We start from the raw sequence: 214379 nt of genomic DNA, 5'->3' as shown, positions 1-214379 counted from the left end.
ACGCCGGGTTCTTGCCCCAATAATAATACAGTGCGGTGTTGCCCATCTCGACGGTGCCGTTGGCGACGGCGTCGAGCACCTGCAGGCCAGGCACGAGCTCGCCTGCAGCAAAGGGCTGGATCTGGAAACGATTGTCCGTGATCTCGGCCACGCGCTTGCAGAAATATTCGCAGCCGCCATAGAGCGTATCGAGTGATTTCGGCCAGCTCGCGGCGAGCCGCCATTTCACCTCGGGCATCGATTGTGCGATAGCTGGCGATGCGACTGCGCTTGCGGCAAGGCCCAGTCCGCCCGCCGTCAGGAATTTACGACGTTCCATGCGTTTCCCTCCTGTGATGCCGAGTCCTCGACGAGGGATCGCGGTCTTGACGCCGCTTTCGTCTTCGTCGCTGGCCGACGTTTCCTTATGTATGTCCGAAGTTCAGTATTCCCGGATCGCGGTCAGCATGACCAAAGGGGAACCTCAAATCAAGCGCGCTTTGGTTGTGCCCTGGCAAGCCGGTCAATGCTGCGCTGCGAATGCGGTTTCCATAACCTTGCGCGTCTTCACCGTTTCGTTGCCCGCATCGAATTCGACATCGCTCCAGCGCACCACCGCGCCATGGGCGACGTCATGTTTCAGCTTCACGCGATGGGCGAGTCCGATCGGCAAGGCGCCGGCCCGCAGGCTCGCGGCGGCCGGTACCAGCTTGCCCCACACCGTATAGCCCCCCTCGCCGTCGAGCATCTCGCCCGCGCGCAAATTCCGCTTGGCGACTGCCGCCACGTCGCCGCGGAAGCCGCTGGCCTGGCCGGTCGGCTCACCCCGCAGCGCGGCCGACAGCACCGAGATGTTCAACTCGAGCCCGATCAGATGATAGGGCTTGTACATCGCAGCAAAGCGTCCGCTGGCGTCGGTCTTCAGGCCGTATTGCCGGAAGCAGTCGGCGGCATAATCGCTCGGAGCCTCCAGCACGACATAGACACCCCAGCGCAGGTCGCGGAACACCGGCCGGCCGTCGCGCTCGAGCGAGGAGACGACCTCGACCACGCCAGGTCGCTCCAGCACGCCGCCGCGCGAGCGCGGCCGCATGATGTGCGGCAGATCGTCGACGCCGCAGGGCGGAAACAGCAGGCCGTCCGCGGGCACGTCGAGCGCGCAGGCATTGGCGATCGCGGCCATCTCGATCGCCGATTTGGTGCCGTCGAGAAACGAGTTGAACATCTGCGGGTTCATGCCGGCCGACTGCGCCTCGCCTGCGGTCAGGCCGTAATGCTGCCAGACGCCGTCAGGCGTCACGTCGTGATAGGCCGGCAGATATTTCGTGCCTTTGCCGGCGGCGACGACGTGGAAGCCCGTGGCGCGGGCCCAGTCGACCATCTCGGCGGTGAGCGCCGGCTGGTCACCGTAAGCGAGCGAATAGACCACACCCGCCTTGCGCGCTTCCTCGGCGAGCAGGGGGCCCGCCAGCACGTCGGCCTCGACATTCACCATCACGATATGCTTGCCCGCGGCGATCGCGGCGCGCGCATGCTTGATGCCGGCCGCGGGATTGCCGGTCGCCTCCACCACTACGTCCATCGCACCGCCGGCAATGGCGCGCGCGCCGTCATCGGTGAACATTGTCGCGGCGATCCGCTCCGCGTCCCAGCCGACAGTGCGGCAGGCCTCGCGCGCGCGCTCGCGGTCGATGTCGACGATGATGGGCACCTCCAGCCCGGGCGTGTGCGGCACCTGCGCCAGAAACATCGAGCCGAATTTGCCCGCGCCGATCAATGCGACCCGGACGGGCTTGCCGGCGGAGGCGCGGGCCTGGAGGAGGCGGAAGAGGTTCATGGGAATGTCCTGCTAAACTATCGTGTCCCGGACGCGATGCAGCGTAAACGCTGCTCCGCAGAGCCGGGACCCAGGGAAACTAACCCGTGTGGCATGGGCCCCGGCTCTGCAGCGCATCGTCGAAGAGACGCTGCGCTGCATCCGGGGCACGAGACCTCAGACTACTCCGCCGCCTGCCGCGGTGCACGGGCGAGCCGCAGCAGCGCATCGTCGTCCACCGTCTTGATCGGGGTAAAGTCGCGATGGGCGATGTAGTCCGGCCGCGTCGGGGTCCGGATGTAGTTGGAGACCGCGTTCAGCGTCAGATACACGATCTTGCGCGGATAGGGAGTGATGTTGCCGGCGGAGCCGTGCACGAGATTGCCGTGGAACATCAGCATGCCGCCGGGCTTGCCGGTCGGCGCGACGATGCCGCCCTGCTCGACGAGGCGCGTCACCGTCGCCTCGTCCAGCGTCCAAAGCGGATAGGAGGTGGTGGCGAGGTCGTGCGAGGCCTCGAGATCGCCGGCGTTCTGGCTGCGCGGCACCAGCATCAGGGGGCCGTTGATCGGCATCACCTCGTCGAGGAAGATCGCGATGTTCATCGCCCGCGGCTCCGGCATCCCGTCGTCGCGCTTCCAGGTGCCGTAATCCTGGTGCCACTGCCAGACGTCGCCGGTGAAGGCTGATTTCGCGTTGATCTTGAACTGGTGCATGTAGACGGGCTCGCCGAACAATTGCTCGACCGGCTCGATCATGCGCGGGTGCGCGCCGAGAATGCCGAAGGCCTCGTTGTAGAGATGCGCGGCAAAGGCCGTGCGCGGCGCGCCGCTCTTCTCGCGCCAGACCTCCGGCCGGTTGGCGTCGTAGATGCCGACCGCCTCGCGCGCCAGCAGATCGACCTCCTCTTGGGCAAACAGCTCGGGCAGGAACAGCCAGCCCTCGCGGTGGAAGAACTCCAATTGCTCCTGAGACAGTCTCATGGGTCGTCCTCCTTGGTTTGTTATTTGTTGTCTCTCTCTCGTCGTGGCCGGGCTTGACCCGGCCATCCACGTCTTGGCGTCACGTTCAAAAGAACGTGGATGCCCGGCACAAGGCCGGGCATGACGGAGCGCGGTGTCCTACGCCGCCGCCTCGTCGCTCGCCCTCAACCTCTCCTCGGTCATCCGCCCCGCCGTTTGCGCATGCGCCAGCGCGGCGCGTTCGGCCGCGCTCGCATCGCCTGCGAGAATATGCCCGGCGATGCCGGCGTGCTCGGCCCAGGCGCTGCCGCGATAGTCGAGCTCCGACAGCACCGTCGCCATCGAGCGGCGCATATGCGGCCATTGCGGCGCGATCGTCGCCTCGATCACGGGATTGCCGGCGAGCTGATAGATCGCGCGGTGAAAATCGACATCGAGCACGATGAGTTCGGCCAGGGGCGTCGCGCTGTCGATGCGGCCTCCGGCGGCCAGCGACGCTTCCAGCCGCGCGCGGCCGGCCGCGTCGGATCCCGCGCGTCGTGCCGCGAGCCGGGCCGCCAGCGCATCGATCGCGCCGCGCACCTCGTAGAGCTGGCGGATGCGTGCAGGGTCGAGCTGGGTGACCTCGAAGCCGCGCTTGCCGCTCTCGGCCACGAGACCCTGGCGGTGCAGCAGATGCAGCGCGTGCGACACCGGCTGGCGCGACACGCCGAGCTTGTCGGCAAGCTCGTTCTGGCGGATGCGCCGGCCGGGCTCGAGCGTGCGGTCGGAGATCGCCTCCAGGATGCGTGCATAGACCTGGTCGATCAGGTTCGGGAGCGGGTCGAGAGGGATCACGCCGGCAGCTCCGAAAGGCAAGAGGGAATACGGAATTCCGTATTCGAAGCTACGCTCGGACAGGTGGGCCCGTCAAGCGGTATCGGAGGGTGACGCAACGCCCCGTCGGGGCACCGGCTAAGCCTTTGATATCGCTAGGCCCATCTACTGTGCATGGGGTTGTTTTCGCGATATTGCGCCTCGGGCTCAGCCCTCCAGCACCTCGACCTCCAGCGTAGCGAGCCGCTCCGCATCAGCCAGGGCCTCGATCCCGGCAATGCGGTCGTTCTTGAACGTCACGCGCACCGCGATGCGCAGCTGCCCGCCGAGGATGACGGCCACCCCGATCTCGCCGTCGACCAGCGCGGTCCGCGCCGCCCGGGCACGGCCCTTGTAGAGCTGCGCGACCGCATCCGCGCCGCGGATCTCAGCCAGCGTGCCGAGCCGCATCGCGGCCTCGTCGGCGCGGAAGACGACGTCGGGATCGAGCACGGCCAGCAGCCCTTCGAAATTGCCCTCACGCGATGCCTTGAGGAAGGCATCGACGATTGTGCGCTGGCGTGACAGGTCGGTCTCGGGCACCGGCGCTCCCTGCACGCGCCGCCGCGCGCGGCTGGCGAGCTGCCGCGACGCCTCGACCGAACGGCCCACGATCGGCGCGATCTCCTCGAACGGCACCGCGAACATGTCGTGCAGCACGAAGGCGAGCCGCTCCGCAGGCTGCAGCGTTTCCAGCACCACGAGCAGCGCCGCGCCGACGGAGTCGGCCATCTCGGCCTCGCGCAGCGGCGTCTCGTCGGCCGGCTCCGGCACATGCGGGCCCATCGGCTCTTCCTTGCGCGACTTCCGTGCGCGCAGCATGTCGAGGCAGATGCGCGCGACCACGGTGGTCAGCCAGCCGCGCAGATTCGCGATATCGGACATGTCGTAGCGGCTGACCCGCAGCCAGGCCTCCTGCACGGCATCATCGACCTCGGCGCGGGAACCCAGCATCCGGTAGGCGACCGCGCGCAAATGGTCCCTGCTGGCCTCGAACTGTTCAGTGAGAAGATTTTGCTCGGTCATCGGTCACATTCCCTCGTCGCGATCCGTCATGCCCATGACGAAGCCAATCCGGCCGATGTGACCGGAACCTTCGAAATTCGAGCGATGGAGACGAACATGATGCACGCCCGCATGAATCACCCCGTCATGGTCCTGCCCGAGGCCATGAACCTCCTGCAGTCCCTCGGCAATCTGACCAAGCAGGGCCTGCCGGAAAAGCTTCTGGAACTGGTGCACCTGCGCGCTAGCCAGATCAACGGATGCAGCGTCTGTGTCGACATGCATCCCAAGATCGCCCGCAAGCTGGGTGAGACCGACGAGCGCCTGTTCGCCGTGTCTGCCTGGCGCGAGGCGCCCTATTTCACCGACGCCGAGCGCGCCGCGCTGGCGCTGACCGAGGCCGTCACCCGTCTCGCCGATCGCGAGGATCCGGTGCCGGATGCGGTCTGGAGCGAGGCCGACAAGCATTACGACGAACGCGAGCTCGCCACGCTGATCCTGTCGATCGCGACCATCAACGTCTGGAACCGGCTGAACGCAACGGTCAAGATGCCGGTCGGTGGGTGGAAAGTGTGAGGTCTTCTTCGCCTCTCCCCGCTTGCGGGGAGAGGCCGGAATTTGCATCGCAAATTCCGGGTGAGGGGGCTCTCCGCGAGTCTCATGCTCACCGTCTGCGCGGAGACTCCCCTCACCCCAACCCTCTCCCCGCAAGCGGGGCGAGGGAGATCAACGACGGTGCGCTCCTTACAACGCCTATTCCGCCAAGAACCGGTTCACCACGTCGCCGAGCTCCAGCGGCGCCTGCTCGAACATCCAATGGCCGGCGTTCGGAATCACCGCCGTCTCAGCTCCCACGATGTGCGCAGCCAGCACGCGCCACATCACTGACAGGCTTCCTGTCGTGGCGCCGCCGCCGATCAGCAGCGTCGGCGTCCGGATCGCCTGCGCGTCCTTGAGCGTGTAGGGCCGGCGCTGCTCGTTGATCTGGCCGATGAAGGTCAGCGCGTTGTCGCGCAGCTGCTGCTTCGCCGCCGCCGGCACGCGCCGCCAGGCGCCGTCGCCTTCGATGCCCTCGTAGAAATTCTGCAGCGCGCCCTCGATGTCGCCGGCGCGGATCATCTCGACCGAGCGCGCCGTGCGTGCCGCCAGCGGCGGATGCGCAGGCGTGCCTTCGGGGAGCGGCAGGCTGGCGTCGAGATCGCCGCCGGGCTCGGCCAGCACCAGTTTTCGCAGCAGATCCGGCCGCGCTTGCGCCACGCGGAACGCGATATGGCCGCCCCGCGAATGGCCCAACAAATCGACCGGCCCAGGCTTCACCTGCTCGATGAAGGCGATGGTGTCCGAAACATGCTGCGCCATCTTGTAGTCGTCGCCGACGGCGTCCCAATGCTCGGGGAAGAAATGTCGCAGGCTGACCGCGATCACGCGATGGGTCTTCGACAGCGGGCCGAGCACCGCATACCAGGTGCGGAAATCCCCGAGCGTGCCGTGCACGCAGACCAGCGGCGGGCCGCTCCCGACTTCGAGATAGGCCATGTCGTAATCGTTGACGCGGAATGTCTGCATGATCAGCTCGCCAGAAAATCCAGCACCACTTCGGAATATCTCTGCGGCGCCTGCTCGAACATCGGATGCGTCGCATTCGGGATGATCGCCGTCTTGGAATAGGGCACATGCGCGGCCAGCGCATGCAGCACTTTCGGCAGCAGGCCCTTGGTCCGCGCGCCCAGGATGAACAGTGTCGGCATCCGGATCGATTCCGCATCCGTCTTCGAGAACGGCGGACGATTGTCGCGGACCTGCCCGATCAATGTATAGGCGTTGTCGCGAAGGTTCTGCTTCACCATCGCCGGCAGCCGCGGCCAGGTGCCGGCGCCTTCCAGCGTGTCGACGAAGACGGCGAGCCCGCCGTCGACATCACCCGCTGCGATCTTCTCGGCCGAGGCCGTGAAGCGCGCCAGCAGCGGCGAGGGGCCGCCGACGTAATCGGGATCGAGGCTGACATCGAGCTCGCCGCCGGGCTCCGCCAGGACGAGCCGTCGCAGCAGATCGGGGCGTTGCTGCGCGACACGAAAGCAGATGTGCCCGCCGCGGGAATGGCCCATCAGGTCGACGGGACCAAGGTCGAGCTTCTCGATGAAGGCGATGACGTCCTGGACATGCTGGGCGATCGAATAGGTGTCGCCGATGCCGTCCCAGCGGTCGGGAAAGAAATGCCGCAGGCTGACAACGATTGCCCGGCGCTGCTGCGTCAGCGGTCCGAGCACGCAGCCCCAGACCCGGAAGTCGTTGAGTGAGCCGTGCACGCAGACCAGCGGCGGCCGGCCCCTGTCATCCCCCACGTCGAGATAAGGCATGTCGTAACCGTTGACGTGGAGGCTTTGCATGCGGGACTCGCGAGGTGGGCGGAACTCTTGTGCAAGATTCCCGGAAACCGGGTGGATCGCAACTATTTCCAAGCCTAGATTTGGGCCGAGATCACGATGGGGGCATGCGACGAGGACGCAAGCTCAGGAACCAAGCCATGACCGACCAGCATTTCGCCCTGTTCGACACCCGGATCGGCCTTTGCGCCATCGCCTGGGGCCCGCGCGGCATCAACGGCACGCAATTGCCGATGGGTGGCGAAGAGAAGATCCGCACCCGCATCAGCCAGCGCCACGCCGAGGCCACTGAGACCGAGCCGACCGCGGAGGTGCAGCAGGCGATCGACCGCATCACAAGACTGCTCGCGGGCGAGCCGGATGACCTCACCGACATTGCCCTCGATCTCGACGGAGTGCCCGAGTTCAACCGCGGCGTCTATGAGATCGCCCGCGCGATTCCGCCGGGCAAGACCATCACCTATGGCGACATCGCCAAGCAGCTCGGCGGTGTTCAGCTGTCGCGCGACGTCGGCCAGGCGCTCGGCCGCAATCCGTGCCCGATCGTGGTGCCCTGCCATCGCGTGCTCGCCGCCGGCAACAAGCCCGGCGGCTTCTCGGCCAATGGCGGCGTGGTCACCAAGCTGAAGATGCTCGAGATCGAAGGCGCGCTGGTGAACCACACGCCGAGTCTGTTTGATTGAGACGGCTTGCACTGACTTCGTAGGGTGGGCAAAGCGGAGCGTGCCCACCGAACCTATTGTCACATGGACAGGTGGTGGGCACGGCGCTTCGCGCCTTTGCCCACCCTACGAGATCGCGGGCTAAATCTTCGCTGCCGCCTTCGGCCAATACCGATCGCGCAGATGCCGCTTCACCAGCTTGCCGGTCGGCGTGCGCGGCAGCTCGGGCTCGAAATCGATCGAGCGCGGGCACTTGATGGCGGAGAGGCGGCCCTTGCAATAGGCGATCAGATCCGCCTCCAGCGCCTTGCCGGCGCGGCTCATGTCGTGCGGCTGCACCACCGCCTTCACCTCTTCGCCCATCTCCTCGTTCGGAACGCCGAACACCGCGACGTCGGCGACCTCAGGATGGGTGATCAGCACGTCCTCGGTCTCCTGCGGGTAGATGTTCACGCCGCCCGAGATGATCATGTAAGACTTGCGGTCGGTGAGATAGAGGAAGCCGTCCTTGTCGAGGTAGCCGACATCGCCGAGCGTCGACCAGCCCTTGGCGTTGTAGGCTTTCTTCGTTTTCTCGGGATCATTGTGATAGGTGAATGCGGGCGCGTCGGCGAAATAGACCGTGCCGATCTCGCCCACCGGCTGCTCCTCGTCGTTCTCGTCGAGGATCTTGACCTTGCCGACCACGGCGCGGCCGACGCTGCCGCGATGCTCCAGCCATTGCTGCGAGCTGCAGACGGTGACGCCGTTGCCTTCCGAGCCCGCGTAATACTCGATCAGGATCGGCCCCCACCATTCGATCATCTTCGCCTTGACGTCGACCGGGCAGGGCGCGGCGGCGTGGATCGCCCCCTTCAATGTGGAAACGTCATACTTAGTGCGGACCTCGTCCGGAAGCTTCAGCATGCGCACGAACATGGTCGGCACAAGCTGCGATTGGGTGACCTTGTACTTCTCGACCAGCTTCAGGAACTCTTCGGCGTCGAAGTGCTCCATGATGATGGAGGTGCCGCCGAGCACGATCGCCATCATGTTGAAGCGCAAGGGGGCGGCGTGATAGAGCGGCGCAGGCGACAGATAGATGCTGTCGGTGTTCATGCCGCACATGTCGGCGCAGAGCACGCGCAGAAGCGGGTTCGGCTCGTCGATCGCTTTACCTTCGAAGGCCTTCTTGACGCCCTTGGGCCGGCCGGTGGTGCCGGACGAATACAGCATGTCGTAGCCGGCGATCTCGTCTGCGATCGGCGTGGTCGGTTGCGCGGCGGCTTCCTTGTCGTAGGAACGGAAGCCGGGCAGCGGCTCGTCCATCATGTAAAAGATCGGCTCGCCGGCGGTGCCCTTGATCAGGCCCTTGATCTGGTCGGCGCATTGCGGGGTGGTGATCACGACTTTGGCGCCGCAATCGGCGATGATGTAGTCGATCTCGTCCTGCTTCAGGTAGCGGCTGATCGCGGTGTAGTAGAGCCCGCTGCGCTGCGCGGCCCAGCACAGCTCCATGAAGGCGAGACGGTTCTCCATCAATAGCGCGATGTGGTCGCCGGCCTTCAGCCCGAGCGAGCGGAACAGCTGCGCGCCCTGGTTCGAGAGCTCGTCGAGCTCGCGATAGGTGATCGCCTTGCCGGCGCCGGCCATCTGGTAGGCGATCTTGTCGGGCGTGGTGCGGGCGTGGATGGAGGGGTGGGTCATGGCGTTTCCTTCAAAACGCGAATGGCGAGTAGCGAGTGGCGAATAGGGAAGAAGGGCAAACCGCTCTTCGCCTACTCACCATTCGCTACTCGCCACTCACTACTCGCTTTTGTTCTTCTTACAGCCGCTCCACGATCGTCACGTTGGCCATGCCGCCGCCTTCGCACATGGTCTGCAGGCCATAGCGCTTGCCGCGCTGATGCAGGGCGTGCACCAGCGTCGTCATCAGCTTGGTGCCGGAGCCGCCGAGGGGATGGCCGAGCGCGATGGCGCCGCCGTTGACGTTGAGACGCTCGGGATCGGCGCCGGTGGTCTTGAGCCAGGCGGTCGGCACCGAGGCGAAGGCCTCGTTGACTTCGAACAGGTCGATGTCGCCGATCTTCATGCCGGCCTTCTCCAGCGCGCGCTTGGTCGCGTGCAAAGGCGCGTCCAGCATGATGACGGGATCGCCGCCCATCATCGTCATGTGATGGACGCGCGCGATCGGCTTGACGCCGAGCTGCTTCAGGCCCTTCTCGTTCACCACCATGACGCCGGAGGCGCCATCGCAGATCTGGCTGGCGCTGGCGGCGCTGAGCTTACCATTCTCGGCGATCAGCTTAACGCCCTTGATGCCGTCGAGTGTGACGTCGAAGCGGATGCCTTCGTCGATATGGTGGGTGTCCTTGGAGCCGTCGGCGCGGGTGATCTCGAGCGGCACGATCTCTTTCTTGAAGTGGCCGGCCTGCGTTGCCGCGATCGCGCGCTGATGGCTGTCGTAGGAATATTGGTCGAGCTCGTCCTTGGAGAGGCCGTACTTCTCCGCCATCATCTCCGCGCCGGTGAACTGGCTGAACACGATGTTCGGATACTTCTTCTCGATGCCCGGGCTCTTGTAATTGCCGAAGCCGTTCTTGGCGGGAAGTTGCGAGGACAGGCCCATCGGCACGCGCGTCATCGATTCCACGCCGGCGGCGATCACGACGTCCATGGCGCCCGACATCACCGCCTGCGCGGCGAAGTGCAGCGCCTGCTGCGAGGAGCCGCACTGGCGGTCGATCGAGGTGCCCGGCACGCTCTCCGGCAGCTTCGAGGCCATCACCGCGTTGCGCGCGACGTTGTTGGACTGCTCGCCAACCTGCATGACGCAGCCCATGATCACGTCCTCGACCAAGGCAGGATCGACCTTGGTGCGATCGACCAGCTCGTCCAGCACCTTCGCGGCGAGATCGGCCGGATGCCAGCCGGCGAGGCGGCCCCCCTTGCGCCCGCCGGCGGTACGCGCAGCGGCGACGATGTAAGCCTCGGCCATGTCGGTTTCTCCCTGAATTCTTGATTGGAGTTGGGTGTCGAGGGCGGATTTAAGGGACGGGAGATCGTTTAGTCAATCGATCAATTAACTCTTGTGATGAGGCGCTGCTTGGGCTTATCTGCGCCCCGCTTCGAGCGGCGAACAGGGATCTTCTGTGGCTACCAGCGTACCGAACAGGCTCCCGAGCGGGAAGAATTCCACGGCGGAGAAATTGCTCGTGGCCGCGAGCGAGCTGATGATCGAACGCTCCTCGATCGAGATCTCGCTGTCCGACATCGCGCAGAAGTCGGGCGCGAATGCCGCGCTGGTCAAATATCATTTCGGCAACAAGGACGGCCTGCTGCTGGCGCTGCTGGCGCGGGATGCCGCAACCGAAATGTCAAACCTCGAATACCTTCTGGCGCAGCCGATCACGGCGACGGCGAAGCTGAAGCTGCACATCGCCGGCATCATCCGCGCCTATCACCGGTTTCCCTACATGAACCGGCTGATCCATTATCTTCTGCACGAAACCAGTGCGAGTTCCGCCGACGAAGTCTCGCAATTCTTCGTCGCGCCGCTGCTGGATTTCCACCGCCGACTGCTCGCGGAGGGCGTCAGCCGCGGCGAATTCCGCGCCACCGATCCGGTGCTGTTCTACACCAGCCTGATCGGCGCCTGCGATCACCTGTTCTTCGGCCGGCACGCGATGTCCCGCGCGACCGGCGTCGGTCCGGTCACCGACGACGTCTGCCGGCAATATATCAAGCACATGGAAACGCTGATCTGCGGCGGCATCCTCACGGAAGCCGTTGCAGCCGGATGATCCGGCTGAACCTCTCAAAGTCTAGAGAAGAAACGTCCAAGGAAAGGTACAAGCGATGCAGTTGAAAGACGTAGCCGTTCTCATCACCGGCGGCGGTTCGGGCCTGGGCGAAGCCACCGCCCGCGCCATGGCGGCCAAGGGCGCCAAGATCGGCGTGATCGACCAAAACAAGGACAACGCCGAGAAGGTCGCTGCAGAAGTGAAGGGCATTGCGCTGCATGCCGACGTCACCAGCGAAGAGCAGATCAAGGCGGCAATCGCGAAAGCCGAGGCCGCGCATGGCGTTGCGCGGGTGCTGATGAACTGCGCCGGCATCGGCGGCTCGCAGCGCATCGTCGGCCGCGACGGCGTCTATCCGCTGGAAAAGTTCGCGCGCATCATCAACGTCAATCTGATCGGCACCTTCAATTGCCTGCGTCTTTTCGCCGAGCGCCTCGTCACGATCGAGCCGGTCGGCGAAGAGCGCGGCGTCATCATCAACACGGCGTCGGTTGCCGCTTATGAAGGCCAGATCGGCCAGATCGCCTATTCGGCGTCGAAGGGCGGCGTCGTCGGCCTGACCCTGCCGGCCGCGCGCGACCTCGCCAGCCAGAAGATCCGCGTCAACACTATCGCGCCCGGCCTGTTCTTCACGCCCCTGCTGATGGGCCTGAACGAAGAGGCGCGCAAGAGCCTGGGTGCCCAGGTGCCGCATCCCTCACGACTCGGCGATGCCGCCGAATACGGCTCGCTCGCGGTGCACATCGTCGAGAACCCGATGCTGAACGGCGAGACCATCCGTCTCGACGGCGCCATCCGCATGGCGCCGCGGTAGGCGAGGTGCTTCTTCCTTCTCCCCTCTTGTCCGCCGAAGCCTTCAGGCGAAGGCGGATGTGGGAGAAGGTGGCGCGAAGCGCCGGATGAGGGTCTCTATCCGCGATCCCACCCGCGGAGACAAACCCCTCACCCAAGCGAGTTCGTCGCCAATTATGTGCATGCCCTCTCCCGCAAGGGGAGAGGGCGCAGCAACCAGCACTGCCACCAGCGGCATGCACGAGGCCCCTCATGTCCCAACCGCTGCTGATCGAGCATGACGACGGCGTCGACCGGGTGACGCTCAATCGTCCCGAACACCTCAACGCGCTCGATCCTGCGCTGATCGACGCGCAACGACTATTTCCAGGGCCTGCAACGCAACCGCGACACGCGTGTCGTGGTGCTCAAGGGCGCCGGCAAGAATTTCTGCGCGGGCCTCGATCTCAAGGCCGCGATGGCGCGCCGTGCCGGGCAGCAGGAGCCGCCTGGCGTCACGGAGTCGCTGGATTCGCAACGCCGCATCGCCGACATCGTGATGCTGATGCGGCGTTGCCCGCAGCCGATCCTGTCGCTGGTGCAGGGCGCGGCCGCGGGCGGCGGCTTTGCGCTGGCACTCGCCTCCGACATCCGCATAGCGACGAAATCGGCGCGGATGAATTGCGCCTTCATCAAGCTCGGCCTCGGCGGCTGCGACATCGGCACCAGCTATTTCCTGCCGCGCCTCGTCGGCGTCTCCGTCGCATCGGAACTGATCCTCACCGGGCGCTTCATCGGCGCCGAGCGGGCGCTTGCGGTCGGCCTGGTCTCGGAGGTCGTCGGCGAGGACAAGCTCGACGAAGCGGCCGAGCCCTATGTCGAGGCGATGATGACGGCTTCGCCGGTGGGCCTGCGCCTGTCCAAGGAATGCCTCAACATGAGCGTCGATGCCGGCTCGCTGGAGGCGGCGATCGCGATGGAGGATCGCAACCAGGTCCTGTGCAGCCGCTCTGAAGAGTTTTCGGAAGGCATCAGGGCCTTCCTTGAGAAGCGAAAGCCTGTCTATATCAAGCGCTGAACCACGAAGATCCGCAAAGGACAATAATTCCGGGAGACGCAAAATGAGTGGAAGCGCGGCGGCTGTGATGACGAAGCCCGCCTTTCGCAAGGTCGAATGGCTCAAGCGCGACATCGACGTCGAGCGCCGCGCCGACGGCACGGTGGTGCTGAAGTCGCGCATTCCGCTGCAAGCTTACGAGACGCACATTCCGGCGTCGCTGGCGAAATGGGCGAAGGAAGCGCCCGAGCGCATCTGGCTGGCGCAGCGCGGCGGCCCGAACCGCGAATGGCGCAAGGTGTCCTATGCTGAAGCCAAGCGCACCGTGGATGCGCTCACGCAAGGCTTGCTCAATCTCAAGCTCGACGAACGGCCAGTCGCGATCCTCTCCGGCAATTCGATCGAGCATGCGCTGATGACGCAGGCCGCGATGCAGGCTCGTTCGCCGGCGGCGCCGGTGTCGCCGGCCTATTCGCTGATGAGCCACGATCACGTCAAGCTGAAGTATCTGTTCGACCTGATCAAGCCGGCCGTGCTGATGGTGCAGGACGGTCCGACCTTCGAGAAGGCGCTGAAGGCGCTCGATCTCAGCGGCGTCACCGTGGTTCACGTCGCTCGGCCCTGCGACGGCATCAAGAGCGTCAGCTTTGCCGAGTTGGCGGCCACGCCGGTGACGACGGACGTCGCGGATTCGATCGCAAGAATCACGCCGCAGACCGTCGGCAAGCTGCTGTTCACGTCGGGCTCGACCGGCATGCCGAAGGCCGTCATCAACACGCAGGAGATGATGTGCGCCAATGCCGCGATGATGATGCAGGTGCGGCCGCGCTCGCCTGACGGACCGATCGCGACCATGCTGGACTGGATGCCGTGGAATCACACCATGGGCGGCAACGCGGCGTTCCATCCGATCCTGGTCGATGGCGGCACGCTCTATATCGACGACGGACGGCCGATGCCGGGCCAGTTCGAGGAGACGCTGCGCAACCTTCGGGAGATCTCGCCGACCTATTACGCCAACGTGCCCGCCGGCTATGCAGCGCTTGCAGCCGCCATGGAGAAGGACGATGCGCTCTGCCGCTCGTTCTTCAAGAACCTTTCGATCATGGCCTATGGCGGTGCGCGGCTGCCGGACGATCTCTACGAGCGCATGCAGGCGCTGGCGGTGAAGACCACCGGCGAACGCATCGTGTTCTACACCGGCTGGGGCTCGACCGAGACCGCGCCGACCTCGACTGGCACCTATTGGGACACCGAGCGCGTCGGCCTGATCGGCCTGCCGTTCCCGGGGGTCGAGTTGAAGATGGTGCCGTGCGGCTCGAAATACGAGCTGCGCCTGCGCGGCGTCAACGTCACGCCCGGCTATTTCGGCCAGCCGGAACTGACGAAGAAGATGTTCGACGAGGAAGGGTTTTACTGCATCGGCGATGCCGGAATTTTCGTCGACGATTCCGATCCGGTAAAGGGCATCATCTTCGCGGGGCGGGTGGTCGAAGACTTCAAGCTCACCACCGGCACATTCGTGCATGTCGGCTCGCTCCGCACCGATGCGATCGCAGCCGCAACGCCTGTGGTGCATGACGCGCTGGTCGCGGGGCAGGATCGCGCCTTCATCGGCCTCCTGGCCTGGCCGAACCTGCATGCCTGCCGCCAGCTCGTCGGCAATCCTGATCTCAGCTTTGCTGACGCGGTGAAGCATCCCGAGGTGGTTGCCTGCTTCCGCCGCGGCCTGGAAGCTCACAACAAAGAATGCGAGGGAGCCAGCAGCCGCATCATCGCGCGCGCGATGCTGATGGTCGAGCCGCCCTCGATCGACGGCAATGAGCTCACCGACAAGGGCTACATCAACCAGCGCGCCGGCCTCGAGCGCCGCGCCGCGCTGGTGGAGCGGCTCTATGCGGACAGGCCGGATGACGACGTGATCGTGCTGCGATGAGGCCCGTCTCTCTCCCTCCGTCATTCCGGGATGCGCCGCAAGGCGCAGGCCCGGAATCCATAACCCCGGCTGGTGGTTATGGATTCCGGGCTCGCGCCAAGGGGCGCGCCCCGGAATGACGGCTCCAATGAATGACGACGAATAAACAAGGATAGCCCGCCATGAACTTCGACTTCTCCGACGATCAGAAACAGCTCCGCGACCAGGCGCGCAAATTCCTCGCTGAGAAATGCTCGCCAAAGGCGGTGCGCGTGGTGCTTGACGGCAAGGCGCCTTACGACAGGGAGCTGTGGAAGGGCCTCGCCGAGATGGGCTTCCTCGGCGTCGCGATTCCAGAGGAGTTCGGCGGCGCCGGCGCCGGCCATCTCGAGCTCTGCGTGATCGCGGAGGAGATGGGCCGCGCCAACGCGCCGGTGCCGTTTTCCTCGACTGTCTATCTCGCGGCCGAAGCGCTGTTGATCGCCGGCAGCGACGCGCAGAAGAAGAAGTGGCTGCCTGCAATCGCATCGGGCGACGCCATCGGCACGCTGGCGCTGTTCGAAGGCAAGGGCAACCCGTCGCCGAAGAATGTCAAGCTCGCGGCTGTGAACGGCGTGCTCAACGGCGTCAAGAAGCCGGTCGCCGACGGCGCGATCGCCGACTTCGCGGTGGTCGCCGCGCGCACCGGATCGAGCGGTCGCGACAGCGACATCTCGCTGTTCCTGGTCGACCTCAAGAGCGGCGGCGTCGAGGTGAAAAGCCTCACCAATCTCGATCCGACCCGCGGGCAGGCCGAGATCACGTTTAGGGACGCCAAGGCCGAGCCGCTCGGCGCTGCTGGCGAAGGCTGGAGCATCCTCACAGAGGTGCTCGATCGCGCCGCGGTGCTGTGCGCGTTCGAGCAGGTCGGCGGAGCCGATCGCGCGCTGGAGATGGGCCGAGACTACGCGCTCGACCGCATCGCCTTCGGCCGCCAGATCGGCTCGTTCCAGGCCGTCAAGCACATGCTCGCCGACATGTACGTCTCGGCGACGCTGGCGCGCTCCAACAGCTATTACGGCGCCTGGGCGCTCTCGACCAATGCCGCCGAGCTGCCGGAAGCCGCGGCCGCCGCGCGCATCAGCGCGACGCAGGCGTTCCAGCACTGCGCCAAGAACAACATCCAGGTTCACGGCGGCATGGGCTTCACCTGGGAGTTCGACTGCCACATGTACTACCGCCGCGCCAACGCGATGGCGCTGGGGCTCGGCAGCCTGTCCTATTGGGAGGACCAGTTGATCGATCGCATGCGCAAGAAGAACGCGGCGTAACCGCTTGTGTCCCGGACGCGGCGCGGAGCGCTGCAGAGCCGGGACCCAGGGGCCGCAATGGACCCCGGCTCTGCAGCGCACCGCTTCGCGCTGCGCAGCGTCCGGGGAACGAACCGAGAGAAAAAGACCATGAACTTCGACGACACCCCGCAGGAAGCCGAATTTCGCGCCACCGCCCGCGCCTGGATCGCGGCGAACGCGCCCAAGCAGTACGAGGAAGAGCTGCGCAAATCCTCGCTCGGCCGCACCGTGCTCAAAAACGCCAATATCCTGGACGTCGCAAAAGCCTGGCAGAAGAAGAAGGCCGATGCCGGCTGGGCCTGCCTGCACTGGCCGAAGGAATATGGCGGCCGCGGATCCTCGCCGATCGAGCGTGTGATCTGGTCGCAGGAAGAGGGGCCGTTCGGCCAGCTCTCGCGCATGTTCATCATCGGTCACGGCATGTGCGGGCCGACCATGATGGCGTTCGCGCGCGAGGAGCATAGGCGCACCTATCTGCCGCCGCTCGCCTCCGGCGAGAAGGTCTGGTGCCAGCTGTTCTCCGAGCCCGCCGGCGGCTCCGACGTCGCAGGGCTCCGGACGCGCGCGGAGAAGGACGGTGACGACTGGATCGTCAACGGCCAGAAGATCTGGACCTCGGGCGCGCATTATTCCGACTACGGCATCTTGCTCACGCGCACCGATCCGACCGTGCCCAAGCATAAGGGCCTCACCATGTTCTTCCTGGACATGAAGAGCCCCGGCGTCGAGGTGCGGCCGATCAAGCAGGCGAGCGGTGCGTCCGATTTCAACGAGGTCTATTTCACCAATGTCCGTATCCCCGACCATCAGCGCCTCGGCGAGGTCGGCGACGGCTGGAACGTCTCGCTGACCACGCTGATGAACGAGCGCAGTGCGATCGGCGCGGCGGTCTCGACCGGATTCCCGGAGCTGTTCGAATATTGCTCCAGCCTGATGCTCGATGACGGGCCGGCGATCGAGGATCGCGCGGTGCGCTCGAAGCTCGCGAACTGGGCCGTGAAGGCGAGCGGGCTGAAATACACCAGCATGCGCGCGATCTCGGCGCTGTCGAAGGGCGAGCGGCCGGGGCCGGAGAATTCCATCGGCAAGCTGGTGGCGGGCTCGATGATCCAGGACGTCGCGACCTACGCATTGGATCTGCAGGGAGCGAGCGGCGTGATCAGCGGCGAGGATGCCGAGCTGGCCGGCCGTTTCCAGGCCATGCTGCTGCGTGCGCCCGGAACGCGCGTCGAGGGCGGCACCGACGAGATCATGCGCAACATCATCGCCGAGCGGGTGCTGGGCCTGCCCGGCGATATCCGTGTCGACAAGGACGTGCCATTCAACAAGATCCCGACCAAGGGAAGAGGCTGAATTCGTAGGGTGGGCAAAGGCGCGGTATGCGCCGTGCCCACGTATTCTATCGAGGGAAGTGGTGGGCACGCTTCGCTTTGCCCACCCTACGCACCGAGCAAGGATTGAGAGGTCCGCCATGAATTTCGACGACACCCCGCAGGAAGCCGCTTTCCGCGACACCGCGCGCAAATGGATCGACGCCAATGCGCCGAAGGAGCTGCATGCCGAGCTGTCGAAATCTTCGCTCGGCCGTATCCGCCTCGCCAATCGCGACATCGTCGAGGTCGGCAAGGCTTGGCAGAAGAAGAAGTTCGAGGGCAATTGGGCCTGCCTGCACTGGCCCAGGGAATATGGCGGCCGCGGCGCGACGCCGATCGAGAAGGTGATCTGGCAGCAGGAAGAAGGCGTCTACGGCAAGCTGACGCAGCCGTTCCAGATCGGCGAGGGCATGTGCGGCCCGACCGTGATGGCGTTCGGCAGCGAGGAGGCCAAGCGCCGCTATCTGCCCAAGCTCGCCTCGGGCGAGGAGATCTGGTGCCAGCTGTTCTCCGAGCCGTCCGCCGGCTCGGACGTTGCGGGGCTTCGCACCCGCGCGGAGAAGAAGGGCGACGACTGGATTGTCAACGGCCAGAAGATCTGGACCTCGGGCGCGCATTATTCCGACTACGGCCTCTTGATCGCGCGCACCGATCCGAATGTGCCCAAGCACAAGGGCCTCACCATGTTCTTCCTGGACATGAAGAGCGCCGGCGTCGAGGTGCGTCCGATCAAGCAGGCCAACGGCATGCAGGAGTTCAACGAGGTCTATTTCACCGACGTGGTGATCCCTGACAGCCAGCGGCTGGGTGCCGTCGGCGATGGCTGGAGCGTGTCGCTGACGACGCTGATGAACGAGCGCATGTCGATCGGCGCGCGGCTTGCGACCGGCGTGCCCGAAATGTTCGAGTTCTGCTCCAACCTCATGCTCGAGGATGGCCCGGCCATCGACGATCCCGCCGTACGTTCGAAGCTGGCGAGCTGGGCGGCGAAGTCGAACGGACTGAAATTCACGAGCTACCGCACCATCTCGGCGCTGTCGAAGGGCGAGCGGCCGGGTCCGGAGAACTCGATCGGCAAGCTGGTCTCGGGCATGATGTTGCAGGACATCGCGACCTACGCCATGGACCTGCAGGGCGCGGCCGGCGTGCTCACCGGCACCGACGAGGAGACGGTGCAAGGCCAGTTCCAGCAGATGCTGCTGTCCTCGCCCTCGATGCGCATCGCCGGCGGCACCGACGAGATCCTGCGCAACATCATCGCCGAGCGCGTGCTGGGCCTGCCCGGCGACATCCGCGTCGACAAGGACGTGCCGTACAACAAGATCCCGACCAAGGGACGGTGATCCGGTTCATGGCTGTGTCTCGTAGGGTGGGCAAAGCGAAGCGTGCCCACCATATGCAGATGCGCCGGGGAAAGTCTGTCGGTGGGCACGGCGCTACGCGCCTTTGCCCAGCCTACGAAGCAAGCATCGCGAGCTGACCATGGACGCAAAAGTGAGCCAGACCCAAAACCGCATCGACGTGCTCGAAGAGCTGCTCAACGAGCGTTACTCCGTCCGCGCGTTCCTGCCCAAGCAGGTCGACCGCGCCACCATCGAGCATGTGCTGACCACCGCGCAGCGCACCGCGTCCTGGTGCAACAGCCAGCCCTGGCAGGTCGTCATCGCCAGCGGCGCGGCCAAGGAGCGCTTTCGCGAGGCGATCTACAAGGAGGCCTCAGGCGGTCTCGGCGACGACTATGACTTCACCCCGCCGCGCGAATATGTCGGCGTCTATCTCGAACGCCGCCGCGAGAGCGGCTTTCAGCTCTACAACACGCTCGGTATCGCCCGCGGCGACAAGATGGCCTACGCCAGGCAGGCGCTGGAGAACTACAATTTCTTCGGCGCACCGCATGTCGCGATCATCCACACCAACGAGCCGCTCGGCATTTACGGTGCGATCGATTGCGGCGCCTATGTCTCGAACTTCATGCTGGCTGCGCAGGCGCTCGGGCTCGGCACCATTCCGCAGGCCGCGCTGGCGCGGCACTCCGGCCTGATCCGCCGCCACTTCAACCTGCCTGACGATCGCCGCATCGTCTGCGGCATCTCGTTCGGCTATGCCGACCATGCGCACAAGGTCAACAGCTATCGCACCTCGCGTGCAAGCGTGGCCGAGACCGTCACTTTCGTGGAGGAGTGATCGGCGCGGGCGGCGTCGTTCGCGCACGCATGCAAAGGCGGCCGCAGAAGCGGCCGCCTTGCTGTTGTCTCGAACTCAAGAACGCCGGCCGTCAGCCGCCGCTGCCGCCGATCACAGCCCGCACGGTCTCGTCCGGCCCGAAATCCTCGGCGCCGTCGACGTAGAGCAGCGCGGCGAGCTTCGAGCGGGCGCGGTTGACGCGGCTCTTGATCGTGCCGACGGCGCAGCCGCAGATCGAAGCCGCGTCCTCGTAGGAGAAGCCGGAGGCGCCGACCAGGATCAACGCTTCACGCTGGTCCTGGGGAAGCTTGTCCAGCGCCGTGCGGAATTCCTCGAACTCGAGATGCGCGTTCTGCGACGGCTGTGTCTTCAGCGTCTTGGCGTAATTGCCCTCGGCATCCTCGACCTCGCGCCGCCGCTTGCGATAGTCAGAGCGGAACAGGTTGCGCAGGATCGTGAACAGCCACGCCGGCAGGTTGGAGCCGGGCTGGAACGAGTCGATATTGGCGAGCGCGCGAAGCAGCGTCTCCTGCACCAGGTCGTCGGCGCGGTCGGCATTGCCGCTGAGCGAGATGGCAAAGGCGCGCAGACTGGGTACGGCCGCCAGGATGTCGTTACGCAGGGAGTCCGTGAGAGGCATTAATCCCTCCCATTGGTGTTGTCGTTAGATCCCCCGTCATTTTCCACTTGGGGTGTGGCTCCCTGGGCATCAAGCTTCTTGATCAGTTCTGCGAACCGATCCGGAACCCCCTGCCGTACCACGTCGTCGTACATGGCACGCAGCTGATGCCCGATCCGGGATTGAATCTCCGGAGTGAGCCCTCCCTTGCCGGGGGTCGTGCTTCTGGTTGCTTGAGACTTGAGATCTTTCATGACCTGTTCCACGTTTCCCCGAGTTAAGTTACTGTAAAATCGAGAAGTTTTCTCAACCGGGAGCCGTTCCCTGGATAGGCACAATTCCAGGTTCGAGAAAAAGTTCCGCCTCTAGCGGAACTTTTCTTGGGCTAAGGCGTAAACAGCCTGCAGGGGAACCCGGGCCCCCCGCGTTGCAGGTTTGGCCCGAAGATGAATGGAGTGGGGATGTCCCGTTCACAGCTCGTTGCCGAACACTTGCCGTTGTTGCGCCGGTACGCGCGCGCCCTGACGGGCAGCCAGGCATCCGGCGACGCCTATGTCGCAGCCATGTTGGAAGCCATGCTCGGAGATCCCAGCGTGCTCGACGAGAGCCATGGCCCCCGCGTCGGGCTGTTCCGGCTATTCACCCAGATCTGGAATTCGGTCTCCGTCAACGACGATTCGGAGGTGGCGACCCTGCCGATGCCGCCGGAGCGACGGCTGTCGAACATCACGCCGCTGCCGCGGCAGGCCTTCCTGCTGCTCTCCCTGGAGGGATTCTCGGAGGAGGAGGTCGCCTTCATCCTCGGCACCGACGTCGCCGAGACGCGGCGGCTGGCGGACACCGCCGGACGCGAGATGGCGGCCGAGATCGCGACCGACGTGCTCATCATCGAGGACGAGACCTTCATCGCCATGGACCTCGAGAGCCTGGTGAAGAATCTCGGCCACAACGTCGTCGGCGTCGCGCGCACCCATGCCGATGCGGTGGCGCTGGCCAAGAACAAGCGGCCCGGCCTCATCCTCGCCGACATCCAGCTTGCCGACGGCTCCTCGGGGCTCGATGCCGTCAACGAATTGCTGCGCACCTTCGAGGTGCCGGTGGTGTTCATTACCGCCTATCCGGAGCGCTTCCTCACCGGCGAGCGTCCCGAGCCGGCCTTCCTGATCTCGAAACCGTTCCAGCCCGCGATGGTGTCGGCGGTGGCGAGCCAGGCCCTTTTCTTCCAGCGCAACTCGCGCAACCGAGCGCCGAAGGCGCCGGCGGCGTAAGGCAGGCGACCTTCGCGAACGATCTGAACCGGCGTGCCGCAAGGCACGCCGGTTTTTCGTGCCGGTCGCCCGCCCTTGACGCGCATCGGCTACGCCGCTCATAGCTCATGCATGATCCTCGTCGGAGATATGCCCATGGACCAGCAATTGCTCGATCGTCTCGCCATTCGCGACCTCGTCGAGAACTGGGCGGTGTGGCGCGATGCCGGCGATTGGGAGCGCTTTGCCACGGTCTGGCACGACGAGGGCTGGATGTCCGCCACCTGGTTTCAGGGACCGGCGCGGGAGTTCATGCGCGTCAGCCAGGAGGGATTTGCCAGAGGCGTTCGCATCCTGCATTTCCTCGGCGGCACCAGCATCGATCTTTCCGGCGCGCGGGCGATCGCCCAGACCAAGATGACGATCTCGCAGCGCGCCCTGGTGCACGACGTGCTCTGCGACGTCGTCTGCACCGGGCGCTTCTACGATTTCCTCGAGAAGCGGCAGGGAAGATGGGGCATCGTCCGGCGCCAGCCGATCTACGAGAAGGACCGCATTGACCCGGTCGATCCTGCCGCGACGCTCCGCCTCGACCAGGAAGCGCTCGCCGCGCTGCCCGAAGGCTATCGCCATCTCGCCTACGTGCAGGAGCTGATCGGCTACAGGGTCAAGCGCGACATGCCGGGCCTGACCGGGCCCGAGGTCGAGCAGCTCTACGACGAGGGGCGGGATTGGCTGGCAGGCAAGGCCGCGCAACTCCAGCCAAAATGAGCCCCAGACAAAAGTAAGGCGCGACTGGCATCACCACAGTCGCGCCCTACGTCGCCGGCTTATGGGGCAGGGGGGAATAGCCGGCTGCTGAGACGACTCCTGTCCAGGCGAGACGTTCCAAGCCTTGCGAAATATTTTCCGCACGCTGCTGCATTTGTCGGACACGGTTAAGTGATCATGACGGTCAAGAACCCCCGGTCCTCCGCTTGCGTTGTTCCCGCGATCGCCATGGGGCGAGGGACCGACAGCCATGTCACAGATTCATAAGGTATTTTTAGGCGCAATCGCGATGGCCGCGACGCTCGGCGCGGTGCAATTGGCCTCCGGCCACGATCTGGCCGACCGCTGGCAGGCGGTCGCCGATCTGCCCAGCCACAGCCTGAGCCACGCCCCAGGTCACAACGTCAATCGCGCCGGCAAGGCCGATCGTATTGCCGAGCTCAAGCCGGCCGCGGTTCCCACCCGCACCGTCTCGATGCGGCTGAACGACCTCGCCGCCACGTCGGTGCTGCTGCGGGTGCCTGCCGCGATCGAGACCGGCAACGCCAAGCCGCCGGCACTGCTCCAGAACCAGAAGAAGGTGCGCACCAAGCCGACGATCGCCTGCGAGCCGATGGTCAGCTCGCTGACCGAGGTCGCAAAGCTGCTCCAGCCCGGTCGTTGCGTGACCTGATCCGCTGCGCGACCAGACAGATCGTCCTCCCGCCGGGAGGGCGATTTTTCACGTCCACTTGATCCCCTCTCGCCTCGCGTTATATCCCGGGTTTCTTCCTTTTCGTTTTGACCGGGTAAACGCATGACGACGTCAGACACGGCTGTGCATACGCAGCCCTTCCAGGCCGAGGTTTCCGAGCTGCTGCACCTCATGGTGCACTCCGTCTATTCCGAGACCGACATCTTCCTGCGCGAGCTCGTCTCCAACGCCTCCGACGCCTGCGACAAGCTCCGCTACGAGGCGATAGCCAGCCCGGCGTTGCTGGGCGAGGGCGACGCGCTCAAGATCCGCATCGCCCCGAACAAGCAGGCCAATACGCTCGTGATCGCCGACAACGGCATCGGCATGGAGCGGCAGGAGCTGATCGATCATCTCGGCACCATCGCCCGCTCCGGCACCAAGGCGTTCGTGTCCAAGCTGAAGGAGGCCAAGGACGGTCTCGGCCTGATCGGCCAGTTCGGCGTCGGCTTCTATTCCGCCTTCATGGTCGCCGAGAAGATCGTCGTGATCAGCCGCCGCGCCGGCGAGAGCGATGTCTGGTCCTGGACCTCCTCCGGCGGCTCGGGCTTCGAGATCGCCCGCGCCAGCGACGAGGAGGCGGCGCGCCTGACGCGGGGCACCGAGATCGTCCTGCACCTGAAGGACGATGCCAGGAAATATCTCGAAGCCTTCGAGATCGAGCGCATCGTTCATGCCTATTCTGACAACATCCTGTTTCCGATCGAGCTCGTGCCGGAGGAAGGCGAGCCGCGCCAGATCAATTCGGCAAGCGCGCTGTGGCAGCGTTCGAAGTCCGAGCTGACGCCGGAGGACTACAAGAAGGCCTATCAGCAGATCGCATCCGCCTTCGACGATCCCGCGATGACGCTGCATTACCGTGCCGAGGGGCGCTATTCCTACGCCGTGCTGCTGTTTGCGCCCTCGGCCAAGCCGTTCGACCTGTTCGAGCCGAACCGCAAGGGCCGCGTGAAGCTTTACGTCCGCCGGGTCTTCATCACCGATGATGCCGATCTGTTGCCGGGCTATTTGCGTTTCATCCGCGGCGTCGTCGACAGCGAGGATCTCCCGCTCAACATTTCCCGCGAGATGCTGCAGAACAATCCGCAGCTGGCGCAGATCCGCAAGGCGGTGGCGACCCGGGTCGTGTCGGAGCTCGAAAGCCTCGCCGACAAGGATCCGGACAATTTTGCCAAGATCTGGGACGGGTTCGGTGCGGTGCTCAAGGAAGGCATCTACGAGGATTTCGAGCGGCGCGAAAAGCTGCTGGCCCTGTCGCGCTTCACCACGACGTCGGGTGAGAAGCGTTCGCTGAGGCAGGTCATCGCCGATTTCAAGCCGAACCAGACCGAGATCTACTATCTCGTCGGCGACAGCATCGAACGGCTGAAGTCCAATCCGCGGCTCGAGGCGGCAACCGCGCGCGGCATCGAGGTGCTGCTGCTGTCCGATCCCGTCGACGCGTTCTGGACCTCGATGCCGTCGGAGTTCGAGGGCAAGCCGCTGAAGTCGCTGAGCCAGGGCGATCTCAATCTCGACCTGATCCCGCGCGTCGATGAGGCGGACGAGGCGAAGAAGGAGGAGCCAGCCGCGGATGAGGCCGCCACCGTCGCCGTGATCAAGGCCGCGCTCGGCGAGCGCGTCAGCGACGTCAAGGCCTCGACGCGCCTCACCAGCTCGGCCTCCTGCCTCGTTGCCGACAGCCAGGGCCCGAGCCGCGAGCTCGAGCGCATCCTGTCGCAGCAGAACCGGGGCCTGCGCACCAAGCCGATCCTCGAGATCAATCTGCGTCATCCGCTGGTAACGGCGATCACCAAGGCGCAAGCCGGCTCGAAAACCGTCGACGATCTCAGCCTGCTCCTGCTCGAGCAGGCGCAGATCCTGGACGGCGAATTGCCGGAAGACCCGGCGGCGTTCGCGACAAGGCTGAACCGGCTGGTGTTGCAGGGGCTGGGCGGCTAGCGCTGCCTGGCAACATCGTTCCGGCTGGGCTTGACCGTCACTCCCTCTCCGCCGCGCATCGCTTTTGGCGTTGTGCGGTCCACTCACCTTGACGTCATCAGGCCCGCGGAACAGTCGCGGACGACGAGATGCTGTGTCATATGAAGCGACGCCACCAAATCGAGGGTAGCCCCATGCGCCTGCCATTCCTCATTCTCACCGCGATCTTCACGTTGCTGGGCGCAGCGGATGCCAGCGCGCAGAGATACGATCCGGCCTATCCCTTCTGCATGCATCGCTACGTCGGCGGCCCCGGTGGCGGAGGCGGTGACTATTTCGACTGCTCGTTTACCTCGATGGAGCAGTGCCGCGCGACGGCGTCGGGCCTTGCCGCGACCTGCGACCCCAATCCCTATTACGCCTACAACGAGCCGCCGCCGCCGCGCCGGCGCCACAAGAGGCCGCAATAGATCGTCGATGTGCCGTGCAGGAGGACCCTGTCGTGCGTCTCTGGTCGTACCCGATCATGGCCATCGCGGCGTTGCTCGTGGCCACCCCCTCGCAGGCGCAGACCTACGATCCGCGCTATCCTGTCTGCATGCACGTCTATGCCGGTCGCGGCGGCCTGAACTGGTATGATTGCTCTTTCACATCGATGCCGCAGTGCCGCGCTACGGCCTCGGGCCGCGCTGCGACCTGCGATCTCAATCCGTATTATCAGCCCAAAACACCTTCGCAGCGCTCGCGTCACAAGCGCAGCGGCTAGCGGCCCCTACGTCCGCCATCTTGCGCCAGCGATCGGCCTGCGCTGACGGCATGCCGCCGAAAGCGTCGGCCTGGTAAAGGATGGCTAGCGTTAATCGCCTCCTAACCGGGTTTACCTTGTCTTTTAACGCCTGGGTCAGGGCGCACGGGCTAGACTGCCGGAAACCGCAGACCGCCCGAAAGAGTGAACAATATGACCACCGGCGTCATCGAGCAGCCGAAAGTCGCGCGCGCACCGTCGGCTTCCAGGATCTGGCTGAAGGCGATCGAGCTCACCGCGCGGATCGAGACGCTGCCGGGACGCCTGTTCGCCGACGTCATCGACGATTGGGCACAGCGCCAGCCCGACCGCGTTGCGCTGCTGACGGACGATGCAAGTCTCGATTATGCCGGCCTGTCGAAACGCATCAATCGTTACGCGCGCTGGACGCGCTCGGTCGGCGTGGCCAAGGGCGATGTCGTCGCCTTGATCATGCCGAACGGCATCGACTATCTCGCAGCGTGGCTCGGCATCAGCCGGGTCGGTGGCGTGGTCGCGCTTCTCAACACCAAGCTGGTCGGCCCCTCGCTCGCGCATTGCATCGAGGTCGCCAGGCCCTCCCACATCATCGTGGCGCATGAGCTGACGGAGATGCTGGACGGAGCCGCGCCGCATCTGAAAAGTCGGGCCAAGGTGTGGACGCATGGCGATGCCCGCGGCGACCGCGCCATCGACGTCGCGCTTGCGGCGCTGGACGACGCGCCGCTGTCGCCGGAGGAGCACGGCGAGGTCACCATCGACGACCGCGCGCTGCTGATCTACACCTCGGGCACGACAGGCCTGCCGAAGGCCGCCAGTATCAGCCATCGCCGCATTCTCAATTGGGGTTTCTGGTTCGCCGGCCTCACCGGCGCGAGCCCGCAAGACCGGCTCTATGATTGCCTGCCGCTGTTCCACTCGGTCGGCGGCATCGTCGCGCCGTGCAGCATGCTCGCCGCCGGCGGCTCGGTGGTGATCGCCGAGAAATTCTCGGCGTCGCATTTCTGGTCGGACATCGTCCGGCACGACTGCACGCTGTTTCAATATATCGGCGAGCTCTGCCGTTACCTGCTCAAGGCTCCGCCCTCGGAATACGAGAACCGCCATCGTCTCCGCCTCGTTTGCGGCAACGGGCTGTGCGGCGACATCTGGGAGGATTTTCAGGCGCGTTTCGCCATTCCCCGCATCCTCGAATTCTATGCGGCGACGGAAGGAAATTTCTCGCTGTTCAATGTCGAGGGGCGGCCGGGCGCGATCGGCCGCATCCCGCCGCTGCTGGCGCATCGCTTCCCTGCCAATCTCGTCAGGCTCGATCCGGACAACGGCGCGCCGCTGCGCGATGAAAAGGGCTTCTGCATCGCCTGCGCCCGCGGCGAGGCCGGCGAAGCCATCGGCCGCATCGGCACCGCCGACGAGGGCGGGGGTCGCTTCGAGGGCTACACCGACGCCGGCGAAACCGAGAGGAAGATCCTGCGCGATGTGTTTGCCAGGGGCGATGCCTGGTTTCGCACCGGCGATCTGATGCGGATTGACGACAAGGGGTTCTTCCATTTCGTCGATCGGATCGGCGACACGTTCCGCTGGAAGGGTGAGAACGTCGCGACCTCTGAGGTGAACGAGGTGATGCGCGATTTCACCGGTGTGGTCGATGCCACCACCTACGGCGTCAGCATCCCCGGCGCCGATGGCCGCGCCGGCATGAGCGCGATCGTGGTCAACGAGGGCTTTGACATTGCAGCACTGCCCGCACATCTGTCGCGGCGCCTGCCGGCCTATGCCCGTCCGGTCTTCATCCGCATCTCCCGCGAGATCGATGCGACCGAGACGTTCAAGCAGAAGAAGGGCGATCTGTTGCGGGAAGGTTTCGATCCCGCCGCGATCCCCGACCCGCTGTTCATGGCGGACTCGAAATTCGGAGCCTATGTCCCGCTGGATGCCGAGGCTTATGCGGCAATCCTGGGCGGCTCGATCAGGCTGTGACTCCGCCAAAATCGGCAGATAGGTCCAATTTTATCTGAATTGTCCAAGAAGACATTTACTTCTCTCGGGTAAACAGGCGGCCATGGGGAGGCGGCCAGCACGAGCCGCCGCAACACCAACGATAACAAAGCGAGCCAGCCATGTCGGTAAGGTCAAAGGTCATCGAGGCGATCCGGCAGATCGCCAAGGAGCAGAACGTCACGCTTCCGGAGCTGTCGGACGATCTGTCGCTGCACGAGACGGGCTTCGACTCCCTCGCCTTCGCCATCCTGGTGGCGCGTCTCGAGGATGACACCGGCGTCGATCCCTTCACCATTTCCGAGGACGCAGCGTTCCCCGCCACCGTGGGCGATTTCGTGCGGGCCTACGAAAATGTCCCCGCGTGAGATCTTTGCACTCCGCGACCATCTTGGCGCGGAGTTGAAAGGCCGCACGCTGTCCGATCCGCGGACCAGCGTCTCGTTGACCGATATCCTCTCGCAGACGGTCCTGGGCGGCCGCCTGCGCGAATTGTCGGGCCGCTCCGTGCTGCTCAAGCTGCCCGACCAGCTCCGGTCGGGCCTTGCCATGATCGAGCTCGACGGCATCGCGAGCCGCATGCTGCTGTGCCCGCCCGATCTCAACCCGGCGCATCTCGATGCACTGATCGCGGATGCCGGGATCGATGCCGTCGTCACCGACGACGCCGGTCGTTGGGCCGATTCGGGCGTGTCGCTCGTCGTGATCGCGCAATTGCCGCTCGAGGCGGCCGCGCCGGCCAAGACCGAGCGCGCCACGGAATGGCTGATGCTGACCTCGGGCACCTCAGGCGTGCCGAAAATCGTCGGGCACACGCTGGAAGCGCTGACCGGCGCCATCGTAGCCGAGGGCCCCGCGCGCGGACCTGCGCCGGTGTGGGCGACGTTCTACGACATCCGCCGCTATGGCGGCCTGCAGATCTTCCTCCGCGCCGTCCTGTCCGGCGGCTCGATGGTGCTGTCGGACCCGCATGAAGCGCTCGGCGATCACGTCGCGCGGCTGAAGGCGCGTGGCGTCTCGCACATCTCCGGCACACCGTCGCACTGGCGCAAGCTCCTGATGAGCGGTTCGGCCACGCAATTCGCCCCGGCTTACGTCCGCCTCTCCGGCGAAATCGCCGACCAGGCGGTGCTCGACGGGTTGAAGGCGACATTCCCCAATTCCTCGGTCGGTCACGCCTATGCCTCGACCGAGGCCGGCGTCGGCTTCGCCGTGAATGACGGGCTGGAAGGCTTTCCGGCCGACTATCTCGGCAATCGCAACGGCGTCGAGATGAAGGTGGTCGACGGTTCGCTGCGGATCCGTTCGACGCGCACCGCGCACGCCTATGTCGGTCGCAGCGCCGCGGCGCTCACCGATGACGACGGCTTCGTCGACAGCGGCGACATCGTCGAACTGCGCGGCGATCGCTATTATTTCGTCGGCCGCCGTGGCGGCATCATCAATATCGGCGGGTTGAAGGTCCACCCCGAGGAGATCGAGGCGGTGATCAACCGTCATCCCGACGTGCGGATGTCGCGGGCGAAATCGCGCAAGAGCCCGATCACCGGCGGCATCGTCGTCGCCGACGTGGTCCTGGCCGACGGCGCCGATCAGGCGCGCGCGAAAGATATCCGCGACCAGATCCTGGCTCAGTGCCGTGCGCAACTCGCCTCGCACAAGGTGCCGGCGGTGATCCGCTTCGTCGAGGCGCTCGATGTTACCCCGGCCGGCAAATTGGCGCGCACCGATGCATAACGTTCTCGTCACCGGCGGCAGCCGCGGCATTGGTCTGGCGATCGGCAGACGCCTGGTTGGTGCCGGCTACAACGTGATCGCAGTGGCACGGCGCCAGAGCGAGGAGCTCGAGGGCGCAATCTCCGAGTCCGAGGGTCGCCTGCATTTCCGCGCCTGCGATCTTGCCGTGATCGACGCGATCCCGGCCTTCGCAAAGCTCGTGCGCGACGAGTTCGGCCCGGTCTACGGCCTCGTCAACAATGCCGGCCTCGGTACCGAAGGCCTGCTCGCCACCATGCACAATTCCGAGATCGAAGCGCTGGTGCAGCTCAACGTGCTGTCGCCGATCATCCTCACCAAGTATGTGGCGCGGCAGATGATGGCGGACGGCGCCGGCCGCATCATCAACATCTCCTCGATCATCGCGACGACCGGCTATAACGGCCTGTCCGTCTACGGTGCGACCAAGGCGGCTGCCACCGGCTTCACCCGCTCGCTGGCGCGCGAGGTCGGCAAGGTCGGCATCACCGTGAATGCGATCGCGCCGGGCTTCATCGATACCGAGCTCACCCACAATCTCTCCGACGAGGGGCGCAAGCGCATCGCCGGACGCAGCGCGCTGCGCCGGCTGCCGGAGACAGACGACGTCGCGCGCATGGTGGAATATCTGCTGGGGGACGGCGGCCGCAACGTCACCGGCACCGTATTCACCGTCGATGCGGGCAATACGGCATGAGCGGAACTCGGCCGGCATGATTGCGTTGATCGGGCGCAATGACATTCAGCCCGAATTGGTCGTAATATGCCCCGTAATCGGTTGGGTTACGTCAATCGATCTGCCCTAATCGACGAGGAGCAGTCCATGGCCATGCCAAACACGGCCGCTTCAATCCGGGGCCGGACGGAGCAAGCCCAGCCGGACGTTGTCCATTGCCCGCCGATGGCGCATCAGAATTCCGGCGATCACGGCTATGAGATGTACCCGCAGCAATTCGTTCGTCTGGTCGGCTGCCATGACGCGTCGCTCGACACCTCGCGCAGGCGTCAGGACGAGAAGCTGCACTAGAAAACCGCTGCTCTAGCCGTCACGTCCCGTGCTTCGGCGAGACCTTCGGCAGGTCAATTCGTTCGTGTGAGAATTCGGGCGGCCCTTCGGTGAGGCGGCGGATGCGGCGCTCGCGCTCGTCCTCCGGCAACGCGGGATCGAGCAGCGTTTCGATCTCGTGGACTGCGATCTCCTCGATCCTGATCGCCTCTGACGTGATCGGGTGCTCCGGTGGGATCACCGGCGGCGCGATCTTCAGGCCCAGCTCGATCAGCTTGCAGATGGCATCCGAGCGGGTCAGGCGGTGGGCTTCAGCCCAGGCATCGACGGCTTCCGTCAATCTCTCGGGCATCTTGACCGCGCTGATCGGGTCGACGCCCGTGCGCCGGCGGACCGGAGAGGTGGAGTCCCTATTGCCGAAGTCGGACACCGCGATCATCCCATGCAAGGCCGTGGAGCTGAATGAGGATAGCCGCACTCCCCGGCGGGTCGTTTGATGCCGATCAATGACCCCCCGCGGCATTGCCCAGCGGGCCGGCGTCTTGTTGTTCCGGCCCATTTCAGCCAAATGATCGAAAGGGCCGCCGGCCGGCGAACCCGGATCGATCCTGTCACGTATTTGTTGCGCATTCCAACCATCCGGCATCCCCGATGACCTCAGGCGAATCGTTCTACGGCGGCATTCCGGTCTTCCGCGGTTTCACCAGCCTGATGGACCCTGCGCTCTATGCGCCGCTTCCCGACGATTGGAGCATCGGCGTTGCCGATATCGTCGATTCCACCAAGGCGATCGCGGCGCAGCGCTACAAGGCGGTCAACATGGCCGGCGCGGCGGTGATCGCGGCCGTGACGAACGCCTTGGAGGGACGCGAATTCCCCTTCGTGTTCGGCGGCGACGGCGCGAGCTTTGCGGTCGCGCCCGGCGATCTCGATGCGGCGCGCGAGGCGCTCGCCGCGACCGCCACCTGGGTGCGGGAGGACCTCGACCTGAGGATGCGGGTCGCGCTGGTGCCGGTGAGCGCCATCCGCGCGCAGGGCCTCGACGTGCGTGTCGCGCGCTTCGGTCCGTCGGCGAACCTGTCCTATGCGATGTTCTCCGGCGGCGGCCTCGCCTTTGCCGACGCGGCGATGAAGCGTGGCGAGTTCGCGGTCGCCGAGGCGCCGCCGGGCACGCAGCCCGACCTGTCCGGACTGTCCTGCCGCTTCGAGATGATGCCGGCCTCGCGCGGGCTGATCCTGTCGGTGCTGGTGATGCCGGCGCGCGGCGCCGATCCGCATGCCTTCCGCAAGGTGATCGAGGACGTCATCCATCTCGTCGAGCGCAGCCCGGACGGCGCCCGTCCGGTGCCGCCGCAGGGACCGCCGCTGAAATGGCCGCCGCAGGGGCTGGACTACGAAGCCCGCACCAGGCGCGGCGGCCCGCTGCTGGCGCGCCGAGCCAGCGTGCTGGCCTATACGCTGTTCGCCTATCTGATTATGCGCTTCGACATCAAGGTCGGCGGCTTCGTGCCCGGCCTCTACAAGCGGCAGGTCGTCGAGAACTCGGACTTCAGGAAGTATGACGACGGCCTGCGCATGGTTCTCGACTGCACCCCGCAGCTCGAGCGCGCGCTGAGCGATCGTTTGGCGGCCGCAGCGCGCGAGGGCATCGTGCGCTACGGCCTGCATCAGCAGGACGCTGCGATGATGACGTGCTTCGCGCCCTCGGCGCTACGGAGCGATCACGTCCACTTCATCGACGGCGCCCGGGGCGGCTATGCCTCGGCAGCGACGGCGCTGAAGGCGATGACGGCGTAGCCGATTCCCGTGTCCCGGACCCGCTGCGGCCCGTAGTGACGCTGCGCCGAGCGGCTGCAATCACATTCCTGCGCTTTTGCTGCGCTCATTTGCCCCAGCGCACAAACGCGACCGAGGCCGCCGTCGACAGGCCGAACACCACCATGGCCCCGCCGACCAGCGCGAACAAGGTCCAGGCCGGCGCCTGCGCAATCATGAGGCCGATGCCGCCGATCGCGACGATCAGAAGTCGTGCGGTGGAAGCAAGCACCGGTCCGCCGACGCGGGCCGCGCCTTGTGACGAGAAGTAGAGCGACACGCCTATGCCGAAGAACACGAAGGCTGGACCCGCCCAGTGGAAATAGCTGTGCGCCGCGGCAGTGACGCCGGGGTCTTGCGTAAAGAGTGCGACCCAGAGCGCGGGATCGAGCGCGACGACGAGCCCGATCAGGCCGACCGTGAGTCCGGAGGCCGCCGCCGCGGTCCAAGCGACATGCCGCGCCCGCTTCAAATGTCCGGCGCCTATCGCCAGCCCGACCATCGGCACCGAGGCGATGCCGAAGGCGAAGGTGATCGGGATCAGCAGGAATTCCAACCGCGAGCCGATGCCGTAACCGGCCAGCACCTCGGTGCCGAAGGTCGCCAGGATCTTGGTGAAGATCAGGATCGTGAGCACGGTCTGGAGCGGCGACAGGCAGGCCACCGCGCCGACCTTGAGAATGTCCAGGAACATCGCGCGCTCGAAACGGAAGGCGCGGAAGTCGAGCTGCAGCCGGCTGCGCCCGGACCACAGATACCAGAGCAGGAAAACCGCCGCGCAACTGAACGCGATCAACTGGCCGCTGGCGACACCCGGCATGCCGAATTGCGTCACACCGAACAGGCCGAGACCCAGCGTGCCCCCGAGCACGACCTGGAGCACGCTCGCCCCAATCAGCGTCATCGAGGGCAGGCGCATGTCGCCGGTGCCGCGGATCACCGAGGCCAGCGTGTTGACGAGCCAGATCGCGACCGCGCCGGAGAACAGCACCTGCGAGTAGCCGCTGGCTTCCTCCAGGACGCGGTCGCGGCCGCCGAGCAGGGTGAAGAACCAGCGGCCGAAGCCGAGCATCATCACCGTGAAGAACAGCCCGCCGCAGAGGCCGATGATGGCCGCATGCAGCGCCAGCGTCGCGGCGCGGTCACGATCGCCGGCGCCGAGGGCGCGGCTGATCGCGGACGATACCCCGCCGCCCATCGCGCCCGCGCTCATCATCTGCGTCAGCATCGCGAACGGAAACACCAGCGCGATCGCGGCGAGCGGGATGGTGCCGAGCCGGCCGATATAGGAGGTCTCGGCGATCGCGACCAGCGTGCTGCCGACCATCGCGATCATGTTGGGGACCGCGAGGCGGAGCAGCGTCGGCAGGATCGGCGCCGTCAGCAGGCTCGTAATGGAGGAGGCGACCGGTCCCCGCGGCGGGACGGCGTCTACGGGGGCGTCGATCGTCATGTTCACCGGGCGGACATTTTAAATGATGATCGACATATTATAGGGCCGGGAGCAGGCGGCCCAGCCCTCGCTCACGCAGGGCTCACCAGGGCAGGCCGCATAGGTCGATGGTGCCCAGCGTCGGGGCGCGGACGATGTTGAAGACGTAGGGCGCCATGTGGGTGAAGCGGATCCGGCCCTCCGGCTGTTCGCAATAGACCTCACCCTTGAAGGGCAGCCAGCTCCGGGTCTCGTAGAACGAGACATTGTGGGGCTCGCAGAACAGCAGCGCGAAGCGAACGGCCTCGTTGGCGCGCATGGTGTGGACCGCCGCGTCGATCGCCACGGTCGCATAGCCGCGGCCGCGCCGGTCCTCGCGGGTGCAGACCCCGCCGATCCCGCCGATATGGACCTTCTGCCCATTCCAGGTGACGGTGCGGAAGTAGATGCCGACATGGCAGACCAGGCCGTCCTCGGGGGTCTCGATCAGGACGCGCAGATCGGCATTGGCCCATTTGACCTGAGCCCAGGGCTTGTCCGCGATCGAATGTGGTCCCCAGACCGCCTGATGCAATGGCTCCGCAATCGGCCATGAGGCGTCGCCGTTCAGAATGTCGATCTCAATGCTCATGGCTTGGTCCTTCGAAGCCCCGCTTCGTGGCGCATTCGTTCTGTCATAAGAGCTTCAAAGGCAATGATATTTTTGCATCGCCCCATCCCGCCTGTGATATCTGCGCTTGCGTCGATTTTATGCAATCCGGCCAAGCTGCGGCATCACGCGCTTTCGCAAATTGGCGGTATTTAACGGCCACGGAACCTTCTATAAGGGGTGACCGTTAGAACCCGTTCTCCACCCAGTTGCGGACAAGAAGCCATGACCTTTACGCTGCCCCCACTCCCTTACGCCTATGACGCCCTCGGCCAGTACATGTCGAAGGAGACGCTGGAATTCCACCACGACAAGCATCATCAGGCCTACGTCACCAACGGCAACAACGCGCTCAAGGGGACCGAATGGGAAGGCAAGTCCCTTGAGGAGATCGTCAAGGGCTCGTTCGGCAAGAACCCCGCGGTGTTCAACAATGCCGGCCAGCACTACAACCACATCCACTTCTGGAGCTGGATGAAGCCCAATGGCGGCGGCACCAAGCTGCCGGGCAAGCTCGAGAAGAAGATCAACGAGGACCTCGGCGGCTTCGAGAAGTTCAAGACCGACTTCCAGGCGGCCGGCGTCGGCCAGTTCGGCTCCGGCTGGTGCTGGCTCCAGGTCAAGAACGGCAAGCTCGAGATCTCCAAGACCCCGAACGGCGAGAATCCGCTGGTGCACGGTGCCATCCCGATCCTCGGCTGCGACGTCTGGGAGCATTCCTACTACATCGACTATCGCAACCGCCGCCCCGATTATCTCAAGGCGTTCGTCGAGAACCTCGTGAACTGGGAATACGTGGAGTCCCTGTTCGAGAAGGCGTGACGATGTCATCCGGGCTCGGCGCTGACGCGCCGCCCCGGAATGACGAGATCGAAGGCGGTCGCTTATGCGGCCGCCTTTTTGCTGTGCGGAATTGCCCTGCGCAGTGCGCGCATAGGTCTGTCATCGTACCGTTTGCATCGCCCGGGCACCGCCCTTAATCAGGACGGGCATCGCCCTCGAGCCAACAAGCCCGTTGTCAGAACCTTCCCCGAAAACCCCAGCGCCGGTCGAGGATGCGGAGTCCGAACCGCGGCCCGGGCGGGTGCGCAAGCCGATCGGCTGGTCGACCATCATCATCGCCGTTCTGGTCGCGGTCAGCGCAGCGCTGGTCTGGCGGCGTGACGGCACCGACGGCGTTCTCGACATCCTGACCCACGATCTCTCGCTGTTCTCAGGCATCCTGCCGCGCGTGCTCGCCGGCTGCCTGCTCGGGGCCTTCATCTCCGAGATCCTGCCGCACGAAAAAGTCTCGCGCTCGCTGGGGCCGAAATCCGGCCTGATGGGGCTTCTGATCGGCACCGCCTTCGGCGCGATCCTGCCGGGCGGGCCGTTCACCGCCTATCCCGTGGCGAGCGCGTTGCTCGCGGTCGGCGCCGATTTCGGCGCCACCATCGCCATGGTCGTGAGCTGGACCTTGATCGGCTACGGCCGGGCGGTGGCCTGGGAAATCCCGATCATGGGCACCGACTTCACATTGTGGCGGATCGTGATCTCGCTGCCGTTGCCGGTGCTCGCCGGCGCGCTCGGGCGCTTCGTCTATGTCCGGCTCTATCCGAAGCGCGCCAGCGACGAGGACGCGGCATGAGCGCCGCGCTCCTGATCGACATCCTGCTGTGGGGCTCGGTGCTCGGCGTCGGGCTGATCGCCTTTCGCCGCGGCCCCCCGGTGTTCAAAGCCTCGCTGCGCGAAGGCTCGATGGACTTCATCAACATCGTGCCGCGGATCGCGCTCGGGGTGATCGGCTCCGGCTACATCGCTGCGATCATCCCGCAGGAGGTGATCACCGGCTGGCTCGGGCCGGACAGCGGCTGGCTCGGCGTTGCGACCGCCGTGGTCGCCGGCGCGGCGACGCCGGGCGGCCCCGTGGTCGGCTTCTCCATCGGCACCGTGGCGCTGAAGTCGGGCGGCGGGATGCCGCAGGTGGTGGCTTATGTGGTGGCCTGGGCCCTGTTTGCCTTCCAGCGGGTGATCTTGTGGGAAATCCCGTTCATGCCGGCCCGCTTCGTCTGGTTCCGCTGTGCCGTCTCGATGCCATTCCCCTTCGTGGCCGCTGCCATCGCGATGGTGATCGGCAAGCCCTGAGCTAGTACCGTCATTCCGGGTTCGAGGCTTTGCATCGCCCGGCATGACGGCGGGGTCATGGACAGCCGTAATGTTATAATATAACATGCTTAGATGGTTCCCGCCGCGTCCCGCGCCCATCATCCCGACCATGCCCACGGGCACTCCCATGCGCACGGGCACGGGCATGGGCACGACCACACCCACACCCACGATGCCGCCTCGCCGCATCCTGCCCAGGCGGCGCCCTGGTCGATCCTGCGCATGACCATGGCCGCGCGCCTTGCGGCGGCGCTCGCCGTCTGCGCCGTGCTCTGGGGCGTGGTCCTGCTGGCGATGAGGTGACGATGGCCGCGCTGCACTTTCACAACGTCACGCTCGGCTATGACCGGCATCCCGCCGTCCACCATCTAAGCGGCGAGATCGCGCGGGGTGCGCTGGTCGCCGTGATCGGCCCGAATGGCGCGGGCAAATCGACCCTGCTGCGTGGCATCGTCGGCATCCTCAAGCCGCTCGACGGCAGCATCCATCTCGGTGGGCTCGACAGCAGGGACATCGCCTATCTGCCACAGAGCGCGGAGATCGACCGCAGCTTCCCGATCTCGGTGTTCGACTTCGTCGGCACCGGATTGTGGCGCGATGCCGGCCTGTTCGGCGGCATCGGCAAGGCCGCGCGCGGCAAGATTCTGCGCGCCATCGCGTCCGTGGGCCTCAACGGCTTCGAGAATCGCCCGATCGGCACGCTCTCCGGCGGCCAGATGCAGCGCGTGCTGTTCGCGCGCGTGCTGCTCCAGGACGCCAGCCTGATCGTGCTGGACGAGCCTTTCAACGCCATCGATGCCAAGACCACCGCCGACCTGCTCGCGCTGGTCAAGCAATGGCACCATGAGGGCCGCACCGTGCTCGCCGCGCTGCACGACATGGAGATGGTGCGCAACCATTTCAGCGAGACGCTGGTGCTGGCGCGTGGCCCGGTGGCGTGGGGACCGACGGCCGAGGTGCTGACGCCGGAAAACCTGCTGGTCGCAATGCGGATGTGCGAGGCCTTCGACGACAGTGCCGCGGCCTGCGCTGCCGATGATATCGGCTCGCGGGCGGCCTGATATCTGATGCTCTATGACGCGCTGATCGGCCCTTTCACCGAATTCGAGTTCATGCGGCGCGCGCTCGCTGCCGTGATCGCGCTGGCGCTGGCCGGCGCGCCGATAGGCGTGTTCCTGATGCTGCGGCGGATGAGCCTCGTCGGCGACGCCATGGCCCATGCGATCCTGCCAGGCGCCGCAATCGGCTTCCTGCTCTCCGGTCTCAATCTGTTCGCGATGACGGCCGGCGGCCTGATCGCAGGTTTTGCGGTCGCGATCCTCGCCGGCTTGGTCGCGCGCTCGACCGGGCTGAAGGAGGATGCCTCGCTCGCCACCTTCTATCTGGCCTCGCTGGCGCTCGGCGTCACCATCGTCTCGATCAAGGGCACCAATATCGATCTGCTGCACGTGCTGTTCGGCAACATCCTCGCGATGGACGACCAGACATTGCTGGTGGTGGCCTTCAATGCCACCGTGACGCTGCTGGTGCTCGCTGTGATCTATCGCCCGCTGGTGATCGAGAGCGTCGATCCCTTGTTCCTGCGCACGGTCAGTCGCGCCGGGGGACCTGCGCATCTCGCCTTCCTCGCCCTGGTCGTGATCAATCTCGTCAACGGTTTCCAGGCGCTCGGCACGCTGCTTGCGGTCGGCCTGATGATTCTGCCGGCCGGCATCGCGCGGTTCTGGTCGCGCGATCTCACCGCGATGATCTGCATCGCCGTCGTCGCTGCCGCGCTCTCCGGCTATGCCGGCCTCGTGCTGTCGTTCCAGACCCGGGTGCCCTCGGGCCCCGCGATCATTCTGGTGGCGACGGTGATCTATGTGATCTCGGTTCTGTTCGGCCGCGTCGGCGGCGTGGTCCGGCAACTGTTTCCCGGCCGGCATCTGGAAGCATGACGATGCGGTTCATCCTGTTCTGTGCACTGTTGTTGATCGCCTCGCCACTTCAGGCCGCGGAGCGGCTGAACGTCGTCGCGAGCTTCTCGATCCTCGCCGATTTCGTCCGCAATGTCGGCGGTGACAGGATCAATTTGACCACACTGGTCGGCGCCGACAGCGACGTCCACGTCTACACGCCGCCGCCCGCCGATGCGAAGCGCGTCGCGGAGGCGAAGCTCGTCATCGTCAACGGGCTTGGGCTGGAGGGCTGGCTGCCGCGTCTCGTGCAGTCGTCCGGCAGCAAGGCGCAGGTCGTCACCGCCAGCGCCGGGATCGCCCCGCTCAAGCTGGGCTCGGCGGCCGATCCACATGCCTGGCAGTCGGTCCCCAACGCCAAGGTCTACGTGGCTGATATCGCCAACGCGCTGGCCGCCGCCGACCCTGACGCAGCCGACTTCTTTCGCGCCCGGGCCAAGGCCTATCTGGAAAAGCTCGAAACGCTGGACCGCGAGGTTCGTGAGGCCGTGGCCAAAATCCCGACCGCGCGGCGCAAGGTGATCTCCACCCACGACGCCTTCGGCTATTTCGCCGCCGAGTACGGTATCCGGTTCGTCGCCCCCTTGGGCGTCTCTACCGAAACCGAGCCCAGCGCCCGGGACATCGCGACCATCATCGGTCAGATCAAGGCGCAGAAAATCCCGGCCGTTTTTCTGGAGAATATCAGCGATGACCGGCTGATCCGGCGGATCGCGGCAGAGACCGGGGCAAAGGTCGGCGGGACCCTGATTTCGGACGGTTTGACCGGCGAAAAGGGGCCTGCACCCACTTACATTGACATGGTCAGGCACAATATAAAGGCCCTGACCAGCGCGCTTGACCATTAGGGCAGGGGCCACCCCGCCTCGCGTCGCGCGAAAAAGCCCGAAGCCGGAGTTGTTATGTCTGAAGCGACCTCCCAAAAAATTCCCGTGACCGTCCTGACCGGCTATCTCGGTGCCGGCAAGACCACGCTGCTGAACCGCATCCTGTCGGAAAACCACGGCAAGAAATACGCCGTCATCGTCAACGAATTCGGCGAGATCGGCATCGACAACGACCTCATCATCGGTGCCGATGAGGAAGTGTTCGAGATGAACAACGGCTGCATCTGCTGCACGGTGCGCGGCGACCTCGTTCGCATCATGGACGGCCTGATGAAGCGCAAGGGCAAGTTCGACGCCATCATCGTCGAGACCACCGGCCTTGCCGATCCCGCGCCCGTCGCCCAGACCTTCTTCGTCGACGAGGACGTGCAGAAGAACGCGCGTCTCGATGCCGTGGTGACCGTCGCCGACGCCAAATGGCTGTCCGACCGGCTCAAGGACGCGCCCGAGGCCAAGAACCAGATCGCCTTTGCCGACGTCATCGTCCTGAACAAGACCGACCTCGTCAGCAAGGGCGAGCTCGCCGAGGTCGAGGCCCGCATCCGCGCCATCAACCCCTATGCGAAGCTGCATCGCACCGAGCGCTGCTCGGTGGCGCTGGCCGACGTGCTCGACCGCGGCGCGTTCGATCTCGACCGCATCCTCGACATCGAGCCTGATTTCCTGGAGGCCGACGATCATGACCACGACCATGATCATCACCACCATCATGGCCACGATCATCATCATGATCACAGCCAAGGTCATAGTCACGGCCTGAAGCACTACCACGACGAGGACATGCAGTCGCTGTCGCTCAAGACCGACAAGCCGCTCGATCCCAATATGTTCATGCCCTGGCTGCAGAACCTGGTGCAGGTCGAGGGCGGCAAGATCCTGCGCTCCAAGGGCATCCTCGCCTTCCACGACGACGACGACCGCTACGTCTTCCAGGGCGTCCACATGATGCTGGAGGGCAACCACCAGCGGAAGTGGAAGGAAGGCGAGCCGCGCGAGAGCCGCCTCGTCTTCATCGGCCGCGAATTGCCGGAAGAGGCCATTCGCAAGGGTTTCGAGAGCTGCATCGTCTCGTGATGAAAGAGTTCACGCCGCCTCCCGATTCCGCCTCGATCGTCTCCGTCACCGACCGCGTCAAGCCCGTTGCGCTCGGCATGGCCGTGACCTCGGCGCATTTCCTCGGGGATCGTGCCGCCTTCGTCGGCGGCGAGGAGAATGTCGCCTTGGTCGACGCCAAGGGTGAGATCGCCAAGGTCGCCGTGCACAGCGGCGGCATTCTCTCAACCGCCTTCGACGGCAAGCGCCTCGTCATGGGTGGCGACGACGGCAAGGTCGTCTCGCTCGACGCCAAGGGCGAGGTGACGCTGCTCGCCACCGACCCGAAGCGGCGCTGGATCGACGCGGTGGCGCTGCACGCCGACGGCGCCTTCGCCTGGTCGGCCGGCAAGACCGCGACCGTCAAGAGCGGCAAGGCCGAGGAGAAATCGCTCGACGTGCCCTCGACCGTCGGCGGGCTTGCCTTCGCGCCGAAAGGCCTGCGGCTCGCGATCGCGCATTACAACGGCGTGACGCTGTGGTTTCCCAACATGGAAGGATCGGCCGAATTCCTGCCCTGGGCAGGCTCGCATCACGCCGTCACCTTCAGCCCCGACAACAAGTTTCTGGTGACTGCGATGCACGAGCCGGCACTGCACGGCTGGCGGCTCGCCGACAACAGGCACATGCGCATGTCCGGTTATCCCGGCCGCGTCCGCTCGATGTCCTGGAGCGCGGGCGGCAAGGGGCTCGCAACCTCGGGCGCCGACACCGTCATCAGCTGGCCGTTCGGCAGCAAGGACGGTCCGATGGGCAAGGAGCCCGCGATGCTGGCACCGCTGCAGGCGCGCGTCTCGGTCGTCGCCTGTCATCCCAGGAACGACATCCTCGCCGCCGGCTATAGCGACGGCACCGTGCTGATGGTGCGCCTCGAGGACGGCGCCGAGATCCTGGTCCGCCGCAACGGCACGCCGCCGGTCGCCGCGATCGCCTGGAACGCCAAGGGCACACTGCTGGCGTTCGCCGACGAAAATGGGGATGGCGGCCTGCTCGAGCTTTAATCCGTCATCCTTCAGGTCGTAGGGTGGGGCAGAGGCGCGCCTGCGCCGTGCCCACGATCTCTCCCTCGATAGGGACGGTGGGCACGCTTCCACCTTCGCTCTTCGAGCTGCGGCGGATGCTTTGCCCACCCTACAGCAGCTCAGATCCATGCGTTTTCTCACCACCTTCCAGATTGCCGATTTTGCCGACACGCTGGTCAGCCTGATCACCGCCTTCGTGCTGAGCACGCTGATCGGCGCCGAGCGGCAATACCGCCAACGCACCGCGGGCCTGCGCACCAATGTGCTGGTCGCGGTGGGGGCTGCCGCCTTCGTCGATCTCGCCATGCAGCTCGACAATGCAGAGGGCGCGGTGCGGGTGATCGCCTATGTCGTCTCGGGCATCGGCTTCCTGGGCGCCGGCGTCATCATGAAGCAGGGCATGGACGTGCGCGGGCTCAACACCGCCGCGACGCTGTGGGCCTCGGCCGCGGTCGGGTCCTGCGCCGGTGCCGACATGATCGCGCAGGCGGCCGCGCTGACGGTCTTCGTCATCGCCGGCAACACCATGCTGCGTCCGCTGGTCAACGCCATCAACCGCATCCCGCTGAACGAGAAGGCGCTGGAGGCGAGCTATTATTTCAAGCTCGCGGTTGCGGCCGATGCCTTGCCTGATATGCGCGACCGCCTCGTCGAAAAGCTCGAGGGTGCGAAATATCCCGTGGCGGGTCTCGAGGTGGTCGAGATCGGCGAGGACATGCTGGAGATTGTCGCCAAGCTGGTCGCGAGCGCGATCGACCCGAACGAGCTGAACGCCGTGGCGACCGATCTGCAGCATCTGCCCGGCGTGCGCCATGCCACCTGGGAAGCCAGCACGACCGAGTAAGCGCGTCGTTTTGGCGCGCAGACGGGCCGTTCCGGTCTTACCGGGGGTGGAACCCTGGTCGGGCGATTTCGTTGATCCCGTGGATAAAGGCGGTGATCGATATGCCCGGCCAACATGACAAGCGCAGCCTGAAGCTGGACCTGACAATCGCGGCCTCGCTGTTCGCGGCGGGCCTCGTGGTGGCGGTGATGTCGCTCGCCCAAATCCACGCTGAGAACCGGATGCAGATGGCGCAGGCGACGCAGCCGCTTCAGGGAACTCCGTCCGACGAGCAGAGCAAGGTGCCAGCGGAAGCCAAGCCCGGCGGCGACCGGCCGACCACGCCGGCGCCCGAGCCCGCGCGGCCGGATTCCCAGACGCAAGGCGCGGCGGGCGCGGCCAAGCCGGCATTGCCGCCGGCACCGGCCGAGAAGATCGCGCCGCCGCTGGAGAGGAAGTAGGGGGCAACCGCAGCTCTTCGGCTGCGATCGCAACCCTGCGCCGGCGTGGTGGTCAGCCGTTGTTCTGCTTTACTCGCGCCGGTATGATCCGGAGCGGAAACTGACCTGCACTCCACAGGATCACTCCATGCCGACCGCAAGTCTGGCTCCCCTCGATGAGATGATTTCGATCGCGGAGCTCACGCGCGATCCTTATCCGATCTACCGGCGTCTGCGACGCGAAGCGCCTGTGCTGCGGGTGAAATCCGTAGGCCGCACCTTCCTCACCAAGGCTGCCGACACCAAATATGTGAAGGACAACGCGGCGCTGTTCAGCTCCGACGATCCGAACACGCCGATGAAGCGCGCCTTCCTGGCTCATACGCTGATGCGCAAGGATCACGACGAGCACCGCAGCGAGCGGATGGCGATGATGCCGGCTCTGATGCCGAAGACGATCGAGGCCGTCTGGGCACCCCTCTATGCGAAACTGGCCGCTGTGTATCTCGACCGGTTGCCCCGTGGCGAGGTCGTTGATCTCTTCCCCACGCTTGCTGGTCCCATCGCCGCGCGGATTTTAGCCCATGTCATGGGCGTTCCGGACGCGAGCGACGAGGATATGCAACGATGGTCCCAGACCCTGATCGACGGCGCCGGCAATTTTGGCTGGACGCCAGGACCCTTCGAAGCAACCGACCTAGCCAATGCGGAGATGGATCGATGTATCCGTGGCAATTTCGAACGCGTTCGCACCGAACAGGATTCCTCAGCGCTGTCCTTCATGGTGAACGCAGCAAACCCGATCGCCGAAAGTCAGATGATTGCCAACGTCAAGATCGCGATCGGGGGCGGCATCAACGAGCCGCGTGACGCTCTGCTGACGATCATCTACGGCTTGCTGACCAACCCGGACCAGCTTGAAGCCGTCCGGGAAGGCGGCAAATGGCGATCCGCTTTCGAGGAAGGCGTACGATGGGTGGCGCCGATCCAGGCCAGTTCGCGGCTCGTCATGGAAGACACCGAGATTCGCGGCTGCTTCATCCCGAAGGGCGACACGGTGATGACAATACAGGCCTCAGCCAACCGGGACGAGGAGGTCTTCGAGGATGGCGAGCGCTACGACGCGTTGCGCGAACCCAATCCTCATCAAGCCTTCGGCAACGGCCCGCATCACTGCGCGGGCGCGCACCTTTCTCGGCGGACGGTTGGCGCCATCCTTCTGCCGATGCTGTTCGACCGCTTCCCCCGTATGACCCTGCCTGATCCGGCGAGCGTCCGCTGGCAAGGCTTCGGTTTCCGCGGCCCGCTCAATCTGCCCGTTCTCCTCCAGTAGGCTGACGGACGCAGGCCTTCGACGTCGAGCCCGTCCGCGCTGTCGCTGACGGCAGCTCGGCATGATGCCAGCCTGCCACTTGTTTTTCCCGATGCGTTAAGCGGCTTTTGGGTAATCCGAAATAGCCGCCCGCTCAAAGGCTTGGCTACTGTGCATGGGGTTGTTTTCGCTATTTTTGCCAGCGAGGTCCTTTACCGCACCAGGATGTTCCTGAACTGCCACGGATCAGACGTGTCGATGTCCTCCGGGAACAGTCCCGGGCGGTCCGTCAGCGGCGTCCAGTCGGTGTAGAAACCCTTCACCGGGCCGAGATAGGGCAGCTGGATCTCCAGGAGACGGTCGAAATCCATCTCGTCGGCCTCGACGATGCCCTCGTTCGGATTCTCAAGCGCCCACACCATGCCGCCGAGCACGGCGGAGGTCACTTGCAGCGCGGTGGCGTTCTGGTAGGGCGCGAGCTCGCGGGTCTCCTCGATGGAAAGCTGCGAGCCGTACCAATAGGCATTCTTGTCGTGGCCGAACAGCAGCACGCCGAGCTCGTCGATGCCGTCGACGATCTCGTCCTCTTCGAGGATGTGGTGCTTCTCCTGCATCTTGCCGGCGCGGCCGAACAGCTCATGCAGCGACAGCACGGCGTCGTCGGCCGGATGATAGGCGTAGTGGCAGGTCGGCCGGTAGATCGCCGTGCCTGATGCGTCACGCACCGTGAAGTAATCGGCGATCGAGATCGACTCGTTGTGGGTGACGAGGAAGCCGTATTGCGCGCCACGGGTCGGGCACCAGGTGCGCACGCGCGTATTGGCGCCCGGTTGCATCAGGTAGATGGCGGCGCCGCAGCCGGCTTCGTGGCCATGCGCATTCTCGGGCATCCATTTCTCGTGGGTGCCCCAGCCGAGCTCCGACGGCTGCATGCCCTCCGAGAGAAAACCTTCCACCGACCAGGTGTTGACGAAGACGTCGGGCTCCTTCGGCTTCTTGGAGCGCTGGGTGTCGCGCTCGGCGATGTGGATACCCTTGATGCCGGCCTGCCGCATCAGATCCGCCCATTCGGCCTTGGTCTTCGGCTTGGGGGCATTGAGCTTCAGATCCGCGGCGACGTTGAGCAGCGCCTGCTTGACGAAGAAGGAAACCATGCCGGGATTGGCGCCGCAGCAGGAGACGGCCGTGGTCGAGCCTGCGGGGCGCGCCTTCTTGGCCGCCAGCGTCACTTCGCGAAGGGCGTAGTTGGAGCGCGCCTCCGGGCCCTTCGACGAATCGAAATAGAAGCCGAGCCAGGGTTCGTTGACGGTATCGATGTAGAGCGCGCCGAGCTCGTTGCAGAGCTCCATGATGTCGGTCGAGCCGGTGTCGACCGAGAGATTGACGCAAAAGCCCTGGCCGCCGCCTTCGGTGAGCAGCGGAGACAGCAATTCGCGATAATTCTCCTTGGTCACGGCCTTCTGGATGAAGCGGACATTGTGCTTCTCGCAATGCGCCTTGCGGCCCTCGTCCTTGGGATCGATCACGGTGACGCGCGACTTGTCGTAATCGAGATGCCGCTCGATCAGCGGCAGCGTGCCTTTGCCGATGGAGCCGAAGCCGACCATGACGATGGGACCGGTGATCTTCGCGTAGATCTGCGAGGGAGGGCTCATGGGACGGTTTCTCCGGAACGTGCTGGCAGGCAAGGGTGGGTGGATCAGGCGCTGCGGCGCTTGTTAGACGCTGCGGCGCTTGGCGGTGACTTCGATCTCGACCTTCATCTCGGGCTTGGCGAGGGCGCTGACGACCAGCAAGGTCGCAGCCGGCCTGATCTCGCCGAGAACCGCGCCGCAGACGGCGAAGTGGTCGTCGATGTAGCTGGGGTCGGTGACGTAGTAGGTCGCACGGACGATATCGGCCATCTCGAAGCCACCCTCCTTCAGGGCGGCTTCGATGGTCTTGAAGCAGTTGCGTGACTGGCTCGTGACGTCGGCCGGCATCGTCATCGTGCTGTAGTCATAGCCGGTGGTTCCCGCCACGAAGGCGAAATCGCCGTCGATCACGGCGCGGCTGTAGCCGACGGTCTTCTCGAGCGGAGAGCCGGTGGAGATCAGGCGACGGGGCATGGTTGGGGCCTCGACTGAAGGATGTTTCGCGGGGTTAAAGGGCGTTTCCGGCGCCTGCGCAACCCCAAAGGAACGGGCGTGGCGCGGGCGCGGCCCGGCGTTGCCGCTCAGCGCGGCTTGGGTCGTCGCGATGGAAGCGATCCCTCAGGCCGCGCGCGCCACAGGCGCGCGAACCGACCTCCGTTTGGGCAGGGCCGTGCCGGTCGGGACGATCATCCCGGTGGCGCCGTCCAGCGCACCCTCGGCGAACTCGATCGCCAGCAGGCGGTCGCGCTCGAACGGGCCGGGCAACGCAAGCTCAGCCGTCTTGTCCGCCGAGAAGCCGAAGCGGGCGTAATAGGCGGCATCGCCGAGCAGGATCACGGCTGCATGGCCGCGCGCCCGGGCGGCGGCCAGCGCTTGATGCATCAGCGCGGCGCCGATCCCGAGCTCGCGGCAGGCAGGATCGACCGCGAGCGGTCCGAGGACCAGCGCGGGCCTGCCTCCGGCGCTGACGTGCCACAGCCGCACGGTTCCCACGAGCTTGCCCTCGCGCATAGCCGACAGGGCGAGGCCTGCGGCAGGCGCGCGTCCGTCGCGCAGGCGCTGGCAGGTGCGGCCATGGCGGTCCTCGCCAAAGCAGGCATCCAGCAGCGCCTCACGGGCGGCGACGTCGACGGCACGCTCGCTGCGGATCGCAAACGGAGCGGCTTTCGAGGTGAGGGCGATCTGTGGCTTCCGAAAAGCAGTCATGGCGCGTCAGTCCCCGCTTGAACGGACGTGCGAGCAGCACGCCGGTCCAAGACGTCGTCAGATCGAGATGTCAGGGAGGGAGCCGGCAAGCCGGCTCCCGGGTTCGTCAGGCCTCTCGAACAGAGAGGCGGATCAGATGTGGTACGTCTTCAGCGGCGGGATGCCGTTGAAGGCCACCGACGAGTAGGTCGACGTATAGGCCCCGGTGCCCTCGATCAGAACCTTGTCGCCGATCTCGAGCGTGACCGGGAGCGGATAGGGGTTCTTCTCGTACAGCACGTCGGCGCTATCACAGGTCGGCCCCGCCAGCACGCACGGCGTCATGTCCGCGCCGTCGTGACGGGTGCGGATGGCGTAACGGATCGACTCGTCCATGGTCTCGGCGAGACCGCCGAACTTGCCGATGTCCAGGTACACCCAGCGCACCTCGTCCTCGTCGCTCTTCTTCGAGATGAGCACGACCTCGGACTCGATGATGCCGGCATTGCCCACCATGCCGCGGCCCGGCTCGATGATGGTCTCCGGGATCTGGTTGCCGAAGTGCTTGCGCAGCGCGCGGAAGATCGAGCGGCCGTAGGTGACGACCGGCGGCACGTCCTTCAGGTACTTGGTCGGGAACCCGCCGCCCATGTTGACCATGGTCAGGTTGATGCCGCGCTCGGCGCAGTCGCGGAACACCTGCGAGGCCATCGCCAGCGCACGGTCCCACGCCTTCACCTTGCGCTGCTGCGAGCCGACATGGAAGGAGATGCCGCACGGCTCCAGCCGAAGGCGCTTGGCGAGGTCGAGCACCTCGACCGCCATCTCCGGGTCGCAGCCGAACTTGCGCGACAGCGGCCATTCGGCGCCGGCGCAGTCATAGAGGATGCGGCAGAACACCTTCGCGCCGGGGGCGGCACGGGCGACCTTCTCGACCTCGGCAGCGCAATCGACCGCGAACAGCCGGATGCCGAGCGCGAAGGCGCGCGCGATGTCGCGCTCCTTCTTGATCGTGTTGCCGAAGGAGATGCGGTCGGGCGTCGCACCCGCAGCCAGCGCCATCTCGATCTCGGCGACCGTCGCGGTGTCGAAGCAGGAGCCCATCGAGGCGAGCAGGGCCAGCACTTCCGGCGCCGGGTTCGCCTTGACGGCATAGAACACGCGGCTGTCGGGCAGCGCCTTGGCGAAGCTCTGGTAATTGTCGCGCACGACCTCGAGGTCGACGACGAGGCACGGCTCGGTGTCGAGGCCATCCTTGCGGCGGTTGCGCAGGAATTCCTGGATACGTTCGGTCATGGCACTCTCCCAAACGGCCCAGCGACGGGCCCGTTCAAAACATGACGCCGGATAAGAGTGCTCTGGCCGGATCGCGCGATGGAGGCGCGACGAAGCCAAAAGACTCAAACCAGACTGTGCTGCCGTGGATTGGTTGGGAGTGTTCCCGCCCGCACACCTGGCAATGAAGGACAAGCCTTTTCAGTAGCCCGCGCCGGCGTTGGACTGCCGGTAGAGACCAAAAAAGCCCGATCCGTCGTTGCTTTAAGTCGCGTCCCCCGTTGAGAGCGGGGTGCGCCGGTTCGCCTCCGGCTGCCAGTCACGGTTGCAAAGAGCGAAGTCACCTTCGACATGGCATCCCTTTGAGAGAGATGCTGGGCACTCCGGGTTTGCTTTGTCGTCCGACCTGCGAGTCTTGCGACCTCGGCCTTCCGACTTCCACACTTCCGAAGAGCCCCTCGGCTTCTTCACCCCTTGGCGGCTGTCCGGCCTCTTGTCCGGATACCTACCGACTGACACACGACCACAGGCACGTGCGAAATTGGGCAAGTCCGCACATAAGTGTTTTGACTCGGCTTCGCAAGAATTTTTTTAGGCTGCGAACAGAATTGCCTAACATCTGCTTGCGCAGTGTTGCGCGAGCGACGCGGAAGGTGAACGCGCGTTAAGTTTTCCGCAGCGCGCGCGTCTCTCTCGCGCGAGACGCGTCAGCCGCGCTTCGTGAAGGGCTCGATGCGCTGAGCCGCGCGGATGAAGGCCGTCATCACGAGCACGCCGAGTGCGAACAGCACGGCCTGCAGGATGTGAGCGCCCTGGTCGCCGAGCCCGAACAGGATCGCGAGCGCCCAGCCGCCGGCGAACGCCGCGCCGAACACTTCGGCGCCGATCAGGATGGCGGCGCTGATTACGGTGATGACGCTGGGCCAGACGATCTGACGGGAAGACGAGGAAGGCGCGTTCATGAGCTTAAGGGGTCCGTGGTCCATCGAGGGGCGCAATCTCCTCGAAAAGGCGGCCGGGAGCAAGGCCAAATGGCCCAAAAAAGCCCCATCGCGTGCTATAGCTGGCCGCAACAATCGAGCCATGAAAACCGGGACTTGCGATGTCAGAACCCCGCCAAATTACGGACTCCGAGACCAATCCGCTGCTGAAGGCCTGGGTGACGCCGTTTGCGACCCCGCCCTTCGACGAGATCAGGACGGAGCACTTCCTGCCGGCGTTCGAGCAGGCCTTCGCCGACCATTCCGCCGAGATCGCGGCGATCACCAACGATCCGGCCGCGCCAGACTTCGCCAACACCATCACGGCGCTGGAGCGCTCAGGCAAGCTGCTGAGCAAGGTCGCGGCAGTGTTCTACGACCTCGTCTCGGCGCATTCCAATCCGGCCATCCTGGAGATCGACAAGGAGGTCTCCTTGCGGATGGCGCGGCACTGGAATCCGATCATGATGAATGCCGTGCTGTTTGGTCGCATCGCCCAGCTGCATGAGAACCGCGCCAATCTCGGTCTTTCGCCCGAGCAGCTTCGCCTGCTGGAGCGCACCTACACCCGCTTCCACCGCGCCGGCGCCGGCCTGTCCGAGGAGGCCAAGACCCGGATGGCCGAGATCAACGAGAGGCTCGCCCAGCTCGGCACCGGCTTCAGCCATCATCTGCTCGGCGACGAGCAGGACTGGGTCATGGAGCTTGGCGAGGCCGACCGCCAGGGCCTGCCGGAGAGCTTCGTCGCCGCCGCCAAGGCTGCGGCGGAAGAGCGCGGCATGGACGGCAAGGCCATCGTCACGCTGTCGCGTTCCTCGGTCGAACAGTTCCTGAAGAGCTCGGCCCGGCGCGACCTGCGCGAGAAGGTCTACAAGGCCTTCATCGCCCGCGGCGACAACGGCAACGCCAACGACAACAACGCAACCATCGTCGAGATCCTGAAGCTGCGCGAGGAGAGCGCGAACCTCCTGGGCTATCCGACCTACGCCGCCTACCGGCTCGAGGATTCCATGGCCAAGACGCCCGACGCGGTGCGGGGCCTGCTGGAGCGGGTCTGGAAGCCGGCGCGCGCCCGGGCGCTTGCCGATCGCGACGAGATGCAGGCGCTGATCACGGCGGAGGGCGGCAATTTCAAGCTCGCCCCCTGGGACTGGCGCTTCTATGCCGAGAAGCTGCGTCTTCAGCGCGCCAATTTCGACGATTCCGCGATCAAGCCGTACCTCGCGCTCGACCACATGATCGCCGCCGCCTTCGACTGCGCCACGCGCCTGTTCGGCGTCACCTTCGAGGAGCGCAAGGACGTTCCGGTCTGGCACCCCGACGTCCGGGTCTGGGAGATGAAGGACAGGGACGGCAAGCACAAGGCACTGTTCTACGGCGACTACTTCGCCCGGCCGTCGAAGCGCTCCGGCGCCTGGATGACCTCGCTGCGCGACCAGCAGAAGCTCGACGGCGAGGTCGCGCCGCTGGTTCTCAACATCTGCAATTTCGCCAAGGGCGCCGATGGCGAGCCCTCGCTGCTGTCGCCCGACGATGCCCGCACCCTGTTCCACGAGTTCGGCCACGGCCTGCACGGCATGCTCTCCAACGTGACCTATCCGTCGCTGTCGGGCACCTCCGTGTTCACCGATTTCGTCGAGCTGCCGTCGCAGCTCTACGAGCACTGGCAGGAGCGGCCCGAGGTGCTGCAGAAATTCGCCCGCCACTACCAGACCGGCGAGCCGCTGCCGGACGACCTGCTCCAGCGCTTCCTTGCCGCGCGCAAGTTCAACCAGGGCTTTGCCACGGTCGAGTTCGTGTCCTCGGCGCTGATCGACCTCGAATTCCACACCCAGCCGGCCGCGGCCGCGCAGGATGTCCGCGCCTTCGAGCGCCGCGAGCTGGAGAAGATCGGCATGCCCGAGGAGATCGCGCTGCGTCACCGCCCGACGCAGTTCGGCCACATCTTCACCGGAGATCATTACGCCGCCGGCTATTACAGCTACATGTGGTCCGAGGTGATGGACGCCGACGCCTTCGGCGCATTCGAGGAGGCCGGGGACATCTTCGATCCCGCCGTGGCAAAACGCCTGCACGACGACATCTACGCCTCGGGCGGATCGCTCGATCCGGAAGCCGCCTATGAGGCCTTCCGCGGCCGCCCGCCGGAACCCGACGCGCTGCTGCGCCGGCGCGGCCTGCTCGACAACGCCAAGGCTGCCTGATGGGAACGACGATGCGCCGTCTGTCTGGACTGCTGCTGGCCGCTGGCCTCTCCCTCGCCGCCGGCGCGGCGAGCGCGCATCCGCATGTCTGGATCACCGCCACCAGCGAGCTGCTTTATGCTGCGGACGGCACCATCACCGGCGTCCGCCACGCCTGGACCTTCGACGACATGTTCTCGACCTATGCGGTGCAGGGGCTCGAGAGCAAGACCAAGGGCGCCTATACGCGCGAGGAGCTGGAGCCGTTGGCGCAGACCAATGTGGAGTCGCTGAAGGAATATGCCTACTTCACCTTCGCGCGAGCGGACGGCAAGAAGGAGCGATTCCAGGAGCCGGTCGACTATTTCCTCGACTACAAGGATACGGTCCTGACCCTGCACTTCACGCTGCCGCTGAAGAACCCGGTCAAGCCCAAGCAGCTGGTGCTCGAAGTGTACGACCGTTCCTTCTTCATCGACTTCAAGATGGCCAAGGACCACCCGGTCAAGCTGGTCGGCGCGCCCGCCGGCTGCCAGATGAAGCTTGACCGGCCGGGCGACGGCACCGCGACCGCCCAGAAGCTCAACGAGCAGACCTTCATGAACGGCGAGAACACCAATTTCGGCGCGATGTTCGCCAACAAGATCACGGTGGATTGCCCTTGAAGCCGCCACTCCCTCCGCTTGCCCGCTGGCTGCTCGCCGGCGCCTCCGTCCTGCTGGCGATCAGCGTGGCCGATGCCGCGCTCCATCACGTCCTCGCGCAGAATCCGTTCGGCGCGCCGCGCCCGGCGCAGGCGGCCCAGCCCGAAGCCAGCGGCATCATCGGCTGGCTGCTGGCCAAGCAGTCGGAATTCTATCGGCAGATGTCGTCCACGATCCGCGCCGCGAAGTCCGACGGCTCGGCGGTGTGGACGCTGCTCTTCATCTCGTTCGCCTACGGCATCTTCCACGCCGCCGGCCCCGGCCACGGCAAGGCGGTGATCGCGTCATATCTCGTCGCCAACCGCGAGACCGCGCGGCGCGGCATCGCGCTGTCGTTCGCCTCGGCGCTGATGCAGTCGCTGGTGGCGATCCTCATCGTCGGCATCTCGGCCTGGGTCCTGAATGCGACCGCCAAGACCATGTGCAAGGCGGAAGGGGTGATCGAGATCGCGAGCTACGCCCTGATCGCGCTGTTCGGGCTGCGCCTGGTCTGGGTCAAGGGTCGCACCTTCATCCGGGCGCTGCAGGCGGCCCAGCCGGTGCCGGCGATCGCCGGCGTGCCGCACCATCATGATCATCACCATCATCACGATGCCCACGATCATCACGGCCACGGTCACGATCATCACCACGATCACGGCCATGCGCACGCCCATGCCCATCACGGTCATGACCATGTCCATGACGAGCATTGCGGCCATTCCCACGGCCCCCCGCCGAGCGAGCTCTCCGGTCCCGGCGGCTGGCGGCGTGGTTTTGCCGCAATCCTCACCGTCGGCATCCGTCCCTGCTCCGGCGCCATCCTGGTGCTGGTGTTCGCGCTCGCCCAGGGCCTGTTCTGGGCCGGTATCGCCGCGACCTTCCTGATGGGGCTCGGCACCGCGATTACGGTCGCGGCGATCGCGGTCGTCGCCGTCTCCGCCAAGGACATCGCCGCGCGCCTCAGCGCCGGGCGCGACGGCGGTGGCGCACTGTTCATGCGCGGCATCGAATTCGCGGCCGCCGGCGTCGTGCTGCTGTTCGGCGCGGGCCTGTTGTTCGGCTACATCGCCGCCGAGCGGACGACGTGTTTTTGAGGCACTCTTTCTTACCCTCCCCTGGAGGGGGAGGGTAAAGGCGCAGGCGCAGCGTCGTAGCTCCGCCTTTGCCAAGTCCCTCCGGTCCGCTATTCAGTCGGTCAAACCAACAAGAATGTCCTGGGGGGGTTCGATGTCGCGCGATACTTTCTGGTTCTTTCATCCGTTCCGGGTGCGCTATTCCGAGATTGATGGCCAAGGCGTCGTCTTCAACGCGCATTACCTGACCTATTTCGACACCGCCATCACCGAATATTTCCGCGCGCTCGGCTTCGACCAATATGCCGACGCTCAGGCGAGCGGCATCGATTTCCACGTCGTCAAGTCCGTCATCGAATACAAGGCGCCGGTCCGCTTCGACTGGGAGCTGGACGTCGGCGTGCGCGTGGCGCGGATCGGCAATTCCAGTCTCGTCTTCGAGCTCGCCATCTTCCTGAAGGGCGGCACGGAGGCGCTGGTGACCGGCGAGATCGTCTGGGTCTACACCAACCAGGAGACCCACCGTCCCGTCACGATCCCGGCATCCATGCGGGCGCTGATTGCGACGCGGGAGCGGCATCTGGCGGCGAGAGACCTCACACCGGCAGGAACCGCTTCAGGGCCGGCATGAAGAAGATCCCGAGATTGATCGCAAAGCCGACGGTCCAGAGGATCGAGCGCAGCGTCGGTCGGTTGCCGAGATAGGTCAGCACATAGGCGAGGCGGACGATGAGGAAGAGGGCCGCGAGTTCGTCGATGAGGCGTTGCGGCGACTCTCGGTATTCGGCGAGCAGCACCGCGAAGGCGAAGAACGGGAAGGTCTCGATGCCGTTCTGGTGCGCGCCGAGCGCGCGCTGCGAGAGAGGGTCCTCGTAGAAGGCGGGGTCGCGCGGCCGGGAATTGTCGAAGCGGCGAAACCTGATCCATTTGACCGCGGCGATCGTAGACAGATAGAGCAGCAGCGCTCCAAAGACGCACCATTCCGCGAGTGTCATCGTCGTTCCTCGGCCTGGGTGCGACCCTAACGAAATCGGCCTCATCTTGACAAGTTCGAACCAAAGCGCGACCCACACAGCCATGACCAGCGTCGTCCCCATCGAGACCGGAAGACCAGCCGCTCAATCCGCCTTGCCGCGCGTCGGCGTGCTCCTGGTCAATCTCGGCACGCCCGACACCGCCGATGCGCCGGGCGTGCGGGTTTACCTCAAGGAATTCCTCAGTGACGCCCGCGTCATCGAGGACCAGGGCCTGATCTGGAAGGCCGTGCTGAACGGCATCATCCTGCGCAGCCGTCCCCGCACCAAGGCGCTCGACTACCAGAAGATCTGGAACACCGAGAAGAACGAGTCGCCCCTGAAGACCATCACGCGGTCGCAAGCCGACAAGCTGGCGGCCTCGCTGTCCGACTACGCCCACGTCGTGGTGGACTGGGCGATGCGCTACGGCAATCCGTCCATCAAGTCAGGCATCGACGCGCTGATCGCGAAAGGCTGCGAGCGCATCCTGGCTGTTCCGCTCTATCCGCAATACTCCGCCTCGACCTCGGCGACCGTCTGCGACGAAGTGTTCCGCGTGCTCGCGCGCCTGCGCAACCAGCCGACGCTGCGGGTGACGCCGCCCTATTATGAGGACGCGGCCTATATCGAGGCGCTCGCGAGCTCGATCGAGACCCATCTGGCGAGCCTGCCGTTCAAGCCGGAGCTGATCGTGGCCTCCTTCCACGGCATGCCGAAATCCTATGTCGAGAAGGGCGACCCCTATCAGCAGCACTGCATCGCCACCACCGAGGCGCTGCGCCGCCGGCTCGGCATGGACGAGACGAAGCTGCTGCTGACCTTCCAGTCGCGCTTCGGCAATGCCGAGTGGCTGCAGCCCTATACCGACAAGACCATGGAGCGGCTCGCCAAGGAAGGCGTGCGCCGCATCGCGGTGGTGACGCCGGGCTTTTCCGCCGACTGCCTGGAGACGCTGGAGGAGATCGCGCAGGAGAACGCCGAGATCTTCAAGCACAATGGCGGCGAGCAGTTTTCCGCGATCCCCTGCCTCAACGACAGCCGGCCCGGCATGGACGTGATTCGCAGCCTGGTGCTGCGCGAGCTCCAGGGCTGGATATGACAGGCGCCCTGCGCCGCAATATTAACCCTTGCCGCTAGGTTTGCTTCCGCATCCTTTAGGAGCCTTCCTCCAAACTACATAATCGCCGCCATTCCCCTCCGTCCGTCTTGTGCAGATTTGCACTGATGCCAACGTTACGCGCGACCGCTGAACCGGTATGGTCGTGATCCCGACCAATGACAGCGCCGGAAAGGGCCTTTTCCCGACATCCTTTCCGGCTTGGAGGAAATATGAGCGGTTTCGATATTTTCGCGATTGTTCTCGTCTTGCTCGTCATCGTCACGCTGGTGGCCGGCGTGAAGACGGTGCCGCAGGGCTATGACTGGACCATCGAGCGGTTCGGCAAATACACGCAGACCCTGAGCCCCGGCCTCAATCTGATCGTGCCCTATTTCGATCGCGTCGGGCGCAAGATCAACATGATGGAGCAGGTGATCGACATTCCAGAGCAGGAAGTGATCACCAAGGACAACGCCACCGTGACGGTGGACGGCGTTGCTTTCTACCAGGTGTTCGACGCCGCGAAAGCCAGCTACGAGGTCTCCAACCTGACCCAGGCCATCACCGTGCTGACCATGACCAACATCCGCTCGGTGATGGGCGCGATGGATCTCGACCAGGTGCTGTCGCATCGCGACGAGATCAACGAGCGCCTGCTGCGCGTTGTCGATGCCGCGGTCTCGCCCTGGGGCCTCAAGGTCAACCGCATCGAGATCAAGGATATCGTGCCGCCCGCCGACCTTGTCGAGGCCATGGGCCGTCAGATGAAGGCCGAGCGCGTCAAGCGCGCCGACATCCTGGCGGCCGAAGGCCAGCGCCAGTCCGAGATCCTGCGCGCCGAGGGCGCCAAGCAGGGCCAGATCCTGCAGGCCGAAGGCCGCAAGGAAGCCGCGTTCCGCGACGCCGAGGCACGCGAACGTTCGGCGGAGGCGGAAGCGAAGGCCACGCAGATGGTGAGCGAAGCCATTGCCAAGGGCGACGTCGCCGCGTTGAACTATTTCATCGCCGACAAATATATCAAGGCGTTCGGCCAGTTTGCGGAGGCGCCGAACCAGAAGATCATCATGCTGCCGATCGAGGCCACGAGTATGCTCGGTTCGCTCGCCGGCATCGGCGAGATCGCCAAGGCGACGTTCGGCGAGAGCGCGGCCTCGGGGTCCGCTGCCGCTCGCCGCCCCGGCTCGGTGCCTCCGACCGGCGGCACGCCGCCGGCGGTGCCGCCGCGGCAGGGATAGTCACCGGCGCATGACCCTTCGCCAGGGCCTGCGCCAATGATGGAAGGTCGCGTCATGACCGACATGTTCGTATCGCTCGGCACCTGGAACTGGCTGATCTTCGGCTTCATCCTGATGGCGCTGGAGGTGCTGGCGCCGGGCATATTCCTGCTCTGGCTTGGGCTCGCCGCGCTGCTGGTGGGGTTGATCTCGTTCGCCGTGACCACGTCCTGGCAGCTGCAGCTGGTGATGTTCGCTGTGTTCGCCGCCGCTGCCGTGCCGGTGTGGCGCCGCCTGGCCCGGCCGAAGCCGGATGCGAGCGCCAGCCCCTTCCTCAACAAGCGCGCCGAGGCCTTGCTCGGGCGTGAGTTCACGCTGGAGAAGCCGATCATCGACGGCAGCGGCACCATGCGCATCGGCGACACGGTGTGGCGCGTGGCAGGCCCCGACACGCCCGCGGGAACGCGGGTGAAGGTGGTGCAGGTGGATGGTGCCAACCTGACGGTCGCCGCGGCGTAGCTTCGCTTACCCTCCAGGGGAGGGTAAGCGAGGCACTACCTCTTCCACCGCTCCGCAAAGCGGTGCAGCGGCATGACCATCTCGCAGAGGTCCCGTCCCAGCGCCGTCAGCCCATAACCTCCGCCTTCGCCAAGCTCGACGAATCCGGCCTCGCGCAGCTCCGTCAGCCGTGCCTGCAGCACCGTCGGCGAGGCCTCGTCGCAGGCGGTGCGCAATGCGCGGGAGGTGAGGGGCCCGCCGCGCAATTCCCACAATATCCGCAGGCTCCAGCGCCGGCCGAGCAGGTCGAGCAGCGCCATGATCGGCCGTCCGGTGCGCGATCCCCGGACCCGGGGCGTCCTCGTGTCTGCCTGCTTGGCCATCCTGCCCTCTTGCGGTTTGCTACAAATAATGTAGCGTCATGCTACGTTAATTGTAGCAACGAAGGACGGCTGATGTCCCCATCCATGCCGCGCATTGCGCCGCTCACCCCGCCTTATCCCCCGGATATCCAGGCGCAGTTCGACCGCATCATGCGCGGCGCGCCGCCGCTGCTGCTGTTCCGGGTGATGGCGGGCCACGGCCGCGCCTGGGACAAGTTTCGCGCCGGCGGCTTGCTCGATCCCGGCCCGCTCTCGCTGCGCCAGCGCGAGATCGTCATCGACCGCACCTGTGCGCTGAACAAGTGCGAATATGAATGGGGCGTGCATGTCGCCGTCTTCGCCGCGCCGGCGAAGCTCACCGAGGAGGAGGTGCGCGCGACCGTGCACGGCGATGCGATGTCGGCCTGCTGGTCACCGGCGGAGCAGGCCCTGATCGCAGCCGTCGACGCGCTACATCATCGAGCGACGCTGGGTGACGAGGAATTCGCGGCGCTGTCGACGCATTACGACGAGGCGCAGATCCTCGAGATCATGCTGCTGTGCGGCTTCTATCGCACGGTGTCGTATCTGGCGAACGGGCTGCATTTGCCGCTGGAGGAGAAGGCCGCGCGGTTTCCGCAATGAACCCTGCGCCGTCATTCCGGGGCACGCGAAGCGTGAGCCCGGAATCCATCGTGCAGCGCCTTCGGAGATGAATGGATTCCGGGCTCGCGCCCAAGCGGGCGCGCCCCGGAATGACGGCGCGGGAAGAGGCCGCGTGCCTTATGCCACGCCCGCCCGCAGCAGGTCGTGCAGATGCACGATGCCGACCACCTTGCCCGCCTCGGTGACGACGAGCGTCGTGATCTTGCGGGTGTTCAGCACCTCGATCATCTCGGTGGCGAGCATCGAGGGCGGCACCGTCTTCGGCTGCCTGGTCATGATGTCGTCGACCGCCATCGTCAGCAGGTCGGGCCGCATGTTGATGTGGCGGCGCAGATCGCCGTCGGTGATGATGCCCGCGATGCCGCCGGCCTCATTGACGATGCAGACGCACCCGAGGCCCTTGGCCGACATCTCGATCACCGCGTCCGACATCTTGGTGCCGAGCGGCTTGACCGGGATTTCGGCGCCGGTGCGCATGTAGTCGCGGACGAATTTCAGCATCGCGCCCAGCTTGCCGCCGGGGTGGAAATGCGCGAACTCCAGCGCGGTGAAGCCGCGGCCTTCGAGCAGCGCGATCGCGAGCGCGTCGCCGATCGCGGCCTGCATCAGCGTCGAGGTGGTCGGCGCCAGATTGTGCGGGCAGGCCTCGCGCGCCTTCGGCAACTCGATGACAATGTCGGCGGCCTGGCCCAGCGACGACGACGCGTTCGAGGTCACCGCGATCATCGGAATGGCGAAGCGCGCCGAATAGTTGACGAGGTTCTTCATCTCCGGCTGCTCGCCGGACCAGGACAGCGCCATGATGACGTCGTCGGTGGTGATCATGCCGAGATCGCCATGGCCGGCCTCGGCGGCGTGCACGAAGAAGGCGGGCGTCCCGGTCGAGGCCAGCGTCGCGGCGATCTTGCGCCCCATATGGCCTGATTTGCCGAGCCCGGTGACGATGACGCGGCCCTTGGCGTTGCGGATCAGTTCGACCGCCCTGGCAAAGGTCTCGCCCAGCGGGCCGCGCAGGGCGGCTGCGAGCGCGTTGATGCCGCCGCTCTCCGTCTCCAGGGTGCGGAGCGCGGATTCGACGCTGTCGGGGAGGGGGCCGGATGATGCGGTCATCAGCGGTTTCGAACTCGGCATGCTCTGGTCCAGGGAGGAGGGGGCGTTCGCCCGTCGGCGCCTCATTAGCACGCCGGGGCTCCGGAGGCGACGCGCCGGCTTCGGCCCTCAACCGGTCATTAACCATAATTGTTTTAACTCCATTAACGATGGTTCCCGCCAGCGGTGGGTGCGATCGTGAAAGTGTTTGATTTCGTTGGAGTTATTCCATCGTGGGGTCGTCTCCTGGCACCGGCCGGAGCAAACGCGCGCAATTCCTGCGCGCGGCTTTGCCGTGTCTTGTCCCCTGCCTTGCGCTGACGGCCCTCGAAACTACCCCCGCGGCCGCCCAGAGCCTCACGCCCGATCTGTTCAATCCCACCCGTGGCGGCTTCGCCTCGCCCGAGACGCTGCCGACCCGTCGCACGGCGGGCGTGCCGCAGGCGCCGTCGGACGCGTTGCCGGCGCTGCCCGATCCCAGTGCCGATCCGCGCAAGGCGCGCGAGAAGCCGGCGGCCTCCCGCATCGGCCAGGTCCCGACCTATGGCCTTCCCGCCGCCACCGGCGCGAGCGGCTCCGGCTACGACTCGCTCAACCGCAAGCGGCAGCAGCCCAAGCTCTATCCCGGCCAGCCGAAGCCGAAGCGCGCGGCCGGTCCCGGCTCGCCGGTGCCGACCACGGCGCCGCCGCCGCCCACACTCGGCCTGCCGAAGATTGCACCGCCGCCGTCTGCGTCCGCGAACAAGGCGCCGGTGCCGGCGGCGATGGCGGGCACCGTGCCGGGCCAGCCGCTGCGCCGCCGCCTCAAGGCCGATGACGATCCGTTCGGAGCCGTCGGCGACTATGCCGGCAGCTTCCTGATCAAGGGCGGGCTCGAGCTCTCCACCGGCTACGACACCAATCCGACGCGCCTCAACAGGCCGGTCGGATCGCCGGTCTACGTCGTTGCACCGGATCTCCTGGTGATGTCCGACTGGGAGCGCCACGCGCTGGTGGCCGACCTGCGCGGCTCGTTCTCCGGCTACACCAACAACATGCCGGCGACGATCAACGGTCTTGCCTCGCCTTCACCGGTCGAGGCCAACCGCCCGGATTTCACCGGCCATGTCGACGGCCGGCTCGACGTCGACCGCGACCTCAAGCTGACCTCGCAGCTGCGCCTGCGCCTCGCCACCGACAATCCCGGCAGCCCGAACGTGCAGGCCGGCCTGCAAAGATATCCGGTTTATGCCGCTTACGGCACCACGGTCGGCTTCGACCAGACCTTCAATCGCTTCCAGGTCGCCGCCGGCGCCACCGTCGATCGCACCGCCTATACGGATTCAAAGCTCACCGACGGCTCGACCTTCAGCAACGACGACCGTAACTTCAATCAGTATGGCGGCGTCGGGCGTTTCTCCTACGATCTGAAGCCGGGACTGAAGCCGTTCGTCGAGATTCAGGGCGACACCCGCGTCCACGACCAGGCCGCCGACCGCAACGGCTACTTCCGCGATTCAAACGGCGGCTACGCCAAGGTCGGTTCGTCCTTCGAATTCTCGCGCATCCTCACCGGCGAGATCTCGGTCGGCTATGCCGCGCGCAACTACACCGACCCGCGCCTCAGCCAGCTCGCAGGCTTTCTCACCACGGGCTCGCTGATCTGGAATGCGAGCGGGCTGACCACGGTGAAGTTCTTCACCGACACGCAGATCGCCGAGACCACGGTCGCCGGCTCCTCCGGCGTCCTGGTGCGCACTTACTCCGCCGAAGTCGACCACGACTTCCGCCGCTGGCTCACCGGCATCGGCAAGTTCACCTATGGCACGCTCGACTACCAGGGCCAGAACCGCAACGACAAGACCTACTCGTTCGAAAGCAACCTGATCTACAAGCTCAACCGCAACATCTGGGTCAAGGGCACGCTGCGCCACGACATCCTGGAGTCGAGCGTGGCGGGCTCGAGCTCGCAGGGGACGGTGGTGCTGGTCGGGGTGAGGCTGCAGAATTAGGGGCGCCTGCTTGCGCGTCCCGTCAGACGAAGCCGAAGGCCACCACTCTCTCCGATTGTCATTCCGGGGCGCGCCATTTGGCGCGAACCCGGAATCCATCGAGCGTCGGCGTAGGTGGTTAGATGGATTCCGGGCTCGCGCTTCGCTCGCCCCGGAATGACGGGGTCACCTACCGCGGCAGGTCCGTCTTCCCCATCAGGAACGTGTCGATCGACCGTGCGCACAGCCGGCCTTCGCGGATCGCCCACACCACCAGCGATTGGCCTCTCCGCATGTCGCCCGCGGAGAACACGTTGGGGCGCGAGGTCTGGTAGTCCAGCGTGTTGGCCTTGACATTGCCGCGCGGGTCGAGCTCGACCGAGAGCAGCTTCAAGAGGCCCTCGTGCACGGGATGGACGAAGCCCATCGCGAGCAAGACGAGATCGGCCTCGAGCTCGAACTCGGTGCCGGCAATCGGCTTGAACTTGTCGTCGACGTGCACGCAGTGCAGCTTCTTGACCTTGCCGTCCTCGCCGGAAAACTTCTGGGTCAGCACGGCGTATTCGCGCACCGCGCCTTCGGCCTGGCTGGAGGAGGTCCGCATCTTCAGCGGCCAGTTCGGCCAGGTCAGGCCCTTGTTCTCGCGCTCGGGCGGGGCGGGCATGATCTCGAGCTGGGTCACCGAGAGCGCACCCTGGCGCAGCGAGGTGCCGATGCAGTCAGATCCGGTGTCGCCGCCGCCGATGACGACGACGTGCTTGCCGCCGGCCAGGATCTCCTGGACGCCGCCGAGCGGCTCATTCGAGACGCGGCGGTTTTGCTGCGGCAGGAAGTCCATGGCGTAGTGGATGCCTGACAATTCGCGGCCGGGGATCGGCAGGTCGCGCGGGGCTTCCGCGCCGCCGGTCAGCGCCACCGCGTCGTACTCGTTGAGCATCTCGCGCGGATCGACATTACCGTCCGCGCCGACATGGCTGCCGTAATGGAAGGTGACGCCTTCGGCTTCCATCTGGGCGACGCGACGGTCGATGACGCCCTTCTCCATCTTGAAGTCGGGGATGCCGTAGCGCAGCAGGCCGCCGGCCTTGGCGTACTTCTCGTAGACGTGGACGTCGTGGCCGGCGCGTGCCAGCTGCTGGGCGCAGGCCATGCCGGCCGGCCCTGCTCCGATCACGGCGACCTTCTTGCCGGTCTTGTGCGCGGCGACCTCAGGCTTCAGCCAGCCATTGTCCCAGGCGCGGTCGACGATGGCGCATTCGATGGTCTTGATGGTGACCGGGTTGTCGTCGATGTTCAGCGTGCAGGACGCCTCGCACGGCGCCGGGCAGATGCGCCCCGTGAACTCCGGGAAATTGTTGGTCGAGTGCAGGTTGCGCGAGGCTTCTTCCCAATTGCCCTGATAGACGAGGTCGTTCCAGTCGGGGATCTGGTTGTTGACCGGACAGCCGGGCGTGCCGGGCGCGACCGAGCCGGTGCCGTGGCAATAGGGAATGCCGCAGTTCATGCAGCGCGCGGCCTGGTCGCGCACCTCTTTCTCGGAGAGGGGAACGACGAATTCCTTGTAATGCTTCACGCGCTCGGCGACCGGGGTGTACTTGCGGTCGCGCCGTTCGATTTCGAGAAAACCCGTGATCTTGCCCATTAAACCCGAAGTCCCTGCCGCTTAATTCGTTTGTTCTCTCACTCCTCATCCTGAGGAGCGGCGCGCCTGTCGCGCCGCGTCTCGAAGGATAGAGGCCCGGATGGTGACCTCATGGTTCAAGACGCGCTACGCGCTCCTCACCATGAGGGCTTTTTCTTACGCCCCGATCGCGATTTTCGGCTCGGCGTCCGCGTTGGCGGCCATTTCGCGCAGCGCGCGCCGGTACTCGACCGGCATCACCTTGCGGAATTTGGGCAGCCAGTCCTTCCAATTGGCGAGGATGTCGGCGGCGCGCTTGGAGCCGGTGGCCTTCGCGTGGCGCGAGATCAGGACGTGCAGCCGCTCGACGTCGGAGGCGAGCAGGTTCCTGAACACGTCGACCCGGCCGTGCGCCTCGAGGTCGCCGGCATGGTGATAGGTGCCGGCGTTGATCAGCTCCTCGGACAGCACCGGCTCGAGCTCGACCATGCTGAGATTGCACAGCTTGTCGAAGTCGCCGGTCTCGTCGAGCACGTAGGCGATGCCGCCGGACATGCCGGCCGCGAAGTTGCGCCCGGTCTTGCCGAGCACGACCACGATGCCGCCGGTCATGTATTCGCAGCAATGATCGCCCGCGCCCTCGACCACGGCGACCGCGCCCGAATTGCGCACGGCAAAGCGCTCGCCGGCGATGCCGCGGAAGTAGCACTCGCCCTCGATCGCACCGTACATCACGGTGTTGCCGACGATGATGCTCTCCTCCGGCACGATGCCGGAGTTCCTCGGCGGCTTGACGATGATCTTGCCGCCCGACAGGCCCTTGCCGACATAGTCGTTGCCTTCGCCTTCGAGCTCGAAGGTGACGCCGTGGGCGAGCCAGGCGCCGAAGGCCTGGCCGGCGGTGCCCTTGAGGCTGACATGGATGGTGTCGTGCGGCAGGCCGGCATGGCCGTAGATCTTGGCGACGGCACCGGACAGCATCGCGCCCGCGGAGCGGTTGGTGCTGTTGATGCTGGCCTCGATCTTCACCGGCGCGCCGCGGTCGAGCGCAGGCTGGGCCTGCTCGATCAGCGAGCGGTCGAGCACCGCCTCCAGATGATGGTTCTGGCGCTCGGAGTGATAGATCTTCTGGCCCTTCTCCTCCTTCTGCTTGACGAACAGCTTGGAGAAATCGAGACCCTTGGCCTTCCAATGCGCGACCAGCTTGGTCTGGTCGAGCAGCTGCACCTGGCCGACCATCTCGTTGAAGGTGCGGAAGCCGAGGCTCGCCATGATCTCCCGGACTTCCTCCGCGACGAAGAAGAAGTAGTTGATCACGTGCTCGGGCTGGCCGGTGAAGCGCTTGCGCAGGACGGGATCCTGGGTCGCGACGCCGACCGGGCAGGTGTTGAGATGGCACTTGCGCATCATGATGCAGCCGGCCGCGATCAGGGGCGCGGTGGCAAAGCCGAACTCGTCGGCCCCGAGCAGGGCGCCGATCACGACGTCACGGCCGGTGCGGAAGCCGCCGTCGACCTGGACCACGATGCGGCTGCGCAGCCGCTCGCGCACCAGGGTCTGGTGGGTTTCGGCGAGGCCGATCTCCCACGGCGAGCCGGCATGCTTGATCGAGGTCAGCGGCGAAGCGCCGGTGCCGCCCTCGAAGCCCGCGATGGTGACATGGTCGGCGCGTGCCTTGGCGACGCCCGCGGCCACCGTGCCGACACCGATCTCGGAGACCAGCTTGACCGAGACGTCGCCCGTCGGGTTGACGTTCTTGAGGTCGTAGATGAGCTGCGCCAGGTCCTCGATCGAGTAGATGTCGTGGTGCGGCGGCGGCGAGATCAGGCCGACGCCCGGCGTCGAGTGCCGGACCTTGGCGATGGTCGCGTCGACCTTGTGGCCGGGCAGCTGGCCGCCTTCGCCGGGCTTGGCACCCTGCGCCATCTTGATCTGCATCATGTCGGAGTTGACGAGATACTCCGTGGTGACGCCGAAGCGGCCCGAGGCCACCTGCTTGATCGCCGAGCGCATGGAATCGCCATTCGGCATCGGCTTGAAGCGATCGGCTTCCTCGCCGCCTTCACCGGTGTTCGACTTGCCGCCGATCCGGTTCATGGCGATCGCGAGCGTGGTGTGTGCCTCGCGCGAGATCGAGCCGAAGCTCATCGCACCCGTGGCGAAGCGCTTGACGATGTCCTTGGCCGGCTCGACCTGGTCGAGCGGGATCGGCTTGCGCTTCTCTTCCTCCGCGCTCTTGATCCGGAACAGGCCGCGCAGCGTCAGCAAGCGCTCCGACTGCTCGTTGAGGATCTTGGCGAAGGCGCGGTAGCGCTCCTGCGAATTGCCGCGCGCGGCGTGCTGCAGCAGCGACACCGACTCCGCGGTCCAGGCATGGTCCTCGCCGCGGCTGCGATAGGCATATTCGCCGCCAACATCGAGCGCGTTCTTGTAGACCAGTGCCTCGCCGAACGCGTCGGCATGACGCCGCACCGCTTCTTCGGCGATCTCGGCAAGGCCGACGCCCTCGACGCGGGTGTGCGTGCCGGCAAAGAACTTGGCGACGAAGTCGGCCTTGAGGCCGACGGCGTCGAAGATCTGAGCGCCGCAATAGGACTGGTAGGTCGAGATGCCCATCTTGGACATCACCTTGAGCAGGCCCTTGCCGATCGACTTGATGTAGCGCTTGACGATTTCATAGTCGTCGAGCGAACCGGGCAGGCGATCCTTCATCGCGATGATGGTCTCGAACGCGAGGTAGGGATTGATCGCCTCCGCGCCGTAGCCCGCGAGACAGGCGAAGTGATGCACTTCGCGCGGCTCGCCGGATTCGACGACGAGGCCGACCGAGGTGCGCAAACCGGTGCGGATCAGGTGATGATGCACCGAGGCACAGGCCAGCAGCGACGGGATCGGCACCCGGTCAGTGCCGACCATGCGGTCGGACAGGATGATGATGTTGACGCCCTCGCGCACCGCGCTCTCGGCGCGCGCGCAGAGCTCGTCCAGCACCTGGTCCATGCCGGCCGCGCCGAGACCGGCGTGGAAAGTCGTGTCCAGCGTGCGCGACTTGAAGTGGGTGTCGGCCACGTCCGAGATCGAGCGGATCTTCTCCAGGTCCGCGTCGGTCAGGATCGGCTGACGCACTTCGAGACGCTTGGTGGTGGCCATGCCCTGCAGGTCGAACAGGTTCGGCCGCGGTCCGATGATGGAGACGAGGCTCATCACCAGCTCCTCGCGGATCGGGTCGATCGGCGGGTTGGTGACCTGCGCGAAGTTCTGCTTGAAGTAGGTGAACAGCGGCTTGGCCTTGTCCGACAGCGCCGAGATCGGCGTGTCGTTGCCCATCGAGCCCGCGGCCTCTTCGCCGGTGGCCGCCATCGGCGTCATCAGGATGGCAATGTCTTCCTGGCTGTAGCCAAACGCCTGCTGGCGATCCAGCAGCGACAGATTGGAGCGCACGCCTGTGGTCGGGACCTTCGGCAGCTCTTCCAGCACGATCTGGGTCCGCTCCAGCCATTCCTTGTAGGGATGGCTCCTGGCGAGCTCGGCCTTGATCTCGTCGTCGGGAATGAGGCGACCCTGCTCGAGGTCGACCAGCAGCATCTTGCCGGGCTGCAAGCGCCACTTGGTGACGATCTGGTCCTCGGGGATGGTCAGCACGCCCATCTCGGACGCCATGACGATGCGGTCGTCCTTGGTGACGAGATAGCGCGCCGGCCTGAGGCCGTTGCGGTCGAGCGTGGCGCCGATCTGGCGGCCGTCGGTGAAGGCGATCGCGGCGGGGCCGTCCCACGGCTCCATCAGCGCGGCATGATATTCGTAGAAGGCGCGACGCTTCTCGTCCATCAGCGGATTGCCGGCCCACGCCTCCGGAATCATCATCATGACGGCATGCGGCAGCGAGTAGCCGCCCTGCACCAGGAATTCGAGCGCGTTGTCGAAGCAGGCGGTGTCCGACTGTCCCTCATAGGAGATCGGCCAGAGCCGGTTGATGTCCTTGCCGTACAGCTCGGAGCTCACCGAAGCCTGCCGCGCCGCCATCCAGTTGGTGTTGCCGCGCAGCGTGTTGATCTCGCCGTTGTGCGCGATCATGCGGTAGGGATGCGCCAGCGACCAGGCCGGGAAGGTGTTGGTCGAGAAGCGCTGGTGCACGAGCGCGAGCGCGCTCTCGAAGTCCTTCTCGTGCAGGTCGGGATAATACTTGCCGAGCTGGTCGGCGAGGAACATGCCCTTGTAGATCACGGTGCGGCAGGACAGCGAGCAGGGGTAATAGCCCGCAAGCCCGCGGTCGCGGCGCTGGTAGATCGCCTGCGAGATCGACTTGCGCAGGATGTAGAGCCGGCGCTCGAACTCGTCCTCGGTCTTGGCGGTGCCGTTGCGGCCGATGAACACCTGCATGCAGGCGGGCTCGGTCGGCTTAACGGTGACGCCGAGCGAGGAATTGTCGGTCGGCACGTCGCGCCAGCCGAGCAGGGTCAGGCCCTCTTCCTTGATCTGGTCGGCGATGATGCTCTTGATGACGTTGCGCCAGGCGGTGTCGCGCGGCATGAACAGCGCGCCGATGGCGTATTCGCCGGGCGCCGGTAGCGTAAAGCCGAGCTCCTTGGCCTTGCGGCTGAAGAAGGCGTGCGGGATCTGCACCAGAATGCCGGCGCCGTCACCGGCGCGCGGGTCGGCGCCGACGGCACCACGATGCTCGAGATTGCAGAGGATGCTCAGCGCGTCCGAGACGATCTCGTGCGACTTCTTGCCCTTGATGTTGGCGATGAAGCCGACGCCGCAGCTGTCCTTCTCCAGGCTCGGATCGTACAGGCCTTCGGCTTCGGGGCGCGAATTGTGCTCCTGAATCGGTGAGGTGATCGGATCGGTCGTTTTCGAGGCGGCCGTCGCCGACAGCTGTTCTGCCACGATGCTTGCGCGCTCGAATTGCGACCCGTTCATTGTTCCTGTCCTCTCCATGCGGCAAGCTGCCTCACCGCCATCTTCGGCGCACCTTGGGCGTTCCGCGGCACCCGCCTCTGGGTTACCGCTCGTCCGCTAGCGAGCCGCATTTTCTTAAATGCAGGCCTAGGCGTTCTTCGTCCCCGAGAACGGCTTTGCCTGGTACCTTCCTGGGTCCCGAGAGCACCAGGATTCGCTGCAATCCCTGTGCCGGGATCGCGAGCAAAATTGAGACAGTCTTCCTGTCCTAACCATCACCTTGCCAAATTTTGGTCTAGCACACAAGCGTGCGGAAGTCCCGATTCCCCTCAAGTCGATCAATCGCTTTCCAATAGTTGCGCAGCCGCGGTTTTGAAGGGAACGCGCCCTGATCCGGCCCTGTAGACGCCGGAATCCTCAATGAAGCTTCGCCTTGGCCCTTCGAACCGAGCGCCAGGCCGTCAGAAGCGAAAGAGCGCGAGGCATCCGGGGGTCTGACAGGAGCGTATCGACCATGAAGTTTTTCACAGGATGTGTGGCCGCTGCCGCGCTGGTGCTGGCCGCAACCACCGCTCGGGCCCAGGTTCCAGCCGTCGGTATCGGGGGCGGGGGCTATATCGCGGTGTCGGATTTCGACGGACCGTACGAGCCGGGCGAAGCCGCGCCACCCCCGCGTTACGGCTACGGGTATGGCTATGAGGACCGCGGCCCGGCGCCTGCGCTGTTGCCGGCCACCGAGGTCTATGCGGTCCTGCGCGACAACGGCTTCTCGCCGCTCGGCATCCCGCGCCTGCGCGGCAGCGTCTACACGATCGCGGTGATCGACCGCCGCGGCGAGGATGGCCGGCTGGTGATCGACGCCCGCGATGGCCGGATCATCCGCTTCCTGCCGGCCACTGACGCCTACGGCATGGCGCCCGTCGATGAAGAACGCGCGGTCGCCCCTTACGGGCCGCAAACCGCGCTGCCGCCGCCAACCATGGTCCGCAGCGGCCCGCCGCGCCCGCCGGCCGCGATCCCGCATGTGGCATCTCGCACCGTGCCGCTGCCCAAGGCCGCCCCACGACGCGGCGAGACGCCGGCGGCCGTCGCCAAGGCGGCCGAGCCCGCGACGCAGCAGGCTCGCGCGCCGCAGGCCCCCGCACAGCAGACCGCTGTCGTGCAAGCAAAGCCAGTCGCGGCCGCACCGGAAGCCGCCGCGCCGACTGTCGGCCAAGCCAAGCCAGCCCCGGCGATCCTGCCCACGCAGGAGATGCCAGCCGCGCAAGGGCTGGATTAGCGCTGCGAGTCTGGCGCGACGGCACCAGCCACACCAACGGTGTCATCCCCGCGTTCGCGGGGACGACACCGGGAGAGATTGAGCAAAACAAAAAGCGCCCGAAAATTTCGGGCGCTTCGGCATAAAGGCGGCCTCACCTCAGCTCCGCGGATATCCCGCCGCTTCCAGGATCAGATTGGCCACCTGCTTCGGATGCGACACCAGCGAGAGATGGCCGGCGTCGAGCTCGATCGTGGTGGCGTTCATGCGCTTGGCGAGGAAGCGCTCGAGATCGGGATTGATGGTGTAGTCGTTCTTCGACACCGCGTACCAGCTCGGCTTGCTGCGCCACGCCGCTTCCGTGGTGCGGCCGGCGAAGATCGAGGCCGCGGTCGGCCATTGCACGGCGTAGAGCTCCTTGGCCTGCTCCGGCTTCACGCCATTGGCAAAGTACTTCAGGAAGGCGTCTTCCGAAAGCTTTGTATAGCCATCGCGCTCGACGATGCCGGCGCGCACCGGGCCGGTCGGAAACTGCTTCGACAGCGCGACGAAATCCTCGTTCGCATCGGGCGCGCGGGCGGCGACATAGACGAGGCCAGTCACTTTCGGATCGGTGCCGACCTGGCTGATCACGGTGCCGCCCCAGGAATGCGCGACCAGCACCGTGGGACCATCCTGCTCGGCCAGCGCGCGCTTGGTCGCCTCGACGGAGTCGCTGAGCGACGACAGCGGATTCTGGACCGCGGTCACGTGCAGGCCAGCGGCCTGGAGGATTGGGATCACCTCCGACCAGCTGGAGCCGTCGGCCCAGGCACCGTGCACCAGCACGACGTTCTTGGCCTTCACGGTTTGCGGTGTTTGCGCCTGCGCAAGGCTGAGGGGAGCCGCCAAAAGGCTCGCGGCGACGAAAAGGCTGCGCCAAAGTGACATGATCGTTCTCCGTCTTGTTTTGGTGTCGATATCCAAAGGACGGAGCGCGCGGCGGCCGCGTTACGCGTCCTCACCGCTCTGTGATGCAGCGCAAAATAAAACGCCCCGGGGCACCGGGGCGTTTCGTAACCTGGAAGTGACGCGCGATTTACGCGGCGGCTTGCGCGGCCGAGTTCTCGATCACCTGCGCCTTCGGGGCGCCGGTGTTGATCGCGATCTGTCGCGGCTTCTTCGCCTCGGGAATCTCGCGGACGAGGTCGACGTGAAGCAGCCCGTTCTCGAGCGAGGCGTCCTTCACCTGCACGAAGTCGGCGAGCTGGAAGGCGCGCTCGAAGGCACGCGCGGCGATGCCGCGGTAGAGCACTTCGTTCTTGCTGTTCTCGTTGGCGACCTTTTCGCCCTTGATCGTCAGCGTGTTTTCCTTCGCGACGATGGAGAGCTCGTCCTTGGCGAAACCCGAAACCGCAACGGTGATGCGGTAGGCGTTCTCGCCGGTGCGCTCGATGTTGTAGGGGGGATAGCCGGGGCTGCTGCCGTCCGAACCGGCCTGGTCGAGCAGGTTGAAGAGGCGGTCGAAGCCGACGGTGGAACGATAGAACGGGGTGAGATCGTAGCTACGCATGGTCAAGTCCTCCATAGAGCGACTGTTGGGTAACCCGCCCGCCAATCGGGCCGGGCTTTCATCTGTGTGCAGCCTGATGTTCCGGTTCCGAAACACTGGTAGCGGCCTGCACGAAGGTGATATGGGTGGAACGAGACGGCGTTCAAGAGGGCGGCATTTGCGCCTTTTCGGCGCTTTGGCCCCTTGATTTGCAGCACTTCGCGCCCAAGCACCTCCAAACATGACGCTGGTCTCGATCCCGTCCAATCCCGTCCCCGAAAACGTCGTCAGCGGCACCATCAAGACTCCCGATGGCGTCGAGCTGCGCTTCGCACGCTGGGCCCCGCCGGCGAACCGCAAGGGCACGGTCTGCGTCTTCACCGGGCGCAGCGAGCAGATCGAGAAATATTTCGAGACCGTGCGCGACCTGCGCGACCGCGGCTTTGCGGTGGCGATGATCGACTGGCGCGGGCAGGGCCATTCCTCGCGCCGCCTGCGCGACCCGCGCAAGGGCTATGTGCGCGATTTCGCCGACTTCGAGATCGACGTCGAGGCCTTCGTGCAGCAGGTGGTGCTGCCGGATTGCCCGCCGCCCTTCTTCGCGCTGGCCCATTCCATGGGCGGCACGGTGATGCTGCGGGTGGCGCATGCGGGCAAGCGCTGGTTCGACCGCATGGTGCTGTCGGCTCCGATGATCGACCTGCCCGGCCGCACCACCTCGTTTCCGGTGCGGGCGCTGCTGAAGACGATGCGCCTGCTCGGACAGGGCGGCCGCTATGTCCCCGGCGGCAGCGACCACCTCACCGGGCTCGACCCCTTCATCAACAACCCCGTGACCAGCGATCCCGTGCGCTACGCCCGCAATGCCGCGATCCTGGAGGAGGATCCGACGCTCGGCCTGGCGTCGCCGACCGTGGCCTGGGCCGATACCGCCTTCCGCGCCATGCAGACTTTCAAGCGCGCCAGCTATCCCTCCGAGATCCGGCAGCCGATCCTGATGCTGGCGGCCTCCAACGACACCGTGGTCTCGACCGCGGCGATCGAGGAGTTCGCCTATCATCTGCGCGCCGGATCCCATCTCGTGATCGCCGGCGCCAAGCACGAGATCCTGCAGGAGCAGGATCGCTACCGCTCGCAGTTCTGGGCCGCCTTCGACGCCTTCGTGCCGGGCACGCCGCTGTTCAAGTGAGATAGTCCCGCGAAGGCGGTGCGCTCCCTCGCCCCGTTCTTACGGGGAGAGGGTTGGGGTGAGGGGCCTCTCTCCACACGTGAGATCGTCGAAAGACCTGTACCCCCTCACCCGAATTCGATCTGCGATCGAATTCGACCTCTCCCCGCAGGCGGGGAGAGGTGACGATCAACTACAGCGTCTTCAGATACTCGATCAGGTCGTAGCGCTCGGCGTCGTCCTTGAATGCGCGGCCGATGACGCCCGGCCGTTTCGGCTCGCCGTCCTTGCGCTCGAAGGAATGGCCGAGCACGCTGTTGCCCTGGATCGGCTTGCCATCGGATCCCGTCGCAGAGAACTCCGTTTCACCCGTCTTGCACGTTTCGTTTGCGGTGACCGCAAAGCCGACGGTCACGGGATCATAGTCGCGGCGGCCCATGCAGAACCTGGTCGGGCGCTCGCTTGCCGGCTTCAGCAGCCAGTACAGCGAGGGCACCGAGCCGTTGTGCAGATAGGGAGCCGTGGCCCAGATGCCGTTCAGCGGCCGCGCGCGATAGCGCGGATCGGGCGCCGGATTGAGACAGTTCTTGCGCGCCAGATTCCACAATCTCGCCCGCTCGGCGTCCGAGACCTTCTCGTCGTCCATCCATTTGCGGGCGACGAGGTCGACCACCGTCATGAGGCCGAGCGCATAGACCATCTCGTTGGGCGATTTGCTCGCGGTCGGGACCTCGCATTGCCACCATGTCTGGAGGTCGGCCGTGTTCACCTTCAGGAAGCCGGGCACGTCGACGATCCTGTTGCTGAGAATCAGGGACTGCTCGGGATCCGTGTTGATCTCTTTGAGTGGAATCGTCACCGCGTTCAGGACCTTGCTGTCGCCGCTCGGCTCCCAGTGCTTCGATGACCAGAAAGCGTCGGTGTTGACGGCCGGAAGGTGACATCCGGAACACATCTCCTCGTAGATCTTGCGGCCGTTGTCGGCCTTCTTCTGATCGATCCTCCAGGCGTCACCGAGGATCTGTGACGGCCATTGCGGCGCGAGCAGACCGCCGAACGTCTTGTTGGGCCCGGGCGATTTGAACGGATCGGGGCCCCTCAGCATGTCCTCGATCCAGCCGAGCGTCCTGATGTTCACCGAGGAGCGCCAAATCCTCTCCTCCGGATAAGCGTCGGACAGGTTGAGCAGCGCGGTCACGCCGAGCGCTTCGCCGGCGTTGCGGATCAACGGCTGCTCGATCGAGGCGTCGTACTGGGCGAACTTGAACCAGGGCACGGTCCAGATCGCGGGGTAGCTGACCGGGGCGTCCTGGGCGTGCAGGTTCTTCTCGAAGCCCTTGACCCCGCTCAGTGCCAGATCCTGGGAGAAGACCTGGTTGCCGATGCGGTTGAGGGCATCGAGGCGGCCGAACCCTTCGACGGTGTCTTGCTGCTCCTTGCCGTCCCAGGTCTTCTTGCCCTCGATCGTCGCCTCGTAGGTCTTTTGCCAGTCGATCAGGAACGTCCCGATCGCGCTGAGCTTCTGCTTGAGGGCGGCGCGGTCCGTCTTGCTGGCGTTGGGGCCGAGCACGCGATCGGCGAAGCGCTGGAAGCGGAATGGGACGTACAGCGTATAAGCGATCGACAGGCCGGTGGAGAGCTCCAGCTTCTTCAGGTCGGTCATGGCCGGGCCGCCGTCGAAGCGGACGTCCACGCCCTGGTAATGGATCTGGCCGGTGTGGCAGGCCGCGCAGGTCAGCCCGATCATGTCGTCCTCGCGGCGGCCGGTCGCGGGATCGACGACGCCGGTCATCCGCGCGAAGCCGACCGGCAGGCCGTCGACGTTCTCCGCCGGCGTCCACCTGGTCGACCAGTCCGGCACCTGCGTCGTCTCGTAGACATTGGCGTAGCCGAAGCGGCGCAATGTCGTCGTGTCGGTCTGGATCGACTGCGGACTCGGAATGAAGCCGAAGCCTTCGAGATAGCCGCTGTCCTTCATCAGGCCCGGCTTCGAAAACAGGTGCAGGCGCGGCTGTTCCAGCGCCACGAACCACTCATAGGGAACCGGAAAGGTCGCGGTGCCCTGACTGGCATGATGGAACCAGTGCCGGTCCTTCAGCGACCAGTTTTGCTCGAGCCAGAAGGCGGCCTTCGTTTCCGGGACTGCAGGCAAAGGCGGCGGCAGAAGGTTCACGAGGATGCCCTTCTGGGGCAGCATGGCGCGGACCTGGTTGGGGAATTCGGCGACCGCGACGAGGGCGACGAGACCAATGGCAATCAGCACGGCCGCCAGCTTGAGGGCGCCCCGCACCACGCGCTGGCAGGTCGACAGCACCGGCGGGACCAGAAGCTGGTTGATGCGCGCAGGGAATTGGCGCTCGTTGAACAGCGTGCGCACGTCGGCGACGCTGAGATAGCGATTCTCGCCTGTCCCCTTGCCGATGATCTTCAGGAGGATCGGCCATTCGAACTTCATCAGCAGCGGGTAGTACCAGCGCGCAGCGCTGCCGGCGCGCTTGAGATTGTCCCGCATGAAGAGCTTGATATCCGAGGCGTTGAGGCCGAGCTCGGAGCCGCCGTTTGGATCGGTGTAAGTCCGGCCGAAGCTCGCGAGCCGCGTAATCTCGCCCTCGTTGACCTTGCCGTCGACGCCGAGGATGCGCGAGCCGGCGCCGTGCTTGTCCAGCGGACCGCCGCGCAGCGCGTCGAGCTGCGCGCCCGAGAAGATGCTCTTCAGGATGTGCTTGAAGCCGTTGGCGATCAGCGCAACGCCGCGGACCTGGAGGCGGGCAGAGGCTTTCTTCAGTCCGGTCTCGCCGGTCGCATTCGCGATCGTCTCCGAGAGCTTGCCGAGCGGGACAGTGCCGCCCTCGACGAAACCTTCGCCGACGAGGCCGCGCAGGAACGGGCATGGATTGTTCGGCGACACCGGGATCGAGGGATCGAAGGGAGGCTTCGAGGCGGGATCGTGCATGGCCCAAATCCTGAAAACAGCGAATCGTGAAATGGCGCGCCGATCAAGCGCGGAAAGTCCTAACAAACCGACAGCACAATATACTACTTCAGCGTGTGACGAAGTGTGGCCGATTTCACTGTCGTGTCAATAAGAGCAGGCGTGAGGCCGCCAAGGACCGGAATGGGTGTCCCCTGGCGCCCGTCAGGACTCGGCGGCGCGTTTGACGTCGCTCTGCACCAGGGTCAGCTTGCCGAGCGGCACGCCGGCCTTCAGCAGGCCCTCGCGATAATGGGCGAGATGTTCGGGCTTCTTCCAATGGAAATTGCGCAGGTGGCGGTCGACGTTGAGGGTTGGGTAGTTGCTCATCAGCACGTGGGCGGCTTCGCTCGCCTCGTCGCTTCGCCCCAGTTGCGCCAACGCGGCGGCACGAATCGCCAGCGCCTGCATGTGGTTGGGGTTGATGTAGAGCTGCTCACGCGCCCATGACAGGGTCGCGTCATACTGGCGCAACAGATAGTGGCTGAAGGCGTTCAGCGTCGCCCATTGGTAGCGTGGGTCGCTGTTGTCGCGTTGCGACGCCATTGAAAACAGCTCGATCGCCTCGCGGTGCTCGCCGATGACGAAATGGCAGATGCCGAGCACGCCGCGTGCACCGTTGTCGTAGGGGTTCAGAGCGACGGCACGCTTGGCGGCGTCCATCGCGGCCTCGTAATGGCCCTCCATGGCGTGGACCCAGGACAGGATCGAGAACGCGAAGGAGGAGCGCGGATCGAGCCGGACGCTGGTTTCGGCGAGATTCATCGCCTCCGCCCACATCTCCCGGGTGCCCTTGACCCAGCCGAACTGGATGCTCTGGATCTGGATCGTGGCGAGATAAGCGTGCGCGATCGACAGTTTGGGATCGAGGCGGATGGCCTCGCGAAACAGGTCGATGGCGGCGGCCGAGTCTTCCTTGGTCAGCCGGTAATAGTGCGACAATCCCTTGAGAAAACGGTCCCAGGCGGTCACATCCGTCGACAGGCGCGCCGGCGCGGAAGCTTCGGCCCGGACGATCTCGGTGGCGATGGCGGCGGACAGGTTGGTGGTGATCTCGTCCTGCATCGCGAAGAAGTCGCCGATGTCGCGGTCGTAGCGCCCGGTCCAGAGCTGCTCGCCGGTCTCCGGCGCGATCAGCTCGGCGGTGACGCGGATCTTGGCGCCGGCGCGACGCACCGAGCCTTGGATCAGATAGGTGGCGTCGATCTCGCGCGCGATCAGGCGCGTGCTGGTGTTCTTGCCCTTGAAAGCGAAGGTCGAGTTGCGGCTCAGCACGCGATAGAAGGATTGCAGCGACAATGCGTGGATCAGATCCTCGGTGAGGCCGTCCGAGAAATATTCGTCCTGGGCGTCGCTGAGATTGGCGAAGGGCAGCACGCCGACGATCGCCGTGCGGTACTGCTGCGAGAGGGCGGATGCTTCGCGGAGCTCGGGGGCGAGCGCCGGCGCGCCCTCGGGCGTCCAGGTAAAGACGCCGATCGGATCCTTGATGTTCTTGAAGCGGTGGTTGCCGGCATCGACCAGCGGCACGGTAAGATGCTTGCTGGCCTCGCGGAAGGCCTTGGCCGAGATGGCGAAGCCGCCGGGGCTCGCCACCGATTCCAGGCGGACGGCGATGTTGACATCGTCGCCGAACACCTCGTCGTCGTCGGCGATGACGTCGCCCATGTGGATGCCGAGGCGGAACTGCATGGCGCGGTCGGCGGGCAGATGATGGTTGCGCTCCGCCATCAACGTCTGCATCGCGATCGCGGCCTCGGTGGCGCCGACGATGGAGGCGAATTCCAGCAGGAAGCCGTCGCCGGTGTTCTTCACGACGCGGCCGCCGTGATTGAGGATGATGGGATGGATCGCGGCACGATGGGCCTTGAAGGCAGCATGGGTACCAGCCTCGTCGCTGCCCATCATGCGCGAATAGCCGGCGACATCGGCGCAGACAATGGCAGCCAGACGTCTTTCCATATTCTCGCAGCTCCAAGGGAGGGCAGACCGGCCACGGCGTGGCAGTCGCCTCGAATCCCGCATTTCAAGAACCCTGCCTTTATAGAGCAGATGCAGCCGGGCGATAGTAGGATCCGCATTGCAAATTCGAGGTAAATCCCACGCAGTTCCGGCGGTGGACGGCGCGGGACGAACCGACTAAGTGGTGGCGACCGCCCGGACGGCGGCAGGGACACTTCGCATGCTGGGCATTCACGAGATCTGGCTGTTCATCCTGTCGGGGGTGCTGCTCAACGTCACGCCCGGGCCCGATTCGGTCTACGTCATCGGCCGCAGCATGCAGATGGGCTGGCGGGGCGGCGCCGCTGCCGCCTTCGGCATCAGTTGCGGCTGTTTCGTCCATGTTGCGGCCGCGGCGATCGGCCTTTCGGCCCTGCTGATGGCCTCGTCGACCGCGTTCTCGATCCTGAAGCTGGTCGGTGCGGCCTATCTCGTCCTGACCGGGCTTCAGATGCTGTGGGCGCATCCGGTGCTGGCGGCGGCGATCGACGAGCCGGTGCGCAGCTCGCTGCGGCGGGTCTTCCTCCAGGGCGTCTTCACCAACGCGCTCAATCCCAAGGTCGCGCTGTTCTTCCTGGCCTTCCTGCCGCAATTCGTCGCAGCCGATGCGCCGCACAAGCCGCTCGCCTTCCTGACGCTCGGCCTGATCTTCATCTTTACGGGAACGCTGTGGTGCCTGGTGCTGGCGGCGTTCGCGGCGAAAGCCGCCCACCGGCTGCGCCAGTCCGAGGGCGCGATCGCCTGGGTCAACCGCGCGCTCGGCGGCCTGTTCATCTATCTCGGCATCCGCGTCGCCATGCTGGAGAGCCGGTAACTCGTTCGAACGGATGCGATGCGGCCCGATCGGGGCCGCATCTCGGGAGGTTTCGATGATTCGTGGAAGCTGCCTGTGCGGTGCCGTGCGTTTCGAGATCGATCAGGTGCGTGCACTGACGCACTGCCATTGCGCCATTTGCCGCAAGCTGGCCGGCGCCGCCTTCGCGACCTACGCCCATGTCGATGCCGACAAGTTTCGTTTCGTCGCGGGTGAGGACGCGACCGGGGCTTACGAATCCTCGCCGGGCAGTTTCCGCCATCGCTGCAAGACCTGCGGTTGCCCGACGCCGGGCAAGGCGAGCTATCTTCCGACCATCAGCATTCCTGCTGGCCTGCTCGATGACGATCCGCAAGTCAGGCCTCGCCTGCACGTTTTCACCTCCTCGCGCGCGCCATGGTGGACGATCCAGGACGATCTGCCCCAGCACGAGAAATGGGTGCCCGGCTACGAGCCGAAATCGTAGGTTCAGGCGAGCTCGTTGGCCAGCGCGCTGCCGGCCAGATAAAAGCCGAGCAAAATCATCGCGATCAGGAACCAGCGACGGAACGACTCGGCCGGCATCCGCGCCCGCACCGACTGGCCGACGAACATCCCGGCAAAGGCCATGGCGAGGCCCACGGCGCCCGGCACGGCATTGCTCGGCGTCAACAGCCCAACGGCGGTGAGGTTGAAGGCGAGCGCGAGCGTCGCCGTCGTGAAGAACACGCCGAGCGCCTGCACCAGCTCGTCCTTTTCCATGCCGATGGCCTGCATGAACGGCATCGAGGGGATCACCTGGACTCCGGTCGAGGCCGAGATCACGCCGGTGACGACACCGACCACGCCGCCGACCCATTTCTCGTTCCTGGGCGCGACGTGGAACTTGAATTTGTTCAGGCCGATCACCGCATAGACGACGAGCAGGACGCCGAGCACGATCGTGCCGTAGCGCGCATGCGGGCCGGTCAGCGCGCCGGCATTGAGCCAGCAGCCGATCACGGTGCCGAGCATCAGCGGCCACAGCCGCCGCAGGATGTCGCGCAAATACGGGCCGACGAAGGTCTGCCAGATGTTGGTGACGATGGCGGGCACGATCACGATGGCAATGGCGCGGCTCGGTGTCATGCTCACCGCAAGCAGGCCCATGGACACCGTCGGCAGGCCGAGACCGATCACGCCCTTGACGAATCCGGCGATCAGGAAGACGCCAGCGATGAGGATGAGGAGCGGGTCGATCATTTGGGCACATTGACCGAAGCCGCGCCGGCGCACAATCTGGAGGTTACGGAGGCAGCCTTCGCTGGAAGCGAAGGCTGGGAGACCTGCCATGCGCTTCGACCTCATCGACCTTCAGCTCTTCATCGCGGTCGCCGACCAGCGCAGCATCACCCGGGGCGCGGAACGCTCGCATCTGGCCCTGGCCTCGGCCAGCGCGCGCATCAAGGGGCTCGAGGACGCGCTCGGCGTCGCGCTGCTCAAGCGTGGCCGCCGGGGCGTCGAGTTGACCGTGGCCGGCGAGAGCCTGCTCGATCATGCCAGGCTCGTCATCCACCAGATCGAGGCCATGCGCGGCGATCTCGCCGGCTTTGCCTCCGGCGTGCGTGCCAGCGTGCACTTTCTCGCCAACACCTCGGGCCTGTCCCAGCATCTGCCCAAGGCGTTGGCCGGCTTCCTGCGCGAGCATCGCGACGTCGCCGTCGACATCGAGGAGCGCGAGAGCACCGACATCGCGGCTGCGATCACCGCGGGCGCGGCCGATCTCGGCTTCGCCGCCGAGCACGCGCTGCCCGACCATATCGAGCGCTTCGTGTTCAGCGAAGACCGCCTGACGCTGGTGACTGCGCGCCGCGGCCCGTTCGCCGGCCGGCGCCAGATCGATTTTCAGGAGGCGGGAGCCTGCGATTTCGTCGGGCTGACCAGCGCCACCGCGTTGCAGATGCACATTTCGAAGCATGCCGCGCGTCTCGGCATGCGCCCGCATTTCCGCGCGCGGCTGCGTGATTTCGACGCGATCTGCCAGATGGTGGCGGCCGAGGTCGGGGTCGCCCTCGTGCCCGAGGCCGCCGCCCGTCGCTGCGCCAAGCTGATGCCGCTCGCGGTTGTTCGGCTGCGCGATGCCTTCGCCAACCGCCGCTTGGTGATCTGCGCGCGCAGCTTCAAGGCGCTGCCTCGGCCGGCGAAGATGCTGGTGGAGCATTTGAGGGCAGAGGCGGTGTGAGGCGGCGCTCACCCTCCCCTGGAGGGCAGGGCTATTGCATATGGCTCTTTGCGCGAGCTGAGCGCGCGCCTCGTCCTTCGAGACGACAGCGGAGCCTGTCATCGGGCCGCGCTTCGCGCGGACCCGGTGGCTGTCTCCTCAGGATGAGGCCAAGCGGCATCAGAACCCGCTGAAACCAGCGCCACGCACTCGGTCCTCATCCTGAGGGCCCGCCAACGGCGGGCGTCTCGAAGGATGGCCACAAGCGAAATCACTCGTATGCGATTACCCTGCCCCTCCAGGGGAGGATGAGAACCACCTAACGCGCCGTCTCCGCTCCGGCGTCGGTGATGCAAGCCCTAAGCCCGCTCGCTACTGGTTCAAGAGCTTCAGCGCTTCTTCGTGGACCCTGGCGTCGCCGGCCGCGATGATCCGGCCGCCGCCCTGGGCCGGCCCGCCTTCCCAGGTGGTGACGACGCCGCCGGCGCCGGTCACGATCGGGATCAGCGCCGCGATATCGTACGGCTTCAGCTCGGTCTCGACCACGAGGTCGACGTGACCTGCGGCCAGCATGCAATAGGAATAGCAGTCGCCGCCATAGCGCGACAGCCGCGCGCCCTTTTCGATGCGGCCGAAGATGGCCCGGTCGCTCTCGTTCATCAGCAGGGGGCTCGTGGTGTAGGACGTCGCTTCCGCGAGCGAGGCGCAGCGGCGGACCTGGAGCCGGCGCTCGCCGGAGGGTCCCTTGTAATTGGCCGAGCCGTTGTCGCCGGAGAAGCGCTCGCCGATGAAGGGCTGATGCATCATGCCGAACACCGGCGCGCCCTTGTGCAGCAGCGCGATCAGCGTCCCCCAGATTGGAAAGCCGCCGATGAAGGATTTGGTGCCGTCGATGGGATCGAGCACCCAGACGTAGTCGGCGTCCTCGCGCTCGTTGCCGAATTCCTCGCCGACGATGCCGTGCTGGGGGAAATTGGCCTTGATCAGCCGGCGCATCACCGCCTCGGCGGCGCGGTCGGCTTCGGTGACCGGATCGAAATCCTTGGTCTTGCTCTTGTCGTCGATCGACAGCGAGGTGCGGAAGAACGGCAGGATGGTTTCGCCGGAGGCGGTGGCGAGCCGTCCGATGAAGGCGGAGAAGTCGATCACCGTCACAGGCCAAGTCCTCGAAGCGAAAGTTGGATGAAGCTCGCCTCCTGCCTAGCTCAATTCGCCTCCCGCGGGCAGCGCTGTCTTGGTTTTGCACCCTGGTATTTTGGATGCAGCAGCGCGCCGCGTTCCTCAGTCATCTCCTGGGCAAATATCGATCACAACGTTGAAAACTTAGTTCCGTCGCTGCCTCGTTGGTATGCAAACATCTATTAACCCATTGAAATTACTTATCAAAGAAACTGAATCTGGGTTTCCCTGGAAGCAACTGAGCCATGTGCGTATTGCATGGGAAATGGCTCGAAAGTCCTTGCACTTTGTGCGGCGCGGTCGCATATTGTTGCGGTGCGGTAGCGCTTGGCGTTACCGCTGCCCTCCTTGGGCGTTTCCTCCCTAGACTTGGGCCGCTTGCGTCATTCGCGAGCGGCCCTTTTTTCTTGCCGCCGCCATTTTCGTTTTGGGCGCGCAAGCTTGCGAAGCGAAAACGCGATCGCGCTCAGGATATCGTCGTTGAAGAGAGAAGCCGGCGACTATTCCGCCGCCGCCTGGAACGGGCCGAGATCGCCGAACGGAATCGTGGTCGCCAGCACGTCGGCAAGAACGCCGAAATCGGTCGCCACTTGCGCAAAGCGTGGACCGCGCTCGCGCCGCCGCTCGTCCATGTAGATTGCGCGGTTGAGCTCGAGCTGCACCGCATGCAGGCCGCTCGCCGGATTGCCGTAATGCTCGGTGATGAAGCCACCGGCATAGGGCTTGTTGCGGCCGATCGAATAACCGAGGCCGGTCAGGGTCTCCTCGACCCGGTCGGGCAGAAGCGGCGTGCAGCTCGTGCCGTAGCGGTCGCCGATCACGACGTCGGGCCGGCGCGGCTCGTCGCGGGCCACGCCGACCGAGGGCATCGAGTGGCAGTCGACCAGCACCACGGTGCCGAACATCTGGTGCACCTTGTTGATCAGCCGGCGCAGCGCGCGATGGTAAGGCTTGTACAGCGTCTCGATCCGCCCCAGTGCGTCGTCGACGAGAATGCGGTCGCGGTAGATCTCCTGGCCGTCGCCGACCACACGCGGAATGGTGCCGAGGCCGCCGGCGACCCGCATCGAGCGGGTGTTTGCGAAGCTCGGCAGCCGCCCGGTGAACATGCGCGGGTCGAGCTCATAGGGCTCGCGATTGACGTCGACATAGGAGCGGGGAAAGTTGACCCTGACGGTCGGAAAACCGCGCTCGCTCAAGTGGCCGATCAGCTCGTCCATGAAGGAATCTTCGGACCGGCGCAGCGTCAGCAGGTCGATCCTTGACGCCGCGAGGAATTCGTCCGGATAGGTCGAGCCGGAATGGGGCGAGTTGAAGATGACGGGCGCGCGCCATTGCGCGGGCTCCACGATCTCGAAGGCTGGCGACGTCTCGCCGTCAAACCGGGTCATCTTCTCAGGCTTCGTCCCTTCGCGCCGGGATCTGGCAGGGAGCCAGACCGCATTGATTCGGCCGATGGATGCGGCTCTTATGTGTCGTCATTGTCCGGAATCGCAACCATTCTGCCAAGTGAAAAGATGTATCGGTCCATTGGAACACGTCTTAACCGTGCGGGCAGGGAAGCGGGGACGCCGCGGCGCGGCTCGATTGATTCGAGCCGCTTTCCGGTTCACAAGAGTGCGGCAGCGCAGCCGGCCCAGGGTAAAGATTTTCACCCCAAATTTACCCTCTGTCGGGCTTAGTGACCTCTGCTGATATCCTCTGGGGATGCGACGATTCCTGCCATGCCAAAGATCCTGCTCGCCGAAGACGACAACGACATGCGCCGTTTCCTGGTCAAGGCGCTGGAAAACGCCGGTTTTCAGGTCTCGTCCCATGACAACGGCATGGCCGCCTATCAGCGGCTGCGGGAAGAGCCGTTCGAGATGCTGCTGACCGACATCGTGATGCCGGAGATGGACGGCATCGAGCTCGCCCGCCGGGCTTCGGAACTCGACCCCGACATCAAGATCATGTTCATCACCGGCTTTGCCGCAGTCGCCCTGAACTCGGATTCGGACGCTCCCAAGAACGCCAAGGTGCTGTCCAAGCCCGTGCACCTGCGCGAATTGGTCAGCGAAGTGAACAAGATGCTGGCGGCCTAAATCGGCCCCGTTCCGTCCTTGCGCCGGGTCCCCTGAGCCGTTATAGGGACCCCACCCAAGTGGACTTTTAGGGCACGTAGCTCAGCGGGAGAGCACTACCTTGACATGGTAGGGGTCACAGGTTCGATCCCTGTCGTGCCCACCATCCTTCGCTCGCGATAGCGAGAGAAGGATGCCGCGCCGAAGCCAGCTACGGCTGGGCAAGCCACGATCCACCCCTCTCAGCGTGTCCGGCGTAGCTCGAAGAGCGTAGACGGACTGCTGCGGCATCGCCCGTCCGGTTCTGCCGCCTCGCCCCATCTCACGGTCCCGGGGTCACAAACGCCGAGATGATCGTGCCGCCGCGGTCCAGCATGATCTGCCAGTGCGATGCGCCGCCCTGATGCCAGACCGAATAGACGTCCTGCCCTTGCGGTCCCACGCCGAGGAATTCGATCGATTCGATCGGGCCCAGCTCGGCAAGGCCTGGTTGCAGCAGCGGCAATTGCTTGCGGGTGGCGTCGGCCAGATCCGCACTCATCTCCGCATAGTCGGGATTGCCGGCGGCGACGCCCTCGATGAGACGGCGAAGGGCGGCCTCGGTCCCCGGACTGGCGGAGCGGTTCTTCATGCGATCTTCGATCGCACGCTGCAGCTCCCGCGCCGCGCCCGGGTCGATGCGTTGCATGTTGTGGGCGTTGCCACGCTGGTTCAGCACCACGGCCGTCGGAACGCCGTTTGCGCCGAGCATGAACCGAAGCCTCGCCCCGATCTCCCTCGCCACGAACTCCGTTTCGCTCACAGCATGACATCGGGCCGCGGCCTGTCCGCTCAGTCGCGCCGATAGCTGGTCGTCGTCGCGGCTGACGGTGAACACGGCATTGTGGAATTGATACGTGCCGGCGTAGCGGTCCAGCACCTCGGGCGAAAGCTCGATCACCTGCTCTGCGTCTTCGATACCGTCAGTCATGCTCCTGTCCTGGCCGCGGCCTGCGGATCGGATCTTGGCCGCCAACACGTTCCAGTCGGGCAAGCCCAGGATCTTCGCGATGAGCTCCAGGCTCTCACTGACCTTGAGCGAGACGGATCGGGTGCCGAGGGCGTCGCGGAGTGTTTGCGCCATGGCTTTGGCGTCGCGGAAATCGCGCATGTGCAGTTTCCCTTGCAATGCGAACGGAGAGTGTCAGGGCTTGCGTTACTGACCCGTTCGCTCGAGCAAAGGGAGCGTGCGGCGATCCGATACACTTCACCATACCCCGAAGGGTGCAAGCGGCAGGCGGTATCGACCTGTCAAAATTGTGCGCGAGAGCATTGAGATTGTCAATCGACGTATCGACGAACACATGACGCACCCTCTTTTGGGAGAGCTGCGCGGAAATCCTGCAGATGCTGGTGCTGCGTCGCCGGGATCAACGCGTTGATCTCAATCAAGGTGGTCGCGACGAAATCAGGCAAGCTCAACGAGAAGATGCAAATCGAGAGGATTGACCGTGCGTGCTTGTCTTTCCGCGCTGACTCTCGTGCTCGCCGTTCTGGGGTCCTCCTCGGCGTATGCAGGTTGCTGGCCAAGCGATAACTTCAAGATCTTCTGCTGGATCGATACCAAGGGTGTGGACTGCCAGCCGCACCACGCGCTGACCAGCGCCAAAGTAGTGCTGTACCCGTATCCGAGCCAATCCATCTATGAGTTCGAAACCACGCATTGGTGGACTGGCCCTGCCATCACGGCGTGCCCCCCGAGCAAGACGATCAAGTACAGTAGTGTTTGGGACCGCGAGACGGGCAAAGCGGAGGAAAAGGCATCAATCGGCGGCTGGTCGTCATGGTCACGCTACATCTATTGCAGCAATAACCCATGGACCGGGCAAGGCCCGCCGACGGTGCCGATTTGCTCCGGACCCGCCAACGACCCCAATGTGGGGCAGCCGGTGACCTCGGCGATGCTTACGCAAAGTCAGCGAGTGAATTTGCTTCAGGTCCAGGAGCCGCTACACACGAGATGTTTGCAGGTCGAACCCGACCCGATGGGTTCGGAATGGCTTACGGGAAGCTCACTCGTCCGGGTCGTCGTTTCGCACCATGAATTCCAGAAAATCGAGTGGCACTATTTCTTCCAGGAGTTCTATTCGTTCGACGGCTGGAAGGAAGTTCCCGCGCCGAAGTCGAAGGTCCCCTTGATTTCGACGAAGAAATACACCGATCGTCGCATCGCGACCACGACGGGGCGGTTCTGGCTCAACAAGCAGGGACGTTGGAAGATCGTCGCAGTCCCGAAGCCGACCTCGCCCATCGCCCAGCTCGTGGCAACGACCGTAACCAACGAATGCCCGGGGGCGCTCTTCAATATCCAATGAAGGCAGATCGGCGAGGGCCTCTCCCGAAGTACGTGTTGTGACATCGACAGCTATGTTCGGCCACGCGAAGGCGCGTCCAACTCCGCCAACCTGTCTGTTGGTGAAGGGCCGGTCTGCGCAATGACGTCGCAGCAGAAGGTCGTGGCAGGCCACAGCCTCTCGTCTGGCGCCAGGGAGCAAGCCGCCGGTACTCTGAGCTAGATCAAGCTGTCCGGAACTCGCGTGAATATGCTCAGGCAGCTTCAGTCGGCGAGCGGGTTACGCCCATGGACACCCAATTGTTCGAAAAGGATACCGAGAGATCCCCGGTGTTTCACGCCAGGGGTCTTTCGAAGACCTATCGAATGGGAGAGATCGAGGTGCATGCGCTGCGCGACGTCGACCTCGACATCTTCGAAGGCGAGTTCGTCGTGCTCCTAGGGCCGTCCGGATCGGGCAAGTCGACGCTGCTGAATATCCTGGGGGGCCTGGACAGCCCGACGTCGGGCGAGGCTCATTGGCGCGATCATAATCTGGTCGGCGCGACTGATGCGGAGTTGACCCGGTACCGGCGTGAACACGTGGGCTTCGTCTTTCAGTTCTACAATCTCATTCCCAGCCTGACGGTGCTCGAGAACGTCGCGCTGGTGACCGAGATTGCGGACAAGCCGCTCGAGCCGCGGGAGGTGCTTGCGCTCGTCGGGCTCGAAAAGCGGACCGATCACTTCCCCTCGCAGCTGTCCGGCGGCGAACAGCAGCGCGTTGCGGTTGCCCGTGCCATCGTCAAGTCGCCGGATGTGCTCTTGTGCGACGAGCCGACGGGCGCGCTGGACTACGAGACCGGCAAGGTGGTGCTGGCGGCGATTGCGCGAGCCAACGAGCGCCTCGGCACCACAACGATCATCATCACGCACAATGCTGCGATTGCGGGCATGGCGGATCGCGTACTGCGGCTCGGCGGCGGGCGGATCGTCGGCGAGGAGCGCAATGCGCATCGGCTCTCGGCAGACGAGGTGCACTGGTGAGCCTGCTCGATCGAAAACTGCTGCGCGACATCGGCGCGATGCGGGGCCAGGTGCTGACGATCGCGCTGCTGGTCGCAGCCGGCGTCGCCGTCTTCATTGGGTCGGTCTCCACTTACGAATCGCTCAATGCGGCCGTGGAGCGCTTCTACGCGGCTGCGCGGTTCCCGCAGATCTTCGTGAGTCTCAAGCGGGCACCGCTGTCGATCGTCCCGCAACTTGAGGCAATTGCCGGCGTTGCCACGGTTGAGCCCCGCATCGTTCGTGAGGTCATCGTCGATTGGCCGGCTGCAGCCCAGCCGGTGTCGGCGCGGATGGTGTCGCTCAGCCGTGCGGGCGACGAAAGGCTCGCCCGACTTCATTTGCGCCGTGGCGCGGCGCCCGAGCCGGGCTCTGCGAGAACTGCGGCGATTAACGAAGCGTTCGCGGAAGTCAACGGAGTGAACCCCGGAGACGACGTCCGCGTCCTGCTCAACGGGAAGGTGGAAGCTTTCCACGTCTCCGGCATCGCGCTTTCGCCCGAATATGTCTATGCCGTCAAGCCGGGCCTGCCGATTCCCGACGATCGGCTCTATGCGATCCTTTGGGTCGACCGCAGTGCGGCGGAAGCCGCCTTCGATATGAAGGCAGCCTTCAATGACGCCGTCATTTCGCTGCCGCCGGGCACCGATCCGAAGCCGGTTATCGATGAACTGGACCGGTTGCTTGAACAGTACGGATCGGTCGGCGCCGTCCAGCGGCGAGATCAGCCTTCTAACCGCTTCCTCGAGGACGAGCTGAACCAGCAGAAGGTGATGTCGATTACGATTCCGTTCATTTTCTTCGGGGTTGCGGCGTTCCTGCTCAACAGCGCTCTGGGGAGGATCGTGGTGGTCCAACGCGAGCAGATTGCCGCGTTGAAGGCACTGGGTTTTCCAACCTCCGCGCTGACCGTGCACTATCTCAAGCTCATTCTCGTTATCGTGCTGATTGGATCTGCGCTTGGCATAGGAGCCGGCTGGGGCTTCGGGAAAGCGATGATTGCAAGCTACCAAAGCTTCTTTCGCTTGCCCGACCTGCCGTTTCGGCTGACGCCCTGGTCGTTGGCGCTCGGGATTGCGATCAGCCTGGCTGCGGCATCGCTCGGCGTCCTGACAGCGCTGCGGCAGGTCGTCCGGCTGGCGCCGGCGGTCGCCATGCGGCCGGCGGCGCCGCTCGGCTTTCGCCGCTCGTGGATCGAAGCACTTCTGCCCAGCAACGCGATCCGATCTCGCCTCCTGATGATTTTGAGGAACACCGCCGGACGTCCACTTCGTTCGCTGCTGACGGTCGCCGGCGTGGCCTTTGCCGTCCCAATGATGGTGCTGGGAATCTTTTGGCACGACGCGATCAACGAGATGATCGACCTGCAATTCAACCTTGTGGAGCGCGGCAACACGACGGTGACGTTTCCGCACCCCATGGACCGGACCATAATGCGGGACCTGGCTCGTGAGCCCGGTGTCTTGGCGGTGGAAGGACAGCGCATCGTGCCGGTGCGACTACGCGCCGGGCAGCAGAATTATCTGACCTCGGTGATCGGTCTATCCGCGCGAGATGAGCTGCGGCGGCCGCATGATGCGATGCTGCGTCCGATCGCGGTAAGCCCCGACGGGATTACGCTCACACGGCGGCTTGCCGAACGGCTCGACGCGAAGGCTGGCGACGTCCTCACGGTCGAGGCGATGGAAGGACGGCGACGCAACCGTGATCTGCCGGTCAGTGCCATCGTCGACGAGGCGATCGGAATGGCATCTTACATGGAGATCGAGACCCTGAATCGCTTTACCGGCGAGGGTGCCGTGATTTCCGCGGCGAGCCTGTACGTTGAGCCGACTGCGATGATGGCCTTGGGGCAAAGGTTCAAGAGCTTACCGACCATCGAATCGGTGACGATGAAGGCGTATGCGCTCACTTCGTTCATGGAGAAGATCGCCGGTCTCGTTTTCGTGACCGCCGGCATCCTTGCGGCCTTCGCCACCATCATCACGGTAGGGGTCGTCTACAACAGCGCGCGCATCAGCTTGCAGGAGCGCGCATGGGAGCTGGCCAGCCTCAGGGTGCTGGGCTTTACGCGCGGCGAGGTTGCGAGCATCCTGTTTGCCGAGTTCGCTATCGAGATCGTGCTGGGGATTCTGATCGGCCTGCCGCTCTCTCATGCCGTTATCGGACTGATCGCCAGATTTCACTCCAACGAGAGCTTCCAGATACCTGCCGTGATCGCCCCGCAGACCAGTCTCATTGCCGTTGGCGTCGTCATCGTTGCTGCTGCCGCCAGCGCCCGCATTGTCAAAGGCCGTGTTGATCGAATCGACTTGGTCGCAGCTCTCAAGACCAGGGAATGAACATGCACGTCACGGGCCGTCATGCCGCAATTGTTGCCGGACTCTTGGCCGCCGCCGGATTTACGGCATGGCTCCTGATTCCAGCCTCAGTGCCGGTCGAGACGGCGGCTGTGACAAAGGGGAGGTTCACCGCCACCGTCGATGAGGATGGCAAGGCGCGCGTCCGCGAGCGGTACGCGGTCGCCGCACCGCTTGCGGGGCGGCTGAGCCGGATCCGGTTCAAGGTTGGCGATCAAGTTCAGGTCGACGACGCCGTCGCCACGATCACCCCATCCCCGGCTCCCCTGATGGACTCGCGGACTCGCCGGGAGGTCGAGGAAAGATTGGGAGTGGCCGAAGCCAATCTGGAGCGCGCCAGGGCGGTCGTCGAACGGGCCAAAGCCCAGAGCGATCAAGCCAATACCGATTTGACCCGGGCGCGGACTCTGGTCCAGCAGGGAGCCGCGACGACGCAGGCGTTCGAACGTGCAGAGCTTGCGGTGCGTCTCGCCGACCGGGACCTGCGGGCGGCGGAATTTCAGAATCATGCCGCCGAGCATGAGATCAGCCAGATGCGTGCATTGCTGGCCCGCTACGGCAACGATGGCAACGGGCACCCGGATAGCTGGAACGTTGTGTCGCCTGTCGCCGGCGTGGTGCTGAAGGTCGCGCAGGAAAGCGAAACGATCGTGCAGCCGGGTACGCTCTTGCTTGACGTCGGCGACGCCAGCGATCTCGAAATCGTGGCCGACGTTCTCAGCACCGATGCGGTGGAGATCCGTCCCGGAGCCGATGTCAGCATCGATCATTGGGGTGGGGAGGAAAAACTGACGGGTCGGGTTCGCCGGGTCGAGCCGGCAGCTTTCACGAAGGTCTCCACGCTCGGAGTCGAGGAGCAAAGGGTCAATGTCCTCGTCGACATCCTCTCGCCCGCGAAGCAGTGGGCCCGACTGGGAGATGGCTATCGGGTCGACGTTCAGATCACCGTCCTCGCGCGGGACGAAGCCACGATCGTCCCATCCGGCGCGCTGTTTCGTCGGGGCGAAGGCTGGAATGTCTATGTTGCGAAGGGCGGGCGGGCCGAACTGCGTCAAATCGAGCTCCTGCGCCGCTCCGGCCGCTTCGCGGCCGTCGCTTCCGGCCTCGCCCCTGGTGAAGAGGTGATCGTCTATCCCAGCGACCGAGTTGCACCGGACGTGCGTATCGCACCCCGATCACGTTGACGGGTCGCCAATGACGGGGAATGCAGTCGCCCTCATCCGCCGACATTGGCAATGACGGACATGTCGAGAGCCTCCGCCCTCGACCTACCCGGCCAGATACTTCTTCACCGCCGCCTCGTCCCATTCGATCCCGTTGCCGGGATGCTCGCTCGGCAGCGCAAAGCCGTCCTTGATGGTCAAGCGCGTGGCAAGCACCGCGTCGGCCCAGTCGACATACTCCAGCCAGTGCGCGGTCGGTGTCACGCAGAGCAGGTGCGCGCTGACTTCCGAGAACAGATGCGACGACATCTCGATGCCGGCAGCATGCGCCAGAGCAGCGGCGCGCAGCCAGCCGGTGACGCCGCCGATGCGCTGGACGTCGGGCATCACGTAGTCGCACGCTTCCGCCGACAGTGCGGCCTGCATCGAAAACGCGCTGTCGAAATTCTCGCCGATCTGCACCGGCGTATGCAGCGCGTCTGCAATGCGGGCGCAGCCGGCATAATCGTCATGGCGGATCGGCTCCTCGATCCAGGTGAGGCCCTCGTCGTCGAGCATCTCGCCGCGGCGGATGGCCTCGGTCACCGTCAGCGCCTGATTGTAGTCGCACATCAGCGTCACTTGGTCGCCGACGGCCTTGCGGACCGCACGAACGACGGCAAGATCCTCCCGCGCATCGGGACGGCCGACGCGGATCTTGGCAGCCTGGAAGCCTTCGGCCAGCAGCTTGTGGGCCTCCTCGACGGCGGCGCCCGTCGGCATGATGCCGAGCCCCTTCGAATTGTACGCCTTCACCGGCTTCGGCGCGCCGCCGAGCAGGCGCGCCAGCGGCAGGCCGCGCGTGCGCGCAAGCGCATCCCAGGCCGCCATGTCGATGCCGGACTGGGCCAGTCGTTGCAGGCCGGCGAGGCCCAGCAGCGTGAAGCGCTGCGCCAGCTTGCGTTCGATCTCGAACGGCAGCAGCTCGTCTCCGGCGAGGAGATCTGACATCTCCGTGACCATCGCCGCCAGCGGCTTCAGGGCCGAGGGCGTGAGCGAGAACAGATAGGCATGGCCCACCGCGCCCTGATCGGTCTCGCAGTCGATCAGCACCAGCGGCGCCTTGGCGACCGCGCCGGTCGCGGTCTGGAGCGGCAGGTTCATCGGCACGATCACGGGGCGCGCCTGGAAGCGCTTGATGCGGATGGTTTCGGTCATGGGCTTCTCCCGGCCGGGCGGATGCAGATCGATGCCGATCTTAAGCATCCGTGATCAAACGAAAAGCGATTTGCTGCGACATCATAAAATGGGGTTGCGCCGGCCTGCAATTATGGGCTCTGTGCCGCCGCATTCCCTGCCACGGATTCTGGCAATTTGCGGCAAATCGCACAGAACGGAGCCACAGCGTGAAACGAGAGATCTCCGAAGAGCAGCGCAAGAACGGCATCCTCACCGGGGCCGTGATCGCCTTCCTCCTGCTCGCTCTGCCGCTTGCGGTGTGGCTGGACCTGACCGAGCTCAGCAAGACGGCGTTGCGACGCCAGGCGATCGATCTCAATTCGGTGATCACGAGCGTGCGCGGCTATTACGCCTCCAACGTGGTCGGGCGCGTGCTGGCCAATCCCGACGGGACCACGAAGGTCGTGCACAATTACGAATCCGTTCCCGGCGCGATCCCGATTCCGGCGACGCTGTCGCTGGAGCTCGGACGGGTGATCGGCGCGCAGCAGGAGAACATCACCTACCGGTTCGTCTCGGACTTCCCGTTCCAGAACCGCGCGGCGCACCAGCTCGACAAGTTCGAGAAGGACGCGCTCGATTCGCTCAGGAAGGATCCTGAGCAGAAGATCGTGGACACCGAGACCTCGCTGTTCTCGGACAAGGTTCGCCTGGTCGCGCCGGTCACGATGGGCCCGGCCTGCGTGAGCTGCCACAACAGCCATCCCGAGAGCCCGAAGAAGGACTGGAAGGTCGGCGACGTCAGAGGCATCCAGGAGGTGATCATCGCGCAGCCGATCGCCGCCAACATCTTCTCGTTCAAGTTTCTGCTGGCCTATTTCGTGATCGCAGCCGGCAGCGGCCTGGCGTTCCTGTCGCTGCAGCGCCGTCAGGCGCGTCGCATCAAGGGCATGAACAAGGAGCTCGAATCCGCCAACGACTTCCTGGCCTCGCTCTCGATGAAGATCTCCCGCTACATCCCGCCGCAGGTCTACAAGAGCATCTTCTCCGGCCAGAAGGACGTCACCATCCACACCGAGCGCAAGAAGCTCACCATCTTCTTCTCCGACATCCAGAATTTCACGGCCACCGCGGAGCGGCTGCAGCCGGAGCAGCTGACCCAGCTCCTCAACGAATACTTCACCGAGATGTCGGCGATCGCCCACGATTATGGCGGCACCATCGACAAGTTCATCGGTGACGCCATGCTGATCTTCTTCGGCGATCCCGAGACCAGGGGCGATCGCGCCGATGCGCAGGCCTGCCTGCAGATGGCCTGGCGCATGCAGCAGCGCCTGGCCGAGCTCAACGCGAAATGGCGGGCGTCCGGCATCGAGCAGCCGTTCCGCTCACGCATGGGCATCAACTCGGGCTATTGCAATGTCGGCAATTTCGGCAGCGCCGACCGCATGGACTACACCATCATCGGCGCCGAGGCGAACCTCGCCGCGCGCCTGCAATCGATCGCCGAGCCCGGCGGCATCGTGCTGAGCTACGAGACTTTCGCGCTGGTCAGCGACATCGTCCGCGCCCACGCTTTGCCGGCGATCACGATGAAGGGCATCAGCCGCGAGGTCATTCCCTATTCGGTCGATGCACTCGATGACGGGGCGGCGGAGCGGAGCGGCATCATTACCGAGCGCGCGCCGGGGCTCGAGCTCTATCTCGATCCCGCGGTGGTGAAGTCCGGCGACGCCGCCCGGGTGCGCGCGCTGCTGGAGAGCGCGCTGGCTTCGCTGAAGCCCGCGTGAGATTCTCGTTACCCTCCCCTGGAGGGCAGGGCTATCGCATATGGCGCTTTGCGAGGCTTTTGCGCGCGCCTCGTCCTTCGAGACGACCGCTTCGCGGTCTCCTCAGGATGAGGCTAAGCAGCATTGGTGCTCGTTGACATTGGTGCCGCGCCCTGGTCCTCATCCTGAGGGCCCGCCAACGGCGGGCGTCTCGAAGGATGGCCACAGGCGAGATCGCTCCCATATGCGATTGCCCCCCCTGGAGGGGCCTCTCCAGGGGAGGGTAAGAGGTTCGTCCCCGCGCGCGCTAGGCCACCTCACATCGCCGCCCCTTCCGTGGACGCCGTCTTGATCACGTCGCCAAAAGGCCTACGGCAGCCCCCGCGCCTCCAGCTGCTTCACCAGCAGCAGCGTCGGCTCGGCGAGGCTGTCGCCGGAGCCGTCGAGACCGAAGGCGCTCGCGATGCCGTCGCGGCTGCGCAGCAGCGCGCTGCGCGGGCAATGGCCGGCGCCGCAGAGCGTCTTCTTCAAGGTTTCGCCCTGTGCGACGGTGCTGGCGGAATCGTCGGCGGCCCAGGCCAGCACGATCGGCACATCGACGTTGAGGATGCCCGGGAAAACCGAGCGCCTGTTGTATTGGCCGGAATCGCTGCCGAGATAGGCCTTCTCGCTGTCGCTCGCGTCCTTGCCGGCGCGGTAGATGCCGGACACCAGCACGACGGCGGCGACATCGGCGCGGTCGGTCTGAAACTCGGGATGCGCCAGCAGGGTGGCGACATGGAAGGCCCCGGCACCGTAGCCGACCGCAACGATCTCGCGGGCGTCGCCGTTGAACAGGTCGATATTGCCGTGAACCCAGGACAGCGCCGCCGCCACGTCGCTCGCCCCGGCCGGCCAGGTCGCCAATGGCGCCAGGCGGTAGTTGACGCGCACGCCGATCATGTCGTTGCGCGCGGCAAAGCACATCGCCTGGTCCTGGATCTGGCGCGACAATTCCGGCGCGGCGTGGTCGCCGGTGAACGTGTCGCCGGTCACGAACAGCAGCACCGGCCGCGGCGTGTCCGCCTTGGTGGCGCTGGCGGCGACATCGAGCACGTTGGCTTCGCTCTCGCCGTAGCGCAGGCCGCGGGTGAAGCTGACCTGCTCGCACAGCCGCGCGGTGCCGCCGGCGGTGGTGTCGGAATCGGTGAGGCCGACCCGGACGAGATCCGGGGGGCCCGTCGGCCTTGCCGGCGATACGACATGGGCAGACGCCGCCGTCATGGTCAGTAGCAGGAAAAGTGTCAGACAATTCTTCATGGTGATGCCGGCCTTCGGGGCCCATATTGGCCCGCTGATGTGGCCCGTCTTTTCAATTCGCCTCATTAGTCAGCCGGCCTTGAGGCGAATTCGCGGCACCTTCGGCAGATCCGCGGCCGGCGCGGAACGGGCTGCCGGTGCGGCAAGCGGCCGCGCCAGAAAGGCACGTTCGAGGGCACAGAGCGCTTGCGCTCTACTGTGCATGGGGTTGTTTTCGCATTTTTAGCTTGGAGGGCCTGTCAGGCCCGTTCATGGTCCGGAACGTGATGGAGTAACGGCGCGCCTCCACCGGCGGGATGCTGTGCTCCCATTGAGAGCGCGCCTCGCTTTGCATCATGTAAAGGGAGCGCGGCTGCGCCTCGAGCGTGTGGCGCTGCCATTTGTCGCCGCTTCGGCGGCGGAAGCGGAACTTGCAGGCCGAGCCCAGCGACAGTCCGAGGACCTCATTGAACTGCGGCTTGTCGCGGTGCCAGCCGATGCCGACGCCGATGTCGTATTCGGTGCAGAGCACCTGCCGGACGCTGGCCTCGGGCAGCCCCGCCCAGGCCTCGACCCGGCGCGCGATCGGCAGCAGCCAGTCCGGGATCGGCTCCGCCTCGGCCAGCCGCTGCAGCGAATAGTCATAGCGGTAGCCGAAGGACGCCACGCGGCGATTGCCCTCGAAGGCGCCGAACTGGAAGCGCTGCAGCGGCAATGCTGCGATGCGGCCGATCAGATCCTGCTCAAGGGCGGCTTCGATAAAATTGTCGACATGGCGAAGCCCGGAAGGCCCTGCTTCCGGCTCAGTGAACAATCCAAGCTGCGTCATTCCTCGCATTTCCGTGACGGAACCTTTTGCCGGCCCAAGCGACTTACATAGGACGCGGGAAGTAACGTGCGAGAGGCTGTCATGGCACAGAAGCATACCGCAGATCCGGCTGAGATCATGCGGGCGACCGGTCATCCCGAGCTGGAATATGCCGCCGGCTGGACCATCGCTGGCCTGGTCACCATCGGCACCATCGTCGCCGTGTGGGTCTTTGCGATCTAGCCGACCGGAAACTGGAGCTCGAAGGCCGCGCCCTCGTCGGTCGGCTTGAGGCTGATCGAGCCGCCATGGCTCGCCATCACCGCGCGGGCGATCGCAAGCCCCATCCCGGTGCCGCCCTGGTCGCGGCGGGTGGTGAAGAACGCATCGAAAATCCTGTCGCGGTTCGGCGCCGAGATCGGCTCGCCGTCATTGCTCACCGTCAGGCGCAGGGTCGTGCGCTCGCAGGCCGCCTCCAGCCGGATCGCCCTCGCTTTGTGCCGCACGGCGTTGTCGGCAAGATGCGACAGCACGATCAGGGCCTTTTCGCCGGACATGGCGATGGAGCGGTCGAGGTTGCCGCTGGCCGCGATCGCGCTCTCCGGAAACCGGCTCCTGAGATCGGCGATCACCGGCGCGAGCTCGGTGCGCTCGTTCTGCGGCAGGCTCTCGGCGCGGGCGAGCTCGCGCAGCCGCTGCGCCATCGCCTCCAGGCGCTGGGTGTCGGACAGGATATTGGCAATGAACGTGTTCTGCTCGGCCGGCGTCAGGCTGCCTGCCTTGCCTTGAACCGAATCCTGCAACAGCTCGGCCGCGCCCTTGATCGAGGTCAGCGGCGATTTCAGCTCGTGGGTGAGGTGAGCCGAGAATGTCGCGATATAGTCCGAGCGCCGCGCCAGCTGCTCGGCCATGCCGAGGAAGCTGTGGGAGAGCTGGGCAAACTCGCGCGTGCCGTAATGCCGCAGCGGCTGGAACGCCTCGCGGTCGCCACGGCCGATTCGCGCAGCGCGGTCCATCAACTCGCGCATCGGCAGGGTGATGGTGCGCGAGAACACGAGGCCGATCGCGATGGTGCCGAGGACGACGGCGAGGCCGGCCAGCACGAACTTGGCCCGCTCCTGGTAGAGATGATCGAAGATGTTGCTCGGCGTCCGCGTCGTGTAGATCACGCCCGCGACGCGGTTGTTGACGATGACGGGCATGGCCGAGAACACGTGCATGCCGAGGCCGCGGCTGAAGGAATAGATCGGCGGCGGCGGCTTGTCCGGCACGCGGTTGCGCAAGGTCGCGCGGTATTGCCCGTGCAGCGCGTCCGCGACCTCCTCGATATGGGCGAGCGACTGCCCGACCTCCTGCCGCCCGGCAATGACGACGCCTTGCGGATCGAGGATCCGAAAGCCCGCCAGTGTCACCTTCTGGGTCTCGCGGATGATCGGCGTCAGTCTTGCGCCGATTTCGACATAGCCGGGCTGCGCAGGGCGCGATGCCGGCTGCGCATCCGGTCGGCGCCGCAGCAGATCGTTGGCGGTGAGATCGAGCGCGGGCCGGATCGGCGTGACCGGGTCGCCGGGATCGGGCAGCACGTTCGGCGGCACTTCGGCCCCGAGCGTCAGCCCGCTGTCGAGCCGCGCCAAAACTTCCTGCGCGTAGATCGTCGCCAGCACGCGGCTCTGCGCGATCAGCTCGGCCTGGGTCTGGCGGATCAGCTGATTGTCATAGAGGCGGAAGAAGAACAGGCCGACCAGCGGCAGCACGGCGACGGTGGCCAGCACCGTGAAGATCACGAGGCCGAGCGACGGCCGCCATTTGTCGGGCGCCGCCTTCATGCCTCTTTCTCGCAGCGGCCGAGCTTGAAGCCGACGCCGTGGATGGTCTCGATCACGTTGTCGCAGGCCAGCGCCGCGAGCTTGGCGCGGATGTTGCGGATGTGGCTGTCGATGGTGCGGTCGGAGACCTGGATGTTGAGCTGGTAAGCCGCCCGCATCAGCTGCTCGCGGTTGAAGACCGACGTCGGTCGGGTCAGGAACGCGCGCAGGATGCCGAACTCGATCGCGGTCAGTTTCAGCGGCGTGCCGGCGAAGGTCGCGACATGCTGCTCGGGGTCGATGAGCAGTCCGCCCTGGGCCAGCGCGGCGGGGCCAGACTTGGTCTCGCCGTTGCGCGGGTTGAGCCGGCGCAGGATGACGTTGACCCGCGCCACCAGCTCGCGCGGGCTGAACGGCTTCGTCACGTAGTCGTCGCCGCCGATCTCGAGGCCGAGGATGCGGTCGATCTCCTCGTCGCGCGCCGACAGAAACAGGATCGGCACGTCGGACGTCTTGCGGATCTCGCGGCAGACGTCGAGGCCGTCGAATTCGGGCATGCCGATGTCGAGCACGATCAGGTCGGGCTTGTCGGCGGCCACCCGGCCGAGCGCCTCCTTGCCGTCGCGGGCCTCGATCACGTCCATGCCGGCCTTCTTCAGGGCGACGCGGATGACCTCGCGGATGTGGCCCTCGTCGTCGACGATGAGAATGCGATGCGCCAAGAAAACTCTCCGCTCACCCCGCCGGCCGGCTGCCGGACTGATCCTTCGCCAGCGCGTCCAGCCTGCGCTGAAGCCGCCAGCTCCGAAAGCCCCAGCTCCGCCAGGCCAGATCCTGGCGCTGCTGTTCTACAAGGCGGTCGCGTCGCGACACAAGGCAGCTCTCGCTCGAGCCGGGCCGGAGCGCGATGGCCCTGTCGATGGCCGGCAGTGCCTGTGGTCCGAGCGTCAGGAGATAGTCGATGTCGATTTGCAGGCCGTTGCCCGACGCTTCCCGGCTGTGCGTGACATTATAGTCGGCGATGAAGGCATCGAAGTTCACAAGCGAGCAGCCATAAAGCACGGTCGCGAGCGCGATCAGATTGGCGCCGACGAGCCATTTGTTGGAGCGTTGGAGGGCGATGCGGGCCACGATCAGGACCAGTCCGAGCGCGACCAGCCCCATCCAGATGAAGGCCGCGATGCGCCAGTAGGTCAGCATGTAGACGTTCACGTAGAGATCGAGGCGCAAGATGGAGGAGGCGACGAGAAGCACGTTCTGTCCCACCCAGAGATAGACCAGCGGCCGGATCACCGTCGAGTTCTCGGCCGGCCCGCCCGGGCGCATCGCCACCAGCACGAAGGCCGCGGCGAGCAGGGCGGTTACGATCAGCGGATAGGCCCCGCGGTGCGCGTAGCCGGCATAGGTCAGATTGTCGGGCAGTGCCAAATGGCCCCAGAGATAGATGCCATCGAGAACGGACTGCGCCGCAAACAGCAGGTTGAACAGGATCAGCGAGCGCAGGATGGTGGAGGGGCCGAGGAATTCGGCTGCGACAACGGGCGGGAGCGGCGGCGGCACGAGGCCGTTGGCCACAGCGGTGTCGACGATCGGCTTGCGCCGCCAGCGCACGTGAATGAACGGCCAGACCAGTGCCAGCATCAAGGCCCAGAACAGGACGCGCGGGATGCTGACATAATGAAGGATGAGCTTCGGATTGAGCAGGGACACCCATTGCTCGATCACCGGATTGGCCGCGGCGAAGAGCGCGACGAAGACGGCGCTGAGCGCTGCCGGCAGCAGCCAGCGCGCGATGCCGCGGGTGAGCGCCGACGCGTTGAACGCCTGGGGCGTATCAAGAAAGAACCTGAAGGGACTGAGTAGGACGAAGTTGCGTAGCGCGCGGCCGCGGTCGGTGAGCCCGGTCGTTTCCGCATTGGTCGCGAGCAGCAACGCGATCGCCAGCGAGGCGACGAGGATCAGGAACGACAGCGTGTTGAGCTCCTCGATAACGGGCACGAGACCGGCGGCGAGAACGGCCGAACCGATCATGGCGCGGCGTAGGTTCAGGGTCGCATGATTGAAGAGCACCGACACGCCGGCGATCGCGATCGCAAACAGCGCCAGCGACAGCCCGGCCCGCTGCCCGTAGAACAGCCAGTCGGCGAGCGCGGCCAGCACCAGGGCGAGGCCGACCTTGGCCGGGATCGAGGAATGACCGATCGGCTTGATTTCGTCCGCGATCGTCGACGCCAGGCTCGTCATGTCCAGAAGACCTTTCGTGGTGGTTGGCATGACGCATCGTGAACGGCTCTCGTGCAGAAGGCGGGACCATCGTCTGCACGGCTTCAGGAGTCTTTTGCAGATTTCGTGCAGGCGCGCTTTTGCCTCTCGCGCACCGCCAATCGCTTTGATAGGTGCGAAGCATTCGCCCTCATAGCATGTGGCACATCATGCAAATCCTCCGTCGTCTCGGTCTCATTCTGCTGTGGTTTGCCGCGCCTGTGGCCGCGTTCGCGGCCGTCAACAAGAACGATCCCTATCTGCTCGTGCTGCGCGGCGCCGGAAACATCGCGCTTGTCGCCGCAAGCCTGCTGATCGTCGCCGTTCTGCTGTGGCGGGGACATTGGCGCAGCATCGCGGGCAAGCTGCTCGTCATGCTCTGGTGCCTGCCGTCGCTCCTGATGTCCGCGGCGCATCTGAAGTTCGAGTTGCGCAAGCACGACGTTCTCAACGCCACCGAGGCGCGGCAGCTCGGGGCTCACTTCATGGTCGGCTATTCCTCCTTCCCGGAGGTCGCGCGCCTCGCCAGGCAGGGACTGATCGGCGGCGTCTATGTCACCCGGCACAACCTCCGCGGCGGCACGGTCGAGACGCTGCGGAACGAGATCGCCGCGCTCCAGGACATCAGGCGCGCTGCCGGCCTGCCGCCGCTGGTCGTCGCCGCGGACCAGGAGGGCGGCATCGTCGGGCATCTCGCGCCGCCGCTGACGAAAGTGCCGGCCCTGGCGACGCTCACAGGGCTTGCGCCCGACGATCAGCAGGCCAAGGCGCAGGAGTTCGGCCGCATCCATGGCCGCGAGCTCGCCGGGCTCGGCGTCAACCTCAATCTCGCTCCGGTGCTCGATCTCAAGCCGCCGGCACGGCGCAACCGGCTCGATTTCCACACGCTGATCGGCCAGCGCGCGATCGCGAGCGATCCGGCCGTCGTCAGCACGATCGCGAGCGCCTATGTGCGCGGGCTGGAAGCATCCGGCGTCGGCGCCACGCTCAAGCATTTTCCGGGTATCGGCCGCGTGCGCGCCGACACCCATCATTTCAGCGCCAATCTCGACACGCCGGTCGAAGAGCTGGAGGCGACCGACTGGCTTCCGTTCCGCGAGGTGCTATCGCATTCGCGCAGCGCGCTGATGGTCGGCCACGTCACGCTCACTGCCGTCGATCCGGATCGCGCCGCCTCGCACTCGAAAGCCGTCGTCCAGGGCATCATCCGCGACAAGTGGAATTACCAGGGGGTGGTGATGACCGACGACCTCGTGATGGGCGCGATCTACCAGAACGATGTCTGCAAGGCCGTGGTCGAGGCGATCAATGGCGGCGTCGATCTGCTGCTGGTCGCCTATGACGGCGCGCAGTTCTATCGCGTCTTCGCCTGCGCCCTGGACGGGGCGCGGCAGGGCAGGCTTGACGCGGCCATGCTGCACGCGAGTGAGACGAGGTTGGCGAGGGGCTTTCCATCCGAGAAGACGGGAGCCGCGTCGCTCAAGAGAAGCGGTACGCGGGGCTAGTCGAGGTATCGCCCCGCGCGTAATGGCGCGAGGCGATCGAGTGCTGTCGTCGCAGCTGTCCTATTCCGCCTGCTCCAGTGCCGCGGGCATCTTCGCCACCGACATCAAGGACCGTGCGACCTGATTGAGCAGGAGGTCGGCGTTCTCTTCCTCGGCGAGGGATTTGGAGAGCAGGGCGACGATGGCGCTGTGCCGGAGCTGCTGCGCCAGGTTACGTGCCGTGGTGTAGCCGGACATCTCGTAATGCTCGACGCGCTGGGCCGCCGAGATCAGCGCGAGGTCGGCGGCTGCGTCCTCCTTTTCCTGGCCTTCCTTCATGACCTCCTGGCCTTCCTCGATTAGGCCCATCATGCCCTTGCAAGGCTTGGCGCGAGCGGTCTCGCCGAGCAGCTCGAAGCATTCGTTGATGCGTTCGACCTGATTTTCGGTCTCGGCCAGGTGTTGCTCGAACAGTTCACGCAACTGGTCGAAGCGGGCGGATTGCGCCATCTTGGGGAGCGCCTTGGTCAACTGCTTCTCGGCATGGAGAATGTCACGCAGCTCGTGAAGCAGAAGGTCGGTGAGGCCTGCCTCGTCGACAGGCGACGAGCTCTCCGCGACGATCGACGGGGCCGCGCCGGGGTCAGAAGACTGGAGCGCGGGCGATTCCGTGAACACCCAGTCCTCTCCTTCGTTCCAGGGGCCGCGGGTGTCGATCTCGCCGTGGTCGCCGCTGCCGGTGGAGTCGTTGAAGTACTGATTCACGAGGCCGGGCGTCGGCGCGATCCTGCCGATACTGAAGGCAGGCTTGGACAGGCTTTCGAGCGCGCGCGCGAAAGCCTTCATATGCGTGATCTCGCGCGTCATCAGGAATTGCAGCGCGTCCTTGGAGCCGGCGTCGTCGCAGAAATTGATCAGCCGCTCGTAGACGATCTTCGCACGCGCCTCGGCGGCGATGTTGCTGCGAAGATCGACGTCGAGCTCGCCGGTGATCTTGAGATAGTCGGCGGTCCAGGGATTGCCTTGCGAGTTGAACAGGTTGACACCGCCCCCGCCGGCGATCGCGATCAGCGGATCGGCTTCGGCTGCCTGGCGGTCGTTCTTCGAAGGCGCAAGATGCATCCTTGCAAGGCAGCCGACGACTTCGAGATGGCTGAGCTCTTCGGTCCCGATGTCCATCAAGAGGTCCTTGCGATCGGGGTCCTCGCAGTTCAGCCCTTGAATCGAATATTGCATCGCAGCCGCGAGTTCCCCGTTGGCGCCGCCGAATTGCTCGAGCAGCATATTGCCGAAGCGCGGATCGGGCTCGTCGACGCGCACGGTGAACATCAGCTTCTTGACGTGGTGATACATGGAATGACTCGCGCTGTGAGGGAAACGATGCGCGTCAACCGGTGCTCGGAATGTTCGTTCCTAACCGAGCCCGAGATTCAATTCGCACTTCTACGCCTCTCGCGCGATCAATCCGTCGATCATCGCGCGCACCAGGGCCGCGATCTCCTTGCGCAGCGCCGGCAGCGGCACGGCAACCAGCTTCTGCTCCAGTCCGAGCGCCACCATGCCATGCACCGCCGAGAACAGGCTGCGCGCCGTGATGCCGAACTCCTCGCGGCTGCGCTGTGGAAACAACGCGGCCAACGGCTGGTAGATGTGGCGGAACAGCTGCATCTGATCCTGGACGGACCAGTCGGGGACGACCTTGTCGGCTTCCATGCGGTGCTCGAACAGCGCGCGCCAGAGCTGGAGATTGTCGGCCGCGAAATCGCAATAGGCGAGGGCGATGCGGACCAGCGTCTCCTGCGGCGACGGCTCGCCCGCGCTTTCCGCGGCGCTGAGCGCCTGGTCGAGCCGGTGCAGGGTGCGCGAGCCTACGCGCAGGATCAGCTCGTCCATGTCGGCCACGAGGTTGTAGACCGCGCCATTGGCGCAGCCGATCTCGCGGGCGAGATCACGGGTCTTCACCCCCGACAATCCGCGATCGGCAATCATGCGCTCCGCCGCCAGGATCAGGTCGGACCGGAGTTTCTCTCGATGTTCCAGGGCCTTAGACATTTCGGCCAAAATTTTGAGCGATGCTCAAGTTTTTCTTGAACGTTGTTCAAGTTCCTTGCTACAAAGCATATGTGAGCAACGCTCATAACAGGGAGCTGAAGATGTTCAAGACTGTAGTGACGCTTTTCCGCGGCAGCGTGGCCGCCGCGGGCGAAGAGCTGGAAGACCGGACGGCCCTGCTGATTCTCGACCAGCAGATGCGCGATGCGGCTGCCGCCGTCGAGCGCAGCAAGCGGACGCTGGCGCTGGCGATCGCGCAGGACCAGCAGGAAGGCCGCAAGCTCGAGGCGACCCTCGCCCGCATCGCCGATCTCGAGACCCGCGCGGTGGCGGCGCTCGACGGCGGCCGTGACGACCTCGCCAGGGACGCCGCCGAGGCCATCGCGGGCTTGGAGGCGGACCGCGATGCCGCGATGACGGCCCGCGCGCTGTTCGCGACCGAGATCGCGCGGCTGAAGCGGCACGTCGCAAACGCGCAGGCCCGCATCACCGAGCTCGATCGCGGCCGCCGCGTTGCCCGTGCCTCGGAGGCGGTCCGCTCGTTACGCCGAAGCGGCATCGAGGCCGCGCGCCCGTACGAATCCACGCTGCCGGAAGCTGAAACCACTTTGCGGCGCCTGCGCGATCGGCAGATGGAAGCTCAGGCGGCCGACGATGCGCTGGTCGAGCTCGATGCGGCCACCGGTCCCATCGCCGTCGCCGAAAGATTGGCCGAGCAGGGCTTTGGCCCGCGGCTGAAGACGACCGCAGACGACGTGCTGGCGCGGCTGAAGTCCAAGCGCCCGGCGTCGGCCTGATCGCAACTCCTTCATCATTCGTCCTCACAGGAGACCATCATGAACCAGAATGGCCAGCCCCACAGCAGCGCCTGGGTGACCTTCACGTACGCGTCCTTCGCAGCTTCCGCCTTCCTCGTCGCCATCGGCGTCTTCTTTCTGCCGGTCGACGTCTGGATGAAGGGCTATCTCACCATGGGTATCGTCATGCTGGTCCAGACCTGCATCACCCTGACCAAGACCGTGCGCGACAATCACGAGAGCAGCCGGCTGGTGAACCGCATCGAGGATGCGAAGGCCGAGCGGCTCTTGATGGAGGTGTCCAAGGCCGCATGAAAAGCGCCTTGAGCCGATCCGGGAGACAAGGAGAGCCGCGGAGCAATACGCGCCGCGGCTCTCGCGTCCGCAACCATGGTTGCGACCCGCATCGCGCATTGTGCTTCGGCTGCAGGTGCGATATGGCTCTCGCGCGTTCAGAGGCGGAGACGAGCTTTGTCGAAACAATCGCTGCGCGAGGAGGCCGAGCGCCTGATCCGCGAATCGATGGAAAAGAAGTCCATCGTCGTCAAGCAGGGCACGACCCGCATCGAGGCTGTCTGCGGCAAGTGCGGTGCCCCGAACCGGGTGCAAGCGGAAAAGGGCCAGAGCCGCGTCAAGTTCGCCTGCAAGAATTGCGGCCATCAGCAGGAGACGTTGTAGGGCGCCTGCCCCAGCTTGCCGCGCCGCATACTCTAACCCCTCATCTTGAGGAGACCGCTGAAAGCGGTCGTCTCGAAGGATCGAGGCCGGACTGCCTTTGCCGGGTCTGCATGGTTCGAGACGCGCAAGGGCGCGCTCCTCACCATGAGGGTCTGACAGCTACTCCTCCTCCACGAACTTCTTGAACGCATCCGCATAATCCGGATGCCAGCGCGACAGCGGCGGGCGGTTCGCGACGATGTCGCCGGCGGCCCACAGCATGCGCTTCTCATCGAGTGCGCGCGGCACGTCGTTGTCCGGGCACAGGATGTAGAAGTCGCCGGCCTCCAGCCGGGCCAGCATGAAATCGACCGTCTGTTCCGGCGTCCAGGCGCCGGCCGGCTTTTCGGTGCGCCCCTTCGCGGTGAGGCCGGTGAAGACGAAGCCGGGGATCAGCAGGTGTGCCGTGATGCGACAATCCTTGGTGTTGCGCAGCTCATGCTGGAGCGCCTCGGTGAACGCTTTCACGCCGGCCTTGGAGACATTGTAGGCGGGATCGCCCGGCGGCGTGGTGATGCCCTGCTTGGAACCGGTGTTGATGATGAGGCCCGGTTTGCCGCGCGCGATCATGTTGGGTGCGAAGATGCGCGAGCCGTTGATGATGCCCCACATGTTGACGGCGATGATGCGCTGCCAATGATCGGGTTCGCCGAACAGCGTGCTGCCCGGCTGGATGCCGGCATTGTTCATGAGGATGTCGGCGCCGCCGAACCGCTCGCGCACTGCGCGTTCGAGTTCCGTCAGGCTTTCTGTCTTGCTGACGTCGACCACGGCCGTCATCACGTTCGCGGCACCGGCGATGGATGACAGTTTTGTTGCGGCCTCGACCAGGCGTCCCTGATCGACATCCGCGATGCACACCTTCATGCCGGTGCGCGCAAACGCCGCGGCGGCGGCAAGCCCGATTCCGGCTGCGCCACCTGTGATGACGGCAACGTTGTCTTTGACGATGGCGGGATGCGACATGGCTGAACTCCGGCAAAGCTAAAGTTGCGCTCGGTCGCGTTATAGCACGCGCGCCGTTCGACCCTGCACAAGTCGGCATGGGAGGTCTTCGCTTCACGCCGTCTTTACGCCCCTCCGGCCCGGTTGTACCCTATTCGGCGAACGATCCCGCCCAGATCGACCCAATCAATCACCTGACAGGGAGTGCAGCCATGGCTGTGTCGCAGGCTATTCCGATCACGCGCCATCCGTTCGCGAATGGGTCCTACAAGCAGATGCTGATCGACGGAAAGTGGGTCGATGCAGTCTCGGGCAAGCGCTTCGAGACCCGCAATCCTGCAACGGGCGAGCTGCTCGCAACCGTTGCCGAGGGCGACAAGGAAGACATCGATCGTGCGGTTGCTGCCGCACGCCGCGCTTTCGAAGGGCCCTGGAGCAAGGTCAAGCCGTTCGAGCGCCAGAACCTGCTCCTGAGGCTCGCCGACCTCGTCGAGAAGAATTTCGACGAATTGTCGCAGCTCGACACGCTCGACATGGGCGCGCCGCTCAGCCGCACCCGCGCCTATCGCCTGCGCGCCGTCGGCATGCTGCGTTACTATGCCGGACAGACCACCGCGATCCACGGCGAGACCATCGAGAACTCGCTGCCTGGCGAAATCTTCTCCTACACGCTGAAAGAGCCGATCGGCGTCGTCGGTGCCATCATTCCCTGGAACGGGCCGCTCACCGCGACGATCTGGAAGATCGGTCCTGCGATCGCGACCGGCTGCACCGTGGTGCTCAAGCCCGCCGAGGAGGCGCCGCTGACTTCGCTGCGCATCGCCGAGCTGGCAATGGAGGCGGGCATTCCTGCCGGCGTCGTCAACGTCGTGCCCGGCTATGGCGAGACCGCGGGCGCCGCGCTCGCCTCGCACCACGACGTCGACAAGGTCGCCTTCACCGGCTCGCACGTCACGGGACAGTCGATCATCCGCGCCTCCGCCGGCAACCTCAAGCGCGTCTCGCTCGAGCTCGGCGGCAAGTCACCTGACATCGTGTTCGCCGATGCCGATCTCGATGCCGCCGTGCCGGGCGCGGCGATGGCGGTGTTTGCCAATTCGGGGCAGATCTGCAGCGCCGGCACGCGCCTGTTCGTCGAGCAGTCGATCTACGAGGAGTTCGTCGGCCGCGTCGCCGAGTTCGGCAAGAAGCTGCAGGTCGGCAACGGTCTCGATCCCAACGTGCAGATCGGCCCGCTGGTCTCCGAGCAGCAGCTGGAACGCGTCACCGGCTACCTCGACATCGGCCAGAAGGAGGGCGCCAAGGCGCTCGCCGGCGGCGGCCGGGTCACCGAGGGCGCGCTGTCGAAGGGCTTCTTCGTCTCGCCGACGGTGTTCGCGGGCGTCCAGGACAACATGCGCATCGCGCAGGAGGAGATCTTTGGCCCGGTCATCTCCGCGATCGCGTTCAAGGACATGGACGAGTTGGTCAAGCGCGCCAACAACACCACGTTCGGCCTCGGCTCCGGCCTGTGGACGCGCGACGTCAGCAAGGCGCATGCGGTGGCGAAGCGCCTGCGCGCCGGCTCGGTGTGGGTCAACTGCTACCAGGCGATGGACCCGGCCGTGCCGTTCGGCGGCTACAAGATGAGCGGCTACGGCCGCGAGTCCGGCAAGCAGCATGTCGAGGAATATCTCAACGTGAAGGCGGTCTGGATCAAGACGGCGTAAGGCGTGCTCTGTCGCGTTCCGTCAGAGAGAATATCTGCTTGGGGCGGCGCCTTTTCCGGTGTCGCCCCTCACTATACGATCCCGCATCCTTTCCGTAGACACCCGGGGCACACATGAAATTCGAAGCGTTGTTTAGGCCGTTGCAGGTCGGTCCGTACAAACTTGCGCATCGCGTCGCGATGGCGCCGTTGACGCGCATGCGGGCCGAGCGCGAGAGCTTTTCGCCGCGGCCGCTGAATGCGGAATATTACGCCCAGCGCGCCACGCCCGGCGGCCTGATCATCGCCGAGGCCTCGCCGGTGCTTTCGCACGGCCGCGGCAATCCGGCGACGCCCGGCATCTATTCGCAGGCGCAGATCGACGGCTGGCGCAAGGTGGTCGACGCGGTGCACGCAAAGGGCGGCATCATCTTCCTCCAGCTCTGGCATGTCGGCCGCGTCTCGCATTCCTCCTTTCACAGCGGCGAGCTGCCGGTTTCGGCTTCGGCGATCCCGATCAAGGCCGAGGGCATGAAGGCCATGACGGCCGACGGCAAGATCTCGGACTATGAGACGCCCCGCGCGCTGGAGACCGGGGAGGTCAAGGGGATCGTCGAGGCCTTCAGGCAAGGCGCCAAGAATGCGCTCGCGGCCGGGTTCGACGGTGTCGAGATCCATGGCGCCAACGGCTATCTGCTCGAGCAATTCCTGCAGTCGCGCAGCAACCAGCGCACCGACCAATATGGCGGTTCGATCGAGAACCGCGCGCGGCTGCTGCTCGAAGTCACGCAGGCCGCGATCGATGTCTTTGGCGCGAACCGCGTCGCCGTCCGGCTTTCGCCTTACGGCATCGCCAATGATTCCGGCGAGCCGGATCCGATGCCGCTCTACACCTACGTCGTGAAGGCGCTCGATAAGCTCGGTCTTGCCTATCTGCATCTCATCGAGCCGCGCTCCAGCGGCGCCGGCCGTGCCGACGTCCACTGGGACAACGTGCCGTCGGCGATGGTGTTGTTCCGACCGCTCTACAGCGGCGTGCTGATGACCGCCGGCGGCTTCACCGGCGAGACCGCGAACGCGGCGATCGCCGACGGCCACGCCGACATCATCGCATTCGGCCGCATCTTCATCTCGAACCCCGATCTGCCGCGGCGCCTCGAGCACGGCTACCCGATCACGCCGTACAACCGCGCGACCTTCTACGGCGGCGAGGAGAAAGGGTATACGGATTATCCGGTGTATGACGAGCTGACGCCGGCCTGACCTCCTCTGTCATTCCGGGGCGCGACGAAGTCGCGAACCCGGAATCCATCTGAATGCATAACCTGGAAGTGAGATGGATTCCGGGCTCGTTGCTTCGCATCGCCCCGGAATGACGAGCTTGATTTGTTGCGCGACCGCCAGCCGCAATGACGACGGAGAAAGACGATGGCCAAAGCCGCAGCCGCCGCAGGGATCGCCACCGGCCAGTGCCTCTGCGGCAAGGTCGGCTTCGAGATCGACGTGCCCGCGCGCTGGGCCTGGCACGATCACTCCGCCGCCAGCCGCCGGGCCCATGGCGCGGCCTATGCGACCTATGTCGGCAGCTGGAAGAAGCGCTTTCGCATCACCTCGGGCAAGACCGCGCTCACGCGTTACGAAGACAAGGCGACCAAGACCACCCGCAGCTTCTGCTCGCATTGCGGCACCCCGATCGCCTATGAACGGCCGCGCGGGCCGCACATGGTCAACATCCCCCGCGCGCTGTTTCGGGAGCGCACCGGCCGCCAGCCGCTCTATCACATTGCGATCGAGGAGCTGCAGGAATGGGCCTATACCGGCGAGCCGTTGGTGCCGCTGAAAGGCTTTCCGGGCGTGGTCTGGCAGCGCTCGAAAAAGAAGAAGCGCGCCGGCGGCGAGGACCCGTTCGAGCTCGGGCGAGAGGAGATGTAGCGCGGGCTGGGCGCACAACTCTCGTGCACCGCAGAGCCGGGGCCCATGCATCAGCGAGCTCGGAGCGAGTCTGGGTCCCGGCTCTGCGCCGCAACGCTTCGCGCTGCGACGCGTCCGGGACATGAGACCGCCAGGCGCAACGCAGCCATGACCGCGCTTCCTTGCGCGTCTGCTTCGATTCCGGTCATCATGTCTTCGTCCTTGCGGCCACGTCCGCTCCTGGAGGAAACATGAAGAACAAGATCACCGGCCGCTCCGCCTTTCTTGCGCTGCTCAAGGACGAGGGCATCACGCATCTGTTCGGCAATCCCGGCACCACCGAACTGCCGATCATGCATGCGCTGAAGGACCATCCTGATCTCACCTATGTAATGGCGATGCAGGAGAGCCTGGTGGTCGCGATCGCCGATGGCTACAGCCGCGCCTCCGGCAAGCTCGTCGCCTGCAACGTCCACGTCGCGCCCGGCCTCGGCAATGCCATGGGCTCGCTCTACAACGCCCAATTCACGGGCACGCCGATGATCCTCACCGCGGGGCAGCAGGAGCAGGGCCATGGCCTGATGGAGCCGGTGCTGTACGGCCCGCTGGTCCGCATGGCCGAGCCGCTGGTGAAATGGGCGGTCGAGGTGACGCGGCTGGAGGATCTGCCGCGCATCGTCCGGCGCGCCGCCAAGATCGCGACAACGCCGCCGACCGGGCCGGTGTTCATCTCGCTCCCCGGCGACATCCTGAACAGCGAGGCCGGCATCGAGCTCGGCCGCTCCACCCGCATCGACGCCCGCGTGAAGCCCTCGGACGAAGCGTTGAAGGCCTTTGCCGCGCGGCTGCTCAAGGCCGAGCGCCCCGTCATCGTCACCATGGACGAGGTGGTCAAGAGCGATGCGCTGAAGGAGGCGGCCGAACTCGCCGAGCTGCTCGGCGCCGCCGCTTACCAGTCTTCGACGCCGTATGGATCTCACTTCCTCTCCGAGAGCCCGAGCTTCGTCGGCACGCTGGCGCGCGTGCAGAAGGTCGCGCGCGATACGCTGGCGCCATACGACCTCCTGATTGCGCTTGGCGGCGATCCCTTGCGGATGTCGGTCTATAGCGAGGTCGATGCGCTGCCCGACGGGCTCGGCATCGTGCAGGTCGGCCTCGTCGACTGGGAGATCGCCAAGAATTACGGCGCCGAGATCGCGCTGAAGGCCGACCTGAAGGAAACCCTGCGCGCGCTGATCCCGGTGTTGAAGGAGATGGGCGGCGCCGCACTCGCGAGCCGGGCGAAGCAGCGCCTTGCCGAGCTTGCGCCGAACAATTGGGCCGCACGCCGCGCCGCGCTGGTCGAGCAGATCGGCAAGAGCGCCGGCCGCACGCCGATCGATCCCGACTTCCTGGTGCTGCAGATGGTCGAGGCCATGCCTGAGAATGCGATCCTGGTCGACGAAGGCCTCACCTCCAGCCGCCACGTCACGGCGCTGCGGCCGCACCGCGACCGCTATGGCTATCACGGCCTTGCCTCCGGCGGCATCGGCTGGGGCCTGCCGGCCTCGGTCGGCGCCAGCATTGCCAATCCGGATCGTCCCGTCGTCTGCTTCTCGGGCGATGGCAGCGCGATGTATTCGATCCAATCGCTGTGGACGGCGGCGCATCACAAGCTGCCGCTCAACGTCGTCATCGCCAACAATGGCGGCTACCGCATCATCAAGCAGCGCCTGCTCGCCTTCCACGGCGACGACAATTATGTCGGCATGGATTTCGCCGACCCGCCCGTGGATTTCACCGGCGTCGCGCGAGCGCTCGGCTGCGAAGCGATCAAGGTCAGCGATCCCGGCGAGCTGAAGGCGACGCTGGCGTCGGCGTTCAATCGGCCGGGAACCAAGCTGATCGAGGTGATGGTAGACGGGAAGGTGTAGCGCGGGGCTGCTCCGCTGTCGTCCCGGCCTAGTGCGCAATTGCGCACTAGGCCGGGACGACAGTTGGGATGTGGCGCAACTTTCTGTCTAATCCTTCTTCCCCACCCGATACCCCGCTGCCGGATGCGGCGCACCTAACCGGGCCCGCCCCCGGCCGAACAGCTTCTCCCGCAGCGTGCCCTTGGCATACTCGCTCTTGTAGCGCCCGCGCTTGGTCAGCTCCGGCACCAGCATGTCGGTGATGTCCTCGAAATCGCCGGGCGAGATCGCGAAGGCCACGTTGAGGCCGTCGACGTCGGTCTTCTCGAACCAGTCCTCGATCTTGTCGGCGACGCTTTCGGGCGTGCCGACCACGACCGGGCCGGCGCCGCCGATGCCGACATGCTCGATGACGTCGCGCACGGTCCAGACGCGGTCAGGGTCGCCGCGCGTGACGTTGTCGAGCGCGCTGCGACCGGCATCGTTCTGGACGTGGCGCACTTGCTGGTCGAGCTCGTAGCCGGAGAAATCGATCCCGGTCCATCCCGACATCAGCGCCAGCGCGCCTTCCGGATTGATGTGCGAGCGGTAGTCGGCATATTTCGCCGCCGCCTCGGCCTCGGTGTTGCCGAGGATGATCGTCATCATGCTGAACATCAGGATCTCCGCCGGGTTGCGGCCGAGTGCGGCGGCCTCCTGGCGGATCGCCGAGACGCGCGGCGCGATAATCTTGGCCGACGGTCCCGACATGAACACGCATTCGGCGTGCCTGGCCGCGAACTGCCGGCCGCGCGGCGATGTGCCTGCCTGGTACAGCACGGGTGTGCGCTGCGGCGAGGGCTCGCTGAGATGGATGGTGTTGTTGATGCGGTAGTTCGCGCCCTCATGATTGACGCGATGGACCTTGCTGGGATCGGTGAAGATGCCGCGCTCGCGGTCGCGCAGCACGGCATCGTCCTCCCAGCTGCCTTCCCAGAGCTTGTAGACCACCTCCATATATTCGTCGGCGATATCGTAGCGGTCGTCGTGCCCGGTCTGCTTGTCCTTGCCGGCGCCACGCGCGGCGCTGTCGAGATAACCGGTGACGACGTTCCAGCCGATCCGCCCCTCGGTGAGATGATCGAGCGTCGACATCCGCCGCGCGAACGGATAGGGCGGCTCGAACGACAGATTGCTGGTGACGCCGAAGCCGAGATTTTGCGTCACCGCGGCCATCGCCGAGAGCAGCAGCAGCGGCTCGTTCGACGGCGTCTGTGCCGCGTTGCGCAAGGCCGCGTCGGGGCTGTTGCCATAGACGTCGTAGACCCCGAGCACGTCGGCCAGGAACAGCCCGTCGAAACGGCCGCGCTCCAGCGTCCTGGCCAGATCGATCCAGTAGGGCAGGCGGTTGTAGTCGGCGGTGCGGTCGCGTGGATGGGTCCATAGGCCGGGCGACTGATGAGCGACGCAATTCATCGCAAAGGCGTTGAGTCTGATCTGCTTCGCCATGCTGGCTCCCGGCGCACTGTACTGAGCGCTCTTCGAATGATAGAGGTGCGCCTGAACTTGACGCCTGACTTGGCGAAGTTCTTGCATATCGCTTGCGCTTGGCAAGGCCAAAATCGGTGGCGCTGCTGGGCCTGGCAAGCCAATCTCAAGCAAGCAAGGACGAAATCCCAAGAGAAGTACAAGAGAACTGGAAGTACAAGAGACCTGCAAGCGAAGTACAAGAACTATCCAACTCCCTGCCACTTTCGGAGGCCAACCCGTATCGGGTAAGGTCCTTCGTCCTGAAGTCCCGAAAAGCAAGTCATGACCAGAGCCGACGCCATCGCCCGCGCCCGTGAGGATTTCAAATCCGGCGCATTCCTCGCCGAGCTCGACCGCCGCGTCGCCTTCAAGACCGAGAGCCAGAACACCTCGCGCGGCCCCGAGCTGCGCGCCTATCTGGAGCAGGAGATGCAGCCGGCCTTCGCCGCGCTGGATTTCACCAGCCGTATCGTCGAGTCCCCCAGCGGCAAGGCGCCGTTCCTGCTCGCCGAGCATCACGAGAGTGCCTCCGCGCCGACCGTGCTGATCTACGGCCATGGCGACGTCGTCGACGGCATGGAAGGCGAGTGGCGCGACGGGCGCGATCCCTGGCGCACAACGGTTGCGGGCGCGCGGCTCTACGGCCGCGGCACCGCCGACAACAAGGGGCAGCACAGCATCAACATGGCGGCGCTCCGCGCGGTGCGCGATGCCCGCGGCGGCAAGCTCGGCTTCAACGCCAAGTTCATCGTGGAGATGGGCGAGGAGATCGGCTCGCCCGATCTCGGCAAGGTCTGCGACCTCAATCGCGACGCGCTTAGGGCGGATCTGTTCGTGGCCTCCGACGGGCCGCGCCTGTCCGCCGACCGTCCGACCCTGTTCCTCGGCTGCCGCGGCGGGATCCGCATTCATCTGGATGTGAACCTGCGCGACGGCGGCCACCATTCCGGCAATTGGGGCGGCGTGCTGGCCAATCCCGCGACCATTCTGGTCAACGCGATCTCGACGCTGGTCGACGGCCACGGCCGCCTCCAGCTCGAAGCGCTGAAGCCGCCGCGGCTCACCAACCAGATCCGCTCCTATCTGGCCGATGTGCAGGTGGTGCCGAGCGCGGACGAACCCGCACTGGCGGAGAACTGGGGCGAGGAGGGCCTTTCGGCCGCCGAGCGGCTCTACGCCTGGAATACGCTGGAAGTGCTGGCGATGTCGTCGGGCAATATCGAGAAGCCGGCCAACGCCATTCCGGGCCATGCCAATGCCGTGCTGCAACTGCGTTTCGTGGTCGGGACCAAGATCGAGGGCCTGGTCGAAGCCATCCGCGCGCATCTGATCGCAAAGGGTTTTCCGATGGTCGAGGTGCGGGCGGCCCAGAGTTTTGCTGCATCGCGCACAGACTTCGACAGCCCGTGGATCAAATGGGCGGCGGATTCGGTGCAGGAGACCACCGGCAAGGCGCCGGCCGTGCTGCCGAATTTCGGCGGCTCGCTTCCCAATGACGTGTTCTCCGAAATCCTCGGCCTGCCGACGATCTGGGTCCCGCACTCCTATCCCGGCTGCTCCCAGCATGCGCCCAATGAGCACATTCTGCTGCCTCTGACCGAAGAGGCCTTGACGGTGATGGCCGGGCTGTTCTGGGATCTCGGCCAATTGCCAGGACCGTTAACTCGCCCGCTAAACTAAGTCTCGATCCAGCCAAAAGTCACATTCTAATCCCGGCCGATTTGTGCTTGCATCCGGCCGCATCATCCTGAAAGGGGACAAAAAAGTGAAACATTTCCGTAGCATCGGACTCGCGCTCGCCGCGACCTTCGCCGTCAGCCAGGCCGGGGCCCAGGAGCTGACCGGCACGCTGAAGAACATCAAGGACACCGGCGCCATCACGCTGGGCTTCCGCGACTCCTCGATCCCGTTCTCCTATCTCGACGACAACCAGAAGCCCGTCGGCTTCGCGATGGACATCTGCTACAAGATCGTCGACGCCGTGAAGAAGGAGCTCAAGCTCGACAAGCTCGAGGTCAAGCTCAACCCGGTGACCTCGGCGACGCGTATCCCGCTGATGGCCAACGGCACCATCGACCTCGAATGCGGCTCGACCACCAACAACGCCGAGCGCCAGAAGCAGGTCGCCTTCACCAACACCCACTACCTGACCGCCAGCCGCTACGTCTTCAAGAAGTCCAGCGGCCTGAAGTCGATCGACGATCTCAAGGGCAAGACGGTGGTCTCGACCGCCGGCACCACCAACATCAAGCAGCTGACCGAGGCCAATGTCGCCAAGAGCCTCGGCGCCAACATCATCCCCGCCAAGGACCACGCCGAGGCCTTCCTGATGGTCGAGACCGACCGCGCGGTCGCCTTCGTCATGGACGACATCCTGCTGGCGAGCCTCGTCGCCGGCTCGAAGTCGCCGGGCGACTACGAGATCTCCAAGGACGCCTTCTCCAAGCCTGAGCCCTACGGCATCATGCTGCGCAGGGACGATCCTGCCTTCAAGAAGGTGGTCGATGCGGCAACCGCCGCGCTCTATACCTCGGGCGAAGCCCAGAAGATCTACGACAAGTGGTTCACGCAGAAGATCCCGCCGAAGGGCCTGAACCTCAACACCCCGATCTCGGCCGAGCTGAAGAACGAGTTCGCCAAGCCGACGGACTCGCCGAATCCGGACGACTACAAGTAAGCAAAAACCTCGATCTTTCGATCGGGATCATGTCCGGCCACTCTTGACACCAGGGTGGCCGGACATTTGCATAGGCGCCGGGACATCCATAGCTGGCGCGTTCGCGCGGGGGACACGTGAACTACAACTGGAACTGGGGAATCTTTTTCCAGCCGAACCCGATGGGGACCGGCACCTATCTCGACATGCTCTTGTCGGGCTTGGTGCTGACCCTCAAGACCGCGGCGCTGGCCTGGGTCATCGCGCTGATCACCGGCTCGCTCGTCGGCGTGATGCGCACGCTGCCGTCGAAGGGGGCGAACTGGTTCGGCTTCGCCTATGTCGAATTCTTCCGCAACATGCCGCTGCTGGTGCAGCTCTTCCTGTGGTACTTCGTGCTGCCGGAGCTGCTGCCGAAAGCCGCCGGCACCTGGCTGAAGCAACTGCCCAATGCGCCGTTCTGGACGGCGGCGATCGGCGTCGGCTTCTTCATGTCGGCGCGCGTTGCCGTGCAACTCCAGGCCGGCATCGGCTCACTGCCGCGCGGGCAGAAGATGGCCGCGACGGCGCTGGGCCTCACCACCGCGCAGGGCTATCGCTACGTGCTGCTGCCGATGGCGTTCCGCATCATCCTGCCGCCGCTGACCTCTGAATTCCTCAACACCATCAAGAACACGGCGGTCGCAATCACCATCGGCCTGCTCGAGCTGACCGGACAGGCGCGCTCGATGCAGGAATTCTCGTTCCAGGTGTTCGAAGCCTTCACCGCCGCGACCATCCTGTATCTCCTCGTCAACGCCGTTGTCGTGACCGCGATGCGCTTCCTCGAGCGCTGGGTCGCGATCCCCGGCTACATCACGGGGAAATAGCGATGTTCGGCAATCTCGATTTCGACGTCATCCGCCGCGCGCTGCCCTATCTATTCTTCGAGGGCATGACGTTCACGCTGACGCTGACGGGCCTCGCAGCGCTCGGTGGTCTCATCTTCGGCACGGCCCTCGCCATGATGCGGCTGTCCGGCTTCAAGATCCTGGGCCGGATCGCCGGGATCTATGTCGACTTCATGCGCTCGCTGCCGCTGGTGCTGGTCATCTTCTGGTTCTACTTCCTGGTGCCCTATATCGGTCAGTGGGTGACTGGTGCTTCGCGCCCGATCAGCGTCGGCGCCTTCGCGTCCTCGCTCATCACCTTCATCATGTTCGAGGCGGCGTATTTCTCGGAGATCATGCGCGCCGGCATCCAGTCGATCTCGCGCGGCCAGCCGGCCGCCGCCAGTGCGCTGGGGCTGACCTACGCCCAGACCATGCGCTACGTCGTGCTGCCGCAGGCGTTCCGCAACATGCTGCCGGTTCTGATCACGCAGACCATCGTGCTGTTCCAGGATACGTCGCTGGTCTACGTCCTCTCGATCACGGATTTCCTGGGCGCGGCAAGCAAGGTCGCGCAGCGCGACGGGCGCCTCGTCGAAATGTACCTGTTCGCAGCTGTCGTCTACTTCACCATTTCCTGCATCGCGTCCTTCGCCGTCCGCCGGCTGCAGGCGCGCATCGCCATCATTCGCTAGGGCTCGACGCTCATGATCGAAATCAGCCACGTCAACAAATGGTACACGCCGAGCTTCCAGGTGCTGACCGATTGCACGACCAGCGTCACCAAGGGCGAGGTCGTGGTGGTCTGCGGCCCCTCGGGCTCGGGCAAGTCGACGCTGATCAAATGCGTCAATGCGCTGGAGCCGTTCCAGAGCGGCGACATCCTGGTCGACGGCACCAAGGTCAACGATCCCAAGACCGACCTGCCGAAGCTGCGCTCGCGCGTCGGCATGGTGTTCCAGCACTTCGAACTTTTCCCGCACTTGAAGATCATCGACAATCTCTGCCTCGCGCAGGAGAAGGTGCTGAACCGGTCGCGCGACAAGGCGATGGCGAAAGGCATGCAATTGCTGGAGCGCGTCGGCCTCAAGGAGCAGGCGCAAAAGTTTCCCGCGAACCTGTCAGGCGGCCAGCAGCAGCGTGTTGCGATCGCCCGTGCGCTCGCCATGGATCCGATCGTCATGCTGTTCGACGAGCCGACCTCGGCGCTCGACCCGGAAATGGTCAGCGAGGTGCTCGACGTCATGGTGGACCTCGCTCATGAGGGCATGACCATGATGGTCGTCACCCACGAGATGGGCTTTGCCCGCAAGGTCGCCAACCGCGTGATCTTCATGGACCGCGGCGAGATCGTCGAGGACGCGGCGAAGGAAGACTTCTTCGGCAAGCCCCGCAGCGACCGCGCGCAGAAGTTCTTGTCGAAGATTCTGTCGCATTAATCACCCCACTGCCGTCATTCCGGGACGCGCCTCTTGGCGCGGGCCCGGAATCCATAACCACGGCTGGTGGTTATGGATTCTCAGGTGCGCAATTGCGCACCATAGCTCGTCGCTGCGCGCCGCCCCGGAATGACGGGTTGAGGGTTTCGTGGCCCCACCAAATCCCGTATACGAACAGGCAATTCCCTCCTTCCTCCCCAGGAGACCTGCCTTGGACCCGATCGCCTACGTCAATGGCTCATTCGTCCCGCTTTCCGAAGCCAAGATCTCGGTGCTCGATCGCGGCTTCCTGTTCGCCGACGGCATCTACGAGGTCTCGGCCGTGCTCGACGGCAAGCTGGTCGACAACGCCTCGCATCTGGCGCGGCTGGAGCGGTCGGTCGGCGAGATCAAGCTGAAGCTGCCGGAGACGATCGAGCGCATCACGGAGCTGCAGAAGGAGCTGATCGCGCGCAACAAGCTCGCGAACGGTCTCGTCTATCTCCAGGTGACGCGCGGCGCCGACAAGGGCCGTGACTTCGCCTTCCCCAAGGGCGACGTCAAATCGAGCCTGGTGATGTTCACCTCGGAAAAGGACATCATCAATGCCGCGTCGGCCAAGACCGGCATCAGCGTCATCACGGTGCCAGACATTCGCTGGGAGCGGCGCGACATCAAGAGCGTGGCGCTGCTGGCGCAGGTCTTGGCGAAGCAGGCCGCGGCCGAGGCCGGCGCGGGCGAGGCCTGGATGCTGGAAGACGGCTACGTCACCGAGGGCGGTTCGTCCTCGGCATTCATCCTCACCAAGGACGACGTCATCGTGACCCGCAAGAACTCCAACGCGATCCTGCCGGGCTGCACCCGCAAGGCCGTGGTGGCGCTCGCCGAGGAACGCCAGCTCCGCGTCGAGGAGCGTTCGTTCACGGTCGCCGAGGCGCTTGCCGCCAAGGAGGCCTTTGCCACCTCGGCGTCGCTGTTCGTCCAGCCGGTGGTTGCGATCGACGGCCAGAAGATCGGCGACGGCAAGCCGGGCCCGATGGCCACGCGCCTGCGCGAGATCTACGTGGAGTTCGCCAAGGCGACCGCGGTCTGAGCCACGCGCAGCTGTCGTAGGGTGGGCAAAGGCGCGAAGCGACGTGCCCACGTCCTCTCTCCTGTCAGCCACAGAACGTGGGCACGCTTCGCTTTGCCCACCCTACGAGACCTTTCCTTGCAGCCTACGCCACCGACGCCTTGACCTTCACCGGATGCACCGCGCGGAACGCGATCGCGATCCTGTTCCAGGCGTTGATGGCGCCGATCAGCATGGTCAGGTTCACCGTCTCTTCCTCGGAGAACTGCGCGCGAACCTGCTCGTAGACATCGTCGGGCGCGTGGGTCTGCGAGATCAGCGTTACCGATTCCGTCCAGGCCAGGGCCGCGCGCTCGCGGTCGGAATAGAGCGGGGATTCGTGCCAGGCATTGAGCAGGTAGATGCGCTGTTCGGTCTCGCCGCGCTTGCGAGCGTCCTCGGTGTGCATGTTGATGCAGAAGGCGCAGCCGTTGATCTGCGACGCCCGGATCTTGACCAGCTCGATCAGTGATTTCTCAAGTCCGGTGGACTGGATCTGCGCCTCCAGCGCCATCAGCGCCTTCATCGTATCGGGCGCGGCCTGGAAGTAGTTCATGCGAGGCTTCATCTTCGGTCTCCTTTCTCGTGGTGAGGTCAGTGAGCGCCACCGGCCGTGGTCTGGCCGGGCTTCTTCAGGAAGAGGACGGCGATCAGCGCCACGATCAACGCCATGCCGAGCAGATAGAAGGTGTCGCTGAAGGCGAGGATATAGGCCTGCTTCTGCACGATGCGGCCGATCGCGACATAGGCGCGATGCGCGGCGTCGGCATGGTCGAGGATGCCGTGATTGACGAAATACTGCGTCAGTTGCTCCAGCCGGGTGCGGGTGGCCTGCTCGAGTAATGAGACCGACTGCATCAGCACGTTGGAATGATACTGCTCGCGCTTGGTCAGGACCGTTTGCAGCAGCGCGATGCCGACGGCGCCGCCGAGATTGCGCATCATGTTGAACAGGCCGGAGGCCGAGCCCGCGTTCTCCGGCTCGATGCCGGCGGTCGCGACGGCCGACAGCGGCGCCATCACCAGCGCCTGGCCGACGGCGCGAACGATGTTGGGCCACATCAGTTGATCGGCGGCGTAGTCGCTGGTCATATGGATGTTCATGAAGTTGGAGGCCGCGAACAGGACGAAGCCGATGCCGATGATGATCCGCGCGTCGAATTTCTGCATCAGGCGCGGCACCAGGGGGATCAGCACGAGTTGCGGCAATCCGGTCCATGCCAGCACCATGCCGATCTGCTCGGCGTTGTAGCCCTGGATGCGTGCCAGATATTGCGGCAGGATGAAGACCGAGCCGTACAGCGCGATGCCCAGCAGGAAGTTCGCGAGCATGCCGAAGCCGAAATTGCGGCGGACGAGCAGGCGCAGATTGAGCAGCGGCTTCTTCACCGTCAATTCGATGATCAGGAAGGTGATCAGCGCAACGGCCGCGATCACCGAGAGCTTGACGATGAAGGGCGAGCCGAACCAGTCGTCCTTGTTGCCTTCCTCCAGCACGGTCTGCAATGCCGACAGGCCGATGGCCATGGTGACGATGCCGGCCCAGTCGCCCTCGCGCAGCGCTGAGAGCCTCATCGGCTTGGGCTCGAGCGCGTACCAGAGCATGCCGACCATGACCGCGCCGGGGACGAGATTGACGTAGAAGATATATTCCCAGCCGAAATTCTCGGTGAGATAGCCGCCGATGGTCGGGCCGATCGCAGGCGCGAACGTTGCCGACAGCGCGAACAACGCCAGGCCCACCGGCTGCTTTGCGCGCGGCAGCAACGTGATGATCAGCGTGAACGCCATCGGGATGAGCACGCCGCCGGTGAACCCTTGCACGGCGCGCAGCACGATCATCTGGGACAGGTCCTGCGCCAGCGCGCAGGCGGCCGACAGCAGCAGGAACAGGATCGCATTGGTGAGGAGATAGATGCGGATCGAGAACACCTGCGCGAGCCAGCCGGAGAGCGGGATCACGACGATCTCGGCGACGAGATAGGATGTCGAGATCCAGCCGCCGTCGTCGATGCCGGCGCCGATCGCGCCCTGGATGTCGGCGAGCGAGGCGTTGACGATCTGGATGTTCAGCACCGCCATGAACGCGCCGAGCGTGGCCCCGATCACCGCAATCCAGGTTTTTGCGGAGACTGCCGGCGCGGCGGGAGCAGCGGCAGCGGCGGGGAGGCGGGCGGCGTCGTTGACGGTCGGTTGCAGCGTGCTCATGGCTTCAGCCGCCGTTCGCGCGGGAGGTGTTGCCGGCGAGGCGCTTTTCCGTCTCGCGCTCGGCAAGCACCGTAGCTTTCGTATCGACGGTCGGCACGGCCGACATGCCGGGGCGCAGCAGGCCGGTGAGGCTGTGGTCGTCGAGCACGATCTTCACGGGAACGCGCTGCACGATCTTGGTGAAATTGCCTGTCGCGTTGTCCGGCGGCAGCAGCGCGAATTCGAGCCCGCTCGCCGGCGACAGGCTGTCGACGTGGCCGCGCAGGGTCTTGTCACGGAAGCTGTCGACGCGCAGCTCGACCGGCTGTCCGGGGCGCATATGCGTGAGCTGGGTCTCCTTGAAGTTCGCAACGACGTAGACCGCGTCGAGCGGCACCAGCGCCATCAATTGCGTCCCGGCCTGGACGTATTGGCCGACCCGCAAGCTCCGGGCGCCGACCGTGCCGTCGACCGGCGCGGTGATCTCGGTATAGGACAGGTTCAGCGCCGCCTGCTGCGCGGCCGCGCGTGCCCGCTCGAGCTGGGCCGCTGCCTGCGCGCGCTGGGTGGTGAGCACATCGACCTTGCGCTGCGCAGCCAGGAGGCCGGACTTGGCGTGCTGCAATTGCGCGCTGCTGGCGCGCAGCGTCGCGTCGGTCTGCTGCGCACGCTGGATCGTGCCGGAGCCCGACTTCATCAGATCGTCGTAGCGGGCGCGCTCCTCCTGCGCGAACTTGAGATTGGCGTTGGCCGCGGCGACATCGGCCGTGCTCTGCTCGATGATCGGCTGCTGCAGTTCGAGCTGGGCGTCGATGTTGCGCACCGAGGCTTCGGCGGCAGCGACGTCGGCTTTGGCCTGCTCGAGCGCCGTTTTGAAGTCGCGGTCGTCGATCTCCGCCAGCGTCTGGCCGGCCCTGACCCTCTCGTTGTCGCTGACAAGTACCTTGGCGATGTAGCCTGAGACCTTCGGCGCGATGATCGTGGAGTCCGCCTTCACATAGGCGTCGTCGGTGGATTCCAGGTAGCGGCCTGTCTTCAGGTAGTCGTAGCCATAGTCGCCGGCCACCGCGACGCCGATCGCCAGCACCAGACCGGATGCTGCGCGCCTGATCGCCCGCCGGGACGGTCGCAGGCTTATTTTTTCATTGTTTCCAGCGACATAAGAAGCGTTCGACATGGCATCCTCGGACTTTCCAGACGCCCCTTCGAAATGGTGCGCTGTGGGTACCGGTAAGATGCGCTGTCCCAGCCATTGTGATAATCGCTGGATTGATGGAAGCATTGTCCAGTAAAAGTGGATAATCTCGGCCGTGGATCGCTTTACCAGCCTGACTGCCTTCGTCCATGTGGTTGAAAATGGAGGCTTTTCTGCCGCCGCCCGCCGGCTCGACATGTCGACGACCATGGTGAGCAATCACGTGCAGGCGCTGGAGGACCGGCTCGGCGTCCGCCTGCTCAACCGCACCACGCGGAAGGTGAGCCTCACCGAAATCGGCAAGGCCTATTACGCTCGCTCCATCCAGATTCTCGCCGATCTCGAGCAGGCCGACGACATCGCGAGCGAATTGCAGTCGGTGCCTCGCGGCACGCTGCGCATTCACGTGGCCACCCATATGGTGCCGTTCGTCGCGCCGGTCGTGGCGAAGCTGCTCTCGACCTATCCGGAGCTCAAGGTCGATCTGCGCATGGGCGAGGCCGATGTCGATCTCATCGAGGAAGGCTACGACGTCGCCTTGCGTATGACCCCGCCGCCGGATTCGAGCCTGATCGTGCGGAGCCTTGCGACCTGGCGTCACGTGCTGTGTTGCTCCCACGATTACATCGAGAAGCATGGCAAGGTGCAGAAGCTCGACGAGCTCACGGGGCATAATTGCGGACGGCATTTGAACTATCCGTTCGGCGACGAATGGCGCTTCCTTGATCGCAAGGGTACGCCGGCCTCCGTCCGTGTTTCGGGCAGCTTCGTGACCAACAGCGGGGAAGCGCTGCGAAAGGTCGCGCTGGAGGGTGCGGCCGTCTGCCTGATGGCCGGGTTTCTCATTCAGGACGATCTGGAAGGCGGCTCCCTCGTGCGGCTCTTGCCGGAATATCGGACGGTCGAGCTGTCCATGAACGCGGTCTATCCGCACCGTCATCATCTCTCGGCGAAGGTCAGGACCTTCATCGACCTGATCGTGCATCACAGCGCCGAGCAGCAGAAGCTGATCAATCCCTATTCGTGAGGCTTGCGGTCAGGCCGCTCGGAGCGCCGTCGGCCGCGCCAACAGGGAATCGACCTCCGCCTTCACGGAAGCGATCGCGGTCTCTTTCACCGGACCATAGCCGCGGATCTCCATGGGCGCCCTGGCAATCGCGACGAGATCGGGAAGACGCGCCGCGTCGAGCTCGCCGAGCATCCGTTCGATCAGCGCTTCATACCACGCAATCAGGTCGCGCTCGGTGCGCCGTTCCCGGGTATGGCCGAACGGATCGAACGGCGTGCCGCGCAGCCCCTTCAAGCGCGCGAGGATGGCGAGCGGCATCTGGATCCACTGGCCGAAAGCGCGTTTGCGCGGGCGTCCACGGGCGTCGCGCTTCGAGGGGAGGAATGGCGGGGCGAGGTGATATCGGACGCTGAAGCCATCCTCGAATTCGAGCTTCAACTCGTCGAGGAAGCCGCTCTGCATGTGCAGGCGCGCCACCTCGTATTCGTCCTTGTAGGCCATCAGCTTGAACAGGGCGCGTGCGACGGCCTCGGTCAGAGCCTCGCTGTTGAGGCCAGCCTCCGCCCTGCGAACCCTCGCGATCGTCGTTCGGTAGCGCGCCGCATAGGCGCTGTCCTGATAGGCGGTGAGAAAGTCGGCGCGACGGTCGATGATCTGGTCGAGCGTCTCGACCTCCGGCGCTTCCGTCGCCTTCGGCAGGAAATCGGGATCGGAAGCCGCGATCCGGCCCCAGGCAAAGGCCTGCTTGTTGCGCTCGACCGCGACGCCGTTGAGCTCGATCGCGCGCAGCAGCGCCTGCAACGAAATCGGGACCAGCCCGCCCTGCCAGGCAAAGCCGAGCATGATGATGTTGGCATAGACGGCATCGCCGAGCAGCCGTTCGGCCAGCGCGTTGGCGTTGACCGTGGCGAGATTGTGCTCGCCGATGACCCGGCCGATCGCGCCCAGCCGGGCGGCGGAGGCGAGATCGGCGTCGCGGAAGCGGACGACGTCGCCGGTCGGCATCTCCGCGGTGTTGACCGCGGCCCGTGTGCCGCGGCGGTAGGTGCCGGATGCCTTCGGCGAGGAGCTGACGACAAGATCGCAGCCGATCAGCGCATCGGCCGCGCCCTGGTCGATGCGCACCTGGTGCAAGGCCTCGGGATCCGGTGCGAGGCGAATATAGCTCAGCACGGGCCCGAATTTCTGCGCAAAGCCGGTGAAGTCCAGCACCGAGACGCCACGGCGTTCGAGGTGTGCGGCCATGCCGATCAACGCGCCGACCGTGATCACGCCGGTGCCGCCGACCCCAGTCACGAGCAAATCGTAGGGACGGTCGAGCGAGGCAGCGACGGGCAGGGCAAGCGTGGCCGCCCGGCTGACGGCGTCGATCTGGCTTGCGCTCTTCTTCCGGCGCGTCGCGCCTTCGACGGTGACGAAGCTCGGGCAGAAGCCGTTGAGACAGGAAAAATCCTTGTTGCAGGCCGACAGGTTGATCTGCCGCTTGCGGCCGAACGGCGTCTCCTTCGGCTCGACGCTGAGGCAGTTGGATTCCACCGAGCAGTCGCCGCAGCCTTCGCAGACGAGATCGTTGATGTAGGCGAAGCGCCTGGGGTCGGCCATCTGCCCGCGCTTGCGCCGGCGCCGCTTCTCGGTGGCGCAGGTCTGCTGGTAGATCAGGACCGAGACGCCGGGGATGTCGCGCAGTTCGCGCTGCACGGCATCCATCGCCTCGCGCGGATGGATGGTGACGCCATCAGGCAGGTCGGCGGGCGAAAACTGTGCGGGATCATCCGACACCAGCGCGATGCGCCCCACGCCTTCGGCGCGAACGCTGTGCGCGATCGCATGGACGCTGACGGGACCGTCGACCGGCTGGCCGCCGGTCATCGCGACGGCATCGTTGAACAGGATCTTGTAGGTGATGTTGGCCCCGGCCGCGATCGCCTGCCGGATCGCCATCGAGCCGGAATGGTAATAGGTGCCTTCGCCGAGGTTCTGGAAGACGTGCTTGCGGCCGGTGAATCTCGACGAAGCCGCCCAGTTCACGCCTTCGCCGCCCATCTGGATCAGCGACGAGGTCTCCCGGTCCATCCAGCTCGCCATGAAATGGCAGCCGATGCCGGCCAGCGCCTTCGATCCCTCGGGCACCTTCGTCGAAATGTTGTGCGGGCAGCCCGAGCAGAAATAGGGCGTGCGCGTTGCGCCCGCGACATTGATGCTGCGCGCCGCCTCCGGCAGGAGCGCGGCTGCGCGGGCAGCGAGATTGAGGCCCGGAAACATCGGATCGAGCCGGCGGGCCAGGACGCCCGCGAGCGCGCGCGGCGACAATTCCCCGATCCAGGAGATCAGCCTTGCCCCGGTTTCATCGTGCTTGCCGACCATGCGTTCGGGCTTGCTGCCGGGATAGTCGTAAAAATACTCCTTGAACTGGCTCTCGATGATGCCGCGCTTCTCCTCGACCACGAGGATCTCGCGCTTGCCTTTCACGAAGGCCATGGCGTCGTGCAGCGCCAGCGGCCAGACCATGCCGACCTTGTAGACGTCGATCCCGATGCGGCGGCAGGCGGCCTCGTCGAGGCCCATCAATCGCAGCGCCTCCATCAGATCGAGATGGGCCTTGCCCGTGGTGACGATGCCGTAGGTGGCGTCCGGGATATCGTAGATGTGACGGTCGATCGGATTGGCCTTTGCGAAGGCATAGACCGCGTGCTTCTTCGCCTCCAGCCGCTCCTCGATCTGCGGGCCCGGCAAGTCGGGCCAGCGATAGTGCAGTCCATCCGGCGGCGGCGTGAAATCGGGCGCGCGGAAGTGGCGCGGCGGGCGCAGCGCGACCGATGCGCCCGCCTCCACGATCTCCGAGATCGCCTTGAAGCCGACCCACATGCCGGAGAAGCGGCTCAGCGCGTAACCATATTCGCCGAACGCGAGATACTCGCCGACGCTGGCCGGATGCAGCGTCGGCATGAACCAGCTCATGAAGGCGACGTCGGACTGGTGCGGCATCGAAGAGGAGACACAGCCATGGTCGTCGCCGGCGACGACCAGCACACCGCCATGGGGCGAGGAGCCGTAGGCGTTGCCGTGCTTGAGCGCGTCGCCGGAACGATCGACGCCGGGGCCCTTGCCGTACCAGAGTCCGAACACGCCATCGACCTCGCGGTCGCGTTGCGTCTCGACCTGCTGCGAGCCGAGCACCGCGGTCGCCGCGAGGTCCTCGTTGACGGCCGGCAGAAACTCGATGCGGTCCCGCTTCAGGCGTTCCTGGATGCGCCAGAGTTCGAGATCGATGCCGCCGAGCGGCGAGCCGCGATAGCCGGAGATGAAGCCGGCGGTGTTGAGGCCCTGCGCACGGTCGCGCCTCGCCTGGTCGAGCGCGATGCGGACGATGGCCTGCGTTCCCGTGAGGAAGACGCGGCCCTCGTCGCGGTCGTAGCGGTCGGAGAGCTCATAGCTGTCGAGTGACGGAATGGCGTCCATGGCAGACCTCGCGCGGCACCCTGCCGGAATAATGGAAGGGTATGCCCGGAGCCCTGGTAGTTCTTACCTATTCATTCGCACGAAAGGGGATTTATGGTACAATTTTTCATATCGAGCCGGATTTTGGTAGGGTTGACTGAATTGGTGAGGTTCCATGATTGAAGACCAGGACACCCGGATTCTCGCCCACCTCCAGAAGGACGGCCGCGCCACCAACCAGCAACTGGCGGAGGAGGTCGGCATGTCCACCTCGGCATGCTGGCGCCGGGTGCGCGCGCTGGAGGAGGCTGGCGTCATTCAGGGTTATGCGGCCCTGGTCGCGCGCGAGCAGGCAGGGTTTGCGATGTCGGCCATCCTCCACGTCTCGCTGGAGCGGCACGACGCGAAGTTCGTCGACGAATTCGTCGCCAGGGTCACGCGGCGCCGCGAAGTGCTGGAGTGCTTTGCGACCACGGGCGATGCCGACTACCATCTGCGCGTCGTCGTGCAGGATATGGCGGCCTACAACCGCTTCCTCGACGAGTTCATGTTTCGCATCCCCGGCATCCGCTATGTCCGCAGCAACGTGGTGTTGAAGGAGATCAAGTCGAGCGTCGCGCTGCCGTTTTGAGACGCGGGAGGCGCCTTTGTGTGGGCAAAGCGTGGGGTGGGCAAAGGCACGCTCGCGCCGTGCCCACCATCTCGTCTTGATTGCGAAAGTGGTGGGCACGCTTCCGCCTTCCCTCTGCGAGCTAATCCCGTGGCTGGACCTTCCAGGCACCGGCCGCCGGCCGCTTGAACCCGAGGTTCTCGCGGAGTGTCTTGCCACGATAGTCCTTCTGGAATAGGCCACGGCGCTGCAGCTCCGGCACGATATGCTGGACGAAATCGGCGTAGGAGCCGGGCACGCAAGTCGCGGCGATGACAAACCCGTCGCAGCCGCGCTCGACGAACATCTCCTCCAACTTGTCGGCGATCTCCTTGGGGCCGCCGACCATCGCATCCTGAACCTGGCCGCGGCCGGAGAAGGTGACGAAGTCGCGCGCGCTCGGATTGCTCTTGCCGGACGCCTTCAGCACGCCATCGCGGATACCCAGAATGCCCTGCATGCTCTTCAATTCGTCCGTCGTCAGCGGCTCGTCGAGGTCCTTGGAAGCAAAGTCGTAGTTGAGCGCTTCGGCAAGCAGCGACAGGGCGTCGATCTCAAGCGGCAGCTTGTTGATCAGCGCCATCTTGTCCTCGGCCTCCGCCCTGGTCGCTGCGCAGACCGGCGTCGTCAGATTGCAGAGGAACATCCGGTCGGGATCGCGGCCGGCCTTGGCGGCTTCGTTGCGCACGGCCGCATAGCCCTCCTTGGCCGCGGAGAGATTTCGCGCGGCCGTGAAGATCACCTCGCCCCATCGGCCCGCAAAGCGCTGGCCGCGGCCGGAGGCGCCGGCCTGGATGATCACGGGATGGCCCTGTTGCGAGCGCGGCACGGTGAACGGTCCGCGCGACTTGAAGGCCGGCCCCTTGTGATCGAGCCGCTTCACCTTGCTCGGATCGGCAAAGCGGCCGCTTTGCTTGTCCATGATGAGCGCGCCGTCTTCCCAGGTGTCCCAGTGACCGAGCACCACCTCCATGAACTCGTCGGCGCGATCGTAGCGGGAATCGTGTTCGGGATGCGAATCCCGGCCCATGTTGAGGGCTTCGCCGTCGTTGAGCGAAGTCACGACGTTCCAGCCCGCGCGCCCGCCGGACATCAGATCGAGCGTTGCGAAACGGCGCGCGACGTCGAAAGGTTCGTAGTAAGTTGTCGAGCAGGTCGCGCCAAGGCCGAGCTTGTCAGTGACCATGCCCATCGTGGTCAGCACGATCAGCGGATCCATCTTCACGCAGCGGATGCCGTATTCGACGGTGTGGGCGTGGTCGTTGCCGTAGCGGTCCGGCATTGCCAGGCGATCGTCGAAGAAGGCCATGTGGAATTTTCCGGCTTCGAGAATTCTGGCGATCTCCTGATAATAGTCGGCCGACATCGAATCGTCGCGCGAGTCCGGATGCCGCCAGGAGCTCGGCAGGTTGGTGCAGTTCTGCGCCTGGAGGAAGCCGACCAGGACCATCTGTCGCGTCATGCTGTTCTCCCTTCCGTCACGCCAGACCGAGGCCGGTGTCGAGCCGGTATTCCCTCGCCGGCGCGCAGCTTTTGCCACGCGGCACCCTCGATCTCGATCCTGTCGCGCAGGCGCTGTTGCGCGCGCAGGCCTTCGATCTCGCCGGGATAGGGGACGCCCGGCGGAGCAGGGGCCGTGCTGACGTGCGTGAGACGATCGGCCCTGGCGATCGGCATGGCGTTCCCTGAGGCTCTCGCCCCTCGCGGGCAATGGTTGTTGAGGCCATCGTCTCAAAGCGCAGTTGCGATATCAACCGGCTGTAAACCAAGACAGGGCTGCTAATTCCAAGAGAGACCGCCTTCGGTGGAGGAATCGTCCACGCTGCGGTATTTTCCGGCAGTCTGGCGCGGTCGTTCGCAGCTCGTTCACTTTGATTGACAGTTTGCAGCGCGCAATAACGACCATTTAGGCGATGGGCCTTCATAAGGTCACCTGGGAAAAACAGGCAGAATGCCCCGGGAGCTGAGATCGTGACGACGACACTCGCGCGCACCTTTGCGGCGCTGAGCGCCATCAACGAAGCGATTCTCTATGCGACATCGCCGGACGAGCTGTACCAGAAGGTCTGCGACGCCGGGTTCTCCAGCGGGGATTTCGTGGCCGTCGCCGTGTTCCTGGTCGAACCGGACGGCCGCCGTTTGCGGTTCGCGGCCGGCTCCGGCGACGACCTCCCGCGGCTGCGCTCGATCATGGTCACGGCGGAGTCCGGCACGCCTGAAGGATCGGGCGTCGGGGGCGAGGCGTTTCGCGAGCAGAAGCTGTGCATCAGCAACGATTACCTCAACGATCCGCGCTCGCTGGCGTGGCGCCAGGGCGCCGCTTCGGCCCATATCGGCGCGGCCGCCGCGCTGCCGCTGCTCTGCAACGGCAAGAGCGTCGGCGTGCTGTATGTGACCCGAAGCGAACCCAATTCGCTCGACGACGAGATGGTGTCGCTGTTCGAGCGCATGTCGGCCAACATTTCCTACGCCCTGGACAATTTCGCGCGTGAGACCGCGCGGCAAACCAGCGAACGGGCGACGCGGCGGCTCAATCGCATGTTCGGCGCGCTCAGCGCCACCAACGAGGCCATCCTGCGCGCCAAGACCGAGCAGGAGCTCTATCAGCGCGTCTGTGATGCCTCCGTTCACGGCGGCAAATCCCTCTCGACCGTCATTTTGCTGAAGGAGCCGGATTCCGATTGGCTGAAGCCAGCTGCGGGTACCGGCCAGAACCTAGAATTGGTTGCTCGAACCCGGTACTCCGTCGATCCGGAGAATCCGTATGGCCGCGGCATTACAGGGGAGGTATTCCGCTCGCAGAAGCCGTGCCTGGAAGACGATCTGCCCGGTCGCACCAAGGGGACGCCGTGGGAGCAGGTCAATATCAATACCGGCGTCGCCGCCTGCGTCGCTGCTCCTTTGATCAAGCATGGTCAGAGCGTCGGCGTCATGCTGTCCTTCATCAGCCGGTCCTGGGCCAAAGACGAAGAAGTCGTCGCGCTGATGCTGCGGCTTGCGGAGAATGTCTGCTTTGCTCTCGACAATTTCGATCGTGAGTCCGAGAAGACCCGGATTGCGGTGGAGGAGGAGCGCCTGGCGCGCATGTATGCCGCGCTCAGCGCCACGAACGAAGCCATCCTGCGCGCTCACTCGCGTACCGAGCTGTTCGATCTCGTCTGCGAGGCGACCGCCAAGGGCGCCAAGTTCACCTCGGCCAACATCGCGCTGGTCGACCATGACGCCGAGCTGCTGCGCGTCGTCGCCTGTTACGGGCCGAATGCGAACGAGGTTCGCAACTTCAAGTTCTCCACCTCCGAGCAGGTGCCGGAAGGCCGCGGCCTGACCGGCACCGCCTACCGTACGCGCCGGCCCGCCGTCAGCAACGATGTGCTCGCGGACGAGCGCATTGCGCCGTGGCACGCCAGCGCACGCCGCACGGGAATCGCATCTTCCGCCGCCCTGCCACTGTTCAGCGGCGACCGGGTCGAAGGCGTGTTCCTGTTCAACTCTCCAGAGGTCGGTACCTTCACGGACGAATTCGTCGAGTTGCTGAGCAGGCTCCAGGCCAATGTCGCCTTCGCGCTGGAAAGCTTCGATCGCGCCGAGGAGAGGGCGCAGGCCGACAGGCAGCGCAATCGCCTGAGCGGGATGTTCGAGGCACTGAGCGCAACCAATGAGGCCATCATCCGCGCCAAGACGCGCGAGGAGCTGTTCGAGGCCGCCTGCCAGGCCGGCGTCCTCGGCGACGTGTTCGCTTCGGCCACGATCGGCATCATCGACAGGGACAACGAAGTGCTTCGTGTCGCCGCGGTAAAGGGACGTCTGAAGGAGCAGATGGTCGGGCGCACCTGCAACCTTGCCGCCGGCCATCCCGAGGGTCAGGGCATCATCGGGATGTCGATCCGGACCCGCCGGCCCAGCGTCATGAACGACTACCTCAACGACCTGCGCTCGATGCACTGGCGGACGAAGGCGATCGAGGACGGAACGCGCGCTGCCGCCAGCTTTCCGCTCCTGAAAGCAGGCCAGGAGCCGATCGGCATCCTGCTTTTCCTTGCGACCGAAGACAACACGTTCACGCCAGACCTGGTCGAATTGCTTGGACGCCTCGCCGAGAACGTGTCGTTCGCCCTCGACAACTTCGACCGGGCCGAGGAGAAGGCCCGCACCGAGGCGCAGAAGGAGCGGCTGACACGCATGTTCGCGGCCCTGAGCGCGACCAACGAGGCGATCATGCGGGCGAAGTCGCGCGCCGAGCTGTTCGATCTCGTGTGTCTCGCGGCCTCGAATGGCGCCAAGTTCACGTCGACGACCATCGCGCTGGCCAGCGCCGAGAGCGATCAGCTGGAAATCGTGGCGAGCGCGGGCCCGTCTGCCGATACCACGCGCAACGTCCGCCTCTCTATCGATCCGGAGCGGCCCGAAGGGCGCGGGATGAGCGGCACGGCGTTCCGCACGCGCCAGCCCTGCATCAGCAACGACTATCTGAACGATGATCGCGTCCGCGCCTTCCACGCCGTCGTGCGCAGCGACGGCGCGCGCTCGGGCGCGGCGTTTCCGCTCATCGTGCACGACCAGGCCGTCGGCGTCATGATCTACATGTCGACCGAGCCCGGCACCTTCACGGCAGAGTTCGTCGAGCTGTTGCAGCGTCTCGCCGACAACGTCTCCTTTGCGATGGAGAATTTCGATCGCGCCGACGCCAAGAACCAGGCGGACGAACGGATCGAATACCTCGCCTCGCATGACAGCCTGACCGACCTTCCGAACCGCGAGACCTTCAACGGGCTCCTGCGCGAGGCGATCGCCACGGCAGAGCGTCACGATCACCGCTTTGCGGTGCTGTTCATCGATCTCGACCGCTTCAAGGTCATCAACGATTCGCTGGGGCACGAGGCCGGCGACCTGCTTCTGCTCGAAGTGGCGAACCGCCTGCGCGGCGCGCTGCGGGCAAGCGACGTGGTGGCGCGGCTCGGCGGCGACGAGTTCGTGGTGATCCTCGACCAGTGCGGCAGGATCGATGACGTCCAGCGCATCGCGACCGAGCTCTTGGCTGCACTCGCCCAGCCCATGGAGCTGGCCGGGCACGAATGTCACACCACGGCGTCGATCGGCATCGCGATGTATCCGGCCAACGGTGCTGACGCGCAGACGCTGACCAAGAACGCCGACATGGCGATGTATCTCGCCAAGGAAGACGGCAAGAACGGCTATCGCTTCTTCTCCAAGGAAGTGAAGACCCAGTCGATCGAAAGGCTGTCGCTGGAGAGTGCGCTGCGCCGGGCGCTGGAGCGCGGGCAGTTCTCGCTGAACTACCAGCCCAAGGTGGAGATGGAGACCGGCCAGATCACCGGCGTGGAGGCGTTGCTGCGCTGGACGCATCCCGATCTCGGCAACGTCTCGCCGGCGCAGTTCATTCCGCTCGCGGAAGAAACCGGACTGATCGTGCCGATCGGCCGCTGGGTGCTCAACGAGGCCTGCGCGCAGGCCATGGCCTGGCAGCGCAGCGGCCTGTTGCCGTTGTCGATGGCGGTCAACCTGTCGCCGCGGCAGTTCGCCGACGAGCATCTGTTGCAGGACGTCGACGAGGCGCTGGCGGCCAGCGGCATGTCGCCGGTGCTGCTCCAGCTCGAAGTCACCGAGAGCATGATGATGCGCAATGTCGGCCGCGCGCTCAAGGTGCTCGACGCCATCCAAAGCCGCGGCATTCGCCTCGCCATCGACGATTTCGGCACCGGCTATTCGTCGATGTCGCTGATGAAGCACTTCCCGATCGACACCATCAAGATCGACCGCTCCTTCGTGCGGGACCTGCCGCAGGATTCGGAAGACCAGGCGATCGCGCAGGCGATCATCAGCATGGGCAAGGCGCTCGGCATGACCGTCGTCGCCGAAGGCGTCGAGAACGCCGAGCAGGAGGCGTTCCTGCGCGCCCATGGCTGCGACGAGATGCAGGGCTTCCTCGTCTCGAAACCCCTGCCGGCACGGCAGATGGCCGAGCTGCTGCGGCCGATGGTCCTGCCTGTCGCCCCGCCGCTCCAGCCGGAGCCGGACGCTGCCGCCACGGAAGCCGCGGCGTCACGGCTGAAACGCGCCGCCGTCTGACGGCTGCGGCTCGTTCACCTCTCCCGCTTGCGGGAGAGGTCGGCGCAAAGCGCCGGGTGAGGGCTGTCTCCTCCGAGGGATTGCCCCATTGCGGATACACCCTCTCCCCAACCCTCTCCCGCTAGCGGGAGAGGGAGCGCAGCTCCGATGTGTCGATCAGACCTGATCCAAAGGCCCTATCGCGCCCTGAACGGATGTGCCTTCTGGTGCCAGGCCCAGGCGGTGCGGATCACATTCGCCAGGTCGGAGTGACGCGGCACGAAATTCAGCACCTTTCTCGCAGCCGACGGATCTGCGACCAGATACGTGGGATCGCCGGCGCGGCGCGGCTTGACGGTGTGCGGCACCTCGCGCCCGGTCTCCTGCCGGATGGCGTCAAGGATCTGGCGCACCGAGAATCCGGAGCCGGTGCCGAGGTTGAAGCTGCCGCCCGCGTGTCCGCCTTCCAGAAGCTTCAGCGCCGCGACATGCGCCGCCGCGAGGTCGGTGACGTGGATGTAGTCGCGGATCGCGGTGCCGTCGGGCGTGGCGTAATCGTCGCCGAACACGGCGAAGTCGACATGTCCCTGAAGCGCCATCATCGCGCGCGGAATGAGATGGGTTTCGTTGTCACGCAGTTCCCCGATGCCACCGCCCGGATCGGCGCCGCTGGCGTTGAAATAGCGCAGGCAGAACGCGCCGAAGCCATAGGCGGTGCGATAATCAGCGAGCATCCGCTCGATCATCAGCTTCGAGGCGCCGTAGGGATTGATCGGCACGCAGGGGAAGTCTTCCGGCAGTTCCTTGGAATCGGCGTTGCCATAGACCGCGCCGGTCGAGGAGAACACGATGCGATGGCAGTTCGCGTTGCGCATCGCCTGCAACAGCGACAGCGTTCCCTGCACGTTGTTGACATAATATTTCTGCGGGTCGGTCATGGACTCGCCGACCAGGCTCGCCGCCGCGAAATGCATCACCGCCGTGATCTTGTGGTCGGCGAAGGCGCGTGCCAGCGTCGTGCCGTCCAGCAGATCGCCTGTGACCAGGGGGCCGGCGACGAAGCTGCGATGGCCTGTCGAGAGATTGTCATAAACGACGGGCTGATAGCCGGCGGCGGTCAATGTGCGGCAGGCATGCGAGCCAATATAGCCCGCGCCTCCTGTGACGAGGACAGTCGGTCGGTCGGTCATGTCGTCTTGTGCTCTTCTCTTAGCGGACGGGTCGGTTGCGGCTGAAGAGAAGATAGAGCGCGCGGGGGTTGGTGGTCAAATAGCGCCAGAGCAGGCGGCGTGGCTCGAGCAAGGTGCGCCAGGCCCATTCGAGTCCGACTTTTTGCATCCATCGCGGCGCGCGGGAACGGCTGCCTGACAAGAAATTGAAGAGGCCGCCGGATGTCTTGATAACGCCAACATTGGTGAGATGCGGCGTGAATTCCTTCACGAATGCCTGCTCGTTGGGCACGCCGAGCGCGACCCACAGATAATCCGGCGCAAGCGCGTTGATCTCCTCGACCTTCGCGCGCAGCTCTTCGCCGCGCAGATAGCCGTGGCTGTGCCCGACGATCTTCAGATTTGGATACATCTTCCGGACGTTCTCGACCGCCGCGATGTTCTCGGCCTCGCTGGCGCCGAACATGTAGAAGGTGCGGCCCAGCGCTTCCGCCTTGCGCGCGACGACGTGGAACAGGTCGGTGGTCGCGACCCGCTCCGGCAGCGGAAACCAGGATTGCAGCTTCGAGGCGGCGACCAGCGGCTGCCCGTCGGCGTTGATCAGATCGGCGGCACGGAACAGGCGCTCGGTCTGCGGCTCAGTCGAGCAGCGCGCCAGCACCTCGCCATTGGCCGAGGTCAGGAACAGCGGACGGCCGATGCGGCTGTCGGGATCGGTCGCCTCGATCATGAAATCGGCGGTCTCTTCCAGATCGATCGCGGCCATGCGAAGCCCGCCGACGGTGATCCGCGGCACGTCGGCAGTTGCTGCCCGTCCGTCGAGGTTGACGCGGCGCTCAAGCATATTGTCTGCCTCGCTGACGCGTTTCAATTGCAGGGGTGAGCTCGTCGAGCACGACGCCGACGAGCTTGCGCTCGGCGCGGCCGAGTGCGGTCAGGATCTCTTCGAGACTGTCGTTGATGTCGAGGCTGGTCGGAAGCACCGCCACCAGCGCGTCGGTGTCGTCGAGCAGCTTGCGGCTGCCGGCAAGAAGCGGCATCGCGGGGCCGTCGAGGATCACGAGGTCGTAGCCGCCTGCGGCGCGCGCCTGCGCGATCGCCTTGCGGATCGCGTCGGCGGCCTTGCCGGCATCGCCCTCGCCGGCCGGCAGCACCGAAATGCCGTTGACCGTCTTGAGCTCGCGTGCGGCCTTGCTGCCGATCGAGAGCCAGCCGAGCTTGCTCGGCTCGTTCCTGCCGGGGCGGGCGACCTTGTTCGAGAGCGCGTGGGCCTGATGGTCGGCATCGATCATGAGCACGCGGGCGCCATCGCGCGCCGCCGCGAGCGCGAAGTTCAGCGCGCTCACGCTGCGCCCGGCAGTCTCGCCGCTGCCGACCAGCGCAATGACGGGCATCGGCTTGTCGCCGGCGCGCCGGGCTGCGGCCGTGCGCATGTCGCGCCAGGCGTTGAGCAGCTTCGTCAGCGGAAAGCCGGGCCGCAGCGTCGGCCAGCCCAGCCGGGTGAGATCGACGCCGCCGCCGGTGGCGAGGATGGCGCCGAGCGTGTGGATGACGTCGGCCTCCTGAAGGCGCGCGATCAGCGGCTTCTCGATCGAGGGGTTTTCGACCATTGCGGGCTGCAGCGGTGGCGCGGCAAGCTCGGGCGGGAGCTGCGCGATCTCGGGGGCCCGCGACGGCTGGTCGGGCCGCGGAATTTCCGGCGCCCGCGAAACCTCGGGAGCGCGCGCTGTCTCGGGCGCCGGCTTGCGTTCGCGGCGGACTGGTGCGGGCACTGGCGCGTTGGCGCCGGCGAACAGAAGCTCGACTGCGACGAACCAGCTCGAGGCCGCAAGCGCGCCGAAGATGAAGCCGATCATGGCGAACAGGCTCATCGCGGGCGGGAACGAGCGCCGCTGCGGCACGGTCGCCTCGCCGATGACGCGGGCCGCCGAGGTGTTCAGGCTCTCCTGCTCCTCCGTCTCGCGGGAGCGCTTCAGGAAGGATTGGTAGACGTCGCGGCTGGCATCGGCTTCGCGCTCCAGCTCGCGCAGGCGCACGGCGGCCTGGCTGAGCTGGACGCTTTGCCGCTTCTGCGCCTCCAACGCCCGGTTGAGCGAGGCTTCATAGTCGCGGGCGCGCGTCAGATCGTTTCTGGCGGCCTGGGCGAAGCGGTCGATCTCTTCGCTGATGGTGCGCTTGAGGTCCTCGACCTGCTTCTCGGTCTGGCGCAGCGCCGGATGGCGTGGTCCGAGCTCGCCGGCCTGCTCGGCGTATTTCTTGCGCGCATCGGCATATTGCGCGCGCAAATTCGCGATCGTCGGCGATTGCAGCGCTTCCGGAATCGCGCCGGCATCGGCAGCGGTCCGGCGGCTCGCCTCGATCTGGTCGAGCCGTGCCTGGGCATCCATCGTCGCGGCGCGCGCCGCGGAAAGCCGCTGGTTGCTGGCGGAGAGCTGCTGGTCGCTGATCAGCGCATCCTGGGTGCCGACGAAATTGTTCTGGGCCTTGTAGGTGGCGAGGGCGGTCTCGGCGTTGCGCAGCCGCTCGCGCAGCTCCTTGAGGCGGCCGGAGAGATCGCTGGTGGCGCGCCGTGCGGCCGAAGCCTGCGAATTGCGGGACTCGGCGAGGTAGGCACTGGTCAGCGTGTTGGCGAGCATCGCCGCCTTCGCCGGATCCGTCGACCACACCTCGATATCGACGATGAAGCTCTTCTCGGTCTTGCGAATCGTGATGTGCCTGTTCAGCGCCTCGAGCGCCGCAAGCTGCACCTCGGTGTTGGCCGCAGCGGAGGGCGCCCGGGGCTGAAGGCCGACCAGGCCGAGCAGCGACGACATCAGGCTCCTGCCGTCGCCGCCGCCGAATTCCGGATCCTTGTCGAGACCGGCCTGCTCGATCACCTTGAGCAGGACGCTGTTGGCGGTGATCAGGCGCGCCTGGCTCTCCACCACCATGGACATGCCGGAGACGTCCTGCGCGCGCGGCGTCAGCTCCCGGTCGACGAGCTGAAGCTCGCGCGGGTCGACATAGAGCTGGGCGGTGGCGGTGTAGCGGGGCGTCAGGCTCTTGCCGATGGTGACGGCAAGCGTTGCGCCGAGCAGGGCAGCCGCGGCAATCGCGACCTTGCGCCGCCACAGCAGATGGGCGAGCTCCACCACGTTGAAGCCGGCCTGAGATCTCTGATGCAGAGGCTCGGGTCTCGCCCGATCGATCGGCTGGTTATAGTCAAGCATGATCCCCAGCTTTCATTCCAAGTGCCGCAGGCTGAGGGGTTACTCTTCGCTCTACGCCACGCACCCGGGATATAGGTGCCCAATCAACGCAACAGGGAAAATTAACCATACTCATTGAGGGACTATTCACCGAAATGGCAAACAAAGCGTTTAAGCGCCTGCCGCTCCGCGCTGCGTCCGCGTGATGCCGGCCATGCGCTGGCCCCCTCGAGATTAACGGTTCGTTACCGCGCACGGCGCTGCCGCGCGACTCCGCTTGCTCTGTGGTGGGCCGCGCGCGCGCCATGATGGTCAGCGCTTCCGCAGGATGACGTGATAGTCGCCGCGGCGGACGTCGACGCCGCGCGGAAGCACGGCGTTCAGCACCGCGGCGCCGGCGTCCACGAGAGAAGCGAACAGCGGCTTGCGCCGGCGCATCTCGGGATAGCGCGGACTTTCCACCTCACGGCGGTAGATCATCTCGAGGCCGTTGGCGGCCGCGAAGGCTTCCAGCCGGGGCAGCGTAACCAGCGGGTGAAAGAAGGTCGGGAATGGCGGCTCGCCGGGTAGACCGGCATCCTTGATGCCGCGAATGTGCCGGTAGAACCAGACGTGAAACCAGTGCGGCGAATATTTGGTGACTATTCCGGACAGCGAGCGGGGATTGGGTGCGCCGATCAGGATCAGGCCGCCGCGTTTGAGCGCGTCGCGGAAATTCAATAGCGCGGCGTCGACCTGGGGCAGATGCTCGATCACGTTGTAGCAGATCACGAGATCGAAGGTCTCGCGCCCGAAACGATAGGTCTGAACGTCGCCCAGGATCGCCTCGTCCGCGTAGCTGTTGTTGCGGACCTGGTCCTCGTCGATGTCGACGACGGTGACCTTGCTGCGACGGAGCAATTCCGGCGGCAGCACGCTGCACGAACCGCCGCCGGCTTCGTAGATGGCGAGCTGGGTGTTCGGAAGTTCGCTGCGCAGCACCTCGTGCACGGCAAGCAGGCTGTCGCGGGCTTCACCGGGCACGAGATCGTGCAGAGCCTGGACGGGTGCAGCGGCGGGGATACGGATCGCCGTGGCTGTCGCGAAATCGATCGTGGCTGGCTTGTTCATGTTTTTTGACCGCGCTTGTTCTAATCAAATTTACAGGAAAAGACTCGCTTGCCCGAAGAGCAAATCCGATGCCGCGACGGCTCACCGGTTGCGGTGCTTACGGTCGGGTTAATGCGCACACGCATTAACTACGGCATTGTTCATGTTGGGGCTCCGTCGGCGCGTGGACCGCGAATTGCAGTATCACGCACGCATCACTGCGCGGGAGAAGCAGGCGAAAGCGGTCTAGCGCGCGATGTTGTTTCAGGACGGCCGGCAGACCGGCGCGAGGCCTCGGCACGCGCCTTCGCCGGGCTGCCCATTTTGGCACGCATCTGTCCCGCGGCGGTGTGCCGTCGCGGGATGCACGATTGAAGCAGGGCTTTTTCAACATATCTCGGACATCTAGAACGTCATGACATTGATCCCGACAGACCTGTCCGCCACGCACATCTCCGATGCCGTGCGCGATCCCAACCGGGAGATCGCGGCGAGCTCCCGCGTCATCGACCTGTCGGTCGGCATTGTCGTCTGCATTCCCTGTTTCCGCCGGCCGCAACACCTGCGGCTGACGCTGGAATCGCTGGCGAACCAGCGTACCCCGCGTTCTTTTGCCGTCGTCATGGTCGAGAACGACGCCGCGCGGCGCGAAAGCGCGCCGGTCGCCGCCGAGTTTCTGGCCGCCGGCAGGCTCCAGGGCGTGTGCCTTGTCGAGAAGCGGCAGGGCAATTGCCAGGCGATCAACGCTGCGTTCGAGACCGCGCAGGCGCTGTTTCCCGCCGCGACCCGCTTCCTGATGATCGACGACGACGAGATCGCCTCACCCGACTGGCTCGAGCTGATGGTCCGCACCGCGGAGGCGACCGGCGCCGACGTGGTCGGCGGGCCGGTGCTGCCGGTGTTTGAGGATGCCAGCAAGCCGTGGCTGTCGCGTCATCCCGCCTTCCGTCCCGCCTACGATTATTCCGGCGCGGTGCCGCTGATCTACGGCTGCGGCAATTGCCTGATCACGCGCGCGGTCTTCGAGCGGTTCGAGCGTCCCGCGTTCGACCTGCGGTTCAATTTCCTCGGCGGCGGCGATTGCGACTTCTTCGTGCGGTGCCGTGATGCCGGGATGACATTCCACTGGACGGCCGAGGCCGTCATCACCGAGACCGTGCCGCACAGCCGCACCAGCCTCGGCTGGATCGCAACGCGTGGCCTTCGCATCGGCGCGATCAATTATCGCGTGCAGTATAAGGCTGCTCGCAGCGCAGGGGCGCGCGCTTGGGTATTTGCGCGGATGCTCGGACGGCTGCCGCTGTCGTTGGTCCGGTCCGTTCCCCTGCTGGCGACGTCGAAGGCCGTCGTCGCCATGCATCCGGCGCTGGTGGCGCTCGGCTCCATGCTCGCGGCGTTCGGCTTCGCGCCGAAGCCCTACGAGGCCTCCAAGATCGTGTCGTGACGGCTAGATGCCGAAGCGGGCGAGGGCGGTCCTCGCCGCGGCGCGCGGCAGCGCCTTGAGCGAACGCCGGCCGATCATTCCGAGATAGCCGAAGGCCTGGCGATATCTGCCGAAGCGAACGGCCTGCATCGCCGCATAGTTGATGAGGTGCAGCTCGGCGGCAAGGCGCAGCGCAGGCGCGGTTCCCGCGGGCAGTCTCGCCAGGATCAGTCCGTCGTCGAACACCCGCGCGATGGCCGGGAAGAAATCCTTCGGCGTGCGGACCGCGGCGTTCATGGTGTTGGCGGTGTGCAGACGATAATCGAGCAGCAGCTTCGGCGCGAACTCGAACTCGCCGATCGCGGCAAGGCGGCACCAGCAATGCCAGTCCTCGCAATATCGCAGCGAGGTGTCGAAGCCACCGACGGCGCGGAACGCCTCCGCACGCGCGAGCGCGATACCGCCGTTGACGATGAAATTGCCGGCCGCGAGCCGCGTCAGCACGTCGCCGGACGGCTTGCGGCGTCCCTTCAGAAGGCCGCGCCGGCCGATCTGGCGTCCGTCGCTGTCGATCGTGTTGTAGTCGCCATAGACCAGAACCGCCCGCGGCGCGCCGCGTGCCGCCGCCAGGAGTGCAGCCACCGCGCCGGGACGGAGGCGGTCGTCGGCATCGAGGAAGAGCAGCCATTCGCCGCCGGCAAATCGTGCACCGAGATTGCGCGCCGCCGATACACCGGCGGAATCATTTGTCACCAGGCGCAGTCGCGGGTCGTTAATGGCGCGGACGATCGCCGTGGTGTCGTCGGTGGAACCGTCGTCGACGACGATCACCTCGCCCACCTCGCGCTGCGCCAGTGCGCTGGCGAGGGTCTCGCCGATATAGGCGGCAGCGTTCTTGGCGGGAATGACGACGGATACCGATGTGGTCGGGCTCGACGGCAGCGGCTGGCGCGAAGCCGGCACGATGCGGGTGGAGGCCGGCAAATCGAGAACCTGTTCGGCGGTGATCTGAACCACGGCTCGCCCTTAAGAGTCTGTTAACCAGGGCGCAGCTGCTGAATGGACAATGCGATCGGTCACAGCGTTGGCCCCTTGCGAATGATACCCGCAATACGGCCTGATCGTTGACGCGAAGGCCTATGTCGGCGTGCTTTCGTCAATTAGCGTTAAGCCGCTGGCATTAAGCCTGTGGCAAATTTGGAAGAGGGCGTCAGCCGGTCCCATGCGAGAATGCGGATACGGTTGCCGCGGATGGATCCAGTGCCCGCCAAGACGTTCGAACACGACCCCGATGCGATGATCCTCAACCTCTTCTACGAGGACAAGGACGATCGCTGGTTTCCCGGCGACCGGCATCTGCGGCGCACGGCGCGCCGCTTGCTGCTCGGCGAGCCGCGCATGAGCGGACAGCTTCGCGTGTTCCTCAATCTCTGCGCGGGGCTCGACCGGCTCGGTATCCGCTACCGCGTCAACGATTACCGTTACATCACGCAGCATCCCGACGAGCTCGCCTGCATCATCGGACGGACCTTCCTGCTCGACAAGTTCGCGTGGAAGAATCCGATCCTGCTCGGTGTCGCCGCCCACAATCATCCGCTCGACGATCCTGATCTGTTCAAGCGTCTGCCGGTCAAGAAGGTCGTGGTGCCCGGTTCCTGGTACGTCGACATGTACCGGCCGTACTGGCCCGACACCGAGGCCTGGCCGGTCGGCATCGACACCGATCTGTGGGCGCCGTCGCAGGCCTCGCAGAAATTCGTCGAAGTGCTGATCTACGACAAGGTCCACTGGGATCGCGAGCGCTATGTACCGGAATTGATTGAGCCGGTCCGTGCCCGGCTCGCCAGGGAGGGACGCTCGTTCACGGAGTTGCGCTACGGCAGCTACAAGGAGGAAGACTATCGGGAGGCGCTGGCGGCCTCGCGCGCGATGATCTTCCTGTGCCAGAGCGAAAGCCAGGGCATCGCCTATCAGCAGGCCTTGGCTTGCGGCGTGCCGGTGTTCGCCTGGGATCCGGGCGGGCCGTGGCGAGACCCCGATTATTATCCGCACCGCGTGCAGTTCGCGCCGGTGTCCTCGGTGCCGTATTGGGACCGGCGCTGCGGCGCCAAGTTCGTCGACATCGCGGGGTTCGAGGCGGGATGGGACGAGTTCTGGGCCGGCTGTGCCGCGGGCGCGTTCGACCCGCGCGGCTATATCCTGGACAACCTCACGCTCGAGCAGCGAGCGCTGCAATATTACGAGATCGCCCGGAGCATCATGCGACCGCATGCCGCGCAGAGCTCCGGCACGGCTGTTGACGGGCGCTCGACGGCGGTGAGCCAGGATCCGGAGCTCCACCGGCGTCACCAGATGTCCTGAGCGATGGACCGCAGCATGGACCGCAGCATCGCCGATATGACCGACCACGAGACCCGATCGCTCGGCGGTGTCCTGCGCGATGGCTTGGCGAAGCTGAACGCCGCGCAGGCCGGGCGCGGCCTCGTCGCGGTCGCGTCGCTGCTGCTGGTGCTGGTGACGCTCGATCCGTTCCCCGACCTGCGCAATCCCGACGTCACCATGGTCGTCGGCGGGCGAATGGCGCTGACCTACGTCTCCTGGGGTCTGTTGGCCGCGGTCGCGATGCTGTTCGCAGCTCGCACCGATGCGCCCGCGCTGAAGACCCTGGTGACGCCGCTTCATCTCTGTCTCGTGGGCTGGCTGCTGGTCAATATCGTCCTGTCCGAGAGCCGCGGCGTGTCGATGCAGCGCTTCGTGCTCCTCGTCAGCATGACGTCGCTCGCCGTCCTGCTGCCATTGCTGCCGCCGACGCAGCGCAGCTTCAACCTGTGCCTGGGTGCCGCCGCGCTGGTGTTGCTCGCGCTCTGCTATCTCGGCGTCCTGCTCGCGCCGCAATACTCGATCCACACCGCGCTCGATGTCACCGAGCCGCAGCTCGCCGGCGACTGGCGCGGCAGTTTCGGCCACAAGAACGTCGCCTCGCCCGTGATGACGATCCTGGTCTATGTCGGCATCTATCTGTCCGCCGTCGGCTCGTTCGTGATGGGGCCCGCGATTGCGGCGCTGGCCGGCCTGTTCCTGATCTTCACTGGCGGCAAGACCTCGTCGGTGCTGTGCCTTGCGATCTATGCGCTCGCCTCGCTGGTCTATGTCACCCCCAGCCTGTGGCTGAAGCGGATCATCTGCTTCGTGCCGCTGATCGCGATGAATCTGCTGACGGTCGGCAGCGTCCTGAGCCCGGCGCTCGGGTCCATGACGCGGCTGCTTCCGCTCGATCCCACCTTCACCGGCCGTTCCGCGATCTGGGAGTTCGCGCTCGCGGCCGTCGCCGAGAAGCCGATCACCGGTCACGGCTATGCAGCTTTCTGGGACGACGTCACGGCACGGCAGACCGCGCAGGGCGCCGAATGGGCGACGTCCGCGGCGCACAGCCACAACGCTTATCTCGACCTCGCGGTCACCATCGGTCTGCCGGGGCTGCTGCTGGTGGTCCTCGTCTTCGTGCTCGCACCGCTCGGCAATTTCCAGTCGGCCCAGGCCCACAGCCGCAGTGGCGCACTTGCAAAGCTGTTCCTGACCGTGTGGCTGTTCGGCCTGTATTACGGCACGACCGAGACCTTCCTGCTCGAACGGCAGAATCCGATCTGGTTCCTGTTCGCGCTGGCCGTGGCCGGCCTGCACTTCCTGGCGCGGTTCCAATGCGTCGCGCAAGCGGATCCGAAGCCATGACGTGTCTCGGCGTCGAGCAATTGGACGGTCTTGCCTCCACCACGTCGGGACTGGCGATCGATTTCGTGCGTGACTGGCGGCAGGTCGCTTCGCGCCTGAGCGCCGGGCATCGCACCGCCTTTCAGCATGGCTACTGGCTCGAGGCCTGGTATCAGGCGTTCGATGACGTCGCGCCATTGATTGCCGTGATCTGCGATGCCGCCACCGGCAAGGAGATCGCGATCGTGCCGATGATCAGCCATGTCAGGCGCGGCATTCGCATCGTCGAATTCGCCGATCTCGGCGTTTCCGACAACAATGCGCCGATCGTGGCGCCCAATGCCGCGTTGGACGCGGCGGCGGCGAATGCGATCGGGACGGCGCTGGTCGAGGCGTTGCGCGCCTTGCCGGACCGCTTCGATCTGCTGCGGCTGAGGAAGATGCCGGTCCAGGTCGGCGGCAAGCCGAACCCGCTGGTGACGCTCGGGCGGATCGGATCCTGCTCGCTCAACGGCAATCTCGTGCTGATGGGCGATGATTACGGGGCCTATCAGGCCTCGATCAAGCGCATGCAGATGCCGCGCTGCTGGCGCGTCTTCGACCGGCACCAAGGCGCGCGGTTCGAGATCGCTACGGACGTTGCGCGCGCGCGTGAGCTGCTGGACGTGATGGACGTGCAGCAGCAGGCGCGCATGCAGAAGCTCGGCTCGCCGTTCGTTCTCAACGACGAGACTCACGCGCGATTCTATCGCGAGGTCATCCATCAGGGTCTGGACGAAGGCTATGCCGTCGTTTCGGCATTGGTCTGCGACGAGGGGATCATCGGCACCTCGTTCGGTATCAGGCAAGGCGCGACTTATTACTTGCTGCGCATCAGTCACGCCGGCGATTCCTGGTCGAGCTGCTCGCCCGGGCTGCTGATCATCGAGCGCACCATGGCGGCGCTGCATGCAAAGGGCGTGCGCCGCTTCGACCTCAGCATCGGCAATCAGGACTACAAGCGCCGCTTCGGCGCCGAGCGGGTGCCGCTGACCGACGTCAGTATCGCGCTGTCATGGCGAGGCTTGCCCTTTGCGTGGCGCGATCATGCCGCGCAGGGCCTGCGCCGCTATCCCGCGGCCGCTTCCCTTGCGGCACGAGCCATGGGCAAAGGCATACGCTGAAGCGGCATTCCCGGACGGGAATGCCGCGGGCGCATCGGCCTTGCGGCCGGGCAGCTCAACCATGAAGCTTCCTGGCCGTCTCCGCGATCTGGCGACCCTGGTAGCGCGCGCCGGCGAGCTCGTTGGCGCTGGGCTGGCGGCTGCCGTCGCCGCCGGTGATGGTGGTGGCGCCGTAGGGCGCGCCGCCGGTGACCTCGTCGAGCTTCATCTGGCCGGCAAAGCCGTAGTTCATGCCGACCACGACCATGCCGAAATGCAAGAGGTTGGTGATGATCGAGAACAGCGTCGTCTCCTGGCCGCCATGCTGGGTCGCGGTCGAGGTGAAGGCGCCGCCGACCTTGCCGTGCAGCGCGCCCTTGGCCCAGAGCCCGCCGGCCTGGTCGAGGAAGTTCGCCATCTGCGAGGCCATGCGGCCGAAGCGGGTGCCGGTGCCGATGATGATCGCGTCGTAATTGGCGAGGTCATCGATCTTGGCGATGGGAGCGGCCTGATCGAGCTTGTAGTGCGAGGCTTTCGCGACTTCGGCCGGCACCAGCTCGGGCACGCGCTTGATGTCGACGGTCGCGCCGGCCTCGCGCGCGCCTTCGGCGACGGCATTGGCCATCGCTTCGATATGGCCATAGGCGGAATAATAGAGGACGAGAACTTTGGTCATGATGGTCTCCGTTTAGGGTCGTTGATGTTCTTTTTCTCTCGGTCGTTCCGGGGCGATGCAGAGCATCGAACCCTGGTGCGCAATTGCGCACCTTGGAACCTCGAGATTCCGGGTCTGGCGCTTTGCGCCATCCCGGAATGAGGGCAAACGATGTGGTTACGCCGCGTCGACGAGCACGAGCTCGGAATCCTCGAGCGCCGTGATCTTCAGGTGCACCTCGTCGCGGATCGCGGCGCCGTCGCGGGCGTTGACGCGCACGCCGTTGATGTCCACGGCCCCCGCCGCGGGCACCAGATAGAGGTGCCGCGATTGCAGCGGCGCGTATTCCGCGCTCTCGCCGGCTTTCAGCGTGGTGGCGAGCACCCGTGCGTTTGCGCGGATCGGCAGCGCGTCGGTATCGCCCTCGAGGCCGCTCGCAATGGTCACGAGCTTGCCGGAGCGATCGGCCTTCGGAAACGGCTTTGAGCCCCAGGTCGGCTGGCCGCCGCGCTGCGTCGGCTCGATCCAGATCTGGAAGATGCGCGTCCTGGTCGGCTCCAGATTGTACTCGGAATGGCGAATGCCACTGCCGGCACTCATCACCTGCACGTCGCCCGCTTCGGTGCGGCCCTCGTTGCCGAGGCTGTCCTGGTGGGTGATCGCACCCTCGCGCACATAGGTGATGATCTCCATGTTAGCGTGGGGATGGGCGGGAAAGCCGGTGTTCGGCGCGATCTCGTCGTCGTTCCACACCCGCAAGGCGCCGTGGCCCATGTTGTTGGGGTCATAATGGCTGGCGAAGGAGAAATGATGTTTTGCTTTCAGCCAGCCATGGTCGGCGCCGCCGAGCTTGTCGAAAGGTCTGAGTTCGATCATCTGCGTGATTCCTTGAGTTGAACGGTCGGCGCCTTGATCAGGCGCCGAATCCGCCGTCGACGTTGAGCACGGTGCCGGTGACGAAGGAGGCCTCGGGGCTTGCGAGGAAGACGATTCCGGCCGCAACTTCCTCGGGACGCCCGAAGCGTTGCAGGGCGTGCTGCTTGCGCTGGGTCTCGGCGAACTCGCCGCCGTCATTCGGGTTCATGTCGGTATCGATCGAGCCGGGCTGCACCACGTTGACAGTGATGCCGCGCGGGCCGAGGTCGCGGGCCGCGCCCTTGGTGTAGCCGACGACCGCGGCCTTGGTGGCGACGTAGTCGGCAAGACCGGGAAACGACGCGCGGTCGGCCAGCATCGATCCGACGGTGACGATGCGGCCACCTTCACCCATCAATTGCGAGGCGGCGCGGATCGCCGCGATCACGCCATGCACGTTGATCTGATCCTGGCGCGCCAGCGCTTCCGTGTCGGCCTTGGCATCGTCGATGGCGCCGCCGGCGGCAACGCCGGCATTGTTGACGAGGATGTCGAGATGGCCGAATTCCCTGGCGACGTCGTTCACGAGCTGCGTGACGTCCCTGGCCGAGGCCTGGTCGGCCCTGAAGGCGCGAGCCTTGACGCCCTTGGCCTTCAATTCAGTGACGACCGCTTCCGCCTTGTCCGGCGAGGCGACATAGCTGATGGCGACATCCGCGCCCTGGTCAGCGAGGGCGCGCGCAGAGGCCGCGCCGATGCCGCGCGAACCGCCGGTGACGAGGGCGACCTTGCCTGAGAGCTTCTTGGTCATTTGGATTTCTCCAGTGCTTGGGTCTGCGATTGCCCTCTTGGATAAGCCTCCGCCTGTGGTATAGAAATAGAAACTGTTGAAACGCATTGTTTCCCAAAATAGCCCAGGCGGATTGCTCCATGGCGAGGCTCCCGGATTTCGAGGCGCTGGCGATTTTTGCAAAAGTCGTGGAATTGCGGTCGTTTGCGGCAGCCGCCAGCGAGCTGGCGACGTCCAAGGCGACGGTGTCCAAGGCGGTCACGCGGCTGGAGGAGCGGCTCGGCGCGCGGCTGTTCAACCGCACCTCGCGCCGGCTTGCGCTGACCGATGCCGGCCACAAGCTCGCCGAGCGCGCGGCGCGCCTTCTGGCCGACGGCGAGGCGGCGGAGAACGAGGCGCTGGCGCAGTCGGTGGCGCCGCGCGGCCTGGTGCGGCTCGCCGTGCCCATGACGTTCGGCATCAAGGCGGTGGCGCCGCTGCTGCCGGAATTCTTCGCGGCCTATCCGGAAGTCTCGGTCGATCTGCACTTGAGCGATGCGACCATCGACCTGATCGGCGAAGGCTTCGACATGGCGGTGCGGATCGCGCGGCTGCCGGACTCCTCACTGATCGCACGGCGGCTCTTCACCATGCCGCGCTTCACCGTGGCCGCGCCGTCCTATCTCAAGCGCCATGGCCGGCCGACGCACCCGATGCATCTGGCCGCGCACAAATGCTTCAGCTACGCCTACATGTCGACGCCGAACGTCTGGCACTACACCAATTCAGCCGGCGAGCAGGCCAGCGTGCGGCCGGGCGGACAGCTCCGCGTCAACAATGGCGAAGCCGTGATGCCGGCGCTGGTCGCCGGCCTCGGCATCGCCGAGCTGCCTGAATTCATCGTCGGCGAGGCGATCTCCTCCGGCGCCGTCGAAGTGATCCTGAAGGACTGGAAGCAGGCCGAAGGCGCGGTGCATCTGGTGACCCCGCCCGGCGGCCCCCGGCCGGCGCGCGTCGAGGCGCTCGGCGATTTCCTCGCGACCAAGCTGCCGGGCACATGCAAGCGGCGGCCGCGCGGGAAGGTCAAGGCGTCGTAAGAGAGCGAGCAGCTTCGACGCCCGTCATTGCGAGCGGAGCGAAGCAATCGAGAGTGTCTCCGCGGAGAGATTGGTTGCTTCGTCGCAAGAGCTCCTCGCAATGACGAACGTGCCCACCGTGCTCGACTACGACACCTTCACGCCGTCGATCGCGACGACGCGCAAGCTCGGCTTCAGGGTCTCGTCGAGCTGCGCCTTCAATTCGTGAACGCGCGGATCGCTCGATCGTGCGGCGCACACGCCGTATTGACGGACCGATTGCGTCAGGGCGCGCCGCGCCTCCGGCGTCCGCGTCAATTCGGGCTGTGCAAGCCGCAGCACGATCGCGGCGAGATTGACCAGCATCTCGTCGAGCGCGACGTCGATGGCCGCCGGATTCCGCATCGCTCACTCTCCTCGATCGGGCAACGGCGGGTCCAGACATGCGTTCCAGGCGAAGCCGGAGATGGCTAACGCTTCGTAAACGCCTTGTTCTCGCCGCTCGGCGCGTTAGGCTGGCAGCCAAACAAGGAAAATCAGGGGAGGCACCATCATGGATCGACGCGGTCTCCTGCGCGCCGCCGCAGCATTGCCGTTGTTGCGCATAGCCTGGCCTGCTCCGGCCTTTGCGCAGGCCTATCCGGCACGCAACATCACCATGATCGTGCCGTTCCCGGCCGGAGGTCAGGCCGATCTCGCGGCGCGTCCGGTGGCGATGGCGCTGGAGCGGATCCTGGGCAAGCCGGTGATCGTCGACAACCGGGCCGGCGGCGGCGGCGGATCGGTCGGCAATGCCGCGGCGGCGCGCGCGGAGCCCGACGGCTACACGCTCCTGATGACGCTGTCCTCGCTCGCGGTGCTGCCCGAGGCCGACCGGCTGTTCGACCGTCCCGCCGCCTACGAGGTCTCGCAGTTCATGCCGATCGCGCGGGTGCTCGCCGATCCCACGCTGCTGGCGGTGCCGGCGTCGGCTCCATGGAAGACGGCGCAGGATTTCGTCGACGATGCGAAGAGGCGCCCCGGCCAGATCCCTTACGGCTCGTCAGGGCCGTACGGCACGCTGCATGTGGCGATGGAGATGTTCGCAAGCAGCGCCGGCATCAAGCTGCTGCACGTGCCGTTCCGCGGCGCAGGTCCCGCGCTCACCGCGATCCTCAGTGGCACCGTGCAGGCGATCGCCGCAGCGCCGGGGACGTTGAAGCCGCAGGTGGACGACGGCAAGCTGCGCGTGCTCGGCAATTGCGGCGCGCAACGGATCGCGAGCTTTCCCGACCTGCCGACCTTCCAGGAGCTCGGCTACAAGGATGTCGAGTTTTACATCTGGGCCGGGCTGTTCGCGCAGAGCGCGCTTCCCGCGCCGATCGCGACCCGCCTGCGCGAGGCGGTGGCGCAGGTGATGGCGAGTCCCGACGTGCTCAAGGTGTTCGAAACCTCGGGCAGTCTCGTCGCCTATCAGGACGCGCCTGCCTTCGCGCAGTTCGTCGCGGCGGACAGCGCGCGCCTGATCGCGGCGGTGAAGAAGATCGGCAAGGTGGAGTAGGTTCCGAACCTGTTTTCACATTTTGTTGTTGGTCCAGAACCGGCTCTCGCCTCATTGATTGATGAAAGTCGATGGGAATCGAGAAGGATCGGGACATGCGAACAGAGCGGATTGCGCTGGGTGTCGTGCTCGCGATCGGCGGCATGGTCGCGCCGGGCGCAGCATTCGCCGAAGAATATCGTGGAACTATGGAGCAGCAGATGGCCTGCACGCCGGATGTGTGGCGTCTGTGTAGCGACCAGATTCCGGACGTGGGCCGCATCACGGCCTGCCTGCAGCAGAACACACCGCAGCTCTCGAGCGGCTGCCGTGCAGTGTTCCAGGCCAACAACCAGATGCCGCCGCAGCAGCAGGTTCCGCGGGGTCGCGCCGCGCCGCCGCCGCGCTACAATGGCGCGCCGCCGCCGGCTGCGCCGGCACAGCCGGGTCCTTATGATCGCCCCTATGATGACGAATAGACTCTCGTAAGAGCTTGATTGGGAAACCGCGCGCGGCACGGGCCCAGATCCGGCCGCGCCGCCTCGTTCAGCGCTCTGTCCTGCTGTCCGATTCCGGTCGGTTTCCGAGCACCATCCGCATGACCGCTCCGAAGAGAATGGCTGCCACGGGCCAATGGAACCAGATCGTGCGGCTGGTGAGCAAATTGATCGCAATCAGCAAGGCCGACACCGTGAGGGCCGCCGCAACCGGGCGGGGCAGCCTTGCGAGCCAGGCCGAGACGACATTCGTCGCCGAAGATGGCTCGCGCCTGTCTTCCATCCACGCAGCACGCGCTCTCTCCGAGGGAGCCGCGCTCGCCGCGATCGGGAAGCTCTGTTGTGCGGCTCGGCCGCCCAGGGTCAGGCGATAGCTGGTCAGGGGAGCGATGTTCTTCATTGGGCGCTGGCCGAGACAGTCGAAGCCAACGGACAATTTGTTGTGGACCTGATCGTAGACGGAGCTCGAGATCACGACGCCGCCGGGCTCGGCGAGCTCCTGCAGCCGGGCCGCGATATTGACGCCGTCGCCATAGATGTCGGAGCCGTCCACCATCACGTCGCCGAGGTTGATGCCGATGCGAAACTGCATCGGGCTCGCCTGCGGCGCGTCCGAGGCCTGACTGGAAATTTCCTGCTGAATCTCGACCGCGCATTGCACGGCCTCGACGACGCTGGCGAACTCGGCGATCACCGCATCGCCCCAGGTATTCACGATGCGGCCGTCATGGCGTTCGACCAATCGCGCAATCGCCGCGCGGTAGCGGCGCAGCGTCTCCAACGTTCCGGTCTCGTCCGCTTCCATGAGACGGGAATAGCCGTACACGTCAGCGCACAGCACGGTGGTCAGTCGTCGTTTCACCTTGTCGTCGGCCATGGTCGCCATGCTAGCCTCCCTGGCCGGCAAATGCATCAGGCATCCTGTCCGGTGCCGCCGTTCGCCCTGACCTCGCAGACATCCACCCATTCGGCCGCGGTCAGCTCGGCCATCCGCTCCGGCGTGATGCGCACCGCGCTATGGGTCGAGCCGGCGGCCGGTACCACGACGTCGAATGCCTTCAGCGACACATCACAATAGACCGGCAGCGGCGACTTCAGCCCGAACGGACAGACGCCGCCGACCTCGTGGCCGGTGATGGCAGCGACCTCCTCCAGCCCCAGCATCTTCGGCTTGCCGCCGAACTGCGCCTTGACCTTCTTGTTGTCCATCCGCGAGGTGCCGGCGGCCACGATCAGGATCACGCGGTCGCCGACGCGCAAGCTCAGGGTCTTGGCGATCATGCCGGGCTCGACGCCATAGGCCTCGGCGGCGAGCGGCACCGTGGCCGAGCTGATCGGCGATTCCATCACGGTGATGTCGGGGGCTTTCTCGGCGAAGAAGGCGCGAACGGATTCCAGGCTCATTCCAGTCAGCTCATTCCAGGCTTGCGGGCGGGTGGCGATGCTAAGCGATTCCCGGCAACTCAGAGAGCGAACGGACGCGGTGGTCCGGTGCAAAGCCAAGCTCGTCCATCTGGGTGCGGATCGCCTTGAACATCGTCAGCGGTGCCACGAGTTCGGTCTCGACGCAAGCCAGCGCCATGGCTTCCGGCGTCACCCGCTCGATCCAGGCGACGTTGAGCCCGAACGACTTTGCCCCCGCCGCGTCCCAGGGATTGGAGGACACGAACAGAACCTCGTTCGGCGCGGTCCCGAGCACTTCCCCGATCAGCTCATAGGCCGCCGGGCTCGGCTTGAAGATCTTCTTGGCGTCGACGCTGATGGTGGCATCGAGCAGGCGGTCGAGCCCGGAATTGCGCACCAGCGCATTCAGCATGTCCGGGCTGCCATTGGAGAGGATGGCCAGTCGTCGCGGCTTCAAGGCCGTGAGCGCGGCGGCTGCATCCGGATAGAGATTGAGATGCAGATATCTCTCGATCACGCGCTCGAACGCCTCGCTCTCATAGGCCAGTCCCAGCACCCGCAGCGTATAGGCGAGGGAGTCCCGGGTGACCGCGGCAAAATCCTGGTAGCGTCCCATCAGCGAGCGCAGCCAGGTGTATTCGAGCTGCTTGATGCGCCAGACCTGCGTGATGATCCCGCCATAGCCCGGAAACGCATCCTCGGTGATCTCAGCGACCGACTGGATGTCGTACAGCGTCCCGTAGGCGTCGAACACGACGGCTTTGATGTTCAAAGGACCGGTCCTCCGGATCGCTGCGGGTGACGCCATTATATCCGCCGCCGCAATGTCGATCCAAGCAGGAAAGTCGAATTGAGCGCCTCCTAGATCCTCACGACGACCTTGCCGAAATGGGAGCCGCTGCGAAGATGCGCATAGGCTTCGGGGACCTCGTCGAACCCGAAGACCCGATCGACGATGGGGTGGATCGCGTGTTCGGTCAAAAATCGGTTCATCGCGGTGAAATGTTCGAGTGATCCGACCGTCACTCCGATGATGTCCGCATTCTCCCATTGCAGGCGCGAAAGGTCGGGCTTGGGGCCGAAGCCCGTCAACACGCCGACCTGGACGATCTTGCCGCCGGCAGCGACCGATCGCAGCGACCGGTCGTAGGTGCCGGGACCGCCGAGTTCGAGAATATGACTGGCGCCTTCGCCGTGTGTCGCCTTCATCAGGGCGACATCCCAGTCAGGCGTAGCGCGGTAGTTGATGAGGATCGACCCGCCCAGCGCCTTGGCACGGGCGAGTTTCTCGTCCGAAGACGAGATCACAATCGCGCGAGCACCGAGCGCCGCTGCGAATTGAAGGCCGAACAAGGCGACGCCGCCTGTCCCCTGAACCAGCAGCGTGTCGCCTTTGCCCATGCCGCCACGTGCGACGAGGCCATGGAAAGCCGTGACGCCCGCACAAGGCAAGGTCGCGGCTTCGACCGAGGACAAGTGCGGTGGCACGGGAACGAGCGCGTTTGCGGGCAGCACGACGTACTCCGCCAGCATTCCGTCCGTCGTATTGCCACCGAGGGATGACGAGACATAGCTTGATCTGAACGGCCCGGTGATCCAATCGCGAAAGAACGATGCGGCGACGCGGTCCCCGGGCCGCCATTGCACGACCTTGGAGCCGATGGCGTCGACAACGCCGGCGCCGTCGGAGAGCGGCACGCGGCCGTTGAGCTCGTTCTGGCCTGCGCGGTCGAGGGTTATGAGATCGCGGTAGTTCAGACTCGCGGCTTCGACCCGGATGCGAACCTCGCCGCTGGCGGGATCGGGTTTGCTGACGTCGGCGCGCGCGAGGCGTCCGGCACCAGCGTGGCTATTCAAATGGTAGGCTTTCATCATTGCGCCCTCTCAAGCGGCATTCACCTGGAAGAGCAAACTCTGTAAGGTCTGACAGCGCTGTAAGGGTCAAGAGGTTTTCAGATGAAGATTGGCGAACTGTCCCGGAGGACGGGAGTCAGCGTCCGCATGCTGCGCTACTACGAAGACGAAGGGTTGCTTGCGCCGCCGCGAACCACCTCCGGCTATCGTGATTATGGTCCGACGGAAGAGCAGACCGTGCGGCGGATCAAAATGCTTGGCGCTGCCGGCATGACGCTCGAAACCATCCAGCGCTTGTTGCCATGCGTGCAGAACAACGATCCGTCGTTCACGCCGTGCAACGAACTCCGTCGAATACTCGCTGAGCAGGTCGATCTGATCAATGAGCGAATCGAGACACTCAGCCAAAGCCGGACCATTCTGGCCGGCTATCTGGCAAGCGTGAACTGATCTGACAAACGCCGCCCGTCAGCTTCCCAAGCCTGAGATTTCGCAAAGGAGGGCTTCGGTCACCCGAAGCCCTTGACGCGCTGTGGTGAGGAGGCGCGCTTCAGATCCCCAGCAGCTTCCTTGCGTTGGCCTTCAGCACCTTCGGCCGGATCTCGTCGCGGATGTCGATCTTGGCGAAGTCCGACAGCCAGCGGTCCGGCGTGATCACCGGCCAGTCCGAGCCGAACAGCATCTTGTCCTGCAGGATCGAGTTGATGTAGCGCACCAGGATCGGCGGAAAATATTTCGGCGACCAGCCGGAGAGATCGATATAGACGTTCGGCTTGTGGGTCGCGACCGACAGCGCCTCTTCCTGCCAGGGGAAGGAGGGGTGCGCGAGGATGATCTTGAGGTCGGGGAAATCCGCCGCGACGTCGTCCATGTACATCGGGTTGGAATATTTCAGCCGCATCCCCATGCCGCCGGGCATGCCCGAGCCGACGCCGGTCTGGCCGGTGTGAAACAGCGCGATGGCGCCGCCATTGTTGATCTCTTCGTAGAGCGGATAGGCCATGCGGTCGTTGGCGTAGAAGCCCTGCATGGTCGGGTGGAATTTGAAGCCGCGCACGCCGTATTCCTCGATCAGCTTGCGCGCCTCGCGCGCGCCGAGCTTGCCCTTGTGCGGGTCGATCGAGACGAAGGGGATCAGGACGTCGAGATGATCGGAGGCGACCTCCAGCATCTCGTAATTATTGTAGCGGCGGAAGCCGGTCTCGCGCTCGGCATCGACGGGGAAGATCACCGCGGCGATGTTCTTGGAGCGGTAATAGGCCGCGGTTTCCGGCACCGTCGGCGGATGCTTGTTCGGCGACTTGAAATACTCCGCCATCTGCGCCTGGAAATCGTCATAGCCGTCGTCGGGATGGCAGCCGCAGGGCTCCTCGGCATGGGTATGGATGTCGATGGCGACGACCTTCTCGATATCAGGCAGCTTCAGCTTCGGCATTGGTGTCCTCCCGACCGGTTGCCGAATTGATTATAGTATATAACGAATTTGGCAAGGCGCCGCTGGAGGCGACATCGTTGTCGCAGCGGTCCTTGGCTCCCCTCCGTCGGTCGAAGGGTAGATCGGGCCGATCCGGCCGCTTTGACTGTGCATCGGGTTGTTTTCGAGGATTTGCCGGTTCGGAAGGCGGCAGTGAACATTGACATCACCTGCCGCCATGCCTTAAGAACCGCCCCGTCCCGGGCGGTCGTCCGCCAGCGGGAAAAATCTCATTTTGCCACATTCGCGCGTGCCGCAACGGTAGTGCCGAACACGGCCTTTCGAACGTTCAGGATTCCGCCATGAAGGTCCGTAACTCGCTGAAATCGCTGCGCGGTCGCCATCGCGCCAACCGCCTGGTCCGCCGCAAGGGCCGGGTCTATGTGATCAACAAGGTGCAGCGCCGCTTCAAGGCGCGCCAGGGCTAATATCAGCAAGGCTGATATATCTGCCCTGCCGGACGCCTTCGCGTTCCCGCAAGACCACTGCTCACACGAGTTTGACGCCGCCTTTGCTTTGCAAGGGCGGCTTTGCGCGTTTAGACTTTCACCATGGCAGTGAGATTCTCGCATCCGCGCACTTTGTGTCTGGCCCTTGTGCTGGCAACCGTCGGGCTCGCTCCGGCGCTGGCGCAGCAGATCGAACCGCCGAACCCGCCCGGCAAGCAGAAGAAGCTGCCCGAGGCGCCGGCCAAGCTGCCCAAGGTCGATCGCACCAAGAATCTCGATTTCCTGTTCGGCGCGCTGAAGGCGGCGCCCGACGAGGTCAGCGCCAAGCATGTCGAAGCGCGGATCTGGGCGATCTGGCTCCAGACCCCCAGCGACACCGCGGCGCTGTTGATGGCGCGCGCCAAGACCGCGGTCGACGCCAAGAAGATCGAGGTCGCGATCAAGCTGCTGGACTCGGTCATCAAGCTCAGGCCCGACTACATCGAGGCCTGGAACCGGCGCGCCACGCTCTATTACATGCAGAACGATTATGGTCGCTCGCTTGCGGACATCCAGCAGGTGCTGATCCGGGAGCCGCGCCATTTCGGCGCGCTCGCAGGCCTCGGCATGATCATGCAGGAGGTTGGTGACGAGAAGCGCGCGCTCGACGCCTACCGCAAGGCGCTCGCCGTCAATCCGCACCTCGAGAAGATTCCCGACCAGGTCAAGTCGCTGACCGAGAAGGTCGAAGGACGCGATATCTGAAGCGGAATCGGCTTTGGTCGAATCGATGCGTGCGGAGAACTCGGATTACCTCTCCCGTAGGGAGAGGTAATCGCCCGTGCCGATCGAGTCTCACTCCATCATGCTTTAGCCGACAACTCGACCATTTCTTGAAGGAAAGTGGCGTCTTCGGATTAACCACGATCGCAGGCGCGGCATCGTGAGCACTATTGCCCGCGCCGCCGCAGGCCTACCTGCATGGCAGGAGCGAAAGCCATGAAGCGTTTGATTTTTGCAGGGTGCTTGCTGCTCGCGTCGGGGACGGCGAGTCTGGCCGACGGATTGTTCTGGGTGGTCGGCAACCGCGCCACCGGAAAATGCAATATCGTGACCAGCAATCCGGTCATCATCGGCGATATCTGGTTCGGCGACGGTCCCTACAAGTCCAGGGCCGATGCCAAGCTTGCCCGTTCGACGATCCGCGTCTGTCCCGCGCTCACGCCGGACGAGGAAAAGGACGAGGACGGCACGAACTAGCCTGCCTTCAATGCAGGACGCTGCCGCCGCGCTCGACCAGGCCGCGATCGGCCGCTGCCGCATAGGCCCTTGCCAGCTCCGCTTCGAGATGCTCGTTGATCAGCAGCAGCGCCCGCACGGCACCGCGCAGGTCGCCGTTGCAGCTCGCGACGATTTCGTCGATCGCAGTGTCGTTTGATCTGAAGCTCATCGAAAATCCTCCGGTTCGAACCAGGACAATTTCTGCCGGTCTTTCCCACATCCCCTGAGGCCTGCGAGGAGGATCGGCGCCCACCCGCGCCTAGATGGCGGAACCGACCATGGCGATTATATGGACGCCGCGATGACGGCTGCATGAAGCCGTTCCGGGCTTGCGCATGCCCGTGGAATATTGTTGATTCCATTGAGTTTTTACGTTCTGCAATTGTGCACATATCCACAGCCCCGGCATTTCGGTGGACCACGGAAAGCCGGCGGCGCGAAACTGCCGCCCTCCAGACCCGTAACTGCCCTGTGCCCAGGATCACCCGGATTCTCCCCATGATCGTGATGTCAGTCGTGACGGCGCTGGTTCTGCTGGCGCTGGTCACGCAGGCCGGGATCGTCGCCGTGCAGCGCGCCTTTCCGCCGCAGGGCGAGATGGTGGACGTCGACGGCGCGACGCTTCACGTCGTCGACATCGGCCCGCGCGATGCCGGCTTGCCGATCGTGATGCTGCACGGCGCGAGCTCCAATCTCGAAGCGATGCGGCGCCCGCTCGGCGACATCGTTGCCAAGGACCATCGCGTCATTCTGGTCGATCGCCCCGGCCATGGCTGGAGCACGCGTGCGCGGCGGCAGGATTCCACGCCGCAGATCCAGGCGCGGATGATCGACGAGGCGCTTGCAAAGCTAGGCATCGAGCGAGCGGTCTTCGTGGTGCATTCCTGGAGCGGCGCGCTCGGCGCGCGGCTTGCGCTCGATCACCCGCACCGCGTCGCGGGCCTCGTCATGCTCGCGCCCGTCACCCATCCCTGGCGCGGCGGCGTCGGCCGTTACAACGAGATCATCGCGACGCCGGTGATCGGCCCGCTGCTCGCCTACACCATCACCCTGCCGCTCGGATATTTCGTCACTGAAGCCGGGGCGCGAAACGTGTTCCTGCCGCAGACGATGCCGGACGGTTTCGTGCAGGATTCCGCGACGCCGCTGCTGTTGCGCCCGCGCGAATTCATCGCCAATGCCTATGATCTGGTGACGCTGAAGGAGGCGGTTGCGGCGCAAGTCGCACGCTACGGCGAGATCAATGTCCCCGTCACGATCATCGCCGGCGAGCCCGACAAGACGGTGAAAACCAACATCCACGCCCGCCCGTTTGCCGCGACCGTGTCGAACGCGAAGCTGATCGTGCTGCCCGATCTCGGCCACATGGTGCAGAATGCCGTGCCCGACCGCGTGAAGGCGGAGATCGAGGCAATGATCGGGAGGATCGTCCCGGCGCAGGCGGCCGCCGATTAGAAGCTTTCGCGCTCTCGTAGGGTGGCAAAGGCGCGTAGCGCCTTGCCCACGATCTGCGTGTGGCTGGCGAGAATTCGTGGGCACGTCGCGCAAGAGCGCGCCTTTGCCCACCCTACGGCAACGAGCCTGTTTCGGCCTGCTGTCAATCCACCGGCGCGAAAATATTCCACTTTACCGAAATTCGGTTTCGGCGTATGTGTCGCCCATCCCGGCTCACCAGGAGGGGCGATCTCGAGGTCGTCTTGATCGCGGGCCGGGCTTGCGGTGGACGCGGCAGCGTCGGCACGAGAGGTGCGGGCAGGGCGGGTAGTCCCTGTGAGCCCGTGGCCGCGTGCAGACGAGCGGCGCTGTTCAGTTCGTCGCGCCAACATTCGACGGCACCGTGCACGATGCCGTCGACCCTGTGGCGCTCACGAATGTGCGTACGGCAAAACCGTGTGGTCCCTGGCCGTCGTTGCTACGGTCAAGCCGGATCGAAGATGCGCGCGAGCCCAACCGGGCGGACGGCATCGTCAATTCGAACGGCGAGGGAGGCCAGAGGGAAAGTTCGGCTCCCGGGAGAGCACGGCATAAGCCGTCCGACCACCGCGCAGGGAAGGCCGATTGATCGGCACCACCTGTATGCTGCTGTGCGGTTCTTCCTGCGTGTGCATTTTCGCGCAGCGGACCGCGGGTGCGTTGTCAGCACCCGGCCTTCCCTGCGCCCTCCTGGCTTTCAGAGGCGCGAAGACGAAGCAAAGCTCGGGCGAATTGAGCCGCGAGAGCGAGAAGACATGTCTGCGATTGAGCTGCGCGCCACAAACGCGATCTCGTAGGGTGGGCAAAGCGTAGCGTGCCCACGCGCCTATCGCCGCATCTGAAGATCGTGGGCACGGCGCTTTGCGCCTTTGCCCACCCTACGGCACCGCAGCCGGGATGTGCACTGGAGTATCGCAATGCCATGCAGAAAACGCGTCGAAACAACAAGCGACAGCTCCGGTCCTGATGCGATCGGAACCGGAGCTGCAGCGGCCGCTTCAGGCGTGCTTACTGCTTGATCTTCCCGTCCTTGTCGTATTGGGCAAGGAAGGCCCAGAGATTGTTGATCTCGGTCTCGTTCTTGATGCCGGCGAACGCCATCTTGGTGCCGGGGATCTTGGCCTTGGGGTCCTTGATGTATTCCTTGAACACGGCCTCGTCCCAGGTGATGCCGGAATTCTTGTTCGCATCCGAGTAATTATAGCCCTCGACCGTGCCCGACTTGCGGCCGTTGAGGCCGTTGAGCTCGGGGCCGACCTTGTTCTTGGCGCCTTCGCCGATCGCGTGGCAGGCCAGGCATTTGTTGAACGATGTCTTGCCGGCCGCGACATCCTGCGCCATCGCGGCGGGTGCGGTGGCAATCATTGTGAGGATCGTCAGTGCGCCAAAGGTCAGTTTTGTCATAAGTGTGCTCTTCGTCTCTTCCCGGGTCAGATGGAGGGCCGTGTTTTGGCAGGTCCGATGCAATTGGACAAGCCGCGAAACCTTGACAGGTTTCCTGCTAGCAGGCTTGTCCCAGAGAGAACTTGCGCTGCAACAAAGCAATGCGACCTTCGGAGGACCTACCCAAAGTGGGCAAGACATGATTGATTTGCTGCGACTTTTTCATCTGGCGGACGAGAGCTTCTGAAAATGGCCATCATGATGCCCGCAAGCGACCAGGCCGTGCTCGCACGCCGCGCCGAGATCGTTGCTGCGCTGCGCGCCATCGTGCCCGGCGAGGGCGTGATCGATACGCCTGCCGAAATGCGCGCCTATGAGTCCGACGGGCTCACGGCCTATCGGCAGCCGCCGATGGTCGTCGTCCTACCCGACACGACCGAGCAGGTCTCGCTGATCCTGAAATATTGTGCAGGGCAAGGCATCAAGGTGGTGCCGCGCGGCTCCGGCACGTCGCTGTCCGGCGGCGCGCTGCCGCTCGAGGACGGCGTGCTGCTCGGCCTCGGCAAGTTCAAGCGCATCCGCGAGATCGATTTCGACAATCGCGTCGTCGTCACCGAGCCCGGGGTCACCAATCTCGCCATCAGCCAGGCGGTGGCGCATGCCGGCTTCTATTACGCGCCCGACCCGTCCTCGCAGATCGCCTGCTCGATCGGCGGCAATGTCGCGGAAAATTCCGGCGGCGTGCACTGCCTGAAATACGGCATGACCACCAACAACGTGCTCGGCTGCGAGATCGTGCTGATGAGCGGCGAGATCCTGCGCATCGGCGGCAAGTCTGCGGAGAACCCCGGCTACGATCTGATGGGTGTCATCACCGGCTCCGAAGGCCTGCTCGGCGTCATCACCGAGATCACGGTGCGCATCCTGCAGAAGCCGGAGACAGCGCGCGCGCTGATGGTCGGCTTTGCCGAGGTCGAGGCCGCCGGCGAATGCGTGGCGCGCATCATCGGCGCCGGCATCATCCCCGGCGGCATGGAGATGATGGACAAGCCCGCGATCCACGCCGCGGAAGCCTTCGTCCACGCCGGCTATCCGCTCGACGTCGAGGCGCTGCTGATCATCGAGCTCGACGGTCCCAAGATCGAGGTCGACGAGCTGATCATTCGTGTCGAAAGCATCGCAAGAGGCTGCGGCTCGGTGACGCTACAGATCTCCAATTCGGAGGCCGAGCGCAATCTGTTCTGGGCCGGCCGCAAGGCCGCATTCCCGGCGGTGGGGCGCATCTCGCCCGATTATCTCTGCATGGACGGCACCATTCCGCGCGGCGCGCTGCCGAAGGCGCTGGCGCGCATCCGCGAGCTCGGCGAAAAATACCAGCTCGGCTGCGCCAACGTGTTCCACGCCGGCGACGGCAATCTGCACCCCCTGATCCTCTACGATGCCAACAAGCCCGGCGAGATCGAGCGCGCCGAAGCCTTCGGCGCCGACATCCTGCGCGCCTGTGTCGAATTCGGCGGCGTGCTCACCGGCGAGCATGGCGTCGGCATCGAGAAGCGCGACCTGATGCCTGAGATGTTCAGCGAGATCGACCTCAACCAGCAGCAGCGGCTGAAATGCGCGTTCGATTCCCAGGGCCTGCTCAATCCCGGAAAGGTGTTCCCGACCCTGCACCGCTGCGCCGAGCTCGGCCGCATGCACGTGCATGCCGGCAAGCTGGCGTTTCCGGACATTCCGCGATTCTAGCCTCGATCGCTGCCATGCGCGAAATTTGCCTTTCGCTCTAAACTTGGATACCCGCTCAGTCGTGGATACGCTCAAGGTCAGAGACGCCAAAGACGTCGAGGAAGTCGTGCGCGCGGCGATCGCGAACGAGCAGCCGCTCGAGATCGTCGGTCATGGCTCCAAGCGCGGCATCGGTCATGCGATGGCGACCAATGCGGTGCTCGACGTCTCCGCGCTCAATGCCGTCACCTCCTACGAGCCGAACGAACTCATCATCACGCTCCAGGCCGGCGCGCCGCTGGCCGACGTGCTGGCGCTGATCGACGCCAAGAACCAGCAATTTGCCTTCGAGCCGATGGATACAGCGGCGCTGCTCGGCATGGCGCCATCGGGCACCATCGGCGGCATGATCGCGGCCGGGCTCGCCGGTCCGCGCCGGATCAGGGCGGGCGGGGCGCGTGATCACCTGCTGGGCGCGCACGCCGTCTCGGGCTTCGGCGACAGCTTCAAGACCGGCGGCAAGGTGGTGAAGAACGTCACCGGCTACGACCTCTGCAAGCTGCTGGCGGGGTCCTGGGGCACGCTGTCGGTGATGACCGAAGTCACGCTGAAGGTGATGCCGAAGCCGGAGGCCGAGCGGACGCTGCTGCTGCGCGGCCTCGACGATGCCACGGCCAACAAGGCCATGACCGCGGCGCTCGGCTCACCCTTCGACGTCTCCGCCGCCGCGCATCTGCCGTCTCAGGCGTTCCGCGCCAAGGCCGACGGGCTTGGCGATCTCGCCGGCGAGGGCGAGGCGCTGACCCTGCTGCGGCTCGAGGGCATCACGGCCTCCGCCGCCCACCGCGCCGGTTCGCTGCGCGAATTGCTGGCGCCGTTTGGAACCGCGACGCTGATCGAGGATGCGGCTTCCGCGGCGCTGTGGACCGCGATCCGCGACGTGCTGCCGTTCGCGGCTAGCGGCGCGCTCGGCGCCTGGCCGGTGTGGCGGATCGTCTGCCCGCCCGCCTCGGGTGCTGCGCTTGGCACGCAATTGGCGCGCGAGACCGGCGGCGAGGTGATCTACGATTGGGGCGGCGGCCTGATCTGGGCGGCGCTGCCGCCGAAGGGCGATGCACACGGCCCGGCCGTGCGCGCGCGTGCCAACGCGCTCGGCGGGCACGCCACGCTGATCCGGGCGGCCGAGGAGGTCAGGCGCAATGTCGATGTGTTCCATCCGCAGGCGCCCGGCATCGCCGCCCTGAGCGAGCGGGTCCGCGCCAGCTTCGATCCGAAGACCATCCTGAACCGGGGACGGCTCACGCGGAGCGCTGCCGAATGAAGACCGAATTCTCCCTGGCGCAACTCGCCGACCCCGACATCGCGGAAGCCGACAAGATCCTGCGCGCCTGCGTCCATTGCGGCTTCTGCACCGCAACCTGTCCGACCTATGTGCTGCTTGGTGACGAGCTCGATAGTCCGCGCGGGCGCATCTATCTGATCAAGGAGATGCTGGAGAAGGATCAGGCGCCGACCGCGGAGGTGGTCAAGCACGTCGACCGCTGCCTGTCGTGTCTGGCCTGCATGACGACCTGCCCCTCGGGGGTGAACTACATGCACCTCGTCGACCAGGCCCGGGTCAGGATCGAGCAGCGCTATCAGCGGCCCCTGACTGAGCGGCTGCTGCGCCGGGTGCTGGCCTTCGTCCTGCCGGACCCGCAGCGATTTCGCATCAGCATGGTGCTGGCCCGGCTGGCCCGTCCGCTGGCCGTGTTCCTGCCGACGCCGCGCCCCTCGGCCACGCCCGGCCTGATCCAGCGCCTCAAGGCGATGCTGGCGCTGGCCCCGCACCGGCTGCCGTCACCGGGGCCTCTCCCGGGCAGCGTGTTCGCCGCGCTCGGCAAGAAGCGCGGCCGGGTCGCGCTGCTGCAGGGCTGTGCCCAGCAGGTGCTGGCGCCGCGCATCAACCAGGCCGCCATCAGCCTGCTCACCCGTCACGGCATCGAGGTCGTCCTGGTCAAGGACGAGCAGTGCTGCGGGGCGCTGACCCATCACCTCGGCGATGACCGCGACGCCTTGGCCCGCGCCCGCGCCAATGTCACGGCCTGGCAGAAGGAAGCGGCAGGCGAGGGGCTCGACGCCATCCTGGTGACGGCCTCCGGCTGCGGCACCGTGATCAAGGACTACGGCTATCTGCTGCGGGAAGACAAGGCGTTCGCTGCCGATGCGGCGAAGGTGTCTGCGCTCGCCAAGGACATCACCGAATATATTGCCGGCCTCGGACTCGAACCGATCGCGCGCCAGGACAACATCGTCGTCGCCTATCACTCAGCATGTTCGCTGCAGCACGGGCAGAAAATCACGGCCCTTCCGAAAGAATTGCTTTCCAAGAATGGATTCGTGGTGAAAGATGTGCCGGAGAGCCATTTGTGTTGCGGTTCGGCGGGGACTTACAACATTCTCCAACCCGAGCTTGCGGGCCGGTTGCGCGATCGCAAGGTCGCCAACATCGCGAGCATCAAGCCGGACATGATTGCCGCGGGCAATATCGGCTGCATGGTGCAGATTGCCAGTGGCACGTCAGTTCCGGTCGTACACACGATTGAGCTTCTCGATTGGGCGACGGGCGGGTCGCGGCCGGCACTGAACGCGTCAGTTTGAGCTTTCAGAGCCTGAACTTTCCTCCCGAGGTGACGACTGAAGACGCCCGATCGACCATTGTTCGGCGGCAACAGGAGGACCACGATGGCGAAAGCGAAGAAGAAGAAAAGCAAGAAGGCCAAAAAGGCCAAGAAGGTTGTAGCGGCGAAGAAGTCCGCCAAGAAGGCAACCAAGAAGTCCGCGAAGAAGTCGGCCAAGAAGTCTGCAAAGAAATCTGCCAAGAAATCGAAGAAGGCCGCTCCCAGGAAGGCCGGGAAGAAGGCTGCGAAGACGTCGGCCAAGAAGGCTGTGAAGAAGGCGGCCCCGAAGAAAGCGGCGCCGAAGAAGGCGAAGGCAGCTCCCGCGCCGAAGCCGTCAGCACCGTCGGCCGCCCCGGCTCCCGAGCCGGCAGCGGAGACGAGTTGGGCGATGCCTTCGTCTTCTGCGGAAGCGGCGCCGGCCGAGGAGCAACGCTAAAGCACGATCCGGAAAAGTGCGCAGCGGTTTTCCGGAAAGATTATGCGCGAACAACAACCTAAGGCGCGATGACGGTTCGTCCGGATCTCATCGCGCTTGAGGTCCCAGCCGGCAATGGCGATCGCTCACGAAGGCCGCTGCGGTGACGCAGCGGCTTTTTTGCATCGCGGACAAGGATCTCTGGCGAGGCGTCCTTCCCCGCGCCGCTGATTCGTGGCCGGATTGCCACGCGAGCGGCCGTCCCCGTACTTGCACGGGCCGCTCCGTGCACGTTGGAATGCAAATGATGTGATCAAGAAGTCACACAGGCCGACAACCTTTCGTGGAATCGTCAAAACGCCCAAAAAGGCGGCAGATGCCCGTGATTTTTGCTTCACGGACCCCATCCCACAATCCAGATTGTCGCAGTAACGCAATTTTGCACACAGGTCGTTCGCCGGGGGGCTTCCGGGATCCGACTGCGTAGAACTGGCGATGGGGATCGAAATGAAGAAAGTGGCTTTGTTAGCAACGGCGCTGGCAATTGTGACGACGGGATCGGCTTTCGCGGCGGACTTGCGCATGAAGGCGCTGAAGGCCCCGCCGCCGCCGGCCTTCGATCCGTGGGATATCGCTTTCGGCGGCGCGATCATGAGCAACTACGTCTTCCGCGGTATCACGCAGTCGAACAACAAGCCGTCGGTCGCCGCGTATTTCGAGCCGCGCTACAACGTCACCAAGGACCTCCAGCTCTATATCGGCGTGGCCGGTGAGAGCATCTCCTTCCCGAACCGCGCTGCGGCCGAAATCGACATCTACGGCGGTATCCGCCCGACCTTCGGCGCCTTCGCCTTCGACATCGGCGTCTGGGGTTACCTGTATCCGGGCGGGACCTGCTATTACGGCGCGCCTGGCGTCGACTTCGCCGGCAACTTCCAGGGCGCCGAGTGCGCCGAGAAGGCCTTGTTGAACACCAACGTCATCAAGCGGGACCTGAGCTTCTTCGAGGTCTACGGCAAGATGACCTACACGGTGAACGACAACTGGTCGTTCGGGGTCACCGAATACTACACCCCGAGCTTCCTGAACTCTGGCGCCTGGGGCAACTACGCCTCGATCGTCGGCAAGTACACCGCGCCCAGCACGGTGTTCGGTTCGAGCGGCGTCGGCATGTACGTGTCGGGCGAGTTCGGCCGTCAGTGGCTCGGCACCTCCGATAGCTTCTACGGCACGGCCGCCTTCCCGAACGGCATCAACTACGCCGATTACAACACCTGGAACGTCGGCATCGGCTTCACCTACAAGGTGATGACGCTGGACCTGCGCTACTCGGACACCGATCTGTCGAAGGGTGATTGCAACGCGTTCACCAGCGACTATTCGGCCCGCGGCAATCTCACGGCTTCGACCGGCACGTTCGTGACGCCAATCAATCCTTCGGGCGTCGGCTCCAGCTGGTGCGGCGCGACCGGCATTGCCAAGCTCTCGTTCGACCTGACGGCGATGACCAACCTGAAGTAAGTTTCTTCCCGGAACGACTTAGCGAGGGCGGCAGGGCAACCTGCCGCCCTTTTGCTTTGAGGGCCTGAGACAACGCGAGGCGCCAAACGCGAGGGGCGCCGGAGGCTGCCGGGGTCCGCTCGCAACGACGGACGCCGGAGCGAGCTGCTCCCTTTCCAGCCGGCCCTCAGCGCGCCGTGGTCGGCTCCGGCGCCGCCTCGCCGCGCGTCCCGAGCACGTGAATATCGCCATCCGGCACCAGCGCCACCTTGCGGGTATGGAAGGCGTCCAGCGTCGAGCGGTGGCCGATCGAGACGATGGTGGCCTGCGGCAGCTTCTCCGTCAGCAGCCGGTAGAGCCTGTCCTCGGACGGCTCATCCAGCGAGGCGGTCGCCTCGTCGAGGAAGAGATAATCGGGCACGTGCAGCAACGCGCGGGCAAGGCCGAGGCGTTGCTGCTCGCCGAGCGACAATGTCCGATTCCAATGCGCGTCATCGTCGAGCCGGTCCGCCAGGCGCGGCATGCCGACCGCGACCAGGGCGTCGCGGATCTTCTCGGGCGGGATCGAGCCACGCTCGGCCGGGTAGATGACGGCGTCGCCGAGCGGGCCGATCGGGAAATACGGCCGCTGCGGCAGCATCATCAGCTTCGCCTTCTCAGGGATCGCGATCGTGCCGGTGCCGAACGGCCAGATGCCGGCCATGGCCCGGAACAATGTCGATTTGCCGGAGCCCGACGCGCCGGTCACCAGCACCCGCTCCGACGGCTGGATCGTGAAGGCGTCGGCCGCGACCAGAGGCGCGCCGTTCGGCAGCTTGACGAGCAATTGCTCGAGCGTGATGGCCTCGCCCCTCGATGGCACGATGTCGATCGCCGGTTCGAGCGTCGCGCCGCGGGCGGCGGCGCTGACCGACATCTCGAAGCCGTCGAGGCGGGCGATCACGGCGCGCCACTCGGCGAGCGAACGATAGGCCGTGACGAAGAACGACAGCGCGTCCTGCACGCTGCCGAACGCCGAGCCGGTCTGCATCATGTCGCCGAGCTGGATGCGCTTGGCGAAATAGGCAGGCGCCACCACCACATAGGGAAACAGCGTCGCGGCCTGGCCGTAGCTGGCCGTGAACGCGGTCAGCCGCTTGGTCCGGCTCATGATCTCGTACCAATTGCCGATGACGAAGCCGAAGCGTTGCAGCAGCCGCCCCCGCTCGGCGTTCTCGCCTTTCAACAGGGCGATCTGCTCGGAATTCTCGCGCACGCGGATCAGGTTGAAGCGGAAATCGGCCTCGAAGCGCTGCTGCTCGAAATTCAGGTTGATGAGGGGGGCGCCGATCCAATGCGTCAGCGCGGTGCCCGCGATCGCGTAGGCTACCGCGCACCAGACCAGAAAACCGGGGACGACGATGTCGGTGCCGTAAATGTATAAAGGCGCCTTGTAGGACAGGCCCCAGAGGATGACGATGAACGAGGCCAGCGTCACGATGGAGGACAGAAGGCCGAGGCCGATGCTCAGCGTCTGCTCGACGAAGGTCTTGACGTCCTCGGTGATACGCTGGTCCGGGTTGTCGGCGGCGTCGCCCTTGAGCTGCATGCGGTAATGCGTGGCGCCGTCGAGCCATTCGCCGAGATAATGTCGCGTCAGCCATTGCCGCCAGCGGATCTGCAGCCATTGGTTCAAGTAGAGCTTGTAGACGGCCAGCGCGACGAAGGTGAAGGCAAGGCCCAGGAAGATCCAGACCTCCTTGACGAACTCGGGCAGATCGTAGGCCTGCAGCGCGCTGTAGAACCGGTTCTGCCATTGATTGAGCAGCACGTTGATCGCGACCAGCACCAGCTCCATCGCGACGATGACGGCGAGCAGGCCGCGGCCGGCCCATTTGTCCTCCGACCGGAAATAGGGAGCGGCGATTCGCCAGACGATCGCGAGCGTGGCGCTGATGTTCTTCACAGAGCGGGGTCTCCTCGGGGAATGTGGACAAATGACCGGAGCCAAGGACTTGAAACCATGGCGGAAAGCGGCGCGCTTAGACTAAAGTCGCAGGTTCTGCAATTTGCGTTGTCTTGTCGCACCCCGCAACCCTAGCATGGCCTTCGACAGCGCGGGCCAGGGGCGCTCGGGGATTTCGCGACCTTGTGAGCGGTCGGGAACCGCTGCATTCGCGAGGCATTCGCCTCCAGCGCGGGTGTATCGCTTCGAACATCAAGCAGGATCGGCTCTCCACGCGGGCCGCCTGCCGCAACATGCGTGGGGAGAAGACCATGTGGAATCAAATCTATGATCCGTTGCACAGCCCGGTACTGTCGACGATTGCGGCGGCAGTGCCCGTCGTCACGCTGCTGGTCCTGATCGCGAGCGGCCGCGTCCAGGCCCATATCGCGGCCATCATCGCCGTGATCGTGACCAACCTGATCACGATCTTCGTTTTCACCATGCCGGCGAACATGTCGATCCGCGCCTCGGTGCTGGGCATCGTCACCGGGTTCTTCCCGATCGGCTGGATCGTCCTCAACGTCATCTTCCTCTACCAGGTGACGGTGAGCACCGGCCGCTTCGAATTGCTCAAGCGCGCGGTCGGCGGCGTCACCGAGGACCGGCGGCTGCAATTGCTGCTGATCGCGTTCTCGTTCGGGGCGTTCTTCGAGGGCGCCTCGGGCTTTGGCACGCCGGTCGCGATCACCGGCGCCGTGCTGATCGGGCTCGGCTTCTCGCCGCTCGCGGCCTCCGGCCTGTCCCTGATCGCCAACACCGCGCCGGTCGCCTATGGCGCGCTGGGCACGCCGATCCAGGGCCTCGCCTCGGTCACCGGGCTCGATCCCTACATCCTCGGGGCGATGGTCGGACGGCAATTGCCGTTCTTCTCGCTGCTGGTGCCGTTCTGGGTGGTGTGGGCGTTCGCGGGCTGGAAGGGCATGAAGGACGTCTGGCCGGCGATCCTCGTCACCGGCGTGTCGTTCGCAATCCCGCAATTCGTGATCTCGAACTACATCAATCCCTGGATCGTGGACATCGGCGCATCGCTGATCTCGATGGGGGCGCTGATCCTGTTCCTGAAGGTCTGGCGACCGAGGGAGCTCTGGCTGTCGCCGGCGCTGCGCGGCCGCGACGAATCGGCGGCCACCATGGCGGCCGCAAAGCCGCTCGACCGGACGCCGCTGACGCAGAGCGAGCTGTTCAGCGCGCTGTTGCCGTGGGCCATCGTCTGCATCGTGATGCTGATCTGGGGCAACGGCGCCTTCAAGGGCTGGGCGAATTCGATTTTCGTCTGGAACTATCCCGTCCCCGAGCTGCATCAGATGATCAACAAGATGCCGCCGGTCGCGCCGGGGCCGACCAAAGAGAGCGCGGTGTTCGCCTTCACCTATCTCTCCTTCACCGGCACGGGCATGCTGATCGCGGCGATCATCTCCGGCGTCCTGATGGGGGTGGGTCCCGGCCGGCTCCTGACCGAATACGGCCGGACCATCCGGCTCTGCGCGATCTCGCTGGTGACGATCTCGGCGATGCTCGCGATCGGCACGCTGACGCGCCTGTCGGGCGTCGACGCGACGCTCGGCCTCGCCTTCGCGGCCACCGGCGTGCTCTATCCCTTCTTCGGCACGCTGCTCGGCTGGCTCGGCGTGGCGCTGACGGGATCGGATACGTCGTCCAATATCCTGTTCGGCAACCTGCAGAAGATCACCTCCGAGCAGCTCGGCCTGTCGCCGATCCTGATGAGCGCGGCGAACTCGTCCGGCGGCGTGATGGGCAAGATGATCGACGCCCAGTCGATCGTGGTCGCCTCCACCGCGACCAATTGGTACGGGCATGAGGGCACCATCCTGCGCTTCGTGTTCTGGCACTCGATCGTGCTGGCGTGCCTCGTCGGCGTGCTCGTGACGTTGCAGGCCTATGTCTGGCCGTTCACGGCGATGGTCCTGAAGTAGCGGGCCACGTCCGGCTTTCGGCGCAGATCCCCGCGAGGTTCGCCCTCGCGGGGATTTTGCAGCTTGATTGAGCGAACCTTCTCAATGGCGCCGCCGTCTTATAGAAGGTGCGCAAAATCAGGTCGGACGAGAGGTCTCATGGTCGGGTTCAAGCGGTTGGTGTGTGCGGCGGTTGCAATGCTCGCGATGTCCGCGCCCGCGCGTGCCGAGGACGGCTTTCCGTTCGGCACCGAGATGACGCTGGAAGCGTTGCCGCAAGCGGGCTCCAAGCGGATTCCGAACATCGAGATCGGCGACCACGGCGAGGTCGTGCTGGAGCTCTGGTGCAAGGGCGGCAAGGGCCAGTTCTCGGTCGCCGGCAATACCGTGATCTTCGTTCCCGGGCAGATCCAGGACCGCTCCTGCCCGCCGGCAAGAGCCCAGGCGGACGACGAGCTCGTCGCAGCGCTCTCCAGCGTCGAGACCTGGAAGCGTCAGGGCGATGTGCTGACCCTGATCGGTCCGAAGCCGTTGCGCTTCAGGACGACGGGGAATTAGAGTTCTCGTGTCCCGGACAAGGCGCGTCGCGCAAGCGATGCGTCGCAGAGCCGGGACCCAGTTTTTCATCCGCAAGTGCGTTTGTGGCTTCTGGGCCCCGGCTCTGCAGCGCTTCGCGCTGCGTCCGGGGCACGATAGTGCCGCTTACTTCCACACCGACTGGTCGGCGTCCCAGCGCTGACCCCTGAGCTCCTTCGCCAGCGCCTCGATCGAGCCGTTGTCGTCGGGCAGATCGCCTTCTTCGTCCAGGCTCGCATCATCGGAGAGCTTGAGCTTAGGCCCGCTGCTCTCGTCGGCCGTCGTCGTGGCGGGGCTGCCGATCCACAGCATGAGCTTGTCGGTGGCGCCCGGCCTGTCCGGCGAGACCAGCCCGGCGACCTCGATCGTGTCGGTCAACTCGAGCGCCGGAAAATCCTGGTTCGGCCGCTTGAACACCAGCATGAGCTTGCCCGTGGCGGAGTTGAAGCTCTGCGAGACCGGCTTTGCCGCGAGCGTCCGGCTCAGGACGTTCGAGACGGCCGCCGCCAGCTTGTTGCGGTTGATCCTGTCGCCCTCGCGCCAGTCGGCCGCGGGAAAGCGGATGGTGCGGTCCATCTCGGTCATGCCGGCGGTCCACCCTGCGGCCGTGACGCCGGGCATCGCCTTGAACTTCGCCAGCAGCGCGGCGGCGCGCTCGGGATCGACCGACATGTTGAGGGTCTGCTCGCCGGCGCGCAGCGCGTCGCAGCCGACATTGAGGCTGGCCAGCGTCACCTCGACCTCCTGGCCCTTCAGGCTCTTCAGGAAGTCGGTCGCGGCCTCGAGCTTGACCTTGACCGCGATCGCCTCCGGCGAAACGTCGGTGAAATCCTTCGGCTGCGGCGTGATGCCGTCGTCGGAGGTCTGGTTGTCCAGGAATTCCCTCTCGCTGAGATCGGAATTGTCGGGCGAGGTGACCTCGGTCACCGCCTGGCCGATGCTGATCTGGCCGCGAAACTCGAAGGTGTCTCCGCTCTGCTTGCGCAGCAGCTTGACGCTGACGGGCGCCTTCTCATTGACGCTCTGCGTGGTGCCGGTCAGCGTCTGGCCCGCGACCTGGAGATTGACGACGAAGCGGTCCTTGCGGTCGGAATTCCTCGCGATCGGGTAACAGACGTCGAGCACGGCCGCGGTGACCGTCTTGCCCTGGCGCGTCTCCTTCAGGATCACGTCGGCATTGCCGTCCATCAACCCGTCGAGGGAGGTGAAATAGCGCGTCTCCACGCCGCCGGGCGCCGTGGCCTTGGGCGACAGCTTCATCTGGGCGGAGGCGACCTCGGGTGCAGCCGCAAGCAGAGCCGCCAGGACAATCGTCAGACAAACCGGAAGCGCGCGCATCGCGAAAATCCCTGATCAAGAATCGGCGCGCCACCGTAGTGGGTTTTGGCCGTCGGTTGAATCGGAAAGCTGAAGGCAGGATCGGCAAAAAAGAAGGCCGCCCGGAGGCGGCCTTCACAACGCTGTAATGGAAGGACGGAGTTAGAAGCCGCCCATGCCGCCGCCGGCGGGCATCGCGGGCGGGGCTTCCTTCTTCGGCGTCTCGGCGACCATGGCCTCGGTGGTCACCAGCAGGCCGGCCACGGAGGAGGCGTCCTGCAGCGCGGTGCGCACCACCTTGGCGGGATCGATGATGCCCTTCTCGACCATGTCGACATAGTCCTCGTTCTGGGCGTCGAAGCCGAAGGTCTCGGACTTGTTCTCGAGGATCTTGCCGACCACGATCGAGCCTTCCACGCCGGCATTCTCGGCGATCTGGCGGATCGGAGCTTCGAGCGCCTTCAGCACGATGTTGATGCCGGCCTGGACGTCGTCATTGTCGTTGGAGAGGCGGCCGACGGCCTTCTTGGCACGGAGCAGCGCGACGCCGCCGCCGGGGACGATGCCTTCCTGCACCGCGGCGCGGGTGGCGTTGAGGGCGTCCTCGACGCGGTCCTTCTTCTCCTTGACCTCGATCTCGGTCGCGCCGCCGACGCGGATCACCGCGACTCCGCCCGCGAGCTTGGCGAGGCGCTCCTGGAGCTTCTCGCGGTCGTAGTCCGAGGTGGTCTCCTCGATCTGGGCCTTGATCTGGCCGACGCGGGCCTCGATGTCGGGCTTCTTGCCGGCGCCGTTCACGATGGTGGTGTTCTCCTTGTCGATCACCACCTTCTTGGCGCGGCCCAGCATCTTGACCGTGACGTTCTCGAGCTTCATGCCGAGGTCTTCGGAGATCAGCTGGCCGCCGGTCAGGATCGCGATATCCTCGAGCATGGCCTTGCGGCGGTCGCCGAAGCCCGGCGCCTTGACGGCGGCAACCTTGAGGCCGCCGCGCAGACGGTTGACGACCAGGGTGGCCAGCGCCTCGCCCTCGACGTCCTCCGCGATGATGACGAGCGGCTTGCCCGACTGCACCACCGCTTCCAGCACCGGCAGCATGGCCTGCAGGCCCGAGAGCTTCTTCTCGTGCAGGAGGATGTAGGCGTCCTCGAGCTCGGCGGTCATCTTCTCGGGGTTGGTGACGAAGTAGGGGCTGAGATAGCCGCGGTCGAACTTCATGCCCTCGACGATGTCGACTTCGGTGTCGAGCGACTTGTTCTCCTCGACGGTGATGACGCCCTCGTTGCCGACCTTCTGCATCGCCTGGGCGATCATCTTGCCGATGGCGGCATCGCCGTTGGCCGAGATGGTGCCGACCTGGGCGACCTCGGAGGAGGCGGCGACCGGCTTGGCGCGCTTCTCGATGTCCTTGACGACGGCCGCCACGGCGCTGTCGATGCCGCGCTTGAGGTCCATCGGGTTCATGCCGGCGGCAACCGCCTTGGCGCCTTCGCGCACGATGGCCTGGGCCAGCACGGTCGCGGTGGTGGTGCCGTCGCCGGCAAGGTCGTTGGTCTTGGAGGCGACCTCGCGCACCATCTGGGCGCCCATGTTCTCGAACTTGTCCTCGAGCTCGATCTCCTTGGCGACGGTGACGCCGTCCTTGGTGATGCGGGGCGCGCCGAACGACTTCTCGATGACGACGTTGCGGCCCTTCGGGCCGAGCGTCACCTTGACGGCGTTGGCGAGAATGTCGACGCCGCGCAGCATGCGATCGCGCGCGTCTCCGGAAAACTTGACCTCTTTGGCAGCCATTTCTGCAATCCCTCGTGTTTCGTGATGTGTCTGCCGCTCGTTCGTCGCATCGCTTCCGGGGTCGAACCCGGCGGAATGATGGATGCCCGGATCGCGTGGATCCGGGCACGACATTCAGCGGCTGTTCAGGCGGATGGACTTAGGCCAGCACGCCCATGATGTCCGACTCCTTCATGATCAGGAGCTCTTCGTTGTCGATCTTGACCTCGGTGCCCGACCACTTGCCGAACAGCACGCGGTCGCCGACCTTGAGGTCGATCGGGGTCAGCTTGCCGGTCTCGTCGCGGCCGCCCGGGCCGACGGCGACGACCTCGCCCTGGGACGGCTTTTCCTTGGCGGTGTCCGGAATGATGATGCCGCCCTTGGTCTTTTCCTCGGCGTCGATACGTTTGACCACGACACGGTCATGCAGCGGACGAAATTTGGATTTAGCCATGACGTTTCCCTTTGGAGGCTCGCTTCGGAAGTAGTGGAAGTGGGTGCGGCGGCGCTTCCGTCCATCCCCTATCCCGAAGATCGAACGGCGCGCTTAGCAATCGGGCTTTCCGAGTGCTAATAGTGGGCTCGGAAATATGGCTTGGCCGCGATCCTGTCAAGCAAAGGTGGTTAAGCGATTGGTGAGGCGGATATAGGATGGTGGCATTGGAAACTTGTTCGGGGCGCCGACCTGTCAAAGGACGTCATTGCTCCGGCAGCTTTTTTGCGCTTGGCTGCAGGAGGGGTGCGGCCATGGTCTTGCTCGGGGGAATGCCATGATCAGTTCAGCTCACGCGCGCGCGGTTGCCAATCTGGCGGCCGCCTCTTGTCTGGCGCTGTTGCTGGGCGCCTGTGGCGGCGGCATGAGCCTGCCGTCCTTCTCGTCGTCCCCGCCGCCGCCTGAGGCGGAGCCGGGCGTCGCCCCGGAAATGCCTGCGACCATTCGCGCCGACGAGATCGTGGGCCGCTGGGGTCTGGCCTCGTTCCAGAACCCGGCCGACCGCGCCCGCACCGAGGCGGCCGCCCGGGCCCAGTGCAAGAATCCCTACGTGATCACCGCCGGTTCCTCCGGCGGCGTGATCATGCATCTGGCCGACCAGGCGACGCCCCAGGAGCTGCGGCTGAAGGGCTCGCCGAGCGGCAAGAACTACATCGGACCGGCGGGGCCGACCCCGGGCGACCAGGACCGCGAAATCATCTCCTTCGACGGCCGCGTCCTGATCACCCGCTTCATCGACAAGGACGCCGCCACCCGTTACGGCAACATGGTCTACGTCCGCTGCGCACCGAGGGCGTAGTCTCTCCGTCATTCCGGGGCGGTCCGCAGGACCGAACCCGGAATCTCGAGATTCCGGGCTCGCGCTTCGCGTGCCCCGGAATGACGAGGTGAAACAGAATCTCAAAACAAAAAAACGCCGGCCCAGGGGCCGGCGTCTTGTTTTCTGCCTGTCGCGTCCGCTCAGTCGAACAGCGCGTCGATGTCGTCCTGCGAGGCGTGACCGACGTCGCCGTTGAGCTTCGGGCCGTTGAGAAGCTTTTCGTCCTCGCTGCGATTGTCCACATGCGCCGGCACGTGGGACTTGATCGCGTCGACGCCGCCCCAGATGTCCATCATCGCATTGATGTGCTGCTCGATGAACTTCATCGTGGTCATGACCTTGCTGATGCGCTGGCCGGTCAGGTCCTGGAAGTTGCAGGCTTCGAAGATCGAGATGACGCGTTCCTGGATGTCGTCGGCGAGCCGCTTCTGCTGGTCGATCGAGTCCACCTTGGACATCGCGCTGGCGGCCTGGTCGATCGATTCCGCGGCTTCGAGGATCTGCTGCGTCGCCTGCTCGGTGCCGCCGACCACCGCGCCGAGCTCGCCATTGACCTTGGCCATCTCGCCGCCGTCGAAGCTCTTGCCGTGCAGCGTCGCGATTTCGCGCTTGGTGCGGTCGATGGCGTCGTGGATGAGGTCGAGCTCGACCTTCAGCTTCTCGCACTGCTCGATCTGGGCCCGATAGGTCTCGAGCATCGTGCGAGCCTCGGAAAGCTCGTGGGCGGTGGAGGCGTCGATCGCCGCCATGGCCGCGCTACCGGACAGCGGGGCCGCCGTTACGCCCTTCGCCATCTGCGCGCGGATCGCGCGTAGCTCGGCCATGATCTCGCTATGCATCGGGATTGCCTCTTCGGTTACGTCCAAAATCGGCATCTCGCCACCAGCGATATCCTCGACGCGAAAACGTTTGCGGTGAACAGCCATCAGGATACTCCCCCCACCTCACACACGCGTCTTTGTAGGCAGAAGCGATTTAACACGAAGTTCACAGCCGGAACTGTTGTGCGGGCGTCGCGCGCCGCGTTGCAAAGAAGCGATTAACCATGGCCGTGCCGCGTTCATCGAAAATAAACGCTGATCGCCAAATTGCCGCTGCGCTCGCGACGTGGTGAATCCAAACGCGCCTTCCGTTTACCAAACAAAACGGCTTTTGCCTTTTATTGACCACGTCGAAGGGCGCGGATCAGCCACCGGCTCTCCACGACGCATGTGATCTAGACGAAACAGTACAGAGTACGTCGATGTTCAAGAAAATGTCTGTCGCGCTGCTCGGCAGCGCTTGCACCTTCATGGCTTGCGCGAGCGACGCCAGCGCCTTCGACAACAGCGTGCCGAACGATCCGCCTGCGGTGCTTTATGCGCCGCAGCTGCCGCCGGCGCCGGTGCGCGTCGCCTCCAATTCGAACATGGGCGGCGGCTTCATCGAATTCCTGTTCGGCGACGGTCCCGGCCGCGGTCCGGCCTACGCGCCCGAGCGGCCGGTGTATCAGCAGCAGCCGGCCTATTACGATCAGCGCCGCCTGCCGCCGATGGGCGAGCCGCAGATGCAGGGTGGGTATCAACAGGGCGGATATCAGCAGGGCGCGCTCCAGCAGGACGCGGTCGATCCGCGGCAGCGCCAGCTCGATCCGAAATTCGAGAAACAACTCGTTGACTATAGCGGCAAGGAAAGTCCCGGCACGATCGTGGTCGATACCCCGAACAAGTTCCTCTACCTCGTCGAGGGCAACGGCCGGGCGATGCGCTACGGCATCGGTGTGGGGCGTCCCGGCTTCACCTGGTCGGGCGTGAAGTCGATCACGGCCAAGCGCGAATGGCCGGACTGGACGCCGCCGGCCGAGATGCTGGCGCGCCGGCCGGATCTGCCCCGGCACATGGAAGGCGGCCCGGAAAATCCGCTCGGCGCCCGCGCGATGTATCTGGGCTCGACGCTCTACCGCATCCACGGCTCCAACGAGCCCTGGACCATCGGCACCAACGTCTCCTCCGGCTGCATCCGCATGCGCAACGAGGACGTCATCGATCTCTATGGCCGCGTCAATGTCGGCACCAAGGTCGTGGTGTTGTGATCGCCTGAGGTGCGAAATGAAAACGGCCGCCATCCGGGCGGCCGTCTTTGCTTGCGCGGCTATCGAGCGACGTCACGCGTAGTCGCTGCCGCCGTCGTCGTCGCCGTCGCCGCCGAAATCGCTGTCGTCGGCCATATCCATGTTGTCGCCGCCGTTGTCGTAATTCCGGTCGTTGTCATTGCTCCGGTCGTCGTTCGACGCCTGGTCGAAGAGGCCCTGGCGGGAATCCCGGTTCGAGCCGATGTCGTTGAGGCCGGCATCGCGCGCGAGCGATCCGTCGGATTGGTCGCTGCCGCCCCAGGGACTTCCACCGGCGCTGCGGTCGCCGAGCGAATTGCCGTCGCCGAAGCCCTGCTGGTGCGATCCGCCGCCCATCATGCCGCGGATGCTGGAGAGCAAGAGCGAGCCGCCGACGACGCCAGCTGCGGCCGCCGCGGCGGTGCCCAGGAACGAGCCGCCGCCACCGCCGCCCACGGGCGGGGCACCGTAACCTTGCCCCGGACCTTGTCCGTAAGGCGGCGCGCCGTAGCCGGGTTGGGTCTGCATCGCCTGTCCGGTGTTCCACGTCGGCCGCGAGTCGCGCGGCGGCACGTTCGGAACCGAGCCGCGCGAGGGGCCGCCGCCGAACAGCGTGTCACGCATGGTGTCGAGGAAGCCGCCGGACTGTGCCTGTTCGGGCGCGTGGGCCGCTTCCAGCTCCTGGATGCGGGCATTCGCGCGCTTCAATGCCTCGTCCTGCACCAGCGTGGTCTGCACCAGCGCATAGACCGCGCCGGGCGCCTTGCGCAGGCCATCGGAGATCGCGGCGATCGCATCGGGATCGCGGGGTGCATTTTCCAGCTTTGAGAGCCGGTCGAAAAGGTCGTCGACGAGCTGGCGTTCCTGCGGCGTCATGATCAGTCTCCCTCGCGCAAAACAAGCGCGAGCCAGATGTAGGGTTCCATTGTGGCCCCAACAGTGCCGGCCGGATTAAATTTCGGTATGCGACAAGCTGCCCCGCGGCCTGCCTTCCGCCGTTTTCACCCCAGCGTGGCGCGGCTGTCCGCCAGCAAGCGCGCGAAGGCGTCGCTCGCGAGATAGGCGTGCTCCCGCTCCCGGACATCCGTCATCGGGTCGAGGCCGGCAAGGACATCGTCGACGAAGCCGGGATGGCACATTACGAGGCCGCCGTCGGGGAGGCCTTGCAGGAATTGCCGCATCAGCGCGCCGAAATCGGCCGCCCGCGTGAAATCATAGGCGCCGGCAAAGGCGGGATTGAAGCTGAGGCCGGCGTTGCCGGCGCGGCGGCGGAATTGCGCGCTGAGACCGTCGAGCACCATGGCCTTTGGCGTGGCCAGCCGCTGCCTCAGCGGAAGATTGCGGCCGCCCTGGCGGACCCAGGCGTTTGGCGCAGCCTCGGCCACCGCATCGACGAAGCCGTCGCGCACCTGCGGAAAGAGCTGCACATGCTGGTGACCGTCGACGAAGTCGGGGGCGCGGCCGAACGCGTCCATGAAGGCGGCGAGCTGCGCCTTCACCTCATTGCGGACGAATTCGCGGTCGAGCCGCCGTAAGACGCCCGCGCGCAACAGCTTCGGAAACGGCATGAACATGTCGCCGTCCAAGGGGCGGAAATGCATGGTGAGCGGCCGGAACGGCGCCGACAGCGTCACGTGCAATCCGATCCCGCAGCGCGGGCTCGCAGTCGCGGCGGCCTGGAGCGCTGCGACCTCGCTGCGCGCGATCGCAGGTCCCACCATCATCACAGAGGTGGCGTTGAGGCGCCCGCGTTCGATCAGGTCGCGGATGGCGCGGTTGACGCCCGGGCTGATGCCGTAATCGTCGGCGCAGAGCCAGATCTGTCGCGCCGGCGCAGCCGCGCTCATTCGGCCGCCGTCCTCTTGGCATCGTCGTCGGCCTTGCCCGCCTCGAAATGCTTCTCGCTGTGCTCGGCGACGAAGTAGATCGGGCGCGCCTTCAGCTCGGAGAGGATCTTGCCGATATATTCGCCGACGATGCCGATCATGATGAGCTGCACGCCGCCGATCGTCATCAGGCCGATCACGAGCGAAGGATAGCCGGGCACCTGCTTGCCGGTCGTGAGCACCTCCCAGAGGATCGAAAGGCCGAACAGGAAGGCGCCACCGGCGAGAATGACGCCGAAAAGGCTGGCGAACCGCAAGGGCGCCACCGAAAACGAGGTCAGGCCCTCGATCGACAGGCCGAGCAGGCTTGCGGCGTTGAAGGTGGTGACGCCATGGGCGCGCGCCGCCGGCTCGTAATCGACCCGGATCTGGCGGAATCCGATCCAGCTGGCGAGGCCTTTGAAGAAGCGGTTGCGCTCGGGCAATTGCCTGAGCGCGGCGACAGCGCGCGGGGAGAGCAGGCGGAAGTCGCCGGCGTCCTCGGGAATCTTCTGCCGTGCGCCCCAATTGATCAGCGCATAGAAGCCGTGCACGGCGAGGCGGCGCAGGAAGGTCTCGTTGTCGCGATGCGCCTTGGCGGTGTAGACGACGTCATAGCCGTCTTCGATCCAGTGCCGCACCAGCTGCTCGATCAGGGCTGGCGGATGCTGGCCGTCACCGTCCATGAACATGACGGCGCCGAGCCGGGCATGGTCGAGGCCGGCCATCAGCGCCGCCTCCTTGCCGAAATTGCGCGACAGCGACACCACCTGGACGTCGATCGCATCGGCCGGCAGGCTACGGGCGATCGCCAAGGTCGCATCCTTGCTGCCGTCGTCGACATAAACGATCTCGCAAGACAGCCGATAGCGCTCCCGCAGGGTTTTCGCGAGATCGCAGATTCGCTGATGCAGGCCGGCGAGGCCTGCCGCCTCGTTGTAGACGGGGACGACAATCGACAGCCCCTTCGCGGCGGCGGTGCTCGCGGTGGTCGTCATGCCTGATACGTCAGAGCCCAGCATCATCGGTCGAGGTTCCAGAGGCGTTCAAAGTCATCTCAACAGCATATGGTAGCTGCCGCTTGCTGTCGCAAAGCTGAACGGAAAAGCCGAACCGGCCCTGGGGCTCACCGCCGCAGGAACGTCTCGAGCTTCGCGAACAGCGGGTTCTCCCGGTCGAACACGTAGTCCAGCGAGACCACCGAGACGGTCTCGGCGCCATGCTCGCGCAGGAAGCTCGCCAGCGCATAGAGCTGCCCCGGCGGGCAGTGCAACGTCAGCATGCCTGACGAGGTCGGCCCGCCGAACGGAGCCTCGACGCCGAACCGGCTATGGGCTTCGCCGAGCAGGGCGGCGTCGCATTGCCGGAAGCGGGTGCGGACCTCGCGGTATTTGTTGGCCCGCGCCCTTGCGGCGATGTGATCGAGGATGATGCGTGCGGTCTCCCGTGCCTGCGGCGACCAGTCGGCTTCCTTCGAGGCGACCAGATTGGCCTGGCTGCGCAGGATCACGCCGTCGTCGAGCACCCGCAAGCCGTTGGCGGCGAGCGTCGCGCCGGTCGTGGTGATGTCGACGATCAGTTCGGCGCTGCCGGCCGCAGGGGCGCCTTCGGTCGCGCCGGCGCTTTCGACGATGCGGTAATCGGTGATGCCGTGGCTCTGGAAGAAGGCGCGGGTGAGATTGACGAACTTGGTCGCGACCCGCATCCGCATGTGATGCTGCTCGCGGAAACCCGTAGTGACGTCGTCGAGGTCGGCCATCGTGCGGACGTCGATCCAGGCCTGCGGCACCGCGACGACGACGTCGGCAAAGCCGAAGCCGAGCCCGTCGATCAGCGACACGCGCTTGTCGGCATCGGCGATGTTCTCGCGCACCAGATCCTCGCCGGTGACGCCAAGATGCGCGAAGCCGCGCGACAATTGCGATGCGATCTCGCTCGCCGAGAGATAGGCGACCTCGACATCGTCGAGGCCGGCGATGGTACCGCGATAGTCGCGGGCGCCACCGGCCTTCGACAGCTTCAGGCCCGCGCGGGCGAAGAAGGCCTCGGTGTTTTCCTGCAGGCGTCCCTTGGAGGGAACGGCCAGAACGAACGGCGCGCTCATGATCAGGCCCCCACCTTGCGGCCGATCCTGGTCAGCGCATCCACCCAGACCGAGAAGCCGACCGCGGCAATGGGTTCAGCCGACCCGAGCTGGGTCATCAGCCCGTCATAGCGGCCGCCGGCGACCAGCGGCTCGGCGCCGTTGCCGCGGTGATGCAGCTCGAATTCGAAGCCGGTGTAATAGTCGAGGCCGCGTCCGAACGCGGTCGAGAAGCGCGTCTGCTTCACGTCGATGCCGCGCGCGGCCATGAAGCCGACCCGGCTCTCGAACTGGTCGATGGCCGCAGCCAGGTCGAGCTTTGCATCGGCGGTGAGCGCGCGCAGCGCGGCGATGGAATCGTCGGGATTGCCTGATATCGACAGGAAGCGCTTGAGCACGGTGATCGCCTCACGCGGCAGCGCGCCGCCCTTCAGCGTCGACTGCTCGAGGAAGCGATCGGCGATCTCGGCGGTGGTGCGGCCGCCGACATTGGTGGTGCCGGCGATCGACATCAGGTCGGTGACGAAGGCGAGCGCGGCCTTGCGGTCGGAGCCGGCGAGCGCGGCCAGCACGCCCTGATATTCGCTGCGGGTCGCGGTGGTCGCAGCCGCCAGCCGCTCCAGGTCCTGCTCCAGGCTGATCTTGCGGTTGAAATCCTTGACCAGGCGGCGGCGCCAGACCGGATAGAGGTCGAGCGCGTCGAGCAGCGCGTTGAACAGCGCGACGTCGCCGGTGCGGATCTCGACGTCGCGGACGCCGAAGGCCGCGGTCGCCTCCAGCGCCAGCGCCAGCGTCTCGGCGTCGGCCGCGGCGCGGTCCTGGCGGCCGAACGATTCGATGCCGGCCTGCAGGAATTCGCTGGCCTGGCCGCTGCGGTAGCGAAACACCGGGCCGAGATAGCTGAACCCAGCCGGCTGGCCGGCGCGGCTGGAGGCGAGGTAGTCGCGGGCGACCGGAATGGTCAGGTCCGGACGCAGGCACAGCTCCTCGCCCGTGAGGTCGGTGGTCAGGTACAGGCTCTTGCGGATGTCCTCGCCGGAGAGGTCGAGGAACGGCTCGGCCGGTTGCAGGATCGCCGGCTCGGCCCTGACATAGCCGGCCTGCGCGAACGACAAGAGCAGCGTATCCGCCCAGGCGGCGGAGCCGGCAGCATTTGAGGTGGCAGTCGCGGTCATGACGGAGGTCCATCGTCCCGGTGGAACCGGGCAGGGCAGGTAAGGACAGGAATTGCGCAGCCCTTAGCATGGCCGGAAAGCGGTTTCGACCTCCAAAGGATCAATCGCTTAACGAGTTTGGCGCGAAGCAGGCCGGTCGGTCAGGTCCGCAAAGAAGGTCTGCTTTCAATTCGAATTGAGTAACATAATACCGCGGTTTCTTTGTTGCGGCTGGCGAGCCGGCGTCATTCGGTCGGCCGAGCGGCGTCTCTGACCGGCTCTAAGGCATCGGTCGCGACAAGGGCTGGTGTGGCCGCGGCGGACGTGGCTTCCTGAGCCAGCCGCTCTGCGCATTCGAGTACCTTCTGTCGTCGGCCGGGGTCGGTGAGGCGGAGAAAGGCCCTGATGAGGCGGAGCTCCTCGCACCGGCTTGCGTCCGGCACGACATCGTCATTCATCGCCTTGTCTCTCCCTTCGCGATCGTCACCTCGATGTGACCCGCGCTCTTCGCGAACGCATCGGCGCATGATGGGTCGATGCGGCCGACGCTCCGGCGTCACATTGAGAAACTGAGAACCGCTGGCAAGCCGCCGCATACTCATTTTGGGTATGGCGGGTGATCCGCTCGCTCCGGCCATCGTTTACAAGACAAATGCTGGTTTCCAATTCATGCGCAATACTTCAGACATCATCCGGACGGTCTCGCGACACACGCTGGCCTACATGCTGTTCTCGATGAGCGAGCTGTTCCGGCACTATGACGAATTCGATCCGCTCGACCTTCTGATCATTCATGCGGTCCTGAACGCGAACGTCATTCATGTGATGAACGATCCGGTGCTGGACGAGAAGTTCTCCAGCATCCACGCGGTCGAGCCGGACGTGATCAAGCAAGGCGTCTCCCGTGCGGCACTGTCTCGCTTCCTCAGCCTGCCGCTCGAGACGGTTCGCCGCCGCGTCACGGGATTGAAGCGGCGAAAGATCCTCGAAGAGACCAAAGCCGGACTCATCGTGACCGAGCAGAACGCGTTCAGGTTCGGAAACAACCACGAACTGCAGAAGACCAACATGCTGCTGCTGACCAAGCTGCTGCGCGATCTCAGGCGTGCCGGCATCAACGGGCCGGATGATCTGCGCGCTTCCAAGGCGGCCGCGGCAAGGAAAGCAAAGTAAGCGGCACAACATGAATCAGGGCGATATCGATATCGCGCGCAAAGGAGCGGAAACGCCGGCGGGCAGCCGCTCGACATCCTTCCAGCGTCTCAAGCCCTCGTCGGCCCTCGAGCTCCGAGCCTATGACATCGACCATTTCGGCGAAACGGAGAGATATGCCGGCGCGTCCAGCATGCCCTTGTCGCCGGGAGCGACGGCCATCATGCGTGCGCGGCTCGAGCTGCCGAGCCTGACCCTGTCCCTGGTGAAGACCTTTCCGCGGATCATTCGCGGCTATCAATTGACGAATGCCGCCGTCGTCGTGGTGCCGATGGATCAAGTCACCTCGGCCCGTATCAACGGGCAATCGATAGGGCATTCCGTCGTGGTTCTGAGAGGCGTCTCCGATTGCCTGGTGCACGAGCCGGAGGGCCGGCTGATAGCCGTCGTGTCTTTCACTCCGCCCCGGCGCGAGCCCTGGACGCAACTGGGTGACGGCTACCATCTGGTGAACCCGGCCTCGGACGTCCTTGCCTCGTTGCGCCGTCTGGTCTGCGTCACGCTCGAAATCGCAGCGCATGATCCGGACTTTCTCAACGAGCCGATGTCGCAGACCGCCGTCGAGCAATCTCTGCTCAGCACGATGGAAGCTGCGCTGAGCACTAGCGCAAAGGACAGACCCGTGTCGTCCACGATGGATGGCTATTGGCGCATCGTCGCAGACATGGAACGGCTGATCCGGCAGGATCTGACGATCTGGCACAAGACGCCCGAGCTCGCGGAGCAGGTGGGCGTCTCCGTCCGCACTCTCCAGAGCGCGACCCAGGCCATTTGCGGCCTCAGCCCGCATCGCTATAGCCGGGTTCTGCGCCTCTGGTCGGTGCGCAAGCAACTGGGCAACGGTGGGGGGCACCGCAGTGTGAAGGCCTGCGCGATTGCGCACGGCTTCGGGCATCTGGGCGAGTTCGCGGCGAGCTACAAGGCGGCCTTCGGAGAGCTGCCATCCGAGACCCTGCGCCGCGCCGTGCGGGACGCGATCTAGGTTAGCCCCCTTTACTGCCCCAATCGCCCAATACCGCCTGGACCAGTGCCAGCGCCGCCACGGCGGCGGTGTCGGCCCGCATGATCCGAGGGCCCAGGGCGAGCCGGAGGATCTTGGGCTGCCGCAGCAGCAGGGCCCGCTCGTCCTCGGCAAAGCCGCCTTCGGGGCCGATCAGGACGTCGATACCTTGTCCGGCCGCGCGCACGGCTTGCAGGCTCTGAACCGGGTTTTCGACCTCTGCTGCCTCGTCGCAGAAGATCAGCAGGCGGCCGGCCGGGCGCTGGCTGAGGAAGCGCTCCAGGGCCACCGGTTCGGCGACAGTGGCGATGCTCAGGATGCCGCACTGCTCGGCTGCCTCGACGACATTGGCCCGCATCCGCTCGGTGTTGACGCGGGAGGCCTGGGTGAACCGGGTCAGAACCGGATGCAGCGCGGCGGCGCCCATCTCGATGGCTTTCTGGACCATGTAGTCGAGCCGGGCGTGCTTCAGCGGGGCGAAGACGTAGGCGAGGTCGGCAAGCCGGTCCTGGGGCCGGGTCTGCTGGAGGATGACGAGGCCGTCCGGCCGCTTGCGGCCTTCAATGGCGGCCTGCCACTCGCCGTCCCGGCCGTTGAACGCCAAGACCTCGGCCCCGGCGGAAAGCCGCAGCACGTTGCCGAGATAATTGCTCTGGTCGCGGTCGAGCGGGACCCTGGCGTCCTGGGCAAGGGGGGCATCGACGAACAGGCGGGGGGCTCGAAAATCGTGGGAGGGCATCGTTCAAAAGTCCAATTTGGCGCCGTTATTAACCGAAAGCGGCCATTTCGGGGGTAAATATTGCCAATCCGCCGCGTCGGTGCGCCGCGCTCTTGCCCTATTCGGCGGGTTGTTAAGCGCCGGCGGGAATCGTAAAATCGCGAGCACGCTGGTTGCGCTTCGATTGGAAGACGCTGGACCCCGTAAGCTCCTGCCGGAGAGATTTTCTTGATGATCCGTCATTTGATGGTTCCGATCGCTGCCGCCATGGTCACCATGGGCGCCTCTTGTGCCTATGCGCAAAGCGCGTTCCCGGCTCCCCTGCCCAATCAGGCCCCCGCCAGTTCGCCGTTTCCGCCGGTGAGCGGTGCGGCGCCGACCGCGTCGGTCGGTACGACCCCGCAATCGTCATTTCCCGTGAACGGCGCGGCGCCGATCGGTGGGGCCGGTGCCTTCGGCGCGGCTCCGCCCACGCAAGCCGGTCCCGGCGAGGATTGCATGAAGGCCTTCATGCCCCTGCGCGAAGAAGCCGAGAAGCGCGGCAAGCTGATCAAGGCCGCGAGCGACCGTCACGCGCCGCCTGACGAGGCCTGCAAGCTGATCCGCAATTTCAGCCAGGCCGAGAGCAAGATGATCAAGTACATCGAGACTCACGCCGCCAAATGCGGAATTCCGGCGCAGGTCGGCGCGCAGATGAAGGACGGCCACAAGAATACCGAGGCCATGGCCAACAAGGTCTGCAACGTCGCGCAGCAACAGCAGGCGCGCCCCGCAGGCCCGTCGCTGAGCGAGGTGCTGGGGTCGGCCTCGGCGCCTGAGGCCAATGCCGGCAAGAAGGGCGGCAGCACCTTCGACACGCTCAACGGCAACGTCCTCACCCGATAATACACGCGCCGCCGATTTGAAGTTCCTACGGTGCTCGCCGCGAGATCTCATAGGAACTTCAAATCGATAAGCGGCACGCAAATTAGAGTTTTCTGGCTAGTGCCCTTGTAGTTTTCGAAGTTCGTACCGGATACGCCGCGATGGAATACGAACTTCGAAAACTGGGCACTAGCGCGTCCGCCCGCGTTGCCGATTCCACCGGCAACTGGGTCGATACGCTCGCGCCGCCATGGGCACGGCCTTACCTCCGCTTGTCCCGCTTCGATCGTCCGATCGGCTCCTGGCTGCTGCTGATGCCATGCTGGTGGTCGGCTGCGCTCGCGAGCGGCATGGCGCATGACGTCCGCGGACTGCCGCTCACCATCGTGCTGTTCTTCATCGGCGCCTTCGTGATGCGCGGCGCGGGCTGCACCTGGAATGACATCACCGATCGCGATCTCGACGACAAGGTCGAGCGCACCCGCTCGCGGCCGCTGCCGTCGGGGCAGGTGAGCACGAAGCAGGCGCTGGCCTTCATGGTCGCGCAGGCGATGGTCGGCCTTCTGGTGCTGCTGCAGTTCAACCGCTTCGCGATCGCGACCGGCATCGCGTCGCTCCTGATCGTCGCGATCTATCCCTTCATGAAGCGGATCACCTGGTGGCCGCAGATCGTGCTCGGGCTTGCCTTCTCCTGGGGCGCGCTGATGGGGTTTGCCGTCACCTTCGGCCGCATCGACGTCACTGCGCTGGTGCTCTATGCCGGCGCGATTTCCTGGGTGATCGGCTATGACACGGTCTACGCGCATCAGGACGCCGAAGACGACGCGCTGATCGGCATCAAGTCGACCGCACGCCTGTTCGGCGCGCATACGCGCCAGGCGCTGATCCTGTTCTACGGGCTGTCGGTGATGCTGATCGGCGTCGCGCTCGCCTCGGCCGATGCGCTCTGGCCGGCCTGGCTCGGCCTCGCCGCCTTCGCCGCCCATCTGGCGTGGCAGATCGTGCGCCTGCGGATCGAGGATCCGGATTTGTGTTTGCGCCTGTTCAAGTCGAACAAGCATGCGGGCTTGCTGCTGTTCGCGGGATTGCTCGCGGACGCGGTGATGCGGTCGGCGTAAATTCGTAGGGTGGGCATAGGCGCATTTGCGCCGTGCCCACGATCTCTCGATCATTGAAAAGAAGGTGGGCACGCTTGCGCTTTGCCCACCCTACGGCACCTGTGATTGCCGTCTAATTCCGCGCGATGATCTCGCGTTCTTCGCGATGCACGGGCAACTCGCGCGCCATCGCAACACGGCGGCGCATCAGGAATTTTGGGCGGCGGGCGCGGATCGCGTTGGCGCGGCGGCGGCGCGGTGCGGGCTTGCGGGCGCCCTCGTCGAGCTGCGGCAGCGCGAAGATTTCGCTCCAGACCGCCCAGGCCTGCGCGATCTCGTCGCCGTCGGCCCCGACCAGCAGCGGCACGGACAGCGAGGGATCGCGATGCACGAGGACGAGGGCTTGCGCCTCGTCATTGCCGCGCAGCGCGACGCCGGTGAAGTCGCTGACGCGGACGTTGATCGCCATCTGCATGCCGCGGACGGCACGGCGCAGCACGACACGTTCGCGATGAAGCTCGATCTGCCTCGTATATCCGTCGGCGCGCGGATCGTGCGCATCGAAGCGGACCGGAAGGGAAAGAGGGTCGAGCCGCAGCGAGCGGCTCGACCCGGCGGGGTGGGCCCCGCATGTTGCTGTTTGACGCCTCACGGCTTTCGTTCTCCCCGCCGGGATTATGTTCCCGGTCGATGCGAGGACCTTAGCGCGCGCCCTTCCGAAACCGCTTAAAAAGGCTGGTTAACCCACCGTCACTGCTCCTCATGATTGACAAGACCTTGGCGCGCATGATTGACGAGACGTTGCGCCGATGGTGAGAATCTGAGCTTTTGGCGGGCTGAAAATGCTTGAAGTCCGCGCGATCAGGGCACATCTGTGGGTTCCGGTCCCCGCACCCCGCCCCAACAGGATTTCGTTCGTGAACTCTTCACCGTCCGCAAGCTCGACCACAGCCAATCGCGACCTGTTCGATCAGTCCGCGCTCTCCGATCTCGCGCAGCGGCTGGTCGAGGCGGCCAGGCGCGCGGGCGCGGACGCGGCCGATGCGGTCGCGGTGCGCGGCGTCTCGCAAGGCGTCGAGGTGCGCGACGGACGCGTCGAGGAATCCGAGCGGTCCGAGGGCGACGATGTCGGCCTGCGGGTGCTGGTCGGCCAGCGCCAGGCCGTGGTCTCGACCAACGACGTCAGCGGCGATGCCGTGACCAAGCTTGCCGAACGCGCGGTCGCGATGGCGCGCGTCGCGCCCGACGACAAATATGTCGGCCTCGCCGATCCCGCGCTGCTCGCGCGCGATTTCCCCGATCTCGACCTGCTCGATCCCGGCGTGCCCGCAACCAGCGAGCTCGAGCGCCGCGCGCTCGCGGCCGAAGCCGCGGCTCTCGCGGTGAAGGGCGTGACAAAATCCGGCGGCGCCTCGGCTTCGGCCGGCATCGGCGGCATGGTGCTCGTCACCTCGACCGGCTTCCACGGCTCCTACCTGCGCTCCAGCCAGGGCATCTCGGCCACCGCCATCTCGGGCGAGGGCACCGGCATGGAGCGCGACTACGACTTCACCTCGGCGCCGCATGCCGCCGACCTGTTGTCGCCGGAAGCCGTCGGCCGTTCCGCCGGCGAGCGCACCGTGGCGCGCTCCAATCCGCGCAAGGTCGAAACTTGCAAGGTCCCCGTCGTGTTCGATCCGCGCGTTGCCGGCTCGCTGGTCGGTCATCTCGTCGGCGCCATCAACGGCGCCTCGATCGCGCGCAAGACCAGCTTCCTGAAGGACAAGCTCGGCCAGCAGCTGTTCGCGAACAACATCCGCATCATCGACGATCCCCTGCGCAAGCGCGGCCTGCGCTCGCAGACCTTCGATGCCGAGGGCGTCGCGGTGAAGAGAACCGCGCTGGTCGACGAGGGCGTGCTGACGACCTGGCTGCTCGATTGCGCCACCGCGCGCGAGCTTGGCCTCGTCACCACCGGCCACGCCCATCGCGGCGTTTCCTCCTCGCCCTCGCCCGGGCCGTACAATCTGCATCTGGAGCCCGGCACGCCGAGCCCGGCCGAGCTGATCTCCGACATCAGCCAAGGTTTTTACGTCACCGATCTGATCGGCTCCGGCGTCAACGGCGTGACCGGCGATTACAGCCGCGGCGCCTCCGGCTTCTGGATCGAGAACGGCGAGATCACCTATCCCGTCAGCGAAGTCACCATCGCCGGCCATCTGTTCGAGATCTTCAAGTCGATGCAGCCCGCGAACAATCTCGAATTCCGCTACGGCATCAATGCGCCGACGGTGCGCATCGAGGGTTTGACGCTTGGCGGACGCTGACGCGAACGACACGATCCTGGCGCGCGACGCGGCGCTGCTGCAGGACACGGTGCGGGAGGCGGGCGCGCTGGCGCAGTCGATGTTCCGCACCGAGCTGAAGAAGTGGACCAAGGGCGCGTCCTCGCCGGTCTCGGAGGCCGACATCGCCGTCAACGATCTGCTCGAAACGCGCTTGCGCAGCGCGACGCCTGATTATGGCTGGCTGTCCGAGGAGAGCGCCGATGACGCTGACCGGCTGTCGCGGCGGCTGACCTGGATCGTCGATCCCATCGACGGCACCCGCAACTATCTCGGCGGCCATGACGAATGGTGCGTCAGCGTCGCACTGGTCGCGGATGCCGCGCCCGTGCTGGCCGCGGTGTTCGCGCCGACGACCGGCGAGTTCTTCTTCGCCGCGCGCGGACGAGGCACGACGCTCAACGACAAGCCGGTGCGGGCGACCTCAGGAGCCGAGCTGGATTTTGCCCGCGTCGCGGGGCCGAAGCCGCTGGTCGAGCGCCTGAAGCCGTCGCTTGGCGACATCAAGCTGCATCCGCGAATCGGCTCGCTGGCGCTGCGGCTGTGCCGGGTCGCCCATGGCGCGCTGGATGCGGCTTTTGCGGGGGGCAACAGCCACGATTGGGACCTTGCGGCGGCCGATTTGATCGTGCAGGAAGCCGATGGTAGGATGAGCGACCTCTCCGGAGAACCCATCCTCTATAACCGCCGGGAAGTGGCGCACGGGGTGCTGGTGGCAGCGGGACGCGATCGTCATGCGGGCATTGTCGCGCATTTTCGAAACCGCCCCTTGGCCTGAAGCGCCCGTCGTCGTGCCTGTCGAACACTGTGCTTGTCGAACACTGCTTTGCCGGGCAGCCCGTTAGGAACAGAACTGATGCCAGATAGTGCCCCGCAACAATTGCTTCACCTCGTCATCGGCGGCGAGCTCGTCGATCTCGAGCAGAACGTCTTCAAGAATCTCGACGACGTCGAGATCGTCGGCCTCTATCCGAATTACGCCACCGCCCACGCCGCTTGGCGGGCCAAGGCGCAGAGCACGGTCGACAACGCGCAGATGCGCTATTTCATCGTCCATCTCCATCGGCTGCTCGACCCGAATCAAGAACCGGCACGTTGAAAAGACTGCTTCGCAATACGCTGCGGAGCAGCTGGTTTCAGCGTGCCGTCGGGGTTCTGGCGGCCGAATATCTGCGCCTGGTCTGGCGGACCAACAAGTTCACGCTGGATCCGCCCGACGTCTATGAACGCGTCGAGCCGCAGCTCCCGGCGATCTTCGCCTTCTGGCACGGCCAGCATTTCCTCACGCCCTTCATCAAGAACCAGAACAAGGCCTCCTATCGGGCCAAGGTCCTGATCTCCCGTCACCGCGACGGCGAGTTCAACGCCATCGCGGTGGAGCGGCTCGGCATCGGCCTGATCCGCGGTTCCGGCGATCATGGCGGCGCCTTTCACCGCAAGGGCGGAGTCGGCGCCTTCAAGGAAATGGTGCGGACGCTCCAGGACGGTTGTAATGTCGCGCTGACTGCCGATGTCCCCAAGCGCGCGCGCGTGGCCGGGCTCGGCATCATCATGTTGGCACGGGAATCGGGGCGGCCGATCATGCCTTTCGCGATGGCGACCAGCCGCTTCATCCGGCTGAAGAACTGGGACCGCACCACCATCAACCTGCCGTTCGGGCGGGGCGCCCTGGTCGGCATCAAGGAAATCCACGTTCCCCCAGATGCCGACGCCGCCACGATGGAAGCGTTGCGGCTGGAGCTGGAAGAGACGTTGAACGAGGCGACCCGCCGCGCCTACGCGCAGCTCGGCCGTCCGGGGCCGCAAGATGGCTAAATCGCTGCCCATTGCGCTGCCGATGACGTTGCGGATGTATCGGCGCCTGGCCGCGGGCCTGGTGCCGCTTGCGCCTGCGCTGATCAAGCGGCGGCTGAGGCAGGGCAAGGAAGACCCCGCGCGCGTCGGCGAGCGGCGCGGCATCTCACGCGACGTGCGGCCGCATGGCCCGCTGGTCTGGATCCACGGCGCCAGTGTCGGCGAGGTGCTGGCCGCGGCGGCGCTGATCGAGCGCTTGCGCGATCTCAACCTGCGCATCCTGCTCACCTCGGGCACCGTCACCTCGGCTGCCGTGGTCGCAAAGCGCTTTCCGCCCGACGTCATCCATCAATACGTGCCGTATGATTCGCCGCGCTACGTCGCGCGCTTCCTCGACCATTGGAAGCCGTCGCTGGCCCTGTTCATCGAATCCGATCTGTGGCCGAACCTGATCCTGGCCGGGGCGGCGCGCCGCGTGCCGATGGTGCTGATCAACGGGCGGATGTCGCCGCGCTCCTTCCCGCGCTGGCAGCGCATGCACGGCACCATCTCGGCGCTGCTGTCGCGGTTCGACATTTGCCTGGCGCAGTCGAAGATCGATGCCGAGCGCTTCTCCGCGCTGGGTGGCCGCGATGTCGTCACCACGGGCAATCTCAAGCTCGACGTGCCGGCGCCGCCGGCCGATCCCGCCAGGCTCGAACGGCTGATGGCGATGACGCGCGGCCGGCCGATCATCGTCGCGGCCTCGACCCATCCGGGCGAGGACGAGATGCTGGTCGCGGCGCATCGCAGCCTGGTCGGCTTCTTCCCGCAGCTCCTCACCGTGATCGTGCCGCGGCATCCCGATCGCGGCTCTTCGATCGCGGGCCTGGTCACGGCCTCGGGCCTGACGCCGGCGTTGCGCTCGCGCGAGGAGCTGCCGACCGCGACCACCGACATCTATGTCGCCGACACCATGGGCGAGCTCGGCCTGTTCTACCGCCTCTCGGGAATCGTGTTCATGGGCGGATCGCTGATCCGCCACGGCGGGCAGAATCCGATCGAGGCGATCAAGCTCGGTGCCGCCATCGTCCACGGGCCGCACGTCTTCAACTTCGCCGAAGTGTTCGAGGCGCTCGATGCGAGCGGCGCGGCGCGGCAGGCCGATACGCAGGAAGCGCTGGTCAAGCAGCTCGGCCTGCTGCTGGCCGAGCCGACCGTCCGCGAGAAGATGCAGCGCGCAGGCGCCGGTGTGGTCGAGCAGCTCGGCGGCGCGCTGGATCGCACCATGACGGCGCTCGAGCCCTATCTGCTGCAATTGCGGATCGAGATGGGGGCCGCCAATGCGTGAGCCGGCCTTCTGGTACCGGCCACGTTCTCTTGCCTCATATGCGTTTTGGCCGCTCGGAGCGCTCTACGGCGCGATCGCCGAATGGCGCATGCTGCGCCAGGGCGCCGACGCCGGCATTCCCGTGATCTGCGTCGGCAATTACCATGTCGGCGGCGCCGGCAAGACCCCGACCGTGCTGGCGCTGACGAAGCTGCTGCGCGCGCTCGGCGAGACGCCGGTGGTGCTCAGCCGCGGCTATGGCGGGCGCCTGAAAGGCCCGGTCATGGTCGATCGCGCCCGCCACAACGCGGCCGATGTCGGCGACGAGCCCTTGATGATGGCGCGCGACGTCCCGGTCGCGGTGGCGCGCGACCGTCTTGACGGCGTCGCGCTGGCGAAGTCGCAAGGCGCCACCATGATCGTGATGGACGACGGTTTTCAGAATCCGCGCCTGCTCAAGGACGCCTCGCTGATCGTGATCGACAGCGAGCGCGGCCTCGGCAATGGCGAGGTGTTTCCCGCCGGCCCCTTGCGCGCGCCGTTGCAGCCGCAGCTCGCGCGCACCGACGCGCTGGTGCTGATCGGCGACGGCCGCGCCGCCAACGACGTCGCCGCCGAGCTCGCCAAGCGCAACAAGCCCGAGCTGCGCGCGCGGCTGAAGCCGGATCCGGCCTCGCTCGCGCGGTTGCTCGGCCAGAAGGTGTTCGCCTTCGCCGGCATCGGTGATCCCGGACGCTTCTTCCGGACCCTTAGCGCCTGCGGCATCGAGGTCGCGCGCACCCGCGCCTTCGCCGATCATCACATGTTCTCGGGCGAGGAGATCGCAGCCCTCGCGGCGGAGGCCCTGCGCGAGCAGCTCACGCTGGTGACGACGGAAAAGGACCTCGTACGCCTGCGCGGCAGAGAGGGCGTGCCCGACGACATCGTGCCGTTTGCCGTCCATCTCGAGTTCGACGATCCCGACGCGCTGCGGCAGTTGATCGGCGACCAGCTCTACAGGGCGCGCGAGCGAAGATTCGGCAGGCGATGATCTCGTAGAGAGGCAAGGCTATTCCGCGAAGATTGCGCCTCGCGCTTTCCTGCGCGAACGCAACGTGTGATGGCGAATTGATTGGCGCGATGCGATGTGTGAACCGAGCTGTCATGTCGCGGGCGACAAAGTCTCTTCCGCACGTCCGGGAGTTGATGTAGCCTTTCATGAGAGCCGTCACCGGGACGTGCCGAACTCCCGGAAATTATCGGCGGCGTTTATGCCCACGGCGGGCAGTGTATCTTCATCATTTCAGGTGCGATGGCCGTAACGACCAGCTCGGAACGGCACGAAGAGGTATTGCTAAGAGTTCAGAGGAGAACATGCCATGCATTTTTGCCTCACCGGACAATACACACCACGCGCGCTCAACGCGATCTTGGAAAATCCCACGACCAATCGCCAGGAAGCGGCCAGGAAACTCATCGAGGCGGCCGGCGGAAAGCTGATTTCGATGTACAGCGTTGCGGCCGACGGCCCAGGGGTCCTGGTGATTTTCGATGTGCCTGATCCCAGTGCGGCTCCGGCCATTTCCGGACTGACCGTTACGGCAGGCACCCTGCAGAACGTGAAGCTGACCCGGTTGTTCACGCAGGACGAGATCAAGCAGGTCCGCCAGAACGCGGCGAAGCTGCGCTCCTCATATACTCCGCCCGGAGGCTGACATCCGGATCTCGAGCGTTGCCGCCGCAGGCGTTGCAGGCGGCGGCAACGCTCACATCGCAGAACAATCAATTCTGCAAGCCGAGGCGAGACGAAGGTCTCGCGTCCGTCGACGGACGATGCAATGCGGTGCGTGCTGCGTCCGGTGTCATGGGTCGGATGGACGTGCTTGCCAGCAGCCTCGGTTCCCCGCGGCGATCGTGCTTCAGCAGTCAGTTATGCTCACCACGCCCCAGCGGCCATCATTCCGACAATGGTCAGGCACGAGAGGCAGGCCACCATGACAGCATAATATTCGGGTGTATTCATTGCAGGCTCCCAAACTGTTGCCAATTGCTTGGTCATTGCTACGCGGGAGAGGTTGTCCGTCGTCGGGCCGCTTCAGTGCGGCGCGCGGTAATCGGGTTGGCGATGTATGTCCGTCTTGTCGTCGTCACCCCGATCCGCAGGATGATGATCCGCGTCCAGCGCCTGAGCGCGTTCAGTCGCGATCAGAAGCTGTTTCCGCATTTCAGCAAGACGGGCGCGACAATATTCTCGATAGAGCAACTCTAATATGGCGGGCATGATCACCCCCATCGTTTGGCTTTATATTCCGCCGCGAATTTTCCTGGTGAACGTAGCCGTCCAGATGACTCTTCGATATGAGCCCGTTCACAGACTGCGCCAATTCCAAAGCTCGATGGTCGTTTGGTTGGCTTGATTGTCTGCGCGATAAGAGGAGCAGGGCCAGTTACCTAACATGTAACTATAGCAGCCCTCTGTTTCACCAAGACTTCGTCGAACAACTTAAGGGCGCCGAATCGCAACGAAGAATCCAACCACAGCGCGAAATGAATGACCACTGAGTGCACGCACTGTTCGATGCAACGCGGAGCGGCGTGGCGGAGATGATCTTGGTGCAGGATGTGCTCGTGCCGTTGCCGCCACCGGAGCTGAGGTTGGCCGTTGGCAGGTAGATGGCGACGCCGAACGGACATTCAGCCGGCATTCATGGCCAGGCTCCTATCGATAGAGCTGCGTCCAGGAGAGGTCAGATGAAATTGCAGTCCGCGCGCGATGCTCCCGAGCCGCAATAGCCGAACCATGCCAAGAGCTCGATCTTGTAGGGTGGGCAAAGCGAAGCGTGCCCACGTGCTTCGTCGCGATCGTGCAGAAATGGTGGGCACGGCGCGTTGCGCCTTTGCCCACCCTGCGGGATCATTCCTGCGGTTTCGGCGCGCCGGGAAAATGCCGCTGCAAGACGGCGGCGGGCGTGGCGTAGGCCTCTTGCAGGTCCACGCTCCAGTACTTCAGCTCGTCGAGCGGGATCCGGACGTCCGTGATCGCGCAGCGCACGAAAGTCCCCGGCGAGATCACGCGGAAATCGCCGTCGAGATATTGCACCTGCGCTTCGCCATGGCCCGAGGGGCCGAACTTGTTCAGCACGGTCGAAAGTCTCCGTGGAAGGCCGCTCGCAAGGAAACCCCTGGAGGGCACGATGTGTTGGCCGGGATGTAGCATAGATAGGGCGGCTTGTCCGCCCGGTAAACCCACCGGCTTGTGATGTTTTGCCGCCGCTCCCGCGTGATCATGCCTTCCGCGAAGCAGCGCTGGTTCCGGCACCTCCTACGGCAGAGTCCGATGCGCCTTCGATTGACCGCCCTGTTCGCGATGCTGCTGATGTCGGCCGCGCGTGCCGCGCCGGCGCCGCAGCCGGTCGAGATTCCGCTGGCGTCGGGCGTCCTCCATGCGCAGCTCTACAAGCCCGACGGCACAGGCCCGTTTCCGACCGTGATCGCGCTGCATGGCTGTGGCGGGCTCAGCGGCCATTCCGATTCCGTCCTGCCGCGCTATCGCGACTGGGCCGAGCGCCTGCTCAAGGCCGGTAACGCGGTGCTGTGGCCCGACAGCTACGGCTCGCGCGAGCTCGGGCCGCAATGCCGCGTCAAGGAGATGCACGTCAAGGCGCGACGTGAGCGCGTCGGCGACATCGCGGCGGCGCGGGCCTGGCTGATGAAGCAGAGTTGGGTGGCGCGCGACCGCGTCAGCCTGATGGGCTGGGCCAATGGCGCCAGCGCGCTGCTCTGGGCCGTGCGTCCGCAGAGTGCCGCGCGGGACCTGGGTCCGGATTTGGGTCCGGATTTCCGCGCCGCGATCGCGTTCTATCCCGACTGCCGGATTTCCGCCGGCCTCGGCTGGAGCACGCGCGTGCCCACCCTGGTGCTGATCGGCGCCGATGACGACGTCTCGTCTCCGCCGGCCTGCCGCCAGATGGTCGAAGGCGCGCATGGCCGCAGCGCGCTCGCGCGCATCGTGGTCTATCCCGGCGCCGACCACGATTTCGACCGCGCCAACACGCCGCTGCACGCAGCTGCCGGCAGCGTTGATGCCGCGCCCGAGCGCGGCCATCCCGGCACGGATGCGCAGGCGCGCGCGGAGTCGCAGAAGGACGTCGTAAGGTGGCTGGCGCGGTAGCCGATGAGACGCCTTGGTTCGGCCATGATATCGATTCAACGCAATCCCATGCGCAACCGCATCGTCCTCGTCTCCGCACTGGTCGTCTTCACCGTCGCGCTCTTGCTGTACGAGGCCCATGCCGGCCAACAGCGCGCACCGGACCATTGCGGCTTCTGGACCACGATCGACGCGGGATTGTCCTGCCGCTGAAGCTTACGCTGCCAAATCCGTCACCCTGAGGTGGCCGCTTCTTCAGCGGCCCTCGAAGGGGCGACGGCCCGGCTTGGTCTCGGCCGTTCATCCTTCGAGGCTCACCTTGCGATGCGTTCGCATCGCAAGCCTCGCACCTCAGGATGACGGGCTGGCACTCGGAACGCTTCGACAGCGGAGCGCCGTCCTCGCGCCTCAGAACAGGCTGCCCTGATCCACCGGCTTGGCCACGCGCTTCGGTGCGGGCTTCGTCTCCTGCGCGGCCGGCTTTGGCTGCGCCGGCGCGCGTTTTGCCACCGGCGCCGGGCGATCCGCATCCGCGGTCGCGCCGACGCGGCCATCGGCGAACTCGATCTCGACGCGCGCGCCGGGACCGATCGCATCGGCCGCATGCACGGGATGGCCGGCCTCGTCGCGCACCAGCGCGAAGCCGCGCGCGAGCACGCTGCGATAGGACAGCGCCGACAGCAGCTTGCCACTGTTCTCGACGCGGGCATCGAGCCGGTGCAGCAGCGTCGCGAGCGCGCGCTGCGCCCGCTCGCTAAGGCGATGCGTGCGCTCGCGCTGGCGGGCAATCGCGTTCCTCTGCGCCTGCGCATTGGAGAGTTTCGAGGCGCGCAGGCGGATCTCGAGCCCGGCAAAGCGGTCGCGCCGCTGCCGCAGCAGCGAGCGCGCGGACAGGCCGAGCCGTTCGCCGCACACCGTCAGGCGATGGTCGGCCTGCGCGATCTGGCCGTGCAGCACCCGCAGCGTCAGCTTTGAGCTGGCCGCGGTGAACCTGCGGAAATGCGCGTGCGTGTTGGCCTTGAGGCAGCGGGGCAGGGAGGCGCCCGCCGCATCCAGCCGTTGCCGGGGAATGGCGAGCAGATCGCCGGCCGCCGGCAGCGCGCGCGCGGCGGCGCGCAGCTCGCTGCGGCGGCTTTCCTGGGCGCGTTGCCAATAGGCGCGGGTGCGGCGACCGAGATCGGCGACCTCGACGAACAGATCGCTGCGCACCGGCACCGCCATCTCGGCCGCCGCCGTCGGCGTCGGCGCGCGCTTGTCGGCGACGAAATCGATCAGCGTGATGTCGGTCTCGTGCCCGACCGCCGAGATCAGCGGGATCATGCTTTCGGCCGCCGCCCGCACCACGATCTCCTCGTTGAACGACCAGAGATCCTCCAGCGAGCCGCCGCCGCGCGCGACGATCAGCACGTCAGGTCGCGGAATCCTGCCGCCCTCGGGCAGCGCGTTGAAGCCGCGGATCGCGGCCGCGACCTGCTCGGCCGAGCCCTCGCCCTGCACCTTGACCGGCCACACCAGCACGCGGCGGGGGAAGCGGTCCTCCAGCCGATGCAGGATGTCGCGGATCACGGCGCCGGTCGGCGAGGTCACGACGCCGATCACCTCCGGCAGCCAGGGCAGCAGCTGCTTGCGCGCCTCGTCGAACAAGCCTTCGGCGGCGAGCTTCTTCTTGCGCTCCTCCATCAGCGCCATCAGCGCGCCGATGCCGGCCGGCTCCAGCGCCTCGATCACGATCTGGTATTTCGAGGAGCCCGGATAGGTCGTCAGCTTGCCGGTGGCGATGACCTCGAGCCCCTCCTGGGGCTTGAAGCGCATCCGGCCGTGCACGCCCTTCCAGATCACCGCCTCGATCTTGGCGCTCTCGTCCTTCAGCGCGAAATAGCAATGCCCGGAGGAATGGGCGCCGCGGAATCCCGAGATCTCGCCGCGGACCCGGACATGGCCGAAGGTATCCTCCACCGTCCGCTTCAGGGACTGGGAGAGCTCGGAGACGGTGAATTCAAAGGCGTTGTTGAGTTGTTCCGCAGGCGGCATTGAGCAAACGATTCGGGGTTATGGGGTCGGGGTCGAGGTTAGGGATTTTCGCGACGCGGCGCCAGCCAGGGAGTTCACCTCTCCATGGGGAGGTCCGGGTGAGGTGTCAGGGCGTCACTCTGCGCCACTCCCTCTTACCGATATTGCTTCGCAATCCGGCCTTTCCGCGCTTCGGCTACTCATTCCTCCTCGGTTTCCTCTCGCCTATCATGGCGGCGCTCAAGGCGTTGCCCACAGTGCACTAAATGATATCCGCTGCGCTGGCTTTGGAAACCAGTGCACTGTCACCGTAATACAAGGATATGAGGTCTGGATCATCGCGGATGGTCCGTTCGGCTAGCTTTAGAGACACATGGATGGGTTTTGCGGGCTCAGGCCATCCTACGGGCCTCAACGGGACCGGGAACAATGTGCAGGCCATCCGATTGGAACGTTGGTACGTCCAATCCGGGATAGATCAGCGGGTCTCCCGGGAGGCGTCTCTTATCGGGAAGGAGCGACCAATGGATGACGAACGGAAATCATCAAAGGCGGGTGAACAGGCCGCTGCAGGCTTGCGTGAAGCGACTTCAAAGGATGAAGCGAAAAACGAGGGCAAGATGGGGCACGATCTAGCGAAGGGGGCTGATCGTTTCGAAGAGCGCTCGAAAAGCTCGGACGGAAAAAGCGCAGAAGAGAAACAAAAAGGGTGAAGACCCGTCACGGCTTGCCGACAGAAGGTGTCCGCAAGCTGTTCGGACCTTTGGACTCGTAGGATGGGTCGAGCCCTTGCGAAACCCATCGCCTTCCTCTTCCGGCTCTCGATCATCGCGGCTGTCATCCGGCTGCAAGTGAGCGCGGATGGCCTGATCGTTTCGCTTTTCGAACGCTGAGTATTGTCTTGAGTGAGGCTGCGCACAGATGAGCCGGCTTCTTCGTGGCATTGCTGTCCGACTTCAAATGAGGGGACGGCAATGAACCACACCTGGACGGTTCGCTGGAAAGGCCTGATATTCGCCGGCTACGGCGTGCTGATTGGGCTCGTCGCGAACAAGTTTGTTTTCGACGGGCCGGGCTGGAGCAAGTTCCTTGTGATGCTATTCCTGGCGGGACTGCTTGGTGCGATTGGTCATCGCATCGGCCAGAAGCAAATGCGCGATAGCCTGTGACGTCAACAATTTCTCTTCGCATGCTGAGGCTCGTAGCTCGTAGGTGGGTTGAGCCCTTGCGAAACCCATCGCCTCTCTATCCCGTTCACCGCAATCGCGGCCGTCATCCGATTGTAAGTGACGACGAATCGCGGAGGGCGCCCGGCGGCTAGGACGCTTCGAGTGATGGGTTTCGCGAGGACTCAACCCATCCAACGGGCTCGGGTCCATTCAACGCAATTGACCGGGGTCGAGCTCGGCGGCTGCAGGCTGCGCCCGCATTCTGACAACGCGACAAACCCCGAAGCATTCTCGATGGAAAAGAGCGCTCAACGAGTTAACGATGCGCGTACCAAAGGATCACGTGCGCGGAAGCCGAAGCGTGAATGTCGTGCCGGACTTCTGGTCCGAAGTGACATCGATCTCGCCGCCATGGGCTTCGACGATCAATCTCGCAATGTAGAGCCCCAGCCCGAGGTGAGTCCCATGCTCGGCGGAGACCTCCTGGCCGCGCATCCAAGACTGAAAAATGATCTTCTGGTTCTCGGGAGGGATTGGGGGACCGAAGTTATGCACGGTCACGACGACCCCCTCGGGGTCTAGTCCCGATATCGCGACGGTAATCGCACCCGATGCCTCGCTGTACTGAATCGCGTTGCCCATCAGGTTGGAGAGCACCTGTCCCATTCGTGCCGCGTCCCAAAGGCCCGTCGGGTCACCTTGATGGGTGACTTCGATAATCTGGCCTGCGTTGATGCCCCGCAACTCGTCAGCGATTTGGTGACAGAGCCTCGCCATGTCCATTTTGGCTTTTTCGACGGGGATACCAGTGCCGAAAGACGAGCGTGTGAGATCCAGCAGGTCATCAAGGATGCGCGTAGCCCTGTCCGTCGTCAGGACCATCTCAGCCACCACTTTTGCCTGCTTCGGATCAGATGTTCCCGATCGTGCCATCCACCGCGCGGCCATGGAAGCAGCGCCTATGGGGTTACGCAGGTCGTGCCCAAGGACTCCAAGGAACAGGTTCCGCGAGTTGTTGATGGTCTTGGTGTAATGCGCCACCGACTCCGTCACGGCCTGGTCGATTGCTTCGTTGAACCGCGTAAGGTCCTCAACATCTGTGCTGGCAAGGCTTTCCTGCTTGGCCACCCATTGCTTCACGACGCTTGCACGTAGTGCCCGATATTCCGAAACCATCTGGTCGATGTCGAAACCATCGGCGAGGCGAAGTGCGGAATGAATTTCCGCCGCGCTTTGGCTAAAGGGTCCGTCCTCGACGGCCAAACCGTGCGACTTGTCCACTCGCTCGCGCGCGGTTTGCGGCGACTCCAGGTCCTCGGCGATGAACTTGAGAATGTCGGCAATATGGTCTTCGAGAGCAAGCTTCGACATCCCGTCGCTGGCCGGCGAACGGGTCCGCGCGAAGTCTGTCCATTCCTTGATGATTGCGGGTTGGTTGTGGCGAATGAAGTCGGCCAGGCGTTCCTGACCTTGGCCGACCCATTTTCCTGAATCACTCAATGTGGTCCCCAGTCCTCGATGCTAGCGGGAAACCTAGCACATCACCGTTCAAAACGGCACGGCATCATGGGCCGATAAGGGACAAGGCGCCTGTTATTCTCTTCTTGCGACGAGTTCGAGCCGCAGGAGCGCCTGGAACCCGTAGAATGGGTTGAGCTCTTGCGAAACCCATCGCCTCTCTATCCCCGTTCACCGTAGTCGTGGCCGTCATCCGATTGATCGCCGGCCCAATCGGCCGGGTCATTGCCAAGCTTGACGTGACCATGAAACGAGGAGGCGCCCCGTCACGCACCCGGTCGACGAGCCCGCGCTTGACCGGATTGATATGGACATAGTCGACATGCCGCGTGAAATCGACGTCGTCGCGAATGGTATGCTCCCAATATCTGCGCTGCCAGATGCCCCGTTCACCTTTGGCCGAGCAGCTTCGGGATATGCTCTCATTGCGCGCCAGACCGCGCGGAAAGGTGGATTTGATCAACTGCCAGCGCATTGCAAAATCGGCATCACCTTCCGGCAACGTCCACACCGTGTGAAGGTGGTCATGCAGCACCACGATGGCATCGATCGTGAACGGATGGCGTCGGTGCGTTTCGCGAAACGCCCCGCGCACACCTGGATATGATCTGTCAGCAACGCCAGCCTCCGCTCCGCCAGATTGACGATGAAGAAGAATCACCCACCCGGAACGAAGTTGCGGCGGTACGCGGTCATGACGCAATCTTATCACGAAACAAGTGCGATGGGTTTCGCAAGGGCTCAACCCATCCTACGGGCTACGGGCTCGCTAAAAGCTTCCCACGATTCGCTTCCTCTCGATCCCATTCACAAGGGAGTGAGTTATCCCAGCGATACGTTCAACATACTCGGGCGTGAAAACGATTAGCTTCTCACCCTCTTGGGTGTGGCCGTTACGATGAACACAGTCATGTCGATAGTCCACTGCTCGCATCAAAGTCTCGAGCTCATCTTTGCTGAGCAACTTGAACAGATCCATATTTAGGACGGTCTGGTAAAGAACGCGCACTCGCGCAATATTATGGTACATCAATGAGCGCAGATGCTTAAGTACAACTTTCCGGACAAGATTGGGATCAGCCGCTATCTGTGCAAGATTGAATTTCTCTTTTTTCAGGTCTGAATCTTCTTCGAGTAATCGATTCATGGCATCCGGCTCGGACGTGACATGGATTATCACGGTATCAGCAAGAAACGCTTCCATGGCCGATATTTGGTGAGCAAATACCATGCGGTTTATCAAGCTGCTCCCATCAGCGGGTAGCGCATTCTCGTTCAGCATGTTCCACGTTTCGCGGTGCGATTGCAAAAATACCGAAAAGGCGTTGGCGGGCGGCTCTGGCTCCTCCCAATCATCCTCATCTGGACCATCGTAGAACGCGGTACCAGCATCGACTTTCACGCCTGGATAATTGTTGAGTGTAAGGTCGCAATCCCCGCCATTATTAAGCACGTGGGCCGCAAACGTCTCATCGCACTCCCGGCACTCTAGGTCGAGATCGTCTTCGCTTGTCATGTCGGACGCCCGGTCGGCCAGCCAATACGGCTCCGGTACATCAATCCGGTCCATTATGTTCGCCCCGCACTTCGGGCAAACGAACGAAATATCGCACTTATATTCGGGCACCTCTGAGACCCCCTGCAGCTAATTAGAGAGTCAAACAGCGACACGAGCGCTATGTTGTGGTTTGGACGATTTTGCCGTCGGAAGTTCGTCCCAAGTTCGGCCATCCAATGTTCGGCCCGCTTGCTTCTTTTGAACGCCACCCCACTGTTTGAAATGGAATGCCACCCCGGCGGCATTGCATTGGTCACGGATGGACCGGACCCAGTTAGGGTCCATCGGCCGCGCGTTCGGCCCACTCTCTCCGCCTGCGATGGTCCAGTCAATGCCATCGAGCCTTAAGTCATCGAGAGGCCCAAGTAGCGGTTCGAGGCTGAGGAATTTGATAAATGCTGGTGTGGTTCGAAGATAGTCAATCCGATCTACGTACTCTTCACTCTCAACACTAACGCCCATCCAAACATTCTTGGACCAAGGCAGTCGTGGAGCAATTTCGGCAAGCCGATCAGCTCGCTTCGTCAATACTTGAAACGTGTGGTGCCGAGCCATTCTCATCACTTCGAAAACTCTTAAGACGAACTCCACCGGAATTTTCTCGTGGAAGAGATCGGACATGGAGTTCACAAATATGATTTTAGGCGCTCTCCATTTGAGCGGTATCTCCAGAGCTGCTTCGTCCAAGACGATTTTGCCATTCCATTTTGCGCGCCCTCCGGACACGCGAGTGGTGCCAGCGTATTTTGGCTGACCCATGGCTTCCAACCTGCGAGCGAGCCTCATCGCATAACAATTAGTGCAACCCGGAGATAAGATCGTGCATCCGGCTACCGGATTCCACGTCGCCTCGGTCCATTCGATCGGTGAATTCGTCGCCATGATGATCCTATTTAAAAGTTACCATTACTTGGTCGGCGAACGTACCTTTTCGGCGCTCAGAGGCTGGTGGACTAGCGGCCACTTTGCCCGCCTCTTCCAACTGCCCGAGCGCCTTCTTGTAATTCGTCTTGGTGTAAGGTCTGTCCACTGAATGATTTTCGTACACATGTCTCATTGAAAGTGTCTTTCCGGCGAACACTTTCGGTAAATCAGCAATAAGCTTGTCAAACGGTTGCGCGAGAGAAAACAAGAGGGGCGTTGAGGCATCCGCAGGGGAATAGGCAAAAGAAGCTACCCCCTGATCCTGCGTAGAGCTTTCCCCGGCCATGATCCCTTTCATGATTTCATAGCCCTTAAAGTGCTTGGATACGAAGATAAGGCTGTGCGATGTCCGCTTCCCTCGCTTGAACCGGAAAGGCAAAACATACGTGCCTCCCATCGCCTTGATCGCCTGTGACAGGTCTTCAAGTATCAGCGCTTCTCGTTGATCTGGCTCTTGCCCTTTAATTTTCTCTCGTAGGAGATTGGCCCGATCAACCCCGAACAAGGCGTTCATGTGATCCTCGACAAGGGCGTTGGAAAGTCCTGCGTTTATGCGGCCGTAGTTGAAGAAAAATACACAGTCACATCCCCAATCCTTGATCACGCCATTCACAATCTTGAGCGACAAGCCCTTGTACCCGAACGGATCGACGAATGTGAATGATGGAATCAACTTCTTTTCGGCGAAGTATTTTTCGGCGTCCTCTCCGACGACGTCTGACATAACCTCGGGTTTGAACTTTAGTTTTTCAATTCCTGGCAGCGCGTCAATTTCGGACAACAGCGTGGAGCTATGGTTCTTGTCCGCATCGTTGAAGAGAGTGACGAGCATCGATGCCATGTCTGGATTGGCTATCGCATGTTGCAAGACAAGAAGCGGAGTAGACGCCGCGCCATCTTTGTAACGACCGGGCCCTGCGTAAAGATCGATGTACGCTATCTTGCCGTCTCTCTGTTTTGCGCTGGGAGTAATAACCTTTGCCCAAGCGTAAAAGTACTTCTGAATAATCCGAGCCTTAGTTTCTGATTGATCGGTCCGCTCATCAAAAAACTTTGCAGTTGCCACCGGGCCCCCTCGTGCATCTTCGAGTAGATTCGTGACTAGCATACACGTTGCCTTGATCGATGGACCGCCGGCCTTATACAGTTCTTGTTTTGTTCTTCGTCCAGAAGTCGAAGTTCTGTCGGTTCGCCCGTGCGCACCGTTCCTTGTCAGCTTTAGACCGTGCTCGCGGGGGGCGATACCCTGGATTTATCGCCCATCGCTCGCTGGAGCGTTCATCAATGCGTCCTGGCTAGGCTCGAGCGATGTCTTTGGTTGAGGTTACTTCGGAATTCCTCCCGTTGACCTTCCCGCAAGGGAGAAGGGAAGAAGCGAGGCGCGTGCGCTCGGAATGGCCGGGAGTTCGGGCCGTATCCCCTTGAGCCCCACCCCGATTCATGCGACCTCCGCCCCCAGCAAACCCCTCATTTCTGAGCCTCTTATGCATATTCTCCTGCTCGGTTCCGGTGGCCGCGAACATGCCCTGGCGTGGAAGATCGCAGCCTCCCCCCTGGTGACCAAATTCTGGTGCGCGCCCGGCAATGCCGGGATCGCGAAGGAGGCGGAATGCGTGGCGCTCGATGTCGCCGACCATGCTGCGGTCATCGGTTTCTGCAAGGCGAACAAGGTCGAACTCGTGGTGGTCGGGCCGGAGACGCCGCTGGCGGCCGGCATCGTCGATGATCTCACAGCTAGCGGCATCAAGGCGTTCGGGCCGAGCAAGGCGGCCGCCCAGCTCGAAAGCTCCAAGGGGTTCACCAAGGCGCTCTGCACCGAGTTCGGCATTCCCACCGGCGCCTACAAGCGCTTCACCAATGCCGGTGACGCGCGCGCCTATGTGCAGAGCCAGGGCGCGCCGATCGTGGTGAAGGCCGACGGGCTTGCCGCCGGCAAGGGCGTCGTCGTTGCCAAGACCGTGGCTGAGGCCGAGGATGCCATCGCCATGATGTTCGAGGGCGCCTTCGGCGAGGCCGGCGCCGAGGTCGTGATCGAGGAATTTTTGCCCGGCCGCGAGATCAGCTTCTTCGCGCTGTGCGACGGCGAGACCGCCATTCCGCTGGCCTCGGCGCAGGACCACAAGCGCGTGTTCGACCACGACGTCGGCCCGAACACCGGCGGCATGGGCGCCTATTCGCCGACGCCGCTGGTGACGCCCGCCGTCCACGACGCGATCATGGCCAAGATCATCCTGCCGACGGTCTCAGGCATGAAGCAGCGCGGCACGCCGTTCCGCGGCGTGCTCTATGCCGGCATCATGCTGACGACGCAGGGCCCAAAACTGTTCGAGTTCAACGTCCGCTTCGGCGACCCTGAATGCCAGGTGCTGATGCTGCGCATGATGAGCGACCTCGTGCCGGCGCTGCTCGCCGCCTGCGACGGGCAGTTGAAGAATTTCGACCTGCGCTGGCACAAGGAAGCCGCGCTCACCGTGGTGATGGCGGCCAAGGGCTATCCCGGCGATTACCAGAAGGGCACGCGCATCGAGGGGCTCGATGACGCGGCCAAGGTGGGCAATGTCGAGATCTTCCACGCCGGCACGGTGGCGAAGGACGGTGCGATCCTCGCCAATGGCGGCCGCGTGCTCAATGTCTGCGCGCTGGGGGCGACCGTGACGGAAGCGCAGGCGAGAGCCTACCAGGCCGTCGATCGCATCCGCTGGCCGGAAGGCTTCTGCCGCCGCGATATCGGCTGGCAGGCGGTGGAGGCGGAGAAGGCCAAGACCTAGCTCGTCATTCCGGACGGCGCGCAAGACGCGCCGATCCGGAATCTCGAGATTTGTGTCACCGGATCGCCACATGCGCAGCCCAGAATGTGTAATCAGTCGCTGGGCTTAGTGACCCCGATGATGATACCGGTACTGTGCATGGGGTTGTTTTCGCACTTTTAGGTGTCGGGGGCCGGCCCCGGCTGCCCCCTCAAGGATGCAACAAGATGTCCGACCTCGCCGACCTCTATCCGGGCTTTGCCGCCGAGTGGATCGATACCTCGTTCGGCCGCATCTTCGCCCGCGTCGGCGGCAAAGGGCCGCCGCTGCTGCTTCTGCACGGCTTCTCCGAGACCCACGTGATGTGGCACCAGGTGGCGCCTGAGCTGGCCGAGCACTTCACGCTGATCATCGCCGATCTGCCCGGCTACGGCTGGTCCGACATGCCCGAGAGCGACGCGCTGCACATCCCCTACAGCAAGCGCGCGATGGCGAAAGCCATGGTCGAAATGATGGAGCGGCTCGGCCACGTGCACTTCGCGCTCGCCGGCCACGACCGCGGCGGCCGGGTCTCGTACCGGCTCGCGCTCGATCATCCCGGCCGGCTGTCGAAGCTCGCGGTGCTCGATATCCTGCCGACCTATAATTACTGGGAGCGGATGAACCGCGCCTACGCGCTGAAGATCTACCACTGGACCTTCCTGGCGCAGCCCTATCCGCTGCCGGAGACGCTGATCTCTGGCCAGGGCGAGTTCTTCCTGCGCTTCAAGATGGCGAGCCAGACCAAGTCGAAAACGCTCGACGCGATCGATGAGCGGGCGCTCGAACATTACCTCGCCCCGTTCCGCGATCCCGCCCGCATCCATGCGATGTGCGAGGATTATCGCGCCGGCGCCTATTTCGACTATGACCTCGACAAGGCGGATTTCGAGGCCGGCAAGAAGATCACCATTCCCATGCTGGCACTGTGGGGCAATGCCGGCGTGGCGCAAGCCGCCGCGACGCCGCTGGACACGTGGAAGCAATGGGCGACCAACGTTGCGGGCATGCCGGTGGATTCCGGCCACTTCCTCACCGAGGAGAATCCGGACGTGACCGCGAAGGCGCTGCGCGAATTCTTCGCGGGCTGAGCTGTGACGCTGCACGCCACACACTCAACTGTCATCGTCCGCGAAGGCGGACGATCCAGTACGCCGAGACGGTGGTGGTTGAAAAGATAGGCCACGGCGTACTGGATGCCCCGCCTTCGGGGCATGACAGCGGAGGGTGGCGCGTCAGCGCCGCTCCCGAAAGAACTCCTTGAGCAGCCGCGCCGCCTCGGTCTCGCCGACCCCGGAATAGACGTCCGGCGCGTGATGGCAGGTTGGGGAGGCAAAGAACCGCACGCCCGATTCCACCGCGCCGCCCTTGGGGTCGGCGGCGCCGTAATAGAGCCGCCTGACCCTTGCAAACGAGATCGCGCCCGCACACATGGTGCAGGGCTCCAGCGTCACGTAGAGGTCGCAGTCGACGAGGCGCTCGCTGCCGATCTTCGCGGCGGCTTCGCGCAGTGCGACGATTTCGGCGTGGGCGGTCGGATCATGGTCGGTCAGCGTCCGGTTGGCCGCGGTGGCGATCACCTCGTCATTGCGGACTACCACGCATCCGATCGGAACTTCGCCCGCCTTTCCGGCGTTTTCGGCCGTTTTGAGCGCCAAATCCATGAAAGAGGGGGCTTTCAAGCCTCGTATCATCGCCAGAAACCTGCTAGTAGCTCCGCCTTCAGCAAGAGTGGATACCGATTTTGCCTGAGCATGCGGCTCGGAACGAGCGCGCGCAATGCTCATCGCGCTACCCCCAAGTGAGATCATTCATGCCTCGCGACAGCGACAAAGACAACGATTCCCGCGGCCGGCGAGGCCCGCCCAAGGGCGGCCGCAGCGGCAAGGCGCGCGGCCCCGAGAAGAAGTTCGCCAAGCGCGGCTTCGAGGGCAAGAGCGAGGGTAGGGGCGACCGCGATAGCCGCCCGCCCCGTGGCGACCGCGACAGCCGTCCGCCGCGCGGGGATCGCCCGTTCCGCCGCCGCGAGGAGGGTGATGCCCCGCGCCGGGATTCGTCCGACCGTCCGCGCTTCAAGCGCGACGATCGCAGCGGCGAAGGCCGCGGTGAGCGCAGCTTCAAGCCGCGTGGCGACCGGCCATTCTCCGATCGTGGATCGCGCGATGGCGACAAGCGCTCCTTCAAGCCGCGCGGCGACCGCCCGTCCCAAGGCCGTGACGACCGTCCGCCGCGCAGCCGCGATCGCGACGAGTCCCGTCCCGCCGGCCGGTTCGGCGACAAGAAGTTCGGCGACAAGCGCCCGTATTCGCCGCGCGGCGACCGTCCGGAGCGTCCGTTCGAGGGCGAGCGGAAGTTTTCGCGGGGCGGTCCGGATCGCGACCGTGGCGATCGCGGCGAGTCAAAGCCCTGGCAGAAGCGCGACGACCGTCCGCGCGGCGATCGGCCGCCGCGCAAGGATTTTGGCAAGGATTTTGGCAAGGGTCCGCGCAAGGATTTCGGCGGCCGTGACCGCAGCGAAGACAAGCCCTGGCAGAAGCGCGACGATCGGCAAGGTGGCGGTGACGACCGTCCGCGGTTCTCGCGCTCACGCGACGATCGCACATCGGGCGATCGCCCGTTCCGCGAGCGGCCCAAATTCGACCGGCCGCGCGAGGATCGTCCAAAATTCGACCGGCCCCGCCGTGACGGCGATGGCGACCGCGGAGGGCGCGGTGGCGACCGGCCGAAATTCAATCGTCCGCGCGAGCGGTCGGAAGGCCGTTCCGATTGGCACGAGCATCCGCGCAGCGAAGGCCGTTTCGGTGATCGCCCGCGCCGTGAAAACGAGGATGAAAGCAGGATCTTCGAGAAGCGTCCCGCTTTCGGCGGCCGCGGTGCCTATCGCGAGCGCGATCGTGATGCCGACCGGCGGCCGCGCCGGGACGAAGAGCCGAAGCCGAAGAAGGCCGGCGAGCGCATCGCCAAGGTGCTGGCGCGTGCGGGCCTCGCCTCGCGCCGCGACGCCGAGGAGATGGTCACGCAGGGCCGCGTCACCGTCAACGGCCGCGTCATCAACTCGCCCGCGCTGGACATCACCAAGAACGACGTCGTCATGGTCGACGGCAAGCCGTTGCCGGAGCGCGAGCGCACGCGGCTGTTCCTCTACCACAAGCCGCGCGGGCTGATGACCACGCATGACGATCCCGAGGGGCGTCCGACCGTGTTCGACAATCTGCCGGAAGGTCTGCCGCGGCTGATCAGCGTCGGCCGGCTCGATTTCAATACCGAGGGCCTCTTGCTGCTCACCAACGACGGCGGGCTCGCCCGCACGCTGGAGCTGCCCGACACCGGCTGGCTGCGCCGCTACCGCGTTCGCGCCCATGGCGACGTCACCCAGGCGCAGCTCGACGAGCTCAAGAACGGCATCGAGATCGAGGGCGTCAAATACGGTCCGATCGAGGCGACGCTGGAGCGCGACCAGGGCGCCAATGTCTGGCTGGTGTTCGCGATCCGCGAGGGCAAGAACCGCGAGGTGCGCAACGTCTGCGCCCATCTCGGGCTCGAGGTGAACCGGCTGATCCGCGTCTCCTATGGCCCGTTCCAGCTCGGCGAGGTCCCGGAAGGCCAGGTCGAGGAGATCAAGTCGCGGGTGCTGCGCGAGCAGCTCGGCGACAAGGTGATCGAGAAATCGGGGGCGCAGTTCGACGTGCCCGCGAAGCCGGCCGCGCGCGAAGACGATGCGCCGCGCGAGACGAAGCCCGCCAGCAAGCGCGCCGTGATCAACGACCGCAAGGGCCGCCGCGTGCTGGTGCAGCGCACCGGCAGCGAGGAAGCGCGCGAGCGCAACGAGGAACAGGCCAGCGGCTACGGCCCGCCGCGCCGTCCCAAGCGCGGCTATCACGGCAAGCGCGACCTGACGCCGCGGGAGGATTGAGGTTGCGCGTCGTCGGCGGTCGCTTGAAGGGGCGCAATCTGGCCTCGCCGTCCTCGCGCGACATCCGCCCGACGGCGGACCGCTTGCGCGAGTCCGTGTTCAACATCCTCGTGCACGCCTATGACGATCCGATTGCCGATGCGCGCGTGCTCGACCTGTTCGCCGGCACCGGGGCGCTCGGCATCGAAGCGGTCTCGCGCGGGGCGAAGTTCACGCTGTTCGTCGACAATGGCGCGGAAGCGCGGGCGCTGCTGCGCAACAATGTCGAGACGCTGGGCCTGGGTGGCGTCACCAAGGTCTATCGGCGCGACGCGACCGATCTCGGACCTGCGCATCCCGTCGAGCCGTTCTCGCTGGTGTTCCTCGATCCGCCCTATGGCAAGGGCTTTGCGGAGAAGGCACTGGCGTCCTTGCGCGACGGCGGCTGGCTGACGCCGGGCGCGCTGCTGGTGGTGGAGGAGGCCAAGGCCGCGCAGTTCGTCACGCCGGAGGGCTACGACGAACTGGAGCGGCGGGCGTATGACGACACCGAGTTCGTGTTCTTGCGGAAGCCGTAGCGCCGCTGTCGTAGGGTGGGCAAAGCGTAGCGTGCCCACGATCTCTTGATGATCGAAAGAGGTGGTGGGCACAGCGCGCGAAAAGCGCGCCTTTGCCCACCCTACGGCACCTTCATCTACGCCCGAACAGCTTCTCCACGTCGCTCAGCTTCAGCTCGACATAGGTCGGCCGGCCGTGATTGCACTGGCCGGAGTTCGGCGTCGCCTCCATCTCGCGCAGCAGGGCATTCATCTCTTCCGGCCGCAGCCGTCGGCCGGCGCGCACCGAGCCATGGCAGGCCATGGTCGCCGCGACGTGCATCAGGCGGCGTTCCAGCGGCAGCGCCTCGTCCCATTCGGCCATGTGCTCGGAGAGATCGCGCAACAGGCCGCCGGCATTGGTCTTGCCGAGCAGCGAGGGCGTCTCGCGCACCGCGACTGCGCCGGGGCCGAAGGATTCGATGGCGAGGCCGAACGAGGCGAGCTCCTCGCTGCGCTCCAGGAGGCGCTCGACCGTGGCCTCGTCCATCTCGACGATCTCGGGAATGAGCAGGATCTGCCGCTGCACGCCGTTGGCTGCCAGCGAGGCCTTCAGCCGCTCATAGACGATGCGCTCGTGCGCGGCATGCTGGTCGACGATGATGAGGCCGTCGCGGGTCTGCGAGACGATATAGGTCTCGTGGATCTGCGTGCGCGCCGCGCCGAGCGGGCGGTCGACGAGGTCCGAAACCGGCTGCGTCTCGAACCGCACGTCCGCGCTGGGAGCACCGACATCGAACGCGGCCTGCGCGCGCTCGGCGAAAGCGGGCGCCGCGGAGCCCTCGAACGGCGGCATCGGCGCGACAGGCGCGGCAGGCGAGGCGCGCCAATCCCAGCTCGCGGGACGCTGCGGCGTGAAAGCGGGCCGGAACGCGGACAAGGCGCTCTCGCCGCTGTTGGCGGCGGTGCGGCGTCCTTCGCGCGCCAGCGCCTCCTTCAATCCGTGTACGATCAGCGCGCGGACGAGGCCGGCATTGCGGAACCGCACCTCGGTCTTGGCCGGATGCACGTTGGCATCGACCTCGCGCGGATCGAGCGCGACGAACAGCGCCAGCACCGGATGGCGGTCACGCGGCAGATAGTCGGAATAGGCTGCGCGCACCGCGCCGAGAATCAGCTTGTCCCGCACCGGACGGCCGTTGACGAAAAGGTATTGCCCGAGTGCGTTGGCCTTGGTCAGCGCCGGTGCCGCCGCATAGCCGGCGACGACGATGCCCTCGCGCTCGGCATGGACCTCGATGGCGTGGCTGCGAAACTCCGCGCCCAGGATGTCGCCGAGCCGGGTCAGCCGTCCGGCAGCGCCGGGCAGCGCGGCGGCCCAGGTCACCGGCGCGCGCTCCTCGCCGGCCAGCGTGAAGGCAATGTCGGGCCGCGCCATGGCGAGCCGCCGCACCACCTCGCGGATCGCCTCGGCTTCGGTGCGGTCGGTCTTGAGGAATTTCAGCCGCGCCGGCGTCGCATAGAAGAGGTCGCCGACCTCGACGCGCGTGCCGTGCGCCAGCGCCGCCGGCATGATCTCGGATTTCTCGCCGCCTTCGACCGTCAGTGCCCAGGCATGCGGCTCGCTGGCGTGGCGCGTGGTGATGGAGAGCCGCGCGACGGAGCCGATCGAGGGCAGCGCCTCGCCGCGGAAGCCGAGGGTCCGAATCTGGAGCAGGTCCTCGTCGTCGAGCTTGGAGGTGGCATGGCGCTCGACCGCGAGCGCGAGGTCTTTCGCGGTCATGCCGCCGCCGTCATCGGTGATGCCGATCCGCCGCCGCCCGCCGCCTTCGGTGAAGACGTCGATCCGGCTCGCGCCGGCATCGATCGCGTTCTCGACCAGTTCCTTGACCACGCTCGCGGGTCGCTCGACCACCTCGCCGGCGGCGATGCGGTTGACGATCTGCTCTGGAAGTTGGCGGACGGGCATGAGCTCACTCGGCGAATGTCCCAATCTAACGCCACCTCGCAACAAATGCATGGGGAAGGTTGCGCTTCCCACATACCAGATGTGGGAATCTCCAGCATTCACCGGTCGTTGGCGAATGCGGCGCGCGTTCGCGCATTGCCGCATATGAGGAATACAATTCCGCGAAACCGCCGCGAAATCCCTAAACCATCAACACACGATACGGCTTGGATGAGCACCGCGCCGTTCGCACGCTTGACGCGATGTCACGGTCCGATCCAGGCGAACGGCGCTGGGAACCATTGGACTGTCATCGCGGAAAATCCAGGAGAAATGGATGAAGTTGGTCAAGACCTCGATGATCGCATGCGCTCTGTCGGCTTTCATTGCGACGCCCGTTCTCGCGCAAAGCGCGCCCCCCACCGCCAAGCCGGGCGGCACCGTGCAAAGCAAACCCATGCAGGGCAGCACGATGGGCAGCGGCGACGAGGAGATGAATGCGCAGCCGGGCGCAGCGGGCGAGAAGACCGGCATGAAGTCGACCAAAAGCACCCGAGGCACGGCCGGCACCACGGGCAGCGCGACGCACAAGGGGACGGCCGACGATGCCGCCACCGGCGGTGCAGCCCCATCCAAGCGTTACTGACATCACGGCGGATCGTTCACCTCTTCCGCTTGCGGATGCGGGAGAGGACGGCGCGGAGCGCCGGGTGAGGGCTTTCTCGGCGTCGGGATTGTCCCATTGCGGAGACACCCTCTCCCCAACCCTCCCCCGCAAGCGGGGGAGGGAGTTCACTGCCGATGCCGATGCATCTTCGCGCTTTAATCGTCGAAGCTTCGGCCGCGTCCGGCCTTGATGTCGCTGCGGCGCTTCTTGCCTTCGAGACGGCGTTGCTTTGAGCCGAAGGTCGGTTTTGTCGCGCGCCGCGGCTTTGGCCGCACCATCGCCTCGCTGAGGATTTCGACCAGCCGGTCGATGGCATCCTGGCGGTTGCGCTCCTGGGTGCGGAAGCGCTGCGCGTGGATCACGATGACGCCGTCCTTGGTCATGCGCTGGCCGGCGATGCGGGCGAGCCGAATCGCCGCATCCTCCGGCAAGGTCAGCTTGCGCGTGTCGAAACGCAGCTGGGCCGAGGTCGCGACCTTGTTGACGTTCTGCCCGCCCGGGCCGGAGGCGCGGACAAAGCCGATCTCGATGTCGTCCTCGTCGATAACGAGATCGCGGGATATCCGCAGCATGGTGGCACCAGGAAAAAGAATCGGGTGCGCACAATAGCGGTTTTAGATGGGGTTCGTCATTCCGGGGCGCCCGGAGGGCAAGCCCGGAATCTCGAGATTCCGGGTTCGATGCTTTGCATCGCCCCGGAATGACAGCTATTTAGTTCGACTTCGTCGCCGGTGCCGCCCCCGGTTGCGCCGCGGCCTGCGGGGCGCGGCCGACGACGACGGTCAGCAGGCCCTGGCCCCAGAGCCGCCTGGCGGCCGCCTTGGCGTGGTCCAGCGTCACGGCATCGACGATGGCGTTGCGCTTCTCGATATAGTCGATCGGCAGCTTGTCCTGCTGGTACTGCAGCAGCGCTTGCGCCAGCTTGGAGGAGGTGTCGAGCGCCAGCATCTGCGAGCCCTTGAGGTAGGACTTGGCCTCGTCGAGCTCCTTCTGCGTCGGGCCTTCCTCGGCGATCCGGCGCACTTCCTTCTCGATGGCATCGATGGTGTCGCCGGCGCGGTCGGCGCGCGTGCCGGTATTGCCGATGAAGATCGCCGAATGCTCCATCCAGAGCAGCGATTCGAACACCGAATAGGCGAGGCCTCGCTTCTCGCGGACCTCGCGATAGAGGCGCGAGGACAATCCGCCGCCGCCGAGGATGTGGTTGACGACGTAGGCCGCCATGAAGTTGGGATCGCTGCGCTTCACCCCGGGCCCGCCGAAGGTGATCACGGTCTGCGGCACGTCGAGGGTGACGAAGGCGCGTTGCGGCGGCTTTGCGGCCTCGACGTCGGGGACCGGCGTCAGGTTGGCCTTGGCGGGCAGGGCGCCGAAGGTGTGATCGAGCAGCTTGCCGAGGGCCACCGGATCGACGTCGCCGACGACTGCGATCTTCAGCCCATCCCTGGCCAGCACGCGGCCGACATAGTCCTTCATGTCGGCGACCGTGATGGTCGGC

Annotated in this window: 199 protein-coding genes, 1 tRNA gene and 1 pseudogene (2 of these 201 cut by a window edge); 114 read left to right on the top strand and 87 right to left on the bottom strand. The window is 65.1% G+C overall.

Annotated elements, in window-relative coordinates; genetic code table 11:
• The 5 genes from WI560_RS29020 to WI560_RS29000 all read right to left on the bottom strand — a co-directional run.
• Positions 1–319 carry the beginning of a TRAP transporter substrate-binding protein gene (locus WI560_RS29020; RefSeq protein ID WP_375305918.1) on the bottom strand. It extends 770 nt beyond the left edge of the window, so only the first 319 of its 1089 coding nucleotides appear in the window; it begins with the start codon at positions 317–319; its stop codon lies beyond the left edge, outside the window.
• Between the two features lie 183 nt (positions 320–502).
• Complete coding sequence (locus WI560_RS29015; protein ID WP_375305917.1) at positions 503–1816, bottom strand: NAD(P)H-dependent oxidoreductase; 1314 nt, start codon at positions 1814–1816, stop codon at positions 503–505.
• Positions 1817–1977: 161 nt separating this feature from the next.
• A complete protein-coding gene (locus WI560_RS29010) occupies positions 1978–2778 on the bottom strand; it encodes a phytanoyl-CoA dioxygenase family protein (protein ID WP_375305916.1) in 801 nt (266 codons plus the stop codon).
• A 138-nt stretch (positions 2779–2916) separates the two neighbouring features.
• Complete coding sequence (locus tag WI560_RS29005; RefSeq protein ID WP_375305915.1) at positions 2917–3594, bottom strand: GntR family transcriptional regulator; 678 nt, start codon at positions 3592–3594, stop codon at positions 2917–2919.
• 186 nt (positions 3595–3780) lie between these two features.
• Positions 3781–4638 carry a sigma-70 family RNA polymerase sigma factor gene (locus WI560_RS29000; RefSeq protein ID WP_375305914.1) on the bottom strand — a complete coding sequence of 286 codons (858 nt, stop codon included), beginning with the start codon at positions 4636–4638 and terminating at the stop codon, positions 3781–3783.
• Positions 4639–4737: 99 nt separating this feature from the next.
• On the opposite strand from WI560_RS29000, the gene WI560_RS28995 reads away from it, so the two are divergent.
• Complete coding sequence (locus tag WI560_RS28995) at positions 4738–5193, top strand: carboxymuconolactone decarboxylase family protein (protein ID WP_257197954.1); 456 nt, start codon at positions 4738–4740, stop codon at positions 5191–5193.
• 177 nt (positions 5194–5370) lie between these two features.
• Here the strand turns inward: WI560_RS28995 and WI560_RS28990 are convergent, their stop codons facing one another.
• Together WI560_RS28990 and WI560_RS28985 are read right to left on the bottom strand one after the other, a co-directional pair.
• A complete protein-coding gene (locus WI560_RS28990; protein ID WP_375305913.1) occupies positions 5371–6183 on the bottom strand; it encodes an alpha/beta fold hydrolase in 813 nt (270 codons plus the stop codon).
• A 2-nt stretch (positions 6184–6185) separates the two neighbouring features.
• A complete protein-coding gene (locus WI560_RS28985) occupies positions 6186–7004 on the bottom strand; it encodes an alpha/beta fold hydrolase (protein ID WP_375305912.1) in 819 nt (272 codons plus the stop codon).
• A gap of 137 nt (positions 7005–7141) precedes the next feature.
• On the opposite strand from WI560_RS28985, the gene WI560_RS28980 reads away from it, so the two are divergent.
• Positions 7142–7684 carry a methylated-DNA--[protein]-cysteine S-methyltransferase gene (locus tag WI560_RS28980; RefSeq protein ID WP_257176310.1) on the top strand — a complete coding sequence of 181 codons (543 nt, stop codon included), beginning with the start codon at positions 7142–7144 and terminating at the stop codon, positions 7682–7684.
• 120 nt (positions 7685–7804) lie between these two features.
• Here WI560_RS28980 and WI560_RS28975 read toward each other — a convergent pair whose 3' ends face one another.
• A complete protein-coding gene (locus tag WI560_RS28975) occupies positions 7805–9349 on the bottom strand; it encodes an acyl-CoA synthetase (RefSeq protein ID WP_375305911.1) in 1545 nt (514 codons plus the stop codon).
• 118 nt (positions 9350–9467) lie between these two features.
• Positions 9468–10640 carry an acetyl-CoA C-acetyltransferase gene (locus tag WI560_RS28970; RefSeq protein ID WP_375305910.1) on the bottom strand — a complete coding sequence of 391 codons (1173 nt, stop codon included), beginning with the start codon at positions 10638–10640 and terminating at the stop codon, positions 9468–9470.
• 211 nt (positions 10641–10851) lie between these two features.
• On the opposite strand from WI560_RS28970, the gene WI560_RS28965 reads away from it, so the two are divergent.
• From WI560_RS28965 to WI560_RS28930, 8 genes and pseudogenes are all read left to right on the top strand, one after another.
• Positions 10852–11445 (top strand): TetR family transcriptional regulator, encoded by a 594-nt coding sequence (locus WI560_RS28965; protein ID WP_375305909.1) that lies wholly within the window; start codon positions 10852–10854, stop codon positions 11443–11445.
• Positions 11446–11500: 55 nt separating this feature from the next.
• The gene (locus WI560_RS28960) at positions 11501–12259 is read left to right on the top strand and encodes an SDR family NAD(P)-dependent oxidoreductase (RefSeq protein ID WP_257197801.1); all 759 of its coding nucleotides are present in this window, start codon (positions 11501–11503) and stop codon (positions 12257–12259) included.
• A 230-nt stretch (positions 12260–12489) separates the two neighbouring features.
• A pseudogene (locus tag WI560_RS28955) lies at positions 12490–13294 on the top strand (enoyl-CoA hydratase/isomerase family protein).
• Positions 13295–13337: 43 nt separating this feature from the next.
• Positions 13338–15209 carry an AMP-binding protein gene (locus WI560_RS28950; protein WP_375305908.1) on the top strand — a complete coding sequence of 624 codons (1872 nt, stop codon included), beginning with the start codon at positions 13338–13340 and terminating at the stop codon, positions 15207–15209.
• A 161-nt stretch (positions 15210–15370) separates the two neighbouring features.
• On the top strand, positions 15371–16498 hold the full coding sequence (locus WI560_RS28945) for an acyl-CoA dehydrogenase family protein (protein ID WP_375305907.1): 1128 nt from the start codon (positions 15371–15373) through the stop codon (positions 16496–16498).
• Between the two features lie 129 nt (positions 16499–16627).
• Complete coding sequence (locus WI560_RS28940) at positions 16628–17872, top strand: acyl-CoA dehydrogenase (protein ID WP_375305906.1); 1245 nt, start codon at positions 16628–16630, stop codon at positions 17870–17872.
• A gap of 118 nt (positions 17873–17990) precedes the next feature.
• The gene (locus WI560_RS28935) at positions 17991–19235 is read left to right on the top strand and encodes an acyl-CoA dehydrogenase (protein ID WP_375305905.1); all 1245 of its coding nucleotides are present in this window, start codon (positions 17991–17993) and stop codon (positions 19233–19235) included.
• A 139-nt stretch (positions 19236–19374) separates the two neighbouring features.
• Complete coding sequence (locus tag WI560_RS28930; RefSeq protein WP_375305904.1) at positions 19375–20076, top strand: nitroreductase; 702 nt, start codon at positions 19375–19377, stop codon at positions 20074–20076.
• 91 nt (positions 20077–20167) lie between these two features.
• Here the strand turns inward: WI560_RS28930 and WI560_RS28925 are convergent, their stop codons facing one another.
• Together WI560_RS28925 and WI560_RS28920 are read right to left on the bottom strand one after the other, a co-directional pair.
• Entirely contained in the window at positions 20168–20716 is a 549-nt protein-coding gene (locus WI560_RS28925; protein ID WP_018316216.1) for a sigma-70 family RNA polymerase sigma factor, read from the bottom strand.
• A complete protein-coding gene (locus WI560_RS28920; protein ID WP_028134180.1) occupies positions 20716–20949 on the bottom strand; it encodes a NepR family anti-sigma factor in 234 nt (77 codons plus the stop codon). The genes WI560_RS28925 and WI560_RS28920 overlap by 1 nt, the downstream gene beginning before the upstream one ends.
• Before the next feature lie 207 nt (positions 20950–21156).
• Between WI560_RS28920 and WI560_RS28915 the strand changes: the two genes are divergently transcribed.
• The 11 genes from WI560_RS28915 to WI560_RS28865 all read left to right on the top strand — a co-directional run bounded on the left by WI560_RS28915 (position 21157) and on the right by WI560_RS28865 (position 30930).
• Positions 21157–21963 (top strand): response regulator, encoded by an 807-nt coding sequence (locus WI560_RS28915; protein ID WP_257197808.1) that lies wholly within the window; start codon positions 21157–21159, stop codon positions 21961–21963.
• Between the two features lie 135 nt (positions 21964–22098).
• Positions 22099–22713 carry a nuclear transport factor 2 family protein gene (locus WI560_RS28910; protein WP_375305903.1) on the top strand — a complete coding sequence of 205 codons (615 nt, stop codon included), beginning with the start codon at positions 22099–22101 and terminating at the stop codon, positions 22711–22713.
• Between the two features lie 250 nt (positions 22714–22963).
• Positions 22964–23386, top strand: a complete 423-nt coding sequence (locus tag WI560_RS28905; RefSeq protein WP_375305902.1) for a hypothetical protein — start codon at positions 22964–22966, stop codon at positions 23384–23386.
• Positions 23387–23509: 123 nt separating this feature from the next.
• Positions 23510–25387: a molecular chaperone HtpG gene (gene htpG, locus WI560_RS28900; protein WP_375305901.1), complete on the top strand. Its 1878-nt coding sequence runs from the start codon at positions 23510–23512 to the stop codon at positions 25385–25387.
• A 173-nt stretch (positions 25388–25560) separates the two neighbouring features.
• Entirely contained in the window at positions 25561–25836 is a 276-nt protein-coding gene (locus WI560_RS28895) for a DUF3551 domain-containing protein (protein ID WP_257176325.1), read from the top strand.
• Between the two features lie 32 nt (positions 25837–25868).
• The gene (locus WI560_RS28890) at positions 25869–26132 is read left to right on the top strand and encodes a DUF3551 domain-containing protein (protein ID WP_375305900.1); all 264 of its coding nucleotides are present in this window, start codon (positions 25869–25871) and stop codon (positions 26130–26132) included.
• Between the two features lie 183 nt (positions 26133–26315).
• A complete protein-coding gene (locus WI560_RS28885; protein ID WP_375305899.1) occupies positions 26316–28130 on the top strand; it encodes a long-chain-acyl-CoA synthetase in 1815 nt (604 codons plus the stop codon).
• Positions 28131–28270: 140 nt separating this feature from the next.
• Positions 28271–28516 carry an acyl carrier protein gene (locus WI560_RS28880; protein ID WP_028134192.1) on the top strand — a complete coding sequence of 82 codons (246 nt, stop codon included), beginning with the start codon at positions 28271–28273 and terminating at the stop codon, positions 28514–28516.
• Positions 28503–29885 carry a class I adenylate-forming enzyme family protein gene (locus tag WI560_RS28875; protein WP_375305898.1) on the top strand — a complete coding sequence of 461 codons (1383 nt, stop codon included), beginning with the start codon at positions 28503–28505 and terminating at the stop codon, positions 29883–29885. Before WI560_RS28880 ends, WI560_RS28875 begins: the two co-directional genes overlap by 14 nt.
• Positions 29878–30600, top strand: a complete 723-nt coding sequence (locus WI560_RS28870; protein WP_375305897.1) for an SDR family NAD(P)-dependent oxidoreductase — start codon at positions 29878–29880, stop codon at positions 30598–30600. The genes WI560_RS28875 and WI560_RS28870 overlap by 8 nt, the downstream gene beginning before the upstream one ends.
• Before the next feature lie 126 nt (positions 30601–30726).
• Positions 30727–30930 carry a hypothetical protein gene (locus WI560_RS28865; protein WP_375305896.1) on the top strand — a complete coding sequence of 68 codons (204 nt, stop codon included), beginning with the start codon at positions 30727–30729 and terminating at the stop codon, positions 30928–30930.
• Between the two features lie 19 nt (positions 30931–30949).
• Here WI560_RS28865 and WI560_RS28860 read toward each other — a convergent pair whose 3' ends face one another.
• Positions 30950–31348 (bottom strand): hypothetical protein, encoded by a 399-nt coding sequence (locus WI560_RS28860; protein WP_375308934.1) that lies wholly within the window; start codon positions 31346–31348, stop codon positions 30950–30952.
• A 212-nt stretch (positions 31349–31560) separates the two neighbouring features.
• Between WI560_RS28860 and WI560_RS28855 the strand changes: the two genes are divergently transcribed.
• On the top strand, positions 31561–32706 hold the full coding sequence (locus WI560_RS28855) for a DUF3095 domain-containing protein (RefSeq protein WP_375305895.1): 1146 nt from the start codon (positions 31561–31563) through the stop codon (positions 32704–32706).
• 85 nt (positions 32707–32791) lie between these two features.
• On the opposite strand, the gene WI560_RS28850 is transcribed toward WI560_RS28855, so the two are convergent.
• Together WI560_RS28850 and WI560_RS28845 are read right to left on the bottom strand one after the other, a co-directional pair.
• Positions 32792–34177, bottom strand: coding sequence for an MATE family efflux transporter (locus tag WI560_RS28850; RefSeq protein WP_375305894.1), 1386 nt, complete (start codon positions 34175–34177; stop codon positions 32792–32794).
• Positions 34178–34259: 82 nt separating this feature from the next.
• Complete coding sequence (locus WI560_RS28845) at positions 34260–34787, bottom strand: GNAT family N-acetyltransferase (RefSeq protein WP_375305893.1); 528 nt, start codon at positions 34785–34787, stop codon at positions 34260–34262.
• A gap of 243 nt (positions 34788–35030) precedes the next feature.
• On the opposite strand from WI560_RS28845, the gene WI560_RS28840 reads away from it, so the two are divergent.
• The 12 genes from WI560_RS28840 to WI560_RS28785 all read left to right on the top strand — a co-directional run bounded on the left by WI560_RS28840 (position 35031) and on the right by WI560_RS28785 (position 44502).
• Positions 35031–35627, top strand: a complete 597-nt coding sequence (locus WI560_RS28840; protein WP_257197831.1) for a superoxide dismutase — start codon at positions 35031–35033, stop codon at positions 35625–35627.
• 193 nt (positions 35628–35820) lie between these two features.
• Positions 35821–36432: a permease gene (locus tag WI560_RS28835; protein WP_028134202.1), complete on the top strand. Its 612-nt coding sequence runs from the start codon at positions 35821–35823 to the stop codon at positions 36430–36432.
• Positions 36429–36929 carry a hypothetical protein gene (locus WI560_RS28830; RefSeq protein WP_375305892.1) on the top strand — a complete coding sequence of 167 codons (501 nt, stop codon included), beginning with the start codon at positions 36429–36431 and terminating at the stop codon, positions 36927–36929. Before WI560_RS28835 ends, WI560_RS28830 begins: the two co-directional genes overlap by 4 nt.
• Positions 36930–37022: 93 nt before the next feature.
• Positions 37023–37253, top strand: coding sequence for a hypothetical protein (locus WI560_RS28825; RefSeq protein WP_375305891.1), 231 nt, complete (start codon positions 37023–37025; stop codon positions 37251–37253).
• Positions 37254–37255: 2 nt separating this feature from the next.
• Positions 37256–38011: a metal ABC transporter ATP-binding protein gene (locus WI560_RS28820; RefSeq protein WP_375305890.1), complete on the top strand. Its 756-nt coding sequence runs from the start codon at positions 37256–37258 to the stop codon at positions 38009–38011.
• A 6-nt stretch (positions 38012–38017) separates the two neighbouring features.
• Entirely contained in the window at positions 38018–38887 is an 870-nt protein-coding gene (locus WI560_RS28815; protein ID WP_028134206.1) for a metal ABC transporter permease, read from the top strand.
• A gap of 2 nt (positions 38888–38889) precedes the next feature.
• On the top strand, positions 38890–39753 hold the full coding sequence (locus tag WI560_RS28810; RefSeq protein WP_375305889.1) for a metal ABC transporter solute-binding protein, Zn/Mn family: 864 nt from the start codon (positions 38890–38892) through the stop codon (positions 39751–39753).
• Between the two features lie 54 nt (positions 39754–39807).
• Complete coding sequence (locus WI560_RS28805) at positions 39808–40866, top strand: CobW family GTP-binding protein (protein ID WP_375305888.1); 1059 nt, start codon at positions 39808–39810, stop codon at positions 40864–40866.
• Positions 40866–41885, top strand: coding sequence for a WD40 repeat domain-containing protein (locus tag WI560_RS28800; protein WP_375305887.1), 1020 nt, complete (start codon positions 40866–40868; stop codon positions 41883–41885). The genes WI560_RS28805 and WI560_RS28800 overlap by 1 nt, the downstream gene beginning before the upstream one ends.
• A 148-nt stretch (positions 41886–42033) precedes the next feature.
• Complete coding sequence (locus WI560_RS28795; RefSeq protein ID WP_375305886.1) at positions 42034–42750, top strand: MgtC/SapB family protein; 717 nt, start codon at positions 42034–42036, stop codon at positions 42748–42750.
• Between the two features lie 101 nt (positions 42751–42851).
• Entirely contained in the window at positions 42852–43190 is a 339-nt protein-coding gene (locus WI560_RS28790; protein ID WP_375305885.1) for a hypothetical protein, read from the top strand.
• Positions 43191–43317: 127 nt separating this feature from the next.
• Positions 43318–44502, top strand: a complete 1185-nt coding sequence (locus tag WI560_RS28785; RefSeq protein ID WP_375305884.1) for a cytochrome P450 — start codon at positions 43318–43320, stop codon at positions 44500–44502.
• A 191-nt stretch (positions 44503–44693) separates the two neighbouring features.
• Here WI560_RS28785 and WI560_RS28780 read toward each other — a convergent pair whose 3' ends face one another.
• The 5 genes from WI560_RS28780 to WI560_RS28760 form a co-directional block, all read right to left on the bottom strand.
• Positions 44694–46136, bottom strand: a complete 1443-nt coding sequence (locus tag WI560_RS28780; RefSeq protein ID WP_375305883.1) for a homospermidine synthase — start codon at positions 46134–46136, stop codon at positions 44694–44696.
• A gap of 63 nt (positions 46137–46199) precedes the next feature.
• On the bottom strand, positions 46200–46589 hold the full coding sequence (locus WI560_RS28775) for a RidA family protein (RefSeq protein WP_375305882.1): 390 nt from the start codon (positions 46587–46589) through the stop codon (positions 46200–46202).
• Positions 46590–46733: 144 nt separating this feature from the next.
• Positions 46734–47321, bottom strand: a complete 588-nt coding sequence (locus tag WI560_RS28770; protein ID WP_375305881.1) for a GNAT family N-acetyltransferase — start codon at positions 47319–47321, stop codon at positions 46734–46736.
• 132 nt (positions 47322–47453) lie between these two features.
• A complete protein-coding gene (locus WI560_RS28765; RefSeq protein WP_126259440.1) occupies positions 47454–48596 on the bottom strand; it encodes a type III PLP-dependent enzyme in 1143 nt (380 codons plus the stop codon).
• A gap of 686 nt (positions 48597–49282) precedes the next feature.
• Positions 49283–49537 (bottom strand): hypothetical protein, encoded by a 255-nt coding sequence (locus tag WI560_RS28760; protein ID WP_028134216.1) that lies wholly within the window; start codon positions 49535–49537, stop codon positions 49283–49285.
• Positions 49538–49677: 140 nt separating this feature from the next.
• Here WI560_RS28760 and WI560_RS28755 point away from each other — a divergent pair, with 140 nt between their 5' ends.
• The 4 genes from WI560_RS28755 to WI560_RS28740 all read left to right on the top strand — a co-directional run bounded on the left by WI560_RS28755 (position 49678) and on the right by WI560_RS28740 (position 54128).
• Positions 49678–51759, top strand: a complete 2082-nt coding sequence (locus WI560_RS28755; RefSeq protein ID WP_375305880.1) for a M3 family metallopeptidase — start codon at positions 49678–49680, stop codon at positions 51757–51759.
• Positions 51760–51770: 11 nt separating this feature from the next.
• The gene (locus WI560_RS28750) at positions 51771–52403 is read left to right on the top strand and encodes a DUF1007 family protein (RefSeq protein ID WP_375305879.1); all 633 of its coding nucleotides are present in this window, start codon (positions 51771–51773) and stop codon (positions 52401–52403) included.
• Positions 52400–53518, top strand: a complete 1119-nt coding sequence (locus tag WI560_RS28745; RefSeq protein ID WP_375305878.1) for a nickel/cobalt transporter — start codon at positions 52400–52402, stop codon at positions 53516–53518. The genes WI560_RS28750 and WI560_RS28745 overlap by 4 nt, the downstream gene beginning before the upstream one ends.
• Before the next feature lie 133 nt (positions 53519–53651).
• Positions 53652–54128: an acyl-CoA thioesterase gene (locus WI560_RS28740; RefSeq protein WP_375305877.1), complete on the top strand. Its 477-nt coding sequence runs from the start codon at positions 53652–53654 to the stop codon at positions 54126–54128.
• Here the strand turns inward: WI560_RS28740 and WI560_RS28735 are convergent.
• A complete protein-coding gene (locus tag WI560_RS28735) occupies positions 54094–54492 on the bottom strand; it encodes an MAPEG family protein (RefSeq protein ID WP_375305876.1) in 399 nt (132 codons plus the stop codon). The genes WI560_RS28740 and WI560_RS28735 overlap by 35 nt on opposite strands.
• 82 nt (positions 54493–54574) lie before the next feature.
• On the opposite strand from WI560_RS28735, the gene hemH reads away from it, so the two are divergent.
• The 3 genes from hemH to WI560_RS28720 all read left to right on the top strand — a co-directional run bounded on the left by hemH (position 54575) and on the right by WI560_RS28720 (position 57345).
• On the top strand, positions 54575–55612 hold the full coding sequence (gene hemH / locus WI560_RS28730) for a ferrochelatase (RefSeq protein WP_375305875.1): 1038 nt from the start codon (positions 54575–54577) through the stop codon (positions 55610–55612).
• Positions 55613–55842: 230 nt separating this feature from the next.
• Entirely contained in the window at positions 55843–56847 is a 1005-nt protein-coding gene (locus tag WI560_RS28725) for an SPFH domain-containing protein (protein ID WP_375305874.1), read from the top strand.
• A gap of 54 nt (positions 56848–56901) precedes the next feature.
• Positions 56902–57345: an NfeD family protein gene (locus tag WI560_RS28720; protein WP_375305873.1), complete on the top strand. Its 444-nt coding sequence runs from the start codon at positions 56902–56904 to the stop codon at positions 57343–57345.
• A gap of 35 nt (positions 57346–57380) precedes the next feature.
• On the opposite strand, the gene WI560_RS28715 is transcribed toward WI560_RS28720, so the two are convergent.
• Positions 57381–57707: a helix-turn-helix domain-containing protein gene (locus WI560_RS28715; RefSeq protein WP_257176357.1), complete on the bottom strand. Its 327-nt coding sequence runs from the start codon at positions 57705–57707 to the stop codon at positions 57381–57383.
• Between the two features lie 72 nt (positions 57708–57779).
• Between WI560_RS28715 and WI560_RS28710 the strand changes: the two genes are divergently transcribed.
• A complete protein-coding gene (locus WI560_RS28710; protein ID WP_375305872.1) occupies positions 57780–58331 on the top strand; it encodes a carboxymuconolactone decarboxylase family protein in 552 nt (183 codons plus the stop codon).
• 138 nt (positions 58332–58469) lie between these two features.
• Here the strand turns inward: WI560_RS28710 and WI560_RS28705 are convergent, their stop codons facing one another.
• Positions 58470–59483 (bottom strand): SIS domain-containing protein, encoded by a 1014-nt coding sequence (locus WI560_RS28705; protein WP_375305871.1) that lies wholly within the window; start codon positions 59481–59483, stop codon positions 58470–58472.
• 191 nt (positions 59484–59674) lie between these two features.
• Here WI560_RS28705 and WI560_RS28700 point away from each other — a divergent pair, with 191 nt between their 5' ends.
• Complete coding sequence (locus tag WI560_RS28700; RefSeq protein ID WP_375305870.1) at positions 59675–61432, top strand: outer membrane beta-barrel protein; 1758 nt, start codon at positions 59675–59677, stop codon at positions 61430–61432.
• Between the two features lie 169 nt (positions 61433–61601).
• On the opposite strand, the gene WI560_RS28695 is transcribed toward WI560_RS28700, so the two are convergent.
• Both WI560_RS28695 and gltB read right to left on the bottom strand, forming a co-directional pair.
• Positions 61602–63053 (bottom strand): glutamate synthase subunit beta, encoded by a 1452-nt coding sequence (locus WI560_RS28695; protein ID WP_375305869.1) that lies wholly within the window; start codon positions 63051–63053, stop codon positions 61602–61604.
• Between the two features lie 156 nt (positions 63054–63209).
• Complete coding sequence (gltB, locus tag WI560_RS28690; protein ID WP_375305868.1) at positions 63210–67955, bottom strand: glutamate synthase large subunit; 4746 nt, start codon at positions 67953–67955, stop codon at positions 63210–63212.
• 493 nt (positions 67956–68448) lie between these two features.
• Between gltB and WI560_RS28685 the strand changes: the two genes are divergently transcribed.
• Positions 68449–69213 (top strand): hypothetical protein, encoded by a 765-nt coding sequence (locus WI560_RS28685; protein ID WP_375305867.1) that lies wholly within the window; start codon positions 68449–68451, stop codon positions 69211–69213.
• Positions 69214–69351: 138 nt separating this feature from the next.
• Here the strand turns inward: WI560_RS28685 and WI560_RS28680 are convergent, their stop codons facing one another.
• Both WI560_RS28680 and WI560_RS28675 read right to left on the bottom strand, forming a co-directional pair.
• Positions 69352–70122: an alpha/beta fold hydrolase gene (locus tag WI560_RS28680; RefSeq protein ID WP_375305866.1), complete on the bottom strand. Its 771-nt coding sequence runs from the start codon at positions 70120–70122 to the stop codon at positions 69352–69354.
• Positions 70123–70270: 148 nt separating this feature from the next.
• Positions 70271–70744, bottom strand: coding sequence for an Hsp20 family protein (locus tag WI560_RS28675; RefSeq protein WP_375157368.1), 474 nt, complete (start codon positions 70742–70744; stop codon positions 70271–70273).
• Between the two features lie 220 nt (positions 70745–70964).
• Between WI560_RS28675 and WI560_RS28670 the strand changes: the two genes are divergently transcribed.
• On the top strand, positions 70965–71912 hold the full coding sequence (locus WI560_RS28670; RefSeq protein WP_375305865.1) for an alpha/beta hydrolase: 948 nt from the start codon (positions 70965–70967) through the stop codon (positions 71910–71912).
• Positions 71913–72084: 172 nt separating this feature from the next.
• On the opposite strand, the gene WI560_RS28665 is transcribed toward WI560_RS28670, so the two are convergent.
• Both WI560_RS28665 and WI560_RS28660 read right to left on the bottom strand, forming a co-directional pair.
• Positions 72085–74844, bottom strand: a complete 2760-nt coding sequence (locus WI560_RS28665) for a di-heme-cytochrome C peroxidase (protein WP_375305864.1) — start codon at positions 74842–74844, stop codon at positions 72085–72087.
• A gap of 183 nt (positions 74845–75027) precedes the next feature.
• A complete protein-coding gene (locus WI560_RS28660) occupies positions 75028–76824 on the bottom strand; it encodes an adenylate/guanylate cyclase domain-containing protein (protein WP_375305863.1) in 1797 nt (598 codons plus the stop codon).
• A gap of 220 nt (positions 76825–77044) precedes the next feature.
• Between WI560_RS28660 and WI560_RS28655 the strand changes: the two genes are divergently transcribed.
• The gene (locus WI560_RS28655) at positions 77045–77677 is read left to right on the top strand and encodes a LysE family translocator (RefSeq protein WP_375305862.1); all 633 of its coding nucleotides are present in this window, start codon (positions 77045–77047) and stop codon (positions 77675–77677) included.
• A 55-nt stretch (positions 77678–77732) separates the two neighbouring features.
• Entirely contained in the window at positions 77733–78143 is a 411-nt protein-coding gene (locus WI560_RS28650; protein ID WP_375305861.1) for a GFA family protein, read from the top strand.
• A gap of 2 nt (positions 78144–78145) precedes the next feature.
• Here WI560_RS28650 and WI560_RS28645 read toward each other — a convergent pair whose 3' ends face one another.
• Complete coding sequence (locus WI560_RS28645) at positions 78146–78898, bottom strand: sulfite exporter TauE/SafE family protein (RefSeq protein WP_375305860.1); 753 nt, start codon at positions 78896–78898, stop codon at positions 78146–78148.
• 88 nt (positions 78899–78986) lie between these two features.
• Between WI560_RS28645 and WI560_RS28640 the strand changes: the two genes are divergently transcribed.
• Positions 78987–79877, top strand: coding sequence for a LysR substrate-binding domain-containing protein (locus WI560_RS28640; RefSeq protein WP_375305859.1), 891 nt, complete (start codon positions 78987–78989; stop codon positions 79875–79877).
• A gap of 351 nt (positions 79878–80228) precedes the next feature.
• Here WI560_RS28640 and hisN read toward each other — a convergent pair whose 3' ends face one another.
• Together hisN and WI560_RS28630 are read right to left on the bottom strand one after the other, a co-directional pair.
• Positions 80229–81011: a histidinol-phosphatase gene (gene hisN, locus WI560_RS28635; RefSeq protein ID WP_375305858.1), complete on the bottom strand. Its 783-nt coding sequence runs from the start codon at positions 81009–81011 to the stop codon at positions 80229–80231.
• A 524-nt stretch (positions 81012–81535) separates the two neighbouring features.
• On the bottom strand, positions 81536–82426 hold the full coding sequence (locus WI560_RS28630; RefSeq protein ID WP_028134240.1) for an N-formylglutamate amidohydrolase: 891 nt from the start codon (positions 82424–82426) through the stop codon (positions 81536–81538).
• A 333-nt stretch (positions 82427–82759) separates the two neighbouring features.
• Between WI560_RS28630 and cpdR the strand changes: the two genes are divergently transcribed.
• Positions 82760–83119, top strand: coding sequence for a cell cycle two-component system response regulator CpdR (gene cpdR, locus WI560_RS28625; protein ID WP_007597092.1), 360 nt, complete (start codon positions 82760–82762; stop codon positions 83117–83119).
• Between the two features lie 70 nt (positions 83120–83189).
• Positions 83190–83264 (top strand) — tRNA-Val (locus WI560_RS28620).
• A gap of 156 nt (positions 83265–83420) precedes the next feature.
• Here the strand turns inward: WI560_RS28620 and WI560_RS28615 are convergent.
• Positions 83421–84248: a glyoxalase superfamily protein gene (locus WI560_RS28615; protein WP_375305857.1), complete on the bottom strand. Its 828-nt coding sequence runs from the start codon at positions 84246–84248 to the stop codon at positions 83421–83423.
• A gap of 340 nt (positions 84249–84588) precedes the next feature.
• Here WI560_RS28615 and WI560_RS28610 point away from each other — a divergent pair, with 340 nt between their 5' ends.
• From WI560_RS28610 to WI560_RS28595, 4 genes are all read left to right on the top strand, one after another.
• A complete protein-coding gene (locus WI560_RS28610) occupies positions 84589–85452 on the top strand; it encodes a hypothetical protein (RefSeq protein WP_375308933.1) in 864 nt (287 codons plus the stop codon).
• Positions 85453–85718: 266 nt separating this feature from the next.
• A complete protein-coding gene (locus tag WI560_RS28605) occupies positions 85719–86456 on the top strand; it encodes an ABC transporter ATP-binding protein (RefSeq protein WP_375305856.1) in 738 nt (245 codons plus the stop codon).
• Positions 86453–88816 carry an ABC transporter permease gene (locus WI560_RS28600; RefSeq protein WP_375305855.1) on the top strand — a complete coding sequence of 788 codons (2364 nt, stop codon included), beginning with the start codon at positions 86453–86455 and terminating at the stop codon, positions 88814–88816. Before WI560_RS28605 ends, WI560_RS28600 begins: the two co-directional genes overlap by 4 nt.
• Positions 88813–90018, top strand: a complete 1206-nt coding sequence (locus tag WI560_RS28595) for an efflux RND transporter periplasmic adaptor subunit (RefSeq protein WP_375305854.1) — start codon at positions 88813–88815, stop codon at positions 90016–90018. Before WI560_RS28600 ends, WI560_RS28595 begins: the two co-directional genes overlap by 4 nt.
• 84 nt (positions 90019–90102) lie before the next feature.
• Here the strand turns inward: WI560_RS28595 and WI560_RS28590 are convergent, their stop codons facing one another.
• Positions 90103–91194 carry an enolase C-terminal domain-like protein gene (locus tag WI560_RS28590; protein WP_375305853.1) on the bottom strand — a complete coding sequence of 364 codons (1092 nt, stop codon included), beginning with the start codon at positions 91192–91194 and terminating at the stop codon, positions 90103–90105.
• A 188-nt stretch (positions 91195–91382) separates the two neighbouring features.
• Here WI560_RS28590 and WI560_RS28585 point away from each other — a divergent pair, with 188 nt between their 5' ends.
• Positions 91383–92945, top strand: a complete 1563-nt coding sequence (locus WI560_RS28585) for an adenylate/guanylate cyclase domain-containing protein (protein ID WP_375305852.1) — start codon at positions 91383–91385, stop codon at positions 92943–92945.
• 348 nt (positions 92946–93293) lie between these two features.
• Here the strand turns inward: WI560_RS28585 and WI560_RS28580 are convergent, their stop codons facing one another.
• Both WI560_RS28580 and WI560_RS28575 read right to left on the bottom strand, forming a co-directional pair.
• A complete protein-coding gene (locus WI560_RS28580) occupies positions 93294–94223 on the bottom strand; it encodes an alpha/beta hydrolase (RefSeq protein ID WP_375305851.1) in 930 nt (309 codons plus the stop codon).
• A 193-nt stretch (positions 94224–94416) separates the two neighbouring features.
• Positions 94417–95031: an alpha-ketoglutarate-dependent dioxygenase AlkB gene (locus tag WI560_RS28575; protein ID WP_375305850.1), complete on the bottom strand. Its 615-nt coding sequence runs from the start codon at positions 95029–95031 to the stop codon at positions 94417–94419.
• 81 nt (positions 95032–95112) lie between these two features.
• On the opposite strand from WI560_RS28575, the gene WI560_RS28570 reads away from it, so the two are divergent.
• A complete protein-coding gene (locus WI560_RS28570; protein ID WP_375305849.1) occupies positions 95113–95253 on the top strand; it encodes a hypothetical protein in 141 nt (46 codons plus the stop codon).
• Here the strand turns inward: WI560_RS28570 and WI560_RS28565 are convergent.
• Genes WI560_RS28565 through WI560_RS28555 form a run of 3 tightly spaced genes read right to left on the bottom strand, consistent with a single transcriptional unit; the run spans position 95250 to position 99059 of the window.
• Positions 95250–96836, bottom strand: a complete 1587-nt coding sequence (locus tag WI560_RS28565; protein WP_375305848.1) for an ATP-binding protein — start codon at positions 96834–96836, stop codon at positions 95250–95252. The genes WI560_RS28570 and WI560_RS28565 overlap by 4 nt on opposite strands.
• A complete protein-coding gene (locus tag WI560_RS28560) occupies positions 96833–97537 on the bottom strand; it encodes a response regulator (RefSeq protein ID WP_375305847.1) in 705 nt (234 codons plus the stop codon). The genes WI560_RS28565 and WI560_RS28560 overlap by 4 nt, the downstream gene beginning before the upstream one ends.
• A gap of 13 nt (positions 97538–97550) precedes the next feature.
• A complete protein-coding gene (locus WI560_RS28555; RefSeq protein WP_375308932.1) occupies positions 97551–99059 on the bottom strand; it encodes a DUF4173 domain-containing protein in 1509 nt (502 codons plus the stop codon).
• A gap of 188 nt (positions 99060–99247) precedes the next feature.
• Between WI560_RS28555 and WI560_RS28550 the strand changes: the two genes are divergently transcribed.
• Positions 99248–100582 carry a glycoside hydrolase family 3 N-terminal domain-containing protein gene (locus tag WI560_RS28550; protein ID WP_375305846.1) on the top strand — a complete coding sequence of 445 codons (1335 nt, stop codon included), beginning with the start codon at positions 99248–99250 and terminating at the stop codon, positions 100580–100582.
• A 60-nt stretch (positions 100583–100642) separates the two neighbouring features.
• Here WI560_RS28550 and WI560_RS28545 read toward each other — a convergent pair whose 3' ends face one another.
• Positions 100643–101914, bottom strand: a complete 1272-nt coding sequence (locus WI560_RS28545) for a DUF892 family protein (protein ID WP_257192569.1) — start codon at positions 101912–101914, stop codon at positions 100643–100645.
• Positions 101915–102004: 90 nt separating this feature from the next.
• A complete protein-coding gene (locus WI560_RS28540; protein WP_375305845.1) occupies positions 102005–102613 on the bottom strand; it encodes a TetR/AcrR family transcriptional regulator in 609 nt (202 codons plus the stop codon).
• Positions 102614–102714: 101 nt separating this feature from the next.
• On the opposite strand from WI560_RS28540, the gene WI560_RS28535 reads away from it, so the two are divergent.
• The 3 genes from WI560_RS28535 (at position 102715) to WI560_RS28525 (ending at position 104088) form a co-directional block, all read left to right on the top strand.
• Complete coding sequence (locus WI560_RS28535; protein ID WP_375305844.1) at positions 102715–103410, top strand: PspA/IM30 family protein; 696 nt, start codon at positions 102715–102717, stop codon at positions 103408–103410.
• A 39-nt stretch (positions 103411–103449) separates the two neighbouring features.
• Complete coding sequence (locus tag WI560_RS28530) at positions 103450–103725, top strand: YiaA/YiaB family inner membrane protein (protein ID WP_257176388.1); 276 nt, start codon at positions 103450–103452, stop codon at positions 103723–103725.
• A gap of 156 nt (positions 103726–103881) precedes the next feature.
• Entirely contained in the window at positions 103882–104088 is a 207-nt protein-coding gene (locus WI560_RS28525) for a hypothetical protein (protein WP_028134265.1), read from the top strand.
• Between the two features lie 159 nt (positions 104089–104247).
• Here the strand turns inward: WI560_RS28525 and WI560_RS28520 are convergent, their stop codons facing one another.
• Positions 104248–105093, bottom strand: a complete 846-nt coding sequence (locus tag WI560_RS28520) for an SDR family NAD(P)-dependent oxidoreductase (RefSeq protein ID WP_375305843.1) — start codon at positions 105091–105093, stop codon at positions 104248–104250.
• A gap of 191 nt (positions 105094–105284) precedes the next feature.
• Between WI560_RS28520 and WI560_RS28515 the strand changes: the two genes are divergently transcribed.
• The 4 genes from WI560_RS28515 (at position 105285) to WI560_RS28500 (ending at position 110583) form a co-directional block, all read left to right on the top strand.
• Entirely contained in the window at positions 105285–106781 is a 1497-nt protein-coding gene (locus tag WI560_RS28515; RefSeq protein WP_375305842.1) for an aldehyde dehydrogenase family protein, read from the top strand.
• A 113-nt stretch (positions 106782–106894) separates the two neighbouring features.
• Complete coding sequence (locus tag WI560_RS28510) at positions 106895–108022, top strand: alkene reductase (protein WP_375305841.1); 1128 nt, start codon at positions 106895–106897, stop codon at positions 108020–108022.
• Positions 108023–108187: 165 nt separating this feature from the next.
• Positions 108188–108691, top strand: coding sequence for a GFA family protein (locus WI560_RS28505; RefSeq protein WP_375305840.1), 504 nt, complete (start codon positions 108188–108190; stop codon positions 108689–108691).
• A gap of 230 nt (positions 108692–108921) precedes the next feature.
• On the top strand, positions 108922–110583 hold the full coding sequence (locus WI560_RS28500; protein WP_375305839.1) for a thiamine pyrophosphate-binding protein: 1662 nt from the start codon (positions 108922–108924) through the stop codon (positions 110581–110583).
• An 87-nt stretch (positions 110584–110670) separates the two neighbouring features.
• Here the strand turns inward: WI560_RS28500 and WI560_RS28495 are convergent, their stop codons facing one another.
• The gene (locus WI560_RS28495; protein WP_375305838.1) at positions 110671–112050 is read right to left on the bottom strand and encodes an LLM class flavin-dependent oxidoreductase; all 1380 of its coding nucleotides are present in this window, start codon (positions 112048–112050) and stop codon (positions 110671–110673) included.
• Positions 112051–112353: 303 nt separating this feature from the next.
• Between WI560_RS28495 and WI560_RS28490 the strand changes: the two genes are divergently transcribed.
• The 6 genes from WI560_RS28490 (at position 112354) to WI560_RS28465 (ending at position 118107) form a co-directional block, all read left to right on the top strand.
• Positions 112354–113751 (top strand): M20 family metallopeptidase, encoded by a 1398-nt coding sequence (locus WI560_RS28490; protein WP_375305837.1) that lies wholly within the window; start codon positions 112354–112356, stop codon positions 113749–113751.
• Positions 113752–113836: 85 nt separating this feature from the next.
• The gene (locus WI560_RS28485; RefSeq protein WP_126259515.1) at positions 113837–114748 is read left to right on the top strand and encodes an amino acid ABC transporter substrate-binding protein; all 912 of its coding nucleotides are present in this window, start codon (positions 113837–113839) and stop codon (positions 114746–114748) included.
• A 116-nt stretch (positions 114749–114864) separates the two neighbouring features.
• On the top strand, positions 114865–115596 hold the full coding sequence (locus WI560_RS28480) for an amino acid ABC transporter permease (protein WP_212080040.1): 732 nt from the start codon (positions 114865–114867) through the stop codon (positions 115594–115596).
• 2 nt (positions 115597–115598) lie between these two features.
• Positions 115599–116291 carry an amino acid ABC transporter permease gene (locus WI560_RS28475; protein WP_375305836.1) on the top strand — a complete coding sequence of 231 codons (693 nt, stop codon included), beginning with the start codon at positions 115599–115601 and terminating at the stop codon, positions 116289–116291.
• 12 nt (positions 116292–116303) lie between these two features.
• Positions 116304–117035, top strand: a complete 732-nt coding sequence (locus WI560_RS28470; protein ID WP_375305835.1) for an amino acid ABC transporter ATP-binding protein — start codon at positions 116304–116306, stop codon at positions 117033–117035.
• Positions 117036–117246: 211 nt separating this feature from the next.
• Positions 117247–118107, top strand: coding sequence for a D-amino-acid transaminase (locus WI560_RS28465; protein WP_028134277.1), 861 nt, complete (start codon positions 117247–117249; stop codon positions 118105–118107).
• 124 nt (positions 118108–118231) lie between these two features.
• Here WI560_RS28465 and WI560_RS28460 read toward each other — a convergent pair whose 3' ends face one another.
• The 3 genes from WI560_RS28460 to WI560_RS28450 are packed head-to-tail and all read right to left on the bottom strand — an operon-like array spanning position 118232 to position 121489.
• Positions 118232–118693 (bottom strand): carboxymuconolactone decarboxylase family protein, encoded by a 462-nt coding sequence (locus WI560_RS28460; RefSeq protein WP_257192591.1) that lies wholly within the window; start codon positions 118691–118693, stop codon positions 118232–118234.
• A gap of 26 nt (positions 118694–118719) precedes the next feature.
• Positions 118720–120333: an MDR family MFS transporter gene (locus WI560_RS28455; protein ID WP_375305834.1), complete on the bottom strand. Its 1614-nt coding sequence runs from the start codon at positions 120331–120333 to the stop codon at positions 118720–118722.
• Positions 120334–120337: 4 nt separating this feature from the next.
• Complete coding sequence (locus WI560_RS28450; protein WP_375305833.1) at positions 120338–121489, bottom strand: HlyD family secretion protein; 1152 nt, start codon at positions 121487–121489, stop codon at positions 120338–120340.
• A gap of 133 nt (positions 121490–121622) precedes the next feature.
• Between WI560_RS28450 and WI560_RS28445 the strand changes: the two genes are divergently transcribed.
• Positions 121623–122534, top strand: a complete 912-nt coding sequence (locus tag WI560_RS28445; RefSeq protein WP_375305832.1) for a LysR family transcriptional regulator — start codon at positions 121623–121625, stop codon at positions 122532–122534.
• Positions 122535–122543: 9 nt separating this feature from the next.
• On the opposite strand, the gene WI560_RS28440 is transcribed toward WI560_RS28445, so the two are convergent.
• Positions 122544–125975, bottom strand: coding sequence for an indolepyruvate ferredoxin oxidoreductase family protein (locus WI560_RS28440; protein WP_375305831.1), 3432 nt, complete (start codon positions 125973–125975; stop codon positions 122544–122546).
• Between the two features lie 154 nt (positions 125976–126129).
• Between WI560_RS28440 and WI560_RS28435 the strand changes: the two genes are divergently transcribed.
• The gene (locus WI560_RS28435) at positions 126130–126585 is read left to right on the top strand and encodes an Lrp/AsnC family transcriptional regulator (protein WP_028134282.1); all 456 of its coding nucleotides are present in this window, start codon (positions 126130–126132) and stop codon (positions 126583–126585) included.
• Between the two features lie 121 nt (positions 126586–126706).
• On the opposite strand, the gene WI560_RS28430 is transcribed toward WI560_RS28435, so the two are convergent.
• Together WI560_RS28430 and WI560_RS28425 are read right to left on the bottom strand one after the other, a co-directional pair.
• Positions 126707–128065 carry an LLM class flavin-dependent oxidoreductase gene (locus tag WI560_RS28430; protein ID WP_375305830.1) on the bottom strand — a complete coding sequence of 453 codons (1359 nt, stop codon included), beginning with the start codon at positions 128063–128065 and terminating at the stop codon, positions 126707–126709.
• Positions 128062–128280: a hypothetical protein gene (locus tag WI560_RS28425; RefSeq protein WP_375305829.1), complete on the bottom strand. Its 219-nt coding sequence runs from the start codon at positions 128278–128280 to the stop codon at positions 128062–128064. Before WI560_RS28425 ends, WI560_RS28430 begins: the two co-directional genes overlap by 4 nt.
• Positions 128281–128574: 294 nt before the next feature.
• Here WI560_RS28425 and WI560_RS28420 point away from each other — a divergent pair, with 294 nt between their 5' ends.
• A complete protein-coding gene (locus WI560_RS28420; protein ID WP_375305828.1) occupies positions 128575–132690 on the top strand; it encodes a GAF domain-containing protein in 4116 nt (1371 codons plus the stop codon).
• Positions 132691–132866: 176 nt separating this feature from the next.
• Here the strand turns inward: WI560_RS28420 and galE are convergent, their stop codons facing one another.
• The 4 genes from galE to WI560_RS28400 all read right to left on the bottom strand — a co-directional run bounded on the left by galE (position 132867) and on the right by WI560_RS28400 (position 138136).
• Positions 132867–133859 carry a UDP-glucose 4-epimerase GalE gene (galE, locus tag WI560_RS28415; RefSeq protein ID WP_375305827.1) on the bottom strand — a complete coding sequence of 331 codons (993 nt, stop codon included), beginning with the start codon at positions 133857–133859 and terminating at the stop codon, positions 132867–132869.
• A gap of 19 nt (positions 133860–133878) precedes the next feature.
• Positions 133879–134682 carry a WecB/TagA/CpsF family glycosyltransferase gene (locus tag WI560_RS28410; protein WP_375305826.1) on the bottom strand — a complete coding sequence of 268 codons (804 nt, stop codon included), beginning with the start codon at positions 134680–134682 and terminating at the stop codon, positions 133879–133881.
• On the bottom strand, positions 134675–137047 hold the full coding sequence (locus WI560_RS28405; RefSeq protein WP_375305825.1) for an exopolysaccharide transport family protein: 2373 nt from the start codon (positions 137045–137047) through the stop codon (positions 134675–134677). Before WI560_RS28405 ends, WI560_RS28410 begins: the two co-directional genes overlap by 8 nt.
• A gap of 291 nt (positions 137048–137338) precedes the next feature.
• The gene (locus WI560_RS28400; RefSeq protein ID WP_375305824.1) at positions 137339–138136 is read right to left on the bottom strand and encodes a class I SAM-dependent methyltransferase; all 798 of its coding nucleotides are present in this window, start codon (positions 138134–138136) and stop codon (positions 137339–137341) included.
• A gap of 394 nt (positions 138137–138530) precedes the next feature.
• On the opposite strand from WI560_RS28400, the gene WI560_RS28395 reads away from it, so the two are divergent.
• The gene (locus tag WI560_RS28395; protein ID WP_375305823.1) at positions 138531–139559 is read left to right on the top strand and encodes a glycosyltransferase family 2 protein; all 1029 of its coding nucleotides are present in this window, start codon (positions 138531–138533) and stop codon (positions 139557–139559) included.
• A 3-nt stretch (positions 139560–139562) separates the two neighbouring features.
• On the opposite strand, the gene WI560_RS28390 is transcribed toward WI560_RS28395, so the two are convergent.
• Entirely contained in the window at positions 139563–140555 is a 993-nt protein-coding gene (locus WI560_RS28390) for a glycosyltransferase (protein ID WP_375305822.1), read from the bottom strand.
• Positions 140556–140798: 243 nt separating this feature from the next.
• Here WI560_RS28390 and WI560_RS28385 point away from each other — a divergent pair, with 243 nt between their 5' ends.
• From WI560_RS28385 to WI560_RS28375, 3 genes are read left to right on the top strand one after another with little or no spacing between them, the layout of a single operon-like run.
• Positions 140799–141899, top strand: coding sequence for a glycosyltransferase family 1 protein (locus WI560_RS28385; RefSeq protein WP_375305821.1), 1101 nt, complete (start codon positions 140799–140801; stop codon positions 141897–141899).
• 15 nt (positions 141900–141914) lie between these two features.
• A complete protein-coding gene (locus tag WI560_RS28380) occupies positions 141915–143267 on the top strand; it encodes an O-antigen ligase family protein (RefSeq protein ID WP_375305820.1) in 1353 nt (450 codons plus the stop codon).
• A complete protein-coding gene (locus WI560_RS28375; protein ID WP_375305819.1) occupies positions 143264–144409 on the top strand; it encodes a GNAT family N-acetyltransferase in 1146 nt (381 codons plus the stop codon). Before WI560_RS28380 ends, WI560_RS28375 begins: the two co-directional genes overlap by 4 nt.
• 55 nt (positions 144410–144464) lie before the next feature.
• On the opposite strand, the gene wrbA is transcribed toward WI560_RS28375, so the two are convergent.
• The 3 genes from wrbA to WI560_RS28360 form a co-directional block, all read right to left on the bottom strand.
• Entirely contained in the window at positions 144465–145064 is a 600-nt protein-coding gene (gene wrbA / locus WI560_RS28370; RefSeq protein WP_375305818.1) for an NAD(P)H:quinone oxidoreductase, read from the bottom strand.
• 156 nt (positions 145065–145220) lie between these two features.
• Positions 145221–145919, bottom strand: coding sequence for a pirin family protein (locus WI560_RS28365; RefSeq protein ID WP_375305817.1), 699 nt, complete (start codon positions 145917–145919; stop codon positions 145221–145223).
• 37 nt (positions 145920–145956) lie between these two features.
• Positions 145957–146709 (bottom strand): SDR family NAD(P)-dependent oxidoreductase, encoded by a 753-nt coding sequence (locus tag WI560_RS28360; RefSeq protein WP_375305816.1) that lies wholly within the window; start codon positions 146707–146709, stop codon positions 145957–145959.
• A 119-nt stretch (positions 146710–146828) separates the two neighbouring features.
• Here WI560_RS28360 and WI560_RS28355 point away from each other — a divergent pair, with 119 nt between their 5' ends.
• Positions 146829–147764 (top strand): LysR family transcriptional regulator, encoded by a 936-nt coding sequence (locus WI560_RS28355; RefSeq protein WP_375305815.1) that lies wholly within the window; start codon positions 146829–146831, stop codon positions 147762–147764.
• A 126-nt stretch (positions 147765–147890) separates the two neighbouring features.
• On the opposite strand, the gene WI560_RS28350 is transcribed toward WI560_RS28355, so the two are convergent.
• The gene (locus WI560_RS28350; RefSeq protein ID WP_375305814.1) at positions 147891–148148 is read right to left on the bottom strand and encodes a hypothetical protein; all 258 of its coding nucleotides are present in this window, start codon (positions 148146–148148) and stop codon (positions 147891–147893) included.
• A gap of 148 nt (positions 148149–148296) precedes the next feature.
• Here WI560_RS28350 and WI560_RS28345 point away from each other — a divergent pair, with 148 nt between their 5' ends.
• Positions 148297–149283, top strand: a complete 987-nt coding sequence (locus WI560_RS28345; protein ID WP_375305813.1) for a tripartite tricarboxylate transporter substrate binding protein — start codon at positions 148297–148299, stop codon at positions 149281–149283.
• Between the two features lie 95 nt (positions 149284–149378).
• Complete coding sequence (locus WI560_RS28340) at positions 149379–149741, top strand: hypothetical protein (protein ID WP_375305812.1); 363 nt, start codon at positions 149379–149381, stop codon at positions 149739–149741.
• Between the two features lie 67 nt (positions 149742–149808).
• On the opposite strand, the gene WI560_RS28335 is transcribed toward WI560_RS28340, so the two are convergent.
• The 4 genes from WI560_RS28335 to WI560_RS28320 form a co-directional block, all read right to left on the bottom strand.
• A complete protein-coding gene (locus WI560_RS28335) occupies positions 149809–150636 on the bottom strand; it encodes an adenylate/guanylate cyclase domain-containing protein (protein ID WP_375308931.1) in 828 nt (275 codons plus the stop codon).
• A 35-nt stretch (positions 150637–150671) separates the two neighbouring features.
• Complete coding sequence (locus tag WI560_RS28330) at positions 150672–151163, bottom strand: YbaK/EbsC family protein (RefSeq protein WP_257176424.1); 492 nt, start codon at positions 151161–151163, stop codon at positions 150672–150674.
• A 40-nt stretch (positions 151164–151203) separates the two neighbouring features.
• Entirely contained in the window at positions 151204–151935 is a 732-nt protein-coding gene (locus WI560_RS28325; protein ID WP_375305811.1) for a haloacid dehalogenase type II, read from the bottom strand.
• An 89-nt stretch (positions 151936–152024) separates the two neighbouring features.
• On the bottom strand, positions 152025–153035 hold the full coding sequence (locus WI560_RS28320) for an NAD(P)-dependent alcohol dehydrogenase (protein ID WP_375308930.1): 1011 nt from the start codon (positions 153033–153035) through the stop codon (positions 152025–152027).
• A gap of 84 nt (positions 153036–153119) precedes the next feature.
• On the opposite strand from WI560_RS28320, the gene WI560_RS28315 reads away from it, so the two are divergent.
• Entirely contained in the window at positions 153120–153467 is a 348-nt protein-coding gene (locus WI560_RS28315; RefSeq protein ID WP_375305810.1) for a MerR family transcriptional regulator, read from the top strand.
• Between the two features lie 100 nt (positions 153468–153567).
• Here WI560_RS28315 and WI560_RS28310 read toward each other — a convergent pair whose 3' ends face one another.
• Positions 153568–154452, bottom strand: coding sequence for an amidohydrolase family protein (locus tag WI560_RS28310; RefSeq protein WP_257192635.1), 885 nt, complete (start codon positions 154450–154452; stop codon positions 153568–153570).
• A 341-nt stretch (positions 154453–154793) separates the two neighbouring features.
• Here WI560_RS28310 and ykgO point away from each other — a divergent pair, with 341 nt between their 5' ends.
• The 3 genes from ykgO to WI560_RS28295 all read left to right on the top strand — a co-directional run bounded on the left by ykgO (position 154794) and on the right by WI560_RS28295 (position 156179).
• Positions 154794–154919, top strand: a complete 126-nt coding sequence (ykgO, locus tag WI560_RS28305) for a type B 50S ribosomal protein L36 (protein ID WP_006611362.1) — start codon at positions 154794–154796, stop codon at positions 154917–154919.
• A gap of 123 nt (positions 154920–155042) precedes the next feature.
• A complete protein-coding gene (locus tag WI560_RS28300; RefSeq protein ID WP_375305809.1) occupies positions 155043–155684 on the top strand; it encodes a tetratricopeptide repeat protein in 642 nt (213 codons plus the stop codon).
• 234 nt (positions 155685–155918) lie between these two features.
• Entirely contained in the window at positions 155919–156179 is a 261-nt protein-coding gene (locus WI560_RS28295) for a hypothetical protein (RefSeq protein WP_028134305.1), read from the top strand.
• Positions 156180–156186: 7 nt separating this feature from the next.
• Here the strand turns inward: WI560_RS28295 and WI560_RS28290 are convergent, their stop codons facing one another.
• Positions 156187–156369 carry a hypothetical protein gene (locus tag WI560_RS28290; protein WP_028134306.1) on the bottom strand — a complete coding sequence of 61 codons (183 nt, stop codon included), beginning with the start codon at positions 156367–156369 and terminating at the stop codon, positions 156187–156189.
• Between the two features lie 329 nt (positions 156370–156698).
• Here WI560_RS28290 and WI560_RS28285 point away from each other — a divergent pair, with 329 nt between their 5' ends.
• Positions 156699–157655: an alpha/beta fold hydrolase gene (locus WI560_RS28285; RefSeq protein ID WP_375305808.1), complete on the top strand. Its 957-nt coding sequence runs from the start codon at positions 156699–156701 to the stop codon at positions 157653–157655.
• A 1026-nt stretch (positions 157656–158681) separates the two neighbouring features.
• Here the strand turns inward: WI560_RS28285 and cycA are convergent.
• Complete coding sequence (gene cycA / locus WI560_RS28280) at positions 158682–159077, bottom strand: cytochrome c-550 CycA (protein WP_028134309.1); 396 nt, start codon at positions 159075–159077, stop codon at positions 158682–158684.
• A gap of 228 nt (positions 159078–159305) precedes the next feature.
• Here cycA and WI560_RS28275 point away from each other — a divergent pair, with 228 nt between their 5' ends.
• The 5 genes from WI560_RS28275 (at position 159306) to WI560_RS28255 (ending at position 165374) form a co-directional block, all read left to right on the top strand.
• Positions 159306–160799, top strand: coding sequence for an FAD-linked oxidase C-terminal domain-containing protein (locus WI560_RS28275; RefSeq protein ID WP_375305807.1), 1494 nt, complete (start codon positions 159306–159308; stop codon positions 160797–160799).
• Positions 160800–160860: 61 nt separating this feature from the next.
• The gene (locus WI560_RS28270; RefSeq protein WP_375305806.1) at positions 160861–162099 is read left to right on the top strand and encodes an FAD-binding protein; all 1239 of its coding nucleotides are present in this window, start codon (positions 160861–160863) and stop codon (positions 162097–162099) included.
• On the top strand, positions 162096–163418 hold the full coding sequence (gene glcF / locus WI560_RS28265) for a glycolate oxidase subunit GlcF (protein ID WP_375305805.1): 1323 nt from the start codon (positions 162096–162098) through the stop codon (positions 163416–163418). The genes WI560_RS28270 and glcF overlap by 4 nt, the downstream gene beginning before the upstream one ends.
• Positions 163415–163936 (top strand): hypothetical protein, encoded by a 522-nt coding sequence (locus WI560_RS28260; protein ID WP_375305804.1) that lies wholly within the window; start codon positions 163415–163417, stop codon positions 163934–163936. The genes glcF and WI560_RS28260 overlap by 4 nt, the downstream gene beginning before the upstream one ends.
• A gap of 424 nt (positions 163937–164360) precedes the next feature.
• Positions 164361–165374, top strand: a complete 1014-nt coding sequence (locus tag WI560_RS28255; RefSeq protein WP_375305803.1) for a TorF family putative porin — start codon at positions 164361–164363, stop codon at positions 165372–165374.
• 166 nt (positions 165375–165540) lie between these two features.
• Here WI560_RS28255 and WI560_RS28250 read toward each other — a convergent pair whose 3' ends face one another.
• On the bottom strand, positions 165541–167298 hold the full coding sequence (locus WI560_RS28250) for an ABC transporter ATP-binding protein/permease (protein ID WP_375305802.1): 1758 nt from the start codon (positions 167296–167298) through the stop codon (positions 165541–165543).
• A 311-nt stretch (positions 167299–167609) separates the two neighbouring features.
• Here WI560_RS28250 and WI560_RS28245 point away from each other — a divergent pair, with 311 nt between their 5' ends.
• On the top strand, positions 167610–169274 hold the full coding sequence (locus tag WI560_RS28245; protein WP_257176443.1) for an L-lactate permease: 1665 nt from the start codon (positions 167610–167612) through the stop codon (positions 169272–169274).
• A 138-nt stretch (positions 169275–169412) separates the two neighbouring features.
• Complete coding sequence (locus WI560_RS28240) at positions 169413–169811, top strand: META domain-containing protein (RefSeq protein ID WP_375305801.1); 399 nt, start codon at positions 169413–169415, stop codon at positions 169809–169811.
• 144 nt (positions 169812–169955) lie between these two features.
• Here the strand turns inward: WI560_RS28240 and WI560_RS28235 are convergent, their stop codons facing one another.
• The 3 genes from WI560_RS28235 to groES all read right to left on the bottom strand — a co-directional run bounded on the left by WI560_RS28235 (position 169956) and on the right by groES (position 173376).
• A complete protein-coding gene (locus WI560_RS28235) occupies positions 169956–171167 on the bottom strand; it encodes a hypothetical protein (RefSeq protein ID WP_375305800.1) in 1212 nt (403 codons plus the stop codon).
• Positions 171168–171308: 141 nt separating this feature from the next.
• The gene (gene groL / locus WI560_RS28230; protein WP_028134319.1) at positions 171309–172940 is read right to left on the bottom strand and encodes a chaperonin GroEL; all 1632 of its coding nucleotides are present in this window, start codon (positions 172938–172940) and stop codon (positions 171309–171311) included.
• 139 nt (positions 172941–173079) lie between these two features.
• Positions 173080–173376 (bottom strand): co-chaperone GroES, encoded by a 297-nt coding sequence (gene groES / locus WI560_RS28225; RefSeq protein WP_028134320.1) that lies wholly within the window; start codon positions 173374–173376, stop codon positions 173080–173082.
• A 316-nt stretch (positions 173377–173692) separates the two neighbouring features.
• On the opposite strand from groES, the gene WI560_RS28220 reads away from it, so the two are divergent.
• Positions 173693–174214, top strand: coding sequence for a hypothetical protein (locus WI560_RS28220; RefSeq protein ID WP_257192650.1), 522 nt, complete (start codon positions 173693–173695; stop codon positions 174212–174214).
• 161 nt (positions 174215–174375) lie between these two features.
• Here WI560_RS28220 and WI560_RS28215 read toward each other — a convergent pair whose 3' ends face one another.
• Complete coding sequence (locus tag WI560_RS28215) at positions 174376–175161, bottom strand: protein phosphatase CheZ (protein WP_028134322.1); 786 nt, start codon at positions 175159–175161, stop codon at positions 174376–174378.
• 317 nt (positions 175162–175478) lie between these two features.
• Here WI560_RS28215 and WI560_RS28210 point away from each other — a divergent pair, with 317 nt between their 5' ends.
• Positions 175479–176306 (top strand): L,D-transpeptidase, encoded by an 828-nt coding sequence (locus tag WI560_RS28210; RefSeq protein ID WP_375305799.1) that lies wholly within the window; start codon positions 175479–175481, stop codon positions 176304–176306.
• A gap of 72 nt (positions 176307–176378) precedes the next feature.
• On the opposite strand, the gene WI560_RS28205 is transcribed toward WI560_RS28210, so the two are convergent.
• The 5 genes from WI560_RS28205 to WI560_RS28185 all read right to left on the bottom strand — a co-directional run bounded on the left by WI560_RS28205 (position 176379) and on the right by WI560_RS28185 (position 181447).
• On the bottom strand, positions 176379–177200 hold the full coding sequence (locus tag WI560_RS28205; protein WP_375305798.1) for a DUF2076 domain-containing protein: 822 nt from the start codon (positions 177198–177200) through the stop codon (positions 176379–176381).
• Positions 177201–177325: 125 nt separating this feature from the next.
• Entirely contained in the window at positions 177326–178171 is an 846-nt protein-coding gene (locus tag WI560_RS28200) for a ChbG/HpnK family deacetylase (RefSeq protein ID WP_375305797.1), read from the bottom strand.
• A complete protein-coding gene (locus WI560_RS28195) occupies positions 178168–179214 on the bottom strand; it encodes a glycosyltransferase family 2 protein (RefSeq protein ID WP_257176449.1) in 1047 nt (348 codons plus the stop codon). The genes WI560_RS28200 and WI560_RS28195 overlap by 4 nt, the downstream gene beginning before the upstream one ends.
• 101 nt (positions 179215–179315) lie before the next feature.
• A complete protein-coding gene (gene hisG / locus WI560_RS28190) occupies positions 179316–180293 on the bottom strand; it encodes an ATP phosphoribosyltransferase (protein WP_028134327.1) in 978 nt (325 codons plus the stop codon).
• A gap of 2 nt (positions 180294–180295) precedes the next feature.
• The gene (locus WI560_RS28185) at positions 180296–181447 is read right to left on the bottom strand and encodes an ATP phosphoribosyltransferase regulatory subunit (RefSeq protein ID WP_375305796.1); all 1152 of its coding nucleotides are present in this window, start codon (positions 181445–181447) and stop codon (positions 180296–180298) included.
• A 648-nt stretch (positions 181448–182095) separates the two neighbouring features.
• On the opposite strand from WI560_RS28185, the gene WI560_RS28180 reads away from it, so the two are divergent.
• Both WI560_RS28180 and WI560_RS28175 read left to right on the top strand, forming a co-directional pair.
• Positions 182096–182599, top strand: a complete 504-nt coding sequence (locus WI560_RS28180) for a hypothetical protein (protein WP_028134330.1) — start codon at positions 182096–182098, stop codon at positions 182597–182599.
• A 202-nt stretch (positions 182600–182801) separates the two neighbouring features.
• Positions 182802–183620: a helix-turn-helix domain-containing protein gene (locus tag WI560_RS28175; RefSeq protein ID WP_375305795.1), complete on the top strand. Its 819-nt coding sequence runs from the start codon at positions 182802–182804 to the stop codon at positions 183618–183620.
• A gap of 1 nt (position 183621) precedes the next feature.
• Here the strand turns inward: WI560_RS28175 and WI560_RS28170 are convergent, their stop codons facing one another.
• Positions 183622–184377 carry a 16S rRNA (uracil(1498)-N(3))-methyltransferase gene (locus WI560_RS28170; protein WP_375305794.1) on the bottom strand — a complete coding sequence of 252 codons (756 nt, stop codon included), beginning with the start codon at positions 184375–184377 and terminating at the stop codon, positions 183622–183624.
• A gap of 210 nt (positions 184378–184587) precedes the next feature.
• On the opposite strand from WI560_RS28170, the gene WI560_RS28165 reads away from it, so the two are divergent.
• Positions 184588–185241 (top strand): hypothetical protein, encoded by a 654-nt coding sequence (locus tag WI560_RS28165; protein WP_375305793.1) that lies wholly within the window; start codon positions 184588–184590, stop codon positions 185239–185241.
• Positions 185242–185381: 140 nt separating this feature from the next.
• Positions 185382–186338 carry a 4-hydroxybenzoate octaprenyltransferase gene (ubiA, locus tag WI560_RS28160; RefSeq protein ID WP_375305792.1) on the top strand — a complete coding sequence of 319 codons (957 nt, stop codon included), beginning with the start codon at positions 185382–185384 and terminating at the stop codon, positions 186336–186338.
• A gap of 112 nt (positions 186339–186450) precedes the next feature.
• Here ubiA and WI560_RS28155 read toward each other — a convergent pair whose 3' ends face one another.
• On the bottom strand, positions 186451–186969 hold the full coding sequence (locus WI560_RS28155; protein WP_375305791.1) for a DUF6101 family protein: 519 nt from the start codon (positions 186967–186969) through the stop codon (positions 186451–186453).
• Between the two features lie 265 nt (positions 186970–187234).
• Here WI560_RS28155 and WI560_RS28150 point away from each other — a divergent pair, with 265 nt between their 5' ends.
• From WI560_RS28150 to WI560_RS28120, 7 genes are all read left to right on the top strand, one after another.
• Entirely contained in the window at positions 187235–188623 is a 1389-nt protein-coding gene (locus WI560_RS28150) for a TldD/PmbA family protein (protein ID WP_375305790.1), read from the top strand.
• Positions 188610–189419, top strand: a complete 810-nt coding sequence (locus WI560_RS28145) for a 3'(2'),5'-bisphosphate nucleotidase CysQ (protein WP_375305789.1) — start codon at positions 188610–188612, stop codon at positions 189417–189419. The genes WI560_RS28150 and WI560_RS28145 overlap by 14 nt, the downstream gene beginning before the upstream one ends.
• Before the next feature lie 78 nt (positions 189420–189497).
• Entirely contained in the window at positions 189498–189740 is a 243-nt protein-coding gene (locus WI560_RS28140; protein ID WP_028134338.1) for a DUF4170 domain-containing protein, read from the top strand.
• Entirely contained in the window at positions 189737–190456 is a 720-nt protein-coding gene (locus WI560_RS28135) for a lysophospholipid acyltransferase family protein (RefSeq protein ID WP_375305788.1), read from the top strand. Before WI560_RS28140 ends, WI560_RS28135 begins: the two co-directional genes overlap by 4 nt.
• On the top strand, positions 190449–191765 hold the full coding sequence (locus tag WI560_RS28130) for a 3-deoxy-D-manno-octulosonic acid transferase (RefSeq protein WP_375305787.1): 1317 nt from the start codon (positions 190449–190451) through the stop codon (positions 191763–191765). The genes WI560_RS28135 and WI560_RS28130 overlap by 8 nt, the downstream gene beginning before the upstream one ends.
• Positions 191758–192774 carry a tetraacyldisaccharide 4'-kinase gene (gene lpxK / locus WI560_RS28125; protein WP_375305786.1) on the top strand — a complete coding sequence of 339 codons (1017 nt, stop codon included), beginning with the start codon at positions 191758–191760 and terminating at the stop codon, positions 192772–192774. The genes WI560_RS28130 and lpxK overlap by 8 nt, the downstream gene beginning before the upstream one ends.
• Positions 192775–193102: 328 nt before the next feature.
• The gene (locus tag WI560_RS28120) at positions 193103–193438 is read left to right on the top strand and encodes a GYD domain-containing protein (RefSeq protein ID WP_011090245.1); all 336 of its coding nucleotides are present in this window, start codon (positions 193103–193105) and stop codon (positions 193436–193438) included.
• 1199 nt (positions 193439–194637) lie between these two features.
• Here WI560_RS28120 and WI560_RS28115 read toward each other — a convergent pair.
• On the bottom strand, positions 194638–194865 hold the full coding sequence (locus WI560_RS28115; RefSeq protein ID WP_257176465.1) for a DUF2093 domain-containing protein: 228 nt from the start codon (positions 194863–194865) through the stop codon (positions 194638–194640).
• Between the two features lie 195 nt (positions 194866–195060).
• Here WI560_RS28115 and WI560_RS28110 point away from each other — a divergent pair, with 195 nt between their 5' ends.
• Entirely contained in the window at positions 195061–195894 is an 834-nt protein-coding gene (locus WI560_RS28110; RefSeq protein ID WP_375305785.1) for a dienelactone hydrolase family protein, read from the top strand.
• Positions 195895–195918: 24 nt separating this feature from the next.
• Positions 195919–196086 carry a hypothetical protein gene (locus WI560_RS28105; RefSeq protein WP_375305784.1) on the top strand — a complete coding sequence of 56 codons (168 nt, stop codon included), beginning with the start codon at positions 195919–195921 and terminating at the stop codon, positions 196084–196086.
• Between the two features lie 195 nt (positions 196087–196281).
• On the opposite strand, the gene xseA is transcribed toward WI560_RS28105, so the two are convergent.
• Positions 196282–197904: an exodeoxyribonuclease VII large subunit gene (gene xseA, locus WI560_RS28100; protein WP_375305783.1), complete on the bottom strand. Its 1623-nt coding sequence runs from the start codon at positions 197902–197904 to the stop codon at positions 196282–196284.
• Between the two features lie 503 nt (positions 197905–198407).
• Between xseA and WI560_RS28095 the strand changes: the two genes are divergently transcribed.
• Positions 198408–198596: a hypothetical protein gene (locus tag WI560_RS28095; protein WP_375305782.1), complete on the top strand. Its 189-nt coding sequence runs from the start codon at positions 198408–198410 to the stop codon at positions 198594–198596.
• Positions 198597–198857: 261 nt separating this feature from the next.
• Positions 198858–199052, top strand: coding sequence for a hypothetical protein (locus WI560_RS28090; protein WP_375305781.1), 195 nt, complete (start codon positions 198858–198860; stop codon positions 199050–199052).
• 339 nt (positions 199053–199391) lie between these two features.
• Here the strand turns inward: WI560_RS28090 and WI560_RS28085 are convergent, their stop codons facing one another.
• The 5 genes from WI560_RS28085 to WI560_RS28065 all read right to left on the bottom strand — a co-directional run bounded on the left by WI560_RS28085 (position 199392) and on the right by WI560_RS28065 (position 204118).
• Positions 199392–200552: an ATP-binding protein gene (locus WI560_RS28085; protein ID WP_375305780.1), complete on the bottom strand. Its 1161-nt coding sequence runs from the start codon at positions 200550–200552 to the stop codon at positions 199392–199394.
• A gap of 64 nt (positions 200553–200616) precedes the next feature.
• On the bottom strand, positions 200617–201165 hold the full coding sequence (locus WI560_RS28080; protein ID WP_375305779.1) for a transposase: 549 nt from the start codon (positions 201163–201165) through the stop codon (positions 200617–200619).
• A gap of 174 nt (positions 201166–201339) precedes the next feature.
• Positions 201340–202140, bottom strand: a complete 801-nt coding sequence (locus WI560_RS28075; RefSeq protein ID WP_375305778.1) for a hypothetical protein — start codon at positions 202138–202140, stop codon at positions 201340–201342.
• Between the two features lie 87 nt (positions 202141–202227).
• Positions 202228–203010, bottom strand: coding sequence for a DUF5131 family protein (locus WI560_RS28070; RefSeq protein ID WP_375305777.1), 783 nt, complete (start codon positions 203008–203010; stop codon positions 202228–202230).
• A 7-nt stretch (positions 203011–203017) separates the two neighbouring features.
• The gene (locus WI560_RS28065) at positions 203018–204118 is read right to left on the bottom strand and encodes a three-Cys-motif partner protein TcmP (RefSeq protein WP_375305776.1); all 1101 of its coding nucleotides are present in this window, start codon (positions 204116–204118) and stop codon (positions 203018–203020) included.
• 418 nt (positions 204119–204536) lie between these two features.
• Between WI560_RS28065 and purD the strand changes: the two genes are divergently transcribed.
• Both purD and WI560_RS28055 read left to right on the top strand, forming a co-directional pair.
• Positions 204537–205820, top strand: coding sequence for a phosphoribosylamine--glycine ligase (purD, locus tag WI560_RS28060; protein WP_375305775.1), 1284 nt, complete (start codon positions 204537–204539; stop codon positions 205818–205820).
• Between the two features lie 206 nt (positions 205821–206026).
• Entirely contained in the window at positions 206027–206929 is a 903-nt protein-coding gene (locus tag WI560_RS28055) for an alpha/beta fold hydrolase (RefSeq protein WP_375305774.1), read from the top strand.
• Positions 206930–207073: 144 nt separating this feature from the next.
• On the opposite strand, the gene WI560_RS28050 is transcribed toward WI560_RS28055, so the two are convergent.
• On the bottom strand, positions 207074–207532 hold the full coding sequence (locus WI560_RS28050; protein ID WP_257180826.1) for a nucleoside deaminase: 459 nt from the start codon (positions 207530–207532) through the stop codon (positions 207074–207076).
• 119 nt (positions 207533–207651) lie between these two features.
• Between WI560_RS28050 and WI560_RS28045 the strand changes: the two genes are divergently transcribed.
• Complete coding sequence (locus tag WI560_RS28045) at positions 207652–209751, top strand: pseudouridine synthase (RefSeq protein ID WP_375305773.1); 2100 nt, start codon at positions 207652–207654, stop codon at positions 209749–209751.
• A gap of 2 nt (positions 209752–209753) precedes the next feature.
• Positions 209754–210308, top strand: a complete 555-nt coding sequence (gene rsmD / locus WI560_RS28040) for a 16S rRNA (guanine(966)-N(2))-methyltransferase RsmD (protein WP_375305772.1) — start codon at positions 209754–209756, stop codon at positions 210306–210308.
• A 112-nt stretch (positions 210309–210420) separates the two neighbouring features.
• Here the strand turns inward: rsmD and mutL are convergent, their stop codons facing one another.
• Entirely contained in the window at positions 210421–212235 is a 1815-nt protein-coding gene (gene mutL / locus WI560_RS28035; RefSeq protein ID WP_375305771.1) for a DNA mismatch repair endonuclease MutL, read from the bottom strand.
• A gap of 316 nt (positions 212236–212551) precedes the next feature.
• On the opposite strand from mutL, the gene WI560_RS28030 reads away from it, so the two are divergent.
• A complete protein-coding gene (locus WI560_RS28030; protein ID WP_375305770.1) occupies positions 212552–212860 on the top strand; it encodes a hypothetical protein in 309 nt (102 codons plus the stop codon).
• Positions 212861–213036: 176 nt separating this feature from the next.
• Here the strand turns inward: WI560_RS28030 and arfB are convergent, their stop codons facing one another.
• Both arfB and WI560_RS28020 read right to left on the bottom strand, forming a co-directional pair.
• Positions 213037–213453, bottom strand: coding sequence for an alternative ribosome rescue aminoacyl-tRNA hydrolase ArfB (gene arfB / locus WI560_RS28025; protein WP_257176479.1), 417 nt, complete (start codon positions 213451–213453; stop codon positions 213037–213039).
• A 139-nt stretch (positions 213454–213592) separates the two neighbouring features.
• A protein-coding gene (locus WI560_RS28020) for a M16 family metallopeptidase (RefSeq protein WP_375305769.1) crosses the window boundary here: on the bottom strand, positions 213593–214379 show its 3' portion. Its footprint extends 581 nt past the window's final position; 787 of the gene's 1368 nt are visible here — the last part of the coding sequence; its start codon lies off the right edge, out of view — the gene reads right to left on this strand; its stop codon occupies positions 213593–213595.

Origin of the sequence: Bradyrhizobium sp. A11 (genome assembly GCF_042077125.1) — a bacterium.
Taxonomy (GTDB): domain Bacteria; phylum Pseudomonadota; class Alphaproteobacteria; order Rhizobiales; family Xanthobacteraceae; genus Bradyrhizobium; species Bradyrhizobium japonicum_B.
This window is presented reverse-complemented; position numbering and strand designations above follow the sequence as displayed.

Coding starts and splice junctions, on each gene's coding strand:
- WI560_RS29015 (WP_375305917.1), bottom strand. CDS start 1,816: ATGAACCTCTTCCGCCTCCTCCAGGCCCGCGCCTCCGCCGGCAAGCCC.
- WI560_RS29010 (WP_375305916.1), bottom strand. CDS start 2,778: ATGAGACTGTCTCAGGAGCAATTGGAGTTCTTCCACCGCGAGGGCTGG.
- WI560_RS29000 (WP_375305914.1), bottom strand. CDS start 4,638: ATGACCGAGCAAAATCTTCTCACTGAACAGTTCGAGGCCAGCAGGGAC.
- WI560_RS28995 (WP_257197954.1), top strand. CDS start 4,738: ATGCACGCCCGCATGAATCACCCCGTCATGGTCCTGCCCGAGGCCATG.
- WI560_RS28990 (WP_375305913.1), bottom strand. CDS start 6,183: ATGCAGACATTCCGCGTCAACGATTACGACATGGCCTATCTCGAAGTC.
- WI560_RS28985 (WP_375305912.1), bottom strand. CDS start 7,004: ATGCAAAGCCTCCACGTCAACGGTTACGACATGCCTTATCTCGACGTG.
- WI560_RS28980 (WP_257176310.1), top strand. CDS start 7,142: ATGACCGACCAGCATTTCGCCCTGTTCGACACCCGGATCGGCCTTTGC.
- WI560_RS28975 (WP_375305911.1), bottom strand. CDS start 9,349: ATGACCCACCCCTCCATCCACGCCCGCACCACGCCCGACAAGATCGCC.
- WI560_RS28970 (WP_375305910.1), bottom strand. CDS start 10,640: ATGGCCGAGGCTTACATCGTCGCCGCTGCGCGTACCGCCGGCGGGCGC.
- WI560_RS28960 (WP_257197801.1), top strand. CDS start 11,501: ATGCAGTTGAAAGACGTAGCCGTTCTCATCACCGGCGGCGGTTCGGGC.
- WI560_RS28950 (WP_375305908.1), top strand. CDS start 13,338: ATGAGTGGAAGCGCGGCGGCTGTGATGACGAAGCCCGCCTTTCGCAAG.
- WI560_RS28945 (WP_375305907.1), top strand. CDS start 15,371: ATGAACTTCGACTTCTCCGACGATCAGAAACAGCTCCGCGACCAGGCG.
- WI560_RS28940 (WP_375305906.1), top strand. CDS start 16,628: ATGAACTTCGACGACACCCCGCAGGAAGCCGAATTTCGCGCCACCGCC.
- WI560_RS28935 (WP_375305905.1), top strand. CDS start 17,991: ATGAATTTCGACGACACCCCGCAGGAAGCCGCTTTCCGCGACACCGCG.
- WI560_RS28930 (WP_375305904.1), top strand. CDS start 19,375: ATGGACGCAAAAGTGAGCCAGACCCAAAACCGCATCGACGTGCTCGAA.
- WI560_RS28925 (WP_018316216.1), bottom strand. CDS start 20,716: ATGCCTCTCACGGACTCCCTGCGTAACGACATCCTGGCGGCCGTACCC.
- WI560_RS28920 (WP_028134180.1), bottom strand. CDS start 20,949: ATGAAAGATCTCAAGTCTCAAGCAACCAGAAGCACGACCCCCGGCAAG.
- WI560_RS28915 (WP_257197808.1), top strand. CDS start 21,157: ATGTCCCGTTCACAGCTCGTTGCCGAACACTTGCCGTTGTTGCGCCGG.
- WI560_RS28910 (WP_375305903.1), top strand. CDS start 22,099: ATGGACCAGCAATTGCTCGATCGTCTCGCCATTCGCGACCTCGTCGAG.
- WI560_RS28905 (WP_375305902.1), top strand. CDS start 22,964: ATGTCACAGATTCATAAGGTATTTTTAGGCGCAATCGCGATGGCCGCG.
- htpG (WP_375305901.1), top strand. CDS start 23,510: ATGACGACGTCAGACACGGCTGTGCATACGCAGCCCTTCCAGGCCGAG.
- WI560_RS28895 (WP_257176325.1), top strand. CDS start 25,561: ATGCGCCTGCCATTCCTCATTCTCACCGCGATCTTCACGTTGCTGGGC.
- WI560_RS28880 (WP_028134192.1), top strand. CDS start 28,271: ATGTCGGTAAGGTCAAAGGTCATCGAGGCGATCCGGCAGATCGCCAAG.
- WI560_RS28875 (WP_375305898.1), top strand. CDS start 28,503: ATGTCCCCGCGTGAGATCTTTGCACTCCGCGACCATCTTGGCGCGGAG.
- WI560_RS28870 (WP_375305897.1), top strand. CDS start 29,878: ATGCATAACGTTCTCGTCACCGGCGGCAGCCGCGGCATTGGTCTGGCG.
- WI560_RS28865 (WP_375305896.1), top strand. CDS start 30,727: ATGGCCATGCCAAACACGGCCGCTTCAATCCGGGGCCGGACGGAGCAA.
- WI560_RS28860 (WP_375308934.1), bottom strand. CDS start 31,348: ATGATCGCGGTGTCCGACTTCGGCAATAGGGACTCCACCTCTCCGGTC.
- WI560_RS28855 (WP_375305895.1), top strand. CDS start 31,561: ATGACCTCAGGCGAATCGTTCTACGGCGGCATTCCGGTCTTCCGCGGT.
- WI560_RS28850 (WP_375305894.1), bottom strand. CDS start 34,177: ATGACGATCGACGCCCCCGTAGACGCCGTCCCGCCGCGGGGACCGGTC.
- WI560_RS28845 (WP_375305893.1), bottom strand. CDS start 34,787: ATGAGCATTGAGATCGACATTCTGAACGGCGACGCCTCATGGCCGATT.
- WI560_RS28840 (WP_257197831.1), top strand. CDS start 35,031: ATGACCTTTACGCTGCCCCCACTCCCTTACGCCTATGACGCCCTCGGC.
- WI560_RS28830 (WP_375305892.1), top strand. CDS start 36,429: ATGAGCGCCGCGCTCCTGATCGACATCCTGCTGTGGGGCTCGGTGCTC.
- WI560_RS28825 (WP_375305891.1), top strand. CDS start 37,023: ATGGTTCCCGCCGCGTCCCGCGCCCATCATCCCGACCATGCCCACGGG.
- WI560_RS28820 (WP_375305890.1), top strand. CDS start 37,256: ATGGCCGCGCTGCACTTTCACAACGTCACGCTCGGCTATGACCGGCAT.
- WI560_RS28815 (WP_028134206.1), top strand. CDS start 38,018: ATGCTCTATGACGCGCTGATCGGCCCTTTCACCGAATTCGAGTTCATG.
- WI560_RS28810 (WP_375305889.1), top strand. CDS start 38,890: ATGCGGTTCATCCTGTTCTGTGCACTGTTGTTGATCGCCTCGCCACTT.
- WI560_RS28805 (WP_375305888.1), top strand. CDS start 39,808: ATGTCTGAAGCGACCTCCCAAAAAATTCCCGTGACCGTCCTGACCGGC.
- WI560_RS28800 (WP_375305887.1), top strand. CDS start 40,866: ATGAAAGAGTTCACGCCGCCTCCCGATTCCGCCTCGATCGTCTCCGTC.
- WI560_RS28795 (WP_375305886.1), top strand. CDS start 42,034: ATGCGTTTTCTCACCACCTTCCAGATTGCCGATTTTGCCGACACGCTG.
- WI560_RS28790 (WP_375305885.1), top strand. CDS start 42,852: ATGCCCGGCCAACATGACAAGCGCAGCCTGAAGCTGGACCTGACAATC.
- WI560_RS28785 (WP_375305884.1), top strand. CDS start 43,318: ATGCCGACCGCAAGTCTGGCTCCCCTCGATGAGATGATTTCGATCGCG.
- WI560_RS28780 (WP_375305883.1), bottom strand. CDS start 46,136: ATGAGCCCTCCCTCGCAGATCTACGCGAAGATCACCGGTCCCATCGTC.
- WI560_RS28775 (WP_375305882.1), bottom strand. CDS start 46,589: ATGCCCCGTCGCCTGATCTCCACCGGCTCTCCGCTCGAGAAGACCGTC.
- WI560_RS28770 (WP_375305881.1), bottom strand. CDS start 47,321: ATGACTGCTTTTCGGAAGCCACAGATCGCCCTCACCTCGAAAGCCGCT.
- WI560_RS28765 (WP_126259440.1), bottom strand. CDS start 48,596: ATGACCGAACGTATCCAGGAATTCCTGCGCAACCGCCGCAAGGATGGC.
- WI560_RS28760 (WP_028134216.1), bottom strand. CDS start 49,537: ATGAACGCGCCTTCCTCGTCTTCCCGTCAGATCGTCTGGCCCAGCGTC.
- WI560_RS28755 (WP_375305880.1), top strand. CDS start 49,678: ATGTCAGAACCCCGCCAAATTACGGACTCCGAGACCAATCCGCTGCTG.
- WI560_RS28750 (WP_375305879.1), top strand. CDS start 51,771: ATGCGCCGTCTGTCTGGACTGCTGCTGGCCGCTGGCCTCTCCCTCGCC.
- WI560_RS28740 (WP_375305877.1), top strand. CDS start 53,652: ATGTCGCGCGATACTTTCTGGTTCTTTCATCCGTTCCGGGTGCGCTAT.
- WI560_RS28735 (WP_375305876.1), bottom strand. CDS start 54,492: ATGACACTCGCGGAATGGTGCGTCTTTGGAGCGCTGCTGCTCTATCTG.
- hemH (WP_375305875.1), top strand. CDS start 54,575: ATGACCAGCGTCGTCCCCATCGAGACCGGAAGACCAGCCGCTCAATCC.
- WI560_RS28725 (WP_375305874.1), top strand. CDS start 55,843: ATGAGCGGTTTCGATATTTTCGCGATTGTTCTCGTCTTGCTCGTCATC.
- WI560_RS28720 (WP_375305873.1), top strand. CDS start 56,902: ATGACCGACATGTTCGTATCGCTCGGCACCTGGAACTGGCTGATCTTC.
- WI560_RS28715 (WP_257176357.1), bottom strand. CDS start 57,707: ATGGCCAAGCAGGCAGACACGAGGACGCCCCGGGTCCGGGGATCGCGC.
- WI560_RS28710 (WP_375305872.1), top strand. CDS start 57,780: ATGTCCCCATCCATGCCGCGCATTGCGCCGCTCACCCCGCCTTATCCC.
- WI560_RS28705 (WP_375305871.1), bottom strand. CDS start 59,483: ATGCCGAGTTCGAAACCGCTGATGACCGCATCATCCGGCCCCCTCCCC.
- WI560_RS28695 (WP_375305869.1), bottom strand. CDS start 63,053: ATGGGCAAGATCACGGGTTTTCTCGAAATCGAACGGCGCGACCGCAAG.
- gltB (WP_375305868.1), bottom strand. CDS start 67,955: ATGAACGGGTCGCAATTCGAGCGCGCAAGCATCGTGGCAGAACAGCTG.
- WI560_RS28685 (WP_375305867.1), top strand. CDS start 68,449: ATGAAGTTTTTCACAGGATGTGTGGCCGCTGCCGCGCTGGTGCTGGCC.
- WI560_RS28680 (WP_375305866.1), bottom strand. CDS start 70,122: ATGTCACTTTGGCGCAGCCTTTTCGTCGCCGCGAGCCTTTTGGCGGCT.
- WI560_RS28675 (WP_375157368.1), bottom strand. CDS start 70,744: ATGCGTAGCTACGATCTCACCCCGTTCTATCGTTCCACCGTCGGCTTC.
- WI560_RS28670 (WP_375305865.1), top strand. CDS start 70,965: ATGACGCTGGTCTCGATCCCGTCCAATCCCGTCCCCGAAAACGTCGTC.
- WI560_RS28665 (WP_375305864.1), bottom strand. CDS start 74,844: ATGCACGATCCCGCCTCGAAGCCTCCCTTCGATCCCTCGATCCCGGTG.
- WI560_RS28660 (WP_375305863.1), bottom strand. CDS start 76,824: ATGGAAAGACGTCTGGCTGCCATTGTCTGCGCCGATGTCGCCGGCTAT.
- WI560_RS28655 (WP_375305862.1), top strand. CDS start 77,045: ATGCTGGGCATTCACGAGATCTGGCTGTTCATCCTGTCGGGGGTGCTG.
- WI560_RS28650 (WP_375305861.1), top strand. CDS start 77,733: ATGATTCGTGGAAGCTGCCTGTGCGGTGCCGTGCGTTTCGAGATCGAT.
- WI560_RS28645 (WP_375305860.1), bottom strand. CDS start 78,898: ATGATCGACCCGCTCCTCATCCTCATCGCTGGCGTCTTCCTGATCGCC.
- WI560_RS28640 (WP_375305859.1), top strand. CDS start 78,987: ATGCGCTTCGACCTCATCGACCTTCAGCTCTTCATCGCGGTCGCCGAC.
- WI560_RS28630 (WP_028134240.1), bottom strand. CDS start 82,426: ATGACCCGGTTTGACGGCGAGACGTCGCCAGCCTTCGAGATCGTGGAG.
- cpdR (WP_007597092.1), top strand. CDS start 82,760: ATGCCAAAGATCCTGCTCGCCGAAGACGACAACGACATGCGCCGTTTC.
- WI560_RS28615 (WP_375305857.1), bottom strand. CDS start 84,248: ATGCGCGATTTCCGCGACGCCAAAGCCATGGCGCAAACACTCCGCGAC.
- WI560_RS28605 (WP_375305856.1), top strand. CDS start 85,719: ATGGACACCCAATTGTTCGAAAAGGATACCGAGAGATCCCCGGTGTTT.
- WI560_RS28595 (WP_375305854.1), top strand. CDS start 88,813: ATGAACATGCACGTCACGGGCCGTCATGCCGCAATTGTTGCCGGACTC.
- WI560_RS28590 (WP_375305853.1), bottom strand. CDS start 91,194: ATGACCGAAACCATCCGCATCAAGCGCTTCCAGGCGCGCCCCGTGATC.
- WI560_RS28580 (WP_375305851.1), bottom strand. CDS start 94,223: ATGAAGAATTGTCTGACACTTTTCCTGCTACTGACCATGACGGCGGCG.
- WI560_RS28575 (WP_375305850.1), bottom strand. CDS start 95,031: ATGACGCAGCTTGGATTGTTCACTGAGCCGGAAGCAGGGCCTTCCGGG.
- WI560_RS28570 (WP_375305849.1), top strand. CDS start 95,113: ATGGCACAGAAGCATACCGCAGATCCGGCTGAGATCATGCGGGCGACC.
- WI560_RS28565 (WP_375305848.1), bottom strand. CDS start 96,836: ATGAAGGCGGCGCCCGACAAATGGCGGCCGTCGCTCGGCCTCGTGATC.
- WI560_RS28555 (WP_375308932.1), bottom strand. CDS start 99,059: ATGACGAGCCTGGCGTCGACGATCGCGGACGAAATCAAGCCGATCGGT.
- WI560_RS28550 (WP_375305846.1), top strand. CDS start 99,248: ATGCAAATCCTCCGTCGTCTCGGTCTCATTCTGCTGTGGTTTGCCGCG.
- WI560_RS28545 (WP_257192569.1), bottom strand. CDS start 101,914: ATGTATCACCACGTCAAGAAGCTGATGTTCACCGTGCGCGTCGACGAG.
- WI560_RS28540 (WP_375305845.1), bottom strand. CDS start 102,613: ATGTCTAAGGCCCTGGAACATCGAGAGAAACTCCGGTCCGACCTGATC.
- WI560_RS28535 (WP_375305844.1), top strand. CDS start 102,715: ATGTTCAAGACTGTAGTGACGCTTTTCCGCGGCAGCGTGGCCGCCGCG.
- WI560_RS28530 (WP_257176388.1), top strand. CDS start 103,450: ATGAACCAGAATGGCCAGCCCCACAGCAGCGCCTGGGTGACCTTCACG.
- WI560_RS28520 (WP_375305843.1), bottom strand. CDS start 105,093: ATGTCGCATCCCGCCATCGTCAAAGACAACGTTGCCGTCATCACAGGT.
- WI560_RS28515 (WP_375305842.1), top strand. CDS start 105,285: ATGGCTGTGTCGCAGGCTATTCCGATCACGCGCCATCCGTTCGCGAAT.
- WI560_RS28510 (WP_375305841.1), top strand. CDS start 106,895: ATGAAATTCGAAGCGTTGTTTAGGCCGTTGCAGGTCGGTCCGTACAAA.
- WI560_RS28505 (WP_375305840.1), top strand. CDS start 108,188: ATGGCCAAAGCCGCAGCCGCCGCAGGGATCGCCACCGGCCAGTGCCTC.
- WI560_RS28500 (WP_375305839.1), top strand. CDS start 108,922: ATGAAGAACAAGATCACCGGCCGCTCCGCCTTTCTTGCGCTGCTCAAG.
- WI560_RS28495 (WP_375305838.1), bottom strand. CDS start 112,050: ATGGCGAAGCAGATCAGACTCAACGCCTTTGCGATGAATTGCGTCGCT.
- WI560_RS28490 (WP_375305837.1), top strand. CDS start 112,354: ATGACCAGAGCCGACGCCATCGCCCGCGCCCGTGAGGATTTCAAATCC.
- WI560_RS28475 (WP_375305836.1), top strand. CDS start 115,599: ATGTTCGGCAATCTCGATTTCGACGTCATCCGCCGCGCGCTGCCCTAT.
- WI560_RS28470 (WP_375305835.1), top strand. CDS start 116,304: ATGATCGAAATCAGCCACGTCAACAAATGGTACACGCCGAGCTTCCAG.
- WI560_RS28460 (WP_257192591.1), bottom strand. CDS start 118,693: ATGAAGCCTCGCATGAACTACTTCCAGGCCGCGCCCGATACGATGAAG.
- WI560_RS28455 (WP_375305834.1), bottom strand. CDS start 120,333: ATGAGCACGCTGCAACCGACCGTCAACGACGCCGCCCGCCTCCCCGCC.
- WI560_RS28450 (WP_375305833.1), bottom strand. CDS start 121,489: ATGTCGAACGCTTCTTATGTCGCTGGAAACAATGAAAAAATAAGCCTG.
- WI560_RS28440 (WP_375305831.1), bottom strand. CDS start 125,975: ATGGACGCCATTCCGTCACTCGACAGCTATGAGCTCTCCGACCGCTAC.
- WI560_RS28435 (WP_028134282.1), top strand. CDS start 126,130: ATGATTGAAGACCAGGACACCCGGATTCTCGCCCACCTCCAGAAGGAC.
- WI560_RS28430 (WP_375305830.1), bottom strand. CDS start 128,065: ATGACGCGACAGATGGTCCTGGTCGGCTTCCTCCAGGCGCAGAACTGC.
- WI560_RS28425 (WP_375305829.1), bottom strand. CDS start 128,280: ATGCCGATCGCCAGGGCCGATCGTCTCACGCACGTCAGCACGGCCCCT.
- galE (WP_375305827.1), bottom strand. CDS start 133,859: ATGACCGACCGACCGACTGTCCTCGTCACAGGAGGCGCGGGCTATATT.
- WI560_RS28410 (WP_375305826.1), bottom strand. CDS start 134,682: ATGCTTGAGCGCCGCGTCAACCTCGACGGACGGGCAGCAACTGCCGAC.
- WI560_RS28405 (WP_375305825.1), bottom strand. CDS start 137,047: ATGCTTGACTATAACCAGCCGATCGATCGGGCGAGACCCGAGCCTCTG.
- WI560_RS28400 (WP_375305824.1), bottom strand. CDS start 138,136: ATGAACAAGCCAGCCACGATCGATTTCGCGACAGCCACGGCGATCCGT.
- WI560_RS28395 (WP_375305823.1), top strand. CDS start 138,531: ATGACATTGATCCCGACAGACCTGTCCGCCACGCACATCTCCGATGCC.
- WI560_RS28380 (WP_375305820.1), top strand. CDS start 141,915: ATGGACCGCAGCATCGCCGATATGACCGACCACGAGACCCGATCGCTC.
- WI560_RS28375 (WP_375305819.1), top strand. CDS start 143,264: ATGACGTGTCTCGGCGTCGAGCAATTGGACGGTCTTGCCTCCACCACG.
- wrbA (WP_375305818.1), bottom strand. CDS start 145,064: ATGACCAAAGTTCTCGTCCTCTATTATTCCGCCTATGGCCATATCGAA.
- WI560_RS28365 (WP_375305817.1), bottom strand. CDS start 145,919: ATGATCGAACTCAGACCTTTCGACAAGCTCGGCGGCGCCGACCATGGC.
- WI560_RS28360 (WP_375305816.1), bottom strand. CDS start 146,709: ATGACCAAGAAGCTCTCAGGCAAGGTCGCCCTCGTCACCGGCGGTTCG.
- WI560_RS28355 (WP_375305815.1), top strand. CDS start 146,829: ATGGCGAGGCTCCCGGATTTCGAGGCGCTGGCGATTTTTGCAAAAGTC.
- WI560_RS28350 (WP_375305814.1), bottom strand. CDS start 148,148: ATGCGGAATCCGGCGGCCATCGACGTCGCGCTCGACGAGATGCTGGTC.
- WI560_RS28345 (WP_375305813.1), top strand. CDS start 148,297: ATGGATCGACGCGGTCTCCTGCGCGCCGCCGCAGCATTGCCGTTGTTG.
- WI560_RS28340 (WP_375305812.1), top strand. CDS start 149,379: ATGCGAACAGAGCGGATTGCGCTGGGTGTCGTGCTCGCGATCGGCGGC.
- WI560_RS28335 (WP_375308931.1), bottom strand. CDS start 150,636: ATGGCCGACGACAAGGTGAAACGACGACTGACCACCGTGCTGTGCGCT.
- WI560_RS28330 (WP_257176424.1), bottom strand. CDS start 151,163: ATGAGCCTGGAATCCGTTCGCGCCTTCTTCGCCGAGAAAGCCCCCGAC.
- WI560_RS28320 (WP_375308930.1), bottom strand. CDS start 153,035: ATGAAAGCCTACCATTTGAATAGCCACGCTGGTGCCGGACGCCTCGCG.
- WI560_RS28315 (WP_375305810.1), top strand. CDS start 153,120: ATGAAGATTGGCGAACTGTCCCGGAGGACGGGAGTCAGCGTCCGCATG.
- WI560_RS28310 (WP_257192635.1), bottom strand. CDS start 154,452: ATGCCGAAGCTGAAGCTGCCTGATATCGAGAAGGTCGTCGCCATCGAC.
- ykgO (WP_006611362.1), top strand. CDS start 154,794: ATGAAGGTCCGTAACTCGCTGAAATCGCTGCGCGGTCGCCATCGCGCC.
- WI560_RS28300 (WP_375305809.1), top strand. CDS start 155,043: ATGGCAGTGAGATTCTCGCATCCGCGCACTTTGTGTCTGGCCCTTGTG.
- WI560_RS28295 (WP_028134305.1), top strand. CDS start 155,919: ATGAAGCGTTTGATTTTTGCAGGGTGCTTGCTGCTCGCGTCGGGGACG.
- WI560_RS28290 (WP_028134306.1), bottom strand. CDS start 156,369: ATGAGCTTCAGATCAAACGACACTGCGATCGACGAAATCGTCGCGAGC.
- WI560_RS28285 (WP_375305808.1), top strand. CDS start 156,699: ATGATCGTGATGTCAGTCGTGACGGCGCTGGTTCTGCTGGCGCTGGTC.
- cycA (WP_028134309.1), bottom strand. CDS start 159,077: ATGACAAAACTGACCTTTGGCGCACTGACGATCCTCACAATGATTGCC.
- WI560_RS28275 (WP_375305807.1), top strand. CDS start 159,306: ATGGCCATCATGATGCCCGCAAGCGACCAGGCCGTGCTCGCACGCCGC.
- glcF (WP_375305805.1), top strand. CDS start 162,096: ATGAAGACCGAATTCTCCCTGGCGCAACTCGCCGACCCCGACATCGCG.
- WI560_RS28255 (WP_375305803.1), top strand. CDS start 164,361: ATGAAGAAAGTGGCTTTGTTAGCAACGGCGCTGGCAATTGTGACGACG.
- WI560_RS28245 (WP_257176443.1), top strand. CDS start 167,610: ATGTGGAATCAAATCTATGATCCGTTGCACAGCCCGGTACTGTCGACG.
- WI560_RS28240 (WP_375305801.1), top strand. CDS start 169,413: ATGGTCGGGTTCAAGCGGTTGGTGTGTGCGGCGGTTGCAATGCTCGCG.
- WI560_RS28235 (WP_375305800.1), bottom strand. CDS start 171,167: ATGCGCGCGCTTCCGGTTTGTCTGACGATTGTCCTGGCGGCTCTGCTT.
- groL (WP_028134319.1), bottom strand. CDS start 172,940: ATGGCTGCCAAAGAGGTCAAGTTTTCCGGAGACGCGCGCGATCGCATG.
- groES (WP_028134320.1), bottom strand. CDS start 173,376: ATGGCTAAATCCAAATTTCGTCCGCTGCATGACCGTGTCGTGGTCAAA.
- WI560_RS28220 (WP_257192650.1), top strand. CDS start 173,693: ATGATCAGTTCAGCTCACGCGCGCGCGGTTGCCAATCTGGCGGCCGCC.
- WI560_RS28215 (WP_028134322.1), bottom strand. CDS start 175,161: ATGGCTGTTCACCGCAAACGTTTTCGCGTCGAGGATATCGCTGGTGGC.
- WI560_RS28210 (WP_375305799.1), top strand. CDS start 175,479: ATGTTCAAGAAAATGTCTGTCGCGCTGCTCGGCAGCGCTTGCACCTTC.
- WI560_RS28205 (WP_375305798.1), bottom strand. CDS start 177,200: ATGACGCCGCAGGAACGCCAGCTCGTCGACGACCTTTTCGACCGGCTC.
- WI560_RS28200 (WP_375305797.1), bottom strand. CDS start 178,171: ATGAGCGCGGCTGCGCCGGCGCGACAGATCTGGCTCTGCGCCGACGAT.
- WI560_RS28195 (WP_257176449.1), bottom strand. CDS start 179,214: ATGATGCTGGGCTCTGACGTATCAGGCATGACGACCACCGCGAGCACC.
- hisG (WP_028134327.1), bottom strand. CDS start 180,293: ATGAGCGCGCCGTTCGTTCTGGCCGTTCCCTCCAAGGGACGCCTGCAG.
- WI560_RS28185 (WP_375305796.1), bottom strand. CDS start 181,447: ATGACCGCGACTGCCACCTCAAATGCTGCCGGCTCCGCCGCCTGGGCG.
- WI560_RS28180 (WP_028134330.1), top strand. CDS start 182,096: ATGCGCAATACTTCAGACATCATCCGGACGGTCTCGCGACACACGCTG.
- WI560_RS28175 (WP_375305795.1), top strand. CDS start 182,802: ATGCGTGCGCGGCTCGAGCTGCCGAGCCTGACCCTGTCCCTGGTGAAG.
- WI560_RS28170 (WP_375305794.1), bottom strand. CDS start 184,377: ATGCCCTCCCACGATTTTCGAGCCCCCCGCCTGTTCGTCGATGCCCCC.
- WI560_RS28165 (WP_375305793.1), top strand. CDS start 184,588: ATGATCCGTCATTTGATGGTTCCGATCGCTGCCGCCATGGTCACCATG.
- ubiA (WP_375305792.1), top strand. CDS start 185,382: ATGGAATACGAACTTCGAAAACTGGGCACTAGCGCGTCCGCCCGCGTT.
- WI560_RS28140 (WP_028134338.1), top strand. CDS start 189,498: ATGCCAGATAGTGCCCCGCAACAATTGCTTCACCTCGTCATCGGCGGC.
- WI560_RS28130 (WP_375305787.1), top strand. CDS start 190,449: ATGGCTAAATCGCTGCCCATTGCGCTGCCGATGACGTTGCGGATGTAT.
- lpxK (WP_375305786.1), top strand. CDS start 191,758: ATGCGTGAGCCGGCCTTCTGGTACCGGCCACGTTCTCTTGCCTCATAT.
- WI560_RS28120 (WP_011090245.1), top strand. CDS start 193,103: ATGCATTTTTGCCTCACCGGACAATACACACCACGCGCGCTCAACGCG.
- WI560_RS28110 (WP_375305785.1), top strand. CDS start 195,061: ATGCGCCTTCGATTGACCGCCCTGTTCGCGATGCTGCTGATGTCGGCC.
- WI560_RS28105 (WP_375305784.1), top strand. CDS start 195,919: ATGATATCGATTCAACGCAATCCCATGCGCAACCGCATCGTCCTCGTC.
- xseA (WP_375305783.1), bottom strand. CDS start 197,904: ATGCCGCCTGCGGAACAACTCAACAACGCCTTTGAATTCACCGTCTCC.
- WI560_RS28095 (WP_375305782.1), top strand. CDS start 198,408: ATGGATGACGAACGGAAATCATCAAAGGCGGGTGAACAGGCCGCTGCA.
- WI560_RS28090 (WP_375305781.1), top strand. CDS start 198,858: ATGAACCACACCTGGACGGTTCGCTGGAAAGGCCTGATATTCGCCGGC.
- WI560_RS28075 (WP_375305778.1), bottom strand. CDS start 202,140: ATGGACCGGATTGATGTACCGGAGCCGTATTGGCTGGCCGACCGGGCG.
- WI560_RS28070 (WP_375305777.1), bottom strand. CDS start 203,010: ATGGCGACGAATTCACCGATCGAATGGACCGAGGCGACGTGGAATCCG.
- purD (WP_375305775.1), top strand. CDS start 204,537: ATGCATATTCTCCTGCTCGGTTCCGGTGGCCGCGAACATGCCCTGGCG.
- WI560_RS28055 (WP_375305774.1), top strand. CDS start 206,027: ATGTCCGACCTCGCCGACCTCTATCCGGGCTTTGCCGCCGAGTGGATC.
- WI560_RS28050 (WP_257180826.1), bottom strand. CDS start 207,532: ATGATACGAGGCTTGAAAGCCCCCTCTTTCATGGATTTGGCGCTCAAA.
- WI560_RS28045 (WP_375305773.1), top strand. CDS start 207,652: ATGCCTCGCGACAGCGACAAAGACAACGATTCCCGCGGCCGGCGAGGC.
- mutL (WP_375305771.1), bottom strand. CDS start 212,235: ATGCCCGTCCGCCAACTTCCAGAGCAGATCGTCAACCGCATCGCCGCC.
- WI560_RS28030 (WP_375305770.1), top strand. CDS start 212,552: ATGAAGTTGGTCAAGACCTCGATGATCGCATGCGCTCTGTCGGCTTTC.
- arfB (WP_257176479.1), bottom strand. CDS start 213,453: ATGCTGCGGATATCCCGCGATCTCGTTATCGACGAGGACGACATCGAG.